Below are 227,253 nucleotides of genomic sequence, written 5' to 3' on the forward strand. Positions count from 1 at the left end.
GGCGCTCGGCGATCTGGTTCAGCAGGGCGCGCTGGAAGATGCCGTCGATGGTGATGTAGGCGGTGGCCGGCGTGAGAACAGGCGCCGCTCCGACGAGTTCGCAGTACCGGGCGACGACGCGCCAGATCATCTCCTCGCGCCGGGACTCGATCTCGAGGACGTCGGCGCGGAAGGAGGAATCGAACAGGCTCTGATTGCGCAGGTCGTACCAGAGGCGGTGGATCGCCGCGTCGGCGAGCAGAGTGCCGAAGAAGGTCTCGGTGAACGAGCGTCGCAGCTGCTCCGCGGACTCGGCCCCGGCGACGACGTCGTCGTACCGCGTCACACAGATCTCCTCGTACTGCCGCACGGCATGCGCGATGAGATCGAGCTTGTTGGAGAAGTAGTAGTGCAGGACGCCGTGCGAGTACTCGGAGTTCTGAGCGATCTCGCGGAGGCTGGTGCGGGCGTAACCGAGTTCCGCCAACGTCGCGAGAGTCGCCAGTGCGAGCTCGCTGCGACGCGCCTCGAACTTGTCTCGAGAGCGCTCCTCGACGCGAAGTCGGGGGTCGGTGGTCTGGGTCACCCGGAAAGCATACCGCCGCATCGACGAACTCTTGACAGTCGTCAAGATTTTTCTTGACGACTGTCAAGACTTGGCCCTAGTGTTGCCTGCATCACATCGAATAGCGGATGTGATCCCACGCGAAGAACGCTTCGAACAAGGAGAGCGGACATGACGAGTTACGACCTGACCGGACGAACGGCACTGGTCACAGGCGGTGCGCAGGGCCTCGGTGCGGGAATGGCGCAGGCTCTCGCGGCGGCAGGAGCGTCCGTCGCCATCGCCGACATCAATGCCGCGGGTGGTCAGGAGACGGTCGAGGCGCTGCGGGCCACAGGAGCGAAAGCGGAGTTCGTCCAGCTCGACGTCACGGACGACGCGGCCTGGGAGGCGGCGGTCGAGTCGACCATCGGCGCACTGGGCGGCCTCGACATCGTCGTCAACAACGCGGGTATCGAGGTCACCAGTCTTATCGCCGATCTCGACGCCGAGGCGGCGTCCGCGATGCTGCAGGTCAACGTCATCGGCACCGCACTCGGCGTGAAGCACGCATTCCGCGCGATGCGCCCCGGTGGCAAGGCCGGTAAGGGCGGATCGGTGGTCAACATCGCCTCGGTCGCCGCCACCATCGCGTTCCCCGGAATCAGCCTCTACTCCGCCACGAAATCGGGCATCGACCGACTGACCCGGGTCGCGGCCGCCGAATCGGGAAAGCTCGGCTACGGCGTGCGCGTCAACTGCATCTATCCGGCACTGACCCCGACCGCGATGGGCAACAAGCTCGCGGTCGACACCGCGGAACTCGGCCTGTTCCCGTCCGTCGAGGCGGCAGTGCAGACCGTCGTGGAACTGACGCCCCTCGGTCGACTCGGCCAGGTCGACGACATGGCGGACGCCGTGGTGTTCCTGTCGTCCGACGCCGCGAAGTTCATCACCGGCGCGGGGCTCCCCGTCGACGGCGGCATGGGCATGTGACCTGCCGCCCCACCAGCACGGCTCTCGACCACCCCACTTCGAACCAGGAGATCAACCATGCCCACTGACAAGCGCGTCGTCGTCTACGGAGCGTCCGGCTACACGGGTCGCCTCATCTGTGAGTACCTGCGCGAGTACAACATTCCCTTCCTGGCCGCCGGCCGCGATCACGCCCGCCTGGAGGATGCCGTGAGTGCCGTGCCGGGTATCGACACCGTCGAGCACGAGATCGTCGAGGTCGAGCACACCGTGGAGGCGCTGACCGAGGCCTTCCGCGGCGCGACCGTGGTCCTCAACACCGTGGGACCGTTCGCCCGCTACGGCCACGAGGTGGCGCAGGCCTGCCTGGCCATCGGTGCGCACTACACCGACACCAACGGCGAGCAGAACTGGATGATCGACGCCGAGGCGCAGTACAGCGCCGACTTCGCCTCGCAGGGACTCGTTCTCACGCCCGGCCTGGCGCAGATGTATTCCATCGGTGAGATCGCGGCCAACATCTGCCTCGAGAACCCCGGTCTGAACAGCCTCGACATCCAGGTGTTCTGGAAGGGCCATCCGACGGTGGCGTCGACCAACACCATTCTCACCAACGCCGCATTCTCCAAGGCCTACTACCTGGAGGAGAACGAGTACGTCGAGTGGCCCGCCGACGCCGGGCTCTACACCGTGAGCGTTCCCGGTCAGCACGATCTCGGCCTGGCGTTGCCGTGGGGCGGCACGTCGCACCCGGTCTGGTTCAAGAACGACCCGCGGGTCACCACCGCGAAGGCTCTCGGCGGTGTCTTCAATCCACCTCTGATGAAGGCGGTTCCGCTGTTGGTGGCCGCCGCGCTCGAACAGATGGAGGGCAAGTCCGACGAGGAGAAGTACCGCATCATCGACGAACAGTCGTCCGCGATCCGCAGCGAGATGCCGCCCCGGGAGAATCCGCGCCTGAACACCTCGCTGGACTCGGTGTACGCATCGGGTCCGCTGGGCCGCGCACACTGCGTCATCCACGGCAACTGCAACTACAAGCAGACGGCGTTGCTCAACGCGCACGGTGCCGCGGCGCTGCTGCAGGGAACTCCACGCAAGGTGGGATTTGCCTCCAGCTGTGAGGCTTTCGGACACCGAGAATTGTTGGGAACGCTGCGGGCATTCGGTCTGGTGCTCGACCCGATCGTGTCCGTTCACCGCTGAGATGCGACTGTCGGACTATCTCGACAAAGGTGTCTCGATGGGCCGTGAGGCGCCGTGCCTCACGGCCGGCGGGGTGACCTCGACCTACGGGGAAGTCCACGACCGCTCCGTCGAGATCGCGAGTGCCCTGCAGCACGACGGGATCCGGACCGGGGAGCGCGTGGCGATCCTGTCGGGCAACGACCCACTTGCGCTCACCTGCGTGTTCGGCATCTCCCGTGCGGGCGCGGTGTGGTGTCCGGTGAACCCTCGGAACGAAGCCGACGAGAACCGGCAGTTGTTCGACCTGTTCGGCTGCCGGTTGCTGTTCTTCCAGTCGAAGTTCTCGGGGTTGGTCGACCGGATCCGCGGCGACCTTCCCCAGTTGGTCCGGCTGGTCTGCCTCGACGGAGAAGTCGAGTGGGCGGTGCCGTTCGAGGCTTGGCTCGGCGAACACCGGGGTGAGTTGGACGTCGATCGGCATCCGGATCGGGGACTCTGCATGCTTGCCGGGACGGGAGGTACGACGGGAAAGCCGAAGGGAGTCAGGCTGACCGAGGACAACATGATGACCTCGACGGCGCTGGCATTGATGAGCTACCCCTTCGGCGTGCGCCCTCGCTATCTGGCGCTCGCGCCGCTCACCCATTCCGCCGGGGTGCTGACCTTCCCGATTTTGAGTCTCGGTGGGGAAGTGGTGATCATGCCTGCCCCCGACATCGGTCAGTTCCTCGAGCTGATCGACAGGCACCGGATCACGCACGCCTTCCTCCCTCCGACCGTCATCTACGGCGTGCTCGACCATCCGGATCTGGACAGTCGGGACCTGTCGTCTCTGCGATGCCTCTGGTACGGCGCCGCCCCGATGTCCCCGACGCGACTCGAGGAAGCGTTGACGCGCATCGGTCCGGTGCTCGGGCAGTTGTTCGGACAGACCGAGGCGCCGAACATGATCGCCACGCTGGCGCCGGCGGACCACTTCCGGGCCGACGGTTCGGTGGCGACGGAGCGTCTGACATCGGCCGGTCGGCCCACCCCGTTGACGACGGTGGCGATCATGGCCGAGAGCGGAGAGCTGCTGAGCACGGGTGAGCGCGGCGAAATCGTCGTCAGGGGCCCGTTGGTCATGGACGGGTACCACGACAATCCCTCCGCGACAGCAGAAGTCGGCGCACACGGATGGCACCACACAGGCGACATCGGGTACCTCGACGACGACGGGTTCCTCTTCGTCGTCGACCGTGCCAAGGACATGATCATCACGGGCGGATTCAACGTCTACTCGGCCGAGGTGGAGCAGGCACTGCTCGCGCATCCCGCGGTCAAGGAGTCGGCCGTGGTGGGACTTCCCGACGAGAAATGGGGAGAACGGGTGGTGGCCGCGGTCGAACTGCGCGCCGGGCAGGAGGTGGATCCCGCCGCATTGATCGCCTTCGTCAAAGAACGCATCGGCAGTGTGAAGGCACCGAAGAACATCGAGGTCTGGGATCTTCTGCCCCGGTCGAAGGTCGGAAAGATCCTGAAGAACGAGGTCAGGTACACCATGACGATGTAGTGGGTGGGTCGCTCGACCTCTGTACACGGCGGACGGCCGGGCCTACCGTGAACGGACCGATCGGTACGCCTAGCCAGGAGGTCCATCATGTCTCGTCGAATCACCCGCGCACTCGTCGGCGCCACGGCCGTCGGCGCCGGAGCGGTCGCCATCGCGCTGTCGGGTGGTGCAACGGCGTCGGCGGCACCCGCTCAGGGACCCATCTACTGGCAATCGTTCGGCGTGCTCGTCATTCCGGCGAGCGAGAACTGCCAGAACACGGCGGCACGGTATCGAGAGCGGGGGGACATCATCCTCGTCGACTGCGCCGTCAATCTCGCGTACCCCGGCTATCAGCTCGTCGGAATCCGCACGGATCTCTTCGGGAGCTGATCGTCGGCGAACTCGACCGACGAATTCCCGCGGTCGATTCGTGTTGCCGCGGGCACTGCAACCGGCGCGGTACGACGTAGCTCCCGCGGGAAGCGGCACGCAGCTCGACCTCTGTACACGGCGGGAGACCGGGTCTACCGTAAACGGACCGAACGGTACGTCCAACCAGGAGGTCCACCATGTCTCGTCGAATCACCCGTTCACTCGTCGATGCCACCGTGGCAGGCGCCGGAGCCGCTGCCATCGTGTTGTCCGGCGGGGCAACGGCGTCCGCAGCACCGTCATCGGCCCGCTCTACTTTCAGACCTTCGGCGAGTTCTACTTCCCTCCCGCAAAGAATTGCCAGCAGACGGCAGCCGAGTACCGGGAGCGAGGCGACATCATCCTCGTGAACTGTGCTCCCGGCTTCGCCTTCGGCACGTACCAGCTCGTCGGCATCCGCGCAGGCTTCGGTAGCTGAGCCCGAGCCCACCGGCTCAGTCGTTACGGTGGGCGGATGCCACTGTCGCCGCGGGTACCGGACCTCGGAGCCCTCGATGTGATGGTGTCCGTCGCCCGGTTGGGCAGCATGACGGCAGCGGGCCGCGAACACGGGTTGAGTCAGCAGGCGGTCAGCGCGCGAGTGCGTGCGGCGGAACGGGACATCGGTGTCCGCATCTTCGATCGCGGGACGAGCGGTGTCGCCCTGACCCCCGAGGGCGTCGCGGTCATGGAGTGGGCGGGCGGCATCCTCGACTCGGCCGAGAAGTTCGCGACAGGAGTGACATCGCTTCTGCGCGAGGGCAATGCGACGCTCACCATCGCCGCGAGTATGACCGTCGCCGAGCACCTCGTGCCGGCGTGGATGCTGTCGATGCGCAGACAGTCGCCCGACGTCCAGGTGCAGATGCGACTGATGAACTCGGCGGAGGTCGCCGAGCAGGTGCTGGACGGGCGCGCGGACATCGGTTTCGTCGAAGGGCCCGACGTGCCGGCCGGGCTCGGGGTCGCCGTCGTCGCGCACGACGAGTTGATCATCGTCACGGGACCGTCCCACCCGTGGGCGACCAGACGTGCGGCGTCGATGGAGCTGCTGCAGACGACGGCTCTGGTGCAACGGGAGCCGCGGTCGGGAACCCGCACCACGTACGAGAGCGCCGTCCGCCCGACGGTTCCGCCGCTCATCGAGCTCAACTCCGTCACCGCTGTCAAGTCTGCTGCCATATCGGCGAATGCGCCGGCGGTGGTGTCGTCCCTCGCGGTGGAGGGGGAGCTGCGGAGTGGCGCGTTGGTGCGCATCGACGTTCCCGGTCTTTCGATGACGCGTGAGCTGCGCGCGGTCTGGAGCCTGTCTGCAGCACTGCGCGGTCCACGTCGCGACTTCCTCGACATTGCCCGGCAGTAGCCACAAACAGCGTTTGTGGGGTGACAAGAGCACGACCACTACTGATCGTCGCCGTCCCGGCGCACTGTGAAGGCATGACGACCTTCCGGACCGCGACATCGCACGGGCTGCTCCGCGATCTCGACTCGCCCGGCAGCGTGATCGAGCACATCACGCCGAACTGGTTCGCATCGGTGATGGGGACCGGAATCGTCGCCACTGCCGCAGCAACGCTGCCCGTGCAGAATGTCGTGCTCCACATGGCAGCCGTCGTCATGTGGCTGCTCGCCTCGACTGTCCTCGTCGTCGTGTCGACCCTGTTCGCCGCGCACTGGCTCGCGCACCGCCGCGTCGCGCAGGCCCACGCGGCCCACCCGGTCATGATGCAGTTCTACGGCGCGCCGCCCATGGCCCTGCTCACCGTCGGTGCCGGCACGAGCCTCCTCGGCGTGGACATCATCGGGCAGAGCCTGGCCACCTCGATCTTCGTCGTCCTCTGGACGGTGGGTACCGCGCTGGGGCTCGCGACCAGTGTCGTCGTCCCGTACGTGATGATCACCCGCGGCCGCAGTGCCGACACGGTCGCGCTCCCGGCATGGCTGATGCCCGTGGTGCCGCCGATGGTCTCGGCATCCACCGGTGCACTTCTCCTCCCGCACATCGCCGACGGGCAGTGGCGGCTCGCGATGCTCGTCGGCTGCTACGCGCTGTTCGGATCGGCACTCGTGACCGGGCTGATGGTGACGACCGCGGTTCTCGGTCGACTGCTGCACGGCGCCGTCCTCCCGGTCCAGGCTGCACCGACTATATGGATCACTCTCGGCGTCATCGGCCAGTCCGTCACCGCGGCCAACCTCCTGGGTGCCGATGCGGCGATGGTGTTCACCGGTGACCGGAGCGAGGTGGCGGTGGTCCTGCGTGCGGCGGGAATCCTCTTCGGAATGGTGATGGGCGGCTTCGGAGCGATGATGTTCGCCCTGGCCACGGCGCTGACCGTGCACGCGGCGCGCCGAGGACTGCGCTTCTCGTTGGCATGGTGGTCGTTCACCTTCCCGGTCGGAACATGCGTCACCGGCGCGGCGGCGTTGGGGCGCGCGCTGGAGTCGTCCGTCGTCGAGGCACTGGCGGTCGTGCTGTTCGCCGTGCTGGTGACGGCGTGGACGACGGTGGCGACGAGGACGGTGCGCGAGGCGTATCGCGGCCGGGTGTTTCTTCCGGCGTGAGAGTCGCACGACGGCGAAGTGGGCACACTGGAGGCATGGAGATCACCGGCCACCTCACGCCCGACGAGTTCTGGACCCAGCAACGCGCGATCGAGGATCAGATCCGCGCCGAGTCGACCACCTTCCCGACCTACACGGTGAACGGGTGGAACGGGGTGCGGGTGATGGGCCCGTGGTCGCGGGAGAACGACGTACTGACCAGCGTGACACTGCGGCACGGTGAGGTCGACTGGGACGGCGACGACATCGACGGTCCCTTCGTCGAGGTCACCACCACCACGAAGGACGCGCACCGCACGGCGCTGAAGGCGATGCTGTCGGCGATCGGTCTGACGCCGATGTCGCCCGAGTACAAGCGGCGACGTGAGGCCATCGCGGCGACGGAGGCGCGTCGCGTCGTCGTGCCGGTGAACGGCGCGGACACCGACTTCGAGATGCACGGCGGGCAGGAACGGTGGTGGGCGTCGGCGACGGTGGGCGACCACGGTGTGGTGATCGAGGCGCGGCACCACCCTGTCGAGGCGGTGGCGCTGACGTCGGAGACCGACATGGAGCCCTATCTCGACGGCCTCCGCGCCGCGATCCGTACGAGTCGGGGCGAGTGATGGCACTGCCCTCGCACGGCCGATTCCCGTACTCGCCCATCACGTCCCGTCCGTCGTTCTCGTGGCCGGGCGGCGCGTCCCTCGCGGTGTACGTCGCCGTCAACTGCGAGCACTTCCCGTACGACGACGGAGCTCCCGGGCTGGGATGGACGCCGGGAATGGACCAGCCGAACACCTACAACTGGGGTTGGCGCGAGTACGGCAACAGGGCGGGCGGCTTCGCGTTGGCCGACACGTTGCGCGACAGCGGAATTCGTCCGACTCTGCTCGTCAACGCCGAGATCTACGAGCACGCTCCCGATCTGGTGGCGGCGTATCGCGCACTCGGCGCGGACGTCGTCGCCCACGGCCGCACCAACGCCGAGCAGCCGAACCAGCAGGACGAGGACGCGGAACGTCGCACCATCGAGGCGGTACGACGGGCGATCGAGTCACACGAGGGTTCGCCGCCTCGGGGTTGGATGAGCCCCGGCGCGAACCCGAGCCGGGTGACGGAGGACCTGTTGGCGGAGCAGGGATTCGAGTACACGCTCGACTGGCCGATCGACGACCAGCCGGTGTGGATGGCCACGCGCGGTGGACCTCTACTGAGTGTTCCGTACCCGCACGAGGTCAACGACCTTCCGGTGTTCGTCCATCACCACGGGTCCGCGGAGGATTTCGAGCACATCGTCGTCGACTCGTTCGACGAGCTGAAGGAGCAGTCGCGGCGCGCACCGCGCGTGTTGGCCATCTCCACCCACACGTTCCTCACCGGGCAACCGCACCGGCTCAGACGCTTTCGTCGCGCGCTGGATCACCTGACGTCGCACGCCGACGGTGTCTGGTTCACCACCGCCGGCGACATCGCCGAGCACTATCGGACGGTCACTCCGCCGCCTGCGTGACGTAGTCGTGCAGCTGCGCCTCGGTGAGGTTCGCCTCGGTGAGTGCCGCGAGGGCCTCCGGATCGAGGTTCTCGGCACTGCCGTCCGCGAAGCGCCGTGCACCCTCGGCCGTGACACCGCGTGCTCGCAACTGGGCGAACACCTCGTCGGTACTCACACGCCCGCCGGGAGTGCCCGTGCCGCGACTCCCGCTCCCATGTTGTACCCGAGATGACCGCCGAGAGCGCCGCCCAGACCGGCGACGGCGAATCCGGCGAGTGCGAGCGCCTTCGACGTGGTGTCCGGCGGCGACGACGCGTCCGCTGCCTTCGCGCGCCGGCGATACGACGCCGTGAACAGAGCCAGGGCTACGGCGTTGGTGCTCGCGTGGATCAGACCCACTCGTCGCTGTTCCGCGTTGAGCGTCGACCACGTCGCCCACCCCGTCACCAGTGCGGTGGGGGCGGTCACCAGTCCGGCACCGATGAGGCGCCGCGCTGCCGCGGAGTCTCCACCGGTGACATCGAGAAAGACTGCGCTGGTCCACAATCCGACCGAGGAGTAGGCCATGATGGGATGCATCGGGTGGCCGACGAAGGTCCCACGGAGGAGGCCGTCGACCTTCGTCCCCTCGAGAGCGGATCGGAGCTTCCCGGCGACGGGGTCGCTGACCGGATCGAGGAACGTCGCCTTCTCGAGCGGGTGGAACAGCGGTGTGAGATTCATACCGTGTCGGATACCCGCAGCGGTCGAGGGTAACCGCGACGCACGGTGCGCTCGAGAATGCCGAGGGTCACGCGCAGGGACGATCCGGACACCACGGGGAATATGTCACGCTCCCGCCAGTCGGGATGGATGTCGGACCAGTCGTAGTAGGACGTGACGAGGGTGCCCTCCGTGCCGTCCTCGAAGGAGTGCGGCGCGAGCCGGTACCCGTAGCGGTGACCGATGGGCGGTCGGACCGTGCCGACGATCGTCCACGAGATGTCCCGATCGCGCTCGAAGGTCGCGATGGTGACCTCGACGTCGTAGGTACCCATCGGGAGGTCGCCGAGTGCCTCGCGATCCATGTGCACGACGAAGGTGTCTCCCGCGGACGTCACGGGTGCGCCGTCCGCGCTCATCAACATGCCCGAGCCGTCGATGGCGACGTGGCCGTCGGGATCGCAGAGCACGTCGAAGATGTCCGCCGCGGGCAACGGCATCACGCGCTGAAACTCGAGTCGTTCGTCGGTCATGGGTCCAGTCTGCACTTGTGCAGGAAGCGGGTGCGCAGGTCGTCATTGAAGACGGAGCGCGACGGGCACAGACTCGTGACCATGACGGACCTCACAGGACGATCGGCTCTCATCACCGGTGGTGCCAGCGGAATCGGGGCCGCGATCGCCCGCGCCCTCGCGGCGAACGGCGCTCGGGTCACTGTCGCCGACCTCGACGGTGACGCCGCCACGGCGCTGGCACACGAGATCGGGGGAGACGCGTGGCAGGTGGATCTCTCCGACGTCGACGCGCTCGCGGACCTCACCCTCGAGACCGACATCCTGGTGAACAACGCGGGAATCCAGCACGTGTCGCCGATCGAGGACTTCGACCCGGTGATGTTCCGCCGCATCCTGACACTCATGGTGGAGGCACCGTTCCTGCTGGTGCGTGCCGCTCTGCCGCACATGTACGAGTCCGGGTACGGACGCATCGTCAACATGTCGTCCGTGCACGGCATCCGGGCATCGGCCAACAAGTCGGCGTACGTCACGGCGAAGCACGCGCTGGAGGGACTGTCGAAGGTCACCGCTCTCGAAGGCGCCGAGCGGGGCGTCCGCAGCAACTGCGTCAACCCCGGCTACGTGCGAACACCCCTCGTGGAGAAGCAGATCGCCGATCAGGCGCGCGTCCACGGCATCGACGAGTCCGAGGTGCTCGAGAAGGTGCTGCTGACCGAGAGTGCGATCAAGCGGATGGTGGAGCCGGAGGAGGTGGCCGCACTGGTGTCCTTCCTCGTCGGAGACGAGGCGTCGATGATCACCGGAGCGTCGTACACGATGGACGGCGGCTGGAGCGCGAGCTGATCACTCGCCGCGCGAGACGCTCTCCACGAAGTCGCGGGCGATGTCACGGAGCTTGCGGTTGGCGCGCTGTGACTCCGCGGACAGCATGCCGAACGCGGTGTCGCTGTCGACGCCGTGCAGCGCCATGAGAATGCCCTTGGCCTGCTCGATGGGGGCGCGGTGCTCGAGTGCGTCCTGCAGGCCCGACGCGACCTCGCGGGCCGACCGCACGCGGGCGTAGTCGCCGATCGCCGTGGACACGGTGGACGTCAGCAGCTCGAGGATCGACTCGTCGATCGACCCGAACGCGTCGGGGGCGGTGCCGTACAGGTTGAACGATCCGAGCTTCATGTCGGCGGTGTGCAGGGGCGCGGCGAGGAACGAGCGCACGCCCTCCTCGCGGGCAGCGTGTACGAACTCCGGCCAGCGCTGCTGCGCCGCATCGACGTCGACGCGCACGATCTCCCCGGTCCGGGCGGCCTCGAGGCACGGACCCTCACCGATCTCGTACTGATGGCGGTCGACCTCGAGCGTGCGGTCGTCGGTGTGCACGGCCGTGTACGTCAGGCCGCCGAACAGGATGCTCACACCGACGCTGGACGCACCGTCGACGGCCTCGTGTGCGATCTCCGCGGTGCGCTTCAGCAGCACCGCAAGATGGTCGTCGTCGCGGACGCTGCCGCCGACCACGCTCAGCATGGCCGCGAGTCGACGGGGAGCGACCGACCCGGTGGCCACCTCGGTGACCAACTCCGCCGCACGCGACGTCGACTCGTCCGCCTCCGCGCGCTCCGAGTCCGCTGTCGCCGCCACGGCGCTGTCCCTGCTCTCCACGGTTGAGAATCATCGCACGACGCGGGGACACCAGCAGCGACTCCGGTTGAGTTCGGTGGCCAGCGGGTATCGCAAGCATCAGGTACTCGTGTTGTCCGGACATCACGAAGTGCCAGAGCCGTCGAGTGAAGAAGCCCGCCGATGTCTCGGAGACCCCCACTGTGTGCCTGCGCACCGGTGGGGTTCTTCGTGTCGTGGGCTCAGCCGCGGCGTGCGTGCTCCTCGATCACGGCGGCATTGAGCGCGGCCGCGGCGCTGACGATCGCGGCGGCGTCGTCCGGGTCGCACTCGCCGTCGGCGACGCGCGCGACGGCATCCTGCATGCGTACGCACAGTGTGGCGACGGAATCGTCGTCGGTCGGCTCGTCCGCCACGGCGCTCGTACCCGCCAATTCGTCGTCGGCCGGCTCGGTCTGACGGACGTCCTCGATCACGTCGTCCCGCCCGGCGTCCGCGAGTCGCTCGAACTCCTCGGCCGGTGTCTCGGGACGGTAGTTGCGAGGGCTGCCGTTCACCACGGTGCGCGTGCCCGGCGACAGCGCCACGAAATTGACCCGAGTCCCGCCGGGATCGCCGCTGACCCGGAAGACCCGATCCGGGCGTGTGACACTGCGCACGATCATGCCGTCCGCGATGGCGTGCGGATTGCGTGGAGCCACATCGAACCTCGATTCACTGGTTGTGGGCCATCATGGTCGTATGACTTCCGTGATGGAGCGCCTGCTGGACATCGCACCGATCTGGGTGTTCCTCATCGTCTTCCTGCTCGTGTTCCTCGAGGACGCGATCTTCGTCGGTTTCGTGATCCCGGGAGAGACGGCCGCGGTCATCGGCGGTGTCGCGGCGAGTCAGGACCACGTGAGTGTCGTGGCGATGGCGGCGGTCGTGGTCGTCGCGGCCGTGGTGGGTGACTCGGTGGGCTTCGAGATCGGCAAGCACTTCGGCCCACGACTGTTGGCCATGAAGATTCTGGACAAGCGTCGCGACAAGCTGGACAAGGCGCGGGACCTGTTGGCGCGCAAGGGCGGGACGGCCGTCTTCCTCGGCCGGTTCGTCGCCTTCTTCCGAGCGGTGATGCCGGCGTTGGCCGGAATGTCGCGCATGCCGTACCCGAAGTTCCTCGCGTACAACGCACTCGGTGGGCTCGTCTGGGGGACGGGGTTCGTGGTGCTCGGATTCGTCGCCGGCAACTCGTACGAACAGGTCGCGAAGACGGTGGGACGGGACGCGGCGATCATCGTGGTCGCGGTGGTGGTGATCGCGCTGATCGTGTGGCGCGTCCGGGCTCATCGCTCCGAGAAGGGCGCGGCGCGGGCCTACGATCCCAGCGCGAGCACCGACAGCAGCTCGTAGGCCACGTGTGACGCGGCGATTCCGGTGATCTCCGCGTGGTCGTACGCGGGCGCGACCTCGACGATGTCCGCACCGACGATGTTCGCTCCCACCAACCCGCGCAGGGTGTTCAGCAGTTCCCGCGACGTCATGCCGCCCGCCTCGGGTGTGCCGGTACCCGGGGCGTGGGCCGGGTCGAGGACGTCGATGTCCACGGAGACGTAGACCGGGCCCGTGTCGAGACGGCGGCGCATCCGCTCGACGATCGAGGCCACCCCGTCCGTCTCGTAGTCGTCGGACCGGATGATCTGAAACCCCAGGACGGCGTCGTCCTCGAGGTCCTTCTTGCCGTACAGCGGACCGCGGATCCCGATGTGCTGCGACCGCTCGAGGTCGATCAGCCCCTCCTCGCTGGCCCGTCGGAACGGTGTCCCGTGCGTGAAGGGTGCACCGAAGTACGTGTCCCACGTGTCGAGGTGCGCGTCGAAGTGCAGCACGGCGATCGGCCCGTGGTCGCGGTGCAGCGCGCGCAGGATCGGCAGCGCGATGGTGTGGTCGCCACCGAGAGTGAGGACCGTGCTGCCGTCCTTGCGCAGATCGGTGATCGCGTGCTCGACCGTCGTCAGTGCCTCGGCGATGTCGAACGGATTGACCGCGATGTCGCCGGCATCGGCCACCTGGCGGTGCGCGAACGGCGACACGTCCAGCGCGGGGTTGTACGGCCGGAGCAGTTTGGACGACGCGCGGATGTGGCCGGGACCGAAGCGCGCGCCCGGCCGGTAGCTCACGCCCGAGTCGAAGGGCACTCCGACGATGCTCACGTCGGCCCGGGAGACCTCGTCGAGTCGCGGCAGCCGCGCGAAGGTCGACGGTTCCATGTACCGCGGGTATCGCGAGCCGTCCAGAGGTCCCCTGATGTCGGTCATGAGCAGTGATGTTTCCTCACTTCAGGCGGTTGGTCAACACTTGTTTCCTGACGCGGAGCAGGGCATGATCGCGGCGTGTCCACCATCGGAAACCGGCTGCGGGAGGCCCGGGCCGCCCGTCGTCTCACTCTCGACGCGCTCGCGTCGACCGTCGGTGTGACCAAGGGCTACCTGTCCAAGGTCGAGAACGACCGCGCGTCCGCGTCCGTCGCCGTCCTGGTGCGCTGGTGCGACGCGCTCGAGATTCCCATGGGGTCGCTGTTCGACGACGTTCCGCACGGCGACGTCGTCCGCGCCGGCGAGTACCCCCCGATCGCCCTCGGGGGTCATGCCCAGACGGAGTACCTGCTGACCCCGGCGGGCGAACAGCGCGTGCAGGTCATCCACGGCAGGATCGAGCGCGGAGGAGGCAGCGGCGACGAGTCGTACGAACTGCCGGCCGAGGTGGGGTTCGTCCTGGTGCTCACCGGTCGGCTGATCCTGACGCTCGACGAGCGCACCGTGCAACTCGACGACGGTGACGCGCTCACCTTCGATCCTCGTCGTCGGCACAGCTTCCGCGCGGAGGTCGACACCACTGTGCTGTGGGTCCTGACGCCGTCCCTGCCCTCCCGCCACGACAGAACCAGAATCGAGACGACCCCATGACCACGCCCGTCACTCCCGACAGCTCGGTCCACGAGCGATCAGCAGGGGACCGTGAGCAGCCGGTCACCATGTTCGGCCCCGACTTCCCCTTCGCCTACGACGATTTCCTCGCGCACCCGGCCGGGCTCGGGTCGGTCCCTCCGGACCGCCGCGGCACCCGCGTCGCCATCGTCGGGGCCGGTCTCGCCGGCACCGTCGCCGCCCGGGAGCTGCTGCGGATGGGACTCGAACCCGTGGTGTACGAGGCGGGGTGGATCGGCGGCCGCATGCACTCGGTCCCGTTCGAGGGGCACGAGGACACGGTCGCCGAGATGGGCGCGATGCGGTTCCCGCCGTCGTCCACCGCCCTGTTCCACTACCTCGACCACCTCGGCATCGAGACCACCCCGTTCCCCAACCCGCTCGCCGAGGCGACGCCCAGCACCGTCATCGACCTCAAGGGCACCAGTCACTACGCGCGGCAGCTGACCGATCTCCCCGACGAGTACGCCGAGGTGGCCAGGGCGTGGCAGCGCACGCTCGAGGAGCAGTCCGAACTCGTCCCTCTCCAGCGCGCCATCCGCGCTCGGGACGCGGCGGCGGTGAAGCGCATCTGGAACGACCTCGTGGTGCGACTCGACGACACGACGTTCTACGGGTTCCTCGTCGGATCCCCCCACTTCGCGTCGTTCGCGCGTCGAGAGTTATTCGGCCAGGTAGGTTTCGGCACCGGTGGCTGGGACACCGACTTCCCGAACTCGATACTCGAGATCCTGCGCGTCGTGGCCACGGAGGCGGACGATCACCACCGCGGCATCGTCGGCGGATCCAGCCGCCTGCCACGTGGTCTGTGGTCGGAGGCCGTGTCGGACGCGGCGCACTGGCCGGCGGGCACCTCGGTCGCGTCGCTGCACGGCGGCACACCCCGCCCGGGTGTCACGGAGATCCGGCGACGGACCGACGACGCCACCGGCGACCACACCTTCGCGGTGACCGACTCCTCGGGCCGGACGGACGAGTTCGCCTCGGTCGTCGTGACCGCGCAGAGCTGGATGCTCCTCAACACCATCGACACCGACGACGACCTGCTGCCCATCGATCACTGGACGGCCGTCGAACGCACCCACTACATGGGGTCGACCAAGGTGTTCGTGCTCGTGGACCGACCGTTCTGGAAGGACGTCGACCCCGAGACGGGGAGGGAACTGGTCAGCATGACCCTCACCGACCGGTTGAGTCGGGGAACGTATCTCCTCGATCACGGCGACGATCGGCCCGGCGTGATCTGTCTGTCGTACACGTGGAGCGACGACTCGCTGAAGCTGCTGCCGCTCTCACCCGACGAGCGGTTGACGCTGATGCTGGGATCGCTCGAGGAGATCTATCCCGGGGTGGACTTCCGCAGCCACATCGTCTCCGATCCGGTGACGCTGTCGTGGGAGACCGAGCGACACTTCATGGGTGCCTTCAAGGCCAACCTGCCCGGCCACTATCGCTATCAGGAACGCCTGTTCTCGCACTTCGTGCAGGACGAGCTCGCCTCCCGGCATCGCGGGATCTTCCTCGCCGGCGACGACATCTCGTGGACGGCGGGATGGGCCGAGGGCGCCATCCAGACCGCGCTCAACGCGGTGTGGGGAGTCATGAACCACCTCGGCGGATCGACACATCCGGACAATCCCGGGCCGGGTGACGTCTTCGAGAGCATCGCCCCGCTCCGCCTCGGGGACTGATGAGTCGACCGGCGCGGTGAATCTCGGTCCGGGAGGACTTACCGAGCGGTAGCGTTCCTCCGGTGGTTCAGTTGCTCTCGCGCTCACGGGCGGCCGATCGGCCGCCCGTGACGACGCCTGCGACCGTTCCGGTGCGGACCGTCTCGGCGCAGGCACTGGCCATCGTGCTCGTGCTCGCCGTCGCGGTGCTCGTGTTCCACCTGACCCGGCCGACGGCCGAGGAACCGGCCGTCGGGGCGGTCGCCGCTCCCGCTGCGGACCTGCGGCCGAGCTTCCTGGCGGAACCGGAGCGCAACCTGGGCCCGCTGCGCCAAATCGCGAAGGTCAACCGCGCCACGGCGGAGGAGGAGTACGCGGCCGCCATCGCCGTGCTCTCGACGGCGGCGAGCGCCGAGGAGAAGGATCGCCGACTGTACGAGCTGCCACCGGCCGTGATCGGCGCCCGCATCGGTAGCTACGCCTCACCGGCTCGCGGCACGTACACGTCCGGTTTCGGCCCGCGGTGGGGAACGATGCACAACGGCATCGACATCGCCGGCCCGATCGGCACACCGATCCTGTCGGTGGCGGACGGCCAGGTGATCGAGGCCGGCCCTGCGAGCGGCTTCGGGCTGTGGGTGCGCGTGCGACACGACGACGGCACCGTGTCCATCTACGGTCACGTGGACACCCTGGTCGCGGTGGCCGGTCAGCGGGTCGCGGCGGGGCAGCAGATCGCGACGATGGGGAACCGCGGCGACTCGACCGGGCCGCACCTGCACTTCGAGACCGTCGTCGCGGACAAGCACGTGGATCCCGAACTGTGGTTGATCGGCCGCGGTATCTCGCTCGGACCGGAAGGCGACTGACGAGTCCCATCCGTCACACCAGTAACACGCTCGGATACGATCAGGGCATGAGACGGGCACTTCTGACGGCGGCGACGGCACTCGCCGTGGCCGTGGGCACCGCACCTCTCGGCGCCGGTCCGGCCGCGGCCGACACCGCCGGCTCCTGCTCACCCGAGCATCCCCGTCCCGTCGTGCTGGTGCACGGCACCTGGGTCGACGGTCCGGACACCTGGTCCACCCTCACTCCTCAGCTCGAGGCGGAGGGCTACTGCGTCTTCACTCTCGAGTACGGCTACCGCGCCGAGCCCGGCGAGAACCTGCTGCAGACCTACGGCGGCGACGACATCGCCACGTCCGCGCGAGAGCTGCGTGCCTTCGTCGACGACGTCCGATCACGCACCGGCGCAGCCGACGTGGACGTCGTCGGGCACTCCCAGGGCGGTGTCGTGGCGCGCCAGTACCTGAAGTTCGAAGGTGGAGCCGACGCGGTGCACACCCTCGTCACCCTCGGCGCCACCAATCACGGCACCACGTTCTCGGCGGGGCAGCTCATCGGATCGCTCGCGCAGCAGTTCGGACTGCCGGTCGGCGAGGTCGCCGCCGCGGCCGTCGGACCGTCGTTCGTCCAGCAGATGGTCGGCTCGTCGTTCCTCGACGTGCTCAACGCGGGCGGCGACACCGTCCCGGGCGTCGACTACACCGTGATCGCCACCCGCGCGGACACCGTCTCCACGCCGCCCGAGAACACCTTCCTCGCCGCGGGCCCGGGCGCGACCGTGGACAACGTCTGGGTGCAGGACGGCTGCCCGAGCAACACCGCCGGGCATATGGAACTGACCACCGACCCCCGCGCACTGTGGATGGTGCAGCGCGGGCTCGACCGGTCCTACGCCGATCGGGTCCCCAGCCCCTGCTGAGTGTCGGAGTGCGCGCGCTGGTGCGGTGGCCGGCTGGAAGGGGTGTGCACACGGCCGGCGTGTGGTGAACACCCGTTGCTGCAGGCTGGAGGGTGTGTGCGGTTGACGCAGGGGGTGTGCACGCAGCTCGCTGAACCTCGCGATCCCGCCGATTCTCACGTTCCGCCGCCCTCACGCGTTTACTGATCGTGATGCTTCCGTTCGAGACCGTCGTGGCCACCCACGGCCCCGTGGTGCTGCGGGTCTGTCGCGCCGTGGTCGGTCCCGTCGACGCCGACGACGCGTGGTCGGAGACCTTCCTCGCCGCGCTCCGGGCGTACCCCGACCTGCCCGAGGACGCGAACGTGCAGGCCTGGCTGGTGACCATCGCGCACCGCAAGGCCGTCGACGTTCATCGCGCGGCAGCTCGTCGGCCCGTGCCCACCGACTCCGTTCCGGACGTCGCCACGATGGTGCCCGACGAGAACCACGCCCTGTGGTCCGCGGTCGCGGCCCTGCCCGACACTCAGCGACTGGCCGTCGCGTACCACCACATCGGGGGGCTCCCTCATGCGGACGTCGCTGCGCTGCTGGGTAATTCGACCACAGCCGCCCGGCGTGCATGTGCCGACGGCATCGCGACGCTACGCCGCACGACCACGAGGAGTGAGCTGCTGTGACCACCGCCGCCGAACTGACCGCGCTCCACGAGCGACTGACGCACCGCGCCGCCGAGGAAGGACTGCTCGACGTCGCGTACCGCACCCTCGACTCACCCGTCGGCACGCTCCTCGTGGCGGCCACCGAGCGAGGTGTCGTGCGCGTGGCCTTCGACGTCGAGAACCACGACACGGTCCTGCAGACGCTGGCCACCCGCATCAGTCCGCGGGTGCTCCGAGCGCCGGCCCGGCTCGACCCGGTGGTCCGCGGGCTCGACGCGTTCTTCGCCGGGACGTCCCGCGTCGTCGACGTCGACCTGGATCTGCGCCTCGCTGCAGGTTTCCGTCGCGACGTCCTGACGCATCTCCAGCGCATCCCCTACGGCGAGACCCGGAGCTACGCCGCCGTGGCCGCGGAGACGGCCAGCCCGAAGGCCGTCCGCGCCGTGGGATCGGCCTGCGCGCGCAATCCGCTGCCCCTGGTCATCCCATGTCATCGCGTGGTGCGGTCGGACGGAACGCCCGGTCGTTACGCCGGCGGTGAGGCCGCCAAGCAGCTTCTGCTCGCGCTCGAGACACAGAACTACTAGGCGGTATTAGTCTCGAAGCATGTCCTCTGCTGCTGATGTTCCCGCGCACCTCGTTCTGTCTCGTCGCGATCTCGAGTTCCTCCTCTACGAATGGCTCGACGTCGAGTCGTTGACCGAGCGGAAGCGCTTCTCCGATCATTCTCGGGAGACGTTCGACGCGGTGATGGAGCTCAGCGAGCAGATCGCGGTGAAGCACTTCGCGCCGCACAACAAGAAGGCGGACGCGAACGAGCCGCACGTCGGCGAGGACGGCAAGGTCGTCCTGATTCCCGAGGTCGAGCAGGCGCTGAAGGTGTTCAACGACGCCGGCCTCATCTCCGGGCAGTTCGACGACTCGCTCGGCGGCATGCAGCTGCCGACCACGGTGTCGAAGGCGTCGCTCGCGTGGTTCCAGGCCGCGAACACCGGCACCGCGACCTATCCCTTCCTCACGATCGGCAACGCCAATCTCCTCATCGAGTACGGCAGCGAGGAGTTGGTCGACGCCTATGTCCGGCCCATGCTCGAAGGCCGTTTCCACGGGACCATGTGCCTGTCCGAGCCCGGTGCCGGATCGTCGCTCGCCTACATCACCACCAAGGCCGTCGAGCAGGGTGACGGCACCTACGCGGTGACCGGAACCAAGATGTGGATCTCGGGCGGCGAGCACGAACTCGGTGAGAACATCGTGCACCTCGTCCTCGCCAAGATCCCCGGCGGTCCGGCGGGCGTGAAGGGCATCTCGCTCTTCGTCGTGCCCAAGACGCTGGTGAACGTAGACGGGTCGCTGGGCGAGCGCAACGACGTGAACCTCGTCGGCCTGAACCACAAGATGGGGTACCGCGGAACCACCAACACGCTCCTCGCGTTCGGCGAGAACGGCGGCGCCACAGGCTATCTCGTCGGCGAGCCGCACAAGGGCCTGTCGTACATGTTCAAGATGATGAACGAGGCGCGCATCGGCGTCGGCATGGGCGCGACCGCGCTGGGCTACACCGGCTACCTGCACTCGGTGGCGTACGCCCGGGATCGTGCACAGGGCCGGCCCGTCGGTGACAAGGATCCGGCTGCCCCGCAGGTACCGATCATCGACCACTCCGACGTCCGCCGCATGCTGCTCGCGCAGAAGTCCTACGTCGAGGGCGGTCTGGCCCTGGGTCTGTACTGCTCCCGGCTGGTCGACGAGCAGATCACCGGCGAGCAGGACGCGGCGGATCGCGCCGGGTTCCTCCTCGACGTGCTCACCCCCATCGCCAAGGCGTGGCCGTCGCAGTGGTGTCTCGAGGCCAACAACCTCGCGATCCAGGTGCACGGCGGGTACGGCTACACCCGTGACTACAACGTCGAGCAGTTCTACCGCGACAACCGCCTCAACCCCATCCACGAGGGAACGAACGGCATCCAGGGCCTCGACCTCCTCGGACGCAAGGTCGTCGCGCAGGGCGGCCGAGGGCTCCAGCTCCTCGTCGAGACCATCACGGAGACCATCGACGCGATGTCGGGCGAGTACGCCGACGCCCTGCGAGCGGCAGTGGATCGCCTCGTGGCCGTCACCGGCACGCTGTGGGGTCAGGGCGACGCCGAGGTGGCGCTGGCCAACTCGTCCGCGTACCTCGAGGCGACCGGTCACGTGGTCGTCGCGTGGCTGTGGCTCGACCAGCTCCGGGCGATCGGCGACAAGGAAGGCGCCTTCTACGACGGCAAGCGTGTCGCGGCGCAGTACTTCTTCCGGTACGAGCTCCCCAAGACGGGCCCACAGTTCGACCTGCTCGAGAACCTGGACCGCACGATGCTGGATCTCGACACCGCGGTTCTGTAGCGCAGCGCTTGCCGGGTGGGGTGCTGCCGGGCGCACCGCGCGGTGTTGCGCGCACCGTTCAGCGTGCGCAGAGAGTCGGGCGCTGCGCGTGGGGAGGCACCGCACTGCGGGTGGTGCGGTGCGTGCCTGATCACGGGTGTGCCTGGCGCACCGCGCGGTGTTGCGCGCACCGTCCAACCTGCGCACACCACCGCGCGCAGCGCCCGGACGCCCGGCGACGGTACCCAGTAATGCCCGTCACACACACCTGGCAACGCGGTGTACCGACTGCTTAGATACAAGATGTGCGCAACACAGATGCAACCGAGACGTCGTCCGACCGGGCGTACGCGACGGTCAAGGAGCTCATCGTCTCCGGCGAGCTGCCGGGCGGGGAGCTGATCAGCGAGGGGCAGATCGCCGAGCGCACCGGCACCAGCCGCACCCCGGTCCGTGAGGCCTTCCTCAGGCTCGCGGCCGAAGGATGGATGCGGCTCTACCCCAAGCGCGGGGCCCTCGTGGTTCCCGTCGCCCCCGACGAGGCCACCCATCTCGTCGCCGCCCGTCGACTCGTCGAGACCGGATCGCTCGAGGCGTTCGCACAGGATCCGGGCAGCCGGGCCTCCGCTGCCGCACAGATGCGGGAGAGCCTCGACCGGCAGCGCGTTCTCGCGGAGGCGGGCGACTCCCTCGGCTTCGCTGCCGAGGACGCAGACTTCCACACCATCGTCGTCACGCACGGGGACAACCCGCTGCTGTCGACCTTCTACTCAGGATTGCGCGACCGGCAGCGCCGCATGACCGCGAACTCCGTGGCGCGCAATCCGGACGTGTTGGCGTCGATCATCGGCGACCACACCCGTCTCACCGCACTCGTCGAGCAGGGCGACGTCGCCGCGTACGACGACGCCCTCTCCCTCCACATGGCAGCCACGCACGCGCTGCCGCGTGGAATCCGCTGAAGGACCCCACCATGACCGTTCTCGACCGCACGACCACCACCCGCACCTGGCTGCCCGTGTCGCTCGGCATGCTCGCCGTCGCCTGGGGCGGCAACGAGTTCACGCCGCTCCTCGTGATGTACCGCGAGGGTCACGGCTTCTCGCCCGTCGTCGTCGACGTGTTCCTCTTCGCCTACGTCGTCGGCATCGTGCCGGCCCTGCTGATCGGGGGCCCGCTCTCGGATCGCTACGGACGGCGGCCGCTCATGGTGCCCGCGCCGGCCGTCGCCGCCGCGGGATCTCTCGTCATCGCCCTCGGCGCGCACTCGGCCCCGATCCTCGCGACCGGCCGCGTGCTCAGCGGCATCGCGTTGGGGCTGGGTATGGCCGTCGGCGGCAGTTGGTTGAAGGAGCTGTCCGCGGACGGCTCGGGTGCCCGCCGTGCCGCCATGTCGCTCACGGGCGGATTCGCCACGGGCGCGGGGGTCGCCGGGGTGCTCGCGCAGTGGGCGCCGTGGCCCGAGGTGCTGCCGTACCTGGTGCACGTCGCGTTGGCAGCACTGGCCACCGTGGCCCTGCTCGGGGTGCCCGAGACGCGAGCGCGTGCGGTGGACGGCGCCTCGTTGCTGTCCGATCTGCGTATCCCGTCGGCGGGTCACCGTCGGTTCGTGTCTGTCGTTCTTCCCATGGCGCCGTGGGTCTTCGGCGCGGCCAGCGTCGCGTACGCAGTGCTGCCCGGTCTGATGGCCGACCACTCCGGCGCGTTCCCCATCGCGTTCTCCGCACTGCTCGGCGTGGTCGCGCTGTCGTCCGGCTTCGCCATCCAGGCCGTCGGCCGACGCATCGACACCGCGTCGAGTGCGCGCGCCGTCCTGGTCGCGCTGGGCATCATCGTCGTCGGCATGGTGCTGGTCTCGGTCGCCGCCGACGTGCTGACGATCCCGATGGCGCTGCTCGCCGCCGCGGTGCTCGGGTGCGGCTACGGCATGGCGATGGTGTCGGGCCTGCAGGAGGTGCAGCGCATCGCGGGACCGCGTGATCTGGCCGGACTCACCGCGGTGTTCTACTCGGTGACCTATCTCGGCTTCGCGGTGCCGGCGATTCTGGCGCTGCTCGTGCAGGAGTTCCCCGACGCGATCACCTACCCCGAACTGTTCACGGCCGGTGCGGTTCTCGCCGCGATGTCATTGGTGCTCGTCGCGACGAGAACGCGGTCGCACCTGCCGTCAGGGCAGTCGGGGTAGCCGCTTCTTCTCGAGCCAGGACTCCCAGAACTCGTCGGTGCTGCCGTACTGCTTCGCCAACCCGACGAAGTCCGACGTCGCCACGGTGGCGTGGCGGAAGGTCGTGGTCCACTCGCGGATCAGATCGAAGAACGCCGCGTTGCCGATGGTGCGCCGAAGTGCGTGCAGGGCAAGGGCTCCGCGCTTGTACACGCGGTCGTCGAACATGTCCTCCGGTCCTGGATCTCCCAGCACGATGTCCTGCGGCAGGGACGACAGGCGGCTGTGTGCGCGGGTGGCCTCCTGGTGCGCGGACGGTCCGCCCGAGCTCTCCGACCAGATCCACTCGGAGTAGCAGGCGAAGCCCTCGTGCAACCAGATGTCGCTCCACCGCGCGATGGTGAGGCTGTTGCCGAACCACTGGTGCGCCAGTTCGTGGGCGACGAGTCGCTCGTACTCGCGGTCGCCGTCACAGTGATTGGCGCCGAAGATCGACAGCGTCTGTGCCTCGACGGGGATCTCCAACTCGTCGTCGGTGACGACGACGGAGTACGACTCGAACGGATAGGGGCCGAACGACTCGACGAACGTCTCCATCATCTGCTGCTGACGGCCGAAGTCGTGATCGAAGTTCTGGCGCAGACGCGCCGGCAGGATCGCGTCGATCGGCACGGGGGAGTCGCTGACCCGGTGCTTCTCGTACTGGCCGATCTGCACGGTCGCGAGGTACGAGGCCATCGGTTCGGGCTGGTCGTACACCCAGGTGGTGCGCGAGGACTTCACGTACTTCCGCGTCAGTGTCCCGTTCGAGACGACGTGGTACGGGGAGTCGGCGGTGATCGAGATGGTGTACGCCGCTTTGGAACTGGGATGGTCGTCGCACGGGAACCACGATGCGGCGCCGTTGGGTTGGCTCGCGACGAGGGCGCCGTCGGTGAGCTCCTCCCACCCGACCTCGCCCCACACGCTGCGGATCGGTGCGGGGTTGCCGCTGTAGGCGACGGTGGCCGTGAAGGAGGCGCCCTCGTCGATGGCACGCTGCAGCGTGACCGTCAGCTTGCCGCCCCGATGGGTGAACCGGACACCGCGCATTCCGGCGACACTCACCTTGGACGGGGTGAGGGCCGGACCCATGTCGAGCGCGAACTTGGTGATCGACCGGGTGGCCACCGCGTGCACGACGGCCTTGCCGGACAGGCGGTTCGACTGCACCTTGTACTCGAGGTCGAGGGAGTATCGCTCGACCGAGTACCCGCGGTTGCCGTTCTGCGGCAGGTACGGGTCGATGGGAGAGTCCGGCATCACTTCTCGGTCCAGGGTGCGATGGGGTTGCCCTGCCACCGGCTGGACTCCGGCACGGTGTCACCGCGCATGACCAACGACGCCGGACCGACGGTCGCTCCTGCACCGATTCCTGCCGCGGGGAGTGCGACGCAATGCGGGCCCAGCGTGGCGCCCGCCCCCAACGTGACCGTGTCCATGCTCATGATCCGATCATGGAACAGATGTGTCTGCACGACGCACCCTCTGTTGACGGTCGCGCCGTCGCCGAGGGTGATGAGGTCCGCCTCCGGCAGCCAGTAGGTCTCACACCAGACTCCCTTCCCGATGTGGGCGCCGAGCCAGCGCAGCCACAGGTTCAGCACCGGGGTTCCCTCGGCGGCGCGGGCGAACCACGGGGCGGCGACGACCTCGACGAACGTGTCGGCCACTTCGTTGCGCCACACGAACGAACTCCACAGCGGGTGCTCCACCGCACCGATGCGGCCGACGAGCGACCACTTGGCGACGGCGGAGATTCCGGCCGCGACTGCGCCGGCGATCAGCAACACGACGCCGCTGAGCAGGGCGGCGGCCCAGTAGCCGAGCGTTCCGGCGATCCAGGTCAGGGTGGCGAGCACGCCGAACCCGATGCCGAACGACACGACGACGGGCACGAGTCGACAGGTCTCGACCACGGCGCGGGCGATCTTGAGTCGCCGCGGCGGGTCGAAGGTGCGGGTGGTGTCGGACGAGTTGGGCGCTCGGCGTAGGCGCACCGGCGGGCTGCCGAGCCACGACGATCCCGACTTCGCCTTGGCGGGTGCGGCCGACAGCACGGCGACGAGGCCGTTCTTCGGCACGCGTCGACCCGCGGCCGCCATGCCGGAGTTGCCGAGGAACGCACGCTTGCCCACCTTGGCCTCGCCGAGCAGCATCCAGCCGCCGCCGAGCTCGTAGCTGGCGATCATGGTGTCGTCCGCCAGGAACGCACCGTCGCCGACGGTCGTGAACTTCGGGACCATCAGGACCGTCGATGCCTCCACGTCCTTGCCGATGGTCGCGCCGAGCAGCCGGAGCCATCCCGGAGTGAGCAGACTCGCGTAGAGCGGGAAGAGGAACGTACGGGCCGAGTCCATCAGGCGTTCGGTGGCCCACACCTGCCAGCCGATGCGACTGCGTACCGCGTGGTGGCCGGGAATCAGCCCGATCGACAGCAACCGCACGGACACGAGCGTGACCGCTGCGAAGACGAGCAACGACACCGCGGTGGCGGGAGCGAGCAGCGCCAGCCCGAGGCCGATCGCACCGAGCAGGGTGGTCGCGTGCGCGACTCCGACGGCGACGAGGAGCAGACCCGCGGCAATGGACAGGAGGGGAAGTCCCGACAGCAACAGCGACGTCACGCCGTAGACGGGCACCCAGCCGCGACCGCGCGGCGGCGCCTCGTCCGGCCACGGGTGCATCGCCTTGCCGACCTTCGCGGCGGGCGAGCCGGACCACTGCTGACCGGCCTTGACCTTGCCGGAGACTGCCGATCCCGCGGTGATCTCGGCGCGGCGGCCGATCCTGGCTCCGGGGAGCAGGGTCGACCGCGCACCCACCGTGGCGCCGGCGCCGACCTCGATCGAGCCGATGTGCACGACGTCGCCGTCGATCCAGTAGCCGGACAGATCGACCTCCGGCTCGAGCGAGCATCCGTCACCGAGAGTCAGCATGCCGGTCACCGGAGGCAGGGTGTGCAGATCGACGTCGCGGCCGACCGTCGCACCGAGTGCGCGGGCGTAGTAGACCATCCACGGCGCGCCCGACAGGTTCGAGGCACCGCTGGCGTCGGTCAACCGGTTGGCGGTCCACAGCCGGAGGTGCACGCTGCCGCCGCGCGGATGGGCGCCCTCCGTGACGCCGCGCATGAGGAGCCGTGATCCGGCGACGGAGATCGCCATCCGGCCCACGGGCGTCACGAACAGCAGGAACCCGAGCGCGAGCCACCACCAGGACACCGTCGGCAGCCAGGGGCGGGGAGCGAACCAGCTGAACGTGTTCGCCATGATGCCGAGCCAGGTCACCCATTGCAGCCCGGTCAACGTCGTCAGCGGCAGGGTCGCGAGGACCTGCACCACCTGGGCCGTCCGGGGTGTGGGGACCACGATGCGCTTGGCGGTCACCGGCGGGGGGACGAGCGAGTCGAGCAACGCGACGAGCGAGCCGAGTCGCGGATGGTCGTAGAGCTGCGCGACCGTGATCTCGGGGAAACGCTCGCGCAATCGAGTCACGAGCAGTGCGGCCGAGAGCGATCCGCCACCGGCAGCGAAGAAGTCCGCGTCCAGGGATCCGATCTCGGCGCCCAGCACGTCGCTCCACAGCTCGGCCACCCAGCCGGCGGTCCCGGCGAGAGAGGCGTCGTCCGGAGTCGAACCACGCTTGGGCAGCGGCCACGGCAGAGCCGCGCGGTCGACCTTGCCGGAGGTGCGGGTGGGCAGTTCGTCGACGAGTGCGAGACGCGGAACCATCGCGGCGGGAAGCTGTTCCGCGAGGAGCTCGCGCGCGCGGACGAGGTCGAAGTCCGGGTCGGTGCTGGCGAGATAGCCCACCAGCACGGGTGTTCCGGAGCCGGTGGTCCGCACTGCGGCGGCTGCGCCGCTCACACCGGGGAGGGCCTGCAGGGCGTTGTCCACCTCACCGAGCTCGATGCGGCGCCCGCCGACCTTCACCTGATCGTCGGCGCGGCCTTGGAAGAGCAGCCCCTCGAGCTCGAGCCGCACGAGATCGCCGCTGCGGTAGGCGCGGTCCCAACCGAGAGTCGCCATGGGAGCGTACTTCTCGGCGTCCTTCACCGGATCGAGGTAACGCGCGAGGCCGACGCCACCGATGACGAGCTCACCCACCTCGCCCACCGCGACCGGCTCCTCGTCCGGGCCCACGACGGCGAGGTCCCATCCGTCGAGCGGCAGCCCGATGCGCACCGGTCCGACACCGTCCATGAGAGCGGCGCAGGCGACGACGGTGGCCTCGGTGGGCCCGTAGGTGTTCCAGACCTCGCGGCCCGGAACAGCCAGTCGCTCAGCGAGATCCGGCGGGCAGGCCTCGCCTCCGAAGATGAGCAACCGGACGTCCTCGAGCGCTTCGCGAGGCCACAGCGCCGCCAGGGTCGGCACCGTCGACACCACGCTGATGTCACGTGCGACGAGCCAGGGGCCGAGGTCCATGCCACTGCGTACGAGGGAGCGAGGCGCGGGAACGAGGCAGGCGCCACTGCGCCAGGCGAGCCACATCTCCTCGCACGACGCGTCGAACGCCACGGAGAGCCCCGCCAGCACCCGATCGCCCGGGCCCATGGGTCGGTCCTGCAGGAACAGTCGCGCCTCGGCGTCCACGAACGCCGCCGCGTTGCGATTGCTCACCGCGACGCCCTTGGGCTTGCCGGTCGAGCCCGAGGTGAAGATGACCCAGGCGTCGTCGTCGGGTGTGGGATGGCCGACCGGGCGCCCGGTCCCCGCGGTGTCGGTTCGGGTGACGCCGCCGTCCGCGATGATCGCGGTGACGCCGGCCTCCGAGAACACCAGCTCGGCCCGCTCGTCCGGGTCGTCGACGTCCACCGGGACGTAGGCCGCACCGGCGGCGATGACCGACAGGATCGCCGCGTAGAGCGAGTAACTGCCCGACGGCATGCGGACCCCGACGCGATCGCCGGCGCAGACGCCGTGTCGGGACAGCCACCGAGCGCCCTCGTCGATGTTGTCGAGCAGTTCGCTGTAACTGATGGTGGTGTCGCCGTCGTCGATGGCCGGCGCATCGGGGAATGCCCGCGCGGTGTCCTCGAGGATGTCGACGAGGGTGCGCACCGGGGCCGCCACGGAGGAACGGAGGTAGGCCTCGGGAACACGGGTCTGCAGTGACAAGACGAACGGCCTCTCGCATCGAACAGGGACGACGGAACGCTGGCGGGTGTGACGACACGTTATTGCACGCCCAGTTTGCGGGTTGGTGAACAACTCCGCCGACCCGGCGCGCGTGCGGCGAACCAGTTGACAACTCGGGCGACCGTTTGCCATCCTGCTTCCAGGTCACGAGTACCAGCATCAAGCCCCGGCTCGCTGGTCGGCAACCCTCCTCCGCGGTGGGGTGCTCCGGGTGACGACCTGGCCGCGCTCCGACGACGGAGGCGGCAAGCGCGGATCGACGCCTCTCGTCAGATCGCGGCCCTCGTGCCGTGCGTCGATCCCTCGACGGAGGGATTCATCATGACCACAGTTCTGCAGCGCCCCATCGCATCCGTGCACGGCCGCGACCAGCAGGTGACGTGTGCCGACGGCCGCACCACTCGCAGCATCGATCTCGACTACGCGGCCAGCGCTCCCGCGCTCGACGCGGTGGTCGAGCGAGTACGAGAGGTGTTGCCGCACTGCGCGAGTGTGCACCGCGGCGCCGGCCACAAGTCGCAGGTCTGCACCCGGGAGTACGAGTCCGCCCGGAACACGGTGCACCGCTTCTGCGGCGCGGATCCCGACGACGTGGTCGTGTTCACGCGGAACACCACCGACGCGCTGAATCTCCTGGCGGGCTGCGTTCCCGGGGACACGGTGGTGCTGGACATCGAGCATCACGCGAATCTGCTGCCGTGGCGGAACCGCCGGGTGGTGGGATCGGCGGACTCGGTCGAGGAGACCCTGACTCGGCTCGGCGACGAACTCGCGTCGAGACCTGCTGCGCTGCTTGCCGTCACGGGTGCCTCCAACGTGACGGGCGAGGTCCTGCCCCTCGATCGACTCGCGGATCTGGCGCACCGACACGGTGCCCGCATCCTCGTCGACGGGGCGCAACTCGTTCCGCACCGCGCCGTGGACATCACCGCGGCGGGCATCGACTACCTGGCTTTCAGTGGTCACAAGCTGTACGCGCCCTTCGGAGCGGGAGTGCTCGTGGGACGGCGTGACTGGCTCGATGTGGCCGAGCCGTACCTCGCGGGCGGTGGAGCCACCCGGCACGTGTCCGTCCTCGGTGCGTCGGTCGACATCGACTGGGCGCCGTCCCCGGCGCGGCACGAGGCCGGCACACCCAATCTCCTCGGCGCCGTCGCGATCGCCGCGGCGTGCGACGAGATCGGCGCGATCGGCCACGGTGCCGTCGCCACTCACGATCAGGAGTGCACGGACGCCCTGCTCGGCGGGCTCACCGCTCTGGCCGGTGTGTCGGTCCTCCGCCTGTGGAGCGACTCCGCCGACATCGTCGGCATCGTGTCCTTCACCGTAGACGGTGTCGACGCGGGTGCACTCGCCACCGCGCTGGCCGACGATCACGGCATCGCGGTGCGGGCCGGGAAGTTCTGCGCCCACCCCCTCCTCTCGCGGGTCGGCGCGGCCGACGGTGCCGTGCGGGCGAGCATCGGGCTGGGGACCACCGCCGACGATGTCGACCGGTTCGTGGAGGCGGTGCGTGTGACGTGCCTCTCACTGCGGGATCGCGTCACCACCGGATCGTTAGCATCAGCATCATGACGAGGAGCAGGTTGTGGGGTCGACGACACGTCGACCTCTGCCGTGCGACCTCGACCGCCTGTCCGGTCCGGTGATCGTGCGACTCACTTCACCCCACAGCCTCCGCTGCACCCACGACTGACTGGACAACTCATGACCACGGTGTCTTCCGACTCCCTCGTCTTCCTCGACGGCGTCTCCGGTACCTCCCCGGACGTCGTCCGGTTCTCCGCCGCCGATCTCTCCGAGGCCCAGAGCCGCTACGCGACCCTCAAGGCCGAGCACCCCGGTGCTCGTGTCGTGGTGGACATCGACGTGCACATCGCCGCCGACGCCCGGACCGCCCGCCGCGAGGTGCTGGCGTCGGACAGCAAGCCTCGCCCCGGCACGCTGCAGTACGTCGGCACCGCGTCGGGTCTCGCAGGCCTCGTCGCCGACATCGTGACGGTCGACGTGGCGGACGGCGTGACCCTGCGTCCGGTGGTGGAGCAGACGCGGGAGTCCGTCGTCCGGGCGATCACCACCGAGGTGGTGCCCGCCCTGGAGGTTCGGCGCCTGCGCGCGTCCTGAGGCTCAGCCCTCGCGGGTCTCGGGGCCCATGTCCACAGCGAGCCCGGCGGTGATGCGCAGCAGTTCGGGGTAGGTCGTGCGGAAGAGGGTCGCGGGGTGACCCGCTGCAGCCCACAGCCGTTCGAAGCGTTCCAGCGCGGTGTCGACGAACGTCGGCAGATTCGTCGGGTGGCCCACGGGAGCGATCCCGCCCACCGGTTGCCCGGTGGCGTGTTCGACCACGTCGATCGATGCGCGGGTCAGCGTGCCCTCGAGACGTCGACCGGTGGCATCGAGGTCCACGTTGTGTGCACCCGACACCAGCAGCAACACCGGGTCGTCGTCGAGCAGGAACACCAGCGACTTGCAGACGGCACCGAGCGGAACCCCGCTCACCGCCGCGGCCTGACGCGCCGTGTGCGTCGGCTCGGACTGCGTCACGATCACGCCGTGATGACCTCGGGCGATCAGAACGTCCGACACGTGTGCCGCAGCGGGATGGTGGATCCGCGTCATGGTCGCAGGATAGTCAGTCCACGCCGCCGGGACATCCGGTGAGCGGGAGCGCTGGCTATCCTGACCGGATGACACACACGGATGCGTGGAAAGCCTTCACGGTGACGACCGACGCCCATGTCGCGACGGTGACCCTCATCGGCCCGAACAAGGGCAATGCGATGGGTCCCGACTTCTGGTCGGAACTGCCTCTCGTCTTCTCCGCGCTCGACGCGGACCCCGAGGTACGCGTCATCGTGCTCGCCGGCTCGGGCCGCAACTTCAGCTACGGTCTCGACCTGCCCGCCATGGCAGGCGATTTCGGTGCGGTCATGGGGGACAAGGCACAGGCCGGTCCGCGCAGCACGTTCCACGACATGATCAAGCGTATGCAGGCGTCGATCAACGCGGTGGCCGACTGCCGCAAGCCCGTGGTGGCCGCCGTGCAGGGGTGGTGCATCGGCGGTGGGATCGATCTCATCTCGGCCGCCGACATCCGCTACGCCAGCGCGGACGCGAAGTTCAGTGTGCGCGAGGTGAAGGTCGCCATCGTGGCGGACATGGGGTCGTTCGCCCGTCTGCCCGCGATCATCGGCGACGGTCATCTTCGCGAACTCGCGTTGACCGGAAAAGACATCGACAGTGCCCGGGCGCAGCAGATCGGTCTGGTCAACGACGTGTTCGACGACGCGGAGGCCGTGCTCGCCGCAGCGCGTGCCACGGCCGCCGAGATCGCGGCGAACCCGCCTCTCGTGGTGCACGGGATCAAGGCGGTTCTCGACCACGGTCGCGTTGCGGCAGTGGAGGATTCGCTGCGCTACGTCGCCGCGTGGAACGCTGCGTTCCTGCCGTCCGAGGATCTGACGGAGGCCATCACCTCGGTGTTCGAGAAGCGCCCCGCGTCGTTCCAGGGCAAGTAGAGAGACCCTGGTGGAACGGCCCGATCAGCGGAAGGCGCTCTTCGGGTCGTTCCACAGCTGATCGGTGAAGTCCTCGAGGACGACGAGCACCACCGAGTCCTCGGCGCGGCGCAGGATCGACTTGCTCGCCCGGACCTGGAGGATGTCGCCCTTCGAGTCCGTCATGCGCCAGAGCGAGTCGGCGCGGGTGGCGACGGTGGTCAGGAACGTCTCGGCGATGTTGACTCCGAGCGGTTCGTTGGCCGGGAAGATGTCCTGCAGTGTGAGGGTCTCGTTCGACCGGGGGGACTCCTCGTCGAAGCCCATCAGTTCGTCGAAGGCCTCGTTGGCGAAGACGACCGTGCCGCCGGGCTCGACGGCGAGGACGGCCAACGGAATGCGGTCGAGCACGACGGTCACCGGCAGTGACGGGAACTGCGTCGTGGTCGAGACCGCCTCGGACGTGGGATTTCTCCGGTCGCTCACAGCGTCACTCATCGGTGGTACCGCACCCTTACGTCGTGGCTCGTTCGTCCTGACACGGCCCGGGGGACCGCGGATGCGATGCTATCAGCGGACAGCACCGCATCCGGGTTTCCGACGGTCTCTAGTGGTCGCCCTGGTTCTTCAGGCGCTCGACCGATGCCTCGAACTCCGCCTCGGCCTCGGCGCGGCCGACCCAGTTGGATCCGGTGACGTGCTTGTTCGGCTCGAGATCCTTGTAGTGCAGGAAGAAGTGCTCGATTGCGTCGAGCTCGAACTGCGAGACGTCCGAGAGATCCTGGATGTGGTCCCACCGCGGATCGCCCGCCGGGACGCACAGCACCTTGTCGTCGCCGCCGGCCTCGTCGACCATCTTGAACATCGCCACGGGGCGGGCCTCGACGAGGACGCCGGGGAACACGGACTCCGGCAGCAGGACGAACGCGTCGAGCGGATCGCCGTCCTCACCGAGGGTGTTCTCGATGAAGCCGTAGTCCGCGGGGTAGCCCATCGCCGTGTAGAGGTAGCGGTCCAGGCGCACTCGCCCGGACTCGTGGTCGACCTCGTACTTGTTGCGCTGACCCTTGGGGATCTCGATGGTCACGTCGAACTTCACGTCCACTGTCCTTTGCTCGGTGGCCCGGCTACCTGCTCGGCGGCCACGTACTGTCGTGCAGTCGTCTGTCGGGCGCATCGAAGGACGCGCCGGTGGTCAGACAGTAACCGGCCGCGTCGATAGGGTGCGAGGAGAGGTGCATCGCCGGAGAACGGCCACGGACCCGCGAGTGGAGGAGAGACGTGAGCTCAGGGAAGCGGCCGTCCGGCACGCCGTTACGCACGCGCGTGCTGCTGATCGGAGCCTCGGTCGTGGTGCTCGTGCTGGCGATCGTCGGCGTCGCGCTGATCACCCCCACGCTCTCCGAGGACTCGACACCCGTGGCGACCTCACCCGAGCCGTCGCCCGTTCTGCCCGCCCCGCAGGTGGTTCCGGTCTCACCCGACGCGCCGAAACCGAGCCCGGCGGGCCTCGAGGCGGTGCTCGCCGCACCCCTGCGCAATCCCGATCTGGGCCGCTTCACCGGATCCGTCGCGGACGCGATCACCGGCGAGGTGTTGTGGAGCGCCGATGCGGACACCCCCATGACGCCGGCGTCGACCACCAAGATCCTCACGGCCGCGGCCGCCATGATGGCGCTGCCGGCCGACCACCGTGTGACCACCAAGGTCGTGGCGGGCGACGCGGCCGGTCAGGTGGTGCTCGTCGGTGACGGCGACCCCACGCTCACGGCGGAGCCGGTCGGACGACCCGGGTTCTACGACGGGGGAGCCCGCATCGACGACCTCGCCGAACAGATCCGCAGGTCCGGCACGACCGTCACGTCCATCGCCGTGGACGGCGGCGCGTACTCGGGGCCGGAGCAGGCGCAGGGCTGGTTCCCCGGCGACGTGGCCGCCGGATACATCGCACCCATCGAACCGATCACCCTCGACGGGGGTCGCTCGGTGCCGACGGTCGACGAGTCGCCGCGCAGCGCCACTCCCGGTCTCGACGCCGGTCGGGCGTTGGCGCGTGCTCTCGGCCTGGACCCGGCCGTCGTGACTGACGGTCGCGCGCAGTCCGGTGCCGGATCTCTCGCGACGGTGCAGTCCGCGCCTCTGCGGCAGCGGCTCGGGCAGATGTTGGGGTTCTCGGACAACGTGCTCGCGGAGGCCGTCGGTCGCGAGATCGCCGAGGAGGTGGGCCGGCCCGCGTCGTTCGACGGGGCCACGGACGCCGTCCTGGAGACACTGCAGAAGAACGGCGTCGACGTCACCGGAGTCACGCTCGAGGACACCAGCGGACTCTCCGTCGACAATCTCATCCCTGCCCGGGTGCTGGGCGCGCTCGTCACCCGGGCCGCCGGGTCCGGCACCGAGAACCTGCGGCCGATGCTCGACTACCTGCCCGTCGCCGGTGCCACGGGCACGCTCGCCGCCCGCTACGCGTCGGGTGACCGCACGGCCGCGGGGTGGCTGCGCGCCAAGACGGGAACGCTCTCGACCGCCAGTGCGTTGGCCGGATACGTGACCGACGAGAGCGGCCGGGTGTTGACGTTCGCGTTGATGTCCAACGACAGGCCGCCCGAGGTCGGTCGTCCGGCCCTGGACGCACTCGCGTCGACGCTCCGCTCCTGCGGCTGCACCTGACCGGTCGATTCCGAGAGAGAACAGGGGTGAGGGCATGTCCGACACTGGTGTGATCGATTGGGGTCTGGCCGCCCGGACGGGTGCCCGGCTCGCACCACGGGGGCCGAAGACGTCGCGGTACACCGCGGACGCGGCGCTGCGCGAACTGGCCGACGCGTCGGTACGCGCCGAGGGCCCCGTGCGCGAGGTCACGGGACTCGCCGACGGTCTGCCCGTCCCGGCGGCGCGCGTGCTCGATCGGCCGGAGTGGATCGCCGCCGCGTCCGAGTCGATGCGGCACCTCGTCAGTGACTCCGACGGCGACGACAGTTCGTTCCTCGGCGGCAAGCCGGGCGGCGTGCAGGCGGGCGCGATGCTGGCGTTCCTGTCGACGGCCATTCTCGGGCAGTACGACCCCTTCACCGGTCCGGACGGAACGCTGCTGCTCGTGGCACCCAACATCGTCTCCGTGGAGCGATCGCTTCGCCTGCGGCCCAGCGACTTCCGACTGTGGGTGTGCCTGCACGAGGTGACGCACCGCGTGCAGTTCTCGTCGTCGCCGTGGCTCGCGGGTTACATGAAGGACAACGTCACCACGCTGCAGGGCGGCGCGGACGAGCCCCTGGCCGACGTCGTGGGACGCCTCGCGGCGGCGGTGCGGTCCCGCGGGCAGGACGGCGGCGACGGCGGCATCATCGGTCTGCTCCGGGCGACGCAGGCACCCGCGCAGCAGGAGGCACTCGATCGTCTGCTGGTGCTCGGAACGCTGCTCGAAGGCCATGCCGACCACGTGATGGACGCGGTGGGTCCCGCGGTGGTGCCGTCGGTCTCGGCGATCCGCAAGGCCTTCGACGCCCGTCGCACGCGGAAGCAGAACCCGGTGCAGCGCGTGATCCGCGCGCTGCTCGGGATGGACGCGAAGATGGCGCAGTACGTCCGCGGCAAGGCGTTCGTCGACGCCGTCGTCGGCCAGGTCGGCATGGAGCGTTTCAACACCGTGTGGACCGACGCGGACACGTTGCCGTTGCTCTCCGAGATCGAGGCGCCGGAGAAGTGGACGCAGCGAGTTCTGGGATGACCGGCGTCCCGGCATGACCGGGGCACGCCCGATGCCGGAGGGCCCGCACCTGCTCACGGTGCGGCGGGCGGTGCGCGCCTGGTTCGGGGAGCACTGCCCGGAGCGCGCCGTCGTCGTCGGGCTGTCGGGTGGTGCGGACTCGCTGGCGCTCACCGCCGCCTGTGTGGCCGAGGGCGCGCAGGTGCACGCCGTGGTCGTCGACCACGCGCTGCAGGCGGGTTCGGCCGAGGTGGCGCACAGGGCCGCCGAGCAGGCACGAGACCTCGGGTGTTCCCGCGCCGAGGTGAGGACCGTGTCGGTGACCGGGGCGGGTGGACCCGAGGCCGCGGCCCGGCGCGCCCGGTACGCCGCTCTCGACGCGGTCCGCGGTGACCGCCCGATCTTGCTGGGCCACACGCTGAACGACCAGGCCGAGACCGTCCTGCTCGGACTCGGCCGCGGATCCGGGTCCCGATCGCTGCGGGGGATGGCGGCCTGGGACCCGCCGCGAGGTCGTCCGCTGTTGACCGTGCGCCGCGAGTCCACCGTCGGCGCGTGCGCCGAACTGGGTCTCGCCGCGTGGGACGACCCGCACAACCTCGACCCGTCCTTCGTTCGGGTCCGACTCCGCGGCGAGGTGCTCCCGCTGCTGGAGGACGTCCTGCACGGCGGTGTCGCCGGCGCGCTCGCGCGCACCGCCGACCAGCTGCGCGAGGACGGCGCCGTTCTCGACGCACTCGCCGCGGACATCGCCGTGTCCGCCCGCGTCGGCGACGCGCTGGAGGTGTCCGCCCTCGTGGAGGTACCGGGTGCACTCCGTCGGCGGGTGATCCGCGAGTGGCTGGCCGACCGGGGAGTGCCGTTGCGCAACGAGGCGCAGGTGCGCGCCGTGGACGATCTCGTCGGCGCGTGGCGCGGGCAGGGCGGCGTCGCGGTGGCCGGGGGCGGCCCGGTCGAGAGGTTGGTCGTCGAGAGACGACGTGGCAAGCTCGACCTGGTTCGGTGGACCGGCCGGGCCGCGAGCGAGTGAAGGGACACCCGTGTACGAGGGCGACATCGCATCGATCCTGATCTCCCGAGAGGAGATCGACAAGCGTATCGCCGAGCTGGCCGAGGAGATCGCCGCTCGCTATCCGGTGGGGGCTCCCGAGGGTGATCTGCTGCTCGTCGGAGTTCTCAAGGGCGCCATCATGTTCATGACGGATTTCGCACGCGCACTGCCGATCCCGAGCCAGCTCGAGTTCATGGCGGTCAGTTCGTACGGATCGTCCACGTCCTCGTCGGGCGTCGTCCGCATCCTCAAGGACCTCGACCGCGACATCCACGGCCGCCACGTCCTCATCGTGGAGGACATCATCGACTCCGGTCTGACGCTGTCGTGGTTGATGAAGAACCTCGCCACGCGCCAGCCCGCATCGCTCGAGGTGGTCACCCTGCTCCGCAAGCCCGACGCGGTGAAGGTGGACGTCGACGTCGCGAACGTCGGCTTCGACATCCCGAACGAGTTCGTCGTGGGCTACGGCCTCGACTACGACGAGCGTTACCGCGACCTTCCCTACATCGGACTGCTGGAACCCCGGGTCTACGGAGGCTGATCGAATGTCGCGCGAACAGGTCGGCCCCACCGCCACGTCCATCGCGGACGACGTCCGGAACGGGCGGGTCCAACCTGCCGCGGTAGCCCGAGAAGCGTTGGACCGCATCGCCGCTCGGAACAACGACCTGCACGCGTTCGTCGTGGTGCGTCCCGACGAGGTGCTCCGGGAAGCGGACGCGGTCGCCGTTCGAGCGGATCTACGGGCCCTGCCGCTCGCCGGCGTTCCGGTGGCGATCAAGGACAACGTCCCGGTGACGGGCTACCCGATGCGCAACGGTTCGCTCGCGACGTCCGACACTCCCGCCGCCGCGGATCACCCGGTGGTCGCGCGCCTGCGCGGCGCGGGCGCCGTGGTCGTCGGTCTCACCTCGGTTCCCGAGCTGTGCCTGTGGGGCGCGACGGACGGTGCCGACGGCATCGCCCGCAATCCGTGGAACCGTGACCTCACCCCGGGCGGATCGTCCGGTGGCGGCGCCGCCGCGGTCTCCTCGGGCATGGTGCCCGTCGCCCACGGCAACGACGGCATGGGGTCCATCCGGATCCCCGCCGCGAACTGCGGACTGGTCGGCATCAAGCCGGGGCTCGGCCTCGTCCCGTCCGAACTGGGCAACGGCTCGTGGTTCGGCATGTCGGAGAACGGTCCGTTGACCACGACCGTCGCCGACGCGGCGCTCCTGCTCTCGGTCATGGCGGACGATCCGGATCTCGCCTACGTCGACGCTCCCGAGACCACGCGCATCGGGGTCGCCGTGGAGTCGCCGTCGCCCGTCGTGCGAGTGGATCCCCACTTCCGGCAGGCCGCACTCGACGTCGCCCGGGAGCTCGAGCGGATCGGGCACCGCACCAGCACGGCAGCGCTGCCCTACCCGGCCAGTCCACTCGGGCAGCTCGCCCGCTGGACGGCCGGCGGAGCCGCGGACGCCGCCGGGCTCGACGTGTCGGCGCTGCAGAAGCGAACCCGTCGCCACATCGCGGTGGGTCGGCGAGCGGCACGGTTCGTGCGGCCTTCGCAGACCGAGACGCTCACGCGACGCATGCGCTCGTACTTCGAGAGTGTCGACGTGGTGCTGACGCCGGCGCTCGCCGCGCCGCCGATCCGTGCGGACCGGTGGAGCGAGCGCGGGTGGGCAGCCAACATGGCGGCCAACATTCGCTACGCACCCTTCGCGGCACCGTGGAACTTGCTGGGGTGGCCGGCCGTGAGTGTGCCCGCGGGACTCCATCCCGAGTCGGGGACTCCGCTGGCCGTGCAGCTGGCGGGCCCTCCCGGGTCCGAGCGTCGACTGCTGGCGCTCGCGGCACAGATCGAACAGCATCGGCCCTGGCCACGCACCGCGGCCGACCGGTAACACTCGTCACGCGCAGCTGGGCGCGGGAACCTCACCGCGTGTCGGCGCGTTGACCGAGATGTGCGCGCCGCCCGGCCGTCCGCATCCGCGGTAACCTGGCTTGTCCGGTGCGCAACCGGCAACGATCGAGAACTGCTGCCGGCCGACCGACGCGAACCATGACCACCTGCCTGTGAGTCCGACTGCCATCGAGGGCGACGCTGTATGAACCGCAAGACTTTGTTCCGCAACCTGGCGATAGTCGCCGGCATCCTGTTGGTGATCTTCGCCTTCAGCTACTTCGGCGACGACACGCGGGGGTGGAAGAGTGTCGACACGTCGGTCGCCGTCGCGCAGCTCGACGACCAGAATGTGCAGACCGCGCAGATCGACGACCGTGAGCAGCAGGTTCGTCTGACGCTGAAGAGCGGCAACGACGCCACCGGCAACGAGACGCAGATCATCTCGCAGTACCCGGACGCCGCGTCGCAGCAGATCTTCGACAAGGTCGCCGCGTCGGGTGCCGAGAGCTACGACACCGAGGTGACGCAGGACAGCTGGTTCACGTCGATCCTGGTGTTCCTGCTCCCGATGATCATCCTGCTGGGCATCTTCATCTTCGTGATGTCGCGGATGCAGGGCGGCGGGCGCGGCGGTGTGATGGGCTTCGGCAAGTCCAAGGCCAAGCAGCTCACCAAGGACATGCCGAAGACGACGTTCGCGGACGTGGCAGGCGCGAACGAAGCGGTCGAAGAGCTGTACGAGATCAAGGACTTCCTGCAGAACCCGGCCCGCTACCAGGCACTCGGCGCGAAGATCCCCCGCGGCGTGCTGCTGTACGGCCCTCCCGGAACCGGCAAGACGCTGCTCGCCCGCGCCGTCGCCGGTGAGGCCGGCGTGCCGTTCTTCACCATCTCCGGTTCCGACTTCGTCGAGATGTTCGTCGGCGTCGGTGCCTCACGTGTGCGCGACCTGTTCGAGCAGGCCAAGCAGAACAGCCCCTGCATCATCTTCGTCGACGAGATCGACGCCGTCGGTCGCCAGCGCGGGGCCGGTCTGGGCGGCGGACACGACGAGCGCGAGCAGACCCTCAACCAGCTGCTCGTCGAGATGGACGGGTTCGGTGAGCGCACGGGCGTCATCCTCATCGCCGCCACGAACCGTCCCGACATCCTCGACCCGGCACTGCTGCGCCCCGGCCGCTTCGACCGCCAGATCCCGGTCGGCGCCCCCGACCTCGCAGGACGCCGCGCGATTCTCGCGGTGCACTCGAAGGGCAAGCCGATCGCGCAGGACGCCGACCTCGAGGGTCTGGCCAAGCGCACCGTCGGCATGTCGGGCGCGGATCTCGCGAACGTCATCAACGAGGCCGCACTGCTCACGGCGCGGGAGAACGGCACCGTGGTCACCGAGGCCGCCCTCGAGGAGTCGGTGGACCGCGTCATCGGCGGACCTCGACGCAAGAGCCGCATCATCAGCGAGCACGAACGCAAGATCACGGCGTACCACGAGGGTGGTCACACCCTCGCGGCGTGGGCGATGCCCGACATCGAGCCGATCTACAAGGTCACCATCCTCGCCCGCGGCCGCACCGGTGGTCACGCGATGACGGTGCCGGAGGACGACAAGGGCCTGATGACGCGCTCCGAGATGATCGCGCGCCTCGTCATGGCGATGGGCGGCCGCGCTGCCGAGGAGCTCGTCTTCCACGAGCCGACCACGGGAGCGTCGTCCGACATCGACCAGGCGACCAAGATCGCTCGCGCCATGGTCACCGAGTACGGCATGAGCAGCAAGCTCGGCGCCGTCCGGTACGGCCAGGAGCAGGGCGATCCGTTCCTGGGCCGCTCGATGGGCGTCCAGTCCGACTACTCGCACGAGGTCGCCCGGGAGATCGACGGGGAGGTGCGCAACCTCATCGAGGCCGCGCACACCGAGGCATGGGCCATCCTGAACGACTACCGCGACGTCCTCGACATCCTGGCCACCGAGCTGCTCGAGCGCGAGACGCTCACGCGCAAGGATCTGGAGAAGATCTTCACCGGCGTCGAGAAGCGTCCCCGCATCACCGCGTTCAACGACTTCGGTGATCGAGTTCCGTCGTCGAAGCCCCCGGTGAAGACGCCGCGCGAGCTCGCGACCGAGCGCGGGGAGCCGTGGCCCCCCGTCTCGATCGTCAAGGAGCCGAGCTACGCCGGCCAGGCCCAGAACGGTCAGGCACAGAACGGCCAGAACGGCCACGCCCAGAACGGGCACGGCCAGAACGGTCACGGTCAGAACGGGCAGGGCCAGAACGGGTCGACCCCGAACGGTCAGGGTGGCGCACATCGCGGCGGCCGTCCCGGCTCCTCGATGCCCGACTACGGCGCACCGGCCGGCTGGTCCGCACCGGGATGGCCTCCTCGCGAGAACGAGGCACCGCGGTACCCGGAGCCGCAGGGTTACGGCCAGCCGCAGGGCTACGGGCAGCCGCAGGGCTACGGGCAGCCGCAGGGCTACGGCCAGCCGCAGGGTCAGGGTGTCCCGCAGGGCTACCAGGGTCCGCGTGGGTACCAGGAACCGCGCGGCTACGACGAGCCCCAGCCCTACCAGGAACCCCAGCCCTACCAGGAACCCCAGCCCTATCGGGAACCGCAGGCGTACCGGGAACCGCAGCCTTATCGGGAGCCGCACCAGGATCCCCAGCCGTACGGGCAGTACCCCGGTTCGGGTGTGGGGGAGCCGGCTCAGCCCGAGCCGCGGTACCGCAACCCGCAGAACCCGGAGGGGCAGTACCAGCCTCCGCGTGACGAGGCCGAGGATCCCCAGCTGCCGCCGAACACCCAGCGGTGGGAGGGCCCGGACGCGCGCTAGAGTCGCTCGTCCGACCCTCTCGTCCGTGCGGCCGCACCCGCCCGCACATCACTCCGGCTGCTCTGATCCATCGGCAGCGCGTCCGTCAGCGAAGGGACCCTCCCGTGTCCGTCAACCAAGCCGATCAGTCGATCGACGAGCCCGTGTCCGTGGTGTCCGGTCGGACGTTCGATCAGGAGCGCGCCGAGGCGGCCGTTCGCGAGCTGCTGCTCGCGGTGGGTGAGGACCCCGAGCGCGAGGGGCTCAAGGACACGCCCGCTCGAGTGGCGCGTGCATACCGGGAGATGTTCGGCGGACTGTTCGTCGATCCCGACGAGGTACTGGGAACGACATTCGACGAGGCGCACCGCGAGCTGGTCCTCGTGCGGGACATCCCGATGTACTCGACGTGCGAGCACCACCTGGTGTCCTTCCACGGCGTCGCGCACGTCGGCTACATCCCGGGCAAGTCGGGCCGGGTGACGGGCCTGTCGAAGCTGGCGCGGGTCGTCGACCTGTATGCGAAGCGGCCGCAGGTGCAGGAGCGTCTCACCTCGCAGGTCGCCGACGCGATGATGCGCAAGCTCGAACCGCGCGGAGTCATCGTGGTGATGGAGGCCGAGCACCTCTGCATGGCGATGCGGGGAATCCGTAAGCCGGGCGCCAGCACCACCACCTCCGCCGTGCGCGGTGTGTTCCAGTCCAGCGCGGTGTCCCGGTCCGAGGCGCTGGATCTCATCCTTCGCAAGTAGGCGCCGCTCGTGTTCACGCTTCCGCACGCGGACGGGCCCGTGGTGATGGGCGTCGTCAACGTCACGGCCGACTCGTTCTCGGACGGCGGCCGCTACCTCGACGTCGACGCCGCGGTGCGTCACGGCCTCGAACTGCACGCCGCGGGTGTCGACATCGTCGATGTGGGGGGCGAGTCGACACGTCCGGGAGCCGACCGCGTCGACCCGTCCGTCGAGGCGGAGCGCGTCGCACCGGTGATCGCGGAGCTGGTCGCCCACGGCGTGTGCGTCAGCGTCGACACGATGAGGGCATCCGTGGCGACTGCGGCGATCGGTGCGGGCGTGTCCATCGTCAACGACGTCTCCGGTGGCCGCGCCGATCCCGACATGGCGGGTGTCGTCGCCGATGCCGGTGTCGCCTGGGTGCTCATGCACTGGCGTTCCACCGTCGACTGGACCCACCGACCCGGTGCCGCCGAGGAGCACGACTACGGCGACATCGTCGAGGACGTGCGCAGCGGACTGCTCCGTCAGGTCGACGCGGCCGTCGCCGCCGGGGTGGACAGTTCCCGCATCGTCCTCGATCCGGGGCTCGGCTTCGCCAAGAACGCGGAGCACAACTGGGCGTTGCTCCGCCGACTCGATCGTCTCGTCGACACGGGCATTCCCGTGCTGGTGGGTGCGTCCCGCAAACGATTCCTCGGCACTCTGCTCGCCCGCGACGGGCAGCCTCGCCCTCCGCACGGCCGCGACGCTGCGACGGCCGCGATCTCGGTGCTGTCCGCCGTGGCGGGTGCCTGGGGGGTGCGCGTCCACGACGCCGTCGGCACTCTCGACGCTCTCGCCGTGCACCGGCAGTGGCACGGCCCGACCGAACCGAAAGGCACGACATGACCGATCGCATCGAGCTGCGCGGATTGACCGTGCGTGGCAATCACGGTGTCTTCGACCACGAGAAGCGCGATGGGCAGGACTTCCTCGTCGACCTCGTCGTCCACATGGATCTCGCCCCGGCCGCGGCATCGGACGATCTGACGAAGACGGCGCACTACGGCGAGTTGGCCGAGGCCGCCGCCGCGGTCGTCGCGGGGCCGAGTCGCGATCTCATCGAGACGGTCGCGAGCGAGATCGCCGACGGTGTCCTGACGGATCCGCGCGTGGAACGCGTCGAGGTCACCCTGCACAAGCCGTCGGCTCCGATCCCCCTGACCTTCACGGACGTGGCCGTCGTAGTGACCCGATCGAGGTCTGCGTGACCCGCGCGGTGCTCTCGATCGGGAGCAACATCGGGGACAGCGAACAGCAGTTGCGGGCCGTGGTCGAGGGTCTCGGTGACGCCGTCGTCGCAGTGTCGACCGTGTTCGCCACCGCCCCGTGGGGCGGCATCGACCAGCAGGACTTCCTCAACGCCGTCGTGATCGTGGACGACGAGAACACCGACTGCCGGGGCTGGTTGCGACGGGGACAGCAGTTGGAGACGGCCGCTCACCGCGAGCGGGTGCAGCGCTGGGGACCGCGGACCGTCGACGTGGACATCGTCGTGTGCGACGACGTCGTCAGCGACGACCCCGAGCTGATTCTTCCGCACCCACTGGCGCACGAGCGCGCCTTCGTCCTCGCACCGTGGCTGGACGCCGATCCCGACGCCGTGCTGCGTGGCCGATCGGTGCGCGACCTGCTGGCCGAGCTGCCGGAGTTCGAACGTGCCGGTGTGCGTCGCACCGAGACACGGCTGTGGGACCCGGTGCGCTGCGGGCGGGCCGGCGGTGACTCCACGTGAGCCCGACGCGCGTGCGCGACCTCGTCGCGCTCGCGGCGTTCGCCGTGGTGGCCACCTGGATCCTCGCGTCCTCGTTCTACGGGTCTGTTCCGCCGATCTCGACGTTCGCCGGAGCGTCGCTGTATCCGGTGGCGGTCGTCCTCGTGGTCGTGGGTCTGCTGGTGCGGTCCCGATTGCGCACCCGGAGGATCGGCCCCGGGCCCGGCCAGCTGCATCCGATCACGGTCGCGCGCGCCGTCGCGCTGGCGAAGGCCGCGGCCCTCGTCGGTGCAGCGGCGGCGGGAGTGTGGGCCGGTCTGCTGATCCATCTGCTGCCCCTGCGGTCCTCGGTGCGCGCGGCGTCGGAGGACACGCCGGGAGCGCTGATCGGCCTCGTCGCCGGGATTGTCGCCGTGGCCGCTGCCCTGTGGCTCGAGCACTGCTGCCGGACACCGGACGACGGAGCCGACGAGCCCGCCCACTGACCCGATCGCGGCCGTCCTCGGACACCCCGTCCGTGCATGGTGAAGTGCGACAGCCGCCCGAGCCGTTACCCTGGGATTCATGACGGACACCGGCAGGAGCAAGGCGAACCGTCGCACGAAACGCGGCGGCAACCACACGGCTCTCGCCGGTCTGGTTCTGCTGGGCGTGGTGGCCAGCGTTCTGATGATCCTCAGCGACAGCGTTCCGCTGCTGCGCGTGGGCATCGTGGCAGCGCTGTGGGCCGCCGTTCTCGGCGCGTTCGCGATGACGAAGTACCGCCGCGACGCCGCGGTGGATCAGATGAAGGCGCGCGATCTGCAGACCGTCTACGAGCTCCAGCTGGAGCGGGAGATTGCCGCGCGCCGCGAGTACGAGCTCGGCGTCGAGTCGCGGGTGCGCGCCGAGATCGGTGCCGACGGAGACGAGATGCGTGCTCTCCGAGCCGAACTCGCGTCGCTGCGCCGCAGCCTCGAGATGCTGTTCGACGGCGAGTTGCCGGACGACCGCGCTGCCATCGCCGGCGAGGCGATGCGGATGCGGGAGCTCGCCGAGCGCTCCTACAGCGGCTACGAGCCGGCGCCGTCCGGTCTGTACGTTCCCGGATCGCGCACCCGCCCGCCGAGCTTCGCCCCCGATCCGACCTACTCCCGGCCCGGCTTTGCCACTCCCTTCGACGACCCGGTCACGGCGGAGACGTCGGTCATCGGCGGCGAGTTCGATCACGACGGCACCTTCCATCCGGCACCCGCACCGCAGTCGCCGCGCACCCCCGAGTGGAACCCGTCGAGTCACCGCGCCGACAGCATTCCCGTCGCCCCCGAGCCGGAACCCCTGCCCGAGCCGGAACCCGAGCCCGAGCCGGAACCGCTGCCGGAACCCGAACCCGAGCCCGAACCCCTGCCGGAGCCCGCGCCGCTCCCCGAACCCGAGCCGCAGCCCGAACCAGATCCGCTGCCGACCCTGGACGTCGAGCCCGAACCCGAGCCGGAAGAGCCCGAGCTTCCGGAACCCGCGCCCGTCGCACCCGTGCAGTCGGGCGGTCGACGACGCGCTGCGGATCCGGACGACGAGTCCGACGCACCGGTCGACGCAGGGTCGGGAGCACATTCGAGTGGGCGCTCCGTCGCGGACATCCTCGCGGGGATGGGCACCGCGGACGCGTCGACAGGATCGGGTCGCCGGCGCCGCCGTGCCGAGTAGACACCGCGCCGAGTGAGAGCTTCGCCGAGTGAGATCTGCGCCGCGGGTGTGACCGGCGTCGCATGGCGGTCGGTCGACGCCGGACACTAGTGTGGGCGTCGATGAGTCCGGTACCCGCCGAGCGGGACTGGAACTGTATCCCCGAGAGGACCCTTCTTGTCCCCCGATCGAGTCACGTCCGACCCCGCCCCGGCGCGCCTGTCCGTCGGTGTCGTGTCCGCAGGCCGAGTCGGTACCGCGCTGGGTGAGGCGCTCGAACGCGTCGGCCACGTCGTGTTCGGCTGCGCCGCCGTCTCCGACGCGTCCCGGCGCCGCGCCGAGACCCGCCTCCCCGACGCGGAGATCATGCCGGCCACGGACGTGGCGCGGCGCAGTGAACTGCTGATCCTGGCGGTGCCGGATCAGGAACTGGACGCGCTGGTCCGCGGGTTGGCGCGCACCGATGCGGTGTCGCCCGGAACTCTCGTGCTGCACACGTCCGGCGCCAACGGTGTCGGCATCCTCGCGCCGCTGGCGGGCCGAGGAGTGGTGACGATGGCCGTGCACCCCGCGATGACCTTCAGCGGCAAACCCGAGGACACCGACCGTCTGGCGACCGCGTGCTTCGGCATCACGGCGGCCGACGAGATCGGCCTCGCGATCGCGCAGGGACTGGTGCTCGAGATCGGCGGCGAGCCCGTGGGTGTGCCCGAGGAGGCGCGCACGCTGTACCACGCCGCGCTCGCCCACGGGTCGAACCACCTGGTCACTCTGGTCGTCGACGCCCTCGACGCGCTGCGGGACGCGTTGGCCCACGAGGAACTTCCCGGCCAGCAGCCGGTGGAACAGCGTCCCGGTGGTGTGGCGGAGCGGGTTCTGGCGCCACTGCTGTCGGCGGCGTTGGACAACGTGCTGCGCAGCGGACAGGGCGCGTTGACCGGTCCGGTGGCGCGCGGCGACGGGGCGACGGTGTCCAGGCATCTCGACGCGTTGACCGATCTCGACCCGCGGATCGCCGCGGGCTATCGCGCGATGTCACTGCGTACGGCCGAGCGGACCGGCGCGGACGACACCGTGATGAACGTCCTGCGGGACAACGAATGAGGAGGCAGCCGTGAGTGCACTCGACGGCGCGTACACACCGGGTGAACTGACGGTGCATCACGCACCCGATGTCGTCCGGTCGGTCACCCGTGCCCTGCGCTCGGCGGGACGCCGAGTCGCGCTCGTGCCCACCATGGGTGCGTTGCACGCCGGTCACGTCCAGCTCGTGGAGATGGCGAAGCGGAGCGGCGCTGTCGTCGTGGTGTCGATCTTCGTCAACCCGCTGCAGTTCGGGGCGGGGGAGGATCTCGACGCGTACCCGCGCACCCTCGACGCCGACCTGGACGTGCTGCGCGCAGCCGGGGTGGAACTGGCCTTCGTCCCGAGTGTGCAGGACATGTACCCGCACGGTCCGCGGACGACGGTGCACCCCGGTCCGCTCGGTGCCGAACTCGAAGGCGCCTCGCGGCCCGGCCATTTCGCCGGGATGCTGACGGTGGTCGCGAAGCTGCTCGGCATCGTCGCACCCACCACGGCCTACTTCGGGGAGAAGGACTACCAGCAGCTGGTCCTCATCGACCAGATGGTGCGCGACCTGAACATCGACGTCGAGATCCGCGGCGTCCCCATCGTTCGCGAGTCCGACGGTCTCGCCCTGTCCTCGCGCAACCGGTACCTCGACGAGCACCAGCGGTCCCTCGCGGTGGCCTTGTCGGCAGCGCTGATCGCCGGCACCCATGCTGCCGAGGGTGGTTCGGATGCCGTTCTGGCGGCGGCGCAGTCGGTGCTCGACACGGTGCCGGAGGTGGACGTCGACTACCTCGAGGTACGCGGAGCCGATCTCCGTGACGCACCCGAGGAGGGAGACGGCCGGTTGCTGGTCGCCGCCCGCGTGGGCACCACGCGCCTGCTCGACAACGTGGGCGTCGCTCTCGGTACCGGATTCCAGGGTCGCGATCCGGAATCCGCAGCCGGACAACGCCACCTCGGCCACTCCTGACTCCACTCCGACCGACCTGCCCGCAACTCCGCCCGGCTCCAGACAGGTAAGGACCCACCATGCTCCGCACGATGATGACCTCGAAGATCCACCGCGCCACCGTGACCCACGCCGATCTGCACTACGTGGGGTCGGTGACCATCGATCAGGACCTGCTCGACGCCGCCGCGCTGCTCGAGGGTGAGCAGGTGACCATCGTGGACATCGACAACGGTGCTCGGCTCGAGACCTACGTCATCGCGGGGCAGCGTGGTTCGGGAGTGGTCGGGATCAACGGCGCCGCAGCGCATCTGGTGCATCCGGGTGATCTGGTGATCATCATCGCCTACGGCATTCTCGATCCGGCCGAGGTCGCCGAGTACGCGCCGAACGTGGTGTTCGTCGACGCCGACAACCGCCCCGTCCAGGTGGGCACCGATCCGGCGGACAGCCCGGCCGGATCCGGACTGATCTCGCCGCGCACACTCACCGCGGACACGCGTGACACGGTCTCGGTCTGATGCTGCTCACCGTCGACGTCCGCAACACCAACATCGTGTTGGGCGTGTTCACCGGCAGCGGTGACCACGCGCGGCTCACGCGGCAACGCCGGATGCGGACGGACGCGTCGATGACGGCGGACGAGCTCGCGTTGACCTTTCGCGGTCTCCTCGGTCCCGACGTGGAGACCATCACGGGTGTCGCGGCGCTCTCGACGGTCCCGTCGGTGCTGCGCGAGATCCGGACGATGCTGGGGCGGTACTGGTCGCACGTTCCCCACGTGGTCGTCGAGCCCGGCGTGCGCACGGGAGTGCCTCTGCTGGTGGACAATCCGAAGGAGGTGGGCGCCGACCGCATCGTCAACAGCCTCGCGGCCCACCACCTGTACGACGCGCCGTGCATCATCGTCGACTTCGGGACGTCCACGTGTGTCGACGTCGTGTCGGCCAAGGGGGAGTTCCTGGGCGGATCGATCGCACCCGGACTCGAGATCTCCATGGACGCGCTCGCGTCCCGCTCCGCGGCGCTGCGCAAGGTCGAACTGGTCCGGCCCCGAGGCGTTCTCGGCAAGAACACCGTCGAGGCCATGCAGTCGGGTGCGATCTTCGGCTTCGCCGGTCTCGTCGACGGCATCGTCGACCGGGTGTGCCGCGAGGTGCCCGGCTTCGACGGCGACGACGTCGTCGTGGTGGCCACCGGCGACACGGCGTCGCTCGTCATGGACGACTCCTCGTCGATCGATCGCATCGAGCCGGACCTCACGTTGGCGGGACTGCGGCTGGTCTACGAGCGCAATCAGGCCCGTCGCCGCTGATCGAGGCCACGACGGTCGAGGTGGCGCGCTGCCGAACTGTGTGCCACACTTTCGGGGTGACTGATCGCACGGGTGCTCGGGAGTGTTGTCGGGGCTGACGCCTGCCCTGACTGTCATCACACCTCCCTGGAGTCCTGTCGTGCTCTCGCTCTCTGCTGTCGCCCCCACCTCTCTGCGTCCCGCCGATCTGCTGCGCCTCACCGATCAAGGTGCGGCGGACGTGCTCGACGGTCGCCATGATGCGCTCCTCCCGCCCGGTGGAGTGTTCCCAGCCGGTGAACGGTGGTGTGCCCGTCTGCATTCGGACGATCTGGTCGACCTGTGGCTCATCAGCTGGGTGCCGGACAAGTCCACCGAACTGCACGACCACGCCGGATCGCTCGGCGCGCTGACCGTCCTGAGCGGCTCGCTCAGCGAATACCGTTGGAACGGTGAGGGTCTGCATCACCGCCGCCTGGACGCGGGTGATCAGGCGTCCTTCCCGCTGGGGTGGGTCCACGACGTCACCCACGCACCGGCCCCGACATCGGACCCGGTGACCGTGAGCGGTCCGACACTGAGCGTGCACGCGTACTCGCCGCCGCTGACGGCCATGTCCTACTACGAGATCGGCGAGCGCGGTGCTCTGCGCCGCACCCGGTCCGTCCTGACCGACCTGCCCGAGGGAGACGCGTGATGACGACTCGACCCACCACCCGATCGAGCATCGACGACATGCTCGAGCGCGCACGGTCCACGTACCGCCGCACGGACGTCTCCGAGCTGGCCGATGCCGTCGCCCGCGGCGCGGTGCTCGTCGACATCCGCCCCCAGGCACAGCGCGCGCTGGAGGGGACCATGCCGGGGGCACTGGCCGTCGAGCGCAACGTCCTCGAGTGGCGGTGCGACCCCACGAGCAGCGCACGCCTGGCCATCGCGGTGGATCACGACGTCGAGTGGATCGTGCTGTGCTCCGAGGGCTACACCTCCTCGCTGGCCGCCGCGGCGCTGCAGGAACTGGGGCTCACGCGAGCGTCCGACGTCATCGGTGGGTACCGCGCCATCGTCGACGCCGGGCTCACCGGCGTCGTGGGGAGCGCACGGCACTGCCTGCGCGAAGGGCGCACTCTCGTCGCGCACTGACCTCTCTATAGGCTGGGCAGTCGTGACCGAGACACCACGAGCAGACACCGACCCCGCCGCCGTTCCCACCGACGACACCCCGGAACAGGTGCGCATCCGCCGCGAGAAGCGCGCCCGGCTGCTGGAGTCCGGGCGCGAGGCGTATCCGGTGTCGGTCGCGAGGACGCACTCGCTGGCCGAGGTCCGGGCTGCGCATCCCGCGCTCGAGCCGGACACACACACCGGCGAGCAGGTGGGGGTGGCCGGTCGCGTCATCTTCCTGCGCAACACCGGCAAACTCTGCTTCGCGACGCTGCAGGACGGGGACGGCACGCAGCTCCAGGCCATGATCTCCCTCGCCGGTGTCGGCGAGGACGCGCTGGCGCTGTGGAAGTCGGACGTCGATCTCGGCGACATGATCTTCGTGCACGGCGAGGTGATCAGCTCCCGACGCGGCGAGCTGAGCGTCATGGCGGACGAGTGGCAGATGGCGTCCAAGTCGCTGCGGCCCCTGCCCGTCGCCCACAAGGAGATGAACGAGGAGTCCCGCGTCCGCCAGCGGTACGTCGACCTCATCGTGCGTCCCGAGGCGCGGGAGAACGCCCGCCGCCGCGTCGCCGCGCTGCGCGCACTGCGTGACGGGCTCGAGCGCCGCGGATTCCTGGAGATCGAGACCCCGATGCTCCAGACGCTGCACGGTGGCGCCGCGGCCCGACCGTTCACGACGCACTCGAACGCGCTCGACATCGACCTGTTCCTCCGCATCGCTCCCGAACTGTTCCTCAAGCGGGCGGTCGTGGGCGGCATCGACCGGGTCTTCGAGATCAACCGCAACTTCCGCAACGAGGGCATCGACTCCACGCACTCCCCGGAGTTCGCGATGCTCGAGACGTACGAGGCCTACGGCACGTACGACGACTCCGCGGTGATGACGCGCGAGCTCGTGCAGGAAGTCGTCCAGGCCGTGTACGGGTCGCTCCAGGTCACCCTCGCGGACGGTTCCGCGTACGACTTCGCGGGCGAGTGGACCACCATCGAGATGTACCCGTCGTTGTCGGCCGCCGTCGGCATCGAGGTGACACCGGAGACGAGCCCGGACGACCTGCGTGCGCTGGCCGATCGGGTGGGTCTCGCCGTGCCGACGGACAAGGGGTGGGGCCACGGCAAGCTGGTCGAGGAGCTGTGGGAGCACAGCTGCGGGGACCAGCTCCACACTCCGACGTTCGTCCGCAACTTCCCCGTGGAGACGTCGCCCCTGGTCCGGGCCCATCGCAGCATCCCCGGTGTGGTGGAGAAGTGGGACCTCTACGTGCGGGGCTTCGAGCTCGCCACCGGCTACTCGGAGCTCGTCGATCCCGTCGTGCAGCGCGAGCGCTTCGTCGATCAGGCCCGGCTGGCGTCGGCCGGCGACGACGAGGCCATGGTCCTCGACGAGGACTTCCTCACCGCCATGGAGTACGCGATGCCGCCCACAACGGGTACGGGAATGGGCATCGACCGCCTTCTGATGGCGCTCACAGGGCTGGGTATTCGCGAGACCATCCTCTTTCCATTGGTGCGTCCCGACCGCGGCTGACGCCCGAATGGAACATTCCACTCGGTACGCTGCTAAGCCTCGGTAATGCGCGCTATTATCGATCCTGCTCGGCGAAAAGTGTCGCTGTGTTCGGAGGGGGGAATGCGTCGAATGGTCAAGAAGGTGACGGTCACGCTGGTCGACGACGTCGACAACGTACCGGCTGACGAGACGGTGTCGATCGGGTTGGACGGCACGTGGTTCGAGTTGGATCTGTCCAACTCGAACGCCGATGAGCTGCGGAAAGTCATGGATCAGTGGATCCAGCACGCGCGGCGGGTGTCGACGCGGACGACCGGGGGAGGGTCGGCCGCGAGCTCGTCCGGGGGCACGCGGACACGCGGAGCGGCCGATCGGGCGCGCAGTGCTGCAATACGGGAATGGGCGCGCACGCAAGGTTTCGAGATCAGCGCGCGGGGCCGCATATCGTCCGAGATCGTGCGGGCCTGGGAACTTTCTTCGTGATTCTGTCCTGTCTGTCGGAGTCATTGTCATTCGATTGAATGACAATGACTCCAATGGATGGGCGGAATGTCCGTCACGTCTCATCACGCCGACCCATTGCCGTGGGTGCCGATCAGGAGTAGGCCGTTCGCTGCGGGCGAAGGCGGGAACGGTGAATCCGCTGTCGCTCGTGGTAACGAATCTCCGGTGCAGTGCGTTGTGACTGCATACAAGGGTGCCGGTGTCGTCCCGATGGACGCGCCGAGGGCGTGGGAGCCACCGTTCGCCGTCGGATGAACTTCCCCGGCGGAGCGGCACTCGAAGGTCACGGCAACTAGAGTGAGAGTCGGGCTCGAGGTTCGGACTAGAGGGTCCGACGCCTGCCCCGTCATCAGTGTGAGGGAGAGCGATGTTCGAGAGGTTCACCGACCGCGCACGGCGCGTCGTCGTCCTGGCCCAAGAAGAGGCCCGGATGCTCAACCACAACTACATCGGCACGGAGCACATCCTGCTGGGTCTCATCCACGAGGGTGAAGGCGTGGCGGCGAAGTCTCTGGAGTCGCTCGGGATCTCCCTCGAAGGTGTACGCAGCCAGGTCGAGGAGATCATCGGCCAGGGCCAGCAGGCACCGTCCGGGCACATCCCGTTCACTCCGCGTGCCAAGAAGGTCCTCGAGCTCAGCCTGCGTGAGGCGCTGCAGCTCGGACACAACTACATCGGCACGGAGCACATCCTGCTCGGCCTCATCCGTGAGGGCGAGGGTGTGGCTGCGCAGGTGCTGGTCAAGCTCGGCGCCGATCTCAATCGCGTGCGCCAGCAGGTCATCCAGCTCCTGTCCGGATACCAGGGCAAGGAGCCCAGCGAGTCCGGCAGCAGCCGCGGCGAGGCGGGCACACCGTCCACGTCGCTGGTGCTCGACCAGTTCGGCCGCAACCTCACGCAGGCCGCACTCGAGGGCAAGCTCGACCCGGTCATCGGACGCGCGAAGGAGATCGAGCGCGTCATGCAGGTGCTGAGCCGCCGTACCAAGAACAACCCGGTGCTCATCGGTGAGCCCGGCGTCGGCAAGACCGCCGTCGTCGAAGGTCTCGCGCAGGCGATCGTCAACGGCGAGGTTCCCGAGACGCTCAAGGACAAGCAGCTCTACACGCTGGACCTGGGCTCGCTCGTCGCCGGCAGCCGGTACCGCGGTGACTTCGAGGAGCGCCTGAAGAAGGTGCTCAAGGAGATCAACACCCGCGGCGACATCATCCTGTTCATCGACGAGCTGCACACGCTCGTCGGCGCGGGTGCCGCCGAGGGCGCGATCGACGCGGCCTCCATCCTGAAGCCGAAGCTCGCTCGTGGTGAGCTCCAGACCATCGGTGCCACCACGCTCGACGAGTACCGCAAGTACATCGAGAAGGACGCGGCACTCGAGCGTCGCTTCCAGCCGGTGCAGGTCGGCGAGCCGTCGGTCGATCACACGATCGAGATCCTCAAGGGTCTGCGTGACCGGTACGAGGCGCATCACCGCGTCTCGATCACCGACAGTGCACTCGTGGCGGCCGCGACCCTGGCCGACCGGTACATCAACGACCGCTTCCTGCCGGACAAGGCGATCGACCTCATCGACGAGGCGGGCGCGCGTATGCGCATCCGTCGGATGACCGCGCCGCCGGACCTGCGCGACTTCGACGACAAGATCGCCGATGCTCGTCGGGAGAAGGAGTCCGCGATCGACGCGCAGGACTTCGAGAAGGCCGCCAACCTGCGCGACAAGGAGAAGCAGCTCGTCGCGCAGCGCGCCGAGCGCGAGAAGCAGTGGCGTAGCGGAGACCTCGACGTCATCGCCGAGGTGGACGACAACGAGATCGCCGAGGTCCTGGGCAACTGGACCGGCATCCCCGTGTTCAAGCTGACCGAGGAGGAGACCACTCGTCTCCTGCGCATGGAGGACGAACTCCACAAGCGCATCATCGGGCAGGTCGAGGCGGTCAAGGCGGTCTCGAAGGCCATCCGCCGTACCCGCGCAGGACTGAAGGACCCGAAGCGTCCGTCCGGCTCGTTCATCTTCGCCGGCCCGTCCGGTGTGGGTAAGACGGAGCTGTCGAAGGCTCTGGCGAACTTCCTGTTCGGCGAGGACGACGCGCTCATCCAGATCGACATGGGCGAGTTCCACGACCGGTTCACCGCATCGCGTCTGTTCGGTGCGCCCCCCGGATACGTGGGCTACGAAGAGGGTGGCCAGCTCACCGAGAAGGTGCGCCGCAAGCCGTTCTCCGTGGTGCTGTTCGACGAGATCGAGAAGGCTCACCAGGAGATCTACAACACGCTCCTGCAGGTGCTCGAGGACGGCCGTCTCACCGACGGTCAGGGTCGTACGGTCGACTTCAAGAACACCGTGCTGATCTTCACCTCGAACCTCGGTACGTCGGACATCTCCAAGGCAGTCGGGCTGGGCTTCTCCTCGGGTGAGGGCAGTGGCTCCAACTACGAGCGCATGAAGCTCAAGGTGCACGACGAGCTGAAGAAGCACTTCCGCCCCGAGTTCCTGAACCGCATCGACGACATCGTCGTCTTCCACCAGCTCACCAAGGACGAGATCATCCAGATGGTCGATCTCATGCTGGCGCGAGTGGAGGTTGCGCTCAAGAACAAGGACATGGCCATCGAGGTCACGGACAAGGGCAAGGCGCTCCTGGCGAAGCGTGGATTCGACCCGGTGTTGGGTGCGCGTCCGCTGCGTCGCACCATCCAGCGCGAGATCGAGGACCAGCTGTCCGAGAAGATCCTGTTCGGCGAGATCGAGCCGGGTCAGATCGTGCTGGTCGACGTCGACAACTGGGACGGCGAAGGACAGGGCGAGGACGCAGTCTTCACCTTCCGCGGCGAGAAGAAGCCGATCAGCCTTCCCGACGAGTTGACCGTCGACCTGGCGAAGTCGGGCGAGAGCTCCGAGTAGTACGTACGCACGGCAACGGGCGGGACCCTCACGGGTCTCGCCCGTTCTGCGTTCGTGGTGTCTCTCGCGATGAGTTCGGCCGCACCGCCCGGTCTGTACCGGTATGGCTCCTGCAACCGTGAACTCGATGCTCCTGTCCAGCCCCGATCCCGAAGCGCTCGCCCGGTGGTACGGGGAGGTGTTCGAGGCGCCGCCGATGTCGATGGGCCCGTACACCGTGATCGACCTCGACGGCTTCTTCGTCATGTTCGACAAGCGTGACGACGTGACGGGCCCGAATCGAGAGGGTGCGCGCGTCGTCCTGAACGTGGAACCGGACGACCCGGAGGCGGTCGCCGGTCGAATCGACGCGCTCGGCGGCGAGTGGGTGAGTCCCCTCGAGAGCCGCGACGGGGACCTGTTCGCCACCGCGAAGGATCCCGACGGCAACTGGATCCAGCTGGTCCGTCTGCGGGACGAGATGGAAGCGCAGATGGGCGCTCCGACGACGCCGTTCTCCGGCATCGCGGTCCGAGACATGGAGGACACCACGCGCTTCTACCGCAATGTCCTGGGCATGCGCGTACTGCCGTCCGAGATGGGTACTTCCTGGATTCGCATCGACCGACGCACCAGCATGCTCGCCTACCCCAAGCCGGATCACGTACCGGCCACGCACACCGTGCTGAACATCCCGACGCGTGACATCGACGCCACGGTCGCCGACCTCACAGCGCGAGGTGTCGAGTTCGTCCGATACGACGGGGCACCGCAGGACGACAAGGGTGTCATGCGGGGGAACGGCCCGGACATCGCGTGGTTCACCGACCCGTCCGGCAACGTCCTTGCGGTGATCGCCGTCGACCCGAGCGTCTGACCTGGCATCGGTTCGAAGTCGACAGCCGCTGGATACTCTGAACGAGTCAAGAGTTCCCCAGCGACAAGGATGGCTGATGCCTACTCGTACAGCACGGACAGCATGGAACGGTTCACTCGAGGAAGGCTCGGGACAGGTCGAGCTCTCCAGCTCGAAGGTCGGCACGTACGACGTGTCGTTCCCCAAGCGTGCGGCGGACGACGCGGGCGGCACCACCAGCCCCGAGGAGCTCATCGCCGCAGCGCACTCGTCCTGCTATGCCATGCAGCTCTCGGCCGTCATCGCCGAGGCCGGTGGCACTCCGCAGAGCCTCGACGTCACCGCAGAGGTGTCGCTCGGACCGGACGAGGTCGGCTTCAAGCTGACCGGCATCACGATCACGGTGCGCGGTGAGGTCGACGGTCTGGACGCCGACGGCTTCGCGAAGGCAGCGCAGAACGCCAAGGAGACCTGCCCGGTGAGCAAGGCCCTGACGGGCGTCGAGATCACGCTCGACGCCGCTCTCGAGAGCTAACGCAACAGCTCGAACGTCCCCTGGACGACGGCGAACGCGTAGGCGTTGTCCAGGGGGCCGATCGCCTCGTCGGACTGCAGTTGGGTGGCCACCACCCAGTCCTGTCCCCGAGCGTCGGTCAAGAGCCAGGACCCCGCCACGTCGCCCGCGGCGTTGCCGTTCTTGTAGCCCACGTACGGCCAGCGAGCGGGATCGACCTCGGCGCCGGGGTTCAGCGCGAGGACCTGGCGCACGACGTCGCTCTGCGGACCCGTGGTCAACGCCGCGTACGCGCGGCAGATGTCGTTCGCGCTGCCGAACCACTCGACTCCGTCCGGCGTACCGGGCCTCGTCGCGATGCCCTGGTAGTCGAGGTCGGCGGTCACCGGATCGACGGGTTCGCTGTCGATGGTGCGATTCTCGATACCGGCCAGGATGTCGCGGCGGGTCTGCGTGTCGGCGTCGCGCCACTGCGCCCGCAGGTCCGGCCGTCCCCACCCGAGCACGAAGAACTCGCGTGTCGTCGGAAAGGGCGTCAGCGCCGCAGGATTCGCGGCGCCCATGATGGTGACCTCGGACTCGACCGCGTCCCGTCCGATGCGATCCATCAGCAGATCGGTGGCCGTGTTGTCGCTGATCGCGATCATCGCGTCGGTCGCCTCGCGCACCGTCACCGGTGTTCCCTCGGGAGCGAACTGCAACTGTCCCGACGGGGCCGACTTGCGTGCGTCGGTCACGGTCAACTGCTCGTCCCACGACAGCGTCCCGTTGTCGACGGCCCGCGCGACCGCGCCGAGCACGTACAGCTTCGCGACGGAGGCGAGCGGCAGGGAGTCGTCCGCGTTCAGGCTGTGGACGGGAGTACAGGTGCCGTCGGTGACGCGGGAGGCGACGTAGGACGTGCGGGCACCGAGAGCGGTGAGCGCGGCGTCCGACGAGGCGAAGGAGTCGACGCCCTCGGTGTCGGGCAGAGCCTGGATCCCGGACAGCAGGCCGTCCTCGGTGGCGCGCAGTCGTAGCGTCACGGGCGCGTTCCGGCCGGTGCTCAGTTGCACGGTGGACTCGAGGCCGTCCTCGGTCCGTTCGCCCACGGTGAGGGGGCCACTCGCCAGGATCTGCGCGACGGGACCGAGCAGCCCGCCGACCTGAGCCAGTGCCTGCGCCAGCTCGGGCGCCGCGAAGGAGTCGATCGCGGCCGGGTCGAGCGTGGTGGGGTCCGGCGTCGTGATCCAACCGAGGACGGTGTCGGTGACCGCCGTGATCGGCGCGCCGGCGGCCGGGGCAGCGGTCGTGTCGGCGGGTTCCGTCGTGGATCCGTCGCCGCGCGCGGCTCCCGACTCGAGCAGCGGATCGACGCCTGCGGAGCATCCGGCGAGCGTGAGAGTCGCGGTGACGGCAGCGGCCAGAATGGCGTACCTGCGTGACGTGGGCATGTGTCGCCGACCTCGTTCCCGCTCGAACTGCTGTGGCTCGAACTGCCGTGAAGAACCGACCTTACCTACAGTCATGTCCGGGTTTACTGGTCGGCCGGTCCGTCTCGACGGGCCGGAACGTCCAGGACGACGTCGAACTCCAGCAACGAGGCACCCGAGGCGACCGGCTTCGCCCGCTCACCGGAATGGGCCTCGCGAGCCGGTCCACCCGACCAGGCCTGGAACGACTCCTCGTCCTCCCACTGCGTGACGACGAAGTAGCGGCTCTCGCCCTTGACCGGGCGGAGCAGCTGGAAACCGAGGAAACCGGGTGAGCCGTCGACCGATCCGGCGCGGGCGGCGAAGCGCTTCTCGAGTTCGGGGCCGGCGCCCTCGGGCACCTCGATGGCGTTGATCTTGACCACTGGCATGGACCCGAGGCTACCTGCGACGGTTACGGTCGAGCGATGCTGGACGACCAGGGCGGCTCCGGAGTGCCCCTCGTGCTGCTGCACGGCCTGATGGGCGGCCCGGACACGTGGCGGCGGCAGGTGCCCTGGTTGCGGGAGCACGGCCACGTCCTCGCCGCCCGGGCGGCGGGACACGGGCGTGCTGCTCCGGCGACCCTCACCACGGAGGCGTTCGTCGACGAGCTGCGCGAGGCGCTGGCGCCGTTCGAGTCCGTGATCCTGATCGGTCACTCCATGGGCGCGCTCCACGCGTGGTGCCTCGCGGCGCGCGAACCGGATCGGGTGCGCGGGATCGTCGTCGAGGACATGGCTCCCGACTTCCTCGGTCGCACCTCCGACGGGTGGGCCGCCGTCATCCGTGCGTGGCCCCAGCCGTTCCCCGACGAGGCCGCGGTTCTGGCGTACTTCGGTGACGTCGCGGGGCAGTACTTCCTCGACTCCTTCGAGCGGACGCCGGACGGGCTGCACCTGCACGGAGACGTGGACACGTTCGCGGCGATCTCGGACGAATGGGGACGACGCGACTTCTGGGACGAGTGGCGAGCAGTGCGTGCTCCCGCGCTGCTGCTCGAGGCGGAGCACACGGTCACTCCAGCGGGTCAGATGGCGAGAATGGCTGCACTGCATCACGACTCGACGTACGAGGTGGTCGCCGGCGCCGGGCATCTGGTGCACGACGATCGGCCGGGGGAGTACCGGCGCGCTGTCGAGTCGTTCCTACGAGCCCTCCCCGGCGAGCGCGAAGGCGCCGGCGGACGTCTGCTCGACGAGCCCGTCGACCAGTAGCGAGTTCAGGGCACGGTCACGTTGGCCGGGATCGGTCGTCCACACCAGATCGAGCTCGGACTTCTCCACCGGACCCATCGTGGAGCGCAGTACGTCCATCAGTTTTCCGCGCACCTGCCGATCGGTTCCGGCGAACTTCTGCACCTTCCTCGGCGGTCCGTCGTGCGCCGGCCGACCGGCCTCGACCCACGCGCACGACGGGAGCGGGCAGTCCGCGCAGGCGGGATTGCGTGCGGTGCAGATGACGGCGCCGAGCTCCATCAGTGCCGCCGACAGAGTGGCCGCGGTGGCGACGTCCTCGGGTAGCAAGGCCTCGGTGTCTGCGAGATCTCGTGTGGTGCTGGGGTTTCCGGGCTCGGCGCGGCCGTGGACCGCACGGGCGACGACGCGCCGCACGTTGGTGTCGACGACGGGGACCCGCTGCCCGTAGGCGAAGCAGGCGACGGCGCGCGCGGTGTACGCCCCGACACCCGGCAGGGTCAGCAGCGTCTCGACATCCGACGGCGTCTCGTCGCCGTGGTGCTCGGCGAGGACGGCGGCGCAGTCGTGCAGGCGTGCGGCGCGACGGGGATAGCCGAGCTTGCCCCAGGCCCGCAGGACGTCGGCCCGCGACGACGCGGCCATGGCGGACGGCACCGGCCATCGCTGTACCCACTCGACCCAGATCGGAGCGACCCGCGCCACCGGAGTCTGCTGCAGCATCACCTCGCTCATCAGGATCTGCCACCCGCTGACACCGCTACGGCGCCACGGCAGATCCCTGGCCTCGCGTCGGTACCACGAGACCAGAACCTCGCTGTCCATGTCTGTGATCCTTCCCGGAAGTCGGGGCCGCCACCGGCGGGTGACTCATGTTTCGGTAACAATGAGTCCATGCCTAATTCGAGTCCCCGCTCAGCATGGAACGCACTCGTCGAGGGTAATCGCCGTTTCGTCGACGGCCGCCCGGAGCATCCCAGCCAGGGGGTGGATCACCGCGCGTCGCTCGTCGACGGTCAACACCCCACCGCGATCGTCTTCGGGTGCTCCGATTCCCGGGTGGCAGCCGAGATCATCTTCGACCAGGGCCTCGGCGACATGTTCGTCGTCCGCACGGCCGGCCAGGTCGTCGACTCGGCTGTTCTGGGTTCCCTGGAGTTCGGCGCCGAGGTCCTCGAAGCGCCGCTGATCGTCATTCTCGGCCACGACAGCTGTGGTGCCGTCAAGGCGACCATCAACGCGCTGGACGAGGGCACCGTCCCCGGTGGCTTCATCCGCGACATCGTCGAGCGGGTCACGCCGTCCGTCCTCAACGCCCACCGACTGGGGTACACGCGCGCCGACGACGTCGAGGCGCGCCACGTCCTCGAGACCGGGAAGCTGCTGATCGATCGGTCGTCGATCCTCGAGAAGCGCGTCGCCGCGGGAAAACTCGCCATCGTCGGCCTGACGTACAAGCTGGCCGAGGGCAAGGTGGAGTTCCAGGGCGCGCTGGGCGACATCGGACACGTCGAGATGGGGTCGACCGACCGCACCGATGCGAGTGATCTGCTCACCTCGTCAGCGACGGCGAGCGACACGCCGTAGTAGGTGCCGCTCGGTCACCGCGTCGGCACATACGGTTGACCTGTGCTCGAGCCGAACGGACCCTTGCCTCCCGAGATCTACTGGCGACGCCGCGCGCTCGCGATCGGTGGCGCAGTGGTGGTCATCGGACTCGTGGTGTGGCTGGTGGTGTCGCTCGCCGGTGGCGGGTCGCAGGATTCCGAGTCCACCGCGGCGTCCGCCTCGCTCGCACCGTCCGCTGCCACGACGTACCGCCCCGACGCGTCCGCGACCGGAGGCTCCGCTCCGGCAGGAGGTTCCGGTGGTGGCAGCGAGGGCGGAGACGCCGCGTCCTCGTCGTCGGCGACGTCCACGTCCGCCACGACGTCCTCTGCGCCCGTCGCTCCCGGTCAGTGCGCGGATCAGTCTCTCGCCGTGAAGGCCTCGCCCGATCAGCCGTCCTACCCCGCTGGGCAGGAGCCGGCGTTCACCGTCGTCGTCACCAACATCGGAACCTCGGCGTGCGAGCGCGATCTGGGTTCGGGTCTGCAGCAGGTGCTGGTCTACACGCTGGAGGGGCAGCGACTCTGGTCGAACGTCGACTGCTTCCCCACCACGACTCCCGACATCCGCACGCTGCAGCCCGGTGAGCAGGCGCCGTTCGCCGTGAAGTGGTCCGCGACCACCTCCGAGCCCGGGTGCGCGGCGCCGCGGAACCCGGTGGGCCCCGGCGGATACAGCGTGGTCGGCCAGCTCGGCCAGCTGCGCAGCGCGCCGGAGACGTTCAACATCACGTAGCGCACGTCCGTTCCGCCTCAGCGAGGTCGGTTCCCGCGGCAGTTCCGCGTTCCGGCAGGTGCTGCAGTCGCAGCGCGAACACGAAACCCCTCCGGGAAGACCGGCCGACTAATCGAACGGGAAGGCCGGAGGCCGGCCGATCAGTCGAACGGGAAGGCCGGAGGCCGGCCGATCAATCGAACGGGAAGGCCGGAGGCCGGCCGATCAATCGAAGGGCCCCGAGATGCTGGCCTCGGCCATGCGGGACAGGCCTTCTCTGATGTGCCGGGCCCACAGCCCACCGATGCCCTCGACGGACTGCAGGTCGGCTGCGGTGGCGGCCAGCAGTGTCTGCAGGGTGCCGAAGTGCCCGACCAGTCGGTGGATCTGCGTGAACTGCAGCCGCGGAACGCGGGTGAGCAACCGGTACCCGCGGGGACTCATCGGTGCGTCGAGCGCCTCGATGGTGCCGGGGTAGCCGAAGGCACGAGCGATGACCGTGAGGTCGAGCAGGTCGACGTCGGTGAGCCGGTCGAGTGCCGCGAGGGAGCGTTCGACGGCCGCGGTGGTGGGTGTGTCGTTGCCGGCGAGGTAGTCGCGGACGACGAGTTGGCGCGCAGAGTCGTTGTCGCCCACCAGTTCTTCGAGCTGCAGGGCGAGCTGGCGCCCGTCGATACCGAGCTCGAGAACGTTCTGTTCGATCTCGACGGACACACGCCGGACCATCTCGAGGCGCTGCGCGACGGTGAGCGCGTCGCGCAACGTCACCGAGTCCTCGATCTCCGTGACGGACAGTTGGCGGCTGACCTCGTCGAGGCGCGCCTTGTACCGCTCGAGGGTGGCCACGGCCTGGTTGGCGCGGGACAGGATGGTCGCGGAACCCTCGATGACGTGCCGGGTTCCGCCGACGTAGACGCTGAGGATGCTCATCGACTGGCTGACGGACACCACGGGGTAGCCGGTGTGGATCGCGGTGCGCTCGGCGGCGCGGTGGCGGGTACCGGACTCGACCGTGGGGATGGTGTGGTCGGGGACGAGCTGCACGTTGGCGCGGACGATGCGCGAACCGTCGGTGGACAACACGACGGCGCCGTCCATCTTGGACAGTTCGCGGAGCCGGGTGGGGGCGAACTCGACATCGAGGTCGAAGCCGCCGTCGCAGATGCTCTCGACCTGTTCGTCGTACCCGAGGACGATCAGTCCGCCGGTGCGGCCACGCAGGATGCGCTCGAGACCGTCGCGCAATGTGGTGCCCGGGGCGAGGTCGGCGATGGCGTCACGCAGGGACGAGTGGGGTACCGGGAAGCCGAGGGAGATGTCCGGAGTCGTCACGGTGTCGGTCACTGGTCCCCCTCCCACGTCGTTCCCGGTTGCCGGTGGTGCAGAGTCAGGGTACCGGTACTCACCGCACCGGCGTTCCGTCCGCGGGTCGAGTGGTCTACTTCCGTCGTCGCTCGAAGGCTCCCTGCATCGCGCCGGCGACGTCGGTGACCCGGACGACCCGCATGCCCGGTGGATCTCCGGCCGTGTCGTCCTTCACGCCGCGGCGCTGGTCGGACGGGACGATCGCGGAGGTGAACCCCAGCCGCGCGGCCTCGGCGAGGCGCCGGTCGACGCCGACCACGCGCCGGACCTCTCCGGCCAGCCCCACCTCGCCGAGTACCACCATTCCCGGGGGCAGGGCGGTGTCACGGGCCGCGGAGGCGACCGCGAGTGCCAACGCGAGATCGACGACGGGCTCGGTGGTCCGCAGACCGCCGATGGTGGCGGCGTAGACCTCCCGGCTGCTGAGCTGCACGCCGCAGCGACGTTCGAGGACCGCGAGGATCATCGACACCCGGGAGGCGTCGAGACCGCTGACGGCCCGGCGAGGCGTGGGCATGTGCGACGGCGCGACGAGTGCCTGGACCTCCGCGAGCAGGGCCCTCTTGCCGTCCATCGTGACGGTGACGGCGGTGCCGGGGACCGAGTCGGCGCGGTGGTGCAGGAACAGGCCGGACGGATCGCTGACGCCGTGGATGCCGCCCTCGCGGAGTTCGAAGCAGCCCACCTCGTCGGCGGCGCCGAAGCGGTTCTTGACGCCGCGGACCATGCGCAGGGTGGAGTGCTTGTCGCCCTCGAAGTGCAGGACGACGTCGACGAGGTGCTCGAGCGAGCGCGGCCCGGCGACCGCGCCGTCCTTCGTGACGTGGCCGACGAGGATGACGGCCGTGCCGCTGCCCTTGGCGAGGGACGTCAGCGCCGAGGTGATGGCACGGACCTGGGTGACGCCGCCGATGACGCCGTCCACGTCGGACGCCTGCATGGTCTGCACGGAGTCGACGACGACGAGAGTGGGCGCGACCTGGTCGACGTGGCCGAAGATGGTGGCCAGGTCGTTCTCTGCGGCGAGGAACACGCGCTCGTGCACGGCGCCTGTCCGGTCGGCGCGCAGACGCACCTGCCCCGCCGACTCCTCACCCGTGACGTAGAGCGCGATGTCCTGCGGGCTGCGCTCGGCCCACTGCTTGACCACCTCGAGCAGGAGGGTGGACTTGCCGACGCCCGGTTCACCCGCGAGCAGCACCACCGAGCCGGGCACGATGCCGCCGCCGAGCACGCGGTCGAGCTCGTCGACCCCGGTGGGACGGGCGATGGAGGACGTGCTGGAGACCTGTGTGAGCGGAAGTGCCGGCGACGTCGGGATCATCGACGCGCCGCCCGCCCGAACGGCGCTCGCACCCGGGCGGGACGACACGGAGGCGAGGAGGGTGACCTCGTCCATCGAGCCCCACGTCTCGCACTCGGGGCAGCGGCCGACCCACTTGGCCACGGTGTGCTGACAGGCCGAACAGCGATAACTGGTACGAGTCTTGGCCACTCGCGAAGACTAGAGGTGTCTACCGACAGGAATGCTCGGCCGGCGGGGGACTGTCAGCCGTTGGCCTCGTCGTCGAGGCGCGGGGTGACGGGGCCCGGATCGACGGGCACGCTGACGGTGACGTCGCCGGCCTGCTGGAACGTGAAGGTGACCGGGACGGTGAGTCCGGGGCGCACGTTCTCGGAGAGGTCCTCCATCACGGCGGTGATGGACTGCGACCCCTCGGGGGCGGTGGGGTCCTGGTCCGCGGGCACTCCGGACGCGACGGACGCCTGCGCCGGGATCTCGATGGAGGTGCCACCGGTGGCACCGGTGACGACGACCTCGGCGGCACCCTCGGTCTCGATGCCGGTGATGCGGTCCGGTGTGGTCTCGCTGGTGTTGATCGCCGTGAAGATCAGCTCCGCGCGGCCACCGGGCTCGAGCACGAACTCGTCGGAGGAGGGGTAGGCGACGTGCACGTTGCGCAGGGAGACGGTGCCCTGGTCCGCGCCGTTACCGTTGACCGCGGCGACCTGCGTCGCCGTCTGGGAGATCTGCCCGGCGCTGCACGCGGAGAGGCTGATCACCGTGCCGAGAGCGAGCGCGACGCCGGTCGCGACTCGGGCCGGCCGGATCCGGGCGGTAGATGCGGTCACTGGTCGTCCTCCACTGGTCGTCATCGAGAGTTGTGCCGACGGGCGGCCACCACCACGCAGCGTAGTAGTTCGCCGTCCGGACGTGTGGATCGGGTGACGCCAGTCGGTGCCGGAGCGGGCCGAACAGCCTGCTCGATACATGTATCCCGCCCCCTGTCAAGAGCGTCCCCACCAGCCCTGTGCCCCTGACCTGCACCGTTGGAACGACCCCGGATCGGAGGCGTGTTAAACTGGCCATATCGAAAGGGGCACCGAACACATGATTTTCAAGGTCGGAGACACCGTCGTTTACCCGCACCACGGAGCGGCGCTGATCGAAAATATCGAGACACGCACCATCAAGGGCGAGGCCAAGGAATACCTCGTTCTCAAGGTAGCCCAGGGTGATCTCACCGTTCGAGTTCCTGCCGACAACGCCGAGTACGTGGGTGTCCGGGACGTCGTCGGCCAGGAGGGTCTGGACAAGGTGTTCCAGGTCCTCCGCGCGCCGCACACCGAGGAGCCCACCAACTGGTCGCGCCGGTACAAGGCCAACCTGGAGAAGCTCGCGTCGGGTGACGTGAACAAGGTGGCCGAGGTCGTGCGCGATCTGTGGCGTCGTGAGCAGGACCGCGGCCTGTCCGCTGGTGAGAAGCGCATGCTGGCGAAGGCACGTCAGATCCTGGTCGGCGAGCTCGCACTCGCCGAGGGAACCGACGAGGTCAGGGCGGACTCCATGCTGGACGAGGTTCTGGCCGCGGCGTCCTGACGCGCGTGTGACGGACGTCGTCGCGCTCGTTCCGGCAGCCGGATCGGGCGTACGCCTCGGGGAGAACATGCCCAAGGCGTTCGTGGAACTCGCGGGACGCACTCTGCTCGAGTGGGCGCTGGACGGCCTGTCGGCCTCCGGCGCCCTTTCTCGTGTCGTGGTGGTGGTCCCGAACATTCTGCAGGACACGACCTCTCGTCTGGTCGAGTCCTGCGTCCTGCCGGTGGACGTCGTCGTCGGCGGAGCCGAGCGCACCGATTCGGTGCGGGCCGGCCTGGCCGTGGCCGGTGCGGCGGACATCGTGCTCGTGCACGACGCCGCACGCTGCCTGACGCCGCCGAGCCTGATCACCCGCGTCGTCGAGGCGGTCGGCGCCGGCGCGTCGGCCGTGGTGCCGGTGCTGCCCGTCGTCGACACGATGAAGTCCGTCGATGCCGCCGGTGTGGTCACCGGAACGGTCGACCGGGCCACGCTGCGCTCGGTGCAGACGCCGCAGGGATTCGACGGGGTGACCCTGAGGCGTGCCTACGATTCCTTTCCCGATACGGCCACCGACGACGCCGGCCTGGTCGAACGTCTGGGAGTCGACGTGCACACGGTCGTCGGCGACGCCGAGGCCTTCAAGATCACCACCCCGATGGATCTGGTCCTGGCTCGCGCACTCGTCGCCCGCCGGACACAGTCGTGAGAGGGAGACCATGCGCGTAGGGATCGGTTCCGACGTCCACCCCGTCGAGGTGGGGCGTGAGTGCTGGATCGCCGGACTGTTGTTCGATGACGCCGACGGCTGTGCCGGGCATTCCGACGGCGACGTCGCGGCGCACGCACTCTGCGACGCGCTGCTGTCCGCGGCCGGTCTGGGAGATCTGGGCTCGGTGTTCGGCACGGGTCGCCCCGAATGGGACGGCGTCAGCGGCGCCACCATGCTCATGCACGTCCGCGAACTGCTCGCGCAGCACTCGATGCGCGTGGGCAACGCCGCGGTCCAGGTCATCGGCAATCATCCGCGCGTCGGCCCACGTCGGGTGGAGGCGCAGACACTGCTCACGAACATCCTGGGGGCGCCCGTCTCCGTCTCGGCCACCACGACCGACGGGCTCGGCCTGACCGGCCGCGGCGAGGGTGTGGCCGCGATCGCCACCGCTCTCGTGCTGGAGAGTGCGGTCCCGGACGACGCTCGCGTGGTACAGGGCGAGTCGAATCCCCGGTAGGATCGGCCGTCGTGACCCTGCGCTTCTACGACACCGCGACCAGGGCCGTGCGTGAGTTCACTCCGCTGGCCCCCGGACACGCCTCGGTGTATCTGTGCGGGGCCACGGTCCAGGGGCATCCCCACATCGGTCACGTGCGCAGCGGCGTCGCGTTCGACGTCCTTCGGCGGTGGCTGACGGCCGCCGGCTACGACGTCGCCTTCGTCCGCAACGTCACCGACATCGACGACAAGATCCTGAACAAGGCCGCCGACGCCGGCCGTCCGTGGTGGGAGTGGGCGGCGACGTACGAGCGCTCCTTCACCGCGGCTTACGACGCCCTCGGTGTGCTTCCCCCGTCGGCCGAACCGCGCGCCACGGGTCACATCACGCAGATGGTCGAGCTGATCGGTCGGTTGATCGACGCGGGTCACGCGTACGCGGCCGCCGGCGACGTCTACTTCGACGTGCGGAGCTGGGGCGAGTACGGCGCTCTGTCCGGGCACAGGCTCGACGACGTCCACCAGGGTGAGAGCGTCGGTGCGGGCAAGCGCGATCCGCGCGACTTCACGCTGTGGAAGACGGCCAAGCCCGGCGAGCCGTCGTGGCCCACCCCGTGGGGACCCGGCCGCCCCGGGTGGCACATCGAGTGCTCCGCGATGGCGGAGACCTACCTCGGGTCCGCGTTCGACATCCATTGCGGTGGACTGGATCTGGTGTTCCCGCACCACGAGAACGAGCTGGCCCAGTCCCGCGCAGCGGGAGACGGTTTCGCGCAGTACTGGCTGCACAACGGCTGGGTCACCATGAGCGGCGAGAAGATGTCGAAGTCGCTCGGCAACGTCGTCTCCATCCCGACGATGCTCGAGACCGTGCGTCCGCAGGAACTGCGCTACTACCTCGGCAGCGCGCACTACCGGTCGATGCTCGAGTACTCCGCCGAGGCACTGCAGGAAGCGGCATCGGCGTACCGGAGCATCGAGGCGTTCGTGACGAAGACTGCGGAGCGCGCGGGCGAGGTGCCGATCGGTACCTGGACGCCCGCGTTCGCCGAGGCGCTCGACGACGATCTCTCGGTGCCCAAGGCGCTCGCCGAGATCCACGGACTCCGCCGCGAGGGCAACAGTGCGTTGGCCGCGGGGGAGCTGGACGAGGCCGTCGAGGCCGCGTCGTCCGTCCGCGCCATGACGTCGATCCTCGGCGTGGATCCCCTCGATCCGCACTGGGCGTCCGGCTCCGCCGACGCGTCGGCGGAGCGGGCGGCGCTCGATCTGCTCATCGCGGACGACCTCGAGCTGCGCAGCGCCGCCAAGGCAGGCAAGGACTGGCCGACGGCCGACCGTATTCGTGACCGCCTCGCCCGCGCGGGCGTGGAGGTCACCGACACCCCGAACGGCCCGGAATGGTCGATCGCACAGCCGGAAGGCACGGAGAAGTAATGGCAGGCAATTCGAGTCGACGCGGAGCGGTGCGCAAGACCGGCACCAAGAAGGGCCAGACCGTCGGGTCCGGCGGCAAGCGCAGCAAGGGCCTCGAGGGCCGCGGAGCGACCCCGCCGGCGGCCGAGCGCACCAAGCACGCCCGGCGCGCACGGCCGACCAGCCGGGACGCGTCCGGTTCGGGTCGCGGCCGTCCGCCGGTCCGCAAGACCGAGGACGGTCCGGAGAACGTGCTGGGCCGCAACCCGGTGCTGGAGTGCCTGCGCGCGGGAGTGCCGGCGACGGCGCTGTACGTCGCGTCGGGCACCGAGGCCGACGATCGGCTGAAGGAGAGCGTCCAGATCGCCGCGGACAAGGGCATCTCGATCCTGGAGGTCTCCCGCACCGATCTCGATCGGATGAGTGCCAACGGCATGCACCAGGGCATCGCGCTCCAGGTGCCGCCGTACCGGTACGCCCACCCCGACGATCTCCTCTCGCAGGCGCGCCAGCGTCAGGAGCCGCCGCTGCTGGTCGCTCTCGACAACATCACCGACCCCCGCAACCTCGGTGCCGTCGTCCGGTCGGTCGCAGCATTCGGTGGACACGGCGTGGTCATCCCGCAGCGACGCAGCGCGAGTGTCACGGCCGTCGCGTGGCGCACCAGTGCCGGCGCGGCAGCGCGTCTCCCCGTCGCCCGTGCGACCAATCTGACTCGGACGCTGAAGGATTGGGCCGACAAGGGTGTCATGGTCGTCGGTCTCGACGCCGACGGCGATACCTCGCTGGACGACTTCGACGGCACCGGGCCGATCGTGGTGGTCGTCGGGTCCGAGGGCAAGGGTCTGTCCCGCCTCGTCCGCGACAACTGCGACAGCATCCTGTCGATCCCCATGGCCGGTCCGGTGGAGTCGCTCAACGCGTCCGTCGCAGCGGGTGTCGTGCTCGCGGGCATCGCGCGGCAGCGCCGGGGCTGAACCCGGCTCAGTGGACGCGGACCGACTCGATGAACGGGGCCGGCAGCTGAGCTCCAGTCTGGGTCGGATGGGGTGCGCACACCCGTTGCCTGAACCGCGCACCCTCTGCAGCTGGCAGTGAGGGGTGTGCGCTCACCGGAGAGGGTGTGCACACCCACCGCAACGTGCCCGGCCGCAAGCGTGATCGGTGTCGGTGGTCGGGTGCAGAATCGCCCTGTGACCCGGAGCACTTACTTCACCTCCAGCACCCTCGACGGCTACCTCGCCGACGAGAACGACTCTCTCGAGTGGCTCTTCCGTCAGGACATCGACGAGCACGGCCCGATGAACTACGGCGACTTCATCGCGGACATCGGCGCGATCGTCATGGGAGCCACGACCTACGCCTGGGTCCTCGAGCACAACGCGTCGACCGGTGAGGCGTGGACGTACGACATGCCGGCCTGGGTGGTGACCCATCGAGACTTCGCGGACTCCGAGCACGACGTTCGATTCGCTGCGGGGGACGTGGCCGACCTGTGGCCGGCGATCGAGGACTCGGCCGACGGCAAGGACGTCTGGATCGTGGGGGGCGGTGATCTGGCAGCGCAGTTCGCCGAGGCCGGACACCTGGATCGGATCGTCGTCTCGATCGCGCCGGTCACCCTCGGTGCCGGCAGGCCGCTGTTCCCGCGTCGGTTCGATCTCCGACTCGTGGACTTCGCGCGCAACGGCGCGTTCCTCTGCGCGGAGTACGACGTCGTGGAACCGCACGCGCAGACCTGAGTCCTGTCATCATCTGTCCATGACAGCGGCGGGTCGCAGAGTGCGCGGTGTGGTCCTGGTGGCCGTGGTGATCGCCGCGTACGTCGCGGTGGTGCTCACCTACGCGCTGGGAAGCCCGCCGAACGGCCCCGACCTCCGTGAGGCCGCACCCGACGCCGCGCTCGTCTACCTCGACGTGGACACCGTCTCCGGTGAGAACTTCTCGCTCGACGCCCGCGTGTCCGTGTATCCGGGGACCGAGTTGACCGATGCCGACGGCAACCTGGTCGACGACCTGATCGTCGACGTGACGCCGACCGCGAGTGCCGGCACCCTGACGTTCCCCAGTGGGACCCGTGTGGGCCCGCTCCCGGTCTCCCTGTACGCGGACGGCGACATCCGGCGATGGCCGTTCGACACCTACGACGCGTCGTCGATCCAGGTGCGGGTGTTCTCCGGCGCCGGCGCGGACCGGCAGCCCGTACCCGCCGAGATCGTGGTGACCGACTCGCTCACGTCCTGGGCGGTGGAGGCCGTCGACATCGACTCCTCCTCGGCGCAGGCCTTCGACATCCGCGTCGCGCGCACGGTGGGTACCACGATCTTCGACATCGCGATCTGTGTCGTGCTCGTCGTCCTGCCGTCGTGCACGCTGTTCGTGTCGATCCAGACGCTGCGCCGCCGCAAGCAGTTCCTGCCGCCGATCATGACGTGGTTCGCGGTGACGCTCTTCGCGGTGCTGCCCATCCGCAACCTGTTCCCCGGCGCCCCGCCGATCGGGTCGTGGGTCGACTACACCGTGGTGCTGTGGGTGGTGGCGGGTCTGGTGACGGCGATGGTGCTCTACGTCGTCGCGTGGTGGCGCCAGGGTCCCTAGGTCGAGCGCGACCGGGGTGGGGCCCGGCCGCGCGTACCGTCGAGCCATGATCGAACGGCTGAGGACGACGGTGACACAGGTGGCCGAGGCCGCACTGGGAATCGTGGGGGTTCGTGTGGGTACCGAGGAACCACCCCACACCACCGAGGCGCTCACGGGGGCGGTCGAGATTCGCCGATACGAACCCCGGATCGCGGCGGAGACCGTCGTCGACGCCGACGAGGAACGCGCGCGCAACGAGGGCTTCCGTCGGCTGGCCGGATACATCTTCGGGGGCAATCGGGGATCCGACACGATCGCGATGACGGCTCCCGTTGCCCAGTCGGCGTTGCGCGGGCAGACCATCGCGATGACCGCACCCGTGTCGCGCGCCGCGAGCGACGAGGGATGGGTCGTCCGGTTCTTCATGCCGTCGCGATGGACGATGGACACTCTCCCGGCGCCGAAGGATGATCGGGTGCGCCTGGTGGAGGTGCCGGCCGAGACGGTGGCGGTGCTGCGGTTCAGCGGTGACCGCGGTGCGCAGGCCGTGGCCGAGCGCACCACGGAGCTGCTGGAGATCCTGAAGTCCCGCGGCATCGACACGACCGGCGAGCCGATGTCCTGGTTCTACGACCCGCCCTGGACGGTGTCGTTCCGCCGCCGCAACGAGATCGCCGTTCCTGTCTCCCGATGATCAGACACTGAAGCGGATCGTCTGTCCCGGCGCACATTGCGCCGCGGATCCGAGATCCGCCGACGCCACGACGGCGATCACCGGGTAGCCGCCGGTCACCGGATGGTCGACGAGGAACAGCACGGGCAGTCCCGACGGCGGCACCTGCAGTGCGCCGGTCACCATGCCCTCGCTCGGGAGTTCGTCCTCGCGGGATCGTGACAGTGGCTCGGCGCCCTCGAGTCTCATGCCGACGCGGTCGGACTCCGTTCCCACCGTCCAGGCTCGAGCGAGCAGCAGGTCGAGCGCGTCGTCGGTGAACCGGTCCGCGCGCGGGCCGGGAATCACCCCCAGGGTCGTCCGGTGCTCGAACGGGTACGGATTCATGTCCGCCCGAGGCCAGTCCTCGGCGTCGTGACCGATCGGCAGCAGGGCGCCGGGCGCCACTCGCTCGGGTCCGATGCCGGACAGGGAGTCGGTCGATCGGCTCCCCAGAACCCGGGGCACGTCGATGCCGCCGCGGACGGCGACGTAGGTGCGCAGTCCCACCGGTGCCCAGTCGAGGCGGATCTCGGCGCCCGACCCCACCACGACCACGGCGCCGTGCCCCTGCGGTACGCCGTCCACCGTGAACGGGGTCGGAGCCCCCGTGACCGCCAGAACCACCTCGGTGCGTGCGCGCAGCACCAGTCCGCCGAGCGTCACCTCGAGCGTCGCGGCGTCGATCATGTTCCCCACCAACCGATTCGCTGCGTCGTGCGAGCGTCGATCGGCAGCGCCGGACGTGCCGACGCCCAGCGAGGACCACCCGGTGCGTCCGCGGTCCTGCACCGTGGTGAGCGGCCCGGTCGCCAGTACCTCGAGCATCACGTCACCGCGCGGAACTGCACGCGCGTGCCGGGCGCGAGCAGCGCGGGGTCGTCCCGGTTCACGTCCCACAGCGCCGCGTCGGTGCTGCCGATGATCTGCCACCCGCCGGGCGACGAGGTCGGGTACACCCCGGTGTACTCGCCGGCCAGCGCCACGGATCCCGCCGGCACCGAGGTGCGCGGATCGGCGCGGCGCGGGATCGACAACGGATCGGATCCGACCAGGTAGGCGAAGCCGGGGGAGAAGCCGCAGAACGCGGCGGTCCACACCTGACCGGTGTGTACGGCGACGATGTCCAGTCCCGTTGTCGCACAGACCGCGTCGAGATCGGGCCCGTCATATCGGACGTCGATCGTGATCGTCTCACCGGAGCGGCCGAGCACCTGCGCCGGTGGCGTCTCGCGGAGCCACGCCGACACCCGTGCGGGTTCCGCGTCCTCGGTGAGGATCACCAGCACGGTGGCGGCGGCGGGGATCATCTCGGCGATTCCCGGGTGCCCGACGGCCCACCCGGCGTGGTGCGCCGCGACCGTGCGGACGTCGTCGAGATCGACCAGCAGGGCGCGGTCGCCCGCCGGGGCGATCCTCACGACACGAACGGGGTCAGGGTGACGCCGTTGCGGGACAACACCGCACGCACGGCCAGGGCCATGTCCACCGCGGCGGGGGTGTCGCCGTGCAGGCACACCGAGTCGGCGTTCACCGGCACCGTCACCCCGTCGACGGAGTCCACGACGCCCTCGGTGACCATCCGCAGCACGCGTCGTGCCACCGCCTCGACGTCGGACAGGACCGCACCGGGGTCGCGGCGGGAGACGAGGGTTCCCGCTGCCGTGTAGCCGCGATCGGCGAACGCCTCGGTGACGGTCCGCAGGCCCGCCCGCGCGGCGATCTCGAGGAATGCCGAGCCGGGCAGCCCCAGGACGGGCAGGCCGGGGTCGTACGCGGCGACGGCGTCGACGACCGCCTGTGCCTGTACTCGGTGGTGCACGATCGTGTTGTACAGCGCTCCATGTGGTTTGACGTACCGCACGCGTCCGCCGACGGAGCGCGCCAGGCCGTCGAGAGCCCCGATCTGGTAGATCACGTCGGCGCGCAGGTCCTCCGCGGTGATGTCGAGGAAGCGCCTGCCGAAGCCGACGAGGTCCCGGTACCCCACCTGGGCGCCGATACGCACGTCGGACCGGACGGCGTCGGCGCACGTCCGCAGCAGCGTGGCCGGATCACCCGCATGGAAGCCGCACGCGATGTTGGCGCTGGTGACCACACGCAGCATCGCCGCGTCGTCACCGAGCGTCCAGGTGCCGAAGCCCTCGCCGAGATCGGAGTTCAGATCGACCATCCACACGAGGGTAACGGTCAGGCGTGGACGACGGTGCGGGACGGTGTGCGTCGACCGACCGCCCGGCAGACGAGGTAGATGACGAACGAGATGGTGGTGACGAAGGTCGAGACCGGCACTCCGGGAGCGAGCGAGAGCAGGATGCCGCCCACGGCCGCGACCTCGGCGAAGAGAATCGAGAGCCACGTCGCCGTGACGGGGTTGGCGGTGACGAGGGACGCCGCTGCCGCGGGCGTGATGAGGAGCGAGAGCACCAGCAGGGCGCCGACGATCTGGACGCCGAGCGCACACGCGACACCGACGAGGATCGCGAACACGATGGACAGCAGTCGCATCGGTACGCCGCGCGCCTCGGCGCCCTCGGGATCGGTGCTGGCGAACAGCAGGGGCCGGTAGACCACGAAGAGCACGACGATGACGACGAGCGCCACCGCGAGCAGCAGGCCGAGACCCGTGCTGCCGACACCGACGATCTGCCCGACCAGCAGCGAGAAACTGGTGCCGGTGCGGCCGGGATACGCCCACAGGAAGAGCACCGACAGGCCGAGCCCGAAGCTCATGATGACGCCGATGACGGAGTCGCGTTCGCGCGCACGACGGCCCAGCAGGGCGAACAGGACCGCCGCGATGACGGATCCCAGGATGGCGCCGACCCCGACGGCCAACCCCACCAGCAGGGCCGCGGACGCACCGGTGAGGGACAGCTCCGACGAGCCGTGGACGGCGAACGACCACTGTCGACTGACGATGAGGGGGCCGAGCGCCCCGGCGAGCACACCGAGGATCGCCGCGGCGATCAGCGCCTGCTGCACGAAGTCGTAGGTGAGGAGATCGGCCGTCGTACCGAAGTCGAATGCCTTGCTCAGGGCGTCGAGAACCTTGTCCATGCCTACTCCGACTCGTCCACGTGGTGCATGCCGCCGGCGCTCCCGAGGGCGTCCATGGCGTCGCCGGTACCGACGACCACCAGCCGCCCGCGGACGCGCAGGACCTCGACGTCGGTGTCGTACAGCTCGGAGAGCACCTCGGAGGTCATCACCTCCTCGGTGGTGCCGATGCGGAACTTGCCGTCGACGAGGTAGACCACCCGGTCGACGATCGGCAGGATCGGGTTGAGCTCGTGCGTCACGAACACCACCGAGGTGCCGTGCGAGCGCCGACGCTGGTCGATCAGGTGCGCGACGACCTGCTGGTTGGCGAGGTCGAGGCTCAGCAGCGGTTCGTCGCAGAGCAGCACGTCCGGATCGCCGACGAGTGCCTGCGCGACGCGGAGCCGCTGCTGCTCACCGCCGCTCATCTGCCCCAGCGGCGCGTCGGCGAACGCGTCCGCACCGACCGAGGCGACGGCGATGTCGACGGCCTCGCGACGGGCATGGCGCCCACGGAAGCCGATGCCCCAGCGGTGTCCGTCCCACCCCAGGCCGACGAAGTCGCGCCCGCGCAGCGGAACGCCCTCGTCGATGGCCTTCTGCTGGGGGATGTAGCCGACGGAGGATCGACCGCCGGCGATGGTCGCGGTGCCGGCGGTGAGGTGGGCCTGCCCGAGCAGCACCTTGAGGAGCGACGTCTTGCCGGAGCCGTTCGGGCCCAGCACGGCGACGAACTCGCCCGGTGCGACCTCGAGGTCGAGATCGGACCAGAGCACCCGGTCGCCGTAGGCGAGGGTGGCTCCGGTCAGTCGGACAGCGGTCACACGACCCCCAGCGCGTCGGCGAGATCCTGCGCTGCCGTGCGCTGCCATGAGACGTAGTCCTGACCTGCGGGCAGGGTCTCGGTGACCTCGACGACGCGGATGCCGTTCTCTTCGGCGATGCGGCGCACGTCCTCGGTCACGGCGTCCTCCGTCTGAATGTTGTAGACCAGTACGTCGACGCCCTTGCCGGTGAACAGGTCACGCGTCGCGGCGACGGCGGCGGGCGAGGGATCGTTGCCCTCCTCGATCGCGTCCTCGAAGTCCTCGGGGGTCTTGTCGTCCACCCCGGCTCCTTCCAGCAGGTAGTGCGCGATCGGCTCCGTCTGAGCGACGGGTGCGCCCGGCTTCTGCTGGGCGATGCGATCCGTGATGTCGGTGATCTCGTGGATGTCGTCGTGGAACGCCTCGGCGTTCTCGGTGTAGTAGGCCGCGTTGTCGGGGTCGACCTTACCGAGTTCGGTGGCGATCGCCTCGGCGGTGGCCGCCGCGATCTCCGGGTCGTACCAGACGTGCTCGTTGGTCTCGCCCGAATGGTCGTGGGCACCCGCCTCGTCGGCATGGTCGGCGTCGTCCGCGTGCCCCTCGAGCAGCGAGTACGCGTCGACGGAGGGCACGTCGCCCGCGGAGCCGAGCACGTCGTCGACGAACTCGTCGTAGCCGCCGCCGTTGTACACGACGAGCGAGGCCTCGGACAGTGCCGCGGCGTCGCCGGGGCTGGCCTCGTAGGAGTGCGGATCCGCGGACGGATCCGAGATGATCGCCGTGACGTCCGCTCGGTCTCCGACGACGGCCTCGGCGACCGAGCCCCACACGTTCGTCGACGCGACGACGGTGGGCCGACCGGACTCGGCCGTCGCGGTGTCGTCGGAGCTGCATCCCACCAGGGCGGTCGCCGTCAGGGCGGTCATACCCAGGGCGGTGACGAGCGTGCGGAGGGGAATTCGGGCGGGTGCGTACACGAGGGGTGCTCCTGGGTCGGTCGAACGTTATCGTTAATGGAAACCGTTGTCGTGACCTTACCGCCCCACCACCCCGACGGCGAAACCGTGCCGGAGCCGACGTGCGCGACCCCGACCGGATACCGTCTCTTCATGGCGAGGTCGACGGAACCGCGACGGATGGCCACGCTCGCGTCGCTGGCCGCCGAACTGAACGTCTCGCGCACCACCGTGTCCAACGCCTACAACCGCCCGGACCAGCTCTCACCCGAGATGCGGGAACGTGTGCTCGACGCGGCCAGGGCCCGCGGTTATCCGGGGCCCGATCCGGTCGCCCGCTCGCTGCGCACCCGGCGCGCCGGTGCGGTGGGGCTCGTCCTCACCGAGGCGCTCAGCTACTCGTTCTCCGATCCCGCCGCCGTGCAGTTCCTCACCGGCCTCGCCGAGTCGTGCGAGCGGGCCGGACGCGGTCTGCTGCTCATTCCCGCGGGGCCCGCCTCGACGCCGGAGGACGCCGCGGCCGTCGTGCAGCAGGCCGGGGTCGACGCATTCGTCGTCTACTCGGTGTCCGACGACGATCCGCACCTGACGGCGGTCCGTGACCGTCATCTGCCGACGGTCGTGTGCGACCAGCCTCGGGACGCGGAGGACACCTCGCTCGTCGGAATCGACGACAGGGTGGCGATGCGACGGATGGCCGAGGAGGTGCTCGCGCGGGGCCACACTCGCATCAGCGTGGTCTGCATGCGGCTGCGCCGCGACCGGCACGACGGACTCGTCGATCCGGAACGCCGGAGCGGCATCACCTTCCATGTCCAGCGCGAGCGTCTCGCCGGCATCCGCGACGCGATGATCGCGGCCGGCGTCGATCCCGACATCGTGATCGTCGAGCGCTTCGACCACACGCGGGAGGCCGGACGGTCGGCGGCCGCCGAGGCGCTCCGGGCGGCGCCGGACACCACCGCGCTGGTGTGCACGTCCGACGTGCTGGCTCTGGGTGCGCTCGATCACTGTGCCGCGCAGGGTGTCTCGGTACCCGAACAGATGTCGGTCACCGGTTTCGACGGGGTCGACGAGGCGCGCCGCATCGGCCTGACGTCGGTCCAGCAGCCGGTCCTCGAGAAGGGTCGGCTCGTCGGTGAGATCGTGCTGGGCGTCAGCCATTCCGGGGTGGACCGGACCGAGCACCTCCCGACGCATCTGCTCGCCGGGGTGACGCTCGGCCCGGTGCGGACCGGCTAGCGGGCCAGCAGCTGGGCGCAACGCAGCAGGCCGAGGTGGCTGTAGGCCTGCGGGTGGTTGCCCAGCGAGCGCTCGGCCACGGGGTCGTACTCCTCGCTCAGCAGGCCCGTCGGGCCTGCCGCGGCGACGAGCTGGGTGAAGAGCGCTTCGGCCGGAAGTCGCTGCCCGATCAGAAGATACGCCTCGACGAGCCAGGCCGCGCACAGGTGGAACCCGCCCTCGCCACCGGGGAGGCCGTCGTCGTGGTGGTAGCGGTACACCGTGGCGCCGCTGCGCAACTCGGCCTCGGTCGCGGTGACCGTCGCCGCGAAGCGCGGGTCGCTCGGATCGATGAGACCGGACAGGCCGATGTGCAGGGTGGCCGCATCGAGATCGGTTCCGCCGTACGCGGCCGTGAAGGACTGCGCCTCGTCGCTCCAGCCCTTGTCGAGCACCTGACGACGGATGACGTCACGCAACGTGCTCCAGCCGAGCTGCGCCTCGCGGCCGTACGCCTCGGCCAGGGTGATGGCGCGATCGACGGTGAGCCAGCACATCACCTTGGAGTAGACGTGGTGGCGCGGGTTGCCGCGGATCTCCCAGATGCCGTTGTCCGGCTCGGACCAGCGTCGCTCGACGGCGTCGACCATGGCGCACACCAGGTCCCAGTCCTGATCGGTGAGCACCTCGGCGTTCGCGGTGACGCCGCTCGCGGTGCGGGCGCGGGCCAGTGTCGCGATGAGATCGACGATGGGTCCGAAGACGTCGAGCTGCACCTGCTGGTTGGCCGCGTTGCCCACCCGCACGGGGCGGGATCCCGCGTACCCGGGCAGGGCGTCGATGACGGCCTCGGGAGGCAGCGACTGCCCCCACAGCGTGTAGAGCGGGTGCAGGCGTTCCGGTCCGGGGACGGTCTCGAGCACGTCGTGCACCCAGTGCAGGTAGTTCTCCGCCTCGGACAGCGAGCCCAGGGACACCAGCGCGGACGCCGTCAGGGCCGCGTCGCGCAGCCAGCAGTAGCGGTAGTCCCAGTTGCGGACACCGCCGATCTCCTCGGGCAGCGACGTCGTGGCCGCGGCCATGATCGACCCGGAGTCGGCGTGCACCAGGCCGCGCAGGGTGAGCGCGGACCGCTTCATCAGATCGGGCTTGAGCTGGGGGAGGGTCAATCCGGCCGCCCAGTCGTGCCAGTAGGACTCGGCCTCGGCGCGACGCTCGGCTTCGGGCACCTCGGACGGGCCCAGATCCGACGTCCCGCAGCGCAATTCGAGGATCACGGGACCGGTGGACGGATCGATCTCCGCCCGCGCGGTCTCCTGGCCGTGCTCGCTGGTGACGGTCCAGGTGATGCCCGGCGCGCGCAGCACCATCGGGTCGTTGGTACCGAACACGCGGAGGCCGTCGTCCTCGGCCTCGAGCCGGACGCGTGCCTGCCCGAACTCGGGGCGCGGCGCGAACGTGACCACGGCCTTGGCCTTGCCGGTGATCACGCGGGTGAAGTCGGTGCGATCGCTCGGCACGTCGTGCGCGAGGTAGTCGTCGACCTGCAGGCTGGCCCAGCGGGTCTGCACCGTCATGGTGCTGTCGATGTACTGCTGGCTCAGCGGGAGGGACGGACGCAGCGGGCCGACGGTGAAGTGGCCCGCCTCGTCGCCGCCGAGCAGGTGTGCGAAGACGGCGGCGGAGTCGGGTTCGGGGTGACACAGCCACGTGAGGCCGGCCTCGGGCGTCAGGAGTGCCACCGATCGTGGGCTCGCCATCATGGTGAGACGCTCGATGCGCGGGGCGTCCGCACCGGAGAGCCAGGTGCGGCGCTCCTCCAACAGGAACGCGAGCGCCGCGGCCACCTGCTCGAGGGTGTCGACGCGGTAGCCGGCGAGCGACTCACCGTCGCCGACCTTGACGCCGATGTCCGGCCCGTGCAGCCGTCGGAACGCCTTCTCGTCGGTGACGTCGTCGCCGAAGAAGACGGCGGCGGAGGCGCCGCCCTGGTGTCGCAGGATGTCGAGGGCCTGGCCCTTGTCGGTCGCGATGACGGCGAGCTCGATCACGGACTTGCCCTCGGTGACCTGTACGCCGTCCCAGGTGGCTGCGCCCGCACGGACCTCGTCGAGGGCGCGCTGTCCGGCCTCGGGGTCGGCGTTGCGCACGTGCAGAGCGGCGCTGGCGGGCTTGGTCTCGACGCTGATGTTCGCGCCGCGGGACGCGACCGTGCGGAGCTCGGCGACCACGCGCTCGAGCAGTGCCGTAGCCTCGCCGCCGAGCTCGGTGACGAAGCCGGCGTCGAACTCGGACCCGTGGCTGCCCACGAGCTGGACCTCGACGGGCAGGCGGGAGAGGATCGCCAGGTCACGCAGCGCGCGCCCCGAGATCACAGCAGCCTGGGTGCCGTCGAGACCGGCGAGAGCGCGGAGTGCGCGGACCGATTCGGGCAGCGGAAACGCCTTCTGCGGGTCGGAGACGAACGGCGCCATGGTGCCGTCGTAGTCGGAGGCGACCAGCAGTCTCGGCACCCGCGCGACGCCGACGAGGGCGCGGCGAAGGTCGAGGGGGAGGTCCACAGCGCTCACAGCGCACGACCTGGACGGTGACCGGGGCTTCTCACTCGGTCAAACCTAGGCGACGGGGGCCCTGCTCGCCTCATCGGGGAGAGAGGTCCGAGGAGCGGCCGTGAGGGTGTCTGTGACTCGCGATGACTGGAAATCGTGTGTCACGACTATTCGCATTAACTTTTTGGACGATTGTTCGTAATGTAATACTGAGAGCGTGACGTCGCATACGAGGCGAACAACGAGGAGCGTCATGTCGAAGCCCGTCCAGTTACCCGAGCCGATTGCCACGACGTGGGAGTGGCAGTTGAACGGATTGTGCCGCGGTATGGATTCTGCCGTCTTCTTCCATCCGGAAGGTGAACGGGGACATAAGAGAACCGCTCGCGAGGAGCAGGCCAAACGGGTCTGCGAGCAGTGCCCCGTGCTGATGCGGTGCCGTGATTACGCGGTGGCCGCCGGTGAGCCGTACGGCGTCTGGGGTGGTTTGTCGGCGCCCGAGCGGATGCTGGGAAATGCGCTTTCCGATCAGCGCGCAATCGGTTGAACAGATGATTTCGCGGTGATCGAAAACTGCACGAAGCTTGAATTGGTGGACATTATCCGACGTGGTGCCTGTACAGCGTAAAGCTCTTCGGGTGTTCCCCTCGGACGGCGCCCGGTCTACCGTGATTCGCATGTGCCGAAACATCACCGAACTGCGCGGCCTCGAGCCTGCGGCGACGGACGAGGAGATCGAGGCGGCCGCGCGTCAGTACGTGCGCAAGGTCAGCGGACTCCGCACACTGTCGGACGCGAACCGGGACGCCTTCGAGACCGCCGTGGCCGAGGTCACCGCGTCGACCACCCGGTTGCTGAGCGTGCTCCCGCCCCGCAAGCAGCCGCCGCAGACGGTCCCGCCGCTACGCCGCCTGGCGCACGCGCACCCTCACTGACCCAGGGGATCGTGCTGGACGTTCTGCATCGGCGTCCCCACCTTGCGCAGTGCGTACAGGGTGGTGCGCACCATCGACGGTGATCCACACACCTGGATCTGCCGATCGGCCCACGATCCGAACCGCGTGACCACCTGCCCGAGCTTGCCCACCATGGTGTGGTTCATGCCCGGCGGGAACTCGCGCGCCGGACCGGGCCGCCACCACGGCTCCTCGGGCTGCTCCACGACCGGCACGATGGTGAGCCACGGGTTGGTGCGTGCCAGGTTCCACAGCGTGTCCAGGTCGTAGAGGTCGCTCGGATACTCGCCGCCCACGAACAGATGCACCCGCGGATTACGGCTCCGCATCGCCATGTCCATCAGCTGCGCACGCAGGGGGGCGATGCCGGTGCCACCCGCGATCATGAGCACGTCCTCGCTGCCAGGCGACGTGTCCACACTGAGTCCGCCCAGCGGCGGCCCGAGCAGCCAGCGGTCGCCCACCGTGGTCTCCGAGACGATGGCCGGACTCACCCAGCCGGCCGACACCCGCCGGACGTGGAACTCGATGCCGCGGTAGTCGTTGGGTGCGATCGCGGGGGAGAGGTACCGCCACATCCGTGGACGCTGCGGGATCTGCACGCTGAGGTACTGGCCGGCGGCGAAGGGAATGTCGGCGTCCGTCTGCAGGCGCACGATCGCGAGGTCGTCGAGCACGCGATGGTGCTCGACCACCGTCGCTCCCCAGTACGGCGGCAGGTCCTCGGTGTCGGCCCCGACGGCCATCGAGTTGCAGATCATCGACACCACGCGGCGCCACGCCGCGTCGGTCTCGTCTGTCCAGACGTCCGGGTCCGCCGTGGTGCGGAACGCGTCGACCAGCGCGTTCTGGGCGGCGAGGAAGTGCGCGCCGGTCAGGCCGTGCTTGCGGTGGTCACGCCCGAGTTGATGCAGGAAGGGAAGGAAGTCGCGGTCGTCGAGGTGCCGGACGACGTGGTCGACGGCGCGCAGGAGGCGGTGCCGCTGCTGATCCATGGCGGCGGGGAAGAAGCCGCGGAAATCGGGGTACTCGGCGAACAGTCGAGCGTAGAAGGCGCCGGCCACGGTGTCCGCGCCGTCGTCGGACAGCGCGGAGGCAACTCCGGCGCGCACTCGCGCCAGGGCCTGCGGGTCGAGCAATGGGCACCTTCGATAGTCGTGACGGGTTCGTGTGCGAGTGGTGTGTCCGAGAGTAGTGGTCGTGTCCGGTCACGGCCAGCGCGCTGGGCGGCGCCCTCCTGCGTGGTGCGGCGGCAACAAACTTGAGCGGAATAGACTCAAGTCGACTAAGGTTGTTCTCGTCGACACACCCGTTCGACCCGAAGGAAGGTGACCGGTGGACTCGTTCACTCCCACCACGAAGACCCAGGCAGCGTTGACCGCTGCACTGCAGTCGGCATCCGCAGCGGGCAACCCGGACATCCGGCCGGCTCACCTGCTCGTCGCACTGCTCGACCAGACGGACGGCATCGCCGCGCCGTTGCTGAAGGCTGTCGGCGTCGACCCGAGCGCGATCCGCTCGCAGGCGCAGACTCTGGTGGACCGTATGCCGTCGGCCACCGGCTCCACCACCCAGCCGCAGCTCGGACGTGACGCGCTGGGCGCGATCACCGCCGCTCAACAGCTGGCCACCGAACTCGACGACGAGTACGTCTCGACCGAGCACCTGGTGGTCGGACTCTCGACGGGCGATTCCGATGTCGCGACGCTGCTCCAGAGGAACGGGGCGACACCGGCGGCGCTGCGCGAGGCGTTCACCACCGTGCGTGGCAGTGCCCGCGTCACGAGCCCGGACCCGGAGGCGACGTACCAGGCTCTGGAGAAGTACTCGACCGACCTCACCGAGGCCGCACGCAGCGGCAAGCTCGATCCGGTCATCGGTCGCGACACCGAGATCCGTCGTGTGGTGCAGGTGCTCTCGCGCCGTACCAAGAACAACCCGGTGCTCATCGGTGAGCCCGGCGTCGGCAAGACCGCGATCGTCGAGGGCCTCGCGCAGCGCATCGTCGCCGGCGATGTCCCGGAGAGCCTGCGCGGCAAGACCGTCTTGTCGCTCGACCTGGGATCGATGGTCGCGGGCGCCAAGTACCGCGGTGAGTTCGAGGAGCGGCTCAAGGCCGTGCTCGACGACATCAAGAACTCGGCCGGCCAGGTCATCACGTTCATCGACGAGCTGCACACCATCGTCGGTGCGGGCGCGACGGGCGAGTCCGCCATGGACGCGGGCAACATGATCAAGCCGATGCTCGCGCGTGGTGAGCTGCGGTTGGTGGGCGCCACGACGCTCGACGAGTACCGCAAGTACATCGAGAAGGACGCCGCACTCGAGCGCCGGTTCCAGCAGGTGCTGGTCGGTGAGCCGTCCGTGGACGACGCGGTCGGCATCCTGCGTGGCCTCAAGGAGCGGTACGAGGTGCACCACGGTGTGCGCATCACCGACTCCGCCCTGGTCGCCGCCGCCACACTGTCGGATCGCTACATCACCTCACGGTTCCTGCCGGACAAGGCCATCGACCTCGTCGACGAGGCCGCGTCCCGCCTCCGCATGGAGATCGACTCGCGTCCGGTCGAGATCGACGAGATCGAGCGTGTCGTGCGCCGACTCGAGATCGAGGAGATGGCGCTGGCCAAGGAGACCGACGACGCGTCGAAGACCCGTCTCGAGAAGCTGCGCGGTGAGCTGGCGGACAGCAAGGAGAAGCTGGCCGAACTGAGCACGCGTTGGCAGAACGAGAAGAACGCCATCGATTCGGTGCGCGACCTCAAGGAGCAGCTCGAAGCGCTGCGCGGCGAGTCCGAGCGGGCCGAGCGCGACGGTGATCTGGGCAAGGCCGCGGAGCTGCGCTACGGACGCATCCCGTCGCTGGAGAAGGAGCTCGCGGAGAAGACCGCGGCCACCGTTCCCCAGGGTGACGTGATGTTGAAGGAAGAGGTCGGCCCGGACGACGTCGCCGACGTGGTCGCGGCGTGGACCGGTATCCCCGCGGGCCGGATGCTCGAGGGTGAGACGGCGAAGCTCCTCCGCATGGAGGACGAGCTGGGCAAGCGTGTCGTCGGTCAGGACGACGCGGTCCAGGCCGTGTCCGACGCGGTGCGCCGCGCTCGTGCCGGGGTGTCCGATCCGAACCGGCCCACCGGGTCGTTCCTGTTCCTCGGACCGACGGGCGTCGGCAAGACGGAACTCGCGAAGTCGTTGGCGGACTTCCTGTTCGACGACGAGCGCGCCATGATCCGTATCGACATGAGCGAATACAGCGAGAAGCACTCGGTGGCTCGGCTGGTCGGTGCCCCGCCCGGATACGTCGGGTACGAGGCCGGTGGTCAGCTGACCGAGGCCGTGCGTCGTCGGCCGTACACGGTGGTGCTGTTCGACGAGGTCGAGAAGGCGCACCCGGACGTGTTCGACATCCTGCTCGCCGTGCTCGACGAGGGCCGCCTGACCGACGGTCAGGGCCGAACGGTGGACTTCCGCAACACGATCCTGATCCTCACCTCGAATCTCGGTGCGGGTGGCGACAGGGACCATGTGATGGCGGCGGTGCGCAGCGCGTTCAAGCCGGAGTTCGTGAACCGGCTCGACGACGTGGTCGTCTTCGACGCCCTGAGCGAGGAGCAGCTGCAGTCCATCGTCGACATCCAGTTACTGCAACTGCAGCGCCGCCTGTCGGCTCGTCGACTCACGCTGGACGTCACGCCGTCGGCCCGGTTCTGGTTGGCCGTACGGGGTTACGACCCGCAGTACGGGGCCCGGCCGCTGCGTCGGCTCATCCAGCAGGCCATCGGCGATCAGTTGGCCAAGCTGTTGCTGGCGGGCAAGGTCGTCGACGGTGACACGGTCACGGTGGACACGTCGGAGGACGGCGCGACGCTCGAGCTGAGTTGAGATCGACGCGTCAACCGTGCACGTGAACATCGATCGTCCACTCGGGCAACGGGTCCGGATAGCCCCTCCAGGCGTCCGGACCCGCTGTCACCTCCGCGTCTGTCAGCAGTGCGGTGTCGAGAAGGTCACGAACCATGTCCGGGCGTAGTCGTACTCCGATGACGACGATCTCCTGGCCGGCCGGAACGTCGATCTCCGACCACGGTTGCGCACCGTCGATGGTGAGGTTCGGGCCCGCTTGCGACCACACCGCCGCCCGGTCCGGTCGCGACGCGATCCAGCAGAAACCTTTGCTTCGCAACACATCGTGCAACCGGTCGAGTGTTCGGTTCAGGCGCGTGGGGTGGAACGGCCGGTCGGCGGTGTAGACGAAGCTCGAGATGCCGAACTCCTCGCTCTCCGGCACGTGGGTGCCGGTGAGCTCGTCGTCCCAGCCCGGGGCGAGTAGCGCGGCCTCGGGGTCGTAGAGACCGGTGTCGAGGATTCGGGCGGGGTCGATGGCCCCTTTGATCGTGCGCACGACCTCGGCGCGGGGATTGAGCCGTCGCACGGCGGCGTCGGTGGCTCCGGCGAGAGCGTCGGAGACGAGGTCCGTCTTGCTGATCAGCACGATGTCGGCGAACTCCACCTGGTCCACGAGGAGGTCCGAGATGGATCGCTCGTCACCCTCGGCGACATCGAGCTCGCGGTCGTCGAGTGTGTCGCCGCGGGAGATCTCCGTGAGGAAGGTGGAGGCGTCCACGACCGTCACCATCGTGTCCAGGCGGGCCAGGGTGCCGAGGCTGACGGGCGCGTCGCTCTGCGGCTCCCACTCTCGGGGCTCGAAGACCCAGTCGAACGATGCCGCGACGGGCAGGGGCTCGGAGACACCTGTCGATTCGATCAGCAGGTAGTCGATGTCGCCTGCCGACGCCAGCGTGCCCACGGCCTCGATGAGGTCGTCGCGAAGCGTGCAGCAGATGCAGCCGTTGGTGAGTTCGACCAGCCGCTCCTCGGTGCGGACCAGCGTGGTCGACCCGGTGACCGACCCGTCGATGAGCCTCGCGTCGATGTTGATCTCGCTCATGTCGTTCACGATGACCGCGACCCTGAGACCCTGCCGGTTCGCGAGCACGTGTTCCAGGATGGTGGTCTTGCCGGCGCCGAGGAAGCCGGACAGGACGGTGACGGGGAGCAGAGGGGCCATGCCTTGATGATAATCATTGTCATCAAGCAGTCGGGTGGGGGGTGTCCCTCACGAGCAGTTCCGAGGCGGGTGCGGGGCGGCCGAGCAGGTATCCCTGCACCAGATCCGCTCCCACCTCGCGCGCCGTGGCGAGTTCCTCGGCGGTCTCCACGCCCTCGAAGATGCAGACGGCACCGATCTCCCGCGAGAACGTGACGATGCTGACGGCGGCGGCACGACGCATGGGGTCGGTGTCGATGCCGCGCACGATCGAGGCGTCGAGTTTGACCACGCCGGGACGTAGTTCCACCAGTTGGCGCAGACCCGAGTAGCCGGTTCCCACGTCGTCCACCGAGATGAGGACGCCCGCCGAGCGCAACATCTCGACGGCGACGCCCATCCCGTCGTAGTCGTCGATGCGGTCGTGTTCGGTCACCTCCACGATCCAGCGTCTGCCCCTGTCTCCGCGCCCGATCAGGTCCGCGGCGAGATCGCTGGACAGGATGGTGTCCGCCGAGGTGTTGACCGCCACGAAGGCACCCGATGGCAGCACGCTGGACGCGGTGATCGCCGCGTGGATGGCACTGAGTTCGAGGTCCACGCGCAGGCCGACGGTCGACGCGTCGGTGAACCACGTCTGCGGAGAGCCGTACCCGTCGGGGAATCGCGACAACGCCTCGTAGCCGACGACGGCTCCCGTGTCGGTGGTGCAGACGGGCTGGAAGACGATGCTCGGGCCGCCCGACGCGATGAGCGCCGCGATACGGTCGCGCAGGTCCGCCGACGCGGACGCCCGACTGGCGTGGCGACGCTGCATCGTCGCCTCCGCACGCGTCATCAGGTGGTGCAGGGTAGTGCCCACGTCGGCATGCGGGTCGACGGTCTCCGCCACCGAGCCCGTCAGAACCGTGACCGGTGCGCTGCGCAGAGGGGTGCTCTCGAGTCCGGTGGCCAGATCCCGCATCGCGCGATCGGCGGAACCGTCCGGACCGACGAGAAGTACACACAGGAACTGCGAGGTGCTCAACCGTGCCGCGACGGCGTCCGCCGGAGCCTCGGTGGTGAGCCGCTCGGCGATCTCCTCGAGCACCTCCCGGCCCGAGCCGCGGCCGAAACGCTGCTCGACGTCCGCGAAGTCGGCGATCTCGACGAAGACGCCGAGAGCGGTGCGGCGACTCTGCACGGACTGCGATTGCGACGTCACCCGGTTGTAGAGCCCGCGTCGCGTCAGCAACCCCGTGAGTGGATCGCGTTGCGAGGCCTCGACCTGTCGGCGGAGGTAGGAGACGTACATGCGGATGACGAAGGGCGTGGCGAACATGCTCATCAGCGCGAGCGTGCGTGACAGCACGAGCCAGATCTCCGTGCCCTGCTCGATCGAGACGGCGGCGAGCACGACGAGCAGGCCACAAGAGAAGGCGACATGCAATGTGAGGGTGAGGGTGTCGGTGAACGCCGCTGCGAACAGGGAGACCAGCACCAGTACGGCGCATGCCGGCATCGACAGGAACGCGGAGTCGTACATCGTCACGACGGTGAGCACGCCCACGTCGGCGTAGACGACGTAGGCGGTCTCGAAGTGCCTCGGACGCGTGGTCGTGAACCAGGCGACCGCGACGGGAACGGTCGTGGCGGAGAACAGAAGTATCCACACCGCGCCGCCCGGTCGGAGGGCGTCGGAGGGCAGGAGCAGCAGGCCGGCGACGCCGACGAGCACCGTGATGCCCGCGATGACGGCGCGAGATCGTTCTGCTGGTCTCGGCGTCAACGCGAGAAACGACAGAACCGGATCAGGACTGATCCGCTGTGATCTCACGACGACTCGTTTCGACGGTCTGCGGCACACTCCGACGTCAGACTACCGGCGGCGAGTTCGTGCTGCGGCCAGAACCGAGTCGGCGGCGGGCTTCCACGGCATGCAGATCGCGACGGCCACGGCGCACGCCAGGCACGCGGACACCGTGACGTACGAGGCGAACTGGAATCCCTCGAGGCTTGCGGACTTCATCGCCAGAATCAGTTCCGCCTTCTGCTGTTCGAACAGCGACGGCGTGGGACGCTTCGCCATCTCGATCACCGCGATGACGGTTTCGGACGCGAAACCCTTCTCGCCGTCCGTCATCAGCGACGAGGGCACTGCGTCGAGCAAGGGGGTGACCCGCGCGGAGTAGACCGAGGCGACGATCGAACCCAGTACCGCCACACCGAGTGTGCCGCCGATCTCGCGTGTCGTGTCGTTGACCGCCGACCCGGCGCCTGCGCCGTCCAGGTCGACCGCGGACATGATGGAGTCGGTCGCGGGTCCCTGGACGACGGCCAGTCCTAGCCCCATGAGGACCATCGACAGCAATACCGGGCCGACGTAGGGCGTGTCCACGGTGGTCTGGCCGGCGATGGCCATCCCCGTGCTGACGATGAGCAGACCCAGCACGATGACGGCGGTGGCACCGAAGCGCTGAGCGATCAGCGTGGCGATCGGTGCGCCCACACCCACGGCCACCGCGAACGGCAGTGAGTGCAGGCCGAACTCGAGCGGTGAGTACTCGCGGACGCCCTGGAAGTACTGGGTGATCATGAACAGGAAGCCGAACATGGAGAAGTAGCCGACGGCGATCGACAGGGCCGGGAGCGAGAAGCGACGGTTCGCGAACAGAGTCAGATCGAGAACCGGAGCGGCTGTGCGCTTCTCCCACGCGAGGAAGCCGGCGATCGCCACGGCGGAGAGCGCGTAGCCGGCGAGGGAGGTGGCCGACAGCCATCCGCGATGCGGGGCCTCGATGATCGTCCACACCAGTGCCGTGATCGCCACCAGTGAGGACACGAGTCCGACGACGTCGAAGCGGCCGACGTGCTCGGCGCGCGACTCCGGGACCAGAACTCGAGCGGCGACGGCCACGACGAGTGCCACGGGCACGTTGATCCAGAAGACCGAGTGCCACGAGAAGTGTTCCAGTAGATAGCCACCCGCGGTCGGACCGATCGCGATGGCGAAACCGGCCATGGCCGTCCAGGCGGCGATGGCCAGTGCCTTCTCGCGGGGGTCGGTGAAGATGGTGATGATCATGGCCAGCGTCGCCGGGAACACTGCCGCCGCGAAGACGCCCATGACGGCGCGTGCCGCGATGACCTGGTCGAGGTCACTCGACAGCGCCCCCACCACAGACAGCGCCGCCACCCCGAGCAGGCCGATGATCATGACGCGGCAGCGTCCGTACCGATCGCCGAAGTGCCCGAGCGCCAACAGGAAGCCGGCGAACGTCAGTGTGTAGGCGTCGACCACCCACTGCAGGCCGGACATCGAGGTCTGGAGCTCGACGCCGATGGACGGCAGCGCGACGTTGACGATGGTGTTGTCGAGGACCACCAGCAACTCGGCCGCGCAGATGACGAGGAGCGCCAGCGCGCGGCCTCGCCCTGACAGCGAGGTGGTGGGTGGTGCCTGATGCAGTGCCATGGAACCCCGCTCCGTCGGTTCTATGCGGTGTAGCATAGAAGGTGGACAGAAGGTAACTGTGTCGCTGCGTCACGGTCAATCGAGTGTGGTGGCCGTCACGCTCGGGTCAGTCGACGGGGGCGACTCGGACGAGGTTGCCGTCCGGGTCGGCGACCACGAACGTCCGACCGAACACGTCGTCGTGGGGCGATTCGACGACGACGAGTCCGGCCGTCGTGGACCAGTCCCGGAACACGTCGTCGATCCTCGACGCCGGACCGGGCAGCATCACCCCGATCTCGGACGTCCGCGGAGTGGCCGAGTGCGCATGGTCGGGGCGCCCGCTCCACAGAGCGAACGTGACGGTTCCGCCCGCGTCGAAGGCGACGTAGCGGGGGCTACGGAAGGTCGCCTCGATGTCGAACAGCCGACTGTAGAAGTCGGTCGCGCGGTCGATGTCGGTGACGTAGACGAGAAACAGATTGGGTGCGGGCACGAGGACGCTCCTGTGTGAGTGAGGTGGATGACGGACTCCATGAAGCGCGCCATACCTGCCAGAAGCTGTCACCTATTCGGCGCACAATTCCTGTCATGACGTCGTCCCGACTTCTCGCCCTTCTACTGCTGCTGCAGACCCGGCACCGCATCACCACGGGTGAACTCGCGGAACGTCTCGAGGTGAGTCGGCGCACCGTGCTGCGCGATGTCGATGCCCTGTCGGCCGCCGGGGTGCCGGTGTACGCCGAGCGCGGACGGCACGGCGGGATCGTGCTGTTGCCGGGGGCACGACTCAATGCGTCGTACCTCGAGCCGGCAGAGATGGACGCGGTGACGCTCGCCGGTCTCGACGAGGAGCAGCGTGGGCGACTCGGTGTGACCGGGACGCACGATATGGCGATGCGCAAGATCGCGGCGCGTCGAGCAGGCGTCGAGGCGGCGAGCCGCAGTCTCGCGGAGCTGGTCGTCGTCGACAACACGAGCTGGTTCGCACCCGGTCGTGACGTCGTGAACGTCGGGGATCTGGCACTAGACCTTCGTTCCGGCCGCCGACTCCTTCTGCGCTACAGGCGAAGCGGAGCGCTCGAGGCAGAAGCGGTGGTGGTCGATCCGTACGGTCTCGCCGCGAAGGCCGGACGGTGGTATCTGGTCGCCGACGTCGGTCGGCGCGGACGGCTGTTCGCACTGGCGCGGTTGGACGGGTACGAGGTCACGGGCGAGTCGAGTCACCATCGTTCCGTCGGCCTGCGCGGTGTGTGGTCCGAGCTGTCCGCGGCGGTGGAGGCGCCCGGCGACGTGATCGTCACGGCTCGTCTCCGTTCGAACAGAACAGATCTCGCCCACCGTGTGCTCGGATCGCGCATCACCGCGAGCGAGCCCGCCGGAGACGGCTGGACGCAGATGTCGATCAGATACTCGACCATCGAGGGGGTACGGCAACTGCTGCAGTTCGCCGATCACCTCGAGGTGGTGGAGCCGCACGAGGCGCGGACACGCGTCGCGGAACTGGCGGCAGACCTCGCTCGTCGACATTTCTGACGGTGTCGGTGGCTCCTGTTATCTTCGCACACATGTTCGAGTCGGGGTGGGCGCAGCAGAATCCGGAGGCCATGGGCCTTCCGGTGGCGCTGACCGATGCGTCGATCGAGGAGGCTCTGGACACCGTCGTTCACGCGACCGCCGGCCTCGGCTTCCTGGAGTGGACTCGCTACCGGGCGGCCGCGCACCTCCACGCCCTGATCGTCGCGCCGGTCGAGGCCTCGGACCGCCGACGCCTGGACGCGGCGACACAGTGCGCCGCCCGCATCGCCACCGTGCTGTCCGTCAGTCAGGGTGCCGCCGACGGCATTCTCTTTCGCGCCCTCGTGTTGCGCGATCGCCTGCCGCGTGTCGCAGAGTGTCTGCGGGACGGGCTGCTCGCGCCGAAACACCTGCACACCATCGTCACTCGTACCGATCTGGTGGACGGCCGCGACTACGCCGACGAGGTCGACGCCGAGATCGCTGCCGCCCTTCGGCGTCGCCGTTCGTGGTCCGACACCCGGCTGCGGGACATGGTCGACTGCATCGTTCATCGTCATGATCCTGATGCGGTGCGCGAGAGGCGCATCAGGGCCAAGGAGAATCGCTCCTTCTGGGTCGAGAACGCTCCCGACGGCATGGCGGCCGTCGGTGCCACCCTGGCGGCCGAGGACGCGCTGCTCGTCGCAACCCGTGTCGAGGCTCTTGCTGCGAACGTCTGCTCGCGCGATCCGCGCAGCCGCAACGCTCGCGCGTCCGACGCACTGTTCGCACTCGTCACCGGCACCGGATTCGGTTGTCAGTGCGGCGATCCCACGTGCACACACACGGAGACCGACCCCGACTCGATCAGCGCGACCACCGTCGTCGTGCACGTGGTGGGTGACGCGGCCACCCTGGATGCGGTCACCGCAGCTGCATCGAGCCCGGAAGGTGCAGCCCCCGACACCTCCGGCCGCTCCGGCTTCCTGCACGGTCACGGTGTCATCTCGCCCGACCACCTGCGGGATCTGGCGAACCGTTCCGATGCCGTGCGTCGACGGATGGACGCGACGCCCGCAGCCCATCAGCCGGCCGACCCGTATCGGCCCAGCGCGGCACTCGAGACGTTCGTCCGTGCCCGCGACCAGTACTGCACGTGGCCCGGATGCAACAACCCGGCGGTGACGGCGGACCTCGACCACGTGACCGAGTACGACCACGACGACCCGGCCGCCGGTGGACAGACCACGGCGGTGAATCTCAACAGCAAGTGCCGCTTTCACCACACTCTGAAGACGTTCACCGACTTCCTCGACGATCAGTACCCCGACCCGGAGCTACCCGGCAGAGTCCTCTCGACCGTCACCACCCCGGAGGGTCGCACCGTTCCCGGTCCGGCTCACAACGGATACGACCTCCACCCGGAACTGGCCGACGTCACCTTCGACGAGCCAGTGGTGCACCCGCCGCCCGGGACCGAGTCGCCACCGACGAGACGACGCACTCGCCTTGCGGCCGTTCATGCGCGGCGACGCGCTGAACGGGCACGCAACCGCCGAGCTCGAGAAGCCGCAGCGATCGACGACCCGCCACCGTTCTGAACGACGGTGGCGGGGCTGTCAGACGCGCGCGGATTCGGCGGCGGTCACGCGTCGCTGACGCAGCACACCGGCCACCACGGTGACCGCTGCCAGCACCGCGGAGAAGCCGATGGCCGTCCGCTGCTCCGGCATGATCACCATCATCACGAGGACGACGACGATGAAGCCGATCGCCAGATACGTCAGCCACGGATACAGCCACATGCGCACCGGAGGTCGGCGACCCTCCCGGTCGAGCGTGCGCCGCAACACCAACTGGCTGGCCGCGATGGCGAGGTACACGAAGAGAGCCACGGCACCGGTGGTCGCGAGCAGGTACCCGAACAGTTTCTCCGGCAGCGCGTAGTTGCCGGCGACGGCCACGAATCCTAGTGCGGTGGAGGCCAGTACGGCGACGTAGGGCACGCCGCGGCTCGACACCTTGCGTACCGCCGCGGGGGCGTCGCCACGCTCGGACAGCGAGAACAACATGCGGCTCGCCGTGTACAGCGCGGAGTTCAGGCACGAGGCGACGGCGGTGAGGATGACGACGTCCATGATGCGGTCCGCGTGCGGAATGTTCATCTGCCCCAACACGAACTGGTACGAGCCGGTCTCGGCGTCGAGCTCCGCGGCCGGCACCAGGGCGACGACGATGAAGATCGAGCCGAGGTAGAAGATCATGATGCGCCAGATCACCGAGTTGACCGCGCGGGTGATGCCCTTCTTCGGATCGGGCGACTCCGCGGCGGCGATGGTGACGATCTCGGTGCCCATGAACGAGAACATCGTCGTGAGCATGGCGGCGATGACGGCACCGAAACCGAAGGGCATGAACCCGCCGTCCGACCACAGGTGCGATACCCCGCTGACGTCGCTGCCCGGCAGCAGACCCAGGATCGCGAGCACGCCGAGCGCGATGAACCCGATGATCGCGACCACCTTGATGAGCGCGAACCAGAACTCGAACTCGCCGTAGTTGCCCACGCTCAGCAGGTTGGTGACGGTGAGGATCAGCGTGATGGCGAGCGCCCAGATCCACTGGTCACCGCCGATCCACGACGACATGATCAGCGCACCGGCCGTGGCCTCGACCGGGATGACCAGCACCCAGAACCACCAGTAGAGCCACCCGACGGAGAACCCGGCCCAGTGGCCGAGCGCGCGGGTCGCATACGTGGAGAACGATCCGGTGTCGGGGTTGGCGGTCGCCATCTCCCCGAGCATGCGCATCACCAGGACGACGAGGATGCCGGCGAACAGATACGACAACAGCACGGCGGGGCCGGCCAGGTTGATCGCGGTCGCGGATCCGACGAACAGTCCGGCGCCGATGACACCGGCGATCGAGATCATGGTGATGTGACGTGGTTTCAGACTGGTTCCCAGAGCGCCGGGTTGTCCGGTCGCGCTGACTGGGTCCGCGTCCTTGTTGTCGATCGACATGTCAGTTCTCCTCGTGAGATGCGAACCTTCCGAGTCGATCACAACGGTCGGTTCGGTGCCCGGCGCACGGCACATCTCGTCCGATTTGCCCGGTCTTTTCGGGGACTATCCTGAGGTCATGACGACGCCGACCGGACCGCGCGACAACGACGACTCGGCTCGCGACCGCGACCGCGACCAGCCGACGGAGTACCTCGGCACTCCCGGTCACACGTCGGATCCGGGCCAGGCCTACGGGCAGTCCGGCTACAACCCGACCGAGGCGCTCCCGGCAGGCGACTGGTACGCCCAGCAACCGCCGTACGAGCAGGGCTACCCCCAGCAGCAGCAGTATCCGACTCAGGGCTACCCGACACAGCAGAGTCATCCGCAGCAGCAGGGCTACCCGACGCAGGGCTATCCCCAGTACCAGCAGCCCCCGTACCAGCAGAACCAGTACCAGCAGAACCAGTACGGCGAGGCGCCCTTCCTCGAGAACGGCGACAGCAAGCCCCCGCGCGGTCCGAAGACCGCACTCATCGTCGTGGCGGCGCTCGTCGTGATCGCACTCATCGGCACCGGGGCCTATCTGCTGTACGACTCGACGTCGTCCTCGCGCACCGCGGCGCCGGCCATCACGCCGCGCTCCGCCCCGCCCACGACCACGGCGCCGCCGTCGACGAGCGTCCCGCCGCTCGGCTCGCTGCCGGGTCTGGAGCAGATTCCCGGGGGAGTGGGGGAGGCGCTGGGGTCCCAGGGGGCCTCCGTGGGCACGATCATCTCGAACGACGGCACCACCATCGTCATGGACGGGATCGGCGGGTCCACCGTCACCGTGGTGACGAACGCGAACACGCAGATCCTCGCGCTCGGCGCTGCCACGGTGGCGGACCTCGCGCCCGGCACCTCGATCGTGGTGCAGGGCACCCCGCTGGCCGACGGGTCCATCACCGCCGAGGTCATCGTCAGCGCCGGTATCGGCTTCAACTGACGCCGGGGCGTCGACCGCCACCACCGAACGAGAGACACCCTCCCCCGCACACGCGGGGGAGGGTGTCTCTCTGTCGATCAGGTCAGGCCTGGCGGGCCATTCCGCGCTCGATAGCCGCGACGATCTGCGGGCGCAGTTCGGCGGCCGCCACGATGTGGTGCACCGAACCGACGGTCCGCGCTCGCTCGATGTTGTGCACCGCCTCGAACTCGGACGCCACCTCACCGAGCTTCTCCGAGCGCACCGCGGTGCGGGTGGCCGACAGCTCCACCTGCAACCGGGCCCGCTCCGTGTCGTCCTCGGAGGAGTTCATGCGTGCCTCGAGATCGCGGACGGACGGGTCGGATGCGGTGCGCTTGTTGACGTCTCGCGTGAAGACCACTGCTGCGGCCGGTGCACCACCGAGGACGGATGCGAACGATCCCTCGACGGCCAGCACCTCCATGTTCTCGTTGAGCGCTCCGGAGAACACCACGAACGCGCCGCCGTGATACCGGGAGACCACGCAGAACACGATCGGTCCGTCGAAGTTGACGATGGCACGGCCGATCTCGGCGCCGTACTCGAGCTGCAGGTTGCGCAGCGACTCCGGTGACCCGTCGAAGCCGGACAGGTTGGCCAGCACCACCAGCGGGCGGTTGCCGCTGGCTGCGTTGATCGCACGGGCCGTCTTCTTGGACGAGCGGGGGAACAGCGTTCCCGACGTCCACTGGTCGGGGCCGTCGGACGGGAACCATCCCTTGCGCGAGATGGCACGCGATTCGATGCCGATCACCGACACCGGGTAACCGGCGAGGTGGGCGTCGAAGACGACGGACGTGTCCGCGTCGGCCATGTCGGCCCACCGCTCGAGCACGGCGTGGTCCTGATCGACCACGGCGCGCATGACGGTGCGGATGTCGAACGGCTTCTTGCGCTCGGGGTTGGTGGCCGAGGAGAAGATGTCGCCGACGGTCTTGAAGTCGCTCGACGGGTGGACGTGCGGGTAGGTCCGCACGTCGCGGTCGACCGGGTCGACGGTCGTGGTGCGGCGCGGGAAGCGTTCTCCCGGTGCGCGATACGCGTGATCGTAGTGCGCGAAGAGGACGTCGCACGCAGCTCCGAGGTTCGGAGCCCAGTACTGCGCCTGCCCGTTGGGGCCCATGACGCGGTCGTAGCCACCGATGCCGAAGTTGTCCTCCGCGGAGACGCCACCGGAGTAGTCCAGGGACTGCTTGCCGGTGAGCACCATCGCGCTCTCCGGCGTCATCACCAGGATGCCCTTGGTGTGCATGAGCATCGTGGCCTCGGCGTTCCAGTACGGCTGCGCGCCGACGTTGATGCCCGCGACGATCACGTTGATCTCGTGACCGGCCTGCGTGAAGGTGATGATGCGGCGCAGAGCCCGCGACACCCAGTCCATGTTCTCCGTGCCGCTGCCCATGGAAATGGTCGCGCCTGAGGAGAGCGCGAACCACTCGACAGGGACGTTCATCTCCTCGGCCAGGTCGATCGCGGCGACGACGCGCGCACACTCGGCCTCGGCCACCGTGCCCAACGCCTTGGTCGGATCGCCGAACAGGGCGACGCGGGTCATGCCCTCCGGGTACAGCGCCGTCGGCGTGGACACCAGGCCCACGATGATGCCCGCGGTGTTCTGACCGTACGGCCGCGAGATGGGTTGCAGCGCACCGGACTCGTCCAGGTCGTACTCGACGAAGGAACCGTCGCGCTTGGTCAGCACGGGGATCAGCTCGTACGGGTACACGGTGCCGCGTGCCTGCGAGCGCTGCACGTTCTGCGTGTACGTGTCCAGCGGGCGCATGGGCTCGGTGGGCGGGTCGGTGATCTTGGTGACCACTCCGGTACCGGGTCGGTACGAGAAGCGCAGGGCCTGCATGGTGGGCTCCGCGCCTGGGCGCACCACGACGCGGGCCATCATGGTGATCTCCTCGAGACCGGCGGCCACGGTGAGCGGCGCGAGATGCCGGGCCACGATGCGCAGCTTGTCGAGCGGCAGGTTCAGCACCGGCCACACGTAGAGGACGACGCGATTGTGGTCGAGGCGGCGGTTGCCGCGGCGAGCCTGGGCGCGGCGGATGCCGTCGAGGCACGCGGAGAGCGTGCGCTCGATGGCGGGAACCGAGACCACGTTGCCCTGGGCGTCGAACTGCACTGCGGCGTCGCGGATCTCGGCCAGGGCGACCAGTCGCTCGTCCTTGGGGTTGTCCTTCGCCACCAGATCGAACAGGTACGTGCCGGGTGCGGAGGGGATGCGGGTGCCGTCGAAGTTCTTGAGGCGCCACAGGTCCAGTCGCTGACCGGTGAGCGGATGCAGGTCGCGGAGCGAGACGTCCTCTGTCAGAACGCCTGCCTGCGGCCGGAACGTCACCTGGCGCGAGATGCCGGTGCCGCGTCCGAACACGGTGACCGTGACGCGACGCCACGACGTGGTCGCCGGGTGTGCGGCGATCTCGGTGCGCAGCTCCTCGACCACCTGGTCGCCGTCCTCGGGAGCTGTCGGCCACGAGAGGTACAGATCCACCGCGAGGTTCTCGGGTGCCGGCCCCGCGGTCTCGGTGAGCGCCACCAGCGTCGACGAGAGGCCGGCGCGATCGGTCATCGTCGAGAGCAGGTTGACCTTGCCGCCGACGAGGGTGAAGGTGCCCGAGACATAGTGCTGCCCTTCGCGATCGAAGGCCTTCACGTCCTCGAAGTCACGGATCTCGTAGTACTGGCGGGTGATCACCTCGAGCAGGGCGCCCGGGTCGGACATGCGCTGGGAGAGCAGCTCCACGAGCGGCTCCTCCGTGGCGACCAGGGCGTCGATGCGCTCCTGGTGATCGTCGGCGTCGGGCCGCTCGGCCAGGTACTGCAGACTGCCGCGGACACCGTCGTAGACCTGCTCGCGCGCCTTGCGGATCTGCGGCTCGTCGAACAACTGGAAGCGGAGGTTGCGGGCGACGTCGCCGATCACCGGGTACCGCACCTGGGTCGCGACGACGAGGCGGTCGAGCACCTCACCGACGGCGCTGTCCGCGTCGGGGGCGACCGACGGGTCGGCGATCCACCGATCGAGGAGTGCCGCGATGGCCGGGACCTGGTTCTCGATGCGCTGCTGCGCCAGGAAGAGTCGGTAGACGGCCTCCTCGAGATCGGTGCCGCGATCGAGATCGTTCTTGTCGTAGTGCCGTAGTGCGCGAGCCAGCTTGTCGCGGAACTCGTCCGGCAGGCCCTGGACGTCGGCGTCGAGCGACTGCAGGAACGCGTGGAAGTGCTCGCGCGGACTGTGGACGCGCTCGTCGGTGCCCTCTTCGTCCATGGTCGGACGGTTACGCGTCAGCTCGCACATGTCGGCGAAGGTGGTGAGCAGGTCCAGCTCGGCGCGGACCAGCTCGCCGTCCTTGCGCGGGAGTGCCCCGCGCAGAGCGTCGTACTCGGCGATGGTGGCGAGCGCACGGGACGCGCTGACGTCGAATCCGCTGAGGAGAGCCCGCAGTTCGTCGAGACGGGCCAGTGCGTCGATGCGGTCGTCGCGGTCGGCGTCGCCGCACGGCGAGCGGAACTCGACCCGGGCGGTGGTGGAGGCGGCGGCCGTCTCACCGATCGGGTCGACGCGCAGCAACGCCGCGCCGTTGTCGACCTGTGCGTTGACGACGGCGAGCACCTCGCTCACCCGACCGGCAGAGGCGGCGCGCACCGCGGTCTCCATCTTCATGGCCTCGAGGACCACGAGCGTCTGTCCCGCCTCGACCTCGTCGCCCACGGCGACCGGCACGGCGACGACGACAGCGGGGGCAGGTGCGCGCACCAGGCCGGCCTCGTCCTGGCTGATCTGGTGGCTCACGCCGTCGACCTCGACGAGATACCCGGCGGGGCCGGGCACGGTGACGACGGAGTAGCGGGTGCCGTCGATCTCGGCGCGACGCTCGAAGGTGCCGAGCCGCTCGATGTCGATGGTGATCTCGTGGTCGTCGACCGCGACCAGGTAGCGGTGCGGTCCCACCTGGCCGACGGTCAGGCGGTAGCCCTGGCCCTGGTAGTTGAGCTCGACCGTGCGGCCGATGTCGTGGCTGGCGCGGGGACGGCCGCCGCGGGCGGACAGCAGGAACTTGGCGCGCTCACGGGCCTCGTCCGCGTCGTAGGCGTCGACGGCCGCGGCGATCAGTGCGACGTCGGCGACGCGGGTGGGGCCCTCCGCGGTGCCCGCGCCGGTGCGATCGAGCCAGCCGGTGTCGGCAGTGGCGTCGATGAGCTCCTCGCGGTCGAGCAGGTCGAGCAGGAACGACTTCGTGGTGGTGCCGCCGTCGATGACGACGGTGGTCTCGCGAAGCGCCGTGCGCAGCCGGGCGAGGGCCTCGGAACGGTCACGGCCCCAAGCGATCACCTTCGCGACCATGGAGTCGTAGTCGGGCGGGATGACGTCGCCCTGGGCGATGCCCGTGTCGACGCGCAGGCCCGATCCGAGCGGGAACTTCAGCAACCGGACGGTGCCGGGCGCCGGTGCGAAACCGTTGTCGGCGTCCTCGGCGTTGAGTCGTGCCTCGACGGCGTGACCGAACTCGGTCGGGCAGTCGCCCTCGAGCACGTGGCCGCCCGCGACGAGGATCTGCAGCTTGACCAGGTCGAGGCCCGTCGTCACCTCGGTGATGGGGTGCTCGACCTGCAGGCGCGTGTTGACCTCGAGGAACGTGAAGATCTTCTGCTCGGGCTGGTACAGGTACTCCACCGTGCCGGCGCCGTGATACCCGGCGGCGCGGACCAGCTCCGCGGAGGCGGCGCGCAGCTCGTCGGCCTGCTCCCGGGTCAGGACGGCCGAACTGGACTCCTCGATGACCTTCTGGTTGCGACGCTGGATCGAGCAGTCGCGGACGCCGGGTGCCCACACGTTGCCGTGGGTGTCGGCGATGACCTGGACCTCGACGTGGCGCGCCTCGGTGACGAGCCGCTCGAGGAAGACGACAGGGTCGCCGAACGAGCGCTCGGCCTCACCCTGGGTGCGCTCGAGTGCGAGCTCGAGCTCGTCCTCGGCGAAGACCTTGCGGATACCGCGACCGCCACCGCCGCTGCGCGCCTTGATGATCAGGGGATAACCGATGGCGGCGGCGTGCCGACGTGCATCGGCGCGGGTCTCGACGGGACCACCGCTCCACGGCGCGACCGGGACGCCCACCTTCTCGGCGAGGATCTTGGCCTCGACCTTGTCGCCGAGCAGGCGCATCGAGGCAGCGGACGGACCGATGAACGTGATGCCCAGGCGAGCGCAGATGTCGGCGAAGGTCGGGTCCTCGGCGACGAAGCCCCAGCCGACCCACACGGCGTCGGCGCGGGCCTCGACGAGTGCGCGCTCGAGCTCGACGTAGTCGAGGTAGGGGTTCTGCACGCCCGTCTTGCGGAGCGTGACGGCCTCGTCGGCCTGGCGGACGAACATCGCCTTCCGCTCGGCGTCGGTGTGCAGAGCGATGACGCGCAGAGGCTCGGCGGACCGCGATTCGTTGTTCAGCTCGCGTACCGCTCGGATGAGGCGAACAGCTGCTTCGCCTCGGTTGACTACTGCTATGCGTGTGAACATGCGCTCCGCCGTCTCGAAGGGAAAGTGTCTTCCGAGCCAGTGTGACGGTCCACGAGCGTACTGGCGAGTACATCTCACCAACGCCCGAAAGGGTCGTGATCGGTCACTGACCTGTGGCGATGCGCTACCCACGGGTATACCGGCGGGTAATGACACGATGGGCCGACGACGGCGCCGTGCCCCGGGAAAAGTACAGTGGAGAGCGATGACAGCGATGTGGTTCGGCCTTGCTCTAATCGCACTCCTCGGTGCGGTGGCACTGCTGTACATCGATCGCGCCCGCCGCGGACAGCAGGGCCGGGTGCGTCAGATCTGGGCGAAAGCGCAGGGCTACCACTACGTTCCCGCCGATCCCGACCTGCCGTCGACCTTCTCGCGCGCGGCCATGGCGAACCAGGAGTTCCTCGGTGCCGTCGACGTGGTCGAGGGTGTGCGACGCGGCGAGGAGTTCGTCCTGTTCGACCTCGAGGACGCCGCGACCGTCGTGGCGGTGCGCCGCGAGGTGGGATCCGACGTCGACCTCGATCTGCGGTCCCGCACGACGCCGCCGCCGAAGGAGGCCGACATGCAGCTCCTCGGCTCGCTGGGTCCGCGCATCATCTTCGCGACCGACCTCGACGTGGCACGGCGAGTCTGTGACCAGCGCATGGTCGCCTTCACGCACTCGGTGCCCGATGTGGTGCAGCTGCTGTGGAGCGAGGGTCCGTGGACGCTGGGCACCGTTCCGGTGGGCAGTTCGGGACGCGACTGGGACGCCGCGATCGACGCCGTCACCCGTCTGTCCGGCCTTCTGCACGTGTTGCCGCCCTCGCGACGCCGCGCAGCACCCGGACGCGACGACTGATCGTTTCATCAGCCACGTGCTGCCGTGAGGAACCTCACCCGTTAGTCTCGTGCGCATGTCGACTCCAACACCGCGGCCCATCGCACTCGTCACCGGTCCGACGTCCGGCATCGGCGGCGGGTTCGCCCGCCGTCTCGCCGCCAGTGGCCACGACCTCGTCCTGGTCGCCCGCGACACCGTCAGGCTCGAGGCGCTGGCCGACGAGCTACGCGCGTCGTACGGCACCTCGTCGGAGATCCTGGGCGCGGACCTCGCGACCGAGGAGGGCCGCGCTGCCGTGGTCGCCCGACTGCAGGAGGGCGTGCAGGTCCTGATCAACAACGCGGGCTTCGGCACGTCCGGCGAGTTCTGGACGGCGGACCCCGCGCTGCTGCAGTCGCAGCTCGACGTCAACGTCACCGCCGTCATGCAGTTCACCCGCGCGGCGCTGCCGTCGATGATCGCGGGTGCGAAGGGCTCGGTGATCAACGTGGCCAGCGTCGCCGGCCTGATGTCGGGTCGCGGTTCCACGTACTCCGCGTCGAAGGCGTACGTCGTCTCGTTCAGCGAGGGTCTCGCGGGCGGTCTCGCCGGCACCGGCGTCCGCATCCAGGCTCTGTGCCCGGGCTTCGGGCGGACCGAGTTCCACGAGCGCGCCGGCATCGAGATGTCGTCGATTCCGTCGTTCATGTACCTCTCCGTGGACCAGGTCGTCGACGCCTCGCTCGCCGACCTGGAGAAGAACACCGTGCTGAGTGTGCCTGGGCTTCAGTACAAGTCACTGACTTCGGTATCGCGTCTGGTGCCCCGTACCATCGCTCGCCGCGTGGTCTCCCTGGTCGGCAGCGCGCGCGGTCGCACGTAAGCTCCAACGGCCGAGACGAACCCTCGACCTCGGGTCGACGTTCATACTCGACGGCGCTATGTTTCTGGTGTGACTGTTGTGGCCCTGGTGGCGTTCGTGATGATCATCGGTATCGGCTGGATCGTGTCGGTCGTCCGGCGGACACGTCGGTCGGCCGACTCCGTCGCTGCCGGACTGAACCTGCTCGAGATCGAGCTCGATCGACGACGGGCCGTGATCCCCGATCTCGTGCGCGCTGCCGTCGACGCCGATCTCGACCGCGCCGCCGTGAACCAACTCGTCGGAGCGCGGTCGCTGTCGGCCATGATGCGGGATCGGCGCGCCGAGCTCGGCGCCCGGGCCGGCGCCGAGAACGCGCTGTCGGTCGCGCTGCACGAGGTGCTCTTCGACGGTCGGGCCAGTGGGCCTCTCGGGTGGGACTTCAGCTCGCCCGCAACGGAACTCGATCGCATCGAGCATCGCGTCGCCGGGGCCGTCCGCGTGTACAACACGCAGGCCTCGTCGTTGGCCTCGCTCGCCGACTCGCCGCTGTCCGGACCCGTCGTCCGGCTGTTGGGCGTCCGGGCGCCCGCTGTGTTCGCCGAGACCGCGGACGCCGACACGGCGTGGTTGCGGGCGCCGCAGCACGCCGCCTGAGCGCACCCGATAGATTCACTGCTCGTGGCAGCTACCGAGAAGTCCGAACTGGCAGAACTGGTCCGCGAGTTGGCCGTCGTGCACGGGAAGGTGACGCTGTCGTCGGGCACGGAAGCCGACTACTACGTCGACCTCCGCCGTGCGACGCTGCACCACCGCGCCGGTGCCCTCATCGGGCAGCTCATGCGAGAACTGGTGTCGGACTGGGATTTCGACGCCGTGGGCGGACTCACCATGGGTGCCGACCCCGTCGCCTTGGCGGTCATGCACGCGCCGGGCCGTCCCATCGACGCGTTCGTCGTCCGCAAGGCGGCCAAGGCCCACGGCATGCAGCGCCAGATCGAGGGCCCGGACATCGTGGGCAAACGGGTCCTGGTCGTCGAGGACACCACCACCACCGGCAACTCCCCGCTCACGGCCGTCGCGGCTCTGCGTGACGCCGGTGCCGTCGTGGTGGGCGTCGCGACGGTGGTGGACCGCGCCACCGGCGCCGACGCGGTCATCGCGGCCGAGGGTCTCGAGTACCGGTCCCTCCTCGGTCTGGGCGACCTGAACCTCTGAGCTCTACTGCCAGCCGACGGCGGTGAAGGGCGCGTTCGTCGTCACGCGGCCGACGATGCCGGCGTGCGCGAAGTCCTTGGCCGTGGCCACCGCGTCCTGGACCGAGGAACCCTTCGCCAGCTCGGCGGTGATGGCGGCGGCGAAGATGCAGCCGGCTCCGGAGACGCGCTCCTCGCCGATCTTCGGCGCACGGAACACCGAGACGTCGGTACCGTCGAACAGGACGTCGACGGCCTCGTCGCCGGGCAGACCCGCGCCGCCCTTGACCACCACGTAGCGCGGTCCGAGGTCCGCGATGCGGCGGGCGGCCTCCGACAGATCGTCGACGGACTCGATCGAGTCCATTCCCGACAAGGTCTGCGCCTCGAAGAGATTGGGCGTGACGACGGTCGCGAGCGGGAGGATCTCGGCGCGCAGGGCGTTGTCCGTGTCCAGCGCCGCGCCCGGCTCCTGGCCCTTGCAGATGAGGACGGGATCCACGACGACGTGTCGCCACGGCTGCTGACGGAGCGACTCGGCGACGGTGGCAACGGTCTCGGGTGTGCCGAGCATGCCGATCTTCACGACGTCCAGTGAGTGGGCAGCCGTCGCCGCCTCGATCTGGTCGGCGATCACCGGTCCCGCGATGGGGACGAAACGGTGGCCCCACCCGGCCTTCGGATCGAACGAGACGATGCAGGTGATGGTGCCGACGCCGTAGACCCCGAGCCGCTCGAACGTCTTGAGGTCGGCCTGCAGGCCGGCGCCTCCCGTGGCTTCGGATCCGGCGATGACGTAGGCGAGTGTCGGCATGTCATCATCATCCCAAAACGCCGAGAGCGCGTGGGTGCGGGGCCGAGAGAGCCCCCGCACCCACGCGCTCGGTCGTCAGGAGCGAGTGCCCTTGCGACGCGAGAGTGCGAACGCACCGACACCCGCGACGGCGACGACGGCCACGCCGGTGCCGATCGCGGCGACGGGCAGTCCGCCCTCGTCGTTGGAGGCGCTCGCCTGATCCGACCCCGCGAGGCTCGACTCGGACGACACGAGACCGATCTCCGGCAGTTCGCCGGCGACGATGACGTTGCCCTCCTCGTCGTCGGTGAAGTAGTCGACCACCTTGAACGTGCGCGTCGGGCCGTCGACGTAGAAGCCGATGAGACGGATTCCGGAGGCGGTGACCTCGACCGTGGTGGAGTCGATGGTCGCGACCTCGACGTCCTCCTTCTTCTCGTCGCCGACCTCGACCGTGACGGTCTCCTCGGCGGCGTTCTCCGCGGCAGCCTCGTCGGCGGCCTTCTTGTCCGCGGCATCCTTCGCAGCTGCCTCGGCCTCGGCCTTCGCTGCTGCGGCGGCCTCGGCTGCTGCTGCTGCCGCCTCGGCGTCACCGGCTGCTTCGAGCCGCTTCGCGTTCTCCTCGGCGACCGTGGCGGCCACCTGCGTCGTCGCTGCCTTGACGACAGCGGCGAAGAGCGTCGACGCCTTCGCGTACGCGGCCTGGATCGCCGTGGTGACCTTGGCGGCGTCGAGCGTCGCGAACGCGTCACCGACGGCCTTCAACGACTCCTCGGCAGCCTTCGTGGCCTCCTCCGCGGCGGTGCGCGCGGCGGCTGCGGCCTCGGCCTTCGCATCGGCGTCCGCACGCGCGGCCTCTGCCTCGGTCGGATCCGCGGCAGCGTCGCCCTCGAGCTCGTCGGCCTTGTCCTTCGCAGCGTCGGCCTCGGCCTGAGCGGCGTCCGCCTTGCTCTTCTCCTCGTCCGCTGCAGCCTTGGCGGCGTCCGCCTCGTCCTGCGCCTTGGCGGCGACACCGGCGGCGACGATGCTCTCCTGCTCGGCGACCGACGCCGATTCCTCGGCCTTGGATGCCTCGAGCTCGGCCTTCGCTTCGTCGACCTCGGCCTCGGCAGCGGCGTCGCCGCCCTGCGCTGCGGCGATGGCGTCGTCGAGGAATGCCTGCGCCTTCTTGATGGCGTCGACGGCGGCCTTGGTGGCGTCCTTGGCCACCTGCAGTGCCTTCTTCTCGTCCTCGGTCAGCTTCGCGTCGATGTCGACCTTGATGGAGGAGTTGCCCTCGTCGTCGACCACGACGGAACCGGTGACCTGCGGCAGCGGCCGGGCCGGGGGAGCGGTGGTGGGCACGGTGGTGACCGGCGGCGCATCCGTCGCCGAGGGTGCCTGCTCGGTGCTCGACGTGGCGGGAGCCTCGGTGGTGGTGCTCGAGGAGGACTCGCTGCTCTCCGAGCTGTCCGGCGGATCCTGCTGGGCGACGGCCACGGCGGGTGCGGCGACAGCCAGCGACACGGCGAGCACGGCGCCTGCTGCAGCGAGCCGCGTCCTGCGGGCACGGGTGATGGACTTGTCCGACATGAATGGCCTTTCGATACCGAAGACGGCATTCCTGCCGTATCCGAGAAGCGGTGAAGAATGGTGTACGCGTCCCCCGACCGAACAGAACGTACCTTCCGGTCCGCCTAGACCTTTACTTCAGAGTTACTTCGTCATCGAAGTGTGACCTTTGGTGCAGATGGTGTTCATGCGGTGAATGTGACTGGTGTGATTCAGTTTTCCCTGGTCAGTCGCCCACGGTCAGTGCTGCCGCCTCGTCGACGCTGTGCGGAGCGGGGTCGTGGTCGTCGACGTGTGCGAGGACCTTCCGACCGGTCGCGAGAACGCCGATGGCCAGGAAGGTGCAGGCGGCGCCCACCCAGAACGGCACGTGCACATTGGATTCACCGAGCTTGCCGGCGAGGTACGGGGCGGCAGCGCCGCCGGCGAACCGCACGAAGCTGTAGGCCGCCGAGGCGGTCGACCGTTCGACCGGCGCCGAGATCATGACGGTCTCGGTGATGAGGGTGTTGTTGACGCCGAGGAACAGTCCGGCGAGGACGACGCACACGATCAGAACCGGCTTGCTCTCCGTGAACAGAGCCATCGCGGCGAGGTCGGCTGCGAAGAGGAGCAGCGCCAACATCATCATGTTCAGCGTCCCGAACCGGCGCTGCAGGCGCGGTGCGAGGAACACCGAGGCCACCGCGAGCGCGAGTCCCCAGCCGAAGAAGATGAAGCCGATCGCGTAGGTGCCGAGGTCGAGCGGGAACGGCGTGTAGGCGAGCAGAGTGAAGAATCCGTAGTTGTACAGCAGTGCCGTGATGCCGACCGTGAGCAGTCCGCGGTGCCGCAGTGCGCGGAAGGGGTCCGCGAGAGAGGTTCGGTGCGTGGGCTTCTCGCCCTCCGGCAGCATGACGACGAGCAGCACGACGGCCACGGCCATCAGGACGGCGACGCCGAAGAACGGGCCCCGCCAGCTGATGCTGCCCAGGACGCCGCCGACCAGCGGGCCGGTGGCGATGCCGATGCCCAGTGCGGCCTCGTACAAGATGATGGCCCGCGCGACGCCACCGCTCGCGGCGCCGACGATCGTCGCCAGGGCGGTCGCGATGAAGAGTGCGTTGCCCAGTCCCCAGCCGGCGCGGAACCCGACGATCTGGGTGATGGTGCTCGACGAGCCTGCGAGCGCGGCGAACACGATGATGATCGCGAGACCGGCCAGGAGTGTCTTCTTCGGGCCGAAGCGCGACGAGACGACGCCCGTGACGAGCATCGCCACGCCCGTCACCAGCATGTAGGACGTGAACAGGAGAGACACCTGCGACGGTGTCGCGTTCAACTGTTCGCCGATGGGCTTGAGAATGGGATCGACGAGGCCGATCCCCATGAAGGCGATGACACTGGCGAACGCCACTGCCCACACGGCCTTCGGTTGCTGCAGAAGGCTCGGCTGGGACGCGTCCTTCTTCTCCTCGATCGTCGTCACGGGTGTTCCTTTCGTGCTGTGTTCTTGAGTACCGAGCGCAGGTCGTCGAGGCCCTCGACGATGCGTCGGAGTTGGTCGGGATCGGGCTCGCCCAGGTGGCGGAGCAGTCCGTCGCCGATGGCGCGACGCGAGTCGGCGAGCCAAGTGCGTCCGTGGTCCGAGATCGACACGACCACGGCGCGGGAGTCGGTCGGATCCGTCATGCGGTCGACGAGACCGTTCTCGTGGAGCGTGCGCAGCAGGGCTGTCGCCGAGGGTTGCGAGCATCGGTCGAGGCGGGCGAACTCGCTGATCCGGATCGCGCCGTACTCGTCGAGCAGGGAGAGCGCGCGCGACCACGTACGGGGATGCTCCGCGGGCGCGACCGAGGCCGCGAGCCGGGTGAAGCGCGAGGTCGTGGTGACCAGTTCGGACAGCAGTGTCCGCAGTTCGTCGGTTCGCATCGCCGTGGTCTGCACTCCCTTAACGTTACATAAGCTAACTATCGAAATCCAGTGTGGGGTCGGTTACGGTGTCCGCATGCCGTCCGGGTCGTCCGCCACGCTGGTCCGCAGGGCCGCGGCCCTGGCCTACGCCGTCGCTGCGGCGGGCACCATCGTCGGTGCCGCCACGCACCGACCCGTCGTGCAGACGGTGTGCAAGCCGCTCCTCATGCCGATTCTCGCGGTGCGATCCGGCGCCCACCGCTCGCCACTGCTGGCTGCGGGGCTCTCGGCGGCGACGCTCGGCGACGTCGCGATGATCGATCCGGACGACGATCGCCGGTTCACCGCGGGGGCGTCGTCGTTCGCCGTCATGCAGGGGTGCTGGTCGGTACTGTTGCATCGCAACGGTTCTCGCGCGCGGCCGCACCATGCTCTGCTTCGAGCGGCGGGATGGGCGGGCGGCGCCGTGCTGGCCACGAGACGCGCCCCGACCATTGCACCGATCTCCATGGCCTACGGCGTCGCCCTCGGTGCCATGTCCGTTCTCGGTGCGGACGGCGACACCCGTGCCGTCGTCGGATCGACGCTGTTCACCGTCTCCGACGGCATGGTGCTCGTGCGGCGGACCACGGCCGACGCGCGCCTGCGCGACGTCCTCGAGGTCGCGGTGCTCGCGACCTACATCGGCGCTCAGTACGCGCTCGTCGACTCCCTCACGGGAACAGCGTCGGGGTTCCCGACTCGAGATCGAGCAGCAGGCGTTTGCGCTCGACGCCGCCGGCGAAACCCGTGAGGCTGCCGGACATTCCGATGACGCGGTGGCACGGCACGACGATCGACAACGGGTTCCGGGCGTTGGCCGACGCCACCGCTCGCACCGAGGTGGGCCGGCCGACGGCGACTGCCAGAGCGGAGTACGTCCACGTCTCGCCGTAGGGGATCGTGCGGAGCGCAGCCCACACCTCGTTCTGGAACTGGGTTCCCGCCGGGGCCAGCTCGAGATCGAAGCGGCGCCGCCGGCCGCCGAAGTACTCCGCCAACTGATCGCGGATCTCGTCGAACCCGTCCGCCCGGGCGGTGCCGATCCGGCCGGGAGCCGGTGCCGGACGGTGACCGGGAAAGTAGACGCCCGACAGCGCCGTCCCGGTGCGCACGACGGTGAGAGGACCCACCGGGGTGTCGAGAACGGTGTGGTGCCGGGTCGAGTCGGTCGGTGTCACAACCGGATCCGCGTCCGGTCGTCGGGATCGACGACGACGGGAACGGTCGCGCCGACCTCGTACCGGACGGACCCCGTGCGTCGGACGGTGCCCGGGTAGGACCCCGACCCGGGCACGGTGATCGTGAGGTCGACCTCCGTCTCGGCTCCGACCTCCCGTACCTCGTCGACGACGGCCCACCCCTCGAGCCCGTGGTCGCGCATGCGGCGTTCGTCGGCGGTGGGGCGCCCGGCAGCCATCATCGCGAGTCCCAGTGCCGCGCCGAAGCCCGCGACCAGCGCAGCGATCTGATACGGAACGGTGCCGTCCGGGGCCTTGGGGAGCAGCACGAGCGCCCAGACCGCCAGCACGACGACGTAGATGGCGGTGACCACGGCCACCGCCCGACCCACTCTCTCGTGGTCCATCGACTCGGATCCCTCCCGTGAGCGCCTCCGAGGACGCCGGAAGCTACTCGGCGGTAAGTTTTCGGCTCACCGCTCTGTTGCAGCTCAGCCCGACCCTTTACTCTTCAGACATGTCTCAACCTACTGTCTTCATCACCGGCGCAGCAGCCGGCATCGGGCGGGCCACCGCACTCACGTTCGCCGCCGCCGGGTACCACGTCGGTGCCTACGACATCGACGAGACGGGACTGGCCTCTCTCGCGAAGGAGATCGCGGCGAAGGGCTCGACGTCGACGACGGGAATCCTCGACGTCACCGACACCGCGCAGTTCACCGAGCGACTGAAGGAGTTCGACGAGGCGGCGGGCGGGCGACTCGACGTGCTCATCAACAACGCGGGCATCCTCATCGCGGGCCAGTTCGCCGAGCAGGCCATCGAGACGCACCGCAAGCAGTTCGACATCAACGTCGGCGGCGTGCTCAACGGTCTGCTCGAAGCGTTCCCGTACCTGAAGAAGACGCGCGGCGCCCAGGTGGTGAACCTGTGCTCCGCCTCCGCCATCTACGGCCAGCCCGAGCTCGCCACGTACGGCGCGACCAAGTTCGCGGTGCGCGGGCTCACCGAGGCGCTCGACCTCGAGTGGCACAAGCACGACATCGCCGTGAAGGCCATGTGGCCGCTCTTCGTGCAGACCGCCATGACCAAGGGGATCCAGACCGGTACCACCGGTTCGCTGGGCATCAAGTTGACCGCGCAGGACGTCGCCGACGCGATCTTCAAGTCGACGCAGCCCGCCAAGCGGATCTATCACAAGGTGCATTTCCCGGTGGGGCTCCCGTCCAAGGCGCTGTCCATGGGCTCGCGGTTCTCCCCGGTCTGGCTGACCCGCGAGGTCAACCGCCGTCTGTCCCATTCCTGAGTTGACCGAGAACGACCGCAGCGACGAGGCGGGTGCCACCGAGTGGGGTGAGCACCCGCGCGGCGTACCCGCCTGGGACGTCGAGCGTGACGGGCCTCGGCCCACCGATCCCCGCTACGACCCGGAACTCCTCGACGAGGGGGATCGGCGCAACGTCGTCGACGCGTACCGGTACTGGACGCGCGAGGCGATCGTCGCGGACCTGGACACGCGCCGGCATCCGATGCACGTGGCCATCGAGAACTTCGCGCACGACGCCAACATCGGGACGGTCGTCCGCACGGCCAACGCGTTCGGCGCCGCCGCGGTGCACATCGTCGGGCGTCGGCGTTGGAACCGTCGCGGTGCGATGGTCACCGACCGCTACCAGCACATCGAGCATCACGAGACCGTCGAGGCGCTGACGGCGTACGCGGCGAAGGCGGGCCTGACGGTGGTGGCCGTCGACAACGTGCCCGGGTCCGTCCCGCTCGAGACTGCCGTTCTCCCACGGAATGCGCTGCTGCTCTTCGGTCAGGAGGGCCCGGGCGTGACCGACGACGCGCGCGCCGCCGCGTCGATGACGGTGTCCATCGCGCAGTTCGGCTCCACCCGCAGTATCAATGCCGGTGTCGCAGCCGGGATCACGATGCACGCCTGGATCCGGCAGCACGCGGATCCCGACCTGGCCTGGTGACCGTGCCCGACGGCTCCCGAGCCGAGGGGTACTGGCAGGATCGAATCATGCACGACACGTGGTCCTCCAGGGCGGACGCCGCCGAGGAGGCCGTCTTCTCTCGCCACGTCCGCCGTCTGTGGGGACTGCCGGGGACGGCTCTGGGTGTCGTGGCGTGGCCGCCGGTCCGACGGGAGCGGTTGTTCTTCCGCTGGCACTACTGGTGGCAGGCGCACCTCATCGACTGTGTGGTCGACGCCGAGGAGCGGGCGCCGTCGGCGCGCCGCCGACGACGGCTGGCCCGGATCGCGCGCACCCACCGGCTGCGCAACCTCACCGGCTGGACCAACTCGTACTACGACGACATGGCGTGGCTGGGGCTGTCCCTCGAGCGAGCGCAACGTCTGCACCTCGTCGACAATCGCACCGCGATCGCGGCCCTGGAGTCGGAGCTGTTCGACGCCTGGGATCCGGCGCACGGGGGCGGTATCCGCTGGTCCAGGAAGAGCGACTTCTTCAACGTGCCGGCCAACGGCCCGGCGGCGGTGCTGCTCGCACGGACCGGCAAGCTGTGGCGCGCCCAGGCCATGGCCGACTGGATCGACGCGACTCTCGTCGATCCGACGACCCATCTCGTGCTCGACGGCATCCACGCAGACGGCCGTGTCGAGACGCCGATCTACTCCTACTGCCAGGGCGTCGTGCTCGGCGCCGAGACCGAACTCGCGATCAGCCTCGGTGACGACAAGCACCGCGAGCGCGTGCATCGACTCGTCGCCGCCGTGCAGCAGCACCTCACGAAGGACGGCGTGATCATCGGCGGCGGGGGAGGGGACGGCGGCCTGTTCAACGGGATCCTCGCCCGGTACCTCGCACTGGTGGCGACGTCGCTGCCCGGAGACGACGACGAGGACCACGAGGCGCGCTCGGTCGCCGCCGACATCGTGCTGGCGTCGGCGGAGGCCGCGTGGGACAACTGCCTGTCCATCGAGGGCCTGCCGCTGTTCGGCAGCGACTGGTCCGCCATCGCCAAGCTGCCCTCGTTCGGTGCGTCGATCGCCCGGTTCAGCGCCGGCACCGTCACGTCGTCGTCCGTGCCGGAGCGCGACTTCTCCGTCCAGCTCGGCGGCTGGATGTTGATGGAGGCGGCGCACAGCCTCGGCTGAACGCCAGCCGTCAGAGATCGTGCACGTCAGAGATCGTGCACTTCGGTGGTCTCCACCGGCTTCTTCATCTCCTTGCGGTACTGGTACAGACCGAAGATGGTGCCGACCACGATCGAGACGATCATCAGCGTGAGCACGGTGGGGAACAGCCACGACACCTTGTCGAGCACCGCTCCGAAGTAGAACCCGATCAGCAGCAGCACGGGTGCCCAGATGAGCGCACCCAGCGTGCTGGCGATGGTGTAGCGGCGGTGGTTCATCCCACCGGCACCGGCGACCATCGGGCACAGGGTCCGCACCCACGGGATCCAGCGCGCGACGAGCACCGCCCAGAAGCCGTGCTTCTCGAGAAGTCGGTTGACCTTCTCCAGATTCGCGGTGTTGACGTACTTGCCGTTCTTGCGCGCCACGAGGCGATGACCGGTGCGTTTACCGATCATGTACCCCACCTGATTACCGGCGATGGCGGCCAGGAACGCGCCCGCGGACAGCGCCCACACGTGCGAGGTGCCCGAGGCGTGGGCGGCCAGTCCGATACCGGCGGTGATCAGCAGCGAGTCGCCGGGAAGGAAGAGGCCCACGATGACGGCGCACTCGAGGAACACGAAGGACACCACGATGAGCCAGACCAGGGTGGGCCCGGCCGATTCGAGGAATCCCATCGCGCCGCCTTCGGCGAGCACGGTGCTACCGGCGAGAAGCATGAACGGGGGACCGATCTACGAGGACGAGTCGCGCGGAGCGGGCTCGGTGCGCTGGACGGGCTCGGACCACTGAGCTGGTTCCGACCGCTGAGCAGTGTCCGACCTCTGGGCCGGCTCGGACCACTTGGACGGCTCGACCTTGCCGTCGAGCTTGCCGTCGAACGCGTCGACGGCCTCACCGAGCGGGGTGCGGCGCGAGGAGACGATCCGCTTGCCGACCTCCCAGGCGATGGGCAGGACGGACACGGCGACGATGAGCAGGAAGATGATGTCGACGTTGTCGCGGATGACGGCGATCTGGCCCAGCAGGTAGCCGAGCAGCGTGACGCCCGAGCCCCAGACGATGCCGCCGACGACGTTGTAGGTGATGAACGTGCGGTAGCGCATGCCCGAGGCGCCGGCCACGACCGGCGCGAACGTACGCACGATGGGCACGAAGCGCGCCAGGAAGATGGTGATGGGACCGTGCTTCTCGAAGAACGCGTGCGACTCGTCGATGTAGCGCTTCTTCAGGAAGCGGGCGTCGTCCGTGAACAGGCCCGTGCCGGCCTTCTTGCCGATCAGATATCCCGCCTGATCACCCAGCACCGCGGCGATCGGAATGGTCACCAACAGCACCCACAGCGGCGCGAACGGCTCGATCTCCGCGCTCTTCGACGCGGCGATCAGACCGGCCGTGAACAGCAGCGAATCGCCCGGGAGCAGCGGGAACAGCAGGCCCGACTCGATGAACACCACCAGCAGCAGACCGACCAGGACCCAGGTGCCGAACGAGTTCAGCAGGTTGACGGGATCGAGGAACCCCGGCAGCAGGGCGAGGTCGGTCACGGAGGCGGCCACGGTAGTCACAAGCGCCCACAGTACCGGCGAGAGCAGTCGATACCCGCACGCCGAGTGGCGGGTAGTACAACTCACGAGCAACTCTCAGCAACTACCGGCGAGTAGATCGGGCAGGGCGCGACCGGCGTCACCTCGGTTGACATACTGCTAGTGACCGCACCTGATCGGGTGCCCCGTTCGCTCACCGTGGAGGTTTCTTCGTGCCGATCGCAACTCCCGAGGTGTACGCCGAGATGCTCGGCCGCGCCAAGGAACACAAGTTCGCTTTTCCCGCCATCAACTGCGTGGGATCCGAGTCCGTCAACGCGGCCATCAAGGGCTTCGCCGACGCGGGCAGCGACGGCATCATCCAGTTCTCCACCGGTGGCGCGGAGTTCGCGTCCGGCCTCGGTGTGAAGGACATGGTCACCGGCGCCGTCGCGCTCGCCGAGTTCGCCCACGTCGTCGCCGCGAAGTACGACGTCACCATCGCGCTGCACACCGACCACTGCCCCAAGGACAAGCTGGACACCTACGTGCGTCCGCTCCTCGCGGTGTCGCAGGAGCGCGTCGACGCCGGGAAGAACCCCCTCTTCCAGTCGCACATGTGGGACGGCTCCGCGGTGCCGATCGACGAGAACCTCGAGATCGCCAAGGATCTGCTGGCCCGGGCCGCCGCGGCGCGCATCATCCTGGAGATCGAGATCGGCGTGGTCGGCGGCGAGGAGGACGGCGTCGAGGCGGAGATCAACGACAAGCTGTACACCTCGAACGAGGACTTCCTGAAGACGGTCGAGGCGCTCGGTGCCGGCGATGCCGGATCGCGCTACCTGTTGGCCGCGACGTTCGGCAACGTCCACGGCGTCTACAAGCCGGGCAACGTCAAGCTCAAGCCGTCGGTGCTCGCGGACGGCCAGCGCGTCGCCACCGAGAAGCTCGGACTCGCTGCCGGCTCCAAGCCCTTCGACTTCGTCTTCCACGGCGGCTCGGGCTCGGCCAAGAGCGAGATCGAGGAGGCCCTCGAGTACGGCGTCGTGAAGATGAACGTCGACACCGACACCCAGTACGCGTTCAGTCGGCCCATCGCCGGCCACTTCTTCAGCAACTACGACGGCGTGCTGAAGGTCGACGGCGAGGTGGGTAACAAGAAGGCCTACGACCCGCGCAGCTACCTCAAGAAGGCCGAGGCCGGTATGACGGCGCGCGTCGTCGAGGCGTGCAACGACCTGAAGTCCGCCGGTCGGAGTGTGTCAGCGGGCTGACGCCCGCACGAGCGCGGTCAGGCGCAGACCTTCCAGGTCTCGCCGTCCAGCGCGAGGTCGAACGTGCGCGCCGAGGGCTCCGCGCCCTCGGTGCGCGCGGTGACCTGTGCGATCGCCGTCGTCTGATCCGGCGGTTCCGCTTCGGTGATCTGAATGGTGTCGACGCTCTGTACCACCGGCACCGTTCCGGATGCGACGGCGGCGTCGTGCGTCGCGGCGAAGTCGGCCTCGGAGATGCCGCCGTAGAAGGACGCCAGCGCGCCGCACGTGACGCCGCGTAGAGCGGTCAGGTCGCCGTCACGCAACGCCGCGGTGAAGGTGTCGATCGAGGTGCGGATCTTCTCGTCGTCGCTCGGACCCGTGACGCTCGTGCCGCCCCGCAGCAGTGCGAACGCCACGACACCCGCGATCGCCAGCAGGGCCACGAGGGCCGCCGCGATCCACGGTCCGCGCCGCCGTCCTCCGGAGCGCGTCGACACCTTCTTCGGTGCGGCGCTGGGTTCGATGCGGCGCGGTGCGGCGGGGCGCGAGTTATCCGGGGACACGCGTGCACCTTATCCAGCGCCCGACGTCTCCCGCGCGCTCCGTGGGAGACTGTCGTCATGACTTCCTTCGGTGATCTCCTCGGTCCCCAGCCCACCCTGCTGCCCGGCGACGACGAGGCCGAGTCCGCTCTCCTGAACCACACGGCCCCCGAGGAGGTGGCCGCGGCGCACCCCACCGCGTCGATCGCGTGGGCCTACCTCGCCGAGGCCGCCCTGTCCGACGGACGCACCATCACCGCGTACGCCTACGCACGCACCGGCTACCACCGCGGGCTCGACCAGCTGCGTCGCAACGGCTGGAAGGGCTTCGGACCCGTGCCGTACAGCCACGAGCCCAACCGCGGCTTCCTGCGCTGCGTGGCCGTCCTGGCCCGCGCCGCGCAGTCGATCGGGGAGACGGACGAGTACGCCCGCTGCCTCGATCTGCTCGAGGACTGCGATCCGCGCGCCGCGGACGAACTCGGCGTCGGCTAGCACCAGCTTCATGGGCCGATTCGGGAGCTACCCACGATTCACGGCCCCGCATCTCGGCCTGCGCACCCGCGGCTCCGCGCGGATCGACGCCTCGCTGCGGCGACTGAGTGTCTCCGGGTTGCCGATCATCCAGTGCGCGCTCGCCGCGGGCATAGCGTGGTTCGTGGCGACGGACGTCGTCGGGCACGTCACGCCCTTCTTCGCACCGATCGCGGCCGTCGTCTCGCTCGGCGTGTCCCTCGGGGCGCGGATGCGACGCTCGGCCGAACTCGTCGTCGGCGTCACGGTCGGTATCGGTGTCGGTGACGCGATCATCGCCCTCATCGGGACCGGCCCGTGGCAGATCGCCCTGGTCGTCGCGCTCGCGATGTCGACCGCCGTCTTCCTCGACAGCGGCGCCATCATCGCGATGCAGGCGGGATCGTCGGCCGTGCTGGTGGCGACGCTCATCCCGCCGGGTAACGCCGGCGGACTCAACCGCATGGTCGACGCGTTGATCGGCGGTCTGGTGGGACTCGCCGTCGTCGCCGTCGTGCCGACGCACCCCGTGCGCCGCGCACGCAAGGACGCGGCCACCGTCATCGCCACGTCGGGCCGGGTACTGCAACTCGTCGCGGACGGTCTCCTGGCCAACGACGCGGAACCGATCGCCAAGGCGCTGAAGGCTGCGCGCGCCACACAACCGGCCATCGACGCGATGCGCACCGATCTCAAGGGCGGGCGCGAGATCAGCCGCATCTCCCCGCTGTACTGGAACAGCAAGCAGCGCTTGGCCGAGCTCGCCGCGACGGCGGATCCGCTGGACAACGCGGTGCGCAACATCCGGGTTCTCGCCAGGCGCTCCCTGTCCCTGGTGCGCGACGACGAGATTCTCGACCCCCGACTGGTCGACCTCGTCGAGAAGCTCGCGCAGGCCACCGAGGTGGTGCGGAAGATGATGCTCGCTGATCCCGGCGAGCAACCCGACCGAGCAGAGGCAGCGCGGGTTCTCCGGCACGTGGCGGTCGGTGCGAAGGCGGAGCTCATGCAGGACGCCGGCCTGTCCGCGGTGGTGGTGCTCGCGCAGATCCGGTCCATCGTCGTCGACCTGCTCCAGGTGGCGGGGCTCTCGCGGATCTCCGCGCTGGCGACCTTGCCCCCGACCGTCGACCACCCCGCCGTGCCGCCGGAGCTCGACTACTAGGTTCCCGCTGCCGTTCCGTGTTCCCGCGGACGCTGCAACCCCTCCTCGAGTACGGAACCCCTGCGGGAGCTGCCGGTACACAGGACGAGGGTGCTCCACAGGCGGGCGACAGGAAGGCGTGTCCCCGTCCGCGCGTGATCGACACTCACCGCTATGGACCTGCACCGCCGCGCGACCGGTGACGTGACCGATGTGGCGCTGCGCGGTCTGGTGAGGCGCGGCGAACTGGTCCGCGTGAGCCGCGGCTCCTACGGCCCCGGCTCGGAGTGGGCGTCGGCATCACCAGACGAGCGCTACCGCCTGCGCGTGCTCGGAGTCATGGCGGGACGCACCGCGGTGGCCGTCGCCAGTCACGAGTCCGCGGCGGCGCTGCATCGGCTCCCCCTTCTCGCTCCCGACCGAGACCGGGTGCACGTGAGCGTCGACGGTCGAGGAGGTGGTGCGTCGACCAGGAGGGTCGCCGAGCACCGGGTCCCGCTGTCCCCGCTGGACGTCACCACCGTCGACGGTGTGCAGGTCACGACGCCGACGCGGACGGCGCTCGACATCGCGTGCACGGTGGGACTCGATCGTGCGCTGTGCGCTGTCGAGTCCGCACTCCGCACGGAGGCGCCGGATCTGCAGGAGTGCCTCGCACGGCTCGGGCGCCGTCGCGGCATCGCCACCGCCCGCCGCGCGGTGGACCTCGCGAGCCCTCTCACCGAGAGCATCGGCGAACTGTGGAGCCGAGCCCTGATGATGCAGTGGCCCGAGATTCCCTCGCCGAGGCTGCAGCATCGCTTCCTCGACGATCGTGGTCGCATCGTGGCCCGCACCGATTTCGACTGGGACGGTCGGCTGGTGGGCGAGTTCGACGGGCTGACGAAGTATCGCGGCGGAGCGCAGTCGGTGATCGACGAGAAGCTGCGCGAGGACGCCCTCCGCGCGCTCGGCTGCCATGTGGTGCGGTGGACGTGGGACGACCTGCGTCATCCCGAACGGCTACGGCGTCTGCTCGCGGCCGGGATGGCCATCGCGTTCCGCTGACGCCGGAGGTCTCTGGGTTCCCGCTGCCGTTCCGTGTTCCCGCGGACGCTGCAACCCCTCCTCGAGTACGGAACCCCTGCGGGAAGCGTGACTCACCATATGCACACATTCGCATGTATGGTCTCGATCATGGGAGCGGGGCACGGACATGCGCACACACCGGCGGCAGGTGAGGCCGGCACCGGGCGTCTGCGACGCATGGGGATCGCGTGGTTCGTGCTCGTCGCGTTCTTCGCCCTCGAGCTGACCGTCGGCCTGATCATCAACTCGCTGGGCCTGCTCGCCGATGCCGGGCACATGCTCACCGACATCATCGGCATGTCGATGGGCCTCGTCGCGCTCACGATGGCCCGGCGCGGATCGAGTTCCGCTGCACGGACATTCGGGTGGCACCGGGCCGAGGTCCTCACCGCTGTCGCCAACGCGGTGCTGCTGCTCGGGGTAGCGGTCTTCATCTTCGTCGAGGCGATCCGCCGCATCGGGGACCAGCCGGACATCCCGGGCCTCGCGATGGTGCTGACGGCCGCCGCGGGACTCGTCGCCAACATCGTCGTCATGCTGCTCATCCGCGCCGACGCGAAGGACTCCATCGCGGTACGCGGGGCCTATCTCGAGGTGCTCGCGGACACCGTGGGCAGCGTCGGGGTGCTCGTCGCCGGTGTGCTGCTCCTGGCGTTCGACTGGACGTGGGCGGACATCGTCGTGGGTATCGCCATCTCGCTGTGGGTGGTGCCGCGGGCACTCTCGCTCGCCGGCCAGTCGTTGCGCATCCTCACGCAGGCCAGCCCGTCGTCGGTGGACATCGGTGCGCTCGAGGCCGATCTGCGGGCGTTGCCCGGAGTCGTCGACGTCCACGACCTGCACGTCTGGACCCTCACCACCGGCATGGACGTCGCCACGGTGCACATCACGTCGGACGGTTCCGGATCGGTGATGCTGGCCCGCGGGAAGGAAGTGCTCTCGGCCTACGGCCTGGACCACGCCACCGTGCAGGTCGAGCCCGCGGTGCACGGTGCCACCTGCCGCGACGAGCTCACCTGGTAGCAGGCCGGCCGGGATGGTGACAGGCATCGGAACACCTGTGCGACCATGACACGGCAGGTCAGTACCTGCGACGTGCTGGCGAGGGGAATCCGGTGAGAATCCGGAACGGTCGCGCCACTGTGAGCGGGCCTCGTCGTCCGTGAGTCAGATCGCCGATCCGGCACGTGAGACTCGAATCGGACGCGCAATCTGAGGAGTTCCACTCGTGCACATCGCCGAGGGTTTTCTGCCACCCGTTCACGCGGCAGTCTGGACGTGCGCCGCGGCGCCGTTCGTCGTTCACGGCGCTCGCGCCGTCGTCGTCCAGGTCCGGGAGAACCCCCGCAGCCGTCTGCTGCTGGGTGCTGCCGGTGCCTTCACCTTCGTTCTCTCCGCCATCAAGCTGCCGTCCGTCACGGGCAGCTCGAGTCATCCCACCGGGACAGGGCTGGGCGCGGTGTTGTTCAAGCCGCCGGTCATGGCGTTCCTGGGCACGGTGGTGTTGCTCTTCCAGGCGTTGCTGCTCGCGCACGGCGGCCTGACGACGCTGGGCGCCAACGCGTTCTCCATGGCGATCGTCGGCCCGTGGGTGGGGTACGCCGCGTTCCGTCTCACCGGCAGGCTGGGCGGTGGTCTGTCGCTGTCGGTGTTCTTCGCGATGATGCTGGCCGACCTGTCGACGTACTGCACGACGTCGGTGCAGATCGCGCTCGCGTTCCCGGATCCGCAGAGCGGCGTACTCGGAGCCGTCACCAAGTTCCTGTCCATCTTCGCTGTCACCCAGATTCCGCTCGCCATCGCGGAGGGCCTGCTGGGTGTGCTGGTGTTCCGCGTCCTGCGGACCGTGGCGACGCCGGAGCTGCGGGACCTCGGAGTGCTCCGCCGCGAGAAGGGTGCCGTCGATGCGTAGGAACGTCGTGATCAACCTGCTGCTCGTCCTCGGGATCGTCCTCATCGTCGGCGCCGCGCTGATGCTCGACGCGGGACGCAGCGGCGACGAGGAGCGGTTCGTCGGTACCGATTCGGCCGCCACGTCGCAGATCGAGGAGGACCACCCGGACTACGTGCCGTGGTTCGAGTCGGTGTTCTCGCCGACGTCGGGCGAGGTGGAGTCGGGTCTCTTCGCGCTGCAGGCCGCGCTGGGTGGGCTCGTCCTCGGGTACGCGCTGGCGGCGCTGCGCGGTCGGCGCAAGCTCGACGCGCTCCGCACCGAACTCGAACGGACGTAGGTGCAGGGTCTCGCGGTCGACGACGCGGCCTGGGCCAGTCCGTGGCGCACGCGCGCGGTGGGGGACAAGGCGGCACTGTCGCTGGGTCTCGTGCTGTGCGCGCTGCTGCTCCCGCCGTGGCCCGGCGCGCTGATCGTCACGGTGGTCGCGCTCGGTGCGGCCGTCGGGGCTGCCCGCACACCGCTCCGGCCGGTGCTGCGTGCGCTCACCGCGCCCGCAGCCTTCATCGCCCTCGGCGCCGTCTCCGTCGCCGTCACGGTGACCGCCACGCCGGACTGGAGTGTCGGGGTCACGGCCGACAGCGCGCGACGAGCGCTGGAGGTGTCCGGTCACGCGATCGCCGGGACGTCGGCCGTGCTCCTGCTGGCCGTCACGACACCGATGATCGACATCCTGATCGGGTTGCGACGGCTGCGGGTACCGCAGGCATGCATCGACGTCGCCGCCGTGATGTACCGCTTCCTGTTCGTGCTGCTGTCGTCGGTACGCACCATCCGCCAGTCGCAGACCGCCCGCCTCGGCTACTCGTCGCCGCGCCGGTCGCTGCATTCCGCGGGTCTGCTGACGGCCGCCGTGCTGATCAAGTCGTGGGACCGGGCCTCGCGGCTCGAGGCGGGGCTGGCGGGTCGCGAGTTCGGCGACGCGGTCTCGGCGGATCCGGTCGACCGGCAGCGCAGTTCGCCGAGCTTCCTGGTGACCGTCGTGGCGGTGCTGGGAGCCGTGGTGGCGCTGTCCCTGCTGGGACATCGCGCATGAGCCACCGCACGCTCACCGCCCGCGACCTCGAGGTGCGGTATCAGGGCGGGCCGCCGGTGCTGGCCGGAGCGAGCCTGAGCGTTCCCGCCGCCGCCAGGGTGGCGCTCCTGGGCGCCAACGGCTCGGGCAAGACGACCCTGCTGCGGTGCCTGTCCGGAGCGATCGTTCCTGACGGCGGACGGGTGGAGATCGACGACGTCGCACTGCGCCACAGCCGGTCGGGCCTGCGGGCACATCGCCAGGAAGTGCAACTGGTGCTGCAGGATCCGGACGATCAGTTGTTCTCGGTCGACGTGTACCGAGACGTCGCCTACGGTCCGGTGAACCTCGGCCTGGGGCCCGACGAGGTGCGCGAGCGCACGGAGGCGGCGCTCGAGGTGATGGGCATCGACCATCTGCGGTCGCGGCCGACGCACCAGCTGTCCTACGGTGAGCGCAAGCGCGTCGCGACGGCCGGCGCCGTGGCCATGCGGCCGTGCATCCTGTTGCTCGACGAACCGACGGCCGGGCTCGATCCGCAGGGCGTCGACGAGATGTTCGCCGCGCTGCACCGCCTGGAGAATCACCACACGACCGTGGTGCTGTCGACACACGACGTGGCCCTGGCGCTGGAGTGGTCGCACTCGGTCGCCGTGGTCGTGGACGGCGCTGTCGTGCAGGGGGATCCGGTGACGTTGCTGTCGGACATCGACCTGCTGGGACGGGCCAGGTTGCGGACACCGTGGCCGTTGGCGCTCGCGGCGGACCTCGTCCGGGACGGCATGCTCGAACCGGGATCGCGACCACGGGACGCCGAAGAACTACGAAAGATGCTGAGCAGCAGTATCAGTCGGCGCTAACGTACGAGCAACCACTGCTTGTCGTGGCGGTAGATGGTGGACCGGGTGGTCTCGCGGGGGATGTCGATGCCGTCCTTCGTCAGACGCGCTGCCGTGGCTCCGAGTTGCATCGCCCGGCCGGTGATCCAGCGACGGCGGAACAGTCCGCGCTTGCCCTGCACCCGAGCTCGGAGTCCCGGCATCTCGAGCGTCGGGGTGACCTCGATGCCCGGCACCTCACCGGAGAAGAGCTTGGTGTCGTCGACGTAGGCCTCGCCGACGAGGTGGCCCGACGGCCCCGAGACGGTGGCGAGTCCGACGACGGCCGATCCGGCGTCGTCACGGATGAGGGGAGTGGGGGAGGCGGTGCCGGACAGCGCGACCTTGGCGGCGCGCGATCCGGTGCCGACGCGGAAGAGGTGGCTGGCCTCGCTGGCGGTCTCGGCGACGTAGGCGAGCTCGATGTCGAGTCGGTCGCGCCGCATCAACCGGGTGAGGACGGCGGCGAGCGAGGCGTCGGTGCCGAGCACGATCAGCCGGGGGTCGTGCACCGCGTCGAGTTCGGCGAGCAGGGCGTCGCACTCCTCCTTCGACGGCACCTCGGGTACCGCGGTGAGCGGTAGCGAGGACAGCGCGATGGGCAGCAAGGGCCTGCCGCACTGCAAGACGAACGGAGTCACGCGAATTCCTTCTCAGCCGGACGGGTCTGCCCCACCCTAATCAGGACACGGTCGTCGTGGACCCCGGGAAGGCGCTTGCCCGGTCTCGATTTCGCGTCGCTTTGACCGTGCCGCCGCGACAGAAGACCAGGCAGTACGGTGTGCGGTCGGCTGTGAGCGGCACGTGTCGTCTCGGGCGGTACACTGTGTCACCGGTCATGGTCGGTGCGCGTTCCGCACGTCACGAAGTGCGTTCCGACACGTGCCACAGCCCGGGATGGTCCGGCTGTCCACCCGAGTGATGGAGCAACACATGCCGGCAATCGTCCTCATCGGCGCCCAGTGGGGCGACGAGGGCAAGGGCAAGGCCACGGATCTGTTCGGCGAGCGACTGCAGTGGGTGGTGCGCTACCAGGGTGGCAACAACGCCGGCCACACCGTGGTGCTGCCGAACGGCGACAAGTTCGCGCTTCACCTCATCCCGTCGGGCATCCTCTCGCCCGGTGTGAACAACGTGATCGGCAACGGCGTCGTCGTGGATCCAGGTGTGCTGCTCACCGAACTCGACGGCCTCGAGAAGCGCGACGTGGACACGTCGAAACTGCTGCTCAGCGCCGATGCGCACCTGATCATGCCGTACCACGTGGCCATCGACAAGGTCACCGAACGATTCCTCGGTGCCCGCAAGATCGGCACCACCGGACGCGGCATCGGCCCGTGCTACCAGGACAAGATCGCCCGCGTCGGAGTGCGTGCGGCGGATGTCCTGGACGAGAAGATCCTGACCCAGAAGGTCGAGGCCGCACTGGAATTCAAGAACCAGGTGCTCGCCAAGATCTACAACCGGCGCGCCCTCGAGTCGGAGAAGGTGGTGGAGGAGGTGCTCGGCCAGGCCGAGGGCTTCAAGCACCGCATCGCCGACACCCGGCTCGCGTTGAACCAGGCGCTCGAGCGCGGCGAGACCGTGCTGCTCGAGGGCTCGCAGGGCACGCTCCTCGACGTCGATCACGGCACCTATCCGTTCGTCACGTCGTCCAACCCGACGGCGGGCGGCGCGGCCGTGGGTTCGGGCGTCGGCCCGGGTCGGATCACCACCGTCCTCGGCATCCTGAAGGCGTACACCACGCGCGTCGGCTCCGGCCCGTTCCCGACGGAGCTGTTCGACGAGTCGGGCGAGTACCTGGCCAAGCAGGGCGGCGAGGTGGGTGTCACCACAGGCCGCGCCCGGCGCACCGGCTGGTTCGACGCCGTCATCGCGCGGTACGCCACGCGCGTCAACGGCATCACCGACTACTTCCTCACCAAGCTCGACGTACTGTCCTCGCTCGACACCATCCCGATCTGCGTCGCGTACGACGTGGACGGCGTGCGTCACGACGACATGCCGATGACGCAGACCGGGTTCCATCACGCGAAGCCGATCTACGAGGAGATGCCCGGGTGGTGGGAGGACATCTCGGGGGCGCGGACCTTCGAGGAGTTGCCCGTCAACGCCCAGAGGTACGTGCTGCGTCTCGAGGAGCTCTCGGGGTCGTACATGTCGTACATCGGCGTCGGTCCGGGCCGTGACCAGACCATCGTGCGGCGCGACATCCTGTCCTGACACGGTCGAGATATCACAAATGGCGTGACGATAACGCCAGGATGGCTCATACTGTGGCTCAGGTTCGCTATGAGGTGGAACAAAACGGATCCCCCTCTCGGCGAGAGCAGGTCAGTGGAGGACCGCTATGGACAGCACCTACGTCGGGCTCGAGGTCTTCCAGTGCCAGTTCGAGCGTTTCAGCTTCGAGCACTCGTGGATCGGTGACCGTGTCGGTGAGCTGATGCTGGGGCCGCGCGGCGGCGGCATGCTCGAGTTCCAGCACGCCACGGTCTTCGCGCTCCCCGAGGGCGGCGCGCACGAGGTGCACGGCGACATCCTCGCCTGGTACCTCGCGCACGGCGGCCCGAGTGGATCGCTCGGCTACCCGCTCACCGACGAGAAGCGCACTCCGACGGGCCACGGCCGCTACAACGTGTTCGAGAACGGCACCGTCGGATGGCTCCCGGGTACCGGGGCATTCCTCATGGGATCCGTCCGCACCGCCTGAACTGGACTGCACCCCGGTGTCCACCGAGGTGGATACTGGACCTCATGGTGACTCGCGTGATCGGTGCGTCGACTCTCTCGCGGGACCTCGGGCACTGGCGGCCGTCGGGGCGGCACCGGCCGGTCTACCGGGCACTCGCCGACGGGATCCGGCTCCTGGTGCACGACGGCCGCATCCCCCTGGGCGTCGCCCTGCCCAGTGAGCGCGATCTGGCGGGAGCCCTGTCGCTGTCCCGCACCACCGTCACCAACACGTACGCGGCACTGCGTGACGAGGGGTACCTGTTGAGCAGGCAGGGTTCCCGCAGCACGGTCGCACTGCCGCGGACCACCCTGGCGGGGCGGCCGGCCCGCGCGGCGGCGTCGGTGATCGATCTGACCCATGCCGCCGTCACCGCCCCGTCCGACGAGGTGACACAGGCGTACGCCGCTGCGCTGGAGGCACTTCCGGCCTACTACACGGGTCACGGTATCGAGCCGGTCGGTCTCGCGACACTGCGGCAGGCCCTGGCTCGCCGGTACGACGAGCGGGGGCTGCCCACGTCGCCGGACCAGATCATGGTGACGTCCGGCGCGCAGCAGGCCTGGCGGCTGCTGCTCGAGGTGCTGGTGTCGCCAGGTGACCGGGTGGTGGTCGATCACCCGACGTATCCCAATGCGCTGGAGGCGATTCGACGAACTGCGGCGCGCGCGGTGCCCGTCCCGTTGAGGCCGCGGGAGTACTCGACCCCTGGATCGGCGCGTTCGTCGAGGCGATGGGACCTCGACGCGATTCGCGACGCGACGGTGCAGACGGGGGCGCGAATGGCGTACGTGCTGCCCGACTTCCACAATCCGACGGGTGCTCTGCTCGATGTCGCCGGCCGCGCGGAACTGGCGTCGAACGCCCGCCGGACCGGCACCACGTTGGTGGTGGACGAGTCGATGGCCGACCTGTGGCTGGACGAGGCGCCGCCCGCTCCGGTCGCGGCGGTCGGGCATCCCGGCACCGTCGTCACCGTGGGGTCCGCGTCGAAGGCGTACTGGGGTGGTCTGCGGGTCGGCTGGATCAGGGCGTCGCCGTCGCTGATCTCTCGCTTGGCGACATCGCGGGCCGCCGTCGACATCGGCACGCCGATCATGGATCAGCTCGCGTGCGCGGCACTGATCGAGCGGCACGAGGAGATCTTGGTTCCCCGCCGCGCGGAACTCCGTGGTAACCGCGATGCGCTGACGGCGGCTCTGGCGCGGCACCTTCCGGACTGGTCGTACGACCCGGCGCCGGGCGGCCTGTCGTTGTGGGTTCAGATGCCTGCCGCGGCGTCCACGGCTCTCGCCGCGATCGCGCCGGCCCACGGGGTGGCGCTGGCGGCGGGGCCGCGGTTCGGGGTGGAGGGGGCGTTCGAGCGCCACGTGCGCCTGCCGTACACGGAGGGTGCCGATCGATTGGAGGCTGCGATCGACCGAATTGCGTTCGCGTACCAATCCCTGAAACCGACCGACGGGGATTATTCCGCCGTCGTGCTGTGAAGTGGGGCGGCCGACGGAGAATGGCAGGACAGTCAGCGGGAGCCGAAGACCTCGTGATCGAGTTCGGCCATGTCCCACTGGAGCTCGGAGCCGAGTTCCTCGTGGTCCGCGCGCGATGCGGCGCGTCCGAGCAGCACTGCGGCACCCGCGGCGACCAGCAGCCACACCACTCCGACGACCACGACGACTATCACGATTCCGTTTGTAGCACCTCGAACTGAAAACATTCTGTGAAACGCGAGACTTGGATCGGTTTCTTACGGAGTAAACCGGAATGAATCTCGATCGGCGCGCTCAGCGGCTGCCTGCTCGCCGATTCGCGTCGGTTTGCGCGGAGGTACTCGTGGGTACAGTCGAACGTATGAGCGATGCGAATGACACCACCAAGACAGGCAATGCGGACGTCGACCAGAGCGCGGAGAAGGATCCGTCCGACTGGGTCACCGGTGACGAGCCGCCCACCGGCCCCCAGTTGAGCTACCTCGAGACGCTGGCCCGCGAGGCCGGCGAAGAGGTGCCGTCGGACCTGACCAAGGCGCAGGCGTCCGAGATGATCGACAAGCTGCAGTCCGAGACGGGCCGCGGAACCAGCTAGACCCCGTCCGTGCCGCGCGCGTCGTACTCGGCGCGCGCGGCCGTCACGGTCGGAAGCGTCGATTCGACGAACTCGATGAGGCCGACGAGCCGGGTCGCCGTCTCGCGCCCGAGGTCGGTGAGTGCGTACTCCACCTTCGGCGGAATCTGTTCGAGCACGGTGCGGGTGATCAGCCCGTCACGCTCCAGCCGCTGCAGTGTCTGCGACAGCATCCTCTCGCTGACCCCGTCCACGCGCCGCCGCAGAGCCCCGAACCGGTACGGCCCCTCGTACAGCGCGGCGAGCGCCAGCAGGCCCCAGCGACTGGTGATGTCCTGCATCGTGTCGCGGGACGAGCAGTGGCGAGAAAACACGTCGGCTTCGAGTGTCGGGTCGGTGTCGGGCACGAGCGCCATCCTACCAGCTGGTCCGTAAGTGATTACGAAGAATGTTGCACTGCACGAATAGTAAGTGCATAGTGGTGCCGACGGCCGGATCGGTCGCAGCGGCACACCCTCGTGGTGCGCCGGACGACGCTCACTCTCCAGGGAGACATGCTCATGACCACGACAGCGGTGACCGGCGCGACCGGACAACTCGGCAGCGCAGTGATTCGATCGCTCCTCGATCACGGGGTCGCCGCGGGCGACATCGTGGCCGTGGTGCGCGACGAGGCCAAGGCCGCCGACCTGGCGGCGCGCGGTGTCGTCGTCCGCGTCGCCGACTACGCGGATCCCGCTGCGTTGCGCGCCGCTCTCGACGGGGTGGACAAGCTCCTGCTCGTGTCGGGTTCCGAGCCCGGTAAGCGAATCCCGCAGCACACCAACGTCATCGAGGCTGCCGAGGCGGCCGGTGTCTCGCTCATCGCGTACACCAGTGTGCTGAAGGCGCCGACGAGCGGCATCAGTCTCGCGCCCGAGCACGTCGCCACCGAGGAGCGCCTCGCGTCGTCCTCCGTGCCGTCCGTGCTGCTGCGCAACGGGTGGTACTGGGAGAACTACGCGGCGTCGATCGGCCAGGCACAACACACCGGCGCCATCATCGGGAGCGGCGGGTCGGGTGTCGTGGCCGGCGCTGCTCGGGCCGACTACGCGGCGGCCGCGGCCGCGGTGCTGATCACCGACGACCAGGCGGGCGCCGTGTACGAGCTGGGCGGCGAGCGTCTGACGTACGAGGGTCTGGCGGGTGCGATCTCCGAGATCATCGGCGCGCCGGTGGAGTACCAGGATCTGAGCACCGACGAGCACATCGGCGCGCTCGAGGGTGCGGGACTGCCCGCGCCCGTCGCGCAGATGCTGGCGAGCGCCGACGCGGGCATCGCCCGCGGCGACCTCGACACCGAGTCGGGCGATCTGACTCGACTGCTCGAGCGTGAGCCGGTCTCGGCCGTCGACGCGTTGCGCGCCACGCTGAGCTGAGCCGACCGGTCAGGACCCCGGCGCCAGCGCCGCGAACCAGCGCAGCGCGTCGGGGTCGTCGACCGACTCCGGATCGGCCACCGTCGACGGGTCCGCACCCGACAGGATCTTCTTGACCGGGATCTCGAGCTTCTTCCCGGTCCGCGTGTGCGGCACGGCGCGGATCTCGATGATGTCGTCCGGGACGTGACGCGGCGAGGCCTCCCTCCGCAGCGCCGCCGAGATGCGTTCGCGCAGATCGTCATCGAGCTCCACGTCGTCGGACGTGACGACGAACAGCGGCATCCAGTAGCTGCCGTCCGGGCGTTCGAGACCCACGACGAGACTCTCTGCGATGCCGGGCAGACGCTCGACCACGCCGTAGATGTCGGCGCTGCCCATGCGCACACCGTTGCGGTTGAGCGTGGCGTCCGATCGTCCGTGGATCACCACGCTGCCCCTGCTGGTCACGGTGATCGAGTCGCCGTGCCGCCAGACGCCGGGGAATGTGGAGAAGTACGCGTCGGCGTAGCGGTCACCGCTCGGGTCCTTCCAGAACCCGACGGGCATGGACGGCATCGGCGCGACGATGACCATCTCACCCGGTTCGTCCACCAGCGGGGTCCCGTCGTCGCTCCACGCCTCCAGAGCGACACCGAGATTCACGGCAGGAATCTCGCCGGGGACCACGGGCACCCCGGTGGGCGCTCCCACGAATCCGCTGACGACGTCCGTGCCGCCCGACACCGGCGCGAGGTGCACCGACCGCCCCACGTGCTCCGCCACCCAGCCGTGCGCCGCGGCGGGGAGGACCGACCCGGTGACCCCGAGAATGCGCAGTGCCGAGAGGTCCTGTGCCCGAGCCGGTTCGACTCCGACACTCTCGCAGTGCAGGAGGTACCCGGGACTGGTGCCGAGCACGGTCACGCGGTGCCGCGCCGCGAGCTCCCACAGTGCGCCGGCGTCCGGATGGCCGGGGCTGCCGTCGTAGCAGACGACGGTCGAGCCCACGAGCAGCCCGGCCAGCAGGTAGTTCCACATCATCCAGCTGGGTGAGGTGTACCAGAGGAACACGTCGTCCTCGGTCATGTCCGACTGCAGCGCAGCAGATTTGAGGTGCTCGAGCAGAACACCGCCGTGGCCGTGAACGATGCCCTTGGGGCGCCCGGTGGTGCCGGAGGAGAACAGCACCCACAGTGGGTGGTCGAACGGGACAGGCTCGGGGAGCACCCGTGGGCCACCGCGCCCCTCGTCGAGCAGATCGTCCCATCGGACGGCTCCGGGTACGTCGGTGCCGAGTCGGGAGAAGGCGATCACCGCGCGCAGGGAGGGAATCGAGGCCTGCAGTACCGCCACCTGGTCCCGGCGGTCGCGGTCTACACCGGCGAAGCGGTAGCCGTCGGCGGTCACCAACACCGTCGGTTCGAGCTGTCCGAGCCGGTCCACCGCGGCGGCCGCGGAGTAGTCCTGCCCGCACGAGGTCCAGACGGCGCCGAGTGCGGCGGTGGCGAGGAACGCGACGGCGGCCTCGGTCGTGTTCGGGACGTAACCGGCCACCCGGTCGCCGCTCCGCACGCCGAGGCGGTGCAGCGCGGCGGCGATCGAGGAGATCTGCTCGGCCAGTTCCGCGTACGACCATGTGCGGGTGCCGAGCCCGCCCGGTTCGGTGTCGTCGATGATCGCCACGGACTCGGGTGACCGGTCGCACCACGCCAGTACGCGATCCACGTAGTTCACGCGGGCACCCCGGAACCACTGCCGCCCGCTGAACACGCGGGGGTCCTCCGAGGGGGACAGGACGGACTCGTGACCGGTGAGCGGCACGTCGAAGAAGGTGCTGACGCCGGCCCAGAACTGTTCCGGCTCGTCGACCGACCAGCGATGCAGCGCGCCGTAGTCGGAAGACGAGCGTCCCGTGAACGTGACGACCGAGTCCGAGAACCGGGCGAGAGGGCGGGGGTTCATGAGGACAGTCTGATGAACGCGCTCGGCGAGCCCGGCGCCGTGATCATTCCGTTACCTGCCGTGACCTGATCGTGATGTTCCGGTTCGCCGAACCGCGATGTCGATCGATCAGAGTTGTCTGCAAGGCGGTCCAGCCCAGGGCCCTTCGCTACACCCTCGGTACCGGTGCGAGACACCGCGTCCGAGCAGCGCCGCAGAAGGAACATGATGACCACGGTTGCTCCTTCCCACCACTCCTCCAGCCCGTTCGACGTCGTCGTCCACGCAGGCCACGACGGCCGCCGCATCGTCGCCATCCGTGGCGACGTCGACCTCGTCACCGCGCGCGACCTGACCCGCTGCCTCCGAGCGGCCGTCTCGAACGGCCCCGTCACGGTCGACCTCACCGACGTCCGGTTCTTCAGCTCGGCCGGCGTGACCGCGATCGAGGACGTCCTATCGGACGCCCCGACCGCGATCGACGTCGTGATCTCGCCGTCACCTCGGGTGCGGCGCACTCTCGGTGTCCTCGGCCTCACCCGTCTCGTGCCGGTCGTGGCTTCGGTGGAACCGGAGCCGCTCGCGAGCTGACCCGCTCGTCACGGACGCAGGATGATCTTCACGGCTCCGTCCTGCTTCTTCTGGAAGATCTCGTAGGCGTGCGGCGCCTGCGTCAACGGCAGGGTGTGGGTCGCGAAATCGTCCACGCCCAACGGATCGTCGTCCGTCAGCAACGGCATGATGTCGTCGACCCACCTCTTGACGTTCGCCTGACCCATGCGCAGTTGGATCTGCTTGTCGAACATGGTCATCATCGGCATCGGATCCGCCGCGCCGCCGTACACGCCGGACAGTGAGATCGTGCCGCCCCGGCGGACGATGTCGACCGCCGAGTAGACCGCGTCGAGGCGGTCCACTCCGGCCTTCTCCATGAACGGTTTCGCGAGGGCGTCCGGGAGCAGACCCGCCACCTGCTGCGCGGCCTTCGCCACCGGTGAGCCGTGGGCCTCCATTCCGACCGCGTCGACGACCGAGTCGGTACCGCGGCCGTCGGTCAGTTCGCGGACGACGTCTCCGACCTGCCCTCCGTGGGCCCGGAGATCCACCGTCTCGATGCCGCGAGCGCGAGCACGCTCGAGCCGCTCGGGTACGCGGTCGACGCCGATGACGCGGTATCCGAGATGGGTGCCGATGCGTGCCGCCATGTCGCCGATCGGACCGAGGCCCAGCACGGTCAGCGAGCCGCCCTCGGGCACCCCCGCGTACTGCACGGCCTGCCACGCGGTGGGCAGTACGTCGGACAGGTAGACGAATCGCTCGTCGCTCGGGCCCTCCGGGACCTTGATGTGGGTGAAGTCGGCGTGCGGCACCCTCAAATACTGCGCCTGGCCGCCCGGCACCGATCCGTAGAGCTCGGAGTAGCCGAACAGTGCTGCGCCCATACCGGTCTCGCGTACCTGGGTGGTCTCGCACTGGGTGTACAGCGACTGATCGCACATGAAGCACGAGCCGCACGAGATCTGGAACGGGACGACGATGCGGTCTCCCACCGCCAGCGTCGACACGGCGCTGCCGACCTCGCGCACGATGCCCATCGGTTCGTGGCCGAGGATGTCACCGACGTTCATGAACGGCCCGAGCACCTCGTAGAGGTGCAGATCGGAGCCGCAGATGTTGGTGGACGTCACCTCGATGATGGCGTCCGTCGGATCCTGGATCGTCGGATCCGGGACGTTGTCGACGCGGACGTCGCGCTTGCCGTGCCAGGTCACTGCTCTCATGATGTGCCTTTCGTGTAATGCGGATGCGGGAATGCTCAGGTGATCGGGGAACCGCCGGTCACGCCGATCACCTGCCCGGTGATGTAGCTGGACTCGCCCGAGGCGAGGAACACGTACGCGGGTGCGAGTTCCGCGGGCTGTCCCGGACGTCCGAGCGGCACCTGGTCGCCGAAACCGTCGACACTGTCCGACGGCATCGTGGCCGGGATCAGCGGTGTCCAGATGGGTCCGGGTGCCACGACGTTCACGCGGATGCCCTGCTGGGCGACGTCGCTCGCGAGCCCCTTGGAGAAATTGATGATGCCGGCCTTGGTGGTGGCGTAGTCGAGCAGTTCGGGTGAGGCGCTCACGCCCTGGACGGAGGAGGTGTTGACGATGGTCGAGCCCGGATCCATCACGGCCACAGCCTTCTTGGACAACCAGAACAACGCGTACAGGTTGGTCTTCAGTACGCGGTCGAACTGCTCGGTGGTGATGTCGGCGATACCGCCGCTCTGGGCCATCTGGAACGCCGCGTTGTTCACGAGAATGTCGAGACCACCCAGTTCGCGCACCGCGGTGTCGATCAGGGCGTCGCAGTGCGCCTCGTCGCGGATGTCACCGGGGACGCTGACGGCCCGGCGGCCGGCCTCCTCGACGAGCCGCACCGTCTCGCGCGCATCGGGCTCCTCGGACTCGAGGTACGACAGCACGACGTCGGCGCCCTCGCGCGCGAACGCCAGGGCGACGGCGCGGCCGATGCCGCTGTCCGCTCCGGTGATCAGTGCCTTCCGGCCGGTGAGCCGCCCTGATCCGCGGTAGGTGGACTCCCCGTGGTCGGGGGTGGTCCGCATGTCCTCGGTCAGCCCGGGATGCGAGATCGGTTGCTGCCCCTCGCGATCCGGCGTCGCGTAGGCGGTACGCGGGTCTCTCTTGGAGTACTGGTCGATCGAGCCGTTCGAAGAAGTCATGCCGGTCGGGTACCCGCGTACCCGACCGGGAATCCTGGTCCCGCCTCAGGAACGCGGGTGCAACAGCGCTCGCGAGAATCGTCCGGACACGTCGTGACGCACCCGTCCGTCTCGGCCGATCGACACGACGCCGCCGGCCCACGAGGGGTCGGTGTCCGCCGCGGACTGCGGGTCGGTGGTGCCCTCGGCGTCGGTGCCGTCGTGCGAGCTGACCGTCAGCGACCGCCTGATGGACTCGTCGATACCCACGAGAGAGTCGACGGCGTGCGCGAACGTGTCCGTGGCCGCGTTGCCGCGACGGACGATCATGTCGTGATGCAGGCTGTCCACCAACGAGATCACGGTGCCGGGCGGCATCTGTGTGATGGCGGCGACGGCTCGCCCGACGATCGGTGTGGGAACCAGCGGCACGCGGAACTGGGGCCGCGACAGTTCGGCGATGGTCGCGTAGCGGGTGAGCAACTCGGGGTAGGTGAGCACCTCGGTCCCGCCGATGTCGTACGACCCCGGAATGGGCTCGTCACCGAGAGCGGCGGCGATGATGTGCAGGACGTCGGTCGTCGCGATCGGCTGCACCTTCTTCACCATCCAGCTCGGCACGGGGGTGACCGGGAGCCGTTCGACCATCCTGCGTACGAGCTCGAACGAGGTGGAGCCGGACCCGAGGATGATGGCCGCCCGGAACACCGTCGCCGGGACGGACGAGTTGAGGAAGACCTCCTCGACCTGCAGGCGGGACGTGATGTGGTCGGAGAGGTCCTCGTCGTCGTCGGGCACGTGGCCGGACAGGTAGACGATGCGGCCCACGCCGTGCTTCTCCGCGGCGCGCGCGACGGCCTGCGCGGCCTCGCGATCCTTGGTCACGAAGTCGCCGTCGTCCATCGAGTGCACGAGGTAGACGACCGCGTCCGCACCCTCGAGCGCGGCGTCGATGGACTTCTCGTCGGTGATGTCGAAGTGGACCGGCGTCACGTCGTCCTCCCAGCTGAAGGAGGACGCCTTGCTGTCGTCGCGCATGGCGGCGAGCACGTCGTGACCGTCGCCCAGCAGGATGGGAACGAGACGTGAGCCGATGTAGCCGGTGGACCCGGTGACCAGGATGCGCAAGACATGCCTTTCGAGTGAGTGGTCCTGGTTTACCCGTCCCCGGTCGCGGTCAATCTGTGCCGAGTGTCATGCCCGCTGCTGCTCGAGGAGGTCGGATGAACGCGTCTCGAGAACGGGAGCCGTCGGACATCGCGTCGGCGCTGGCGGCATTCGCTCGCGACCTGACGGCGCACACCGATCTCGACGACACGTTGCGCAGGGTCACCGAGGCGGCCCTCGATCTGGTTCCCGGAACGGACGCCGCCGACGTGGTGGCGATCTCGGGCAGGTCGTCGTTCACCTCGCACGGGCCCACGTCGTCCCTTCCGCCGCGGCTCGATGCAGCTCAGATCGAGTTCGGGGAGGGCCCGTGCCTGGACGCGGCGACCACCACCGCGGTGGTGCGGGCCGATGATCTGACCACCGACACCCGGTGGCCGAAGTACGCGCCGATCGCCCTGGCGGAGGGCGTGCGGAGCTCGCTCTCCTTTCAACTCTTCACCCACCGCGACACCTTCGGTGCCCTGAACCTGTTCGCGTTCGAGCCCCGAGCCTTCACCGACGACGCGATCATGGTCGGGGAGGCGCTCGCCACCCACGCCGCGATCGCTCTGACAGCGGGTCGGGTCGAGGATCAACTGCATTCGGCCCTGGCGTCCCGAGACGTCATCGGGCAGGCCAAGGGCATGATCATGGAGCGTTTCGGCGTCGACGCCCAGCAGGCCTTCACCCTGCTGACCAGGCTGTCCCAGGACTCCAACACCCCGATCGGCCGGTTGTCGGTCCAACTGGTGGAGAAGGGGTCCGAGTCGGCTCGCTGAGGTGCCGGGTCACGAGAACTCGGCGTGCAGTTCGGGGAGGAACGCCGCGAGGTGGTTCATCTCCTGCCCGCAGTGCATCAGCAGATCACGACCGAGGTCGAGGCTCAGCTGCAGATCGGTCGGATCGACCGACGCACCACGGGCCACCGCACACGCGGCCTGCGTCACGTTCGGTACGTGCAGGCCGCGGAGGTTCAGGTGGAACCGGCTGCGCATCTCGGCGCCGCCCTCGATCGGGCGGACCTGGTGGGCGAGCCACCCCAGGTCCACGGGGGCGATGCTGCTCCCGACGCGGCCGAAGACGATGGTCTGATCCGACGGCACGGTGAACCCGTGCGCCACCGGGTCTCGGAAGTTGATCCCGAGCTGCTGCAGTTTCGGCCCCACGTACTCGTCGACGTAGGTGGTGTTGCCGATGTACTTCTGCCGGTCCGTGAGGTCGGCGGTGGTGAGGTCGGTGTCCAGGGCGGCGAACTGGTGCGCGTCGGGATGCCACAGCTTGTAGCGCGCGGCCTCGCTGGAGTGCCACCCGAACCACCAGTCCCACATGGCCGCAGTGACTCTCGGCATGACGGTGCGCACTGCCACGAAGACCACCCCGTCGGCGCCCTGGCCGTACCCGGTCTCCACGGCGGACGTCCCGGTCGGGCCGAGATCGCGAGTGATGTCCTCGAACCGAGGTACCGCTCCCGGCGGTAGCGCCGGGCCGGCGAAGGCGTCGGCCACGACCTGCGGCGCGGGGGCGGTCCGGGCCTGCATGTAGCGGGCGTACGGGAGCGCGAAGTCGGCGCCGCGGTAGCCGGGGTAGCGAACGGCGCAGGCCGCCGAGGGGAGTGTCGGCGCTGCGCGGACGCGCGGGGCGATCCCCACCGTGACCGCTCCCGCGGCGACGGCGGCCGCTCCCAACATCCCGCGACGACTCATGGCCCGATTCCTCAACATCTGTACAGAAAAGACGCCGGCGACCCCGGTGTCAAGCACGAGCGGACGTGCCGAGACGGGTGTACCCTCAACGCCTGTCATGATCGTGACGCGGCAGTCGGGGGACGGTGGAGCGGGCTCGATCAGCCCGTTCCGCCGGCGCGATCATCGTGAGCCGACCGTGACCGGTGATGGTGGTACCGGCACGTCAGGGCCGTAACATCTCACCAATGAGTGATGGTGAGACGGTGGAGAAGCCCAGAAGTCGGCGCTCACTGATCTCTGCCGCCGCGGTGCAGGTGCTCGCCGAACGCGGTCCCCGTGGGTTCACACATCGTGCGGTCGATCAGGCAACCGGTCTCGGTGCCGGCGCCGTCAACTATCACGCGCCCGATCGAGCCACCCTGCTCTCGCTGGCGCTCGACGAGGTGTTCCGGAGAGATCTCGAGGTCGCCGGTCGGCACTTCGCACTCGACACCTGGCATCACGACGCCGTGGTCGACGCCGTCGTCGGGTTCGTTCGCGACATGTGCAGCGAGGAGCATCGCGGCCGCGTCGTCGCACGGCACCACCTTCTCGGCGAGGGTCTGGTGCGGCCCGAACTCAAGGCGGCGTTCGACGCCCAGTTGGCCGCGTTCGTCGGCCTGGTGTCGTCCAAGATGAGCGAGGCGGGCTACCCCGCGACCGTGGCGTCGGCGGAACTGTTCGCCATGTCCGTGGACGGTCTGCTCACCCGCCAGGTGGTCATCGGGGTCGAACCGCTTGCCGACGAGGAGATTCCGCGCATCGTCTCCATCATCGCCCGGAGGTGGTGACGCGCCGGTCCCGCGTTTGAATCGCGTCCGTTCGGGAATGCCATTCCTGAAGAAAGGCGGCAGATGCTGCCAGCGCATCTGCGCCGACGGAAGGTTCTCGTGTGACGACGATTCATCGCGACACGATCAGCATGGTGCGTGCACACCCCGGTGTCTACGCCCCCCAGGACGATTCGAGACTGCTCTGCGAGGTCATGCCGGTGGCGGCGTCGCCCCTGGGTGCGCGTGCCCTCGATCTGTGTACGGGTACTGGAGTGCTCGCGCTCCAGGCTGCGTGTCTCGGTGCACGTGAGGTGCTCGCCTACGACCTGGATGCTCGCGCCGTCGCGTGCGCCCTGGACAACGCCGAGCGCATCGGTGTCGGTGTCGATGCGCGACAGGGCACGCTCATCGACGCCCTCGCCGAGGCGCCGTTCGACCTCGTGGTCTCCAATCCGCCGTACGTACCGTCGCCGACCGCGCCGGAGGGGCGCGGTGTGCACCGTGCGTGGGACGCCGGCGCCGACGGTCGCATCGTCCTGGACCCGTTGTGCGACAATGCCTTCGATCTCCTCACTCCGGGCGGCACCATGCTGATCGTGCAGTCCGAGTTCGCCGGTGTGGACCGCACGATCGAGCGTCTGATGCGGTCCGGCACCACGGTCGACGTGGTGGCTCGCCGTCGCATCGCGTTCGGTCCCGTCATGCATGCACGCGCCGAGTGGCTCGAGGCCACGGGCGCCCTGCAGCCGGGTCGGCGCTCCGAGGAACTGGTGGTCGTCCGTGCCCGACGCGCCTGACGCTGCTCCCGCAGCACGGCTCGTCCGTGTTGTTCCGGGCGGGCCGGTGATGGTGGAGGGGCCCGTCGACGTGGAGATGGAGGACGGCACCCGCGTGCGGTCCGACCGCTTCATGGTGGCTCTCTGCGCGTGTCGACGCAGCAAGAACTACCCCTTCTGCGACACCAGCCATCGCCGCAAGATCCGTGCGTCCACCACCGAGGACCGGGGTCGCGACGACTGACACGGCCCGGACGTTTCACGGCGCCCTGCGGGGGCACTCCGGCGTCGTGGACACCAAGGAACAGCCGACGGTCGTCTCGTCGGAAGAGGAGTGGCGTCGGGTACTGCGTGAGCGCGGGCTGCGCGTGACCCGCCCGCGCCTTCGCGTGCTGAACGTCGTGGCGCGGCACCCACACGTCGACGCCGGCTACGTGGCTCGCACGCTGAAGAGCCAGGGGATGTCGCGGCAGACCGTCTACGGCAACCTCGACGCACTCGTGTCGGTGGACCTGCTGCGGCGCATCGAGCCCGCCAATTCGCCCGCGCTGTACGAACTTCGGGTCGACGGCGACGACCACCACCATCTGATGTGCCGGCAGTGCCGCCGAGTGTTCGACACGGCCCTCACCTCCGATGTGCGTCGACGTGCTCCCGAGCCGGAGGACGACGACTTCGACATCGACGGCGTCGACGTCTTCTTCTGGGGTGTGTGCCGTGACTGCCGGACGGGTAACCAGCAGGTATGAGCGATGATCGCGAGAAGATGCTGACGGACCACCACCGTCCGGACGGGTCCGACGATGCCACGGTGTCCGCCGTCGGTTCGGTCTCGGAGGCCCTCGAGTGGGTGGAACGCGCCCGCGGCCACCTGTACACGTTCCACCAGCTCATGGGCCACGCCGATCTCCAGTTCGGCTCTGCCGCGGACGAGCTCCGCGACGCCGGGCACGGTGACGCAGCGGACGCACTGGAGCGAGAGGTGATCGGCCGCAACGTCATCGAGGGTCGGTGGACGTTCCAGATGGTCGAGGACTTCGACGACGGCTACTGGACCACCGCGCGCGAGCACGAACGCCGGATCCGCGACGACCTGATGGACGGCCGCCGTCACGTCTTCGAGGCGGAGATGAAGGAGGACCGGCGCACGCACGGCAAGCGCGGTCACGAGGCAACACCCTGACAGGAGGATCGACACGATGACGATGACGAGCGACACGGTGCGCGGCGTGCTCGACGCACCCGACGGAACGCTGCTGGTGATGCGGGACGGCGAACTGACGATGACCGACGACGATTCGGGTGCCGTTCTGGTGACCACCAAGGCGGCACTCGTCGAGCAACTGGGAGACGACAGGTCACCCAAGCGACTCGAGACGGCGGCCACCGCGCTGAACGACATGGTCGACAAGCTCGGGGCATGATCATGTCGACGTCCGACGAGAAGCACTCGGAGCCCTCCGGTTTCGCGGAGGCGTCGGGGCCACCCGACTTCGGGATCGAGCCGACGCGCCGCGACTCCGGCGACGACCGGCTAGCGGACCCGGCCGAGCAGAGCGAGACCGGTCGAGACGGTGAGCCCGAGCAGCCCTCGGACACCTGACACCGACAGGGCCGAGGACCATACGGTCTCGGTGGTGTTCGGGGGCACCGGGCGGTCGGCGATGCGATCGGCGAGCCAGTTCAGCGTGGCGGGTGCGGCGATGGGATGCAGCGACAGGTGCTCGCTGAGCCGGTCGCGCACGTACGTCACGTGGGCGCCGGCGGTGCGGTACCGCTCCACCTGCCCGTCCACGTCGTCGACGGCGATGATGGGGTCGTGGACCGCCTGCATGACGAGGAGCGGGAAGCTCGGTGCGGACTTGCCCGGCTGGATGTCCTGGAAGATCTGCACCAGCTCGGGGGTCGCCATGACGTCGGCGAGCGGGATGTCGGTGTAGCGCTCGAGGTCGTGCATCAGCAGCGTCAGAACGGCGTGCACCGTGGTCTTGCGCTCGAGCGAGGACAGAATGGTCATGCCGGGCTGCGCGACGTGATCGCGGATCGTCCGGTCCAGATCGGGGTAGGTGCGGCGCAGACCCTCGACCACCATGGTGGGCAACGCGGCGAAGATCGTGCCGTTGAGGCGGGAGAACGCCGACGCGGGATCACCGACGGGCGAGCCCAGCGCGGCACCGACGACGTTCAGCTCCGGCGCGTACTCGTCCGCGGCCTCGGCGGCCCACGACGTGGCCAGGCCGCCGCCCGAATACCCCCACAGTGCGACGGGCGCCGAGTCGTCGAGCTCCAGAGGTGCGAAGGACAGGGCGGCGCGGATGCCGTCGAGAGTGCAGTATCCGGGTTCGATCGGTGCACCCCAGCGGCCGTCCATGCCCTCGTGATCCGGCAGGGACAGCGCCCACCCGCGGCGCAGCGCGTACAGGATGATGAGCAGCTCGAACTGGGGCACGGCGCCGTGGGCGTGTGCTCCGTCCCGCAGCGCGTACGACGGGAAGCAGCGGTCCGAGACGGCGTCGATGGCGCACTGGTAGGACAGCAGCGGCCTGCTCCGACCCGGAACCGCGCCGGCCGGCAGCAGGACCGTGGTGACACCCGTGCGCGGTTCGCCGTGCATGTCGGACGTCCGGTAGAGCAGCTGCCATGCCGACACGCGCTGGCGGATGGTGCCGAACAGGGCGATCTCGACACGGCGCGACCGCAGCACGGCCCCCAGCTCGGCCTTCTCGAACCCGGCGGGAGAGCGGTAGAACGGATCCTTGTTCGGCGTCGTCGTCAGCCGCTCGACGGCATCGTCGGAGTCAGTGCTCCGGTCCGCCGCCGTCCCTCGCCCACCCGTGAACGCTGCATCTCGTTCGATGCTCATGTGCGTCTCGCTTCCTGATTCGTCGAGTCACAGTAACCCGACGACGCAGGAGGCGACCGACGCATGCGCCGGATCAGGTGAGGGAGACCAGCTCGTGGATGTCGTCCTTCGGCAGGCCGTCGGTCGCCACGGCCGTGACCGTGGAGCTGTTCAGCGTGATCGAACCCTTGTGGTTGTCGAGGAACGCGGTGTCGGCCGCATCGCGTCCGGTCGCGATCCGGACCAGCGTCGACCGAGGTGCGAGGCACGTCGCGTCCACGACGTGCCAGGTGTCGTTCACCAAGGCCTCCGCGACAGCGTGGAAGTCCATCGGGTCGCATCCGGGTGCGTAGACGGCGACCAGACGAGCTGGAACGTTCAGCGCGCGCAGCATCGCGACGACCAGGTGCGCGTAGTCACGGCACACGCCGGCACCGGCGAGCAGCGTGTCCGCCGCACCGTCGATGGGATCGCTGCTCCCCGGGACGTAGTGCAGTCGACGGCCGACCCAGTCGGAGACCTCCGACAACAGGACCGCGTCGTCCGACTCGCTGCCGAACTCCGTGGCCGCGAAACCGAAGAACTTGTCGGCCTCCGCGTACCGGCTCGGACGGAGGTAGACCGAGCGATCGAGATCCGTGACGGGGGACGGCTCCGCGTTCCCGGTGACGGTCGCGTCGTAGTAGACCTGCAGGTTGCCCACCGGCGCCTCGAGGACGTGGATCCGGTTGCCGTGGGCTCCGCTGACCTCGCGGGCCTCGACCGTCTTCCCGTCCAGGACGAACGAGAGGGTCTCGGCGACCTGCGCGCCGTGATGCGGGGCCACGGCGATCTGGAACTCCAGGGTGCTGGCGGCCGTGATGTCGACATCGAGGCGTGCGGAGACGACGCGTTCGGTCATGGAGGTGCTCGTTTCCGGGGGAGAGGGGGTATGCGCGGAGGTGTACCCAGCCTGACCAGGAGCGACGCGTGTCGCTGGACACAGTGGGACGACCGCGAGTGTGAAGTGTGGAATGTAGGCCCCGGAATCCGGGGTCCGGATTCCACCATCGCTCGGCGGTGAGAGGGAGACGTGGAGCCGATGACGGGAATCGAACCCGCGTATTCAGCTTGGGAAGCTGATGTTCTGCCATTGAACTACATCGGCCGGTGGTGCTGCCCTGAAGATTAGCAGGGCGCCCGGGTGGCCTCGGCGGACTCGGTCGATAGTCTCTGTGCGTGCTGCTCTCCGATCGCGACATCAAGGCCGAGGTGGATGCCGGAACGCTCGGCATCGAACCGTTCGACGAGGCGATGGTGCAGCCGTCGAGTGTGGACGTGCGCCTGGACGGGCTGTTCCGGGTGTTCGACAACTCGCGCTACACCCACATCGACCCGAAGCTGCAGCAGGACGAGCTGACCACGTTGGTGGAGCCCGCCGAGGGGGAGCCGTTCGTTCTGCATCCGGGCGAGTTCGTGCTCGGGTCGACGCTCGAGCTGACGACGCTGCCGAACGATCTCGCGGGGCGACTGGAGGGCAAGTCGAGTCTGGGCCGGCTGGGACTTCTCACACACTCGACGGCGGGTTTCATCGATCCGGGCTTCAGCGGACACATCACGCTGGAGCTCTCGAATGTCGCCAATCTGCCCATCACGTTGTGGCCGGGCATGAAGATCGGGCAGCTCTGCTTGTTCCGTCTCTCCAGTCCGGCGATCAATCCTTACGGCAGCTCAGCGCTGGGATCGAAGTATCAGGGACAGCGCGGTCCGACCCCGTCGAAGGCTTATTTGAACTTTCTCCAGTAGACCTACGGTCGGTTTTCGCCGTCGTATACGTTGCTATGCCTTGTTTGACGCTCTACTATCGGTCTGTCCGAAACTCCGACAGCCGATGGTGGTGATCCATGATGCGAACCGAGACGGAAACGTTCGGTGTCTCCATGAGCACCGGGTGCGTGCGCGGAGTCGTGATGGACCCGGAGGGCCGGGTCGTCGAGGCGCGCTCGCTCGCCACCGGATCCGACCATCCTCTGTCAGCGGCCGCTGCAGCAGCGTTCGAGATGGCCGCGGATCTGTGCGTGGGTCCGGACGCGCCGGTGATCGCCGTGGGGGGAGACCCCGAGAGCACCTACGGTCCCGGCGGAGTCCGACTCGTCGCCGAGTGCGACGCGCTGCTGGCCGCCGCACGGATGGAGGGCTGCGTCGACGCGGCTCGCACCCTCGCGATCGTCGACCTCGGTCGGGTCGGCACGCGCGTGCACGTCCTGGACACACAGACCGGTGACCTGTACTCGAGCGTGGGCATCACCGAGCTGTCCGGTGACGCGATCGACGCCGCGGTCGCCGATCACCTGTCCACCACCTTCGGTGCTGCCGAGAAGATGAGCCCCGCCGCCGTGCGCACCCTGGCGCGAGACAGTCTCGCGGCCAAGGAGATGTTGTCCGACGAGCGTGCGGTCGACCTGTCGGGGCCGTTCGTCACCGATTCGGTTCGCCTGCGCCGCACCGACTTCGAACTTCTCATCGCCCAGCCCACCGCGATGCTCGTCGACCTCGTGGACGACGCCGTGGCCCGCGGAGCCGACGCCGTGCTCCTGGTCGGCGGCGGCGCGCACATCCCGTCGGTGCGCCGCGACATCGCCGCTCGCGTCGCGGTCCCCGTCATCACGCCGCGCTGGCCGCAGTTCTTCGCGGCCATGGGCGCCGCACATCTCTCCACCGTCGTGCCCCCCGCCGTGGACGCCGTGCCGCTGCCCGTCGTCACCGCACCGCCGGCGGACGACGAGGTCACGGCCGCCTTCACCACGGTGGCGGAGCCGGCTCACACCCCAGCGGCGGAGCCGGTTCCCACCCGGGAACCCGAGGTGGCGCCGGAGCCGGAGACCGCTCGACCACCGCTGCCCACGCCGCGCGTCGTCACCGGTGCGCCTCGACGCGCCCGCTCCACGCGGCGGCGTCGGTCCCGTGCCGGTGTCGTGGTGGGAACCACGGCGCTCGTCGCCGCGGTCACCCTCGGCGCGGCCGCCGGCGCGTCGGGACGGTCGGAGACCGAGGCCGTGCAGGCGACGGATCGCGTCGTCGTCACGTCGTCCGTCGACGCCACGCCCACTGCCACCACCGTGCCCAGCACTGCCCCGCGCGTCGACGCGGCGCCGGCCTCGCCCTCGGCGGCGTCGTCGAGCGCCACCGCCGCGCCGGCGCCGTCCACGGAGACGCCCGTCGCAGCACCGTCGAGCGTCACGCCGTCGACCTCGATCTCCCAGCGCCCGACGCTCGCCCCGGCACCCTCCACCGCGGTACAGGACGAGCCGGAGGAGACGCCGGCGCCCACCACGACACGGCGGCCGAACTCGAACACCAGCACGACGACGACATCTGCGGCTCCGTCGCCGACGTCCACGACGACTCGGACGACCACGCCCGCGGCAACCAGCGCCCAGCCCACCACGGCGCACTGATCCATCGGGCGGGACCGTACGAGACCACGCATCATCGAGAACGAACAGGCGGACGACGACGACATGCACATCGTGCTGGGAATCTCGGCGACGAGCGACGAGGTGACGGCGGCTCTCGTCGACGTCGAGCTGCCTCGGCTCGGTCCGGTCGACGAGCGCACCATCCCGATGCAGACCGGGTCGCCGGCCGAGGTGGCCGCGGCGGTCGCGACGTCCATCGGTGTCATGCGGCTCCGGGCTGCCCGCGCCGATCTGCTGCTCACCGGTGCCGCCGTCGTCCTCGAGTCGCCGCATCTGCGTGAGCCCGTCGAGTCCGCGCTGCGCGACGGTCACGTTCGCGACGTGGTCGTCGTCGACGCGGTGGACGTCGATCCGTCCCTCGAACCGGCGGTCGCCGTCGCGCTGTGGGCCGACCACGACGCCGGCGACGCGATCACCGGTCCGATCCCGGTGGTGCTGCCCGAGCCGGTCGACGCGTCCTCACGCGAGACGCGCCGAGGGTTCGCCGTCGTGGGTGCGGGAGTCGCTGCCGCCGTCCTGGCCGGATCGTTCGCGGTCTGGGCCGTGACGGGACCCCGGGCTCCCGAGGCTGCCGGTGTCGCGGAACCCCTGTCCACGTCGGCCACCGACTCGGCCGAGGCGGGCACCGGTATCGCTCCCAATCCCGCAGCGCCCGCCGGATCGAGCCCCACGGCCGTTCCGGCACCCGTGCCCGGCGGCACCACGGCCGCGGACGCCCTCACCGGCATCCGCCCCGGTGTCACGCAGCAGAACGGAGCCGTGTCGGTGCCCGCCGCACCCGGTGCCGCGACCACTCGACCGGGAACCTCGTCGGCGGCGCCGTCCAGCGGCGGATCGACGAGCGGCGGATCGACGAGCGGTGGTTCCACGAGCGGTGGTTCGACGAGTGGAGGTTCGACCAGCGGTGGCTCGACCAGCGGTGGGTCGACCAGCGGAGGCTCCGCCGGTGGCGGATCGACCAGCGGCGGCGGAACCGGCACGGGTGGTACCGATCCCGGCACCGGTACGGGCGGTGGTTCCGGCGGCGACGAGACACCCGGACCGACGGGAGGCTCGTCGTCCGAGCCGCCGACGGATTCCGAGCCGCCGACTCAGCCGTCCGAGCCCGACCCGACGCCGGACACGTCCGGTACCGCGTCGGTCGAGTGACGCCCCGGTTCCTAGTGAAACCAACCAAACTTTGCCAATAGCCACTGAGAACAGACCTTTTCCCTGTTCGAGCGCCTAGGCTTCGTCGCGGAACACCAGGAACGGGGCGGGTCATGCGAGCAGTGGTAGGAATTTCCCTCGGAGCGTCGGCGATACGAGCCGCGGTGATGGATCCCATGGGCCGTGCGTTGCTCGGTACCGAGTCCGTCACGGTGGCACGCGGTCGCGATCGACTCGAAGCCGCTGTCGACGTGGTGGATTCGGTCTGTGCGCGCCACGGCGCCGATCGTGAGAACGCCGTGCTGGTGGTTCCGGACGAGCCCCGGTCACGCGTGGGTACCATCTCCCTGTCCGTGCACACCGGCGGATGTGTCCGTCTCGCTTCGGAACTCGGCGCCCAGCTGATGTATCTGAGAATGCGCGGCCTGGTCGAGTCGGGATCCACGATCGCCGTCGTCGACATGGGGAAGAGCGGTACGTCGGTGTCCGTCGTCGACGTGGCCACGGGCTTCGTCAAGGACGCGACGTGGACCGACCGCTACCGGGGCAGTGCCTTCGCGGACAGTGTCCGTGAGCACCTCCTGGCTGCCTACGGCACAGCGGAACCGCTGTCGCCGAACGACTCTCAGCTACTGACCGAGGGCGTCGAGTGGGCGATGGAGATGATCGCCCTGCACCGCGTCGTGCGCGTCGGCGGGCCGTTCGTCGGGGGCACCGTGAACGTCTGGCGGACCACGGTGGACCGGCTGATGCTGGACTACGTCACCGAGGCTGCCGACTGGGTGAGCGATGTGGTGCGCCGGGGTGCGCATCGTGTCGACGCCGTGGTACTGGCCGGCGGACCGGCGAACCTCCCTCTGTTGCGCGGTGTGTTCGCGCGCGAGTGGGGTTCCGCTCTGGTGATGCCACAGGATCCGCAGTCCATCGCCGCGACGGGGGCTGCCCTTCTCGCCGCACGACGGTCGGAGTCTCCGTTCAGCGCGCCGCTGCCGGTGGTACCGACGCGGTCGGAACCGTTGCCCGTGGTGACGACGCAGTCGCGGCACGCACTGGTCTGACCGTCAGGCCGCGTTCCACCGCATCCGGACGGTCGTGCCGTCCTCCGAGGAATCCACCGACGCTTCGTGCGCGAGCGCATGGATGAGGGGAAGCCCTCGACCTCGGCGCGGATCGTTGCCGTTGTCGACCCAGGATCCCCGATCGGTCACGTCGATGGTCACCCCGCCGGCCCGCGGAGTACGCACCTCGAGTCCGACGGTGCGCACCACGGTGTCCGCGGAGCGCTCGTAGGCGTGCTCGACGCTGTTGGCCAATGCCTCGTACGTGGCCAGGGTGATGTCCTGGCACAGGTCCTCGTCGAGGCCGCGGTCGCGCAGCCATGCGAGCACCGTCGTACGCACACCGGTCAGCGCCCGAGGCTCGGCGGGGATGTCCTGCAGGATCAGATCGCGGGTCGCGTCACCACGGTCGGTGACCGGCATGTCGTCGGCGACGTCGGTGATCATGGAAGCGCTGTACCCACTGCGCGCAGATTTTGCACATCCATGGTCGAGATCACTCGGTCGAATCGGACCGATCGTTCACCGGACCCAGCCGGCGGCGCAACGACACGGGCAGTACGAGGCAGACCGAGACGAACAGGGTGGCCGCCACTGCGCACGCGATGATGCCCGCGGTGGGACCCACCACCAGGTCGAAGATGAGCAGCGGTACACCGGACATCGCGATGCCCACCAGGACGAAACCGGCGAGAGCGAACCGGTTCGCGTGGTCGACGAGCTGACGCAGTGCCCGGCGACGGAACAGGATCCTGTGCAGAGCCACCGGCGCGACCAGAAGGATGGTGGCGGTGACCGATGCTCCGAGCGTCACGAGGTACACGGCCTGCTCGTACGTCTCGAGTTCCGGAAACCGGGCCTGGAACGGGAGGGTGAGCAGGAAGCCGGTGAGCAACTGGATACCGGTCTGCACCACGCGCAGCTCCTGCAGGAGGTTCGACCAGTTGCGATCGAGGCGCTCGGTCTCGGTCTCGTGCCGCTCGCGTGCGTTCCAGTCCGACCCGGTCAGGGGCCCGTCCGCTGTCATTCGGTGATACTACGGCGGAACCTCCGATACCCGGCGTCGTGCCTGTTTGACGGCTTGTACGATGACTCGACTGTGGAATGGACGAAACCTTTTCCCGCCCGTGACCGATACGGGGCTGGAACAGGTACGAATCACTGACGATCCGGGGGGTCACGGTGTCGGGACACGCCACGTCGGAACCATCCGACGGTGGCCTCGTAGAACGGACACGTCATGCAGAGGAGCGCACTCCGGCGCCAGAGTGAGTCGGCGCGGCACTATGTCGACTTCACGGCCACGGACTCCACGCTCCAGACCCTCACCACTCTCGCGGCGACCACGCTGGGGTTCTCCGCCGCGCAGCTCAACATCCTCGACGAAGACGTGCAGTACACCCGTGCTCAGCACGGGGGACCGTTCCCGCACACACTGCCGCGCTCGGACACTGCTTGTCAGCACGTCGTCGCGTCCGCGGGGCCCGTCGCGGTCTCGGATTCCGGCCTCGACCGGTTCTCGAACGATCCGGTCCGCGCGGCCACCGCGCAGGCTCTGCACGCCCTGTCCCTCGGGTCCTACGTCGCGGTACCGCTCCGCGGTCGCGAGGGGCTGATCATCGGCACCCTCTGCGTGCTGGACGCCGAGCCGCACCCCGCGAACGAGTACACGGTCACCACTCTCACCGAGTTCGGCCGGGTGGTCGAGACCCATCTCGAGGCGCTGCGTGGTCACGGCCGTGCGAAGACCGCCGGGTGCGTCCGCGCTGTCGCGGCCGCGATCGAGCGGGGCGAGATCACCCCCTGGTATCAGCCGATCGTGGACGTGTCGTCCGGCGCCGTCACCGCGGTCGAGGCTCTCGCCCGCTGGACGCGTCCGGGCGACGGCACCACTGCGCCGTCGATGGTGAGTCCCGCGGACTTCCTGCCCACCATCGAGGGCAGCGACCTCGAGATCGACGTCGACCACGCGGTCCTCGTCCGCGCGCTCGTCGACTTCGAGCGGTGGATGGTCGACGCTCCCGAGATGGACCTGCACGTCAACCTGTCCGCGCGGCATCTCGCGGCCCCCGACGCGGTGCGCCACCTGATCGAGATCGTCGCCTCGTCCGCGGTGCCGGCGGCGCGCGTGGTCTTCGAACTGACCGAGACCGTGTCGCATGCTCGCCCGGCACGGGCACACGAGTTCGTCAGCGCCCTGCAGGCCGTCGGGTTCCGGGTGCTGCTCGACGACATCGGCATCGGCTTCTCGTCCCTCGAACGCCTCGTCGACTTCCCCGTCGACGGATTCAAGATCGACGCGGGCATCGCGCGGACGCTCGGTACCGCCGCGGGCGACTCGTTGGTCCGTGCACTGGCCGGATTCGCGGTCGACACCGGCCGTGCCCTGGTCGTGGAGGGAATCGAAAGCGACCACCAGGTCGCGGCCGCCCGCCATACTGGGTGCACTCGCGTCCAAGGATTTCTCTACTCTCGTGCGGTGCCCGCGCGCGATGTTCGCTCTCTGCTCGATTAGGGGGCGCTCTCGTGGGTACCCCCCATCGTCGCGTCCTCCGGGACGCGTCGGCGGGACGGCCAGGATCGGGGACATCATGCGCAACGCGTACACAGCTCAACTCGAGGGACTGAACGATGATCTGTGCGCTCTCGCGCAGGCGGCGGAGACCGCCATGCGCGACGCCAGCATTGCCCTGCTCGACGGCGACCTGCAGGCTGCGGAGTCCGTCATCGCCCGCGGCGAGGCACTCGGAGAACTCGGTGCCCGCTGCGAGGATCAGGCTGTCACCGTGCTGGCGCTGCAGGCACCCGTCGCGGCGGATCTCCGCCGAGTGTTCTCGGCCGTGCGCATCAGCAGTGACCTCTCACGGATGGTCGGCCTCGCGGTGCACATCGCCGAAGCCGCGCGCCGTCGCTTTCCCGAGCCGATCGTTCCCGATCATCTGATGCCGCAGTTTCGTGAGATGAGCGAATTGTGTCTCGACATGTCCGGTCGAATAGTCGACGCACTGCGTACGAGTGATCTCGGGCGTATCGATTGTCTGAGTTCACAGAACGATCGGGTCGATTCTCTGAAGACAACGGTCGTGGACACCGTGTCGGCGGACGATCACGGGCACGACGTGATGAATGCCGTGGACATCGCACTGCTGGGACGGTATTTCGAGCGCTACGCCGACCAGATCATCGATGTCGCGTCGCGGATCGTCTTCTTCGTGAGCGGCCGCAAACAAATGGCCTGAGGGTCCTCCGAAATCGTGTCGTTCGAACACGCTAAATCTGTGTGAACTCACCGTGTGATTCACCGCACTGTGGTTGTCTGAGCGAGCCTTGCGGGAAGGCAATAAGCTACCGACTGCCCTGGTACACGTATCAGCGGTCGAGTCCCTGGCGGATCCAGTCGAACGGAACGAGGTACACGTGTCTGCTCCCAGCTCGGCGGAGAGCGAGTCGGCCGAGCGCCGCGACGTCGCACTGCCGCGGGCTCGGCGATCGCGGAGGGCGACCTCGCGACGCGACTGGGAGCGCGCGTACATGGACCGGCTCCGGGTGACCGACGTGCTCGTCGTCGTCGCCGCCGTCGCCTGCGCACAGGTGGTGCGCTTCGGTCGGCCGGATCTCGAGGTACCGCGCGCGGCGTTCAACTACACGTTGGTCTCGGTCACCCTCGCGCTGACGTGGATCGCATTCCTCGCGATCTTCCGCACCCGCTCGCCGCGTGTGCTCGGCGGGGGAGCCGAGGAGTACAGGCGTCTGCTGTCCGCCACCTTCCGCCTCTTCGGGCTCGTGGCCATCATCTCGTTGCTCTTCCGCTTCGAACTGGCGCGTGGCTACCTGGCCATCGCACTGCCGGTCGGGCTGATCGGGCTCCTGGTCTCGCGGTGGCTCTTCCGCAAGCACGTGGCTCGCGGACGTCGTCGCGGCGACTATCAGACGTCGGTCGTCATCGTCGGCAGTCACAGCTCGGCCCTCTCCATGGCGCGGTCGTTCAACCGCGACGGGAGTGCCGGCTACGCGGTGGTCGGGGTGTGCCTGCCGCGCACCCAGTCGGTCACCGAGGATCAGCTGTCCGTCGACGGTCTCGAGATTCCCGTCCTCGGCAACGAGAACGACGTGCTCGATGCCATCGAGGCCACGGGCGCGGACACCGTCGCCGTCACCGCGACGGACCACATCGGTCACGAGGGCATCCGCCGCATGGTGTGGGACCTCGAGAAGAAGAACGTCGATCTGGTCGTGGCTCCCGGCGTCGTCGACGTCGCCGGCCCGCGCCTGCACATGCGGCCGGTCGCCGGCCTCCCGCTCATCCACGTGGAGAAGCCGCAGTACAACGGTGCGAGCCGCTTCGGGAAGACGGCGTTCGACATGGTGTTCGCCGTGGTCGCCCTCGTCGCCGTGGCCCCGCTGTTCCTTCTCGCCGCCCTTCTCGTCAAGGCCACCAGCAAGGGTCCGGTGTTCTACCGATCCGAGCGCATGGGCCTCGACGGCACACCGTTCCAGATGATCAAGTTCCGCTCGATGGTGCAGGACGCGGACGCTCGGGTGTCGGAGTTGTTGGCGCTCAACGACAGCGAGGGCGGCGTCCTGTTCAAGATGCGCGAGGATCCGCGTGTCACCAAGGTCGGCCGCGTGATGCGGCGGCTGAGCATCGACGAGCTGCCGCAGTTCTTCAACGTGCTTCGCCGCGAGATGTCGATCGTGGGCCCGCGGCCGCCGCTGCGCCGCGAGGTGGAGACCTACGACGGCGACGTGCGCCGCCGGCTGCTGGTCAAACCCGGTCTGACGGGCCTGTGGCAGGTGAGTGGCCGCTCCGACCTGTCCTGGGAGGAATCGGTGCGCCTCGACCTGAGCTACGTCGAGAACTGGTCCATGACAGGTGATCTGCTCATCGTGCTGAAGACCCTCAAGGCCGTCGTCGGCAGCGACGGCGCGTACTGAGTCGACCGCTCATCGGATGGCCGCGAGCACCTCGGCGGCGATCTCGGGCATCGTGGCGGACCGCGACGACGCCGTCGACGCCAGTCGCGCGACCGCGGCAGGTGCCTCGCATCCGTGCCGCACCATCAGTGCACCCACGGCGAGATCGATCGCGGCGAGCGCATCGAGGGACAGCCGGATGCGCCCGGTGACCACGGCCCCGAGTCGCTCGAGCAGTACGAGCTCGTCTGCGGCCGCACGGATGCGTTCGTGCAACGACTGCTCCGGGTCGCTCGTCATGGGTCTCCGTGTTCTCGGTCGTTCGCCTGTTCGCCCGTTCACGAGTGCAACGGTGCGGGAAAACTCTACGCCGGTCGCCCGCGCGGTCCAGACTTGTCGCTACGGTTGACTCGCGGCACACGGGGCATTCCTCGGGTCGCGGACAACGGTGTGGACGTCGATCGACGAGGAGTGAGTGCAGGTCATGACGACGCGATCGGGTGGTGACGACGACGCGCACGCACCGTTGTCCATCACCGACATCGCCGATCTGTGCCGCAGTGTCGTGCAGTTGGTCGAGGTGGACGGCGCCGCCATCACCGTCATGAGCGGCACCACGCGCGAGTTGGTCTACGCCACCGACGCCGTGTCGCAGTACCTCGACGAACTGCAGTTCACCACCGGTCAGGGTCCCTGCGTCGACGCCTTCCACCGTGGCCGGACCGTGTTCGTCGCCGATCTCGACAGCGAGGCGGAGGAGCACTGGCCCGGATTCGCCGCCGACGCGTCGGACGGGGGCGCGGCCGCTCTGTTCGCCTTCCCGCTGCGCGGCGGCAACACCGTGTTCGGCGTGCTCGAACTGTATCGCGCATCCGTCGGTGAACTCAGCGACGAGTTCGCCGCTGTCGCCCAGCTGACCGCGGACGCGGCAGCCATCAGCCTGCTGGAAGCCTTCGCGCCCGGCCTCGGCGCGGGACAGTCGCTCGGCGACGCCTCGGACGACTCGCCGCTGGGCGACCATCGCACCCGGCCCTACGTCAATCTGGCCGTCGGCATGATCACGGTGCAGATGCGGGTGTCGCCGACCGAGGCGCTCGCCCGGCTGCGCGCCGCGGCGTACTCGGCCCGACGCCCCGTCGACGACATCGCCCGCGAGGTGGTCGAGCGCAAGGTGCGCTTCTCCACCGACGACACCGCGTCGGACTCGACGACGAAAGGACAGCCGTCGTGACTTTCCCGCCCACTTTCGATCCGCCCGGCACCGGCCCCGTCGGTGACACCGACGTGCCGTCGCCCGTCGTCGTCCTCGCCGAGTTGACGGGCCATCTGGCCGCCGGGGTCGACGCCCCCTATCTGCTCCACCTCCTCGCCACCCGCACCCGCGAGGCCCTGCGGGCCGCCGCGGTGTCGGTGGTGTTCGACGGGTCCGGGTCGGTCGACCTCGACCTGGTCGCTGCGGCCTCGACCGGGTTGCTCGACCGATCGCTGACCGTGGGCGGACCGGTGGCGATGTGCGTGCGCACCGGCGCGGCCGTGCTGCTCGACGATCTGGAGAACGCTCCGGGGCGCTGGCAGGACCACGCCCGCGAGGCGCGTGCGGCCGGCATCGGCGGTATGCGTGCCTACCCGGCTCGGATCGCGAACCGGGTCATCGGCGCCGTCGTGGTCCACACGTCGGGGCCGTGGCGGGCACCGGGTCACGCGGCGGCGTTCGTTCAGGCCGTCGCGGATCTGGCGGCGTTGGCCGTCAGCGTCGACACCGAGGGCGACGTGCGCCTGTCGGTCGAGGCGACGCGTCGACAGCAGGTCCTCGAGGACGCCGCCGTGATCGATCAGGCCATCGGTGTGCTCGCCGAGACCCATGGTCTCGCCATCGGCCCCGCGACCGACCTGCTCGTCACCGACGCCCGCCGCTCACGGACCTCGCTCGCAGATCGGGCGCGTGCGGTGATCGATGCCCTGAGCTGACCGGGCTCGTTCCCGCCACACGGGGCGCACTACTCGGCCGGAGTGACCTGACCCGACGGCACGCGCGTGTGCGCTGTCATCAGCAGCTTGCCGAGTTCGGTGGACAGAGCGTCCGGTGCATCGCCGAGCGAGCCGATGTCGCGGACCAGTTGCTCGGCGAGAGTCCGTACCTTGATGTTCGTGGTCTGCGAGCGCCAGAGCAGCAGGTCGAAGGCCTTGTCGGCCGACACGTTGAGTCCCAGCATCAGGGCGCCCTTGGCCTGCTCGATCGCGGCACGGGACTCCATCGCGGCGGCGTAGGTCTCGACCTGCCTGGTGGCGTGCTCGGAGTTCTCCGCTCCGGTCAGGGCCGACTGGGCGGCCTGCACGAACACCCGCATCGCCGACTCGTCGACGGAATCGAACCGGTGGCCGGTGTGGCTGTAGAGATTGAGGGCGCCGATGAGGGCACCGCCCGAGGTGACGGGTGCGGACAGGAAACTCGCGACGTCGAGGCGATCGATCGCCTTCGCGAACACGGGCCAGCGCTGGGACACGTCGTCGAGATCGGCACGCACCACCTCGTGGGTCAACGCCGACTCGATGCACGGTCCCTGCTCGCTGCGATACTGGGCCTGGTCCACCTCGAGGACGAACGTCTCGGTGCTCGCGGCGGTCTGCGGCCTGCCGCGGCGGAAGACAGTGACGCCCGCTGCGTCGGCGTCGGGAATCGCCGTCACGACGCGCGCGCAGATCGTGTCGAGCGCGCCGTCGGCCGTGTGGGAGACGGCGAGCGCACTGTCCAGGTCTGTCAGGGCCTCCGCCAACAGGGCCAACGCCCGTCGTTCGGCCGTGGTGTCCGCGCTGTCGGTCATTCCCGCATCTCCCGCCTTCGCCGATTCATCACTCGACGACCCGTACGCGGAGTGCGAGACCACCGTACCGCTGTCGGGGTGTCCGGTTATAGTTGCGCGGAAGGCGATACCCCGCCCGGCGTCCAGCAGTAGGCGTCGGCACTGGTGGGTGTCGCCTTTTGTCGTCCGGTCTGCGACGACCGAGTGACGACGGATGATGAGAGAACCGAAGGGATCAGCACCACACATGAGCAACGACGGTCGGCCGCCGAGCTCCGAGCACCTCGATCTGGTGCGCACTCTGGCCGAGCTGGCGCGCGAGTTCGCCGGGTCGCGCCAGGTCCGGACGATCGACGAGGTTCTCGATCACGTCCTCGCGGTGTCGGTCGATCTGATCGACGCCGCGGATCACGCGTCGGTGCGGCTGGCGGCCGAGGTATCGGGGCCTGCGGAGCCCAGCCGCACGAGCAGCGACATCGCGGCCGCACTCGACCGGGTGCAGAGGCGACCGGGGGACGGACCGACCGTCGATCTCCTGCATCGGTCCTCCGAGGCGGACGTGGACCTTGCTGCCGTCGTCGCCGGTCCGGTGCATCGTTGGCCCGGTCTGGCGGAGGTGGCCGACGCCGTCGGTGTCCGCGCGCTGGCCGCCGTACCGCTGGCGATGCACGAGCGCACGCTGGGAGTGCTCACGCTGTATTCGTCGTCGACCGCGGCGTTCGACGAGGACAGCCTGACCGTGGCGACGGCGATCGCGGCGCACGCCGCCATCGCGGTGCAGAGTCTGCAGAAGGAAGCGCAGTTCCGGTCCGGTCTCGCGTCCCGCGACATCATCGGTCAGGCCAAGGGCATGCTGATGGAGCGGTTCGAGGTGGATTCGGTCCAGGCGTTCGAGATGCTCTCGAAGTTGTCGCAGAACAACAACCGACCGCTGCACAAGCTTGCCGCGGACATCGTCGAGGCCGGAGCCAAGCTGCGCTACCCGTCCACCTGAGGCAGGGTCGCGGCGAGTCGGTCGAGCAGCGCCTCGAGCGCTTTCTCGAACTCGGGCAGGCCGAGATCGCGCGCCAGCTCCGCCTTCATCCGCACCACGGTGGGGAACTCCGTCGGGTCGATGTCGTCTCCGGGCTGAGCGGTGGCGCGGGGATCGTCGGGATCGTTGGGGTCCGTCGGACCGATCGAGACTCCCTGCGCCGAGACCTCGAGCAACAGCTGTCCGAGCAGGAAACTCGTGTACGAGCGGTAGGCGGCAGCCGCGGCCGCGTCGTCGAATCCCCATTCCTTCAGGCTGGAGAGGAAGTTCTCGAGCCACCGCACGCTGCGGAGTGGGGGCCGCACCCACGGCGCGCTGTTCGGCCGGGTCGCGATGAGCGGGAACACCTCGGGATGTTCGAGCGCCATCCGTCGCACGCCGTGCGCCAGCCGCTGCAGGTAGTCCTGCCAGCTCGAGGCGCCCTTCATCAGCACCTGCGGGTCGCTGCCCAGATCGTCGATGACCTGGTCGACGATGCCGTCGAGCAGTTCTTCCTTGCCACCGAAGTAGTGGTAGAGCGCCATCGCCTCGACGCCGAGACGCCCGCCGAGTCGGCGCATCGTCAGATCCCGAGCGCCGTTGTCGTCGATGAAGGCGATGCCCGCGCGCAGGATGACGGTGCGGGTGAGCTGACCCCTACCGGGCGGTGGCGTGGTGCCGGGCGTCGAACCCACGATGAATCGACCCCCCCGTTGTCTCGAGACTCGGACGCACCGAGTGGTGTCGACACTAGGCGTGTTCTGGCACGGTCACCACATGAGCACCGAGCACCTGTCCGTCCACGACGCCATCGCCGCACGTCGGGACGTCCGTAGCGAATTCAGCGGTGAGGTGGTCGACGACGCCGTCCTCACCCGTCTTCTCGCCGCCGCCCACCGCGCACCCAGTGTCGGGAACACCCAGCCGTGGGACTTCGTGATCGTCCGACACCCCGAGACGCTGGGGCGATTCGCGGCGCACGTGGCGCAGTGCCGCGCCGACTTCGCGGCATCACTGCCCGCCGACCGCGCCGAGACCTTCGACCCGATCCGCGTCGAGGGGATCGAGACCAGTGGCACCGGCGTCGTCGTGACGTACGACGACTCCCGCGGTGGTGAGCACGTCCTGGGCCGGGCCACGGTGCGGGACACGGGCCTGCTCTCCGTGGCCCTGGCCATCGAGAACCTGTGGCTCGCAGCGGTGTCCGAGGGTGTCGGCGTCGGGTGGGTGTCGTTCTACGACGAGGCTGTGCTGCGGGACATCATCGGCCTGACCGGCGACGATGCCGTGCGCCCCGTCGCGTGGCTGTGCGTCGGTCCGGTGACGCAGTTCCAGGAGGTTCCGGACCTCGAGCGGTTCGGGTGGCGTCCGCGTCGGCCCCTGTCCGACGCCGTGCACCGGGAACAGTGGGGCCGTCGGGGTTAACGTGGCCGGGTGACCTCCTCGCGTCGGCGTTCCCCGGTGAGCGCGCTGACGCGTCGCGGTGTCCCGATCGGTCGAGCCGACATCACCGTCGCGGAGGCAGCCGACGCGATGACCCGGGCGCGGTCGAGCACCCTCGTCGTGCAGTGCCCGGGCTCGGTGTGGGGAGTGGTGACCGACGGCGACCTGCGCCGACGCGTGATCGCCGCGGGCCTGAGCACCGCGGCACCGGTGTCGGCCGTCGCATCCGTTCCTGCCGTCACTGTCGACGCCGAGGTGCCCGTCGCGGAGGCGGCCGCCCTCGCGCTCACTGCGGGTGTCCGCCGACTGGTGGTGCTGGATGCGAGTGGGGGCGTGCTCGGCATCGCCCTCGAACAGGATCTGCTCTCGCCGGCGCTGCGTGCGGGCACAGCGCTGCGCACCGCGGTGGAGCGCTCGGCGAGTGTCGACGATCTGGTCGAGGCATGCGGGCGGCTTGCCTCGGTGACGTTGTCGCTGAACGATTCCCGCGTCCCGTCGGCCGACGTGACGGCAGTGCGATCGTCCGTGGTGACGGCCACCGTGCGCCGGGCCGCCGAACTGCTGGGCGACGACGCGTCCACCTGGCTCGTCTCCGGAAGCGTCGCTCGGCGCGAATCGGTCCCGTCGTCCGATGTCGAGACGGCGCGGGTGGGCGGCCCGTCCCCGATGGGGTCGGACGTGCACGCCGTACTCGAACGCTGCGGTCTCGCAGCCGATCCCCATCACGCGAGTGCCGCGTCGCCGCGCTTCGTGCGGACGGTCGACGAGTGGTCCGACGCGGTGGCAGGCTGGGTGGCCGATCCGTACGAGGACACCGGTGTGGTGATGCTCTCGCTCGCGCTCGATGCGCGTCCGGTGGTACCGGGTGGATGGACACCGGCGGAGCCCGTGCGCGCCGCGCTGGCCGACGCCGCTCACGCGCGACTGCTGATGTTGCGTGAAGCGACGACGATCAAGGCTCGGGTGACGCTGCGGGACAAACTCTTCCGTCGTGCGGACACGATGGACGTGAAGGCGGGTATCCTGACTCCCATCGTGGACATCGCGCGCTGGGCCGGTGTCTCCGCCGGGCACGACGCCGTGGGCACGCCGGCGCGGCTCGAGCACGGTGCCCGGGCGCAGGTGCTGTCCGAGGACGACGCCGCGGTGCTCGCGGAATCGTTCGACGTCGTCCAGCGCATCCGGCTGCGGCACCAGTGCGAGGCACTGCGCGACGGCCGCCCCGTCGACGACCTGGTGCGCCCGTCGGACCTCACGCCCCTCGACCGGAGCCTGCTCGACGCGGCTGCGCGGGAAGTGGCGGGCGTGCAACGGGCCTCGGCGTACCTGGCTCGATGAGGCCGTCCGAGGAACATCCCGACACCTTCGCCGGGCTCACCCCGGAGCAGTGCCACGCCGTCGATCAGGCCGTCGCCGCCGAACGGCTCGAGGGATGGCGTCCCACGCCGGCGGACCTCGCACTCCTCGTCGCCGAGTGTCGCGGCGAGACGGTGCTGCCGTCGGTGCGCGAGGGGCTCGTCGGCGACGGACCGAAGCGTGAATCACGCCGGGCGGCACTGCGTCCGCGGCACACCCCGTACCTGCTGCCCGGGTCGACGACGCTGCGCAACGTGCTGGGCATCGTCGACGCGGCCGCGTTGCACCGCGCGGAGAGCATCCTCACCGCACTCCGTCTGGTCCGCTGTCACACCGGGCGGGCCGACCTCGGGGGCGCCGTCGGTGTGCACCGCCTGCTGAGCGTGCACCGCTACATCTTCCAGGACGTCTACGTGTGGGCAGGCGACGTGCGCACTGTGGAACTGTCGAAGAACGGCACCGCGTTCGCGAGGTGCTCCGTCGTGTGGGACGGCCTCATGGGCGTGCACGAGACCATCCTGAGTGCCGACTGGGCGGCCCCCGACCGGGGCGAGCTCGCGTACCTCCTGAGCCGCACCTACGCCGACCTCAATCAGGTGCATCCCTTCCGTGAGGGCAACGGACGGGCCGCGACCATGCTGCTGCATCTGCTCGTCGCGCCGACCGGGTTCCGGCTGGATCTGACCGACGTCGAGCGGCGGGACTGGATCGCCGCATCGCAGGACTCGGCACCGTTCCGCCAGGCCGGCGCACCGTCCGCACGCCCCTTCCTCCCCCTCTTCCTGCGCGCCCTGAGCTCGTAACGCACTCGCAACATCTCGATACATCACGGACACCACCGCGGCCGCTGCGTCCGATTAACTATCACTCGACAGATACACCCCTCCCGTCGATGGAGAACACCCATGAGCCAGGCCGTGCTCCCACCCCCGTCGGACCGTCACGCGGACGGCGACTCCGACGATCTCCTCGAGTTCGGGTACGAACAACAGCTGCATCGCAAGCTGGGGAAGTTCGCGTCCTTCGCGGCGGGCTTTTCGTTCGTCTCGATCCTGACGACGATCTTCCAGCTGTTCGGCCTGGGCTTCAGCTTCGCCGGTCCGGCGTTCTTCTGGGCGTGGCCGGTGGTGTTCGTCGGCCAGTTCATGGTGGCGCTGTGCTTCGCCGAACTGGCCGCGCGCTACCCCATCTCCGGGGCCATCTACCAGTGGTCACGCCGCGTCGGCGGTGAGATCACCGGCTGGTTCGCCGGGTGGTTCATGATCATCGCGCAGATCGTGACGGCCTCCGCCGCCGCCATCGCACTGCAGGTGGTGCTGCCGAACGTCTGGAGCGGCTTCCAGATCGTCGGCACCGACACCGCACTGACCTCGTCGGACGGCGCCACCAACGCCGTCGTGCTGGGCACCGCGCTGCTGGTGATCACCACGACCATCAACTCCATCGGTGTCAACGCCATGGCGCGCATCAACTCGATCGGCGTGACGTGCGAGATCGTCGGTGTCATCGCGGTGATCGGCGTGTTCTTCACTCATGCTCAGCGCGGACCGGACGTCGTGTTCGACACCGGCGGCGTGCCCGTCGATTCCGGCTACATCGGGGCGTGGATCGTCTCGGGACTCATGGCCGCCTACGTCATGGTGGGATTCGGCTCCGCCGGCGAACTGGCCGAAGAGACGAAGAATCCCCGTCGGGTCGCACCGCGCACCATCCGTCTCGCGCTGTCCGTCTCCGCGCTGGGCGGCGGGCTCATGATCATCGGTGCGCTCATGGCGGCACCCAGCCTCACCGACGGTGAACTCGCGACGCAGGGCCTGCCGTACGTGCTGAACTCCGTGCTCTCGTCCCCGTGGGGCACCGTGCTCCTGATCGACGTGGCCATCGCGATCCTCATCTGCACGTTGGCCATTCAGACCGCCGCGTCCCGGCTCATGTTCTCGATGGCCCGCGACGGCCGGCTCCCCGCGTCCCGTGTTCTCGGATCGGTCAACAAGACCACGGGCACGCCCATCGCTCCGGCCGTCGTCATCGGGCTGGGCTGCGTCCTGGTGCTCGTGGTCAACGTCGGCAACTCGGCGATCTTCTCCACCCTCGCCAGCGTGTGCATCGTCCTCATCTACCTCGCCTACATGATGGTCACCGTGCCGCTGCTCCTCCAGCGGCTGAAGGGCTGGCCCCACAACACCACCGGCGCCCCGAAGGTGGACTCCGAGGGCAAGCCGCTGTTCACCCTCGGCCGCCTCGGCCTGCCCGTCAACCTTCTCGCCGTCGTCTACGGCGCTGCCATGGTGGTCAACCTGTCCTGGCCGCGCCCCGAGATCTACGACCCCTCCGGCGATTTCCCGCTGCTGCGCTGGGCCGCACCCCTCACCGTGCTGGCCGTCGTCGCCGTCGGTGCGCTGTGCTTCCCGCGCGGCAAGGCCCACCCCAACCCCGTCACCACAGGAGTGTCCGCATGACCGCCACCACCACAGCCGCCCGCGAGCACGCCCGGTCGCAGGCTCGGGAGATCACCGACTCGATGCCGGTGGTCCCACCCTCCCTGTGGCCGCACGAGGTTTCCGGAACCGATGCCGCGTCGCTCGTCTGGGCCGAGACGGTTCCCGGCGGGCGGTACACGACGAAGGTGCTCCAGCGCGGAACCCGAGTCCGGTTGCGCGACATCGACGGAGCGGCCTGCGCGCACGTCCTGCTGCACCGTGCCGACGCACCGTGGGAACGCCTGAACACCGCCGACACCGTCAAGGTGCCGTGGCAGGCGTACATGGGGGTGGGTCATCCGCTGCTGTCCGACCAGGGGCGGGTGATCGCCACTGTGCTGGCCGACTCGTCCGGACACCACGACGCACTGTGCGGTACGACGACGCTGCTCACCAACACCGCGAAGTACGGTGACGGCAGCGCGTACTCGGCGTCGCCCGCGGGCCGCGAGTTGCTGGTCCTGGCCGCCCTGAAGAACGGCCTCGGTCCCCGCGACGTGCCGCCGACACTCAGCTTCTTCCACGGCGTCACCGTCGATCCCGACGGGGCGCTCCGCAGCACGGGTTCCGCGGGTGCCGGCCGCGAGGTCGACCTGATCCTGCACCTGCCGGTGATCGTGAGCATCGCCAACACGGCGCACCCGATCGATCCGTCGCCCACCTTCGACACCACGTCGCTCGAGGTGCTGGCCTGGCCGTCGCCGCAGGATCTCGAGGCGCTGCCGAACACCGACCCCGAATACCTCCGTGCCGTCGCCAACACGGAAGACATGTACGCAGCAGGAGGCTCGAAATGACCGCAGCAGTACAGGAACTGGCGCTGGTGGCCGGCCGGGTGATCCTCGACGAGGTCGCACCTGCCCGTGGCCCGTGGTCCGCCGTCGTGCGCGCCGGTGACGTCCTCACCATCCTCGACCTGGAGGGCAACCAGGCCGTCGACACCCTGGTCTACGGCGCCGACGACCACACCGTCCGCTACAGCGCACCGGCCACCATGGTGGGCCAGGGCAACGTCTACCTCACCACGGGAACGGTGCTGCGCGACAGTGAGTCCCGGCCGATGATGACCATCGTCGCCGACGAGGTGGGCAATCACGACACGATCGGCGGTGCGTGCTCGCAGGAATCGAACACGCTGCGCTACGGCCACCACACCAAGCACCAGCACGCGTGTGTCGAGAACTTCGTGCTCGAGGGGTCGCGGTGGGGTCTGGGCAAGCGCGACATCGTCTCCAACATCAACTTCTTCATGAACGTCCCGGTCGACGCGGACGGCAGCCTGGGCATCGTCGACGGACTGTCCGCGCCGGGCAAGCGGATCGCGCTGCGCGCGGAGATCGACTCGCTGGTCCTGATCTCGAACTGCCCGCAGATAAACAACCCGTGCAACGGTTTCGACCCGACACCGGTTCGTCTGATCGTGACGCGGCCCGCATGAGCATCCGCGTCGAGCGCCCCGGCATGCTCACGACCATTCAGGACTGGCCCGGCCGGGTGGGGTACTGGAAGGTGGGAGTACCCCCGTCGGGGCCGATGGACGACCTGTCGCTGCGGTTGGCCAACGTCGCCGTCGGCAACCCGGAGGGAGCGCCGGCGCTCGAGACCACGATGAGCGGTCCCGCACTGCGTTTCGACGACGAGACCGTCGTGTGCGTCACCGGTGCGGACGCACCCGTCACGGTGAACGGCGAACCCGCCGAGCGCTGGACGCCGATCACGGTGCCCGCGGGCGGGGTGCTGGACGTGGGTGCGGTGTCCGGGGCCGGTCTGCGGATGTACGTCGCGATCCGCGGCAGCGTCCTGGCCGAGGAGTACCTCGGCAGTGCGTCGACCTTCACACTCGGGACGTTCGGCGGGCTCGACGGCCGTGTGCTGCAGGCGGGCGACGACCTCGCCCCGGCGGATCGCGCGACCGGCACGCCCGCACCCGTGCCGATGGAACACGTTCCGGCGCTGACGCACTCGTGGCAGCTCGCCGTCACGGAGGGTCCGCACGGAGCACCCGAGTTCTTCACCCGCTCCGACATGGACACCATTCTCGGCACCGACTACGAGGTGCACTTCAACTCCGATCGCACCGGCGTGCGGCTGGTCGGACCCCGCCCGGACTGGGCGCGCACCGACGGGGGAGAGGCGGGTCTGCACCCGTCGAACATCCACGACAACGCGTATTCGGTCGGGGCGCTGGACTTCACGGGCGACACCCCCATCCTGCTCGGTCCCGACGGCCCGAGCCTGGGCGGTTTCGTGTGCCCGGTGACGGTGGTCGCGGCCGATCGCTGGAAGCTCGGTCAGCTGCGCCCCGGCGACACGGTGCGCTTCGTCGCGCTCGAGGCCGCTGCGGCCGCCTCGAAGAACACGCTGGGCGTCGGCCGGCGCGCCGGCCTGCCCGTGGTGTTCTCGCGCGGCGGCGACGGTGACGACGGTGTCATCGCGCGCCGCGACGGTGCCACGCCGGTCACCTATCGACGCTCCGGTGACGACAACATCCTGGTCGAGTACGGCGAGATGTCCCTCGACCTCGCGCTGCGGGCCCGTGCGCACGCCCTGCACGAGGCCGTCGAGGCCATCGCTCCCGCCGGGTTGGTCGATCTGACGCCCGGTATCCGGTCGTTGCAGGTGAAGGTCGACCCCGATGTGCTGTCGACCTCGAAACTCCTGGATCTGCTGCTCGAGGCCGAGGACGCGCTGCCGGACACCTCCGAGCTCACGGTGCCCAGTCGGCAGGTGCGGCTGCCGCTCTCGTGGGACGACCCGTCCACGCGCGAGGCGATCCAGCGCTACATGCACGGGGTACGCTCCGACGCGCCGTGGTGCCCGTGGAACATCGAGTTCATCCGCCGAATGAACGGGCTCGAGTCCGTCGACGACGTGTACGACACGGTCTTCGACGCCGAGTACATGGTGCTGGGCCTGGGCGACGTGTATCTCGGTGCACCGGTGGCGACTCCGCTGGATCCACGGCACCGCCTAGTCACGACGAAGTACAACCCGGCCCGCACGTGGACACCGGAGAACGCTGTGGGGATCGGCGGCGCGTATCTGTGCATCTACGGCATGGAGGGACCCGGCGGCTACCAGTTCGTCGGTCGCACCACGCAGGTCTGGAACCACCGTCATCCTCTGACCACGAAGGGGTTCGAAGAGGGCACGCCCTGGCTGCTGCGCTTCTTCGACCGCATCTCCTGGTACCCCGTCAGCACCGAGGAACTCGCCGACATGCGCGCCGATCTCGCGGCCGGGCGCGGAGCGGGTGTCGAGATCACCGACGGCACCTTCTCTCTGGCCGACCACGACGAGTTCCTGGCCGACAACGACAGCTCCATCGCCGAGTTCCGCAAGAAGCAGGCCGAGGCGTTCGGCATAGAGCGCGATGCCTGGTCCGCGGCCGGCGAGTTCGCCCTCACCACAGCACAGGGAGCATGATGACGACCGCCACCGATCGAGTGTTGCTCGCGTACAAGCGTATTGCCGAGGTCGACCGCCCCGAAGTGTGGATCACGCTGCGCGACGAGGCGGACGTCCTCGCGGAGGCCGCCGGTCTGGACGAGAGCCTGCCGCTGTACGGGACCGTGCTCGCGGTCAAGGACAACATCGACGTCGCGGGTCTCTCGACGACGGCGGCGTGCCCCGAGTTCGCCCGTACCCCGGACGCCGATGCGACCGTGGTCGCGCGACTCCGCGCCGCCGGCGCTCTGGTGCTGGGCAAGACCAATCTCGACCAGTTCGCCACCGGACTCGTGGGAACGCGCAGCCCGTACGGCGCGGTGCGGCACGCGCACGACCCCGAGAAGATCTCCGGCGGCTCGAGTTCCGGCTCCGCGACCGCGGTCGCGCTGGGCATCGTGGACATCGCCCTCGGAACGGACACGGCAGGGTCGGGCCGAGTTCCTGCGGCCTTCGCCTCCCTGGTGGGCATCAAGCCGACGCTGGGACTGGTGCCGAACACCGGCGTCGTCCCGGCGTGCGTGGACTACGACGCCGTGACGGTCTTCGCCGCCGACATCACCACGGCCACAGCAGCCATGGCGATCATGATCGGTGCGGACTCGGCGGATCCGCGGAGTCGTGCGTGGCCCGCGACGGTGCCGTTGTCGGCCCCGCCGCGCCCCCGTGTCGCCGTTCCACGCACCGAGGATCTCCGCGCGCTGTGCCCCGAGTACGCGGAGGCGTTCGAGCGCACGGTGTCGGGACTGGACGCTGTGGGGATCGACCACGAGATCGTCGACATCTCCGTGCTGCTGGACGCGGCCGTGCTGTTGTACGACGGGGCGATCGTGGCGCAGCGCTACGCGGCGGTCGGCGAGTTTCTGTCGACATCGCCCGAGCACGCCGACCCGACAGTCTCCCGCATCGTGCTGGGCGCGAAGGATCCGGCAGCGCACGCGTACGTCGACGACCTCTCGACGCTGCTGGCGGCGAAGGCGCACGCGGCGTCGATTCTCGACGGGCTCGACGGCCTGGTGCTGCCGACGACCACCGAGCACCCCACCATCGCTGCGGTACAGGCGGATCCGCTCGGCATCAACCGCAGGCTCGGCACGTTCACCAACTTCTGCAACCTTCTCGACATGGCGGCCGTCGCGGTGCCGGGTGCGCGCACGACGGCGGGGGATCCCTTCGGCGTCATGGTCGTGGGCCCCGCGTTCACCGATCAGGTACTGCTCGACATCGGCGCCGCGGTGGCGGATCAGGACACGGCGGTACTCGTGGAGGACGGCGTGGACGTGCTCGTCGTCGGCGCGCACCTGCGAGGGTTCCCGCTGAACGGTCAGCTGGTCGAGCGTGGTGCGCGGTTCGTCGGTGAGGTGAGCACCTCCGCCGACTACCGCCTGGTCGATCTGGGCACCACGCCGCCCAAGCCCGGACTGGTGCGCGGCGGCAGCGCCTCCATCGCGGGCGAGCTGTATCGGATGGCCCCGGCGCACCTCGGCACGTTCCTGGCCGGGCTGCCCGCACCGATGGGCCTGGGATCGGTGACGCTGTCCGACGGTCGGGAGGTGGTCGGTTTCATGTGCGCCGCCGATGCGGCGGAGGCGGGCACCGACATCACCGAGTTCGGCGGCTGGCGGGCCTACACCGCGAATAGTGGAGTCCGAACCCCGGATTCCGGGGTCTGAGTTCCACGATCAGCTCGAGCGTGGCCGGTTCTCGTCGATGAGCCGTTCGAGTTCGCGAGGGTTCCTGGTCTGCAGCAGGACGCGGCCCGGACCGGTGAAGTCGAACACCAGCCCCTCGCCGGACTTCAGCGTCTGCATCGTCTTCCCCTGTACCGCTCGACGCACGTCGAACGTCATCGCGAGGTGGTAGGCCACCACGTGACCGGTGTCGATGGTGACGCGTTCCCCGGGACCGAGGTCCATGACGTCGATGGCGCCGTACACACCCAGCAGCACGTGCCCGCGCCCCGACGCCTTGTAGCCGAAGGCGCCCTGGCCGCCGAACATCTGCTTCATTCCGCCGAACTGCGGGTCGACGGTGACGTCGGGGGAGTTGCCGAGCCAGGAACCGTGGCCCACGAACCACTCCTGCCCGTCGGCGACGTCGACGGTGATGACGTCGCCGGGCAGCTTGCCGGCCAGGTCGACCCAGCCGCCCTGGTCCGGTGCCGTGTACGTGGTGACGTAGAAGGATCCGGCGCTCAGCGCGCTGCGTTTGAGTCCGCCGAGGAATCCGCCCGGGGTGCTGCTGCGGATGTCTACACCGGCCGAACACGCGAGCATCGCCCCGCCCTCGGTGTTCAGCGATTCCCGTGGTGCGAGGCGGCATCGGGCGACGGTGTTGGAGGGGTTGTGCCGGAGTTCGACGTCCATGCGCAGACGATAGAGCAGCGACGACCGCCGCGCGCGGCACGTGAGAGTGCCCGAGAAATTACTTTCGGGTAGCTCTGGTGTCGACGCCCGGTTACAGACATAATCCGATGCGTGAACAATGTAGGTGTTACCTCGAGTAACCTGATCGCACAGGCGCCGGCCGGTGGCGGCGCCGCGCTCGATCAGGTCTTCGGCATGACCGCGGCAGCCGGTGTCATCTCGCTGTTCCTGCTGTATCTGGCCGTGATGCACCGGACGAGGCGCATCACGTGGCTGCAGCGCCTCGCGGACTACGCGGGCGAGAAGCTGCACCGCCCCGGGTGGGTGGCGCTGCCGCTCGTCATGTTCATCTCGACGATCCTCACCGCGTTCTTCGGCTTCATCTGGGACGTCAGCCTGCACATCGGACGGGGTCGCGACGAGGGCCCGTTGGCCAACCCGGCGCACTACTTCATCCTGGTGGGCCTGTTCTTCCTGTTCATCGCCGGTGCGCTGGCGATCATCCTGCCGCGCGACGAGAAGCCCGGTCCGGCAGCCATCAAGATCACCCGGACCTGGTACGCCCCCACCGGCGGGCTGCTCATCGCCGGCTCGGGCCTGTACGCGCTCATCGGCTTCCCGCTCGACGACATCTGGCACCGCATGTTCGGCCAGGACGTGACGCTGTGGGGACCGACGCACCTCATGCTCATCGGCGGCGCCGGGCTCTCGCTCGTCGGCGTGCTGCTGCTCGAGCACGAGGGGCGCGTCGCGATGGCCTCCACCGCCGTGACCACCGCCGCCACCGGCGGTGAGCCCGACGGCGAGACGACGGCGGACCCGGCGCAGGCCGTCGACTCGCGCAAGCGCTCGATCATCACCTGGTTCATGCGCAGCTCCGCCTTCGGTGGTCTCGTCATCGGCCTGTCCGTCTTCCAGATCGAGTACGACTTCGGCGTCGAACAGTTCCGGCTCGTCTTCCAGCCGCTGCTCATGACGGCTGCCGGCGCCTTCGCGCTCATCGCCGCCCGCCTCATGGTGGGCCGCGGATCCGCTCTGTTCGCCGTCGCGTTCGCCGCGGTGATCCGCGAGGTCACCGCGCTGATCGTCGGTCCCGTCCTCGGTGAGCCGCACAGCGTGTTCACGCTCTACCTGGGCATGGCCGTGGTCGTCGAGATCATGGGTCTGACCACTCTCGTCCACCGCCGCCTCCTGTTCGGTGCCGTCACCGGTATCGCCGTGGGCACCGTCGGCCTGTACCTGGAGTCCATGTGGGTCGACGCCGTCTTCCTCTACCCGTGGCCGAACAGTATGTGGGTCGAGGCGCTTGCCACCTGCATCCCGGCCGGCCTCGTCGTCGGTCTCACCGCGGGTCTGTTCGCACAGGCGCTCAGCGGTGACGGACTCCCGCGTCCCGCCGTCCGGCGTTCCGTCGTCGTCGCGATGGTGCTGGTGCTCGGCGGCAGCGTCGCGAACGGCCTGATGATCGACGTTCCGCAGGGCGCGAGCGCGACCGTGAGTCTCACCGACGCTCCCCGCGAGGACGGCTTCCGCATGGTCACCGCCACGGTGAGCATCGACCCGAGCGATCTGGTGTCCGACGATCCCGAGTGGGTCTCCATCCTCGCCTGGCAGGGCGCAGGCGACTCGCTGCACGGACTCGTCGTCGACAACCTCGAGCGCACCGGCCCGGGTGAGTACCGCTCCACGCGTGCCATGCCGGTCGACGGGACGTGGAAGACGTTCCTGCGCATCCAGGACGGCCGCACCATGGCCGGTGCGCCCATCTTCATGGCGGCGGACGAGGGTATCGGCGCCGAGGAGGTCCCCGCGACCACCGAGTTCACCCGCGAATTCCAGTACGAGACCAAGCTGCTGCAGCGCGAGCGCTCGTTCGACCACCCGGCGTGGCTGTTCACGGCGGCGTGCCTCGTGGTGCTGGCCTGCTCGCTGGCCCTCATCTGGTCGCTGTCCTGGGGCGCCGCGCGCATCAGCCTGGCCACCCCCGGCAACACCGCGACGAAGGGCAGCAAGGAGCGCAGTCGCGTATGACGCCCGATCCGAACGTGATCTACCTCGCGGATCACTCTGTCGTGCTGGCACTTCCGGCCGTCATCCCCGCAGTGCTCATCGCTCTCGTGGTGATCGTCATCGTCGTGCGCGACCGGCGGGCCGAGCGGGCGGAGAACGCCGAGAACGAGCTGAAGGACGCGAACGAGAGGGAGGGTACGGAGTGAGCGGGAAGGCCGGAGGCCGGTCGGCAATCGGTATGCGCGCAGTGGTAGTCGGGTTGGCAGCCTTGGCACTGGCGGGGTGCTCGCAGGCGGAGCCGGAGACCGAGGCGCCGCCCGAGCAGGTCTCTTCGACACCGGCCACGTCCGTAGCGGCGTCCGACGTCCCACGCATCACGCCGACCACCACGCTCGACGTCTCCATCGCGGGCGGTGAGGTCACCCCGGTCGACCAGCGTCTCGAGGGCAGGGTCGGCGAGGAGATCCTCGTGGCCGTGTCCAGCGACGCGGAGGACGAGATCCACGTGCATTCCGTTCCGGAGCACAGCTTCCCGGTGGCGGTCGGCGACGATCAGCAGTTCCGCTTCACGGTCGACGTGCCGGGCTCGGTCGACATCGAGTTGCACGAGGCCGACGTCACCGTGGCGACGGTGCTCGTCCGGTCGTGAGCAGCGAGCTCCTCGCGCACGGTCTCGGCGGGTCGTCCGACCTGCCGATCCCGGTGACGTACGCCCTCATCGGCGGTGCCTGGGCGCTGGCAGCGTCCTTCGCGGTCCTGTTGCTGGCGTGGAAGACTCCGCGTCTGACGCCCGATCGATACCTGGTCCGGACGCCGCTGGCGCGACTCGTGGACGCTGCCGCGTTCCGGGGCGTCGTCGGCACCGCGTCGGTGGCGCTGGCCGTGTGGGTCGGTGCGGCGTCGGTGCTGGGTCCGCAGGATGCATCCAACGCTCTGCTCGGCGTGTTCTACGTGCTGGTGTGGGTCGGGCTGGTCCCGGCATCGCTGGTCTTCGGGCCGGTGTGGCGCATCGTGTCCCCGGTCCGCGCGCTGTATCGCGTTCTGCCGCACGGCCGGCCGCGGACCCTGCCCGACGGCATCGGGGTGGTCCCGGCGGTGCTGGGCCTGCTGGCCTTCGTGTGGCTCGAACTGGCGTCGAGTGATCCCGGTTCGGTTGCCGCCGTGCGTACCTGGTGTCTGCTGTACGTGGTGGTCCTGCTCGGCGGCGCCCTGATCTTCGGCGAGGAATGGTTCGCGCGCGCGGATCCGTTCGAGGTGTTCAGCGACACCGTGGCGCGGTTGTCGATCCTGGCGCGCGACAGGGAGTCTCGCGCCCTCGTGCTGCGGAACCCGCTCGACGGTGCCGCCACCCTCCCCGTACGACGCGGAACCGTCGCCGTGACGGCCACGTTGCTCGGCTCCACCGCGTTCGACTCGCTGGCGCAGACGCCGAGTTGGAAGTCGTTCGCGCGTGACCTCGGTGACCCGGTGCTGATCCGCACGGCCGGCGTGCTGGCGTGTGTCGCACTGGTGGGCACCGTCTTCTGGCTCGCGGCGCGCACCACCGGCGGTGTGACGAGGGAGCGTCGCGCGCAGTTGCCCGGTCTGTTGGCGCACTCGCTGATCCCGATCGTCGTCGGGTACTTCTTCGCCCATTACCTCACCTATCTCGTAGAGAAAGGTCAGCAGAGCGTCTTCACGTTGTTCGATCCGTTCGACCGAGGATGGAATCCGCTCGGCATCGCGGACGCGTCGGTGAACTACGCGTTGTCCTCGCACCCGTCGGTGGTCGCGTCGATCACGGTGCTGTGCGTGGTGATCGGGCACATCGTCGGAGTGACACTGGCGCACGACGCGGCTCTGCGGCTCCTACCGAAGAAGGACGCGCTGCTCGGCGAACTGGCTCTCATGCTGGTGATGGTGCTGTACACCTTCCTCGGTCTCTTCTTGTTGTTCGGCGCATGAATGGTCGTTGACCTTTCCGTGACCGTAGGTTACCGTCCGGTAGGTTAGTGGCGCCCATCACAGGGGAGGGTGCCGATCAGAGCATGGGGGCTCGTGTGCGGCGTCGTTCCACGGTCATCTCGGGCGTTCTCGTCGCCCTCCTCGTCGCATCCGGTACCGCGGTGCCGGCCGCGGCGGATCCCACCGGCGGCGCGGACGCCGTCGCCTGGACCGCCGCGGCCGATGCGCCGCCGCAGTACCCGCAGGTGGCCATCGACTGGGACGTCCCCATCACGATGAGTGATGGAACAGTGTTGCAGGCCAACATCTACCGGCCCGCCGATGCGTCCGGTCGCCCGGTGGAGACCGACCTCCCGACCGTCCTGAACATCACGCCGTACACCAAGCTCGTGGGCAACCTGATCGACTCGATCCAGCAGATCCCCGGAGTGAGCGAGCCGGTGCTCGACTTCCTGGCGAGCCTGAACTTCGCCGGTACGCCGTTCGACGGCATCACCGATCTCACGCAGGCGGTCGACGGCGGGGGCCTGCGCATCTTCGCCGTCAACCGGAACCTCGTCCAGAACGGCTACGCCCAGGTGGTCGTCGACGCCCGCGGCACCGGGTTCTCGCAGGGCACGTGGGACGTGTTGGGTCCACGCGAGCAACAGGATTCGGCGGAGATCATCGACTGGACGTCCCGGCAGTCCTGGTCGGACGGTCAGGTCGGCATGTCGGGCATCTCCTACTCGGCAATCAACTCCGTGCAGGCCGCGGCGCTGCGTCCGCCGGCGCTGAAGGCCATCTTCCCGGTCGAGCCCGGCAACGACCTGCTGCGCGACATCGTGGGTACCGGCGGCGCGTTGGGTGTCGGGTTCATGCCGCTGTGGCTCACGTTGGTCAACGTGCTGAAGTTCGTCCCGAACGTGCAGTCGATCCTGCAGGGGCAGTTCGACACTCGGTGGCTCGCCGATCGATTGGCCGATCCGGCGATCCTGATCCCCGAACTCGCCAACGCCTTCACGGCGCCGACCATTGCCGACATCCGGCCCGAGACACTCGGTGTCGCGCAGGACGGCGAGTTCTACGCCGACCGTTCGGCGGATCTGTCGCAGATCGAGGTGCCCACCATGGTCTACGGCGGCTGGCACGACATCTTCACCAACAGCGAGCCGCGCATCTACAACGACATACCGGTCGCGCCCGGACGCAAGCAGCTGATCATGGGCGACGGCTACCACGTCAATCCGGGTGCGGGCTTCGGACGCCCGGGCAACCCGCCGCGACTCGATGCACTCGAACGCGCGTGGTTCGACCATTGGCTGAAGGGCGTCGACAACGGTGTCGAGAAGTACGGCCCCGTGACGCTGTTCCAGCAGGGCGGCGGGTGGACCACCACCGATCAGTTCCCCCGTGCCGGAGCGCAGTCACAGCGCACCTACCTCTCCGCCGCCCCCAGCGGCACCGCCGGGCACAGCCTCCACGACGGCTCGCTGTCCTCGTCGCCGACGTCCGACACCGCACGCCTCACCGTCGCGCCGGGCCTGCGCGGGGTCTGTTCCCGCGACGCCGCGGTCGGTACTGCGGGTGCGGCGGCGATCCTGGGGTCCGTGTGCACGAAGGACTCCCGGTTCAACGAGGCCGAGGCCCTGACGTTCACCAGCGCGCCGGCCGAGAGGCCCACCCAGATCTCGGGTGCCACCAACCTGCATCTCAACACGGTGCTCGATCGGCCCGACGGCTTCTGGGCCGCGACGATGAACGACGTCGCGCCGGACGGCACGTCCACCCCGATCAGCCACGGCGCTCTCACCGCATCGCTGCGCCAGATCGACGAGGCGACGAGCACCCGCTCGGCCAACGGCGACTACGTCGACGCGAAGCCGGCGCTCACGCTCGCGAGCCGGCAGCCGCTCGTGCCCGGCGTCCCGACCACGGTGGACATCAACCTGCTCCCCACGGATGCCGTGATCGCGCCGGGCCACCGGATCCGCATCGACGTCTACGCCGCCAGCGTGCCGCGCTACCTGCCACTGGGGCCGATGCTCGTCGACTCCGCGCTGGCACCTCAGCACGTGCAACTCGACCCCGCGAACCCCAGCTTCGTGAACATTCCGTATGTGAACTGAGCGGATACCGTGACCATGTCGCGTCCTCGCAGGCGGTTCGGTCGCCGGTATCGGTGGAACACTTCGTGACATGTGGTGGTTCGTCATCGGCTTCGTGGCCGTCTGGATGGTGGTGTCGGTCGTTCTCGGCGTCCGAGTCGGCCATGCCATTCATGTGGCCGACGTCGAGGAAGACGTCGAGCACGCACACGACGTCGACGGTGACGCGCCACTCGCTCCCACGAGGTGATGGGGACCGAGATCGGATTGTGATCGAGCACGGCAATCCTCGCGAATGGCCGTGACGAAAACTCGTCGTGACGACACCGCACCACCTCGGGACCCGCTCGTGACCACGGGCTGGATGTTCGTGGTCGGCATCGCGGTCGCGTGGCTTCTCATGGCGGTCCTCATCGGTGTCTGGATCGGTCGCGCCGTCCGCAAGGCGGAGCGCGACGAGCGCGACGCACGTCGGCAGGAGTCGACTCCCGAACACCGCCGCGACTCGGCGGCCTGACGACCGACCGTTAGAGTGACCCTCGAACAGTCGTTCAGCGAGGGAACCCGGTGCGATTCCGGGACTGGCGCGCAACGGTGACGAGCTTCGGCTCGAAGTCCGATCGCTTGCTGTCCGGCACCACCCTCGAAGCTCCGCGCACGGGCTCCCAGCAGGACGGCACAACCGAACATGACCCCACGCCTCGCGATCGCCGCTGTCGTCACGACAGTCGGCCTCATCGCCACAGGATGCTCCACCGGCCCGACCACGACGGCTGCGGCCGAGGCCGGAAGCACCTATCCCGTCACCCTCGAGAACTGCGGCCGCACCGTCACCATCGACGCGCCGCCGCAGCGCGCCGTCTCCCTCAATCAGGGGTCCACTGAGATCCTGCTGTCCCTCGGGCTGGAAGATCGGATGGTCGGTACCGCCACCTGGACCGACCCGGTACGGGCCGACCTCGCGGACGCCGACGCGCAGGTTCCTCGGCTGGCGGACAACAAGCCCTCGCTCGAGGTGGTGCTGGACACCGAGCCCGATCTGGTCACCGCGTCGTTCGGCGGAACGCTGGGAGAGGGTGGAGTCGCGGACCGCGACCGGTTCGATGCCCTCGGCGTCCCGACGTACCTGTCGCCGACCGACTGCATCGGTAAGTCGGCCACCAGCGTCAACGCTGACGGTGCCCGGGACGAGCCACTGAGCATCGAGACGGTGTTCGAGGAGGTGCGCGATCTTGCGGCGATCTTCGATGTCCGCGACCGAGGGGATGCCCTCGTCGACGAGCTGCGAACGCGCTACGACGCGGCATCCACGCCGGTGTCGGAGGCGTCGCTCGCGTACTGGTTCGCCGACACCACTGCCCCCTACATGGCCGGGTGCTGCGGAGCGTCCGGTGTCATCTCGAACGCGGTGGGCGTGCGCAACGTCTTCGCGGACACGAAGGACGAATGGCCGCAGGTGAGTTGGGAGAGTGTCGCCGACCGCAACCCCTCCGCACTCGTGCTGGCCGACCTCAGCCGGCGCAGCATCGACGGTGACGCGCTGGCGAGCAAGATCGCATTCCTCGAGAGCAACCCGGTGACGAGTCGCATGCAGGCGGTGATCGACAAGCGCTACATCGTCGTGAACGGTGCCGACCTCAATCCGTCGATCCGGACCATCGACGGTATCGAGAAAGTGGCTGCGGCACTGCAGGAGTGGTCGAACGGGTGAGGGTGCGACCGGCATTGGCGGTCGTGGCCACGCTGCTGGCGGTCGTCGCGTCGGTGGCGGTGTCCATCGCGCTGGGCCCGGCGAACGTGACGGTGCCCGACGTGGTCGCCGTCGTCGTCGCGCATCTCGGTGGCCCGCCGGCGGACGTCAGCCGCATCCAGGACGGCATCGTCTGGGAACTACGGCTTCCCCGTGCACTTCTCGCGGCGATCTGCGGGTGCGGCCTGGCGCTGTGTGGCGCGATCATGCAGTCGCTGCTGCGTAACCGCTTGGCGGATCCGTTCGTTCTCGGCATCTCGTCCGGTGCCTCGACGGGCGCGGTGTCGGTGGCGGTGCTCGGTGTGGGTGCGGGCGCACTGTCGCTGTCGACCGGCGCCTTCGTCGGTGCTCTCGTGTCCTTCGTGCTGGTGATGATGCTGGCCACCGGCGCCGGCGGTGGAACTGGGCCGGTGATTTTGGCGGGAGTGGCCGGTACGCAGTTGTTCTCGGCCCTCACCTCGTTCATCGTGCTGTCCTCCGCCGATGCGGAACAGACGCGCGGGGTGCTGTTCTGGTTGCTGGGCTCGCTCGCCGGTGCCGGGTGGAGCGATGTCGCGGTGTGCGCCGGCGCCGTGGGGATCGGGGCGGTGGCGTGCGTGGTGGCGGCGCCATCCCTCGACGCGGTCACGCTGGGATCGGACACGGCCCGCGCGCTCGGGGTCTCGATGCTCCGCCTGTCCGTCGTCCTGCTCGGAGTCACTGCACTGATGACCGCGACCATCGTGGCGTCGGCGGGAGCCATCGGGTTCGTCGGGCTGGTCATCCCGCACGCGGCTCGCATCCTCGTCGGCACCGCCCATCACCGCGTGCTGCCGGTGTCCATGGCGATCGGTGCCGTGTTCATGGTGTGGGCGGACACCCTGGCGCGCAGCGTCTTCGCACCGCAGGAGATTCCGGTGGGGGTCGTGACGGCGCTCGTGGGTGTGCCGGCGTTCGCGATCATCCTGCTGCGTGGAAAACGCTGATAGTGGAATCTGGACCCCGGAATCCGGGGCGCAGATTCCACTATCGACGCAGTGCCCGACGAACTTCGGCGATCACGGCATCGGGCTCTCGAATCAGCCGGTGGTAGGTGAACCGGAGCACCGTCCAGCCGTCGTTCACGAGCGCGTTCTGACGCACCGCGTCGTGGGCCATGCGCTCGGCCGTGCGGTGATACGCCCAGCCGTCGATCTCGATCGCCACCCGCCGGTCGACGAAGGCCACGTCGATCACGTAGCCGCATGACCGCACGGCGCACTCCCATCCCGTGATGCGAAAGGTGCGCAGCAGTCGAAGGAAGATTCGCTCCGCCTCGGATTCGCCGCCGGTCGCCGCGTGCACGAGCATCGCCGCGGCGCGAGGGCTGCCGACACGTCCGGGATTGCGAGCGTGGGCACTCTGCAGCCGGTCCAGTGATGTGCGGGTCTGCAGTGCGCGGTCGAGGAACTGGGTTCCGTCGCCGGGTCGTGCTCCCTCCAGGATCACCGCGGTCTCCAGCACAGTCAGTGCGAGGCCGGTGACGCGGAGATCGCGGGCCACCGCCACGTCGACTGCAGGAACGTCGCGTCGTCGCACGGTGACCGACCGATCGAGGTAGCGCCGAGCACGCGGAATGGTCACCCAGGAGTGGGCGGGCGGCCGCTCGAGCAGGCCGAGCCACCATGCGGCGGTGGGCCCACTCGCGAGTGCTCCGCGACCGCATCGGAGCACCGCGATGCGCACCATCGCCTGCTGGGTGACCGGTTGACCTGCCGGCATGTAGATGCCCGACGCCATGCGGGTCCAGCGTCCTGCGGACACGCGGCGTTCGAGCGCGGTGGACGACAGTCCCAGTGCGAGGGCCTGCGCCCGGCTGATGACGCCGTCGTGCCGACCAGCGAATCTGTCCAGTTCGTCCACGCACTGTTGGACGGGCGTGGGCCCACCGGGGATCCCCGCAGGAACAGTGGAATCGGAACCCCGGATTCCGGGGTCTGACATCCACGATCAACACCCGCGCGGCGGCGGCTCCACGAGGTGATCGCGTGCCCGCGCGACGACGAACGCCTGCGCCGCCGTCTCCGTGCCGTGAGCGGATCGCACGGCGTCCCGGTGCAGCACGTACTCGCTGTCGATGAGCAGCGACTGCACCTCGTCGACGTCGTGGCGGAGGTAATCGAGGTGCACGTCCCGCCCGAACGCGGTGCGCAGTTCGCGGGTGGGTGCGGCGGTCTGGAATGCCAGCAGCAGCCAGCCGTCCGGAACGGTGACGCGGCGGAACTCGGAGAACAGAGCGGGCAGATCGGCGGTGGGGGTGTGCACGATCGAGTACCAGGCGCACACGCCGTGCACAGAACCGTCGGCCAGGGGGAGCGCGGTCATGTCGCCCACCACCCAGGAGGCCGGCCCCGATGCCGCGGCGATCATGCCCTTCGACGCGTCGAGGCCCAGGACATCGAGGCCGGCACTCGCGAGCTCGCGTGCCGCCTGGCCGGGCCCGCACCCGGCGTCGAGCACCGTCGTGCCGCGCGAGGACCGCACCGAGCGAGCGAACGACGACAGGAACCCGCGGTCGAAGGGGCGCGAGCCGAGCTCGTCGGCGAAGGCTGCCGCGTAGTCCGGGGCGATCGCGTCGTACTCCGAGTGCATGCGGGACAGCGTAATTGCCTGGCCCCGAGGTACCCACACCTCGTACCGTCACTGACTCACCGACAACGAAGGAGATCACCATGCCACCGACAGGCGCGGGAACGCGGCTGCTCAACTGGGCCTCGGCCATCGAGGACGCCACGTTGGAGCAGGCGCGTCGCACCGCGGCCATGCCGTTCATCCACCCCCATGTCGCCCTGATGCCCGATGCGCACCCCGGAATGGGAAGCGCTGTGGGCACGGTCATTCCGACACTGCGCGCGGTCATCCCCGCCGCGGTCGGCGTCGACATCGGGTGCGGGATGATCGGCGTCGAGACGACGCTGAGCCACAGCGACATCACGGACCTCGACCTGGCGCAGCTGCGTCAGGACGTCGAGCGCGTCATCCCCCTCTCGCCCGGCAACTACAACGGGCACCTCGACCGCTTCGAGTTCACCGCTGCCAAGATCGCGGAGCTCGAGGAACTGGCCGAGAAGAGCGGGGTGGACCTGTCGCACTCGCCGAAGTGGCGTCAGCAGCTGGGGTCTCTCGGTGGTGGCAACCACTTCATCGAGCTGTGTCTCGACGAGCGGGACCGGGTGTGGCTGTTCCTGCACTCGGGTTCGCGAGGGGTGGGCAACAAGATCGCCAAGAAGCACATCGCGATCGCACAGAAGGTGTGCGAGAAGTGGTGGATCCAGCTGCCCGACCGTGACCTCGCGTACCTGGCCCAGGGCACGCCCGAGTTCGATCGGTACATCGCGGATCTGACGTGGGCGCAGCGGTTCGCGTACCTCAACCGGGCGGAGATGATGGATCGGTTCCTGCACCAGTTCGTGCATCGGGCCGGTACCGACACGAGTGTCGAGTCGGATCGAATCAACTGTCACCACAACTACACCCGGCCGGAGAAGCATGCCGGCAAGGACGTGTGGCTCACCCGTAAGGGCGCCGTCCACGCGGCCGAGGGTGTGCGGGCCATCATTCCGGGCAGCATGGGAACGCGGTCGTACGTCGTCGAGGGCAAGGGCAGCGCGAGCGGTCTGCACTCGGCTCCGCACGGTGCGGGTCGGCGGTTCTCCCGGGCCGAGGCGCGCAAGCGCTACACGCAGGACGACCTGCGTGAGCGGATGGTGGGGATCGAGTACCGGGATTCGGCCGAGTTCATCGACGAGATCCCCGATGCCTACAAGTCCATCGACGTGGTGATGGAGGATGCTCGCGATCTGGTCACGGTGCTCCACGAGCTCCGCCAGATCATGAACGTCAAGGGCACCTGACGACCCCGATGGCCCTGCAGTGCAGGGCCATCGGACGTCACACGCTCCGCCACGCGTCGTCCTTCGCGAACTGGACGGCCTGCGGCCCCATCAGGGCCATGCCGCCGTCCACGACGAGGGAGGCGCCCGTCATGTACGACGACGTCGGGCCGGCGAGGAACGCGACGACGGAGGCGATCTCCCGTGCGTCGCCGGTACGCCCGAGCGGGACACCCGGCCGGGGGTTGCTCTCGGGGTTTTCGTCGGTCTGACCGGTCATCGGTGTCGAGATCTCACCCGGCGCAACCGAGTTGACGGTGATGCCGTACTGCGCGAGCTCGATCGCCATCACCTGCGTCAGTCCGCCGAGACCGGCCTTCGCGGCGCAGTACGGTGCAGCACCGACCTTGGGCAGGTGTTCGTGCACGCTGGTGACATTGACGATGCGCCCGCCGTGGCCCTGCTCCACCATCAGCCGTGCGGCGTGCTGGCCACACAGGAACGCCCCGTCGACGTCGACCGACAGCACCGTGCGCCACGAGTCGAAGTCCAGGTCGAGGAACGAGGTGGCGGTGCCTGTGCCGGAGCAGTTCACCAGCACGTCGATCCCGCCGAGCTCACTGGCCAGCGAGTCCACGGCGAACGGGGCGCCCGGGAGGTCGGTCAGGTCCATGTGGGCACTGAACCCGCTGCACCCGAGCGCGCGGATCTCCGCGACGGTGGCCTCGGCGCCCTCGCGGTCGCGGTTGTAGGTCACCCCGACGTCGAGGCCGCCGCCGGCCAACGCGACGGCCACCGCGCGGCCGATGCCGGAGTCGCCGCCGGTCACGACGGCGGTGCGGGGAACGAAGTCGGAACCGGGTGTCGTCATGGCCTGGCCATACCCGCTCAGAGGGCGTTCATGCCGTCCTGACGGCTCAGGATCGGAGTGGAGGTGGGACGCCCCAGCAGGAACCCCTGCACCATGTCGGCACCGAGGCTGCGCGCCGACTCCAGCTCCTGCGGCGTCTCGATGCCCTCGTACACGCATTCCGCACCGATGGCGGCCGCGAAGGTGGTGAGGGCGCTGGCGGCGGCGCGGCGCATGGGGTCGGTGTCGATGCCGCGCACGATCGAGGCGTCGAGCTTGAGGACGTCGGGCTTGATCTCGACGAGCTGACGGAGACCGGAGTAGCCGGCCCCGACGTCGTCGACGGAGATGGACAGGCCCTCGTCGCGCAGATGATCGAGCGCGGCGCCGAGTGCGGTGTAGTCGCTGACCAGGTCGTGCTCGGTGATCTCGACGACGACGCGTCGGCACTCGGCGGCCTCGTCGAGAATCGGCACCAGGTCGGTGGCGACGATGGTGGTCGCCGAGACGTTGACGGCGAGGAAGACGTCGGTGGGGAGGTCTCGGGACGCCGCGACGGCGCGTCGGACAGCAGCGAGCTCCAGCGGGATCTGCAGGCCGTCGGCGGCCGCGTCGAGGAACCAGCTCTGGGTGGTGCCGTGCCCGGAAGGGAAGCGGGACAACGCTTCGTAGCCCATGACCCGACCCGTCGACACCGACAATACGGGTTGGAAGACGATGGCGGGCCCGCCGTCCGCGATCAGCTCGGCGACGTGGTGGTTGCTGCGCGGAGCCACGGCGTCGCCGTACTGCAGGAACGCGGCGGCGGTGAGGGTCTTGCCGAGCGCGACGGTCACGGTGGTGCGGTAGTCGACCGGCACGGTGGAACTGGTGCACGTCATGCTGACGGTGGCGCTGCGCAGGCGGGTCGACTCCACCAGTACGCGTGCCGCGGCGAGCCGCTCGGCCACGTCGTCCGCGGAACCGAGCCATACACAGGCGAATTCGCCCGGTTGGGTTCGGGCGACGATGGCGTCGGGAAACGCGTCCGTGAGCAGACTCGACGTCTCGGCGACCAGGTCGTGGCTCGTGGCGCGGCCGAGGCGTCGCTCGATCTGCACGAAGTCCCGGAGATGGACGACGGCCGCGCCCAGGGTCTGCTCGACTCCGCGGGGAACATCGAACCGGGCGACGGCGCCGTCGAGGCCGCGTCGGTTGAGCAGGCCGCTGACGCTGTCGCGTCGGCTGTTCTCGAGCTTGTCGGTGAGGAAGTCGACGTGCATCTTGAGCAGGATCGGCACGATGACCGCAGTGAGCAGGGTGAGCGCACGCGACAGAACGAGCCAGCCGGGGACACCGTCGTGTACCGAGAGCACGGACAGCACGACGAGGATCGCCGCGGCGAAGGCCAGCTGGGCCGTCAGGATCCGCCCGGAGACGTACACACCCGCGAACAACGACACCAGCATCAGTAGGACAACGCCGGGAAGGGCGTCGAACGGCGAGCGGGAGGCGAACAGAACGACGGTGATGCCGATGTCGGCGTAGACGACGAAAGGGATCGAGTAGCGGAGGTTCCGCCCGTAGAGGTAGATGAGCAACGCGGACGGAAGAGTGGTCAGCGCCGCCACGGCGACGATGACGAAGGACGTCCTGTCGAACTGCGGTGACAGACCCCAGGTGATCCCGGCCAGGCCCACGATGATGACCAGCGTCAACACGACGAGACGCATCGCAGGCACGCTCGGGTACTCGAGGCGTGCCGCGGCGTGGTCGGCGGTCGGGATCGGACGTACGGGCAACACACACTCTCGTTCGTCGAGCCGCGTCGACCCCCGACGAACGATGCGGCAGTGAGGAGAAGGACAGGTCGAGTTCTCGGTATTCGGAGCTGCGGTTCGCAAGGACGGGCAAACGGTACCCGATGATCGAAGAATAGATGCCGAGTGAATGCAACAACCGAGAATGGCCTGATTTCGGCCACGATGACAACGTTCGTTGTACCAATTCGCGACGGCTCACTGCTTGCGTGGTACACCGAGTTGCAGTAACTTTTACTGCAACAGCCTGTCGCACCAAGTCGGCCCGGCACTCACGGAGGTTTACGCCATGACGATCACATCCGACACGCGCTCCGAGTACGAGCAGACGCTGCGCACCCTGTCCGAAGCGTCCGTTCACCAGCACTTCGATGCCTTCCTCGACATCCCCTGGGACGATCCGCACTACGAGATCGTGGCCGACGATCCCCGCTGGGTGCTCCCGGCAGCCGATCCGCTGGGCAACACCGAGTGGTACCGGTCGCTGCCTCTCGATCGGCAGATCGCGGTCGGGATGTACCGGCAGGCCAACATCCTCAAGGTGGGTCTGCAGTTCGAGCAGGTGCTCATCGCCGGCATCATGAACTACGCGCTGCGGCTCCCGAACGGCTCGCCGGAGTTCCGCTACTCCACGCACGAGGCGACGGAGGAGTGCCACCACACCCAGATGTTCCAGGAGCTGGTGAACCGGATCGGTGTCGCCGTGCCCGGTGGCCCGAGGTGGTTCCGCAAGGCCGGCCCTCTTCTTCCCCTCTTCGCGGGCCCGCTGCCGTTCGGCTTCTTCGTCGGAGTGCTGGCCGGCGAGGAGCCCATCGACCATGCGCAGAAGTCGATCCTGCGCGCCGGTGCATCGCAGCACCCGTTGATGACGCGCATCATGCAGATCCACGTCGCCGAGGAGGCGCGGCACATCGGCTTCGCGCACCAGTACCTGGAGCACCGCGCGCCCAAACTGTCCCGACGTCAGCGGTTCGCGATGTCCATCGCGACGCCGATCATCATGCGCGTGCTGTGCGACGTCATCATGAAGCCCAGCAAGCAGGTGCAGCGCGAGCTCGGAATCCCGCCCGAGGTGGTGCGTGAGGTGTGGTGGGACAACGAGGCCTCCGCGAAGACGTTGCGCGACATGTTCGGTGACGTCCGCAAGCTGTCCGAGGACATGGGCCTGATGAACCGCGTCTCGAAGCGTCTGTGGACGAGTCTGCGTATCGACGGACGCCCGTCGCGGTTCCGCAGCGAGCCCGCCTCCGCCGCGGCCTGATTCGATGCCCCACGTCGTCACCGGGACGTGCTGCGCCGACGCGTCCTGCGTCCTCGCGTGCCCGGTCAACTGCATCCACCCCGCGCCGGGGGAGCCCGGGTTCGGAACCACCGACATGCTGTTCATCGACCCGGCGACATGCGTGGGATGCAGTGCCTGTGTGACGGCGTGCCCGGTGGGCGCGATCGTCCCCGACACGAAGCTGACCATCGAGACGGCTCCGTACGCGGCCCTCAACGCGGAGTACTTCGAGCGGTCTCCGCACGCGGACCGCACTCCGCTGGCTCTCGTTGCGCCGCAACGACGTCTGCGCCGCGGTGGCCCGTTCCGCGTCGCGGTGATCGGTGCCGGGCCTGCCGGTCTGTATACCGCGGACGAGCTGCTCAAGCATCCCGAGGTGGCGTCGGTCGACGTCTACGACAAGCTCCACACTCCGCACGGCCTGGTGCGGCACGGCGTCGCACCCGACCACGCGACCACCAAGAAGGTCACCGACCTCTTCGAGGCGATCGAGAACGAGCCCGGCTTCCGCTACGTGCTGGGCGCCGAGGTGGGAACGACCGTCACTGTGGCGCAACTGCAGTCGGTCTACCACGCGGTGGTGTTCGCCGTCGGCGCGTCGTCCGACCGCACGCTCGGCATTCCCGGTGAGAACCTGACGGGCTCCGTGGCGGCCACAGACGTCGTCGGCTGGTACAACGGCCATCCCGACCATCGGGACGCCGCCGTCACGCTCGATCACCAGCGCGCCGTCGTCGTCGGCAACGGCAACGTCGCCCTCGACGTCGCGCGCATGCTCACCCGCGACACCGAATGGCTATCGGAGAAAACGGACATCGCGCCGCACGCTCTCGACCAGCTGCGGGGTTCTCAGATCCGAGAGGTGCAGATCCTCGGCCGACGCGGACCGGCCGACGCGGCCTTCACCGTGCCCGAGCTGATGGGTCTCGCGGCACTCACCGATGTCGACGTCATCGTCGAGGCGGATCCTGCGCAGCTGCAGGGTGACGATCAGCGGAGTCGCCTGCTCGCGGAGCTGGCTGCTCGGCCGCGATCGACGGACGCCACGCGCCGTCGCATCGTGCTCACGTTCGCGGTATCGCCGGTGGAGATCCTGGGAGAGGACGGCCGGGTGAGCGGCGTCCGCGTCGCCCGTAACGACCTGGTCGAGGGTGCTGACGGTGCCGTCGTCGCCGTCCCGACGTCCGACGAGTACGTCCTCGACGCCGGCCTGGTGGTGCGGTCGGTCGGCTTCCGCGGTGTCGGTCTGCCCGGGCTCCCGTTCGACGAGCGCACGGGCACCGTGCCGAACGATCGCGGGCGGGTGGCGCCGGGTGTGTTCGTCGTCGGGTGGATCAAGCGCGGTTCGCGCGGCTTCATCGGCACGAACAAGACCTGTGCGCAGGAGACGGTGGAGGCAGTGCTCGACCACCTGGACTCCGACATCACCGAGCCGCACCACACGCCCGACGAGTTGATCGCAGCAGCGATCCCGCGGGCGGGTGACCTGGCGGCATGGCGCCGGCTGGATGCGGAGGAGCTCGCTCTCGGTCGACGGAACGGTCGGCCGCGCGTGAAGATCGTCGATCGGCTCGATCAGGAGGCCGTCGCGGCACGTGTGAACGTCAGGGCTCCGCGGAGACTACTGCGTACGTGAGATGCTTCGGTGCGATGAGCACCGAGCGCACCACCTCCGGTGACGGCCGGAGGCGACGGTGGGATCAGCACAACGCCGACCGCCGCCGTCAGGTGATCGCCGCTGCCCTCGACGTGCTCGAGCGGGGCGTGCATCCGGGGGAGTGGGTCACGGCGCAGCAGATCGCCGACGAGGCGCGCATCCATCGCACCGGCATCTACCGTTACTTCGCCGACAGGGCTGACCTCGACGTCGCCATCCAGCGCACCATCTGTGAGCAGCTGGAACACACCCTGACGGCGTCGGTGACACTCGTGGGTCTGCCACGCTCGGTGGTGCAACGGGTGGTCGACTCGTACGTGCGCTGGGTGGTGGCCCATCCCACCTGGACGTACGTCATCGAGCAGAACGTCACCGGATCGTCCGAATCACCGCTGCAGAGCACCATCGCCCGCGTCGCCGAGAAGATCGAGGTGGCCGTCGGCGGATTCCTCGCTCTCGTCGACGCCGACCTGGGCGACGAGGACCTGCGCCTGGTCGGACCGTGGGTGTCGAGCCTCATCTCCGGCTGCGTCGGCGCGGTGAGAACGTGGCGCGCACAGGAGGATTCGGTCGATCTCGACACGTTCGCCGCCTTCCTCGCCGACACCATCTGGCTGCAGATCACGGGTCTCGGCGCGTCGCGGGGGATCACGATCCCGAACGTGCCACTCGAGCGGGTGCTGGACAGTCCCTGATCCCTGGCGTCATGGTGGCTCTCGCACGCTCCCATTCACCGCACCGGTCGGTCACTGCCCGTAGGTATGGCGAAGGTTGCCATTGATCAGCCTGTCGATGCGCTTGCGCATGCTGCGAACGGCGTCGTGGTCCGGGCGTGGTGGGTCGAGGAGCAATGTCCATCGGAGACTCGTTCCAGTGCCGTCGTCCGCCAGGTCGAAGCGAATGAGGGCATCAGGTCTCGCCGGCCAGAGCGACGACCACACGATCAGCGACGGCGATTCGGACTCGATGACACGCGGAAGCGTCTCGTCGTCGAGCAGGTGCAACCACGGCCGTCTGGTCTCTCGACCCGGATGCACGAGATCGTCGAAGACCACATGTCGAGGCGGTGGCTGGTTCTTCCGTCGGGTCACGACCTCGTCCATGCACCGAACCGTACGGTGTCGACGGCATCGTGAAAAACAGTTTTTCGAGCACCGGAATGCTTGTCACACTGGACCGATGTGGGGCCCCGATCTCGAGTACGTCGACGAATGGACGTTTCCGCTGCTCCCCGACTCCGGAATGGGTGCGCCCACCTAGATGGTCGACGCGGGTGTCGCGGTGTGGCGCGATCCCCGCACCGACCGGGCGGTAGCACCGATAGGACTGCTCGCAGCGAGAGAGGATGACTGACGTGAGTTCGTACGTACGCCCCACGATCGAGGAGCCGGTGTTCCGTGACTCCGACGGTCGGGTCATCGACTACGGGAACCTGTGGGCCGACTCTCCGCCGGAGAGTGCCTATTCCGTGACCGAACACCCGGAACGCTATGCGCCACTTCATGTGATCGCGGATGCCCTCATCGAGCACCTACGCGACACCTACGACGTCGAGATCGACGAGGGTCCGGAGGCGATTGCGGAGTTGGTTCGCCCGCATCGCGACACGACTCGTGCTGTTCGAATCCGACCGAGCGATTCCGACTGCGCGACACTGACACTGATCTTCACGTCCTACCCCGGGATCGGGATGCACGCTGGTCTGCTGCACGATTTCTACTTCCCGAGCTGCGGGTGCGACGCGTGCGACTCGACCTGGCAGGACGAAGCCGACGGCCTCGAGCGTCAGGTGTTCGCGGTCGTGAACGGCAGCTATCAGGAGAGTGTGAAGCGCGGGTTCCGTCCGATGGTCGGGTACTCATTCACCTTTCCCGACGGCGCGAGCTCGGGGCGGACCGGCGCCGGCGATATCCCCGCAGCGCGTCTCGACGCTGCGGATCGCACTCTTCGAGCACTTCCTGACGGCTGGGCCGCCTGGCCACCGCGACCGTGATCGCACCAGGCCCATGTGTCGCAGCTCGGTGTGCGGGTATCTGCTGACAAAGGCCGAGAGGACGGGAGGTAGCCGATGGAACTGCGCATCGGCATCTCCGGCTGGCGCTATGCGGGCTGGCGGGGCGACTTCTACCCCGCGGGGCTGGCGCAGCGCCGCGAGCTCGAGTACGCCTCCCGCGCACTGACCTCCATCGAGATCAACGGCTCGTTCTACTCCCTGCAGCGGCCGTCGAGTTACCAGCGCTGGCGTGCGGAGACACCCGAGGGCTTCGTGTTCGCGGTGAAGGGGCCGCGCTTCGTCACGCACATGAAGAAGCTGGTGGGGGTGGACGCGGCGCTGGGCAACTTCTTCGCGTCGGGTGTTCTCGCGCTGGGGCCACGGCTCGGGCCGATCCTGTGGCAGCTGCCGGCCACGTTCCGTTTCGACGCCACGAGAATGGCCGACTTCTTCGCGCTGCTGCCGCGGTCGACGACGGAGGCCGCTCGGCTGGGGGAGAAGCACGACGACAAGCTCGCCGACGACCGCGTGTTCCTGGACGTCGACGAGGACCGGCCGCTGCGGCACTGCCTCGAGGTGCGGCATCCGAGCTTCGACTGACCGGAGGCGTACGAGCTGATGCGGGCACACGACATCGGGTGCGTCGTGGCCGACTCGGCCGGGAAGTTCCCGATGCTCACCGAGGTGACCAGCGACGTGGTCTACGTCCGGTTGCACGGCGACACGGAGCTGTACACGAGTGGGTACTCCGACGAGGCGCTCGGCCGGTGGGCCGAGCGCATCGGTGAGTGGCGCGCTGCGAAGCGAGACGTGTACGTCTACTTCGACAACGACGCGAAGGGCTTCGACCGTGGGATGCCCTGCGACTCATCGAGATGACTCAGGCCGCCGGCTCGTCGTCCTCCCACAGATAGTCCTGTGGGTGGTGATAGTGGTTCACCCGGCCCGTCCTCGACGGGTCGATGAGGGCAGGTGGGTGCCACAGAGTGCGCCCGGCGTGGGGATGGCCTGGTGGCGCTGTGGTGGTGGACCATCCGAGCGCTCCGTCATGGACCATCGGATGGTGCATGTCGCACACGAAGGTGAGCGACTCGATGTCGGTGGGCCCGCCGTCCTGCCATTCGTGGATGTGGTGCGCCTGCGTGGCGACGGCGGGGCGATCGCATCCCGGTGCGGTGCAACCACGATCGGTGGCCATGAGGACGAGGCGCTGGTCCTCACTGGCGATGCGGCGGGTGCGGCCGAAGTGGAGTGGTCTGCCGTCGTCGTCGCCGAAGACAGCGAGGTAGTGATCGGCGTGCGACCCCATGCGGATGACGTCGCGGATCGGCATGGTGGAACCCGTTGCGGTGGTGGCCAGTCCGGTGCCTCGGATCAGGTCCTCGAGACGGGCGACGATGATGACCTTGACCGGCACACCGCGGTGCTTGCCGAGATCGTCGGAGGACAGTGTGTCGCGTAGCAGCAGCTTGAGGGCGTCGTGCCGTCGTTGCGGTGTGGTCCGGGTGTCGCGCTGGCGGGTCTCGTCGTCCGGTTCTCCGATGACGGGCGCGCGTGTGTCCTCGGGATTGCCCACCCCGGGCGACGCGTACTTGCTGTTGTAGGCATCGAGGTAAGCCGCGGTCTCGGGATCGAGAACGAACCTGCCGCTGCGCATCCCGTCGCTGTCCTGCTTGCCCATGAAGATGCCGCGCTTGCGGACGCGCTCCGGCGGGAGCTCGAACTCGCCTTCCTCGACGATGTGCGCGGTGATGCGCTCGGCGAGCGCCGTGAGCTCCGCGGGACGCACCTCGCGCGCCGCGTCGGCCAGGTGACGCTCTGCGTGGGCGCGGGTGTCTGCATCCACAGCGGCAGGGAGGTTCTTGTCGAACTTCCTGATCACCTTCACGTGGGCCGGGTCGATGGCACCCTCGCGCAGCGCCGCGGCGGTGGCGGGCAGCTCGGGTTCCATGACGTCGCCCAGCAGGGTGGTCCTGTTGCCGAGCTGGGCGGCCACGGACAGTCGCGCCACAGCGGCTGCGCGATCGATGGTGAGGAGTTGAGCCAGCGCATCGGCGTTGTGCGCTCCGGTCTCCTCGAAGCCGCGCTGCTGGACGAGCTCGGCCAGCCACACGTGCGCCTGCGCCTGCCGCGACCGCGTCACCTTCTCGTCCCGCACCAGAAGGGCGAGACGGTCGGCCGTCCCGATGTGCTGAGTGTCGTAGGCCGCGATGCGGCGCGTCAGCTCCTCCTGCGCAGCGACGAGCTGGGCGAGAACGGGGTCGCCGATGGAGCCGTCGTCATGACGACCATCCCCTGCGTTTCCCCCCGAAAACATGCCTCACAGTACCGCGACCCACCGACATAAATCGAACGTGTGTTCGATTTGCCTACATGCGCGCAAGTGGGCCGAATTCAGAGAAGGCCGTGGCTGATGCAGAGAAACAGCAACACGAGAAAAGCGACGAAGCTGACACCGACGGAACTGACTTGTCCGAGCGTCGGTTTATCGGGCGCAACAATGCGCGAACGTCGTCTGACCATGCGGAAAGTATGGCCATCCGCTGTTTCCGCTGCAAGTCATCCCGCGATCTCATCCGACTCGTCCTCGGCGTCGAAGAACTCGAAACACGCCTGAACAGGCCGAGTGCACGGAAGCGTCGTTGACCCCGTCCTTCGATCGAATGACAGGCTCTGTGGTGCGGATCGCGTACCGAAGACGCCCGTGGTGGCGCTTCGAACCCCGCCGAGAAACGTTCTCAATGGTTTCATTGCCATTTCTGGTCACATTTCCGAATTTCGGTGTCACACTCGTGCGATGTGGTGGATCGTCTACGGCATCGGCGCCGTCTGGGTTGTCGCAGCCCTGGTCATCGGCGTCGTCATGGGCCGTGCCATTCACAATGCGGACATCGAGGACGGGGCTCGCATTCTGCGCGAGGAGACGCCTCTGAACCGCAATCCCCGGACGCCCGTCACGCTCGAATAGCGGCCCGTGAAACGGTGTCGCAATGTCCAGCAACGGCGACGTCAGCGGAAACCCGGCGCAGCGCGCCCAGCCGCGTCACCGGTCGCGCACCACCACTGCCCCGTCCGTCGGGTTCCACAGGATGCGGCCGGACTCGAAGTCCACGACGCGCTGACCGTCGGGCGCCTCGTACTCCCCGGTGACCGGGAACCCGAGCTCCGGCCGCCACTGATCGAGGATCGCGCCGACTACGGCCCACGTGCCGAACCGCGGATCGGAGAACACCCGGAACCCGCCGTCGGCCAGCAGGTCCTGGTATCCGTCGTGGAACGGGCCCGCCGGAACGAGCCCCGTGGTGCGGGCGATGTCGGCGACCCCCGGCGGCGAGGTGAGCCAGCCGCTCGAAGTCGAGTACAGGCTGCCGTGGGTGTACTGGCGGCCCGAGCCCGCGGGGAGTGCGAAGACCGGGCCCCACGGCTCGCCCAAGTCGGAGGGTGCGGCGGCGTCGAACCGGTTCGCGATGTCGCGCTGGGGCAGCCCCGCCGCGGCCAGTGCGGCCAACTGTCCGTAGACGGGTTTGGGTACGAAGGCATCGTCGAGCACGCCGAAGCGTGCCTCCGGATCGGGGGACAGGCTGTCGCCGTCACGGACGGTGTAGACGTAGAACGGCCCGCCGTACGGCACCTCGCCCCACTGCTGCGCCGACTCCACGATGAGCCGCGCCTGCGTGTCCGCGTCCACGCCGGTGTCGGGCGCGCCGTACTCGGTGATCCAGATGCGTGCCGCCGCATCCCCGTGCGCCACCATCGTCTGCCGCATCCTGATGATTTGCTGCACAGCCGAATTGGGGTACAGGCCGCCGTCGGCGAGGGTGGTGCCGTAGTCGTATGCGTGGTACGAGAGCGCGTGGAACGACCCGGCCGCACCGGCGTCGTACATACCCACGAGGAACTCGTTCGAGTCCATCCGGCCGTCGGTGGTGTCCGTGTTGCCCAGTGCCCCGGCCACGACGACGGCGTCGGGATCGGACGCGGTGACGGCGGTGAAGGCGGACCGCAGCATGGCGGTGTACCGGGCGGGGTCGGGGTTCGGCCAGAAGAACAGTCGGCCGTTCGGCTCGTTCCAGATCTCGTAGGTCGACACCCGCCCGCGATACCGATCGGCGACGACGCCCGCGAACGCGCCGTACTCCTGCGGGTTCCGGGGAGCCGCTGCGGCGAGGTCGGAGAACCCGATGGCCGCCCACGCCGGTGTCGTGGTCAGCGTGGCCACCACGTCCAGGCCGGCCGCCCTGGCAGCGTCGACCACCCGATCGGAGGGTCGCCAGTCGTACTGACCCCGAGCAGGTTCGGCGAAGCGCCACGAGACGTCGATACGAACCGATGTCGCCCCCCCGTCGCGGACCGCGGCCATCGTCCGCGAGACGTCCGCGTCGTCGGCCCACAGGATGGACGACCCGGTGGAGTAGCCGAGTACTCGGGGAGGCGCCTGGAGTTTCTCGGGCACGGGCGTCGCACTCCGGTCCCGCGTGCACCCGGCCGCCGCCACTGCCGCGGCCGCGAGCACGAGGAACCCCCGTCGGTTCACGTGGTACGTCCGGCTCGCCATCGCATCATCGGTCGTTCCACCAGGTAGTACGTCAGCGACCCGAGCGCCACCGTCAGAGACATGACCAGCACGAATCCCCACACGAGACCGAGTGCGGTGGGCGGGATGGGAATCCCCGCACGGCCGACCAGGACCAGAACGGGGTAGTGCCACAGATAGGAGGACAGGGAGACCATGCCGAGATACTTGAGCGGCGCCCAGTCGGTCATCCTCGCGAGGCGGGAGTCCTCGCCGCGGCCGAGAGGCGCGACGATCGCGAGAATGGAGGCGCACGAGGCGATCGCGAACACCGAGGAGATGTAGCGAGATCCGAGCGCGAACAACAGCATCGAGCCGGACAGCGCCAGGACGGCGATGCTGAGGAGAACCGCCGACAACCGCGACGTCGACAAGCGGGAGAAGGCTCCCCGGGCGATCGCGGCGTAGACGACGGCCGCCACCATGCCCCAGGCGAAGTGGTCAGCGAGAGCGAGGAAGCTGCGCGAGAACACCGCGACCCAGTTCGGTCCCCAGTACTGCTCGAGCGGTGGGAGGCCGCTCGCGTGCTGCAGCCTGCCGACGATGGTGTTGGCGATCAGCCCGAGCGCGATGAGCGCCACCGCGGGGATCAGCGCGGTCACGAGGGGTCGCCGGCCGCCGCGGCCGAACCGGAAGAGCAGGAAGCCCGCTATCGGTAGAACGAGGTAGAAGCCCCACTCGGTGCTCAGCGACCAGGAGGGATTGATTCCGGTCTGCAGAGTGCTGGGAAAGTACGACTGGGTCAGCGTCAGGTGCGCCAGGAGGGGGAGCGGCGCGGTGATGGTGCCGGTGCCGTCGGCGGAATGATCCCAGCCGCTCGTCACGGGATTCACCACGTAGCCGGCGCCCAGGACGAAGTTCACGATCAGGAAGATGACGATGTAGGCGGGAAACACCCGTCGGACGCGGGCGACGAAGTAGCGCTTCGTGTTCGGGAACGCTGCCCCGTCGGCGAAGCGCGTGACGTACGGAAGGTAGAGCAGGAACCCGGACAGCGCGAAGAAGAACGTGAGGGCCTGGCCCAGGAAGTCGATCCGCGTCGACGCGACGATGTTCGGGGTGTGCACCACGGCCACGTGGGCGAGGACGACGCAGATCGCGGCGACACCGCGGGGGCCTTCCAGCCCGGCGATCCAGGCCTTCCGCTGGGTCGGCGGTGCGGTGACGGGAGCGGGAGTATCGGTCACCGTGGAACCTCCTGCAGTCGAGCATGATCGGGTTCGACGGCGCTGTCGTCCGAGAGGGGTGTCGGGTTGACGGTGAGCAGAGCGAGGAAGACCGAGAACACCATCGTGACGATCGGATTGGTGACCACCGGGAAGTCCAGTTGCAGTGCGACGAGCAGGAATCCGATGAAGGCCGCACCGATCACGCCGGCCTGCCAGTGCGTCGACGAGCGCATCCGTCGGTACGCGATGACCAGCGCGGCCAGCAGCAGCGCGAGGAACACGACGCCGACGATGATGCCCCCGCGATAGAGCGTCAGCAACGGGGTGTTGGCGACGTAGTTAGCGTTGTAGCCGGCCACCTCGTCGATGAGCTCGAGGGCACCCCACCCGCGCCCGAAGAGCCAATGCCCGTCCATCGATGGAAGGAAGTTCGCGAGTGCGCGGGCCCTGTCGTCAGTTCCGCGGTCGGACGAGCCGAAGCTGGACAGGAACCGCGCGTTGACGGCGGGGATGGCGAGTGCGACAGCCGCGCCCAGCAGCGTGGCCGCCACGACGATCACGCGGGTCCGTGTCCGCAGTCGTTGGAACGCGAGGTACACCGCCAGCGCGACGATCACCGACAGGATGGCCGAGCGCGACAGGGTCGCCATCAGCGCCAGTCCGATGACGGCACTCGACACGATGCGGATCCACCCGCGGGTCAACGCCAACGCGAGGGCGAAGCCGAGGAACAGAAAGATGCCCGCCACGTTCGGGTCGATGTAGGTGCCGGCCAACCGACGGATGGACGTGCCGCCCACCTCGAACCAGCGCAGCGTGGTGCCGATGGTCCCGGTGTTCCCGTACCCGATGGGGGACAGGACGGAGATCGCGGTCCCGGTGCGGTCGAAGAACAGGATCAGGAGGGAGGCGCCGCCACCCATCGCCGCGCCGCACACATAGGACAGGCCGAAGCGGCGCAGGTCGACCGCATCGAGTCGGAGCAGCGGGAAGATCAGTGACGTCGCCACTGCCCATTTGAGGAACTCGGTGACATGGACTCCGCTGGTGGCGCTCTGGGTGACCGAGGCGAACGAGACGAGCAGGAGCAGCGCCACCATCACGTCGAGGCTGCGCACCCGCAAGACAGGGGGCGGGTGGGTGAGCATCGCGGCCCACACCGCGACCGCGAGGAGCAGCACCGCGGGTCCCGCGCCGGGAATCACCGCGAACGGGATGCCACCGAGCGTGAATCCCAGTGCGGCATAAACGAATTTCGGTGAGGCAAGGGTGACCGTCACGCCGACCACCATGCCGATCAGGCCCACCGCGAGCAGCCGGGCGGCGCTGGTGCTCGAGCCGGACAGCAGGCCCACCGCGACGGCCACACCGGCGCCGAGGATGCCCACCAGGAGAGACGCTCCGCGGGGGGTCACGGCGCCAACCACTCCTGCACCGCGCGGTGCGGTGCGCCCTCGTTCCAACGGTCGGCGTTGGCTCGGTAGAGGGAGTCGCCGTCGGCCACCGCGGCCGAACGGTCGAGCAGGTAGCGCCGGCAGCGCTGCACGAACTCGTGCTTGTCGTCGATGCCGTCGATTCCCAGGACGGGTCCGAGCGATCCGACGGCCGCGGTGGTGCCGACGACGGGCATGCCCCGGCTGGCCGCGTCGAGGATCTTCACCCGGACTCCGCCGCCGGTGACGATGGGCGCGACCATGGCGCGGCTGGTCGAGAGGAACGCGTCCAGGTCGTCGACGAAGCCCAGATCCTCCACACCGGGCGGCAGCGGTACGGGCCGGCCGGGTCCGCGCGAGCCGACGATGCGCAGTTCCGCACCGTCGATGCCGCGGGCGATGTCCGGCCACCACGTCAGCAGCCGTTCGAACGCTTCCTGGTTGGGCGACCACTGGCGGTCGCCGAGGAACACCAGTCGAGGGCCGGACTCGCCGATGTCCACCTGCGTCTTCGGGGGCAGTGTCAGATCCAGCCAGTGCGCTCGCCGCACCCCGTGATCGGAGTAGAACTGCGCCTCCTCCGCGTCGTACGTCCCGACGGAGTAGGCCTGCCGCGCGACGCGGAGCTCGTCGCGCACGATGCGGTGCGAGTCGACCCGGCCGAGCACTCCCCGAGTGGCCTTCCACACCAACGTCTCCGACACGACGGTGCTCACCGCAAGGATGGGGTCTCCGTGTCGACGGGTATGTGCCCGCGAGGAGTGCAGGAACGCCTCGGCCATGTAGCTGTGGTCGGCGACGAAGATGTCGGCGTCGGTGTCGTCCACGGCCTTTACGAGGCTGTCCGAGGTGAAGCGCGTGTGCACCAGACTGCGACGGGTGCGCAGGCTCCGGCTCACCAGTTCGGCCGGGCGCGGAGCCGTCTTGGGAATGCGGACGACGTCGGCCTCCGCCACCTCCGGGCGGCCGGAGAGGCACACGACGGCAACGTCGTACGACGACCGGGCGAGCGTGATCACCAGTTTGGCCATCGTCAGGTCGCCGGTCGACTCGAACCGGGGATCCTTGGCCAGGAGAAATGCCGCTTTCATCGAGTAGCCCTGTCGTGGAGTGGTTCTCGGATGGAGGACGACGCTGCGCCGTGCACGGCGCGGTGGTACATGAACAGCAGGGCCGCCTCGCACACGACACAGGCCACGGCCGCGCCGTACCCGCCGAGCGGGCCCACGAGCAACGCCAGTGCCGCGAGCTTCGCCACCGCCACGGCGACGGTGGCTTTCACCCGCAGGGCGTCGCGCTTCTGCACGAACAGCACCACGATGAACGAGTGGTTGATCGCCCGCGCGACCACGAACAGCGAGAGGATCAGCGTGATGTGGCCGGTGTAGTCGGCGCCGCCCCAGAGCAGGATGCCGACGCCGATGACGGCCATCGACCCACCGGTGAGCAGGCCGACCTTGACGACGTCGCGAAGCGCCGGCGCTCCCGACACGTGACCGCCGACCGCCCGGATCTTCTCGAGGTAGGTGTTGGCATAGTTCTGGCCGATGGTCGAGATGGCCAGTGCCGCCACGAGTGCCACGGAGTAGTAGCCCGCGACCTCGTCGCCCGCGACCCACCCGATCACGACGACGTCGCCCTGCGCGTAGAGGGCGGCGGCGAGAGCCTCGAAGGAGAGCAGCGCGAACTCCTTCGGCCCGCCGGGTGCGGCGGGGGTCCGTCCGGGGACGTACCGGAGGCAGGCGGCCGCCACCACGAGGTAGGGGAGCAGGTACAGGGCCGCGGCTGTCGACAGCGACGGTGCCTCCACCGCATACAGATACGTGGCACCGAGGACGATGCTCGTGATCTGCCGGACCGCGTCGAAGCGCATGGCGACGTCGGGACGTCCCTCCCGGAGCAGGTGGCTCTTCCAGGTGTTGAACAGAAGCTCACCCGCGGCGACGATCACGGCGAAACCCACGACGAACGACGCGGTGAACGCGACGACACCGACCACCGCCACCACCGAGCCGAACAACACGCGGGCGCAGCGTTCCCGCTCGTACCTGGCCTCGTCGAGTCGAAGGGAGCGGACGTAGAACGCGTTGTCGATGCCGGCGTTCACGATGGCAGCCGTCGCCACCGCCACGGCGTACTGCCCGTAGGAGCCGATGCCGAGGGTGTGGATGAGAGCGAACGTCCAGCCGAGCCCGACGAGCCGGCCGCTGTAGTTCCAGAACGACGCCACCCCCGTGCGGAGGAGATGGCTGTCGAGCGCTCTCATCGCGCCGAGTACTCGGCGGCGTCGACGCTCGCCCCGGCGGACCACGCGTCGAGGAAGACGGCCGCACAGTGGGTCATGGCATCGGCTCGCCGTACCGCGTCGACCTGGCGGGTGAGGTCGTCGAGCCGGGCGCCGTCGCGCACCACGTCGAGGACCGCGGCGGCGAGATCGTCGACGCTGTCGACTCCCACGGCGCCTCCGCGCTCCACCGTCTCGGCGAGCGCTCCCTCGGTGATGCAGACGATGGGTGTTCCGTACGCGAACGATCGGGTGACGGCGCTCGAGGCGGGATAGGCCTTGCCGTACGGATTGTGCTTGGAGTAGGGCACCAGCAGCAGTCGGATCGACTCGAAGAAGCGGTCCTCGTCGGGACCGTTGACCTCGCCCACGAGGGTCACACCGTCCATCGCCGGCAGTGCCGCCGTTCCTCGTCCGGCGGCGCGGATGTCGATGTCGACGTCCAGTTCCTCGCGCAGACGGCCGATGAGATCGAAGCCTTTGCCGCGGTAGACATGGCCGAACAATCCGACTGCGAGTGGACGCTCCGCGGGCGGAGTGAGGTCGGGGCGGGCCGGCACGAAGATGCGTGCCGCGACCGGGTGTGACCGGGGAAAGGTACGACGGATGCTGTCGGCGCCCATCGTCGTGAGGGCGAATACGTTGCGCCCCCGCAGTACTCGACGTTGCAGCGCGGTGGTGACGATCCGGAACGGATAGTGGACGGCGTGGTGCAGGAGGCGGTGGCGCCCCACCGACTTGGTCTTGAACGGCCACCACACCGGGTACGGCGGATCGTGCACCGTGGCCGTGACGGTCACCCCGCGCAGCAGCGATGCCCAGAACACCGACAGCGACCCGCCGCTCTGCTCGAAGTGCACGAGGGTGGGGCCCTGCGCCGACGAGGCCTTCACCAGCGCGCGGATCCGTCGCGCATGCGCGAGCACCTCGCGCGCCGTCTCCGCACCCTCGGTCTCGATGCGGTAGTCGACGACGTCGAGGAAGTGCGGGGCGACCTCGGCGAGGAAATCGTCGGCGTAGTCGCCGACGCCGCTGCGGCCGGCAGCAGGCGCGACGTAGACCAGCCGCGTACGGGCGAGATCCACCACGTCGGGTCCCATCAGTAGAGGAGCGGGCGGAAGGTGGGGTGGTAGTCCAACGCGGACGTGCGCTTGCCCAGCGCCGTGGCGGGAACGCCGGCTGCGATCTCCATCTCGCCCACGTCGCGGCGGACCAGCGACGCGGCACCGATCACGGCGCCGGCGCCGATCTCCACGTCCCGCAGCACGGTGGCGCGGCTCGCGATCCACGCGTGGTGTCCCACGTGCACCGGCCCGAGGCGGACACCGAAATCGTCACTGTCGACGTCGTGGTCGCCGGTGATGATGTGGACGTCGGACGCGATCACCACGTCGTCGTCGATGAGGAGACCCCCGCGGGCGTCCAGCAGCACGGACGACCCGATGGACACGTTGTTGCCGATCACCAGCCGTCGGAGCCCGAACGTAGTGGAGCCCAGCATGATCGACGAGCCCGTGCCGATGGTGGCGCCGAAGAAGCGGAGCCACCCCTGACGGAGTGTGTGCGACGGGATGTGGGTGATCAGGAAGTTGAAGACGCGCTCACCCAGTTGTTCCTTGCGCGTGCTCGAGTAGGGCGCGGAGTTCACTGGGCACCGGCCGCGCGCTTGGACTGATCGTCGACGTCGTGCCGCACCATCATGCGGACCAACTCGTCGAAGCCGACCTTGGGGCGCCAGCCGAGTTTGTCGCGAGCTTTGGACGAGTCGCCCACCAGCAGGCTCACTTCTGCCGGCCTGACGAAAGCCGGATTGATATCGACGTGATCGTGCCACTCAGGCACACCGATCTCGTCGAAAGCAATGTCCAGGAGGTCACGAATGGAGTGCGTCTCGCCCGTCGCGATGACGTAGTCGTCCGCCTCGTCCTGTTGGAGCATCAGCCACATCGCCTCCGCGTAGTCGCCGGCGAAGCCCCAGTCACGTTGCGCATCCAGGTTGCCCAGGGTGACTGTGTTCTGTAGACCGAGCTTGATGCGTGCTACCGACTGTGAGATCTTGCGAGTCACGAATTCGGTTCCTCGGTAGGGTGATTCATGATTGAACAACACCCCTGAGCTGGCATGCATCCCGTACGACTCGCGGTAGTTGATCGTCATGTAGTGGCCGTACACCTTGGCTACGCCGTACGGAGAGCGCGGCCAGAAAGGCGTCGATTCCGCCTGCGGCACCTGCTGTGCCTTGCCGAACATCTCCGAGCTGGAGGCCTGGTAGAACCGCACGTCCTGACCCGAGCTGTCCTGGAAGAAGTGGATGGCTTCGAGGATGTTCAACACACCGCCGCCGGTGACGTCGCTGGTCAGTCGTGCGTTCTGCCAGGACGAGGCAACGAAGGACAGGGCGCCCAGGTTGTAGACCTCGTCGGGCTTCGCATGAGCAACTGCACGGATGAGGCTCATGAGATCCAGGAGGTTCCCACTGATCATCTCGACGTAGGGATGGCTCTCGGTGAACAGCTGGGTCCGCAGATTGTTCTGGCCGGCCACCAGGCCGAACACGTCGTACCCCTTCCCGTGCAGCAGTTCGGCGAGGTACATGCCGTCCTGCCCGGTGATTCCTGTGATGAGAGCTCGCTTGGTCAAGACACACCATCGCTTCCGTCAGTCGAGCTCGAGTGTCCGAAACGCCGAACTCCGTCGCGTCGTGCTCATGTACGTCCCCGTAAACGGGGCCATTTCCGGGTATCGCCGTTTCATTCTGTCAGTGCGACTGCGCGAGCGGATGACCATTCTGTGACACCCATGTTGCCCTGCGCTTTTCACTGATCATCCGCATACTATGAGCAATCATTCCCGGCCACAATCGCTGGGTATCTTCCGCGGGGAGAACGGGTCATGGACATACGGGAGTATTTCTCGGCCTGGCGGAGACACTGGGTCACCATCGTGCTGTGCACCGTGCTCGCGGTCGGTGCTGCCGGTGCGGTGTCGGCCCTGTCGCAACCGACCTACGTGGCGACGGCGCGACTCTTCATCTCGACCACCGGTGCGGGCTCCATCAGCGACGCGTATCAGGGCAGCCTGTTCTCCACCGGTCGCGTCGCGTCGTACGCGGGGCTCGCGGTGGGCAAGCAGGTGGCCGAGCGCGCGATCGACGAACTGGGTCTGAACGTTCCTCCGGAGAGCGTGATGTCGAGAGTCACCGCCGCGGCGGTCACGGGATCAGTTCTGCTGGACGTCACAGCCAGTGATTCCGACGCGGCCGCTGCTCGCGACCTGGCCAATGCGGTGGCGTCCCAGACGAGTCAGCTCGTGCAGGAGTTGGAGACGGCACAGGCGGGGCAATTGCCGGCAGCCACCGCCACCGTGGCCGATTTCGCTGATCTCCCGGTCGCTCCCTCGAGTCCCCGCTGGGGTCGCAACCTGGTGTTCGGGCTGTTCGGAGGGTTGATCCTCGGTCTCGCGACGGCGGTGGGTCGCTCGGCCCTCGACTCGACCGTGCACACCGACGACGACATCGCGGCCGGCGCCGCCGGGCCCGTGCTCGGTGTCGTTCCCCGCCAGGAGGACGCGAACGCCGACTCCTTGCTTCTCGGCTCGTCGTTTCCGACGGCGGAGGAAGCGTTCCGCGAGATCCGCACAGCGATCCTCGCGCTCAGAACGGGCACACCGCCGCGGACCATCGTGGTGGCGGCGCCGACGGTGGGGACCGGATCGACGACGGTGGCGGCAGGACTGGCGGCTGCACTGGCGGACACCGGCAGATCGGTGGCCCTCATCGACGCCGACTTCCGCGGCGGGAGGCTCCCAACCCTGTTCGGTATCGGGGGAGTGCCGGGGCTGAGCGAGTTGCTGCGCGGCAAGGCCACACTCGACGACGCCGTGGTGCCCACCGACCGTGACAACCTCAGCATCATCGGTACCGGCGTCGCCACCGAGTCGTCGAGCGCCCTGTTCGGCCGCGTGACGATGAACGAGATGGTCAAGCAACTTCACGAGTACTTCGAGTTCGTCATCATCGACGCACCGCCGGTGCTGTGCTCGGCCGACGCGGCCGTCCTCGCGGGAGTCGCGGACGGCGTCCTGCTGGTGGCGCTTCTGGGGTCGACCACCTCGGCGGATCTGACGCACTCGGTGGGGAAGCTGGGACTGTCCGGCGCGAGTGTCCTGGGGTGCGTGGCCACCAGCCACCGTCGGCGCAGGCTGCACGACGCACCTCAGGTGAGGCGCGGGCTGCCTACCGGGTGATAGTCGAGAGCCGCGTCGCGTGTCCCGATGGGACGAGCAGGGACACCCGCGACGACGGTCCTCGGTGCCACGTCGTCGCGCACGAGCGACGCGGCTCCCACCACTGCACCGGCTCCGACGCGCACTCCGACCACCACCATCGACCGGCTGGCGATCCAGGCGTGGTGGCCGATGACGATGGGGCAGTAGGTGGTACCGAAATCGTCCGAGTCGACGACGTGCTGGCCGCTGATCATCTGCACGTGCGTGTCGATCTCCACGTCGTCGTGGATGGTGACCTGACCCCGCGCGTCGAGCAGGCAGCCTGCACCGATGGCGCAGTGCGCACCGATGACAAGGGAGCGCAGCCCCAGCACTCGGGTGCCCATCCTGATGGTCGTGCCCTCGCCGATGGTGGCCCCGAACAGCCGCAACCAGCTCACGCGGAGCGTGCGTGACGGGATTCGGGTGATCACCAGGTTGTAGAGCCGCTCACCGGCCTGCTCCCGAGCGCCCGTCTGCACGCGGGAGACCCACTGCTTGCGCGAATCGTCCGTCGAGACCGGTGCCGCCATGCCGACAACTATGGCACGAAAATGGACGACTCGTCGTGGTCTGTCACCGTGCGCCCGCAACCTCGAAACAGTCGCAGTGCCGCTTTCCGGCCGGTGTCATCGACCTTATGCGTAAAGTAGCCATGCCTTTTCCATTGTAAGAACGCGAGCGACGCGAACAAACATTGTTCGGCGTGCGAAGAATGGTTCGGGGCGTTATGTTTCGTCTGCACGCGGGTGGGGAGCGTCGTGCCACCCACGACCGAGAAGGTGCGAGATGAAGATCGTGCATGTGTCGGAAGCGTTCGGCGGCGGGCTGCGCAGCGCCATCGTGAACTACGTCCGCGGTGCCGACGCCCACGAGCACCACCTCTTCGTCCGCACCCGCGTGGGGCACGAGACCTTCGACGTGCCGGAGACGGCGGCCGTCCAGACGTTCGACGGCGACCTCATGGCGTTCCTCCGTGACGCACGAAGGTTCATCCTGGACAACGACTTCGACATCGTGCACCTGCATTCGAGCTACGCGGGGCTGCTCCGCGCGATGCTCCCCAAGGGCACCCGCATCGTCTACTCCCCGCACTGCTACGCCATGGAGGAGGGCCACCCGCCCGCCAAGAGGCTCACGTACTGGGCGGTGGAACGCTTCCTCGCCGGCCGCGAGCAGATGCTGATGGCCGTGAGTCCTCGTGAACTGGCCATCGGGCACGATCTGCGACCAAGCATGCCGAGCCGCGAAGTGCCGAACACCGCTACCCCCATGTCCCTCGTCGTGGAGCGCCCGCCCGCGTCGGACCGCCCGTTGGTGGCGATGCTCGGACGGATCGCCGACCAGAAGGACCCGCGCTTCTTCGCCGAGGTGGCCGAGGTGGTGGGCCCGTCGTGCGAGTTCGTGTGGATCGGGTCGGGTGACGAGGGGCGCGAGTGCCTCGAGCGAGCCGGCGTCCACATCACGGGATGGATCGAGCCGGCCGAGGTTCGTCGACTGGTCCAGACCGCGAGCCTTTACCTCCACACCGCTGCGTGGGAAGGGGCTCCGCTGTCCACCCTCGAGGCGGCCGAGATGGGATGCCCGATTCTCAGCCGCTCGATTCCCAGCATGGTGTCGCTCAATTACCCCCTCGCCGGCACCACCCCGGTGGAGATGGCGATCGCCGTCCGGCGCTTCTTCGCCGACCTGGACTACCAGGAGCTCGTGAGGGCGCAGTCGGTGGAGGTGGCGAAGTCCTTCGACTTCGCGCTGATGGCCGGGCGGTTGACCGAGGCGTACGAATTCGCAGAGCGAAGGCTGGGGGCGTCGAGTGCGTTTTGACCTAGGCGCACCCGCGGATGGCACACAACCTCCTCCGGAAACCAGCGCGCCTTCTTCCTAAGGCTCTGACGCGGTCTCCTCCACTGGCTGCTACCGGACTGTGCACGTGGACTCGCGAACCGGCAATGACCGCCGCAGGACCTCCGCCCACTACTTGGTTCACTCGCGTCACAACAAGGCCAGTCTCAGTACCTGGCAGTGTGGGCCGTGGGCACCGTAACGACCCGCAATCTCGGGCCGGGCGGTGACCTGGTGCACTCATCTCTACCAGGTCGCTCAACTAGCAGCGTCAGCCATGCACACGTAGTCTATCGAAGTCGCTCCATCCCGGCGACTCCACGCCGATAGAGGTTCATTTGACGGAGGCATGAAGTCGTGCAAATTTTACCGAGTGCGGGAAAAATGCGAACAGAGTTCGCGTTATACACGGACTCTGCCTGGACGACGCATGTCATCAGGACGGTTTGAGTGAAAGCGTCAAAATCTTCCGCCAGTAAGCAGGGCCCTATCCTGCAACCTTCCGAAATTCTACTCACCGCAGTCGCGGTTGTGCTCAGTGTCACGTGCACTGTCTGGGCGCTTTCTGACCTTTCATCTCTGATTGTCTCAGTTGTAGTTATCACTGGCATTGTCGCGCTCTCCACCAAAACTATAGAGAAAGTGTTTGGCTTGCTGACGATTTCGCTTGTCACGCTCTCACTTAGTGTGTCTACGCTCACCGCGGGGCCTGTGCCAATTGCGATTATTGGTCTTGCTCTTTGCGGGTTCGCGCTCCGTGGGGATATAGCAGATGTGTTACGCGGGAACGCGATGGCGCGATGGCTGACCGCGACCTGGCTGGCTTGGATGTTGTGGACCATCGCATTAGTCGCGCGCGACTTCCCAACATACGGTTTCTTAGCAGCACGTGACGCGATCATTATAGTTTCCTTCGGGGCACTACTAATAGGATTCGGTGCAGCGAAGCGATATGGAACTTCTTGCATAGCCCGGTTCTTAGATTTTACGCTATTTCTGGGTGTTGGGTACATCGTACTTTATGTCTTTCGCGGTCTGTTACCTCCCGACGCTTTAGACATTTTAAAGTTCGCCAACGTAGGCATTTTGGGTCTGGCTTGCTTTTGGGCCGGATTAACTAGACGCCAAAGCGCTTCTGCGCTGGTTCTCCTATCTGCGGGATCTCTGGCAATACTTGTCTCCCAGGGACGAATGATTTATTTAGCTACAGCAACTCTGGTGATTCTTTATGTTGGAACCGCAGTCTATCGAAACAAAGCCGCGCCAATACCAGACGAGATGCGGAGACTAGTCCCTCGTATTGCCAGACTCATATCCGGCGCTCTCATCGCCATCCTTATCCTAAGCTTCGCATACATGGTTCCATCCGTGCAGGGGAGGCTTGGCGCAATTACTCCTACCGCGGTGATGGAGCAGGTACAGAGCGTTATAGGAACGGGCAAGGAAGCCTCAGGTTCAGTGCAAGACAGAGACGTCTGGTGGTCGACCATTCGACAGGATCTTGATCAGCAACCTCAAAACTGGGTTTACGGGCTTGGTATGGGTTCTGATCTCCTGCATGGTTACCGGTCTGAGGGCGGAGAACTGGTACGCAAGCCGCACAATGACTACCTTGAGATGCTGGCTCGTCAGGGTCTGCTCGGACTTGTTGCGATGCTGATTACGATGTTCGCGCCCGTCATGTCTATAGCGAGAATGGCCAGGGAGAGCCCCCGCCTGTCGGCCATGGCAGCTTGGTATTTCGGGGCAGCCTTGACTGCTTTTGCGCAACCCTACCTTTCGTATCCACACGGCGCGGTGCTTGTCGGTCTCATTGCGGGATGCGCTGTCGTAATAGGAACACCCCATGCGACGTGGCAGACGAAAGCAACACCTATTGACTCTCTCGGGACCGCGCCTGGCGGGCGTTCGCGTGAAGGTTAACGCAGGGAAGTTGTTGGGCCCAGGAATTCTCGACCAGGCTGCATCAAGCGCGACCATGCTAGTACTTTCCGTGGCCGTCCTGAAATATGCCAGTTCTGAAGGTGCGCTGAGCTTCAGCATCGGTGTGTTGCTCTACGGAATTGCGATCGCACTATCTCGTAGTACAAGCAGCGAGCTACTGGCTGTTTTTCGTGACGAGCACGCAGCGTACGGACAGCGCGACATTACCGCACGATTTATTCACCGCGGCCTGACCTCCGGATTGCTATTCGCCGTTGCGACTGCCATCGCTGGCATGTCCCATAGCCTATCTGTGGCAATTTGGTTAGGTATCGCCATTACCTTTCAAGTGTCCAGTGACGCGATACGTACTGCATTTGTTGTAGCGGGTGAAACCGTCCAGGCATTGGTAATATCTTCAACCATCTTGGCCGCCACATTATTGGGCTCAATAGTGAACGTATTAACACAGAACGCTCTTCCTGCAATAATAGCTTGGGCGTCTGGGGCTCTTTTCTTTACTGTGTTTCACTCATTGATGAGGCTGCGCTCCACCCTCCCATTCCGACCAATAACGCTTACGTTTTTTCTGGAAGCAGTTGTTACTACGGCCGCTTCACAAATTGCGGTTTTGGCGGGTACGGCAGTTATCGGGTCCGACTTAGCGATTGTCGCTCGAGTCGCAGCCACTGCTTTTGGTGTGTATATGCTTTTCTATCAGGCGATTGCACTTCTGCTGTATCCCGCTGTACAGAGGCGCTCGAAGCACACCACAGCTCCGCAGGTTTGGGTGTTGGTCGTAACCGTTTTAGGTACAATATTGCTTGTCACATCGCTTTGTTTGGTACTTGCTACCATGTTGGTCGATCCGAACGCGATCTTCGGTAACTCTTGGTCAATCGCTCGACCGTATATGTTGCCATATGTGCTTATGCTTCTCGCCGGCACATCCTCGGCAGCAACGTTCCTTATGTTGCGGGTAGTTAAACGGACGACGGCGTCACTGCGCGTACGAGTTGCCAGCGGAGTCTTGCAAGTTTGTATGCCAATTGCTGTTGGATACCTCACGTCGGTGAGTGGATTCTATGTAGGGGCGGCTATGGCGTCCGCAGTAATTGGGGCGACAGGGCTAGTTTTAGCAGTCAGGTACACGAAGGAGAAGCAGCATGCCTGAAAATTTACCGATCAACATGAAAAATCCAGCGTCCATGCGTCTGGTTTTGTGGTTGGTCAAAGCTCGTCAACGAAAGCTCTTTCGCGTAGTATGCATACTAATTGGTGTGGACCTTCCTTTTATGGGCTTTGGGACGACCGTGTTTCCTCACCCCACTGGGATCGTAGTCCACGGTGGGGTTTCGCTCGGTGAACGAGTAACTATCTACCAGAATGTGACCATTGCATCGCATCCACGTGACAACAGGGCTGCATCGATTGGAGACGACGCTGTCCTCTGTGCGGGCTGCGTTATTGTCGGACCGGTTAAGATTGGCAAAGGCAGCATCATCGGTGCAAATTCTGTCGTTACGAGTGACATCCCGGCCGGCGTTACGGCGGTCGGGATGCCGGCTCGCGCAATCCCCAGCAAGCGTTTCACATGAATGCCGCGTATTGGGTTCCAAATGCAGGTGTAATTTTACTTGGCGAGACACTTAACGGAGGGGCCGGTCGGGCCCTTGTCGAGGATGCCACCAGGGCCAGTTTAGACGGTTTTGAAGTTGTCGCGATCGTTCCGCCTGCTGGCGAGTTTGATATCCCGGCAGGACTCGACATCCGTACGATCAGGATGGCGCCGCCGTCGTCATACAAGAGCTGGACTCTGATCCGCGAATGGCGACGCGTCGTTTCTCGCGAGACGGCACGATTTGATGGCGGTAACGCCGCAGTTCTCCATGCGCACGGCCTCAGGAGCGCGCTCGTACTCTTAGGACGGCGACGGACGGTTATCACCTACCATGGGGCGCGCCCGAGTGCGTCCTCCCCGGCTATTGTACGGCTTCTGCACGAGATTGTACTCCGCGGCGTTTCACTCTTGGTGACTAGACCATTGTCAGTGGTGCCGGTCCGATGTTCTAGGTGGGCCCTGATTTGGATCGATACCCCGTTTACAGACCAGTCAGGCCTGCGTGACGTGCTGTCTGCAGATGCCGAAGGGCTGGTCTCCTTAGTCTGGATTGGCCGTATCTCGAGCCAAAAAAATTTCAAGATGTTCCTGGAGCTTGTTTCGGTTTTAAGAGAACAAGGCGCACTGGATCGAGCATGCGTATTCGGCGCGGTCGATGAAGACATGCAATCATTAATCACTGACCCAGCCTTCAGTAAGAGCGTTGTAGAATTCTATGGTTTCACGCGTGACTACGCCGATCTTGTTCCTCGCAACTCGGTCTTTTGTTTATTCTCACACTTTGAGGGTCGGCCACTTGCAATCGGCGACGCCCTAGCTCTCGGCTTGCCAGTGTTGGCCAGTAGATTACCTGGTGTGGCGATGTCAGTAGGAGACGGATACCATCTGGTCTCTGATGTCGCTGAAGCGGCATCGGCCTGCTCGCGTTTGAAACACGTCGACGAACGGGCACGGATGGTCGTTCAACAGAAGGCATTTTACGAGTCAGCCCGCGCATCTTCTGAGCCAGCTTCTTCCGCGCAACTTAGGGTCTACAGGGAGTCCTTGTCATGAAGCACATAGCATCGGGTGCACGCCGTCGACCATACGATGTGCGCCGCGTTGTAAGTTACTATGCTCGTCCGGCTGAGTACGTCTCGGGTGGTGTGAACACGTCACGAGCGCAGTGGCAGGAAGCCATCGCCGCACATGGGACTGCCGTTCTGGCCGTGGATGCTCGTGGGGGGTTTGAATCAGACACCCTTTTAGGGCTGGGCGTTCACCACTGTTCCATCAGGCATTTTGGTAAACGGCGCGTCGACATGGTCCCAAGACGCTTTGGTTCGGTGTTGAGAACAGGTGACTTAGTTGTTCTCCATGAGGGTTGGACACTGAGTAACGTAGTCGCCGCGTGGCAGTGTGTACGTCGTGCCATTCCGTATGTCATCATGCCGCACGGCGCATACGACGAGAAGGTGCTCGAGGGGCGACTCAAGTATAGGCGACTACGCGAGTTGCTTGAGCGGGTGGTCGTGCACCACGCGAGGGCCGTTTGGTTGTACTTCGACGCAGAGGCAGTCGATGTGAGACGGTTCGCTCCTCGCGCAGAATTCATCACCGCGGTGACCGGTTACACTGTGCAATCGTCCAACCCGAACGTAGTCAGGCGAGGGCGCGATGCTGAGCGTTACGTGGGTTGGTACGGCCGATTCGATATCAAACATAAGGGTCTTGACGTGTTGCTCGCGGCAATGGTGCGGTTGCCTGAAGCGAAAAGACCCTTGGTTCGATTAGTCGGTCCGGACTACGGCGGCGATAAGCCAAGGTTCGAACAAGCGATCTTGGAGCGCGGTATGGGGGAGTGGATGCGTGTCGAGCCGGAAAAGCGCGGTGACGATCTACGTGACTTTGTTCTCGGTGCGGATCTCATAATTCATCCGGCAAAGTGGGAGGCGTTTGGTCGTGTAATTGTTGAAGTCATGGCTATGAGTCAACTAGTTGCAGTCTCCATGTCTACCCACATCGCGTCTGTAATTCCGGACAGCTCGATAATTAAATTCAGGTGCGATTCGATTGCTCTGGCGCAAGTTTTGGCCAATATCCCTGACGGTGACGTGGCAGCATCTATAGCTCAGGCCGGTAGAAAATGGGTGCAAACCCACCTGAACTGGAGTGTTTCGGTCGACACGATGTGGAAAGAGCTTGAGCGACATCAGATATTCTTAGGAGACCCAGCTGATGCGACGTTCTAAGCTCATAATTGGATTAGTAAGTTTATTCGTAGTAATTGCGGTCGCTGCTACTGCCTATATCTACGATGAACACCTGACCGCTACCCCAGCGGATGGTGACGAGTCGGCAGCTGTATACAGCCCGTCCGGGCCAGTGGGGGTTCCAGATCGAGAACCGCGGCCCGTTACGATAATCGGTGATAGCTACTCACGCGGCTCCGCGACAGGTGGGCCTGAGGGGAATTGGACCCGGCTGATGGCTCGCTCCATGTACGCCGACGAGCGACCTGTCCTCCTAAGCATCGCGGCAGAAGCCGAGGCAGGGTACGTTGAGGCCACGGGAGCTGGTCAAGACTTCGTATCTATGGTCGACGGGTTGGCTGACAGCGACACTGAACTGGTGATAGCGATGGGCTCGCGTAACGACATCCCGTTAGACCCCTCAATCCGGGCACGCGCGTTCGTAGAGAAAGTTAGGGAAGAGTCGCCGAACGCGCGCGTCTTGCTTGTCGGTACGTTCTGCGGACCGCTAGACGACTGTGCATCTTTTCAGCGCTACAATGACCAGCTTTCTGCAGTTGCTCTGTCCGTGGGTGCAGAGTTCGTAGACCCGATAGCAGAGAACTGGTTTCAAGGTACCGACAGGGGCCTGATAGGTGTGGATAATGTCCACCCAACGAACGCCGGCTATCAATACATTGCGGACAAGCTGCATGACCGTGTGAGCGCTCTGCTTCCCTAGACTAAGACCCGTTGGGAGTGACATCAATGCTCGAACAAGACCCCCGTTTGGTCTACGTCGGTGGCGTGGCTTTTAGAATTTCAAACATAGACGCGGCGTGCGATTATGTTCTGGCGTGCGCGAAGGATAAGAAGCCTGTCGCTGTCCGGTTCTCGAATGCGTTCTGTGTCGCACTTGCGTCGACTGATGCTCGCTATCGCGCACTACTTAATAACGGCGGGACGAATTTCGCGGACGGTGCGCCTGTTGTATGGGCTATGAGACGCGGGTCCAGAGACGCCCAGGTCGTGCGCGGACCCAGCTTGTTTAGTCGGGTTGTCCGTGATGGACGGCAAGAGGGTTTTTCGCATTTTTTGCTCGGCACAACACCGGATACGCTGCGTCTGCTCACTCAGACGTTGGAGTCGCGCTATGAGGGCGTGGCAATTGCCGGTATTTACGCGCCGCCGTTCGCCCCTCTGGATGAGAGCTTTATAGCTGATTGTGCTGTACGAATTAACGCAACGGATGCAGCAATGGTGTGGGTTGGGCTCGGAACTCCGAAGCAGGATTTCTTGGCTGACCAACTGGCTGCGTTGACCGGTAGACCGTGTTTGGGTGTTGGGGCAGCATTCGATTTTGTATCGGGAGTAGTGCCGGAGTCGCCAAAATGGTTGCACGGAACTGGGTTTGAGTGGCTATATCGTTTGGCGAAGGAACCTCGCAGACTCGGGAAGCGGTATATGATCGGCAACTTGCAGTTCATAAAAGCGGTTTTGTTTCCGAAGCGCACATCATGAGGGTGGACATAGTTCATTCATACTACTCAAATCTTGAACCCAGCGGTGAGAATCAAATTGTGGACGCACAAATTCAATCGCTGATTAATGCGGGACATGATGTGCGAGTGCATGAACTCCGTACGGACGACCTACTCAACACGCGGTCTTATGCTGTTCGGGCAGCGTCGAGGGTGGTATCCGGTGTTGGTCAGAACCCGCTCGACGTCATGCGGGACGATCGGCCCGATGTCGTCCATGTTCACAACCTGTTTCCCAACTGGGCCTCGCGCTGGCTGAAGCATTGCGATTGGCCGGTAGTTTCTACGATGCATAACTATCGACCTGTATGCGCTTCTGCAATATTGTGGCGTGACGGTAAGGATTGCACTGATTGTCTTGATCATTCGCCTTTGGAGGCCGTTCGAAACTCTTGCTACCGAGACAGTAAGGTCGCGTCTATTCCCGTAGCGCTGTCAACTCTTCCCAGGGGCGCTGGTAGGAACCAGATAAGGTTCTCACAGGCGATTATTACGTTGAATCCGCTTGCGATGCGCATCTATAGCGATTTGGCGGGGTCGGGTAAAGTTTCGTTTGTCCCAAATTTTGTGAAGTCGCCGGTAGGTAGTAGATCGGGAAAAGATGCCGGTTGGCTCTTCGTCGGGAGGTTGACGGCGGAAAAGGGTGTGATCGAACTGATGCGTTCGTGGCCGGCGTCGGAGCAGTTGACCATAGTGGGATCCGGGGTTCTTGATGACGCGGTTATTGACGCTAGCCTCACGAATGGCAACATTACGTTCATGGGTCGTTTAGGTCACGAGAAGGTTCAGCAGCTAATCTCGAATGCCCGCGGCCTCATAGTTCCGAGTCTTTGGTCGGAAGGGCTGCCCACCGTCGCGCTGGAAGCTATGGCTGCAGGTACGCCTGTGGTTATTTCGGATAACGTTTCCTCTGCTGACTTCTTGACGCGGGGCGGGGCGGGCGTGACCTACAGTCCGAAGGCGGGTCGTGCTGAGTTGCAAGCCGCGTTATCCACTATTAACCGGTCTTGGAGTACTTTTTCGGTCAACGCGGGCAGGAGGTACACCGAAGACTTTTCCGAACGTAGCTGGCTCAAGTCGATCGAGAAGATTTACGAGCAGGTCGTAACAGGTGCTTGACGGCCGGGGAGATCTTGTTCGGCGCGACGGTTCGCGGTCTTGTATGGTTCGCGCGTGACTACAGACGAGATCGGCCGACGGCCGAAAACCGCCCTGATTACAGGTATAACCGGTCAGGACGGTTCGTACCTAGCTGAACTGTTGTTGTCAAAGGGTTACGAGGTGCACGGTTTGATCCGTAGGTCATCCACCTTCAATACGTCTCGTATCGAGCATCTCTATGTCGATCCACACAATCCTGATGCGAAGCTGTTCCTTCACTATGGAGACCTCAGCGATGGGGCACGCTTGATTACGTTGATGTCGCAGATTGACCCGGACGAGGTCTACAACCTAGGCGCGCAGTCTCATGTGCGCGTCAGTTTCGACGAACCGGAGCATACGGGCGACACAACCGGCATCGGGTCCATTCGTCTGCTCGAAGCGGTCCGTTTGGCTGGAGTGAAGTGTCGCTTCTACCAGGCGTCCAGCTCCGAGATGTTCGGGGCATCGCCGCCGCCCCAGGACGAGAACACGCTTTTCTACCCCCGGTCTCCTTACGGCGCCGCGAAGGTCTACTCCTACTGGGTGACCCGCAACTACCGGGAGGCGTACGGGCTGTTCGCCGTCAACGGTATCCTTTTCAACCACGAGTCTCCTCGCCGCGGTGAGACGTTCGTGACCCGCAAGATCACACGGGCTGTGGCACGGATCAAGGCCGGCACGGAGAAGGACCTCTACATGGGCAACCTCGACGCCATTCGCGACTGGGGCTACGCGCCCGAGTACGTCGAGGGCATGTGGCGGATGCTTCAGGCGGACGAACCTCAGGACTTCGTCCTCGCGACCGGCGGCAACTACAGCGTGCGTGACTTCCTGACCACCGCCTTCGAGCATGCAGGTCTGGACTGGGAGAAGCACGTCAAGTTCGATGAGCGCTACCTGCGTCCGACCGAGGTCGACGCACTTGTCGGGGATGCGAGCAAGGCCGAGAGCGTCCTGGGGTGGAAGCCGTCCGTGCACACCCCCGACCTCGCGAAGATCATGGTCGATGCCGACATCGCCGCCCTCGAGCACGAAGGTCTGCCGTGGATCGACCGTCCCGACCTTCCCGACTGGACGTGACTGTGACCGGCACATCCACCGACTTCACTGCGGGCACTCTTGATCGCGACGCGCCGACCTACATCGCCGGTCACCGCGGTCTGGTCGGCTCGAGCCTCTGGCGACACTTCGAGGGCGAGGGGTTCTCTCACGTGATCGGGCGCACATCGTCGGAGCTCGATCTGAAGAACCGTGACGCTGTGTTCGAGTTCTTCCGAGACACCGAGCCGCAGGTCGTGGTGCTTGCGGCGGCGAAGGTCGGCGGGATCCTGGCCAACAGCACGTACCCCGTCGACTTCTTGAGCGAGAACTTGCAGATCCAGGTGAACGTACTGGACGCAGCGCTCGAGCAGCGCGTGCCCCGTGTGCTGTTCCTCGGATCGTCCTGCATCTATCCCAAATATGCGGAGCAGCCGATCAGAGAAGACTCACTTCTCACCGGCCTGCTGGAACCGACCAACGATGCTTACGCCATTGCCAAGATTGCCGGCATTCTGCAGATCCAGTCGGTTCGACGGCAATATGGCTTGCCCTGGATCTCTGCCATGCCGACCAACTTGTACGGTCCGGGCGACAACTTCTCGCCCGAGGGTTCTCACGTGTTGCCCGCCTTGATCCGACGCTATGACGAGGCTGCCACCGCTGGGGCTGAGAGTGTGACCAACTGGGGCACCGGATCGCCCCGGCGGGAGTTCCTGCACGTCGACGACATGGCGTCGGCATGCCTCCATCTGCTGGAGCACTTCGATGGTCCGCAACAGGTCAACGTCGGTACCGGCGAGGACCAGACCATCGAGGAGATCGCGACGATCGTGGCCGACGCAGTCGGTTACGAGGGGCGCATCGAATGGGACACCACGAAGCCCGACGGAACGCCTCGAAAGTTGCTCGACGTCTCCACGCTCCGCGGAAGCGGGTGGGAGCCGACAGTAGGGCTCAGGGACGGAATCCGCACCACCGTGCAGTGGTACCGGGAGAACGTCGGCCACCTCCGGGAGTGATCACACCGTCGAATCGAGGGTGACCCCCCGAGACTGACCGTGCGCGCGTGTAGTCAATGCCAGAACGTGCGTGAGCGTCATGGATTCCGGCTCGGCTGACTGTTTACCTGATGCGGAGGCGACACACCGTCGTCCTCGACAACACATCGGGGGATGAATCGTGCGAACAAGTCGAGTGACCATCGTGGCGTTGGGTGCAGGTGTTGCGCTGATCTGCGGAGCGGGAACTGCCACGGCCACAACCACATCGGACCCTGTGCAGAGTCTCGTCGAATCGTGGGAGACCGCAGTGGACGAGTGCTCCTCCGGCATGATGACCGGCGCTCTCAGCGGCGCCAGCGTAGGCGGGATGCTCGGGGCCGCGGGCGGTCCACTTGGTGTAGCTGTGGGCGCGAGCATCGGCGGGCTGGTCGGGGAGATCGGCGGGGGAGAAACCTCGTGCGAAGAGCGCGTCATCTCCGGCCGTGCGGTTCCTGAACCGTCCAGCGAAACCAAGGGACACAAGGGCAGCGGTCGTCGGTGAGTCGTCGGTACGGGCGTACCACCATGGCCGCGCTCGCAGTGCTGTTGCTGTGCGCCACGGTGGGCCTGATGGTCGGTGGCGCGCCGCCGGTCATGGTCTGGGGGTCCTGCATCTCGACTGTGATCGCTGCTTTACACGTGATGATGTCGGAGCGGCAGTGACATACGCCGGCGCGTCATGCAGACACGAAGCAGGCCCGTGATGTCCGGTTCTTGCGATCTACCGGCCGATCCATCACCATTCCACAGTGTCCGAAGCCTCCGCTGACCCCCGCATCACCGTCGTCGTACCCACGTACAACGAGCGCGAGAACCTTCCCAAGCTGGTCGGAATGCTCACCGACCTGCAGATGAAGAACCTCGGCGTCCTCGTGGTCGACGACGGATCGCCGGACGGGACGGGCGACGTGGCGGACGGACTCACCACCTCCGCCGCCATCCCGGTGAGTGTTCTGCATCGCACCACCAAAGACGGGCTGGGCCGCGCGTACGTCGCCGGAATCCTGCGCGCGCTGGAGGAGGGCGCGGACATCGTCGTACAGATGGACGCGGATCTCTCGCATCCGTGCGAAGCGATCCCGCGCATGGTGCAGCGCCTGCAGGAGTCGGACGCCGCCGTGGTGCTCGGATCGCGCTACGTGCCGGGCGGCGCTGTCGCCGAGGACTGGCCGTGGCACCGCAAGGCGCTGTCGAAGTGGGCCAACCTGTATGTCAACGCGATCCTGCGGTTGAAGGTCAAGGACGCGACGGCCGGCTTCAAGGCCTGGCGCGCGTCGACGCTGCGCACCATCGACGTCGCGTCCGTCGGCAGCAACGGCTACGCCTTCCAGGTGGAGATGAACTACCGCGTCATCAAGCACGGGCTGCGCATCGCCGAGGTGCCCATCCGCTTCGAGGAGCGCGTCGACGGCACCTCCAAGATGAGCCTCGCGGTGCAGCTCGAGTCCGCCGCCGTCCCGTGGAAGCTGCTGCGCAGCGGCATCGGAAAGTAGGAGGCGCATTCCGCGTCCGGGACACTGCGCGTGGGACACTGGGTGCGAGGCGCACCGGGCGTCCGGAGGAGGTTCGCTCGTGGATTCCATGCCCGACGACCCCACCCGTGACGATGATCGTCGTGGGTCCTCACGTGACGGTGCATCCTCGTTCACCGGGATCCGCCACGTCACCGAGACGTCGGTGCGGCTGACGGGTGTCGACGGGGCCGCGGTCGCGCTTCTCGGCACCTCGCACGACGTGCGCGAGCTCGTCTTCGCCACCGACGCCCTCTCGCAGCAGCTCGACGAACTGCAGTTCACCGTGGGTGAAGGCCCGTGCATCGATGCGCACCGCTCCGCCGAGCCGGTCCGGGTGGGCGACATCCGCTCGCCCGATTCCGCGGCCCGCTGGCCCATCTTCGGCCAGGGCGCGGCCACCCTGGGCGCTCGCGGGATGTACGCCTACCCGCTGCTGGGTGGCGCCTCGTCGTTCGGCGTCCTGGAGCTCTACCGCTCGACTCCCGTGGATCTGACCGACGTCGAGCACGACGCGGCCCGCATGTGCGCCGTCGCGATCGCGCGTACGGTGCTCGGGCACTACGTGAACCCGGACGGCACCGCCGATGCAGCGGCGCCCCCGGAGGACGCGCTGGCATCGGAGGACGTCGCCGCCATCGAGGGCGCGGGCCCGTACAGCCGCGCCGACGTCTACGTGGCGGCGGGCATGATCGCGGTGCAACTGGCCGTGACCACCGATGTGGCGATGGATCGTCTGCGCGCGCACGCCTTCGCGCGGGGGCTCAGCGTCACCGAGGTCGCCGCCGACGTCGTGGCCCGTCGGATCAGCATGAGAGCCGAACGAGACAACGGAGGTCCCCGGTGAACACGACGCCCACTCGGCTCGCCCTCGCCGACATCACCGCCACGCTGGTCACTCGCTTCGACCTGCCCGCTCTCCTCGAACGCATCGCGGGCACCGCACTCACCGGGTTCGACGCACACATCGCCGTCATCTCCTTGCTGGACGGCGACGCGCTGCACGCCGTGGCCACCGCCAGCGTCGGCAGTGCGGCGGCCGACGAACGACTCTTCATTTCCGGCCCCGTCCGCACCAGTGCCCGGGAAACGGCCGTGGCCATGATCGGTGACGCCTCGGCGGCGGGAACCAGCCGGTGGGAGCAGTACCGCGCTCTCGCCGAGGAGAGCGGAGTGGGCGCCGTGCGGGCCTATCCCATCGTCGCGCTGGGCGTCGGACTCGGCGCCTTGGCCGTCTACACCGCCGAGCCGTGGGGGACCCAGCGCCCGGACGAGCTGGGACAGATGCTCGCCGACCTGACGGCGCTCGCTCTCACCACCGGAGCGTCGGAGATGCGACGCGTCGACGCGTCGGCCGCCGTGCAGGCCGTACTCAGCGGCGCGGCCACCATCTCGGGTGCGACCGGTGTGTTGGCCGAGTTCTTCGACGACACCACGGCGGCGGCACGCACTCGGCTGTCCCGCCTGGCGCGGGCGCACGGCACCACGGACAGTGAGCACGCCGCCGCGATCATCGCCGCGCAGAACGTCGCGCCGGCGGACATCGGATCGTCGGAGCTGATCTACCTGCCGACGAGTCCCGTGCCGCCCCGGCGCTTCGACTCCTGACGAGTTGCGCTGACTCGGGTCAGGAGTCGGCGTAGACCACCACGGTGTTGCGGCCCGCGGCCTTCGCTCGATACATGGCGATGTCCGCGAGGTGCATGCCGTGGTTGATGGTCGACGCGATCGGGGCCGCCGTCATCCGAGTGGTGTCGAGACACGAGACCCCGATGCTCACCGTCACCGGGATGAGGTCGGCCGGATCGGACAACGCGACGCGGATCGACTCGGCGAGAGCGTGCAGTCCGGTGGACTGCGCGTCGAGCACCACGAGGAACTCCTCGCCGCCGCGTCGGGCGACCACTGCCCGGTCACCCAGGTGATCGCGCAGGCGCTGCGCGGCGAGCGCGAGCACCCCGTCGCCCGCGATGTGCCCGTGATGATCGTTGACCCACTTGAAGTGATCGAGGTCGACGAGCAGGAATCCCACCTGTGACCGTCCGCGGAGCTGCCGCTTCGCCTGCACCTCCAGGCCGCGCAGGTTGAGCAGTCCGGTCAGCGGATCGGTCCGGGCGCTGTCGATCTGACGCTCGAGGTGCCGGTGCAGGGACATCGAGGTGGTGCTCACGATGGACATGGTCGCGTTGACCGCCAGCCAGATGCTCGTCGCCGCGGCGATGGTGGCCATGGCGCCGATCGGTTGCTCGCGCAGGACCAGCGCTGTCATCCAGCCGATCACGACGGTGGTCAGCACCAGGTGCACCACCACGGTGGCGCGTCCGCCGAAGAATGCGACGTACGAGCTGATGACCGCGAACAGGGCGCACCCGGCCAGACCCAGGGCGTGACTGCTGCACAGCAGAAGGAAGATGGACGTCCCCACGTCGGCGTAGACGGTGAAGGCCAGAGCGACGGCGCGCTGGGTGCGCGCCCGGCGCCACCAGGTGAACGACTTGCGAGCGGTGGCGACGATTGCAGCCACGGGAAGAGTGGACAGCAGAACGGCGATGGCCGCGATACGCGGGGCGCCGGCGGCCGGGCCGGCGGCGCTGAACATCGTCAGGATGCCGGGGACGGCGAAGGACGGGATCAACACGGCGATACGGCGACGCACGACGTCGGTCAAGGGTGCCCGGGACCGACCACGACTGCGGCCGCCGGAACCTGGGCGTATCACCTGTCGGACGGTATCAGCGTGGAACCTGCGTCGAGGGGTGGTTGCACGCTTCCGTCGGGCTCGATCGCTGTTTTGCGCACACGTAACAGGAGTGGAATCAGGAATTGTCGTTCTCGCGCGCAAGTCTTTCGATCAGCGGCCGGGTGCGATAGGGAATCGCTTCGCGCATCACGACGGAGACCGTCGTGCGTTCGACTCCGGGAACCGCGAGAATGAGCCCGGCCACGCGATACAGATCATCTGCGTCGGCGGCCGAGACGCCGATCTGCAGATCCGCTCCGCCCGAGACGCCGACCACCTCGGTCACCTCGGCAATGTCCCGCAGGCGATCGATGACCGCCTCGAGGCGGTGTTGGTCCGTCACTGCGCCCACGTACGCGCGGAGGGGATACCCCAGGTCCCGAGGGGAGACGAGCCGGTCCATCGGCGCGAGGGTATGTGAGTCGTCCCAACGAGAGAGTCTGGCCTGAACCGTGTTTCGCGCCAGTCCGAGGACCGAGGCGAGGTGGACTCCGGTGGCGCGAGGGATGTCGCATAGCGCCAGCAACAGGCGAGCATCGGTGCGGTCGAGCTTGGTCACGTGGTGAACTGTGCCACACGGCGAGCGGAGCGGACCGAAGTATGCAGTGCTCACGAACTCGACAGTAAATTCGGAAATCGGTGTTTCTCACATTTATCGCGTAAAAACCGGAGCGGGGCTTTCGCCCCGTTCCCGAGATGCCCGATGGTCACGACATGGTTAAGGTGAGTCCAGAAGTTCGCCCAAGATGTGCGGTCCGGGTATTCGGTCCGGCCGTCATCGATGTGAGGAGTCGTCTCGGTGGAGATATCTGATTACGTGAGGATTCTCCGCGCGCGGTGGATCGTGATAGTGCTGACCACGGTGATCGCCGCAGCGTCGTCGCTGGTGTTCTCGCTCGTGTCCACGCCCGTCTACGAGGCGTGCACGCGTCTCTACGTCAGCACCGCATCCTCGTCGTCCTCGGTGACCGAGGTGTACCAGGGCAACTTGGCGTCGCAGCAGCGCGTCGCGTCCTACTCGCAACTTCTGGGCGGGGAGAGCGTTGCTCAGCGCACCATCGACGGCCTAGGCCTCACCATGAGCCCGTCGACGCTGGCGGCGAAGGTCCGCACCACGTCCTCACCCGACACCGTGCTCATCGACACATGTGTCTCTGATGCTGATGCCACAATCGCGCGGGACCTCGCCAACGGCATCGGCACCACCTTCGTAGGATTCGTCGACGACCTCGAGACGCCTCCCGGTGGCGGCGCTCCGCTGGCCCAGGTCAGCGTCGTCGAGCCTGCGCAGGTGCCCACCGGCCCGATCTCGCCCAAGACCACCCGTAACCTCGCGCTAGCGGTCGCCGTCGGCCTGCTGCTCGGTATCGCGCTCGCCGTGATCCGCGACCGGCTCGACAACACCATCAAGGACCGCACCGCCCTCGCCGACCTCTCGGGCGTTCCCGTCGTCGGCGTCGTGCCCTTCGACAAGACCATCAAGGAGGAGGCAGCGCTCTCCTTCGCCGAGTCGTCCTCCGGCACCGCCGAGGCGTTCCGCGAACTGCGCACCAACCTCCAATTCCTCGAGGTGGACTCGCCGCCGCGCGTCATCGTCGTGACGTCCGCCGTGCCCGCCGAGGGCAAGACGACCACGGCCGTCAACCTCGCGCTGGTCCTCGCCGAGGCCGGCCACCGCGTGGCGCTCATCGAGGGCGACCTGCGTCGTCCCCGTGTCTCGAAGTACCTCGGCCTCGTCGGGTCCGTCGGCTTCTCCACTGTGCTGTCCGGACAGGCGGACGTGCAGGAAGTGTTGCAGCCGACCAAGTTCCACGGCGTCGACGTGCTCGCCTCCGGACCCTTGCCGCCCAACCCGTCCGAGCTGCTCGGCTCCGAGGCGGCGCGCACCGTCATGGACACGCTCCGCGCGAGCTTCGACTACGTCGTCGTCGACGCACCGCCGTTGCTCCCCGTCACCGACGCGTCCGTCATCACTGCGCACGCCGACGGCGCCATCGTCGTGGCGCGCCACGGCCACACCAAGCGCGACGAACTCACCCGTGCACTGGGCAACCTGACGCAGGTGGGCGCTCCGATCCTGGGTGTCATCCTCACGATGGCCCCGTCGCGCGGCCAGCGGGACTACGACTACCGGCACTACTACGAGACCGACACCACCGTCGCTCGTCAGGATGCGCCGTCCGCCGCCGTGCGGCCGGCAGCGCCGGTCGTGGTCCCCGAACCCGCCCCGGAGCCCACCTCCGAACCGGCCCCCGAGACCTACCCCGCGCCTCGCTACGAGCCCACTCGGAGCAATGGCGGTCGAGCTGCTCGACGTCAGGCCGAAAACGCTGCCGGCAACGGGTACGAGGCCGGCAACGGGTACGACGCCGAGCAGGTTCCGAGCCGGTCGACGATGCGTCCGCCGCCTCGCCGTCCGTATCAGTCCTGAGAATGACTGTGGCGCAGCACACGTGATCGAACGGGCAGGGATTCCGGCGCGGGCCTAGCCTGGACCCATGTCCTGGACGGTGCGCCTCGCGCTGGTGATGGCGTCCCTCGTGGTCGCCGGCACCGTGGGACTCGGCGCCTCGGGATATGTGCTGTTCACCCGTGCAGCAGAGGATCCGGTGACGTCCGTCGACGCCATCATCGTGCTGGGTGGTGAGCACGACGGGCGCGAGGAGTACGGCCTCGACCTCGCTCGGTCCGGAGTCGCCGACACGGTCGTCCTGTCCGATCCCTACAACTCGCGGGATCGGCGCATGGCAGCGTGGTGCGCGTCCGGCACCGCGACCCTGACGGTGCTGTGCCCCGCGCCGGTGCCGAGCACCACGCGCGGCGAAGCGATCTTCACGCAACGCCTGGCGCAGCAGTACGGATGGTCGCACGTCATGGTGATCAGCTGGCGGTATCACCTTCCGCGCGCGAGATACATCTTCGGACAGTGCTTCTCGGGTGAGGTCACCATGCGGGCTGTTCCTCGGTCGTATGCCTTCTCGCTGGCCGACTGGGAGTACACCTACCTCTACCAGGTCGCCGGCTTCGTCAAGGCTCGCGCGCAGGGCACGTGCACCGACGTCTCTCAGCGCAGCTTGCGATAGAGCGTCACACCGAAACGTAGGGACAGGTAGCCGAGCACGGCAGCGGCCGCACCGGCCAGCACGTTCGCGCCGATCCCGAGAACGATGGTGCGCACCCGGCCGGGGCCGGTCGTCGCGCTCGCCTGCAGGCCCAGGGCGGTGAACGGTGCTGCCGCCCCGGCGAATCCGAGCAACGCGGCGGCCCACGGCGTGTTCCAGCCACCGGCGTAGTGCGCACCCATCGCGGCCACCACCCCGTACAGCGCGGACGCGGCGACGTTGGCCGCCAGCACCATTCGCTGGGGTGCCCTCGACATCGAGGTGGCTACGTAGTGGACCACCGTGCCCAGTGTTCCGCCGACGACGAAGGCCACGGCGGAGCTCATCGGCGCACGATCGAGGCGGTGAGAAGAGCGCCCGCAGCCATCGCCGCGAGAGCGACGACGGGTGTGACCACCAGGAAGACGACGCCGATCCACGCGGTCGACAACGCGGATCCCACCACTGCGTACAGGGAGAAGCTGGCGAAGCCGCCGCAGAGTCCGATCGCGAAGACACGGAGCGGGTTCGTGGGGGATCGCGTCGTCGCTCCCAGGACGAGACCCATTGCGAGGCAGCCGATCACGAGCATCGCAGCGACGGTGACGCGAAGTCCGGCCGCGGGGACGGCATCCGACAGAACGGCGTGACGGCCGGCCGACCCGATCGCCCCACCCAGCGCGACGAGCACCACGTCCGTGACCGGGGGACGCGGCACTGTCAGTTGTCCCCCGAGTCCGTGTCACCGGACTCGGCGTCGTCCGCGTCGGTGGTGGTCGTCGTGGACGTACGGGTGCGCCTCGTCGTGGTGGTCGGCTCGTCGGCCGTCGTGGCCGCGGTGGTGGTCGGCGGAGGCGTGGTGGTGGGCCGGGGTGTGGTGACGGGCGCGATCTGCCACGTCGGGGACGGCGGCACCTCGATGGTGGGCGCGTAGGTCAGGCTGCCCACGACGGCGACCGTGCCGTCGATGGGTGGGGGAGAGACCCGTCGAACGTCCGCGTCGAACACTCCGCCGGCGGCAGCGACGGTGAGCCCGCCGGCCAGGGCGGCCGCGGCGATGCCCATCACGACGGCGACGGCAGCTCTCTCACGCATGGTCTCCGCGCTCCGTTTCCGCCCGTGTCCTCGAGCCGAGTCATACCGTAGCCGGGGAGACGGCGGGTGGCAGTCCGAACTTCGATCAGCGAGCGCCCCAGATCTCGAACAGCGGACCGAGCGCCTCCGAGATGGCGTCGCCCACCCGCTCGTACACGTCGGTCGACTGACCGATCGGATCCATGATGTCGAGTTGCGTCACCGGGTTCGCCGCTCGCTCGGAGACCCACGCGGACGTGTCGATCACACCGGTGCGCCGCGCGAACTCCGCGGCCTCGAGCAACGTGAACGTGCGGCGGAGGTTGCGCGGCGCCACCGTCAGCACCTCGTCACGGTGCCGCGACGTCATCGTGAGCACCAGATCCGCCCCGGACGCGATGGTCGGGGTGAGCCGGCGGGCCACGAACCCGGTGGGATCGCCGCCCAGGGACTCCAGAACGCGGGCCGCCTCGGCCTGCACACCGTGCCCGATCACGGCACGAGTGCCGGCGCTGTCGGTGGTCACGTCCAGGTTCAGGTCACGGGCGAACGCGGCGGTCAACCGTTCCGCGGTGGGGGAGCGGCAGATGTTGCCCGTGCAGACGTAGAGGACATGCATGAGCGGAGTGTAGGTCCGCCCCGGTGTCAGGTGCGCGCGTTGTCCGTCGTGGTGTACGCCTGGTCGTCGAACCGCAGGCTGTCCCCTCCCGCGCGCTTCGCCTCGTACATCAGACGGTCGGCGCGGCGGATCAGCAGTTCGACGTCGTCGGCGTCGCGGGTCCACCGGCTGCCGGGGATCCACGCCACTCCGGCACTCGCCGTGACCGGTACCTCGTCGGCGTCGCACCGGACGGCGGCGTGGACGTCGTCGAGACGGTTCCGCATCTCCGCCCACGACACGATCCCGACGACGCAGAACTCCTCGCCGCCGAGACGGGCGACATACGCCCAGGTGGTCGTACTGGTCTGCAACCGTTCGGAGACACGTCGCAACACCTCGTCGCCGCCCTCGTGGCCCACGCGGTCGTTGACCGACTTGAACCTGTCGAGGTCGATCACCATCATCGCCACCACCTCGTCGTGACGTGCCGCCGCCAGCAATGGCGCGTGCACCACCGCGCTCAGCCCCCGACGGTTCAGCGCCCCGGTCAGTGGATCGGTGCCCGACTGGTACGCGTCGTCCCGCAGGTTCGACAGCGGGATCTGCGAGAGCAGCGGTGCAAGAAGGAACAGTGCCAGCTGGACGACCAGCAGGACGGACAGGTAGGCCACGTCGCTGTCGCCCTCCGCGGCGGCCGAGCCGAAGAAGTACAGGGACACGGCCACCGTCAGCGCGATGTGCGCCACGAGCGTGCGGATCGAGTGGAAGTAGCCGCAGTAGATGCCGAGCAGGGCGAACACCACGGACACGGTGAACGAGGCCTGCACGTCGGCCAACATCGACAGCCCCACCACCAGCGCCACGTCGTCGCCGAACAGGAAGACGAGGGATTGTCGACGAGTCGGCCACGTCCCGCGGAGCCACAGCAGCGCCGACACTGCGCCCGTGACCAGGCAGGCGATGAACACGGCGCGGGCGGCAGGTGAGGGAGGTGCCCCGCTGGTGAAGAGCAGCAGGGACCCGGCGAGCACCACCATGAGCACCACTGCGGCCATCATGCGGCGGTAGGGCCGCTGCAGTCCGCGCTGCGCCATGTAGCCGGGCATCGCGGAGTAGTCGAACGGTCGACTCCACCACTCGCCCACAACACGGAACATCGACTGGCAACTCTCGGCTGGGAAGAATGGTGAAAGGTAAACCTACTCACAGGTTCGTGACGACGCCCCGCTTCGTTACAGCACTGCGGCCTCGCGTGGCAGGATTTCGAGCATGGCTGATGAACTCTCACGACAGCGCCCGAGTGTCGTCGTCGTCGGCGGCGGATTCGGTGGGCTGTACGCCGCCCGGCGACTGCGTCACATCGACGGCGACGTCACCGTGATCGACCGCGGCACCTCGCACGTCTTCCAACCGCTGCTCTACCAGTGCGCCACCGGCCTGCTGTCCGAGGGATCCATCACCTCGCCGCTGCGGCACCTCCTGCGTCGACAGAAGAACACCCACGTCGCGCTCGGGGAGGCGTCGGGCATCGATCTCGAGAAACGACGTCTCACCGCGTCGCGCATCGACGGGTCGACGTTCGAGCTCCCCTTCGACTACCTCGTGTTCGCGGCCGGCATGCGGCAGAGCTATCACGGCAACGAGGAGTTCGCGAAGTACGCGCCCGGCATGAAGACCGTCGACGACGCGCTCGCGATCCGCCGCAAGCTCATCAGCGCGTTCGAGATGGCCGAGTCGCTGCCCACTCCCGAGGAGCGTCGGCCGTGGCTCACGTTCGCGGTGTCCGGCGGCGGCCCCACCGGCGTGGAGATCGCCGGTCAGATCCGTGAGCTCGCCGTCGGTGCCCTCGAGCACGAGTTCCGCTCGATCGACCCGAGCGAGGCGCGGGTGCTGCTGTTCCACGGCGGTGACCGCGTCCTCGAGTCGTTCGACGCCACGCTGTCGGCAAAGGCTCAGAAGACCCTCGACCACATCGGGGTGGAGACCCACCTCGGGGTCCACGTGACCGACGTGACGGCCGACCACATCGAGGTCACCCGCAAGTCGGACAAGCAGAAGACGACCTACGACACCCACACGGTGCTGTGGACCGCGGGCGTCGAGGCGGTGCCCTTCGCCGGGACCCTGGCGTCGGCACTGGGCGTCACGCAGGCGCGTGGCGGACGCATTCCGGTGGAGAAGGACCTCTCGGTCGCGGGGCACCCCACCGTCTACGTCGTGGGCGACGTGGCCGCGCTGAACGATCTGCCCGGCGTCGCGGAGGTCGCCATGCAGGGCGGCCGTCACGCGGGCGCGATGATCGCCAAGACCATCGAGAACGGGACGCGCGCGTCGTCGCCGTTCAAGTACCACGATCTCGGTAGCGCGGCCTACATCGCGCGTCGGCACGCCCTGCTGCAGGCGGGCCCCATCCAGCTCTCGGGCTTCGCCGGGTGGGCCGCGTGGGGCGCGATCCACATCGCGTTCCTCTCGGGTCGACGCAACCGTGCCGGCACCTTGATCAACTGGGCCGCGACCCTCGCCTCGGGAACCAGACGCGAGCGAGCGGTCACGTTCGGCGATCCGGAGACCGCCCGCATGCCCTACGCGTGACCGGCCTCCGGACAAAGTGGACGCCTACCCCGTTTGTCAGGTCATAACAGCCGATGTGACGGCGATGGCGCGGCCTGGTTACACTCTGTGATCGCACGCGCTCGTCGTGCGGTACATCGGTCCGGACAAGGCGGCTCATGACAGTACTGGGAGTGTCGGTGGGCACCAGTGCCGTGCGCTTGGCCAGGCCCGTTCAGGGGCTGCGCGCGGGCGTCGAGGCCGCCTTCCGTCACCGCGCCATCGACACCACCTTCGACCAGGCCGAGCAGCTCGCGGCCGAGTCCATCGGCGTCATCCTCGCCGACCCCGCCGACCCCGAGTCGATCTCCGCCACCGGCGTCGCCTACCGCGACGACGCGCAGGCCGGCGCCGTCGCCCGGGCCATGGCCCGCCAGCACATCGTCAACTACCGCCTCGTCCCCGAAGTGCATGCCGCCGTGCAGTTCCTGCGGTCCACGGGCGACCTCGACGGGCTCCACGTCGTCGGGTTGTACGACCTGGGCAGCTCGGGTCTCAGCGTCACCGTCGTCGACCTCGACAACGGGCAGGTGCTCGCCTCCGAGCGCAGCTTCGCCGTCAGCGGCAACATGTTCGACGCCACCATCCGCGACAACCAGATCGGCCGCCAGCAGAGCGGCCTGGACGACGTGGACGGACGCGAGTTCGAGCTCCGGTGCCGCGTGGCCAAGGAGCAACTCTCCTCGAGCGGCGCCGTGTGCCTGCCGGGTATCGGCGGGCTCATCCTGCTGTCCCGCGAGGCGTTCGAGTCGATGGTCGCCGTCCCCATCGAGCAGTCCGCGCGGCTCACCCGCGATGTCATCACGCGCGCCGGCCGCCCCGTCGAGGCTCTCGTCATGATCGGCGGCGGATCCCGCATCCCCCTGGTCCGGGCGACGCTCGCGGGCTGGGTCGGTCTCCCCACCATCACGCCCGCGGAGCCCGAGCTGGTCGCCGCGAAGGGTGCGGCACTGTCCGCGACTCCCGTGGACGGCCAGTCGAACTCCGGTCCCGTCCCGATGGCCGCCCCTCGTCCCGCTGCGCCCGCTCCGACCGTCGCGGCACCGCTGGTGTCCGCTCCCGTGGTCGCCGGGCCGGTCGAGCCGCGCACGCCGGACGCACCGGCGCCGGAGAAGGCGCTCAGCGCACCGTCCGCGGAGACCATGGCCTACAGCGACGTGGAGAGCCGTGAGCACTCCGCGCGCGACATCGACCATGCGGCTCGCGACTCGGAGCATCGCCCCGACGTGGCGGATCCGCGCGCGGCGGAGACTCCCTCATGGCTCTCCGGGTCCGGTTCCGCAGCGCCGGAACAGCGTTCGTCACGCCCACGGCTGCCGCTCATCGCGGCCGTCGGGCTCGCGATGATCGCTGCCGTCGGGCTCGCGCTCGGGTACGGCGCGACGCCGTCGCAGTCCACCGCCGACGTCACCCCGGCCGATCAGGCGGGAACGTCGAGTTCGGACGCACCGTCCACGACGACGGCAACCACCACACGGACCACCACCACCACGGTGCCGCCGACCACCACCACCGTTCCCCCGGTCGCTCCGGCTCCGGTGGAGGCGCCCGCTCCGGCCGCCGAGATTCCCGACGTGGCGCCTGCTCCCGCGCCCGCTCCGCCGACCATCCCGGGTCTCCCCGGTGTGCAGCTGCCGCCCGGCATCCAGATCCCGCCGGGTCTGATTCCCGGGTTCTGATCCTGCCGTTCGCGGTGGATATCGTTGTCCTGCTGTGAACGTCGTCGAACACGAGCGCCGTAGCCCCCGACGGCATCGCATCGCAGCGATGCCGCACTACGGCGTTCGTGTTCGTCGCGTGTCCGGGCCGTCAGGCCACGGTCACGAGCACTCGCTGTCGAGTGCAGCCTTGATGTAGCCGGCAGTCTGATAGATGTAGCTGCCGATCCATTCTCCGATCCCCTCCTGAGTGGGGTTGGGAGACATGGTGACCTCGCCGTCGAAGCACTGCTGGACGATGTAGCGCGACCGAGACAGGTGCGGCGTGTAGGTGACCACGATGATGTGTTTCCAGTTCTCCGCGGCGGCGCGGCGCTTGAACTCCTCCGCCTCGCCCTTCGTGGAGTACGGATCCGGGAGGAAGCACGACACCGTCACGGTGTAGGTGCCGTTGCAGATCTGCTGCATGCGCACGTCGTCCGGGCCCACCGAGTTGGAGAGCACCACTTCGGGTGCGTACCCCTGCTCGGCGATGTCGATGCCGTAGTGGAAGCGCCCGTAGGGCTTTCCCCCGAGCACCACGACGGCGTCGGCCGGTCGGAGTGGGTCTGTCTGAGGGTGGACGTACACGGGCCATCCCGCGGCCACGATGGCCACGAGCAGCACCGAGAACGCCACCAGAAGGCGGCGAAAGGTCACGAGTCTCAGCCACCGGTCCGCCGCAGTACGGACAGGACCGTACGGAGCAGGATCTTGACGTCGAGCCAGAGACTCCAGTTCTCGATGTAGAAGTTGTCGTAGAGCGCGCGGTCCTTGAGTGACGTGTCGCCTCGAAGTCCGTGCACCGCAGCCCATCCCGTGAGCCCGCCGGGCACGCGGTGACGCGCGGAGTAGCCCGGGATCTCGGTGGTGAACTTGTCGACGAAGTGCGGTCGCTCGGGGCGCGGGCCCACCAGATCCATGTCGCCCACCATGATGTTCCACAGCTGAGGCAACTCGTCCAGAGAGGTCTTGCGCAGGAAGCGGCCCAGTCGCCCGACGCGGTCGTCCTGGGAGATGTTCCACGTCGTGTCCGACTCGGTGCGCGACGCGGGCTTCATCGACCGGAACTTGAGGCAGGCGAACAGCTGACCGTTGCCGGTGACGCGCAACTGCTTGAACAGCACGGGCGCGCTCGGATCGGAGAACCGCACGGCCGCCGCGATGGCGAGCAGGAGCGGGGACAGTACGAAGAGAGCCATACCCGCAAGGATGCTGCTCAGGACGCGCTTGATGCGCCAGGCGAGCGACCGGTGCGCGTCGCGTCGGATACGCACCAGCGGGATGGCGTGCAGTCGGTCCATCTCACCGGTGACGCTCACGAACTCGAACAGACGAGGCACCACGAAGATCTCGCAGTCCATCCGGTCGCACTCGCGCAGCAGTGTCAGCAGAGCCGACTCCCGCATCGCCGAGAACGCGATGACGATGGTGTCGATCTGGTGCAGGTCGATGTAGGTCCGCAGCTGGTTCGCCAGCGGCTCGACGGGGATGTGGCTGGCCACGCTCGCCGGCATCGGTGAATCGTCCAGCAGGGCGTGCGGCTCGAGACCGTGCTCCGGGTAGGACTGCATGCTCTCGACGAGCTGCGTGGCCACGAGCCCGCTGCCGATCACGACGGTGCGGCGCTGGAAGCGCGGCCGACGCCGCAGCCGACGGGCGACGAAGTAGGACGCCTCGCGCCCCGCCATGGTGGCCGCCAGGACGGACAGGGAGATGAGGGCGGCCGTGAGCAGGGTGGTGGACGGCGCCACGATGACGATGGCGCTCATGGAGACCAGCAGCACGATGGCGGCCATCAGCGGCAGATCGTCCAGCATCGACAGCGTGAGACGCTGACGACGGCGCTGCGGCAGCACCGCGAAGACGACGATCAGCACGGTCACGATCACTGGGTGGCCGTCGAACGGCGCGAGCGCGATCGCGAGGGAGACGAACATCGACTCGAGGACGATGCCGAGCACCGCGCTCAGGTGCAGAGCCGGCCAGCGCGACAGGCGGCTGCGCGGATCCGGGATGTTGGGACGGAGCGGGATGGGCGGGGTGACCTCGGTGGCCGTCGCCTCCTGCGCTGCCTGTGCGTACTGCACGGCCTCGGCATGGCGGGCGAAGCGGGGGAGCAGGTTCTCCGGCTCGAGATCGGGTGAGTCCGCCCCGCGGCGCTTGTCGCCTCGGTGGTTGTCGCCACGGAGATCGATCGGCGAGGTGTCGGGGTGCGAGGTGGTCATCGGCTCGCCTCCGGCTGGACGGCGGCGGAGGTGTCGGACACATGGTCCAGCGCGTCACGGATGGCGGCGATCGTGGCGAACGTGGAACGACGCAGAAGGTGATCGGGGAACTCGACCTGGGCCGATTCCTCCAGATCCACGAGCACGGCCACGCTGGCGTGAGAACTCAGGCCGGCGTCGAACAGGTTCTCGTCGTCGCCCAGCGTCCACGGATCGACGGGTAGCCGACCGGCTCGGTGCAGCGAGCTACGGACGATGGTGTCCCGGGTTGGTGACGGGTGCGTCACGAGGGTTTACTCCTTGCCTACGGTTCAGACAGACAGTCACGCTCATATCGCGCCCCGCGGCGAATGCATCGTCGACTTACATGGAAGAACTCGACCGCGTCGGCTCTTGTGGACGCCGCAACAATCTACGAGAAGTGTATATGAGAAGTTTCCGTACCGCAGGAAGGTTTTGGTGAAGGCGTGAGTGAGATGCCGATCGGACGGTCGTCGGAGCGCGAGATGGAGGCGCTCCGGCAGTCGTTCGGACAGACGACGCGCTCCTGGGCGGACCACACGTTCGAGTCGACCGACTCCGGCTGGGTGGCGTTCAGCGGGTTGGCCCGGCCCGACTACAACCTCGCCCTGGTGCACGGCGGAGACGCCGCTGAACAGGTCGGACGGGTGATCGACTCGGTGACCGCGCTCCGCCGACCGGCTCTGGTGATGCTGGCCGGCGCCGGCCTCTCGGGGGCGCAGACCCTGGCCGACGCCGGCTGGGTGAGCCTGCAGGCCATGCCGTTCATGCATCGGTCCGCCGGTGGGTCGCAGCCGGTGGACGGGGTGCGCGAGATCACAGAGGCAGACCTGCCCGCCTGTCAGGAGGTCGCGTCGCTCGCGTTCGGGGTGGGGCCCGAGCTGGCCGCCGCCGTCTACACCGCGGAGACGCTTCGCCGTCCCGACGCCATGGCGTTCGGCCTGTTCGTCGACGACGAGCTCGTCTCCTGCCTCCTGTCCTGCCGCGCCGGCGACACCGTCACGGGGTGGGCGCTGGCCACCCACCCCGATCATCGCCGTGCCGGACACGCGGCGCGCCTCATCGCGGGCGGCAAGCACGTCGAGACCGGACTGCACGGGCCGTCGCAGGATCTGTGCCTCGCCTCCCCGGCCGGAG

The 227,253-nt window shown here is 68.3% G+C and carries 229 protein-coding genes, 1 tRNA gene, 2 pseudogenes and 3 riboswitches (2 of these 235 only partly in view); of the genes and pseudogenes, 148 read left to right on the plus strand and 84 right to left on the minus strand.

The window, feature by feature from the left end:
- A protein-coding gene (locus HQ314_RS16615) for a TetR/AcrR family transcriptional regulator (RefSeq protein ID WP_027506507.1) crosses the window boundary here: on the minus strand, positions 1–565 show its 5' portion. Its footprint begins 80 nt before the window's first position; the window shows 565 of its 645 coding nt (coding positions 1–565); it begins with the start codon at positions 563–565; its stop codon lies off the left edge, out of view.
- A 150-nt stretch (positions 566–715) separates the two neighbouring features.
- Between HQ314_RS16615 and HQ314_RS16620 the strand changes: the two genes are divergently transcribed.
- From HQ314_RS16620 to HQ314_RS16655, 8 genes are all read left to right on the plus strand, one after another.
- Positions 716–1,519, plus strand: a complete 804-nt coding sequence (locus HQ314_RS16620) for an SDR family NAD(P)-dependent oxidoreductase (RefSeq protein ID WP_042574244.1) — start codon at positions 716–718, stop codon at positions 1,517–1,519.
- A gap of 57 nt (positions 1,520–1,576) precedes the next feature.
- Positions 1,577–2,704, plus strand: coding sequence for a DUF5938 domain-containing protein (locus HQ314_RS16625; protein WP_222650646.1), 1,128 nt, complete (start codon positions 1,577–1,579; stop codon positions 2,702–2,704).
- Between the two features lies 1 nt (position 2,705).
- Entirely contained in the window at positions 2,706–4,238 is a 1,533-nt protein-coding gene (locus tag HQ314_RS16630; protein WP_222650647.1) for a long-chain fatty acid--CoA ligase, read from the plus strand.
- 87 nt (positions 4,239–4,325) lie between these two features.
- Entirely contained in the window at positions 4,326–4,610 is a 285-nt protein-coding gene (locus HQ314_RS16635; RefSeq protein ID WP_056443494.1) for a hypothetical protein, read from the plus strand.
- Between the two features lie 496 nt (positions 4,611–5,106).
- Positions 5,107–5,994: a LysR family transcriptional regulator gene (locus HQ314_RS16640; protein ID WP_222650648.1), complete on the plus strand. Its 888-nt coding sequence runs from the start codon at positions 5,107–5,109 to the stop codon at positions 5,992–5,994.
- Positions 5,995–6,068: 74 nt separating this feature from the next.
- Complete coding sequence (locus HQ314_RS16645; RefSeq protein WP_222633192.1) at positions 6,069–7,196, plus strand: TDT family transporter; 1,128 nt, start codon at positions 6,069–6,071, stop codon at positions 7,194–7,196.
- 35 nt (positions 7,197–7,231) lie between these two features.
- Positions 7,232–7,801 (plus strand): hypothetical protein, encoded by a 570-nt coding sequence (locus HQ314_RS16650; protein ID WP_027506500.1) that lies wholly within the window; start codon positions 7,232–7,234, stop codon positions 7,799–7,801.
- Positions 7,801–8,688, plus strand: a complete 888-nt coding sequence (locus tag HQ314_RS16655; protein WP_056443505.1) for a polysaccharide deacetylase family protein — start codon at positions 7,801–7,803, stop codon at positions 8,686–8,688. Before HQ314_RS16650 ends, HQ314_RS16655 begins: the two co-directional genes overlap by 1 nt.
- Here HQ314_RS16655 and HQ314_RS16660 read toward each other — a convergent pair.
- From HQ314_RS16660 to HQ314_RS16670, 3 genes are read right to left on the minus strand one after another with little or no spacing between them, the layout of a single operon-like run.
- Entirely contained in the window at positions 8,669–8,845 is a 177-nt protein-coding gene (locus tag HQ314_RS16660; RefSeq protein ID WP_155957085.1) for a hypothetical protein, read from the minus strand. The genes HQ314_RS16655 and HQ314_RS16660 overlap by 20 nt on opposite strands.
- Positions 8,842–9,393: a DUF2231 domain-containing protein gene (locus tag HQ314_RS16665; RefSeq protein ID WP_027506498.1), complete on the minus strand. Its 552-nt coding sequence runs from the start codon at positions 9,391–9,393 to the stop codon at positions 8,842–8,844. The genes HQ314_RS16660 and HQ314_RS16665 overlap by 4 nt, the downstream gene beginning before the upstream one ends.
- Positions 9,390–9,905, minus strand: a complete 516-nt coding sequence (locus HQ314_RS16670) for a polyketide cyclase (protein WP_027506497.1) — start codon at positions 9,903–9,905, stop codon at positions 9,390–9,392. The genes HQ314_RS16665 and HQ314_RS16670 overlap by 4 nt, the downstream gene beginning before the upstream one ends.
- Before the next feature lie 81 nt (positions 9,906–9,986).
- Between HQ314_RS16670 and HQ314_RS16675 the strand changes: the two genes are divergently transcribed.
- A complete protein-coding gene (locus HQ314_RS16675; protein WP_027506496.1) occupies positions 9,987–10,733 on the plus strand; it encodes a 3-hydroxybutyrate dehydrogenase in 747 nt (248 codons plus the stop codon).
- On the opposite strand, the gene HQ314_RS16680 is transcribed toward HQ314_RS16675, so the two are convergent.
- Both HQ314_RS16680 and HQ314_RS16685 read right to left on the minus strand, forming a co-directional pair.
- The gene (locus tag HQ314_RS16680; protein ID WP_056443510.1) at positions 10,734–11,546 is read right to left on the minus strand and encodes a GAF and ANTAR domain-containing protein; all 813 of its coding nucleotides are present in this window, start codon (positions 11,544–11,546) and stop codon (positions 10,734–10,736) included.
- A 200-nt stretch (positions 11,547–11,746) separates the two neighbouring features.
- Positions 11,747–12,205, minus strand: a complete 459-nt coding sequence (locus HQ314_RS16685) for a hypothetical protein (RefSeq protein WP_222650649.1) — start codon at positions 12,203–12,205, stop codon at positions 11,747–11,749.
- Between the two features lie 40 nt (positions 12,206–12,245).
- Between HQ314_RS16685 and HQ314_RS16690 the strand changes: the two genes are divergently transcribed.
- Positions 12,246–12,899 carry a DedA family protein gene (locus HQ314_RS16690; protein ID WP_051613522.1) on the plus strand — a complete coding sequence of 218 codons (654 nt, stop codon included), beginning with the start codon at positions 12,246–12,248 and terminating at the stop codon, positions 12,897–12,899.
- Here the strand turns inward: HQ314_RS16690 and speB are convergent.
- Entirely contained in the window at positions 12,863–13,804 is a 942-nt protein-coding gene (gene speB, locus HQ314_RS16695) for an agmatinase (protein WP_027506493.1), read from the minus strand. The two genes, HQ314_RS16690 and speB, sit on opposite strands and share 37 nt — an antisense overlap.
- 75 nt (positions 13,805–13,879) lie before the next feature.
- On the opposite strand from speB, the gene HQ314_RS16700 reads away from it, so the two are divergent.
- The 9 genes from HQ314_RS16700 (at position 13,880) to HQ314_RS16740 (ending at position 23,101) form a co-directional block, all read left to right on the plus strand.
- Positions 13,880–14,452 carry a helix-turn-helix domain-containing protein gene (locus HQ314_RS16700; protein ID WP_056443515.1) on the plus strand — a complete coding sequence of 191 codons (573 nt, stop codon included), beginning with the start codon at positions 13,880–13,882 and terminating at the stop codon, positions 14,450–14,452.
- On the plus strand, positions 14,449–16,164 hold the full coding sequence (locus tag HQ314_RS16705; protein WP_222650650.1) for an NAD(P)/FAD-dependent oxidoreductase: 1,716 nt from the start codon (positions 14,449–14,451) through the stop codon (positions 16,162–16,164). Before HQ314_RS16700 ends, HQ314_RS16705 begins: the two co-directional genes overlap by 4 nt.
- Before the next feature lie 62 nt (positions 16,165–16,226).
- Complete coding sequence (locus HQ314_RS21495) at positions 16,227–17,012, plus strand: M23 family metallopeptidase (RefSeq protein ID WP_231476416.1); 786 nt, start codon at positions 16,227–16,229, stop codon at positions 17,010–17,012.
- A gap of 47 nt (positions 17,013–17,059) precedes the next feature.
- The gene (locus HQ314_RS16715; RefSeq protein ID WP_222650651.1) at positions 17,060–17,911 is read left to right on the plus strand and encodes a triacylglycerol lipase; all 852 of its coding nucleotides are present in this window, start codon (positions 17,060–17,062) and stop codon (positions 17,909–17,911) included.
- Between the two features lie 191 nt (positions 17,912–18,102).
- Complete coding sequence (locus HQ314_RS16720) at positions 18,103–18,570, plus strand: RNA polymerase sigma factor (protein ID WP_027506491.1); 468 nt, start codon at positions 18,103–18,105, stop codon at positions 18,568–18,570.
- Positions 18,567–19,139, plus strand: a complete 573-nt coding sequence (locus tag HQ314_RS16725; protein WP_056443522.1) for a methylated-DNA--[protein]-cysteine S-methyltransferase — start codon at positions 18,567–18,569, stop codon at positions 19,137–19,139. Before HQ314_RS16720 ends, HQ314_RS16725 begins: the two co-directional genes overlap by 4 nt.
- Positions 19,140–19,158: 19 nt before the next feature.
- The gene (locus HQ314_RS16730) at positions 19,159–20,937 is read left to right on the plus strand and encodes an acyl-CoA dehydrogenase (protein WP_222650652.1); all 1,779 of its coding nucleotides are present in this window, start codon (positions 19,159–19,161) and stop codon (positions 20,935–20,937) included.
- 284 nt (positions 20,938–21,221) lie between these two features.
- On the plus strand, positions 21,222–21,878 hold the full coding sequence (locus HQ314_RS16735) for a GntR family transcriptional regulator (protein WP_037186307.1): 657 nt from the start codon (positions 21,222–21,224) through the stop codon (positions 21,876–21,878).
- Positions 21,879–21,889: 11 nt separating this feature from the next.
- Positions 21,890–23,101 carry an MFS transporter gene (locus HQ314_RS16740; protein ID WP_222650653.1) on the plus strand — a complete coding sequence of 404 codons (1,212 nt, stop codon included), beginning with the start codon at positions 21,890–21,892 and terminating at the stop codon, positions 23,099–23,101.
- Here HQ314_RS16740 and HQ314_RS16745 read toward each other — a convergent pair.
- Both HQ314_RS16745 and HQ314_RS16750 read right to left on the minus strand, forming a co-directional pair.
- Entirely contained in the window at positions 23,084–24,382 is a 1,299-nt protein-coding gene (locus tag HQ314_RS16745) for a M1 family metallopeptidase (protein WP_222650654.1), read from the minus strand. The two genes, HQ314_RS16740 and HQ314_RS16745, sit on opposite strands and share 18 nt — an antisense overlap.
- Positions 24,382–28,242: a Pls/PosA family non-ribosomal peptide synthetase gene (locus HQ314_RS16750; RefSeq protein ID WP_261781764.1), complete on the minus strand. Its 3,861-nt coding sequence runs from the start codon at positions 28,240–28,242 to the stop codon at positions 24,382–24,384. The genes HQ314_RS16745 and HQ314_RS16750 overlap by 1 nt, the downstream gene beginning before the upstream one ends.
- A gap of 163 nt (positions 28,243–28,405) precedes the next feature.
- A riboswitch (SAM riboswitch) is annotated at positions 28,406–28,521 on the plus strand.
- Positions 28,522–28,584: 63 nt separating this feature from the next.
- Between HQ314_RS16750 and HQ314_RS16755 the strand changes: the two genes are divergently transcribed.
- Both HQ314_RS16755 and HQ314_RS16760 read left to right on the plus strand, forming a co-directional pair.
- Positions 28,585–29,838 carry an aminotransferase class V-fold PLP-dependent enzyme gene (locus HQ314_RS16755; RefSeq protein WP_222650656.1) on the plus strand — a complete coding sequence of 418 codons (1,254 nt, stop codon included), beginning with the start codon at positions 28,585–28,587 and terminating at the stop codon, positions 29,836–29,838.
- A gap of 132 nt (positions 29,839–29,970) precedes the next feature.
- A complete protein-coding gene (locus HQ314_RS16760; protein WP_037186306.1) occupies positions 29,971–30,387 on the plus strand; it encodes a hypothetical protein in 417 nt (138 codons plus the stop codon).
- Between the two features lie 3 nt (positions 30,388–30,390).
- Here HQ314_RS16760 and HQ314_RS16765 read toward each other — a convergent pair whose 3' ends face one another.
- Entirely contained in the window at positions 30,391–30,882 is a 492-nt protein-coding gene (locus HQ314_RS16765; RefSeq protein ID WP_056443532.1) for a YbaK/EbsC family protein, read from the minus strand.
- Between the two features lie 68 nt (positions 30,883–30,950).
- On the opposite strand from HQ314_RS16765, the gene HQ314_RS16770 reads away from it, so the two are divergent.
- Complete coding sequence (locus HQ314_RS16770) at positions 30,951–31,781, plus strand: crotonase/enoyl-CoA hydratase family protein (RefSeq protein ID WP_222650657.1); 831 nt, start codon at positions 30,951–30,953, stop codon at positions 31,779–31,781.
- A gap of 24 nt (positions 31,782–31,805) precedes the next feature.
- Here the strand turns inward: HQ314_RS16770 and HQ314_RS16775 are convergent, their stop codons facing one another.
- Both HQ314_RS16775 and HQ314_RS16780 read right to left on the minus strand, forming a co-directional pair.
- Positions 31,806–32,258, minus strand: a complete 453-nt coding sequence (locus HQ314_RS16775; protein ID WP_027506481.1) for a histidine kinase — start codon at positions 32,256–32,258, stop codon at positions 31,806–31,808.
- Positions 32,259–32,367: 109 nt separating this feature from the next.
- Positions 32,368–32,859, minus strand: a complete 492-nt coding sequence (locus HQ314_RS16780) for an inorganic diphosphatase (RefSeq protein WP_027506480.1) — start codon at positions 32,857–32,859, stop codon at positions 32,368–32,370.
- A gap of 182 nt (positions 32,860–33,041) precedes the next feature.
- On the opposite strand from HQ314_RS16780, the gene dacB reads away from it, so the two are divergent.
- The 23 genes from dacB (at position 33,042) to HQ314_RS16895 (ending at position 56,151) form a co-directional block, all read left to right on the plus strand.
- Positions 33,042–34,430: a D-alanyl-D-alanine carboxypeptidase/D-alanyl-D-alanine-endopeptidase gene (gene dacB / locus HQ314_RS16785; RefSeq protein WP_307109578.1), complete on the plus strand. Its 1,389-nt coding sequence runs from the start codon at positions 33,042–33,044 to the stop codon at positions 34,428–34,430.
- A 34-nt stretch (positions 34,431–34,464) separates the two neighbouring features.
- Positions 34,465–35,487, plus strand: coding sequence for a zinc-dependent metalloprotease (locus HQ314_RS16790; RefSeq protein WP_027506478.1), 1,023 nt, complete (start codon positions 34,465–34,467; stop codon positions 35,485–35,487).
- 13 nt (positions 35,488–35,500) lie between these two features.
- Positions 35,501–36,496: a tRNA lysidine(34) synthetase TilS gene (tilS, locus tag HQ314_RS16795; RefSeq protein ID WP_222650658.1), complete on the plus strand. Its 996-nt coding sequence runs from the start codon at positions 35,501–35,503 to the stop codon at positions 36,494–36,496.
- Between the two features lie 10 nt (positions 36,497–36,506).
- The gene (gene hpt, locus HQ314_RS16800; protein ID WP_027506476.1) at positions 36,507–37,061 is read left to right on the plus strand and encodes a hypoxanthine phosphoribosyltransferase; all 555 of its coding nucleotides are present in this window, start codon (positions 36,507–36,509) and stop codon (positions 37,059–37,061) included.
- A 4-nt stretch (positions 37,062–37,065) separates the two neighbouring features.
- The gene (locus HQ314_RS16805) at positions 37,066–38,412 is read left to right on the plus strand and encodes an amidase (protein WP_222650659.1); all 1,347 of its coding nucleotides are present in this window, start codon (positions 37,066–37,068) and stop codon (positions 38,410–38,412) included.
- A gap of 204 nt (positions 38,413–38,616) precedes the next feature.
- A complete protein-coding gene (ftsH, locus tag HQ314_RS16810; RefSeq protein ID WP_261781765.1) occupies positions 38,617–41,244 on the plus strand; it encodes an ATP-dependent zinc metalloprotease FtsH in 2,628 nt (875 codons plus the stop codon).
- A 104-nt stretch (positions 41,245–41,348) separates the two neighbouring features.
- Positions 41,349–41,975 carry a GTP cyclohydrolase I FolE gene (gene folE, locus HQ314_RS16815; protein ID WP_027506473.1) on the plus strand — a complete coding sequence of 209 codons (627 nt, stop codon included), beginning with the start codon at positions 41,349–41,351 and terminating at the stop codon, positions 41,973–41,975.
- A gap of 45 nt (positions 41,976–42,020) precedes the next feature.
- On the plus strand, positions 42,021–42,848 hold the full coding sequence (folP, locus tag HQ314_RS16820) for a dihydropteroate synthase (RefSeq protein WP_222650824.1): 828 nt from the start codon (positions 42,021–42,023) through the stop codon (positions 42,846–42,848).
- Positions 42,845–43,210, plus strand: coding sequence for a dihydroneopterin aldolase (gene folB / locus HQ314_RS16825; protein ID WP_027506471.1), 366 nt, complete (start codon positions 42,845–42,847; stop codon positions 43,208–43,210). The genes folP and folB overlap by 4 nt, the downstream gene beginning before the upstream one ends.
- On the plus strand, positions 43,207–43,734 hold the full coding sequence (gene folK, locus HQ314_RS16830) for a 2-amino-4-hydroxy-6-hydroxymethyldihydropteridine diphosphokinase (protein WP_056443557.1): 528 nt from the start codon (positions 43,207–43,209) through the stop codon (positions 43,732–43,734). The genes folB and folK overlap by 4 nt, the downstream gene beginning before the upstream one ends.
- Entirely contained in the window at positions 43,731–44,198 is a 468-nt protein-coding gene (locus HQ314_RS16835) for a DUF3180 domain-containing protein (RefSeq protein WP_027506469.1), read from the plus strand. Before folK ends, HQ314_RS16835 begins: the two co-directional genes overlap by 4 nt.
- 79 nt (positions 44,199–44,277) lie before the next feature.
- Positions 44,278–45,399 carry a DUF6779 domain-containing protein gene (locus tag HQ314_RS16840; RefSeq protein ID WP_222650660.1) on the plus strand — a complete coding sequence of 374 codons (1,122 nt, stop codon included), beginning with the start codon at positions 44,278–44,280 and terminating at the stop codon, positions 45,397–45,399.
- Positions 45,400–45,555: 156 nt separating this feature from the next.
- Positions 45,556–46,482, plus strand: a complete 927-nt coding sequence (locus HQ314_RS16845; RefSeq protein ID WP_027506467.1) for a Rossmann-like and DUF2520 domain-containing protein — start codon at positions 45,556–45,558, stop codon at positions 46,480–46,482.
- Between the two features lie 10 nt (positions 46,483–46,492).
- Positions 46,493–47,422 (plus strand): pantoate--beta-alanine ligase, encoded by a 930-nt coding sequence (gene panC / locus HQ314_RS16850; protein ID WP_027506466.1) that lies wholly within the window; start codon positions 46,493–46,495, stop codon positions 47,420–47,422.
- 59 nt (positions 47,423–47,481) lie between these two features.
- Complete coding sequence (gene panD / locus HQ314_RS16855) at positions 47,482–47,922, plus strand: aspartate 1-decarboxylase (protein WP_027506465.1); 441 nt, start codon at positions 47,482–47,484, stop codon at positions 47,920–47,922.
- Entirely contained in the window at positions 47,922–48,716 is a 795-nt protein-coding gene (locus HQ314_RS16860; protein ID WP_027506464.1) for a type III pantothenate kinase, read from the plus strand. Before panD ends, HQ314_RS16860 begins: the two co-directional genes overlap by 1 nt.
- A gap of 139 nt (positions 48,717–48,855) precedes the next feature.
- On the plus strand, positions 48,856–49,392 hold the full coding sequence (locus tag HQ314_RS16865; RefSeq protein ID WP_235579015.1) for a cysteine dioxygenase family protein: 537 nt from the start codon (positions 48,856–48,858) through the stop codon (positions 49,390–49,392).
- On the plus strand, positions 49,392–49,838 hold the full coding sequence (locus tag HQ314_RS16870; protein ID WP_027506462.1) for a rhodanese-like domain-containing protein: 447 nt from the start codon (positions 49,392–49,394) through the stop codon (positions 49,836–49,838). The genes HQ314_RS16865 and HQ314_RS16870 overlap by 1 nt, the downstream gene beginning before the upstream one ends.
- 22 nt (positions 49,839–49,860) lie before the next feature.
- Entirely contained in the window at positions 49,861–51,393 is a 1,533-nt protein-coding gene (gene lysS, locus HQ314_RS16875) for a lysine--tRNA ligase (RefSeq protein ID WP_222633173.1), read from the plus strand.
- Positions 51,394–51,504: 111 nt separating this feature from the next.
- Positions 51,505–51,858 (plus strand): Lsr2 family protein, encoded by a 354-nt coding sequence (locus tag HQ314_RS16880; RefSeq protein WP_222633172.1) that lies wholly within the window; start codon positions 51,505–51,507, stop codon positions 51,856–51,858.
- Positions 51,859–52,246: 388 nt separating this feature from the next.
- Positions 52,247–54,781 carry an ATP-dependent Clp protease ATP-binding subunit gene (locus tag HQ314_RS16885; protein ID WP_027506459.1) on the plus strand — a complete coding sequence of 845 codons (2,535 nt, stop codon included), beginning with the start codon at positions 52,247–52,249 and terminating at the stop codon, positions 54,779–54,781.
- 103 nt (positions 54,782–54,884) lie between these two features.
- The gene (locus tag HQ314_RS16890; protein ID WP_222650661.1) at positions 54,885–55,637 is read left to right on the plus strand and encodes a VOC family protein; all 753 of its coding nucleotides are present in this window, start codon (positions 54,885–54,887) and stop codon (positions 55,635–55,637) included.
- A gap of 76 nt (positions 55,638–55,713) precedes the next feature.
- Positions 55,714–56,151: an OsmC family protein gene (locus HQ314_RS16895; RefSeq protein ID WP_027506457.1), complete on the plus strand. Its 438-nt coding sequence runs from the start codon at positions 55,714–55,716 to the stop codon at positions 56,149–56,151.
- Here the strand turns inward: HQ314_RS16895 and HQ314_RS16900 are convergent.
- Together HQ314_RS16900 and HQ314_RS16905 are read right to left on the minus strand one after the other, a co-directional pair.
- A complete protein-coding gene (locus HQ314_RS16900) occupies positions 56,148–57,563 on the minus strand; it encodes a serine hydrolase (RefSeq protein ID WP_222650662.1) in 1,416 nt (471 codons plus the stop codon). The two genes, HQ314_RS16895 and HQ314_RS16900, sit on opposite strands and share 4 nt — an antisense overlap.
- A gap of 83 nt (positions 57,564–57,646) precedes the next feature.
- The gene (locus tag HQ314_RS16905; protein WP_056443585.1) at positions 57,647–57,973 is read right to left on the minus strand and encodes an antibiotic biosynthesis monooxygenase; all 327 of its coding nucleotides are present in this window, start codon (positions 57,971–57,973) and stop codon (positions 57,647–57,649) included.
- A 36-nt stretch (positions 57,974–58,009) separates the two neighbouring features.
- Here HQ314_RS16905 and HQ314_RS16910 point away from each other — a divergent pair, with 36 nt between their 5' ends.
- Positions 58,010–58,798, plus strand: coding sequence for an alpha/beta fold hydrolase (locus HQ314_RS16910; protein ID WP_222650663.1), 789 nt, complete (start codon positions 58,010–58,012; stop codon positions 58,796–58,798).
- Here HQ314_RS16910 and HQ314_RS16915 read toward each other — a convergent pair.
- Entirely contained in the window at positions 58,730–59,602 is an 873-nt protein-coding gene (locus tag HQ314_RS16915) for an A/G-specific adenine glycosylase (RefSeq protein WP_037186305.1), read from the minus strand. The genes HQ314_RS16910 and HQ314_RS16915 overlap by 69 nt on opposite strands.
- Positions 59,603–59,671: 69 nt before the next feature.
- Here HQ314_RS16915 and HQ314_RS16920 point away from each other — a divergent pair, with 69 nt between their 5' ends.
- Complete coding sequence (locus HQ314_RS16920) at positions 59,672–60,364, plus strand: carbonic anhydrase (protein ID WP_051613514.1); 693 nt, start codon at positions 59,672–59,674, stop codon at positions 60,362–60,364.
- 42 nt (positions 60,365–60,406) lie between these two features.
- Complete coding sequence (locus tag HQ314_RS16925; RefSeq protein ID WP_222638873.1) at positions 60,407–61,120, plus strand: hypothetical protein; 714 nt, start codon at positions 60,407–60,409, stop codon at positions 61,118–61,120.
- A 204-nt stretch (positions 61,121–61,324) separates the two neighbouring features.
- On the opposite strand, the gene disA is transcribed toward HQ314_RS16925, so the two are convergent.
- From disA to HQ314_RS16940, 3 genes are all read right to left on the minus strand, one after another.
- The gene (gene disA, locus HQ314_RS16930) at positions 61,325–62,416 is read right to left on the minus strand and encodes a DNA integrity scanning diadenylate cyclase DisA (RefSeq protein ID WP_056444293.1); all 1,092 of its coding nucleotides are present in this window, start codon (positions 62,414–62,416) and stop codon (positions 61,325–61,327) included.
- A 121-nt stretch (positions 62,417–62,537) separates the two neighbouring features.
- On the minus strand, positions 62,538–63,959 hold the full coding sequence (radA, locus tag HQ314_RS16935; RefSeq protein ID WP_222650664.1) for a DNA repair protein RadA: 1,422 nt from the start codon (positions 63,957–63,959) through the stop codon (positions 62,538–62,540).
- Between the two features lie 53 nt (positions 63,960–64,012).
- The gene (locus tag HQ314_RS16940; protein WP_027506451.1) at positions 64,013–64,597 is read right to left on the minus strand and encodes a hypothetical protein; all 585 of its coding nucleotides are present in this window, start codon (positions 64,595–64,597) and stop codon (positions 64,013–64,015) included.
- Positions 64,598–64,856: 259 nt separating this feature from the next.
- On the opposite strand from HQ314_RS16940, the gene HQ314_RS16945 reads away from it, so the two are divergent.
- From HQ314_RS16945 to HQ314_RS16980, 8 genes are all read left to right on the plus strand, one after another.
- On the plus strand, positions 64,857–65,345 hold the full coding sequence (locus HQ314_RS16945; protein WP_027506450.1) for a CarD family transcriptional regulator: 489 nt from the start codon (positions 64,857–64,859) through the stop codon (positions 65,343–65,345).
- Between the two features lie 7 nt (positions 65,346–65,352).
- Positions 65,353–66,033: a 2-C-methyl-D-erythritol 4-phosphate cytidylyltransferase gene (ispD, locus tag HQ314_RS16950; protein ID WP_222638872.1), complete on the plus strand. Its 681-nt coding sequence runs from the start codon at positions 65,353–65,355 to the stop codon at positions 66,031–66,033.
- A gap of 10 nt (positions 66,034–66,043) precedes the next feature.
- Positions 66,044–66,556: a 2-C-methyl-D-erythritol 2,4-cyclodiphosphate synthase gene (ispF, locus tag HQ314_RS16955; RefSeq protein WP_222650665.1), complete on the plus strand. Its 513-nt coding sequence runs from the start codon at positions 66,044–66,046 to the stop codon at positions 66,554–66,556.
- Positions 66,557–66,567: 11 nt separating this feature from the next.
- Positions 66,568–67,974, plus strand: coding sequence for a cysteine--tRNA ligase (gene cysS, locus HQ314_RS16960; protein ID WP_222650666.1), 1,407 nt, complete (start codon positions 66,568–66,570; stop codon positions 67,972–67,974).
- Entirely contained in the window at positions 67,974–68,930 is a 957-nt protein-coding gene (gene rlmB, locus HQ314_RS16965) for a 23S rRNA (guanosine(2251)-2'-O)-methyltransferase RlmB (protein WP_027506446.1), read from the plus strand. Before cysS ends, rlmB begins: the two co-directional genes overlap by 1 nt.
- Before the next feature lie 216 nt (positions 68,931–69,146).
- Positions 69,147–69,695, plus strand: coding sequence for a dihydrofolate reductase family protein (locus HQ314_RS16970; RefSeq protein WP_222650667.1), 549 nt, complete (start codon positions 69,147–69,149; stop codon positions 69,693–69,695).
- Positions 69,696–69,714: 19 nt separating this feature from the next.
- Positions 69,715–70,551 carry a DUF4436 domain-containing protein gene (locus HQ314_RS16975; protein ID WP_056443607.1) on the plus strand — a complete coding sequence of 279 codons (837 nt, stop codon included), beginning with the start codon at positions 69,715–69,717 and terminating at the stop codon, positions 70,549–70,551.
- 46 nt (positions 70,552–70,597) lie between these two features.
- Positions 70,598–71,227 carry a heme-binding protein gene (locus tag HQ314_RS16980; RefSeq protein ID WP_222650668.1) on the plus strand — a complete coding sequence of 210 codons (630 nt, stop codon included), beginning with the start codon at positions 70,598–70,600 and terminating at the stop codon, positions 71,225–71,227.
- Here HQ314_RS16980 and HQ314_RS16985 read toward each other — a convergent pair whose 3' ends face one another.
- The 6 genes from HQ314_RS16985 to HQ314_RS17010 are packed head-to-tail and all read right to left on the minus strand — an operon-like array spanning position 71,228 to position 76,019.
- Complete coding sequence (locus tag HQ314_RS16985; protein ID WP_222650669.1) at positions 71,228–72,073, minus strand: biotin-dependent carboxyltransferase family protein; 846 nt, start codon at positions 72,071–72,073, stop codon at positions 71,228–71,230.
- Positions 72,073–72,660, minus strand: coding sequence for an allophanate hydrolase subunit 1 (locus HQ314_RS16990; protein WP_374197848.1), 588 nt, complete (start codon positions 72,658–72,660; stop codon positions 72,073–72,075). Before HQ314_RS16990 ends, HQ314_RS16985 begins: the two co-directional genes overlap by 1 nt.
- Positions 72,661–72,662: 2 nt before the next feature.
- Complete coding sequence (locus HQ314_RS16995) at positions 72,663–73,418, minus strand: LamB/YcsF family protein (RefSeq protein WP_056443617.1); 756 nt, start codon at positions 73,416–73,418, stop codon at positions 72,663–72,665.
- A gap of 17 nt (positions 73,419–73,435) precedes the next feature.
- Positions 73,436–74,305, minus strand: a complete 870-nt coding sequence (locus HQ314_RS17000; RefSeq protein WP_222650671.1) for a metal ABC transporter permease — start codon at positions 74,303–74,305, stop codon at positions 73,436–73,438.
- A gap of 2 nt (positions 74,306–74,307) precedes the next feature.
- Positions 74,308–75,159 (minus strand): metal ABC transporter ATP-binding protein, encoded by an 852-nt coding sequence (locus HQ314_RS17005; RefSeq protein WP_222650672.1) that lies wholly within the window; start codon positions 75,157–75,159, stop codon positions 74,308–74,310.
- A complete protein-coding gene (locus HQ314_RS17010) occupies positions 75,108–76,019 on the minus strand; it encodes a metal ABC transporter solute-binding protein, Zn/Mn family (RefSeq protein WP_222633240.1) in 912 nt (303 codons plus the stop codon). Before HQ314_RS17010 ends, HQ314_RS17005 begins: the two co-directional genes overlap by 52 nt.
- A gap of 183 nt (positions 76,020–76,202) precedes the next feature.
- Here HQ314_RS17010 and HQ314_RS17015 point away from each other — a divergent pair, with 183 nt between their 5' ends.
- Complete coding sequence (locus HQ314_RS17015) at positions 76,203–77,291, plus strand: LacI family DNA-binding transcriptional regulator (protein WP_056444302.1); 1,089 nt, start codon at positions 76,203–76,205, stop codon at positions 77,289–77,291.
- Here HQ314_RS17015 and otsB read toward each other — a convergent pair.
- Positions 77,288–79,840: a trehalose-phosphatase gene (gene otsB, locus HQ314_RS17020; RefSeq protein WP_222633161.1), complete on the minus strand. Its 2,553-nt coding sequence runs from the start codon at positions 79,838–79,840 to the stop codon at positions 77,288–77,290. The two genes, HQ314_RS17015 and otsB, sit on opposite strands and share 4 nt — an antisense overlap.
- A gap of 232 nt (positions 79,841–80,072) precedes the next feature.
- Between otsB and HQ314_RS17025 the strand changes: the two genes are divergently transcribed.
- Both HQ314_RS17025 and HQ314_RS17030 read left to right on the plus strand, forming a co-directional pair.
- Complete coding sequence (locus HQ314_RS17025) at positions 80,073–80,366, plus strand: WhiB family transcriptional regulator (RefSeq protein ID WP_027506434.1); 294 nt, start codon at positions 80,073–80,075, stop codon at positions 80,364–80,366.
- Positions 80,367–80,496: 130 nt separating this feature from the next.
- On the plus strand, positions 80,497–80,754 hold the full coding sequence (locus HQ314_RS17030) for a DUF2277 domain-containing protein (protein ID WP_027506433.1): 258 nt from the start codon (positions 80,497–80,499) through the stop codon (positions 80,752–80,754).
- Here the strand turns inward: HQ314_RS17030 and HQ314_RS17035 are convergent.
- Entirely contained in the window at positions 80,748–81,914 is a 1,167-nt protein-coding gene (locus tag HQ314_RS17035) for a globin domain-containing protein (protein WP_222650673.1), read from the minus strand. The two genes, HQ314_RS17030 and HQ314_RS17035, sit on opposite strands and share 7 nt — an antisense overlap.
- A gap of 196 nt (positions 81,915–82,110) precedes the next feature.
- Between HQ314_RS17035 and clpB the strand changes: the two genes are divergently transcribed.
- Entirely contained in the window at positions 82,111–84,657 is a 2,547-nt protein-coding gene (gene clpB / locus HQ314_RS17040; RefSeq protein WP_222650674.1) for an ATP-dependent chaperone ClpB, read from the plus strand.
- Between the two features lie 10 nt (positions 84,658–84,667).
- Here clpB and HQ314_RS17045 read toward each other — a convergent pair whose 3' ends face one another.
- The 4 genes from HQ314_RS17045 to HQ314_RS17060 all read right to left on the minus strand — a co-directional run bounded on the left by HQ314_RS17045 (position 84,668) and on the right by HQ314_RS17060 (position 89,751).
- On the minus strand, positions 84,668–85,843 hold the full coding sequence (locus HQ314_RS17045) for a GTP-binding protein (protein WP_222650675.1): 1,176 nt from the start codon (positions 85,841–85,843) through the stop codon (positions 84,668–84,670).
- A gap of 22 nt (positions 85,844–85,865) precedes the next feature.
- Positions 85,866–87,638 (minus strand): EAL domain-containing protein, encoded by a 1,773-nt coding sequence (locus HQ314_RS17050; protein ID WP_222650676.1) that lies wholly within the window; start codon positions 87,636–87,638, stop codon positions 85,866–85,868.
- A 42-nt stretch (positions 87,639–87,680) separates the two neighbouring features.
- Positions 87,681–89,276, minus strand: a complete 1,596-nt coding sequence (locus HQ314_RS17055; RefSeq protein WP_222650677.1) for an MFS transporter — start codon at positions 89,274–89,276, stop codon at positions 87,681–87,683.
- Positions 89,277–89,382: 106 nt separating this feature from the next.
- Complete coding sequence (locus tag HQ314_RS17060) at positions 89,383–89,751, minus strand: VOC family protein (RefSeq protein ID WP_222633156.1); 369 nt, start codon at positions 89,749–89,751, stop codon at positions 89,383–89,385.
- A 95-nt stretch (positions 89,752–89,846) separates the two neighbouring features.
- Here HQ314_RS17060 and HQ314_RS17065 point away from each other — a divergent pair, with 95 nt between their 5' ends.
- Together HQ314_RS17065 and HQ314_RS17070 are read left to right on the plus strand one after the other, a co-directional pair.
- On the plus strand, positions 89,847–90,791 hold the full coding sequence (locus HQ314_RS17065) for a YafY family protein (RefSeq protein WP_222650678.1): 945 nt from the start codon (positions 89,847–89,849) through the stop codon (positions 90,789–90,791).
- A 32-nt stretch (positions 90,792–90,823) separates the two neighbouring features.
- Positions 90,824–92,356, plus strand: a complete 1,533-nt coding sequence (locus HQ314_RS17070) for an HNH endonuclease signature motif containing protein (protein WP_222650679.1) — start codon at positions 90,824–90,826, stop codon at positions 92,354–92,356.
- Between the two features lie 18 nt (positions 92,357–92,374).
- On the opposite strand, the gene HQ314_RS17075 is transcribed toward HQ314_RS17070, so the two are convergent.
- Positions 92,375–93,781: an amino acid permease gene (locus HQ314_RS17075; protein WP_222650680.1), complete on the minus strand. Its 1,407-nt coding sequence runs from the start codon at positions 93,779–93,781 to the stop codon at positions 92,375–92,377.
- Between the two features lie 118 nt (positions 93,782–93,899).
- Here HQ314_RS17075 and HQ314_RS17080 point away from each other — a divergent pair, with 118 nt between their 5' ends.
- Positions 93,900–94,751 (plus strand): hypothetical protein, encoded by an 852-nt coding sequence (locus HQ314_RS17080; RefSeq protein ID WP_222650681.1) that lies wholly within the window; start codon positions 93,900–93,902, stop codon positions 94,749–94,751.
- An 82-nt stretch (positions 94,752–94,833) separates the two neighbouring features.
- Here the strand turns inward: HQ314_RS17080 and HQ314_RS17085 are convergent, their stop codons facing one another.
- Entirely contained in the window at positions 94,834–100,302 is a 5,469-nt protein-coding gene (locus HQ314_RS17085; protein WP_222633152.1) for a carboxyl transferase domain-containing protein, read from the minus strand.
- Between the two features lie 214 nt (positions 100,303–100,516).
- Between HQ314_RS17085 and HQ314_RS17090 the strand changes: the two genes are divergently transcribed.
- The 4 genes from HQ314_RS17090 to pyrE all read left to right on the plus strand — a co-directional run bounded on the left by HQ314_RS17090 (position 100,517) and on the right by pyrE (position 103,187).
- Complete coding sequence (locus tag HQ314_RS17090) at positions 100,517–101,146, plus strand: hypothetical protein (protein ID WP_056444305.1); 630 nt, start codon at positions 100,517–100,519, stop codon at positions 101,144–101,146.
- Positions 101,147–101,201: 55 nt separating this feature from the next.
- Entirely contained in the window at positions 101,202–101,990 is a 789-nt protein-coding gene (locus tag HQ314_RS17095; RefSeq protein WP_222650682.1) for an SDR family oxidoreductase, read from the plus strand.
- 69 nt (positions 101,991–102,059) lie between these two features.
- Entirely contained in the window at positions 102,060–102,626 is a 567-nt protein-coding gene (locus tag HQ314_RS17100; RefSeq protein WP_222633151.1) for a hypothetical protein, read from the plus strand.
- A 24-nt stretch (positions 102,627–102,650) separates the two neighbouring features.
- A complete protein-coding gene (gene pyrE / locus HQ314_RS17105; protein ID WP_037186299.1) occupies positions 102,651–103,187 on the plus strand; it encodes an orotate phosphoribosyltransferase in 537 nt (178 codons plus the stop codon).
- Between the two features lie 3 nt (positions 103,188–103,190).
- Here the strand turns inward: pyrE and thiD are convergent, their stop codons facing one another.
- The 4 genes from thiD to HQ314_RS17125 all read right to left on the minus strand — a co-directional run bounded on the left by thiD (position 103,191) and on the right by HQ314_RS17125 (position 107,423).
- On the minus strand, positions 103,191–103,979 hold the full coding sequence (thiD, locus tag HQ314_RS17110) for a bifunctional hydroxymethylpyrimidine kinase/phosphomethylpyrimidine kinase (RefSeq protein ID WP_056443661.1): 789 nt from the start codon (positions 103,977–103,979) through the stop codon (positions 103,191–103,193).
- Positions 103,980–104,054: 75 nt separating this feature from the next.
- Positions 104,055–105,533 carry a hypothetical protein gene (locus HQ314_RS17115; protein WP_222650683.1) on the minus strand — a complete coding sequence of 493 codons (1,479 nt, stop codon included), beginning with the start codon at positions 105,531–105,533 and terminating at the stop codon, positions 104,055–104,057.
- 205 nt (positions 105,534–105,738) lie between these two features.
- The gene (locus tag HQ314_RS17120) at positions 105,739–106,980 is read right to left on the minus strand and encodes an MFS transporter (protein ID WP_081821365.1); all 1,242 of its coding nucleotides are present in this window, start codon (positions 106,978–106,980) and stop codon (positions 105,739–105,741) included.
- Positions 106,977–107,423, minus strand: coding sequence for a MarR family winged helix-turn-helix transcriptional regulator (locus HQ314_RS17125; RefSeq protein ID WP_056444311.1), 447 nt, complete (start codon positions 107,421–107,423; stop codon positions 106,977–106,979). Before HQ314_RS17125 ends, HQ314_RS17120 begins: the two co-directional genes overlap by 4 nt.
- 76 nt (positions 107,424–107,499) lie before the next feature.
- Here HQ314_RS17125 and HQ314_RS17130 point away from each other — a divergent pair, with 76 nt between their 5' ends.
- Positions 107,500–108,198 carry a lysoplasmalogenase gene (locus HQ314_RS17130; RefSeq protein ID WP_222650684.1) on the plus strand — a complete coding sequence of 233 codons (699 nt, stop codon included), beginning with the start codon at positions 107,500–107,502 and terminating at the stop codon, positions 108,196–108,198.
- On the opposite strand, the gene HQ314_RS17135 is transcribed toward HQ314_RS17130, so the two are convergent.
- Complete coding sequence (locus HQ314_RS17135) at positions 108,119–108,625, minus strand: methylated-DNA--[protein]-cysteine S-methyltransferase (protein ID WP_222650685.1); 507 nt, start codon at positions 108,623–108,625, stop codon at positions 108,119–108,121. The two genes, HQ314_RS17130 and HQ314_RS17135, sit on opposite strands and share 80 nt — an antisense overlap.
- A complete protein-coding gene (locus HQ314_RS17140; protein WP_027506420.1) occupies positions 108,622–109,032 on the minus strand; it encodes a hypothetical protein in 411 nt (136 codons plus the stop codon). The genes HQ314_RS17135 and HQ314_RS17140 overlap by 4 nt, the downstream gene beginning before the upstream one ends.
- A 110-nt stretch (positions 109,033–109,142) precedes the next feature.
- Between HQ314_RS17140 and HQ314_RS17145 the strand changes: the two genes are divergently transcribed.
- Genes HQ314_RS17145 through HQ314_RS17155 form a run of 3 tightly spaced genes read left to right on the plus strand, consistent with a single transcriptional unit; the run spans position 109,143 to position 111,752 of the window.
- The gene (locus HQ314_RS17145; RefSeq protein ID WP_027506419.1) at positions 109,143–109,931 is read left to right on the plus strand and encodes an SDR family oxidoreductase; all 789 of its coding nucleotides are present in this window, start codon (positions 109,143–109,145) and stop codon (positions 109,929–109,931) included.
- 1 nt (position 109,932) lies between these two features.
- Positions 109,933–110,607: an RNA methyltransferase gene (locus HQ314_RS17150; protein ID WP_261781766.1), complete on the plus strand. Its 675-nt coding sequence runs from the start codon at positions 109,933–109,935 to the stop codon at positions 110,605–110,607.
- A gap of 47 nt (positions 110,608–110,654) precedes the next feature.
- Positions 110,655–111,752 (plus strand): glycoside hydrolase family 76 protein, encoded by a 1,098-nt coding sequence (locus HQ314_RS17155; RefSeq protein ID WP_222638853.1) that lies wholly within the window; start codon positions 110,655–110,657, stop codon positions 111,750–111,752.
- A gap of 26 nt (positions 111,753–111,778) precedes the next feature.
- Here HQ314_RS17155 and HQ314_RS17160 read toward each other — a convergent pair whose 3' ends face one another.
- On the minus strand, positions 111,779–112,456 hold the full coding sequence (locus tag HQ314_RS17160; RefSeq protein ID WP_051613508.1) for a DedA family protein: 678 nt from the start codon (positions 112,454–112,456) through the stop codon (positions 111,779–111,781).
- Positions 112,457–112,471: 15 nt separating this feature from the next.
- The gene (locus tag HQ314_RS17165) at positions 112,472–113,305 is read right to left on the minus strand and encodes a DedA family protein (protein ID WP_231476412.1); all 834 of its coding nucleotides are present in this window, start codon (positions 113,303–113,305) and stop codon (positions 112,472–112,474) included.
- A gap of 191 nt (positions 113,306–113,496) precedes the next feature.
- On the opposite strand from HQ314_RS17165, the gene fbaA reads away from it, so the two are divergent.
- Positions 113,497–114,537 (plus strand): class II fructose-bisphosphate aldolase, encoded by a 1,041-nt coding sequence (gene fbaA / locus HQ314_RS17170; RefSeq protein ID WP_027506415.1) that lies wholly within the window; start codon positions 113,497–113,499, stop codon positions 114,535–114,537.
- Between the two features lie 17 nt (positions 114,538–114,554).
- Here the strand turns inward: fbaA and HQ314_RS17175 are convergent, their stop codons facing one another.
- Positions 114,555–115,082, minus strand: a complete 528-nt coding sequence (locus HQ314_RS17175; RefSeq protein ID WP_056695874.1) for a hypothetical protein — start codon at positions 115,080–115,082, stop codon at positions 114,555–114,557.
- Positions 115,083–115,139: 57 nt separating this feature from the next.
- Between HQ314_RS17175 and HQ314_RS17180 the strand changes: the two genes are divergently transcribed.
- From HQ314_RS17180 to HQ314_RS17215, 8 genes are all read left to right on the plus strand, one after another.
- The gene (locus HQ314_RS17180) at positions 115,140–115,556 is read left to right on the plus strand and encodes a DUF3151 domain-containing protein (RefSeq protein ID WP_027506413.1); all 417 of its coding nucleotides are present in this window, start codon (positions 115,140–115,142) and stop codon (positions 115,554–115,556) included.
- Positions 115,557–115,566: 10 nt separating this feature from the next.
- Entirely contained in the window at positions 115,567–116,739 is a 1,173-nt protein-coding gene (locus tag HQ314_RS17185; RefSeq protein ID WP_204869801.1) for an aromatic acid exporter family protein, read from the plus strand.
- 153 nt (positions 116,740–116,892) lie between these two features.
- Positions 116,893–117,765, plus strand: coding sequence for a type IV toxin-antitoxin system AbiEi family antitoxin (locus tag HQ314_RS17190; protein ID WP_222650686.1), 873 nt, complete (start codon positions 116,893–116,895; stop codon positions 117,763–117,765).
- Positions 117,766–117,894: 129 nt separating this feature from the next.
- A complete protein-coding gene (locus HQ314_RS17195) occupies positions 117,895–118,809 on the plus strand; it encodes a cation diffusion facilitator family transporter (RefSeq protein WP_222633144.1) in 915 nt (304 codons plus the stop codon).
- A 42-nt stretch (positions 118,810–118,851) separates the two neighbouring features.
- Positions 118,852–118,981, plus strand: a riboswitch (cobalamin riboswitch).
- Between the two features lie 33 nt (positions 118,982–119,014).
- The gene (locus HQ314_RS17200) at positions 119,015–119,698 is read left to right on the plus strand and encodes an energy-coupling factor ABC transporter permease (protein ID WP_204869804.1); all 684 of its coding nucleotides are present in this window, start codon (positions 119,015–119,017) and stop codon (positions 119,696–119,698) included.
- Positions 119,691–120,017, plus strand: coding sequence for an energy-coupling factor ABC transporter substrate-binding protein (locus tag HQ314_RS17205; protein WP_222650687.1), 327 nt, complete (start codon positions 119,691–119,693; stop codon positions 120,015–120,017). Before HQ314_RS17200 ends, HQ314_RS17205 begins: the two co-directional genes overlap by 8 nt.
- The gene (cbiQ, locus tag HQ314_RS17210) at positions 120,018–120,773 is read left to right on the plus strand and encodes a cobalt ECF transporter T component CbiQ (protein WP_222650688.1); all 756 of its coding nucleotides are present in this window, start codon (positions 120,018–120,020) and stop codon (positions 120,771–120,773) included.
- The gene (locus HQ314_RS17215; RefSeq protein WP_037186296.1) at positions 120,770–121,612 is read left to right on the plus strand and encodes an energy-coupling factor ABC transporter ATP-binding protein; all 843 of its coding nucleotides are present in this window, start codon (positions 120,770–120,772) and stop codon (positions 121,610–121,612) included. Before cbiQ ends, HQ314_RS17215 begins: the two co-directional genes overlap by 4 nt.
- Here the strand turns inward: HQ314_RS17215 and HQ314_RS17220 are convergent.
- A complete protein-coding gene (locus HQ314_RS17220; protein ID WP_027506407.1) occupies positions 121,609–122,271 on the minus strand; it encodes a hypothetical protein in 663 nt (220 codons plus the stop codon). The two genes, HQ314_RS17215 and HQ314_RS17220, sit on opposite strands and share 4 nt — an antisense overlap.
- A gap of 292 nt (positions 122,272–122,563) precedes the next feature.
- Between HQ314_RS17220 and HQ314_RS17225 the strand changes: the two genes are divergently transcribed.
- From HQ314_RS17225 to HQ314_RS17235, 3 genes are all read left to right on the plus strand, one after another.
- The gene (locus tag HQ314_RS17225; RefSeq protein ID WP_027506406.1) at positions 122,564–123,853 is read left to right on the plus strand and encodes an adenylosuccinate synthase; all 1,290 of its coding nucleotides are present in this window, start codon (positions 122,564–122,566) and stop codon (positions 123,851–123,853) included.
- Positions 123,854–123,980: 127 nt separating this feature from the next.
- Positions 123,981–124,343 (plus strand): LGFP repeat-containing protein, encoded by a 363-nt coding sequence (locus tag HQ314_RS17230; protein ID WP_056443694.1) that lies wholly within the window; start codon positions 123,981–123,983, stop codon positions 124,341–124,343.
- 44 nt (positions 124,344–124,387) lie between these two features.
- Complete coding sequence (locus tag HQ314_RS17235) at positions 124,388–125,851, plus strand: PLP-dependent aminotransferase family protein (protein ID WP_222638846.1); 1,464 nt, start codon at positions 124,388–124,390, stop codon at positions 125,849–125,851.
- A 32-nt stretch (positions 125,852–125,883) separates the two neighbouring features.
- Here the strand turns inward: HQ314_RS17235 and HQ314_RS17240 are convergent, their stop codons facing one another.
- On the minus strand, positions 125,884–126,045 hold the full coding sequence (locus HQ314_RS17240) for a hypothetical protein (protein ID WP_155957078.1): 162 nt from the start codon (positions 126,043–126,045) through the stop codon (positions 125,884–125,886).
- A 167-nt stretch (positions 126,046–126,212) separates the two neighbouring features.
- On the opposite strand from HQ314_RS17240, the gene HQ314_RS17245 reads away from it, so the two are divergent.
- Positions 126,213–126,446, plus strand: a complete 234-nt coding sequence (locus HQ314_RS17245) for a DUF3072 domain-containing protein (RefSeq protein WP_027506404.1) — start codon at positions 126,213–126,215, stop codon at positions 126,444–126,446.
- Here the strand turns inward: HQ314_RS17245 and HQ314_RS17250 are convergent.
- Positions 126,443–126,841, minus strand: coding sequence for a helix-turn-helix domain-containing protein (locus tag HQ314_RS17250; protein ID WP_222646749.1), 399 nt, complete (start codon positions 126,839–126,841; stop codon positions 126,443–126,445). The two genes, HQ314_RS17245 and HQ314_RS17250, sit on opposite strands and share 4 nt — an antisense overlap.
- Positions 126,842–126,985: 144 nt before the next feature.
- On the opposite strand from HQ314_RS17250, the gene HQ314_RS17255 reads away from it, so the two are divergent.
- The gene (locus HQ314_RS17255) at positions 126,986–127,843 is read left to right on the plus strand and encodes an NmrA family NAD(P)-binding protein (protein WP_222650689.1); all 858 of its coding nucleotides are present in this window, start codon (positions 126,986–126,988) and stop codon (positions 127,841–127,843) included.
- Positions 127,844–127,852: 9 nt separating this feature from the next.
- Here the strand turns inward: HQ314_RS17255 and HQ314_RS17260 are convergent, their stop codons facing one another.
- The gene (locus HQ314_RS17260; protein WP_222650690.1) at positions 127,853–129,787 is read right to left on the minus strand and encodes an acetoacetate--CoA ligase; all 1,935 of its coding nucleotides are present in this window, start codon (positions 129,785–129,787) and stop codon (positions 127,853–127,855) included.
- A 207-nt stretch (positions 129,788–129,994) separates the two neighbouring features.
- On the opposite strand from HQ314_RS17260, the gene HQ314_RS17265 reads away from it, so the two are divergent.
- A complete protein-coding gene (locus HQ314_RS17265; RefSeq protein ID WP_222650691.1) occupies positions 129,995–130,357 on the plus strand; it encodes an STAS domain-containing protein in 363 nt (120 codons plus the stop codon).
- An 8-nt stretch (positions 130,358–130,365) separates the two neighbouring features.
- Here the strand turns inward: HQ314_RS17265 and HQ314_RS17270 are convergent, their stop codons facing one another.
- From HQ314_RS17270 to HQ314_RS17280, 3 genes are read right to left on the minus strand one after another with little or no spacing between them, the layout of a single operon-like run.
- Positions 130,366–131,547: a zinc-dependent alcohol dehydrogenase gene (locus HQ314_RS17270; RefSeq protein ID WP_027506400.1), complete on the minus strand. Its 1,182-nt coding sequence runs from the start codon at positions 131,545–131,547 to the stop codon at positions 130,366–130,368.
- A gap of 35 nt (positions 131,548–131,582) precedes the next feature.
- Complete coding sequence (locus tag HQ314_RS17275) at positions 131,583–132,497, minus strand: SDR family oxidoreductase (protein ID WP_222650692.1); 915 nt, start codon at positions 132,495–132,497, stop codon at positions 131,583–131,585.
- 45 nt (positions 132,498–132,542) lie between these two features.
- Complete coding sequence (locus HQ314_RS17280) at positions 132,543–133,604, minus strand: NAD(P)H-binding protein (protein ID WP_222638843.1); 1,062 nt, start codon at positions 133,602–133,604, stop codon at positions 132,543–132,545.
- Between the two features lie 95 nt (positions 133,605–133,699).
- Between HQ314_RS17280 and HQ314_RS17285 the strand changes: the two genes are divergently transcribed.
- On the plus strand, positions 133,700–134,404 hold the full coding sequence (locus tag HQ314_RS17285) for a GAF and ANTAR domain-containing protein (RefSeq protein ID WP_222638842.1): 705 nt from the start codon (positions 133,700–133,702) through the stop codon (positions 134,402–134,404).
- Positions 134,405–134,413: 9 nt separating this feature from the next.
- Here the strand turns inward: HQ314_RS17285 and HQ314_RS17290 are convergent, their stop codons facing one another.
- Entirely contained in the window at positions 134,414–135,328 is a 915-nt protein-coding gene (locus HQ314_RS17290; RefSeq protein ID WP_222650693.1) for a DAPG hydrolase family protein, read from the minus strand.
- 227 nt (positions 135,329–135,555) lie between these two features.
- Here HQ314_RS17290 and HQ314_RS17295 point away from each other — a divergent pair, with 227 nt between their 5' ends.
- From HQ314_RS17295 to HQ314_RS17320, 6 genes are all read left to right on the plus strand, one after another.
- On the plus strand, positions 135,556–136,140 hold the full coding sequence (locus tag HQ314_RS17295) for a TetR/AcrR family transcriptional regulator (RefSeq protein ID WP_027506396.1): 585 nt from the start codon (positions 135,556–135,558) through the stop codon (positions 136,138–136,140).
- 101 nt (positions 136,141–136,241) lie between these two features.
- Positions 136,242–136,919 carry a methyltransferase gene (locus tag HQ314_RS17300; RefSeq protein WP_308119454.1) on the plus strand — a complete coding sequence of 226 codons (678 nt, stop codon included), beginning with the start codon at positions 136,242–136,244 and terminating at the stop codon, positions 136,917–136,919.
- Between the two features lie 49 nt (positions 136,920–136,968).
- A complete protein-coding gene (locus HQ314_RS21500; protein ID WP_082544411.1) occupies positions 136,969–137,142 on the plus strand; it encodes a CDGSH iron-sulfur domain-containing protein in 174 nt (57 codons plus the stop codon).
- Positions 137,143–137,188: 46 nt separating this feature from the next.
- Positions 137,189–137,647, plus strand: a complete 459-nt coding sequence (locus tag HQ314_RS17310; RefSeq protein ID WP_308119455.1) for a Fur family transcriptional regulator — start codon at positions 137,189–137,191, stop codon at positions 137,645–137,647.
- Complete coding sequence (locus HQ314_RS17315; protein WP_027506393.1) at positions 137,644–138,081, plus strand: hypothetical protein; 438 nt, start codon at positions 137,644–137,646, stop codon at positions 138,079–138,081. Before HQ314_RS17310 ends, HQ314_RS17315 begins: the two co-directional genes overlap by 4 nt.
- A 16-nt stretch (positions 138,082–138,097) precedes the next feature.
- A complete protein-coding gene (locus HQ314_RS17320; protein ID WP_222650695.1) occupies positions 138,098–138,322 on the plus strand; it encodes a hypothetical protein in 225 nt (74 codons plus the stop codon).
- 110 nt (positions 138,323–138,432) lie between these two features.
- On the opposite strand, the gene HQ314_RS17325 is transcribed toward HQ314_RS17320, so the two are convergent.
- The 3 genes from HQ314_RS17325 to HQ314_RS17335 form a co-directional block, all read right to left on the minus strand.
- Entirely contained in the window at positions 138,433–139,761 is a 1,329-nt protein-coding gene (locus tag HQ314_RS17325; protein ID WP_222650696.1) for a lipase family protein, read from the minus strand.
- Positions 139,762–139,834: 73 nt separating this feature from the next.
- Positions 139,835–140,641: a transglutaminase family protein gene (locus tag HQ314_RS17330; RefSeq protein WP_222650697.1), complete on the minus strand. Its 807-nt coding sequence runs from the start codon at positions 140,639–140,641 to the stop codon at positions 139,835–139,837.
- 172 nt (positions 140,642–140,813) lie between these two features.
- Positions 140,814–140,887, minus strand: a tRNA-Gly gene (locus HQ314_RS17335).
- 71 nt (positions 140,888–140,958) lie between these two features.
- On the opposite strand from HQ314_RS17335, the gene dcd reads away from it, so the two are divergent.
- The 4 genes from dcd to HQ314_RS17355 all read left to right on the plus strand — a co-directional run bounded on the left by dcd (position 140,959) and on the right by HQ314_RS17355 (position 145,405).
- Positions 140,959–141,525 (plus strand): dCTP deaminase, encoded by a 567-nt coding sequence (gene dcd, locus HQ314_RS17340; RefSeq protein WP_027506388.1) that lies wholly within the window; start codon positions 140,959–140,961, stop codon positions 141,523–141,525.
- 98 nt (positions 141,526–141,623) lie between these two features.
- Positions 141,624–143,177, plus strand: a complete 1,554-nt coding sequence (locus HQ314_RS17345; RefSeq protein WP_222650698.1) for an Hsp70 family protein — start codon at positions 141,624–141,626, stop codon at positions 143,175–143,177.
- Positions 143,178–143,240: 63 nt separating this feature from the next.
- Positions 143,241–144,347, plus strand: a complete 1,107-nt coding sequence (locus HQ314_RS17350) for a hypothetical protein (RefSeq protein WP_222650699.1) — start codon at positions 143,241–143,243, stop codon at positions 144,345–144,347.
- A 113-nt stretch (positions 144,348–144,460) separates the two neighbouring features.
- Entirely contained in the window at positions 144,461–145,405 is a 945-nt protein-coding gene (locus HQ314_RS17355; protein ID WP_222650700.1) for an Hsp70 family protein, read from the plus strand.
- Positions 145,406–145,408: 3 nt separating this feature from the next.
- On the opposite strand, the gene HQ314_RS17360 is transcribed toward HQ314_RS17355, so the two are convergent.
- A complete protein-coding gene (locus tag HQ314_RS17360; RefSeq protein ID WP_222650701.1) occupies positions 145,409–145,852 on the minus strand; it encodes an ATP-binding protein in 444 nt (147 codons plus the stop codon).
- A gap of 49 nt (positions 145,853–145,901) precedes the next feature.
- Positions 145,902–146,432 (minus strand): DUF6328 family protein, encoded by a 531-nt coding sequence (locus tag HQ314_RS17365; RefSeq protein ID WP_222650702.1) that lies wholly within the window; start codon positions 146,430–146,432, stop codon positions 145,902–145,904.
- Between the two features lie 213 nt (positions 146,433–146,645).
- Between HQ314_RS17365 and HQ314_RS17370 the strand changes: the two genes are divergently transcribed.
- The 3 genes from HQ314_RS17370 (at position 146,646) to HQ314_RS17380 (ending at position 150,340) form a co-directional block, all read left to right on the plus strand.
- Complete coding sequence (locus HQ314_RS17370) at positions 146,646–147,920, plus strand: EAL domain-containing protein (RefSeq protein ID WP_222650703.1); 1,275 nt, start codon at positions 146,646–146,648, stop codon at positions 147,918–147,920.
- A 76-nt stretch (positions 147,921–147,996) separates the two neighbouring features.
- Entirely contained in the window at positions 147,997–148,644 is a 648-nt protein-coding gene (locus tag HQ314_RS17375; RefSeq protein ID WP_027506381.1) for a PhoU domain-containing protein, read from the plus strand.
- 292 nt (positions 148,645–148,936) lie between these two features.
- Complete coding sequence (locus HQ314_RS17380; RefSeq protein ID WP_037186361.1) at positions 148,937–150,340, plus strand: sugar transferase; 1,404 nt, start codon at positions 148,937–148,939, stop codon at positions 150,338–150,340.
- A 9-nt stretch (positions 150,341–150,349) separates the two neighbouring features.
- Here HQ314_RS17380 and HQ314_RS17385 read toward each other — a convergent pair whose 3' ends face one another.
- Entirely contained in the window at positions 150,350–150,619 is a 270-nt protein-coding gene (locus HQ314_RS17385; protein WP_222650704.1) for an ANTAR domain-containing protein, read from the minus strand.
- Between the two features lie 184 nt (positions 150,620–150,803).
- Here HQ314_RS17385 and HQ314_RS17390 point away from each other — a divergent pair, with 184 nt between their 5' ends.
- Both HQ314_RS17390 and HQ314_RS17395 read left to right on the plus strand, forming a co-directional pair.
- On the plus strand, positions 150,804–151,550 hold the full coding sequence (locus tag HQ314_RS17390; protein WP_056443790.1) for a GAF domain-containing protein: 747 nt from the start codon (positions 150,804–150,806) through the stop codon (positions 151,548–151,550).
- The gene (locus HQ314_RS17395) at positions 151,547–152,287 is read left to right on the plus strand and encodes a GAF and ANTAR domain-containing protein (RefSeq protein WP_222650705.1); all 741 of its coding nucleotides are present in this window, start codon (positions 151,547–151,549) and stop codon (positions 152,285–152,287) included. The genes HQ314_RS17390 and HQ314_RS17395 overlap by 4 nt, the downstream gene beginning before the upstream one ends.
- A 29-nt stretch (positions 152,288–152,316) precedes the next feature.
- On the opposite strand, the gene HQ314_RS17400 is transcribed toward HQ314_RS17395, so the two are convergent.
- On the minus strand, positions 152,317–153,141 hold the full coding sequence (locus tag HQ314_RS17400) for a GAF and ANTAR domain-containing protein (protein WP_222650706.1): 825 nt from the start codon (positions 153,139–153,141) through the stop codon (positions 152,317–152,319).
- 226 nt (positions 153,142–153,367) lie between these two features.
- Here HQ314_RS17400 and HQ314_RS17405 point away from each other — a divergent pair, with 226 nt between their 5' ends.
- On the plus strand, positions 153,368–154,114 hold the full coding sequence (locus HQ314_RS17405; protein ID WP_222650707.1) for a GAF and ANTAR domain-containing protein: 747 nt from the start codon (positions 153,368–153,370) through the stop codon (positions 154,112–154,114).
- On the opposite strand, the gene HQ314_RS17410 is transcribed toward HQ314_RS17405, so the two are convergent.
- Positions 154,099–154,830: a TetR/AcrR family transcriptional regulator gene (locus tag HQ314_RS17410; protein ID WP_051613498.1), complete on the minus strand. Its 732-nt coding sequence runs from the start codon at positions 154,828–154,830 to the stop codon at positions 154,099–154,101. The two genes, HQ314_RS17405 and HQ314_RS17410, sit on opposite strands and share 16 nt — an antisense overlap.
- Before the next feature lie 79 nt (positions 154,831–154,909).
- Between HQ314_RS17410 and bluB the strand changes: the two genes are divergently transcribed.
- The 8 genes from bluB to atzF all read left to right on the plus strand — a co-directional run bounded on the left by bluB (position 154,910) and on the right by atzF (position 164,531).
- Positions 154,910–155,557 (plus strand): 5,6-dimethylbenzimidazole synthase, encoded by a 648-nt coding sequence (bluB, locus tag HQ314_RS17415; protein WP_222650708.1) that lies wholly within the window; start codon positions 154,910–154,912, stop codon positions 155,555–155,557.
- A 9-nt stretch (positions 155,558–155,566) separates the two neighbouring features.
- On the plus strand, positions 155,567–156,913 hold the full coding sequence (locus HQ314_RS17420) for a putative nucleotidyltransferase substrate binding domain-containing protein (protein WP_222650709.1): 1,347 nt from the start codon (positions 155,567–155,569) through the stop codon (positions 156,911–156,913).
- Complete coding sequence (locus tag HQ314_RS17425) at positions 156,910–157,734, plus strand: Fic family protein (RefSeq protein ID WP_222650710.1); 825 nt, start codon at positions 156,910–156,912, stop codon at positions 157,732–157,734. The genes HQ314_RS17420 and HQ314_RS17425 overlap by 4 nt, the downstream gene beginning before the upstream one ends.
- A gap of 102 nt (positions 157,735–157,836) precedes the next feature.
- Positions 157,837–159,390, plus strand: a complete 1,554-nt coding sequence (locus HQ314_RS17430; protein ID WP_222638827.1) for an amino acid permease — start codon at positions 157,837–157,839, stop codon at positions 159,388–159,390.
- Complete coding sequence (locus tag HQ314_RS17435; RefSeq protein WP_222650711.1) at positions 159,387–160,208, plus strand: urea amidolyase associated protein UAAP1; 822 nt, start codon at positions 159,387–159,389, stop codon at positions 160,206–160,208. Before HQ314_RS17430 ends, HQ314_RS17435 begins: the two co-directional genes overlap by 4 nt.
- A complete protein-coding gene (locus HQ314_RS17440; protein ID WP_222633116.1) occupies positions 160,205–160,849 on the plus strand; it encodes an urea amidolyase associated protein UAAP2 in 645 nt (214 codons plus the stop codon). Before HQ314_RS17435 ends, HQ314_RS17440 begins: the two co-directional genes overlap by 4 nt.
- Entirely contained in the window at positions 160,846–162,837 is a 1,992-nt protein-coding gene (locus tag HQ314_RS17445; protein ID WP_222650712.1) for a 5-oxoprolinase/urea amidolyase family protein, read from the plus strand. Before HQ314_RS17440 ends, HQ314_RS17445 begins: the two co-directional genes overlap by 4 nt.
- Positions 162,834–164,531, plus strand: a complete 1,698-nt coding sequence (gene atzF / locus HQ314_RS17450; protein ID WP_222650713.1) for an allophanate hydrolase — start codon at positions 162,834–162,836, stop codon at positions 164,529–164,531. The genes HQ314_RS17445 and atzF overlap by 4 nt, the downstream gene beginning before the upstream one ends.
- A gap of 9 nt (positions 164,532–164,540) precedes the next feature.
- Here atzF and HQ314_RS17455 read toward each other — a convergent pair whose 3' ends face one another.
- Positions 164,541–165,224, minus strand: a complete 684-nt coding sequence (locus tag HQ314_RS17455; protein ID WP_051613494.1) for a TIGR00266 family protein — start codon at positions 165,222–165,224, stop codon at positions 164,541–164,543.
- A gap of 195 nt (positions 165,225–165,419) precedes the next feature.
- On the opposite strand from HQ314_RS17455, the gene HQ314_RS17460 reads away from it, so the two are divergent.
- From HQ314_RS17460 to HQ314_RS17475, 4 genes are read left to right on the plus strand one after another with little or no spacing between them, the layout of a single operon-like run.
- On the plus strand, positions 165,420–167,255 hold the full coding sequence (locus HQ314_RS17460; protein ID WP_261781767.1) for a hypothetical protein: 1,836 nt from the start codon (positions 165,420–165,422) through the stop codon (positions 167,253–167,255).
- Complete coding sequence (locus tag HQ314_RS17465; RefSeq protein ID WP_222650715.1) at positions 167,252–167,440, plus strand: hypothetical protein; 189 nt, start codon at positions 167,252–167,254, stop codon at positions 167,438–167,440. Before HQ314_RS17460 ends, HQ314_RS17465 begins: the two co-directional genes overlap by 4 nt.
- A 32-nt stretch (positions 167,441–167,472) precedes the next feature.
- A complete protein-coding gene (locus HQ314_RS17470; protein ID WP_222650716.1) occupies positions 167,473–167,883 on the plus strand; it encodes a hypothetical protein in 411 nt (136 codons plus the stop codon).
- Positions 167,880–169,178 carry a hypothetical protein gene (locus tag HQ314_RS17475; RefSeq protein WP_222650717.1) on the plus strand — a complete coding sequence of 433 codons (1,299 nt, stop codon included), beginning with the start codon at positions 167,880–167,882 and terminating at the stop codon, positions 169,176–169,178. The genes HQ314_RS17470 and HQ314_RS17475 overlap by 4 nt, the downstream gene beginning before the upstream one ends.
- A 76-nt stretch (positions 169,179–169,254) precedes the next feature.
- Here HQ314_RS17475 and HQ314_RS21880 read toward each other — a convergent pair.
- Positions 169,255–169,386 (minus strand): annotated as a pseudogene (locus tag HQ314_RS21880) (hypothetical protein); the annotation flags it as partial.
- Between HQ314_RS21880 and HQ314_RS17480 the strand changes: the two are divergent.
- The 5 genes from HQ314_RS17480 to HQ314_RS17500 all read left to right on the plus strand — a co-directional run bounded on the left by HQ314_RS17480 (position 169,340) and on the right by HQ314_RS17500 (position 173,980).
- Positions 169,340–171,286 (plus strand): CocE/NonD family hydrolase, encoded by a 1,947-nt coding sequence (locus HQ314_RS17480; RefSeq protein WP_374197845.1) that lies wholly within the window; start codon positions 169,340–169,342, stop codon positions 171,284–171,286. The pseudogene HQ314_RS21880 and the gene HQ314_RS17480 sit on opposite strands and share 47 nt — an antisense overlap.
- Positions 171,287–171,356: 70 nt before the next feature.
- On the plus strand, positions 171,357–171,515 hold the full coding sequence (locus HQ314_RS17485; RefSeq protein ID WP_155957071.1) for a hypothetical protein: 159 nt from the start codon (positions 171,357–171,359) through the stop codon (positions 171,513–171,515).
- A gap of 99 nt (positions 171,516–171,614) precedes the next feature.
- The gene (locus tag HQ314_RS17490; RefSeq protein WP_222650719.1) at positions 171,615–171,782 is read left to right on the plus strand and encodes a hypothetical protein; all 168 of its coding nucleotides are present in this window, start codon (positions 171,615–171,617) and stop codon (positions 171,780–171,782) included.
- A 10-nt stretch (positions 171,783–171,792) separates the two neighbouring features.
- Positions 171,793–171,912, plus strand: a riboswitch (cobalamin riboswitch).
- A gap of 41 nt (positions 171,913–171,953) precedes the next feature.
- The gene (locus HQ314_RS17495) at positions 171,954–172,976 is read left to right on the plus strand and encodes an ABC transporter substrate-binding protein (protein WP_222650720.1); all 1,023 of its coding nucleotides are present in this window, start codon (positions 171,954–171,956) and stop codon (positions 172,974–172,976) included.
- Positions 172,973–173,980, plus strand: a complete 1,008-nt coding sequence (locus HQ314_RS17500) for an iron ABC transporter permease (RefSeq protein ID WP_222638817.1) — start codon at positions 172,973–172,975, stop codon at positions 173,978–173,980. The genes HQ314_RS17495 and HQ314_RS17500 overlap by 4 nt, the downstream gene beginning before the upstream one ends.
- A gap of 40 nt (positions 173,981–174,020) precedes the next feature.
- Here HQ314_RS17500 and HQ314_RS17505 read toward each other — a convergent pair whose 3' ends face one another.
- Positions 174,021–174,977 carry a type IV toxin-antitoxin system AbiEi family antitoxin domain-containing protein gene (locus HQ314_RS17505; RefSeq protein ID WP_222650721.1) on the minus strand — a complete coding sequence of 319 codons (957 nt, stop codon included), beginning with the start codon at positions 174,975–174,977 and terminating at the stop codon, positions 174,021–174,023.
- 6 nt (positions 174,978–174,983) lie between these two features.
- Positions 174,984–175,625 carry a class I SAM-dependent methyltransferase gene (locus HQ314_RS17510; RefSeq protein WP_222650722.1) on the minus strand — a complete coding sequence of 214 codons (642 nt, stop codon included), beginning with the start codon at positions 175,623–175,625 and terminating at the stop codon, positions 174,984–174,986.
- Positions 175,626–175,705: 80 nt separating this feature from the next.
- On the opposite strand from HQ314_RS17510, the gene HQ314_RS17515 reads away from it, so the two are divergent.
- A complete protein-coding gene (locus HQ314_RS17515; protein ID WP_222650723.1) occupies positions 175,706–176,887 on the plus strand; it encodes an RtcB family protein in 1,182 nt (393 codons plus the stop codon).
- Positions 176,888–176,924: 37 nt separating this feature from the next.
- Here HQ314_RS17515 and HQ314_RS17520 read toward each other — a convergent pair whose 3' ends face one another.
- Together HQ314_RS17520 and HQ314_RS17525 are read right to left on the minus strand one after the other, a co-directional pair.
- Positions 176,925–177,737, minus strand: a complete 813-nt coding sequence (locus HQ314_RS17520) for an SDR family oxidoreductase (RefSeq protein WP_222650724.1) — start codon at positions 177,735–177,737, stop codon at positions 176,925–176,927.
- A 17-nt stretch (positions 177,738–177,754) separates the two neighbouring features.
- Positions 177,755–179,500, minus strand: a complete 1,746-nt coding sequence (locus HQ314_RS17525) for a bifunctional diguanylate cyclase/phosphodiesterase (protein WP_222650725.1) — start codon at positions 179,498–179,500, stop codon at positions 177,755–177,757.
- Between the two features lie 304 nt (positions 179,501–179,804).
- Here HQ314_RS17525 and HQ314_RS17530 point away from each other — a divergent pair, with 304 nt between their 5' ends.
- The 3 genes from HQ314_RS17530 to HQ314_RS17540 are packed head-to-tail and all read left to right on the plus strand — an operon-like array spanning position 179,805 to position 183,149.
- A complete protein-coding gene (locus HQ314_RS17530) occupies positions 179,805–180,776 on the plus strand; it encodes a diiron oxygenase (protein WP_222650726.1) in 972 nt (323 codons plus the stop codon).
- A gap of 4 nt (positions 180,777–180,780) precedes the next feature.
- Positions 180,781–182,433: an FAD-dependent oxidoreductase gene (locus HQ314_RS17535; RefSeq protein ID WP_222650727.1), complete on the plus strand. Its 1,653-nt coding sequence runs from the start codon at positions 180,781–180,783 to the stop codon at positions 182,431–182,433.
- Between the two features lie 14 nt (positions 182,434–182,447).
- Positions 182,448–183,149, plus strand: coding sequence for a TetR/AcrR family transcriptional regulator (locus tag HQ314_RS17540; protein ID WP_222650728.1), 702 nt, complete (start codon positions 182,448–182,450; stop codon positions 183,147–183,149).
- A gap of 51 nt (positions 183,150–183,200) precedes the next feature.
- On the opposite strand, the gene HQ314_RS17545 is transcribed toward HQ314_RS17540, so the two are convergent.
- A complete protein-coding gene (locus HQ314_RS17545) occupies positions 183,201–183,557 on the minus strand; it encodes a hypothetical protein (RefSeq protein ID WP_222650729.1) in 357 nt (118 codons plus the stop codon).
- 251 nt (positions 183,558–183,808) lie between these two features.
- Between HQ314_RS17545 and HQ314_RS17550 the strand changes: the two genes are divergently transcribed.
- Positions 183,809–184,447 carry a DUF6226 family protein gene (locus HQ314_RS17550; RefSeq protein ID WP_222650730.1) on the plus strand — a complete coding sequence of 213 codons (639 nt, stop codon included), beginning with the start codon at positions 183,809–183,811 and terminating at the stop codon, positions 184,445–184,447.
- Between the two features lie 75 nt (positions 184,448–184,522).
- A pseudogene (locus HQ314_RS17555) lies at positions 184,523–185,361 on the plus strand (DUF72 domain-containing protein).
- On the opposite strand, the gene HQ314_RS17560 reads toward HQ314_RS17555, so the two are convergent.
- Positions 185,328–186,764 (minus strand): HNH endonuclease signature motif containing protein, encoded by a 1,437-nt coding sequence (locus tag HQ314_RS17560; protein WP_222650731.1) that lies wholly within the window; start codon positions 186,762–186,764, stop codon positions 185,328–185,330. The pseudogene HQ314_RS17555 and the gene HQ314_RS17560 overlap by 34 nt on opposite strands.
- A 480-nt stretch (positions 186,765–187,244) precedes the next feature.
- Between HQ314_RS17560 and HQ314_RS17565 the strand changes: the two genes are divergently transcribed.
- Positions 187,245–187,415 carry a hypothetical protein gene (locus HQ314_RS17565; protein ID WP_222650732.1) on the plus strand — a complete coding sequence of 57 codons (171 nt, stop codon included), beginning with the start codon at positions 187,245–187,247 and terminating at the stop codon, positions 187,413–187,415.
- Between the two features lie 75 nt (positions 187,416–187,490).
- Here HQ314_RS17565 and HQ314_RS17570 read toward each other — a convergent pair whose 3' ends face one another.
- Genes HQ314_RS17570 through HQ314_RS17605 form a run of 8 tightly spaced genes read right to left on the minus strand, consistent with a single transcriptional unit; the run spans position 187,491 to position 196,546 of the window.
- A complete protein-coding gene (locus HQ314_RS17570; protein ID WP_222650733.1) occupies positions 187,491–188,981 on the minus strand; it encodes a cellulase family glycosylhydrolase in 1,491 nt (496 codons plus the stop codon).
- Positions 188,978–190,207 (minus strand): acyltransferase, encoded by a 1,230-nt coding sequence (locus tag HQ314_RS17575; protein WP_027506357.1) that lies wholly within the window; start codon positions 190,205–190,207, stop codon positions 188,978–188,980. Before HQ314_RS17575 ends, HQ314_RS17570 begins: the two co-directional genes overlap by 4 nt.
- The gene (locus HQ314_RS21800; RefSeq protein ID WP_222650734.1) at positions 190,204–191,604 is read right to left on the minus strand and encodes an O-antigen ligase family protein; all 1,401 of its coding nucleotides are present in this window, start codon (positions 191,602–191,604) and stop codon (positions 190,204–190,206) included. The genes HQ314_RS17575 and HQ314_RS21800 overlap by 4 nt, the downstream gene beginning before the upstream one ends.
- Positions 191,601–192,713 carry a glycosyltransferase family 4 protein gene (locus tag HQ314_RS17585; RefSeq protein ID WP_222650735.1) on the minus strand — a complete coding sequence of 371 codons (1,113 nt, stop codon included), beginning with the start codon at positions 192,711–192,713 and terminating at the stop codon, positions 191,601–191,603. The genes HQ314_RS21800 and HQ314_RS17585 overlap by 4 nt, the downstream gene beginning before the upstream one ends.
- Positions 192,710–193,888, minus strand: a complete 1,179-nt coding sequence (locus tag HQ314_RS17590; protein ID WP_222650736.1) for a hypothetical protein — start codon at positions 193,886–193,888, stop codon at positions 192,710–192,712. Before HQ314_RS17590 ends, HQ314_RS17585 begins: the two co-directional genes overlap by 4 nt.
- The gene (locus HQ314_RS17595; protein ID WP_222650737.1) at positions 193,885–194,994 is read right to left on the minus strand and encodes a glycosyltransferase family 1 protein; all 1,110 of its coding nucleotides are present in this window, start codon (positions 194,992–194,994) and stop codon (positions 193,885–193,887) included. The genes HQ314_RS17590 and HQ314_RS17595 overlap by 4 nt, the downstream gene beginning before the upstream one ends.
- An 11-nt stretch (positions 194,995–195,005) precedes the next feature.
- Positions 195,006–195,554 (minus strand): acyltransferase, encoded by a 549-nt coding sequence (locus HQ314_RS17600; protein ID WP_051613483.1) that lies wholly within the window; start codon positions 195,552–195,554, stop codon positions 195,006–195,008.
- Positions 195,551–196,546 carry a GDP-mannose 4,6-dehydratase gene (locus tag HQ314_RS17605; protein ID WP_222650738.1) on the minus strand — a complete coding sequence of 332 codons (996 nt, stop codon included), beginning with the start codon at positions 196,544–196,546 and terminating at the stop codon, positions 195,551–195,553. The genes HQ314_RS17600 and HQ314_RS17605 overlap by 4 nt, the downstream gene beginning before the upstream one ends.
- 252 nt (positions 196,547–196,798) lie before the next feature.
- On the opposite strand from HQ314_RS17605, the gene HQ314_RS17610 reads away from it, so the two are divergent.
- A complete protein-coding gene (locus tag HQ314_RS17610; protein ID WP_222650739.1) occupies positions 196,799–198,151 on the plus strand; it encodes a polysaccharide biosynthesis tyrosine autokinase in 1,353 nt (450 codons plus the stop codon).
- On the opposite strand, the gene HQ314_RS17615 is transcribed toward HQ314_RS17610, so the two are convergent.
- The gene (locus HQ314_RS17615) at positions 198,121–198,705 is read right to left on the minus strand and encodes an acyltransferase (RefSeq protein WP_261781770.1); all 585 of its coding nucleotides are present in this window, start codon (positions 198,703–198,705) and stop codon (positions 198,121–198,123) included. The two genes, HQ314_RS17610 and HQ314_RS17615, sit on opposite strands and share 31 nt — an antisense overlap.
- Before the next feature lie 256 nt (positions 198,706–198,961).
- On the opposite strand from HQ314_RS17615, the gene HQ314_RS17620 reads away from it, so the two are divergent.
- The 15 genes from HQ314_RS17620 (at position 198,962) to HQ314_RS17690 (ending at position 213,652) form a co-directional block, all read left to right on the plus strand.
- Positions 198,962–199,996, plus strand: a complete 1,035-nt coding sequence (locus HQ314_RS17620) for a glycosyltransferase (protein ID WP_222650740.1) — start codon at positions 198,962–198,964, stop codon at positions 199,994–199,996.
- A 468-nt stretch (positions 199,997–200,464) separates the two neighbouring features.
- Entirely contained in the window at positions 200,465–201,937 is a 1,473-nt protein-coding gene (locus HQ314_RS17625) for an O-antigen ligase (protein WP_222650741.1), read from the plus strand.
- 70 nt (positions 201,938–202,007) lie between these two features.
- A complete protein-coding gene (locus HQ314_RS17630; protein WP_222650742.1) occupies positions 202,008–203,111 on the plus strand; it encodes a hypothetical protein in 1,104 nt (367 codons plus the stop codon).
- Between the two features lie 121 nt (positions 203,112–203,232).
- Positions 203,233–203,535, plus strand: a complete 303-nt coding sequence (locus HQ314_RS21885) for a DapH/DapD/GlmU-related protein (RefSeq protein WP_374197849.1) — start codon at positions 203,233–203,235, stop codon at positions 203,533–203,535.
- A gap of 530 nt (positions 203,536–204,065) precedes the next feature.
- On the plus strand, positions 204,066–204,611 hold the full coding sequence (locus HQ314_RS17640; RefSeq protein WP_222650744.1) for a glycosyltransferase: 546 nt from the start codon (positions 204,066–204,068) through the stop codon (positions 204,609–204,611).
- A gap of 92 nt (positions 204,612–204,703) precedes the next feature.
- Complete coding sequence (locus HQ314_RS17645; protein ID WP_222650745.1) at positions 204,704–205,789, plus strand: glycosyltransferase family 4 protein; 1,086 nt, start codon at positions 204,704–204,706, stop codon at positions 205,787–205,789.
- Entirely contained in the window at positions 205,776–206,510 is a 735-nt protein-coding gene (locus HQ314_RS17650) for an SGNH/GDSL hydrolase family protein (protein ID WP_222650746.1), read from the plus strand. Before HQ314_RS17645 ends, HQ314_RS17650 begins: the two co-directional genes overlap by 14 nt.
- A 257-nt stretch (positions 206,511–206,767) precedes the next feature.
- On the plus strand, positions 206,768–207,289 hold the full coding sequence (locus HQ314_RS21890) for a WecB/TagA/CpsF family glycosyltransferase (protein WP_374197850.1): 522 nt from the start codon (positions 206,768–206,770) through the stop codon (positions 207,287–207,289).
- Complete coding sequence (locus HQ314_RS17660; protein WP_308119457.1) at positions 207,184–208,428, plus strand: glycosyltransferase family 4 protein; 1,245 nt, start codon at positions 207,184–207,186, stop codon at positions 208,426–208,428. Before HQ314_RS21890 ends, HQ314_RS17660 begins: the two co-directional genes overlap by 106 nt.
- Positions 208,429–208,482: 54 nt before the next feature.
- Positions 208,483–209,532, plus strand: coding sequence for a GDP-mannose 4,6-dehydratase (gmd, locus tag HQ314_RS17665; protein WP_308119458.1), 1,050 nt, complete (start codon positions 208,483–208,485; stop codon positions 209,530–209,532).
- A 2-nt stretch (positions 209,533–209,534) separates the two neighbouring features.
- Entirely contained in the window at positions 209,535–210,512 is a 978-nt protein-coding gene (locus HQ314_RS17670) for a GDP-L-fucose synthase (protein ID WP_222650749.1), read from the plus strand.
- 546 nt (positions 210,513–211,058) lie between these two features.
- Complete coding sequence (locus HQ314_RS17675; protein ID WP_222650750.1) at positions 211,059–211,196, plus strand: hypothetical protein; 138 nt, start codon at positions 211,059–211,061, stop codon at positions 211,194–211,196.
- Positions 211,197–211,282: 86 nt separating this feature from the next.
- Positions 211,283–212,026 (plus strand): polyprenol monophosphomannose synthase, encoded by a 744-nt coding sequence (locus tag HQ314_RS17680; RefSeq protein WP_056444345.1) that lies wholly within the window; start codon positions 211,283–211,285, stop codon positions 212,024–212,026.
- Between the two features lie 88 nt (positions 212,027–212,114).
- Entirely contained in the window at positions 212,115–212,891 is a 777-nt protein-coding gene (locus HQ314_RS17685; RefSeq protein ID WP_261781832.1) for a GAF and ANTAR domain-containing protein, read from the plus strand.
- A complete protein-coding gene (locus HQ314_RS17690) occupies positions 212,888–213,652 on the plus strand; it encodes a GAF domain-containing protein (RefSeq protein ID WP_222650752.1) in 765 nt (254 codons plus the stop codon). The genes HQ314_RS17685 and HQ314_RS17690 overlap by 4 nt, the downstream gene beginning before the upstream one ends.
- Before the next feature lie 19 nt (positions 213,653–213,671).
- On the opposite strand, the gene HQ314_RS17695 is transcribed toward HQ314_RS17690, so the two are convergent.
- Both HQ314_RS17695 and HQ314_RS17700 read right to left on the minus strand, forming a co-directional pair.
- A complete protein-coding gene (locus HQ314_RS17695) occupies positions 213,672–214,712 on the minus strand; it encodes a diguanylate cyclase (protein WP_222650753.1) in 1,041 nt (346 codons plus the stop codon).
- A gap of 148 nt (positions 214,713–214,860) precedes the next feature.
- A complete protein-coding gene (locus HQ314_RS17700) occupies positions 214,861–215,343 on the minus strand; it encodes an Lrp/AsnC family transcriptional regulator (protein ID WP_027506980.1) in 483 nt (160 codons plus the stop codon).
- Between the two features lie 240 nt (positions 215,344–215,583).
- Here HQ314_RS17700 and HQ314_RS17705 point away from each other — a divergent pair, with 240 nt between their 5' ends.
- Positions 215,584–217,215, plus strand: a complete 1,632-nt coding sequence (locus HQ314_RS17705) for a polysaccharide biosynthesis tyrosine autokinase (RefSeq protein ID WP_222650754.1) — start codon at positions 215,584–215,586, stop codon at positions 217,213–217,215.
- 67 nt (positions 217,216–217,282) lie between these two features.
- Positions 217,283–217,867: a YdcF family protein gene (locus HQ314_RS17710; protein WP_222650755.1), complete on the plus strand. Its 585-nt coding sequence runs from the start codon at positions 217,283–217,285 to the stop codon at positions 217,865–217,867.
- On the opposite strand, the gene HQ314_RS17715 is transcribed toward HQ314_RS17710, so the two are convergent.
- The 5 genes from HQ314_RS17715 to HQ314_RS17735 all read right to left on the minus strand — a co-directional run bounded on the left by HQ314_RS17715 (position 217,849) and on the right by HQ314_RS17735 (position 220,717).
- Positions 217,849–218,232 (minus strand): hypothetical protein, encoded by a 384-nt coding sequence (locus HQ314_RS17715; RefSeq protein WP_222650756.1) that lies wholly within the window; start codon positions 218,230–218,232, stop codon positions 217,849–217,851. The genes HQ314_RS17710 and HQ314_RS17715 overlap by 19 nt on opposite strands.
- The gene (locus HQ314_RS17720; RefSeq protein WP_051613641.1) at positions 218,229–218,603 is read right to left on the minus strand and encodes a CrcB family protein; all 375 of its coding nucleotides are present in this window, start codon (positions 218,601–218,603) and stop codon (positions 218,229–218,231) included. The genes HQ314_RS17715 and HQ314_RS17720 overlap by 4 nt, the downstream gene beginning before the upstream one ends.
- A 2-nt stretch (positions 218,604–218,605) precedes the next feature.
- Positions 218,606–218,980: a hypothetical protein gene (locus HQ314_RS17725; protein ID WP_037186942.1), complete on the minus strand. Its 375-nt coding sequence runs from the start codon at positions 218,978–218,980 to the stop codon at positions 218,606–218,608.
- Between the two features lie 85 nt (positions 218,981–219,065).
- Positions 219,066–219,578 carry a protein-tyrosine-phosphatase gene (locus HQ314_RS17730; protein ID WP_027506976.1) on the minus strand — a complete coding sequence of 171 codons (513 nt, stop codon included), beginning with the start codon at positions 219,576–219,578 and terminating at the stop codon, positions 219,066–219,068.
- 26 nt (positions 219,579–219,604) lie between these two features.
- Positions 219,605–220,717, minus strand: a complete 1,113-nt coding sequence (locus tag HQ314_RS17735) for a GGDEF domain-containing protein (RefSeq protein WP_222650757.1) — start codon at positions 220,715–220,717, stop codon at positions 219,605–219,607.
- 112 nt (positions 220,718–220,829) lie between these two features.
- Here HQ314_RS17735 and HQ314_RS17740 point away from each other — a divergent pair, with 112 nt between their 5' ends.
- On the plus strand, positions 220,830–222,152 hold the full coding sequence (locus HQ314_RS17740) for an NAD(P)/FAD-dependent oxidoreductase (RefSeq protein WP_222633055.1): 1,323 nt from the start codon (positions 220,830–220,832) through the stop codon (positions 222,150–222,152).
- Between the two features lie 137 nt (positions 222,153–222,289).
- Positions 222,290–223,849: an Hsp70 family protein gene (locus HQ314_RS17745; protein ID WP_222650758.1), complete on the plus strand. Its 1,560-nt coding sequence runs from the start codon at positions 222,290–222,292 to the stop codon at positions 223,847–223,849.
- A gap of 141 nt (positions 223,850–223,990) precedes the next feature.
- On the opposite strand, the gene HQ314_RS17750 is transcribed toward HQ314_RS17745, so the two are convergent.
- The 3 genes from HQ314_RS17750 to HQ314_RS17760 are packed head-to-tail and all read right to left on the minus strand — an operon-like array spanning position 223,991 to position 226,382.
- Complete coding sequence (locus HQ314_RS17750) at positions 223,991–224,527, minus strand: YdcF family protein (protein WP_222650759.1); 537 nt, start codon at positions 224,525–224,527, stop codon at positions 223,991–223,993.
- A 5-nt stretch (positions 224,528–224,532) separates the two neighbouring features.
- On the minus strand, positions 224,533–226,095 hold the full coding sequence (locus HQ314_RS17755; protein WP_222650760.1) for a sugar transferase: 1,563 nt from the start codon (positions 226,093–226,095) through the stop codon (positions 224,533–224,535).
- Positions 226,092–226,382 (minus strand): phosphopantetheine-binding protein, encoded by a 291-nt coding sequence (locus HQ314_RS17760; protein WP_231476458.1) that lies wholly within the window; start codon positions 226,380–226,382, stop codon positions 226,092–226,094. Before HQ314_RS17760 ends, HQ314_RS17755 begins: the two co-directional genes overlap by 4 nt.
- Before the next feature lie 180 nt (positions 226,383–226,562).
- On the opposite strand from HQ314_RS17760, the gene HQ314_RS17765 reads away from it, so the two are divergent.
- Positions 226,563–227,253, plus strand: the 5' portion of a protein-coding gene (locus HQ314_RS17765) for a GNAT family N-acetyltransferase (RefSeq protein WP_222640710.1). 86 nt of this gene lie beyond the right edge of the window; only the first 691 of its 777 coding nucleotides appear in the window; its start codon is at positions 226,563–226,565; its stop codon lies beyond the right edge, outside the window.

It is taken from the genome of Rhodococcus sp. BP-332 (genome assembly GCF_019836065.1).
Taxonomy (GTDB): Bacteria; Actinomycetota; Actinomycetes; order Mycobacteriales; family Mycobacteriaceae; genus Rhodococcoides.

Excerpts from the sequence above, each read along its gene's own strand:
- HQ314_RS16715 (WP_222650651.1), top strand. The coding sequence starts at position 17,060 with ATGAGACGGGCACTTCTGACGGCGGCGACGGCACTCGCCGTGGCCGTG.
- HQ314_RS17030 (WP_027506433.1), top strand. The coding sequence starts at position 80,497 with ATGTGCCGAAACATCACCGAACTGCGCGGCCTCGAGCCTGCGGCGACG.
- HQ314_RS17245 (WP_027506404.1), top strand. The coding sequence starts at position 126,213 with ATGAGCGATGCGAATGACACCACCAAGACAGGCAATGCGGACGTCGAC.
- HQ314_RS17085 (WP_222633152.1), bottom strand. The coding sequence starts at position 100,302 with ATGTTCACACGCATAGCAGTAGTCAACCGAGGCGAAGCAGCTGTTCGC.
- HQ314_RS17190 (WP_222650686.1), top strand. The coding sequence starts at position 116,893 with ATGGACCTGCACCGCCGCGCGACCGGTGACGTGACCGATGTGGCGCTG.
- HQ314_RS17515 (WP_222650723.1), top strand. The coding sequence starts at position 175,706 with ATGCCACCGACAGGCGCGGGAACGCGGCTGCTCAACTGGGCCTCGGCC.
- ispF (WP_222650665.1), top strand. The coding sequence starts at position 66,044 with ATGCGCGTAGGGATCGGTTCCGACGTCCACCCCGTCGAGGTGGGGCGT.
- HQ314_RS17400 (WP_222650706.1), bottom strand. The coding sequence starts at position 153,141 with ATGACCGACAGCGCGGACACCACGGCCGAACGACGGGCGTTGGCCCTG.
- HQ314_RS16945 (WP_027506450.1), top strand. The coding sequence starts at position 64,857 with ATGATTTTCAAGGTCGGAGACACCGTCGTTTACCCGCACCACGGAGCG.
- HQ314_RS17590 (WP_222650736.1), bottom strand. The coding sequence starts at position 193,888 with ATGAGAGCGCTCGACAGCCATCTCCTCCGCACGGGGGTGGCGTCGTTC.
- HQ314_RS17185 (WP_204869801.1), top strand. The coding sequence starts at position 115,567 with ATGGGCCGATTCGGGAGCTACCCACGATTCACGGCCCCGCATCTCGGC.
- HQ314_RS17195 (WP_222633144.1), top strand. The coding sequence starts at position 117,895 with ATGGGAGCGGGGCACGGACATGCGCACACACCGGCGGCAGGTGAGGCC.
- HQ314_RS17010 (WP_222633240.1), bottom strand. The coding sequence starts at position 76,019 with ATGACCGCCCTGACGGCGACCGCCCTGGTGGGATGCAGCTCCGACGAC.
- HQ314_RS16910 (WP_222650663.1), top strand. The coding sequence starts at position 58,010 with ATGCTGGACGACCAGGGCGGCTCCGGAGTGCCCCTCGTGCTGCTGCAC.
- HQ314_RS17545 (WP_222650729.1), bottom strand. The coding sequence starts at position 183,557 with ATGGACGAGGTCGTGACCCGACGGAAGAACCAGCCACCGCCTCGACAT.
- HQ314_RS17090 (WP_056444305.1), top strand. The coding sequence starts at position 100,517 with ATGTGGTTCGGCCTTGCTCTAATCGCACTCCTCGGTGCGGTGGCACTG.
- HQ314_RS17115 (WP_222650683.1), bottom strand. The coding sequence starts at position 105,533 with ATGTCGGACAAGTCCATCACCCGTGCCCGCAGGACGCGGCTCGCTGCA.
- panD (WP_027506465.1), top strand. The coding sequence starts at position 47,482 with ATGCTCCGCACGATGATGACCTCGAAGATCCACCGCGCCACCGTGACC.
- HQ314_RS17725 (WP_037186942.1), bottom strand. The coding sequence starts at position 218,980 with ATGCGTGAGAGAGCTGCCGTCGCCGTCGTGATGGGCATCGCCGCGGCC.
- folP (WP_222650824.1), top strand. The coding sequence starts at position 42,021 with ATGGGCGTCGTCAACGTCACGGCCGACTCGTTCTCGGACGGCGGCCGC.
- HQ314_RS16655 (WP_056443505.1), top strand. The coding sequence starts at position 7,801 with ATGGCACTGCCCTCGCACGGCCGATTCCCGTACTCGCCCATCACGTCC.
- HQ314_RS17735 (WP_222650757.1), bottom strand. The coding sequence starts at position 220,717 with ATGTTCCGTGTTGTGGGCGAGTGGTGGAGTCGACCGTTCGACTACTCC.
- HQ314_RS16745 (WP_222650654.1), bottom strand. The coding sequence starts at position 24,382 with ATGCCGGACTCTCCCATCGACCCGTACCTGCCGCAGAACGGCAACCGC.
- HQ314_RS17320 (WP_222650695.1), top strand. The coding sequence starts at position 138,098 with ATGACGATGACGAGCGACACGGTGCGCGGCGTGCTCGACGCACCCGAC.
- HQ314_RS17465 (WP_222650715.1), top strand. The coding sequence starts at position 167,252 with ATGACGCCCGATCCGAACGTGATCTACCTCGCGGATCACTCTGTCGTG.
- HQ314_RS16760 (WP_037186306.1), top strand. The coding sequence starts at position 29,971 with ATGACCACGGTGTCTTCCGACTCCCTCGTCTTCCTCGACGGCGTCTCC.
- HQ314_RS17005 (WP_222650672.1), bottom strand. The coding sequence starts at position 75,159 with ATGGCAGCGCACGGCAGCGCAGGATCTCGCCGACGCGCTGGGGGTCGT.
- HQ314_RS16980 (WP_222650668.1), top strand. The coding sequence starts at position 70,598 with ATGATCGAACGGCTGAGGACGACGGTGACACAGGTGGCCGAGGCCGCA.
- HQ314_RS17160 (WP_051613508.1), bottom strand. The coding sequence starts at position 112,456 with ATGCTTCTCGCCGGTAGCACCGTGCTCGCCGAAGGCGGCGCGATGGGA.
- HQ314_RS17330 (WP_222650697.1), bottom strand. The coding sequence starts at position 140,641 with ATGACCGAACGCGTCGTCTCCGCACGCCTCGATGTCGACATCACGGCC.
- HQ314_RS16770 (WP_222650657.1), top strand. The coding sequence starts at position 30,951 with ATGACACACACGGATGCGTGGAAAGCCTTCACGGTGACGACCGACGCC.
- HQ314_RS16755 (WP_222650656.1), top strand. The coding sequence starts at position 28,585 with ATGACCACAGTTCTGCAGCGCCCCATCGCATCCGTGCACGGCCGCGAC.
- HQ314_RS17385 (WP_222650704.1), bottom strand. The coding sequence starts at position 150,619 with ATGACGAGCGACCCGGAGCAGTCGTTGCACGAACGCATCCGTGCGGCC.
- HQ314_RS17495 (WP_222650720.1), top strand. The coding sequence starts at position 171,954 with ATGACCCCACGCCTCGCGATCGCCGCTGTCGTCACGACAGTCGGCCTC.
- HQ314_RS17260 (WP_222650690.1), bottom strand. The coding sequence starts at position 129,787 with ATGAACCCCCGCCCTCTCGCCCGGTTCTCGGACTCGGTCGTCACGTTC.
- HQ314_RS17265 (WP_222650691.1), top strand. The coding sequence starts at position 129,995 with ATGACCACGGTTGCTCCTTCCCACCACTCCTCCAGCCCGTTCGACGTC.
- HQ314_RS17285 (WP_222638842.1), top strand. The coding sequence starts at position 133,700 with ATGAACGCGTCTCGAGAACGGGAGCCGTCGGACATCGCGTCGGCGCTG.
- HQ314_RS17710 (WP_222650755.1), top strand. The coding sequence starts at position 217,283 with ATGTCCTGGACGGTGCGCCTCGCGCTGGTGATGGCGTCCCTCGTGGTC.
- HQ314_RS17230 (WP_056443694.1), top strand. The coding sequence starts at position 123,981 with ATGGACAGCACCTACGTCGGGCTCGAGGTCTTCCAGTGCCAGTTCGAG.
- HQ314_RS17370 (WP_222650703.1), top strand. The coding sequence starts at position 146,646 with ATGCAGAGGAGCGCACTCCGGCGCCAGAGTGAGTCGGCGCGGCACTAT.
- HQ314_RS17745 (WP_222650758.1), top strand. The coding sequence starts at position 222,290 with ATGACAGTACTGGGAGTGTCGGTGGGCACCAGTGCCGTGCGCTTGGCC.
- HQ314_RS17295 (WP_027506396.1), top strand. The coding sequence starts at position 135,556 with ATGAGTGATGGTGAGACGGTGGAGAAGCCCAGAAGTCGGCGCTCACTG.
- speB (WP_027506493.1), bottom strand. The coding sequence starts at position 13,804 with ATGACCGACATCAGGGGACCTCTGGACGGCTCGCGATACCCGCGGTAC.
- HQ314_RS17155 (WP_222638853.1), top strand. The coding sequence starts at position 110,655 with ATGCACGACACGTGGTCCTCCAGGGCGGACGCCGCCGAGGAGGCCGTC.
- HQ314_RS17445 (WP_222650712.1), top strand. The coding sequence starts at position 160,846 with ATGAGCATCCGCGTCGAGCGCCCCGGCATGCTCACGACCATTCAGGAC.
- HQ314_RS17000 (WP_222650671.1), bottom strand. The coding sequence starts at position 74,305 with ATGGACAAGGTTCTCGACGCCCTGAGCAAGGCATTCGACTTCGGTACG.
- rlmB (WP_027506446.1), top strand. The coding sequence starts at position 67,974 with ATGGCAGGCAATTCGAGTCGACGCGGAGCGGTGCGCAAGACCGGCACC.
- HQ314_RS16870 (WP_027506462.1), top strand. The coding sequence starts at position 49,392 with ATGACGACTCGACCCACCACCCGATCGAGCATCGACGACATGCTCGAG.
- tilS (WP_222650658.1), top strand. The coding sequence starts at position 35,501 with ATGACCGGGGCACGCCCGATGCCGGAGGGCCCGCACCTGCTCACGGTG.
- HQ314_RS17740 (WP_222633055.1), top strand. The coding sequence starts at position 220,830 with ATGGCTGATGAACTCTCACGACAGCGCCCGAGTGTCGTCGTCGTCGGC.
- HQ314_RS17055 (WP_222650677.1), bottom strand. The coding sequence starts at position 89,276 with ATGGCACTGCATCAGGCACCACCCACCACCTCGCTGTCAGGGCGAGGC.
- HQ314_RS17360 (WP_222650701.1), bottom strand. The coding sequence starts at position 145,852 with ATGATCACCGACGTCGCCGACGACATGCCGGTCACCGACCGTGGTGAC.
- HQ314_RS17130 (WP_222650684.1), top strand. The coding sequence starts at position 107,500 with ATGCCGTCCGGGTCGTCCGCCACGCTGGTCCGCAGGGCCGCGGCCCTG.
- HQ314_RS21890 (WP_374197850.1), top strand. The coding sequence starts at position 206,768 with ATGAGACGCGGGTCCAGAGACGCCCAGGTCGTGCGCGGACCCAGCTTG.
- HQ314_RS17315 (WP_027506393.1), top strand. The coding sequence starts at position 137,644 with ATGAGCGATGATCGCGAGAAGATGCTGACGGACCACCACCGTCCGGAC.
- HQ314_RS16720 (WP_027506491.1), top strand. The coding sequence starts at position 18,103 with ATGCTTCCGTTCGAGACCGTCGTGGCCACCCACGGCCCCGTGGTGCTG.
- HQ314_RS17080 (WP_222650681.1), top strand. The coding sequence starts at position 93,900 with ATGACGACGCCGACCGGACCGCGCGACAACGACGACTCGGCTCGCGAC.
- HQ314_RS16675 (WP_027506496.1), top strand. The coding sequence starts at position 9,987 with ATGACGGACCTCACAGGACGATCGGCTCTCATCACCGGTGGTGCCAGC.
- HQ314_RS16905 (WP_056443585.1), bottom strand. The coding sequence starts at position 57,973 with ATGCCAGTGGTCAAGATCAACGCCATCGAGGTGCCCGAGGGCGCCGGC.
- HQ314_RS17250 (WP_222646749.1), bottom strand. The coding sequence starts at position 126,841 with ATGGCGCTCGTGCCCGACACCGACCCGACACTCGAAGCCGACGTGTTT.
- HQ314_RS17380 (WP_037186361.1), top strand. The coding sequence starts at position 148,937 with ATGGACCGGCTCCGGGTGACCGACGTGCTCGTCGTCGTCGCCGCCGTC.
- HQ314_RS21500 (WP_082544411.1), top strand. The coding sequence starts at position 136,969 with ATGGTGGAGGGGCCCGTCGACGTGGAGATGGAGGACGGCACCCGCGTG.
- HQ314_RS17045 (WP_222650675.1), bottom strand. The coding sequence starts at position 85,843 with ATGGCCCCTCTGCTCCCCGTCACCGTCCTGTCCGGCTTCCTCGGCGCC.
- HQ314_RS17505 (WP_222650721.1), bottom strand. The coding sequence starts at position 174,977 with ATGTCAGACCCCGGAATCCGGGGTTCCGATTCCACTGTTCCTGCGGGG.
- HQ314_RS17455 (WP_051613494.1), bottom strand. The coding sequence starts at position 165,224 with ATGGACGTCGAACTCCGGCACAACCCCTCCAACACCGTCGCCCGATGC.
- thiD (WP_056443661.1), bottom strand. The coding sequence starts at position 103,979 with ATGCCGACACTCGCCTACGTCATCGCCGGATCCGAAGCCACGGGAGGC.
- HQ314_RS17215 (WP_037186296.1), top strand. The coding sequence starts at position 120,770 with ATGAGCCACCGCACGCTCACCGCCCGCGACCTCGAGGTGCGGTATCAG.
- HQ314_RS17535 (WP_222650727.1), top strand. The coding sequence starts at position 180,781 with ATGCCCCACGTCGTCACCGGGACGTGCTGCGCCGACGCGTCCTGCGTC.
- HQ314_RS17460 (WP_261781767.1), top strand. The coding sequence starts at position 165,420 with ATGACCGCGGCAGCCGGTGTCATCTCGCTGTTCCTGCTGTATCTGGCC.
- HQ314_RS16630 (WP_222650647.1), top strand. The coding sequence starts at position 2,706 with ATGCGACTGTCGGACTATCTCGACAAAGGTGTCTCGATGGGCCGTGAG.
- HQ314_RS17235 (WP_222638846.1), top strand. The coding sequence starts at position 124,388 with ATGGTGACTCGCGTGATCGGTGCGTCGACTCTCTCGCGGGACCTCGGG.
- HQ314_RS17530 (WP_222650726.1), top strand. The coding sequence starts at position 179,805 with ATGACGATCACATCCGACACGCGCTCCGAGTACGAGCAGACGCTGCGC.
- HQ314_RS16895 (WP_027506457.1), top strand. The coding sequence starts at position 55,714 with ATGCCTACTCGTACAGCACGGACAGCATGGAACGGTTCACTCGAGGAA.
- HQ314_RS16665 (WP_027506498.1), bottom strand. The coding sequence starts at position 9,393 with ATGAATCTCACACCGCTGTTCCACCCGCTCGAGAAGGCGACGTTCCTC.
- HQ314_RS16705 (WP_222650650.1), top strand. The coding sequence starts at position 14,449 with ATGACCACGCCCGTCACTCCCGACAGCTCGGTCCACGAGCGATCAGCA.
- HQ314_RS17440 (WP_222633116.1), top strand. The coding sequence starts at position 160,205 with ATGACCGCAGCAGTACAGGAACTGGCGCTGGTGGCCGGCCGGGTGATC.
- HQ314_RS17065 (WP_222650678.1), top strand. The coding sequence starts at position 89,847 with ATGACGTCGTCCCGACTTCTCGCCCTTCTACTGCTGCTGCAGACCCGG.
- HQ314_RS16900 (WP_222650662.1), bottom strand. The coding sequence starts at position 57,563 with ATGCCCACGTCACGCAGGTACGCCATTCTGGCCGCTGCCGTCACCGCG.
- HQ314_RS17365 (WP_222650702.1), bottom strand. The coding sequence starts at position 146,432 with ATGACAGCGGACGGGCCCCTGACCGGGTCGGACTGGAACGCACGCGAG.
- HQ314_RS16650 (WP_027506500.1), top strand. The coding sequence starts at position 7,232 with ATGGAGATCACCGGCCACCTCACGCCCGACGAGTTCTGGACCCAGCAA.
- HQ314_RS16625 (WP_222650646.1), top strand. The coding sequence starts at position 1,577 with ATGCCCACTGACAAGCGCGTCGTCGTCTACGGAGCGTCCGGCTACACG.
- HQ314_RS17275 (WP_222650692.1), bottom strand. The coding sequence starts at position 132,497 with ATGACTTCTTCGAACGGCTCGATCGACCAGTACTCCAAGAGAGACCCG.
- HQ314_RS16890 (WP_222650661.1), top strand. The coding sequence starts at position 54,885 with ATGGCTCCTGCAACCGTGAACTCGATGCTCCTGTCCAGCCCCGATCCC.
- HQ314_RS16920 (WP_051613514.1), top strand. The coding sequence starts at position 59,672 with ATGCCTAATTCGAGTCCCCGCTCAGCATGGAACGCACTCGTCGAGGGT.
- HQ314_RS16765 (WP_056443532.1), bottom strand. The coding sequence starts at position 30,882 with ATGACGCGGATCCACCATCCCGCTGCGGCACACGTGTCGGACGTTCTG.
- HQ314_RS16975 (WP_056443607.1), top strand. The coding sequence starts at position 69,715 with ATGACAGCGGCGGGTCGCAGAGTGCGCGGTGTGGTCCTGGTGGCCGTG.
- HQ314_RS17620 (WP_222650740.1), top strand. The coding sequence starts at position 198,962 with ATGAAGATCGTGCATGTGTCGGAAGCGTTCGGCGGCGGGCTGCGCAGC.
- HQ314_RS17355 (WP_222650700.1), top strand. The coding sequence starts at position 144,461 with ATGCGAGCAGTGGTAGGAATTTCCCTCGGAGCGTCGGCGATACGAGCC.
- HQ314_RS17685 (WP_261781832.1), top strand. The coding sequence starts at position 212,115 with ATGCCCGACGACCCCACCCGTGACGATGATCGTCGTGGGTCCTCACGT.
- HQ314_RS17225 (WP_027506406.1), top strand. The coding sequence starts at position 122,564 with ATGCCGGCAATCGTCCTCATCGGCGCCCAGTGGGGCGACGAGGGCAAG.
- HQ314_RS17140 (WP_027506420.1), bottom strand. The coding sequence starts at position 109,032 with ATGGACCACGAGAGAGTGGGTCGGGCGGTGGCCGTGGTCACCGCCATC.
- HQ314_RS17095 (WP_222650682.1), top strand. The coding sequence starts at position 101,202 with ATGTCGACTCCAACACCGCGGCCCATCGCACTCGTCACCGGTCCGACG.
- HQ314_RS21885 (WP_374197849.1), top strand. The coding sequence starts at position 203,233 with ATGGGCTTTGGGACGACCGTGTTTCCTCACCCCACTGGGATCGTAGTC.
- HQ314_RS16915 (WP_037186305.1), bottom strand. The coding sequence starts at position 59,602 with ATGGACAGCGAGGTTCTGGTCTCGTGGTACCGACGCGAGGCCAGGGAT.
- HQ314_RS17730 (WP_027506976.1), bottom strand. The coding sequence starts at position 219,578 with ATGCATGTCCTCTACGTCTGCACGGGCAACATCTGCCGCTCCCCCACC.
- HQ314_RS17470 (WP_222650716.1), top strand. The coding sequence starts at position 167,473 with ATGCGCGCAGTGGTAGTCGGGTTGGCAGCCTTGGCACTGGCGGGGTGC.
- HQ314_RS16730 (WP_222650652.1), top strand. The coding sequence starts at position 19,159 with ATGTCCTCTGCTGCTGATGTTCCCGCGCACCTCGTTCTGTCTCGTCGC.
- HQ314_RS17615 (WP_261781770.1), bottom strand. The coding sequence starts at position 198,705 with ATGGCGGCACCGGTCTCGACGGACGATTCGCGCAAGCAGTGGGTCTCC.
- HQ314_RS16640 (WP_222650648.1), top strand. The coding sequence starts at position 5,107 with ATGCCACTGTCGCCGCGGGTACCGGACCTCGGAGCCCTCGATGTGATG.
- HQ314_RS17025 (WP_027506434.1), top strand. The coding sequence starts at position 80,073 with ATGTCGAAGCCCGTCCAGTTACCCGAGCCGATTGCCACGACGTGGGAG.
- HQ314_RS17430 (WP_222638827.1), top strand. The coding sequence starts at position 157,837 with ATGAGCCAGGCCGTGCTCCCACCCCCGTCGGACCGTCACGCGGACGGC.
- HQ314_RS17290 (WP_222650693.1), bottom strand. The coding sequence starts at position 135,328 with ATGAGTCGTCGCGGGATGTTGGGAGCGGCCGCCGTCGCCGCGGGAGCG.
- HQ314_RS16840 (WP_222650660.1), top strand. The coding sequence starts at position 44,278 with ATGACGGACACCGGCAGGAGCAAGGCGAACCGTCGCACGAAACGCGGC.
- HQ314_RS16880 (WP_222633172.1), top strand. The coding sequence starts at position 51,505 with ATGGTCAAGAAGGTGACGGTCACGCTGGTCGACGACGTCGACAACGTA.
- HQ314_RS16885 (WP_027506459.1), top strand. The coding sequence starts at position 52,247 with ATGTTCGAGAGGTTCACCGACCGCGCACGGCGCGTCGTCGTCCTGGCC.
- HQ314_RS17375 (WP_027506381.1), top strand. The coding sequence starts at position 147,997 with ATGCGCAACGCGTACACAGCTCAACTCGAGGGACTGAACGATGATCTG.
- HQ314_RS16805 (WP_222650659.1), top strand. The coding sequence starts at position 37,066 with ATGTCGCGCGAACAGGTCGGCCCCACCGCCACGTCCATCGCGGACGAC.
- HQ314_RS17715 (WP_222650756.1), bottom strand. The coding sequence starts at position 218,232 with ATGAGCTCCGCCGTGGCCTTCGTCGTCGGCGGAACACTGGGCACGGTG.
- HQ314_RS17405 (WP_222650707.1), top strand. The coding sequence starts at position 153,368 with ATGAGCAACGACGGTCGGCCGCCGAGCTCCGAGCACCTCGATCTGGTG.
- HQ314_RS17180 (WP_027506413.1), top strand. The coding sequence starts at position 115,140 with ATGACTTCCTTCGGTGATCTCCTCGGTCCCCAGCCCACCCTGCTGCCC.
- HQ314_RS17425 (WP_222650710.1), top strand. The coding sequence starts at position 156,910 with ATGAGGCCGTCCGAGGAACATCCCGACACCTTCGCCGGGCTCACCCCG.
- HQ314_RS17675 (WP_222650750.1), top strand. The coding sequence starts at position 211,059 with ATGGCCGCGCTCGCAGTGCTGTTGCTGTGCGCCACGGTGGGCCTGATG.
- HQ314_RS16635 (WP_056443494.1), top strand. The coding sequence starts at position 4,326 with ATGTCTCGTCGAATCACCCGCGCACTCGTCGGCGCCACGGCCGTCGGC.
- HQ314_RS16690 (WP_051613522.1), top strand. The coding sequence starts at position 12,246 with ATGACTTCCGTGATGGAGCGCCTGCTGGACATCGCACCGATCTGGGTG.
- HQ314_RS17510 (WP_222650722.1), bottom strand. The coding sequence starts at position 175,625 with ATGCACTCGGAGTACGACGCGATCGCCCCGGACTACGCGGCAGCCTTC.
- HQ314_RS17070 (WP_222650679.1), top strand. The coding sequence starts at position 90,824 with ATGTTCGAGTCGGGGTGGGCGCAGCAGAATCCGGAGGCCATGGGCCTT.
- HQ314_RS17205 (WP_222650687.1), top strand. The coding sequence starts at position 119,691 with ATGCGTAGGAACGTCGTGATCAACCTGCTGCTCGTCCTCGGGATCGTC.
- HQ314_RS16740 (WP_222650653.1), top strand. The coding sequence starts at position 21,890 with ATGACCGTTCTCGACCGCACGACCACCACCCGCACCTGGCTGCCCGTG.
- HQ314_RS16670 (WP_027506497.1), bottom strand. The coding sequence starts at position 9,905 with ATGACCGACGAACGACTCGAGTTTCAGCGCGTGATGCCGTTGCCCGCG.
- HQ314_RS17485 (WP_155957071.1), top strand. The coding sequence starts at position 171,357 with ATGTGGTGGTTCGTCATCGGCTTCGTGGCCGTCTGGATGGTGGTGTCG.
- HQ314_RS17565 (WP_222650732.1), top strand. The coding sequence starts at position 187,245 with ATGTGGTGGATCGTCTACGGCATCGGCGCCGTCTGGGTTGTCGCAGCC.
- atzF (WP_222650713.1), top strand. The coding sequence starts at position 162,834 with ATGATGACGACCGCCACCGATCGAGTGTTGCTCGCGTACAAGCGTATT.
- HQ314_RS17345 (WP_222650698.1), top strand. The coding sequence starts at position 141,624 with ATGATGCGAACCGAGACGGAAACGTTCGGTGTCTCCATGAGCACCGGG.
- HQ314_RS17585 (WP_222650735.1), bottom strand. The coding sequence starts at position 192,713 with ATGAAAGCGGCATTTCTCCTGGCCAAGGATCCCCGGTTCGAGTCGACC.
- HQ314_RS17390 (WP_056443790.1), top strand. The coding sequence starts at position 150,804 with ATGACGACGCGATCGGGTGGTGACGACGACGCGCACGCACCGTTGTCC.
- HQ314_RS17650 (WP_222650746.1), top strand. The coding sequence starts at position 205,776 with ATGCGACGTTCTAAGCTCATAATTGGATTAGTAAGTTTATTCGTAGTA.
- HQ314_RS17520 (WP_222650724.1), bottom strand. The coding sequence starts at position 177,737 with ATGACGACACCCGGTTCCGACTTCGTTCCCCGCACCGCCGTCGTGACC.
- ftsH (WP_261781765.1), top strand. The coding sequence starts at position 38,617 with ATGAACCGCAAGACTTTGTTCCGCAACCTGGCGATAGTCGCCGGCATC.
- HQ314_RS17755 (WP_222650760.1), bottom strand. The coding sequence starts at position 226,095 with ATGACCACCTCGCACCCCGACACCTCGCCGATCGATCTCCGTGGCGAC.
- HQ314_RS17610 (WP_222650739.1), top strand. The coding sequence starts at position 196,799 with ATGGACATACGGGAGTATTTCTCGGCCTGGCGGAGACACTGGGTCACC.
- HQ314_RS17350 (WP_222650699.1), top strand. The coding sequence starts at position 143,241 with ATGCACATCGTGCTGGGAATCTCGGCGACGAGCGACGAGGTGACGGCG.
- HQ314_RS17435 (WP_222650711.1), top strand. The coding sequence starts at position 159,387 with ATGACCGCCACCACCACAGCCGCCCGCGAGCACGCCCGGTCGCAGGCT.
- HQ314_RS16775 (WP_027506481.1), bottom strand. The coding sequence starts at position 32,258 with ATGAGTGACGCTGTGAGCGACCGGAGAAATCCCACGTCCGAGGCGGTC.
- HQ314_RS17015 (WP_056444302.1), top strand. The coding sequence starts at position 76,203 with ATGGCGAGGTCGACGGAACCGCGACGGATGGCCACGCTCGCGTCGCTG.
- HQ314_RS17125 (WP_056444311.1), bottom strand. The coding sequence starts at position 107,423 with ATGCGAACCGACGAACTGCGGACACTGCTGTCCGAACTGGTCACCACG.
- bluB (WP_222650708.1), top strand. The coding sequence starts at position 154,910 with ATGAGCACCGAGCACCTGTCCGTCCACGACGCCATCGCCGCACGTCGG.
- folB (WP_027506471.1), top strand. The coding sequence starts at position 42,845 with ATGACCGATCGCATCGAGCTGCGCGGATTGACCGTGCGTGGCAATCAC.
- HQ314_RS16995 (WP_056443617.1), bottom strand. The coding sequence starts at position 73,418 with ATGGTCGATCTGAACTCCGATCTCGGCGAGGGCTTCGGCACCTGGACG.
- HQ314_RS16620 (WP_042574244.1), top strand. The coding sequence starts at position 716 with ATGACGAGTTACGACCTGACCGGACGAACGGCACTGGTCACAGGCGGT.
- HQ314_RS17325 (WP_222650696.1), bottom strand. The coding sequence starts at position 139,761 with ATGAGCATCGAACGAGATGCAGCGTTCACGGGTGGGCGAGGGACGGCG.
- HQ314_RS16790 (WP_027506478.1), top strand. The coding sequence starts at position 34,465 with ATGTCCGACACTGGTGTGATCGATTGGGGTCTGGCCGCCCGGACGGGT.
- HQ314_RS16985 (WP_222650669.1), bottom strand. The coding sequence starts at position 72,073 with ATGCTCGAGGTACTGGCGACCGGGCCGCTCACCACGGTGCAGGACCGC.
- HQ314_RS17270 (WP_027506400.1), bottom strand. The coding sequence starts at position 131,547 with ATGAGAGCAGTGACCTGGCACGGCAAGCGCGACGTCCGCGTCGACAAC.
- HQ314_RS17540 (WP_222650728.1), top strand. The coding sequence starts at position 182,448 with ATGAGCACCGAGCGCACCACCTCCGGTGACGGCCGGAGGCGACGGTGG.
- HQ314_RS17075 (WP_222650680.1), bottom strand. The coding sequence starts at position 93,781 with ATGTCGATCGACAACAAGGACGCGGACCCAGTCAGCGCGACCGGACAA.
- HQ314_RS17255 (WP_222650689.1), top strand. The coding sequence starts at position 126,986 with ATGACCACGACAGCGGTGACCGGCGCGACCGGACAACTCGGCAGCGCA.
- HQ314_RS16860 (WP_027506464.1), top strand. The coding sequence starts at position 47,922 with ATGCTGCTCACCGTCGACGTCCGCAACACCAACATCGTGTTGGGCGTG.
- HQ314_RS17145 (WP_027506419.1), top strand. The coding sequence starts at position 109,143 with ATGTCTCAACCTACTGTCTTCATCACCGGCGCAGCAGCCGGCATCGGG.
- HQ314_RS17560 (WP_222650731.1), bottom strand. The coding sequence starts at position 186,764 with ATGTTTTCGGGGGGAAACGCAGGGGATGGTCGTCATGACGACGGCTCC.
- HQ314_RS16645 (WP_222633192.1), top strand. The coding sequence starts at position 6,069 with ATGACGACCTTCCGGACCGCGACATCGCACGGGCTGCTCCGCGATCTC.